The organism is Geoglobus acetivorans (assembly GCF_000789255.1).
Classification (GTDB): Archaea; Halobacteriota; Archaeoglobi; order Archaeoglobales; family Archaeoglobaceae; genus Geoglobus; species Geoglobus acetivorans_B.
Map to the genome: position 1 here is coordinate 1,153,096 of NZ_CP009552.1, position 219,560 is coordinate 1,372,655.

A 219,560-nucleotide genomic window follows, 5' to 3' on the forward strand; every position below is an offset into this window, starting at 1 on the left:
GCCAGATTTTCCCTCATCCTGTTCAATCCACCCTACCTGGAACTTGAGGAGTGGGAAAAAAAGGGAGACTGGCTTGAAATAGCAATTGATGGCGGGAAAAAGGGTACAGAAATATCTGAAAAGTTCCTCGAAGAGATTAGATACAACCTATCCGAAAACGGAAGGATAATACTCATATCATCATCCCACACACATGCCACTCTGGAGGATTATCTCGAGAGATCAGAATACATGTGGGAAATCATCAAAAGAAAGAAGCTGTTTTTTGAGGAACTCTATGCACTGAAATTAAAGCTGAGATAAAACCTCATCAATCTTCGAGATTATCCTCTGATTCGCTTCCTTGAGAACTTCAAGTGGGTCCTTTCCAGAGGTCCTTATCATCAGTTCGGCCTCATCCCTCAGGGGGTGAGTTATGTTGTATTTCGCAAGCACAACACCATCATCATTCACAAGCTCATGCTGAAGAAGATTCAGAAATGTGTGATCTTCACCCTTAACCATCAGCCTTACATAGTTCTCAGCCAGTTCCACGATCTTTACTTCCATCGTTCACCACTCTCCTTTGCCATAGTTTGCAGAAACTTTTCTTTTTTCGACATTACCACATTCCGGACATTTAAGTTTATCCTTCTCAACCTCAAGTCTTGAACCACATTTACTGCAGATTGCCCTCACCACTCCAAGGTCTTTTTCCTTTATGGAAAGCCTCAGGCTGTTGTCTATCACCCTTGCAACCACAATATCCCAGTATTTAACGGCATCATCCACGTTTTTCATGTAATCCTTGCTCATGTTGGAGATGTGAAGCAACGCCCTGTCATAATGCCTCAAAGCCCTCTCACTCCCTCTTTTCCTCGCAATTTCCACCATTGCAAAGCTGTTCCTCGTATCCACAACCCTGCCTATGACAACATCATCCTTTCCCAGCTCAGGTATCTCCTTCACAGTTTCCACGCTTATGGTCTTCTCTTCTATTCTGACTTTTCCGGCTGTTGCCGCGAAAAGCTTTCCATCCTCTTCATAAACACCTTTCCCAGGCATATACTCCTCCGCATATCCCAAGAAATCTCCTGGTAACACAAACATCTAAATCCTCTCCATTCTGAATACCTCTACGTTTATCAATTTATATGGTTTTTCATGAAACCAGTAAAGCCGCTTAAGGGGTATGCTGTATTTCCAGCAATGAGTGATGCCAAATCCATTATCTCCGGCATTTTTCTCCACGAATTTTTCAGACCCGGCTGAATGCACGGAGTACACAACTTCCCCGATCTCAAAAGCTTTTTCGAGAAAAATCCTGTCCGCATTTCTCCTCTGAATTCCAAACGGGGGATTCATGACCACTCCTGTTCGTTCTTTGATTTCAAGAAATCTGACATCCTGGTGAACAAAATCAACAAAGACTCCAGCTTTTTCACTGTTGGATCTTGCAAGAAGCAGAGCTTCCCTATCCTTGTCCACACCAAGAACCTCAAAACCTACAAGGGAAAAAGCAATGGAGAGTATCCCCGTCCCGCATCCGAGGTCAACAAACCTGCTCACATGAGAATCGAGCAGGTTGGCTGTGACCGCAAGCTCCGCTGCCAGGCCAGACGGCGTTGGATACTGTTCAAGCTGTATTTTTGGATTCCTGAAAACATCAAGTTTTTCAAGAATGATCGCAAGCTCCTTTTTCATAAAAAGAAGAAAAAATTGTTGTTCAGCCAAAGAGTGCCCCGAGTCCCTCGAGGGCTTCCTCTTCCTTGGCCTCTTCCTCTTCTTCCTCTTCCTTCTTCTCCTCTGCTTCTGCTGCTCCCTCGGCAGGAGCTGCAGCCGGTGCGGCTGCGACGGCAGGAGCAGCAAATGCGGCCTTGCTCACTGCCTCCTCAATGTCAACACCCTCAAGAGCAGCAACCAGTGCCTTAACTCTCGCCTCGTTGACCTCGATTCCAGCAGCTTCAAGCACTGCCTTTACATTCTCCTCTGTTATTTCCTTTCCAGCAGCATGTAGCAACAACGCAGCATACACATACTCCATTTTCATCACCTCTCAATTAACCGAATAACGCACCCAAACCTTCGAGAGCCTCCTCCTCTTTGGGCTCTTCTTCCTCCTCTTCCTCTTCTTCCTTCGCCTCTTCAACCTGCTCCGCAGCAGGTTGCTGAACGGCGACACTCAAACCGCTAAGCCTCTCCTTCAGATCTTCATCAAGAGCCTCATCACCCAGCAGATTTGCAACCGCAAGCATCTCTGAGTATGCCTTTGCAAGTATATCCGGCATGACTTCCTTCTCGAATACCGCGGCATTTATTGCAAGGTTCTTTGCGTCAAGGAATGCCTTCTGGATGAGTATCTCAGCCGTCTCCTCCGTAACGTATGCTGAATTAACTGCCAGATTGAGTGCCTTCCTTGCAGCCTCAATGAAGTCCTCAAAGACCTGCGCCTCATCAATTGCGAGATCCACAGGAGTGAAAACTATTCCATTCTCCATCAGAGCCTTTGTGTCAAGCCCTATTTTGATTGGCTTAACTTCAAGAAGGTTGAGTGCCCTTGCAACTTCAGGCTTAACAACCTCTCCAGCCTTGACAACTGTAACCGTGTTCTTCACGACAATCTTACCCTTCTCAATCGCTGCAGGAATTCCCGCAGCCTGAATTTCTCCGAGAATTGGGCCGGGAGGGAAATTGGTTGGTCCAGCTTCAACAACAACGTCAACAGGTGAAACCTGATTTGGCTTCAATGGTGACGGAGTTTTCGTATTTTCAAGCTTCTTGAAGAGCTTGAAGGGATTCAGCCTGGATGCAACGATAGCTACCTGATCCTCAATGTAATCTTCAAGCTTCTTGTAATCTCCGCCAAGAGACTCAAGAGCAAGCTTGAGCAGAGTGTTCTTCACAACCCTTATCGCGACCTCATCTCTGAGGTCCCTTCTCACACTCTGAAACTGAGAGGAGGGCACCCCCCTGAATCCCGCTATACCAACAACAGGGTATTCCCTGAAGAGCCTCTTAATTTCCTCAACAGCATCCACTTTCCATTGTGGAACCTTTCCCCTTACTGCGGACATTTCAGATCACCCTCACTGCAGGACCCATTGTTGTCTTAACATATACAGACTTAACAATCTGCTGTGCATTATCATATTTGTTCTCAACAACCTTAAGGATTTCCATCGCATTCTCAGCAATATCTGCAGCATCCATGTCTCTTGTCCCTATGGGCGCATGGAATGTGAGCTTGTCTCTCGTCCTTACCCTCACAGAATTTCTGAGCCTCTCGATAAGCGGCGTGGGGTCTGCTCCGGGAGGCAGTGGCTGAGGCATCTTACCCCTCGGACCGAGAACCTGACCGAGTTTCTTACCAATTTCAGGCATCAGAGGAGCCTCAGCTATGAAAAAATCCACCTTATTCGCAAGCTTTCTTGCTTCCCTCTTGTTCTTGGCAAGCTCGTCAATCTCTTCCGGAGAAACGAGCACATCAGCTCCAGCTTCCTTAGCTTTAAGCGCAGTTTCACCCCTCGCAAAAACACCAATCCTTCTCGGCTTTCCAAGACCTTTTGGCAGCAGCACAAGAGAGTCAAGTCTGTTTTCCGGTTTCTTCATGTCAAGATTTCTCAGATTCACTGCCATTTCCACGGTTTCTGTGAATTTCCTTGGCTTTGCACCATTTATTGCTTCTCCGATTTTCTCCTCAAGCAAACTTTTCTCAACCAGCATTTTATCACCCCGTAGTGCAGCGGCTTGCGCCTCCTACGGATTCCTCCGTAGACTATCAGCCTTGACTTTAAAAGTGGGTTTAAAATATTTTTGATGTCCCGATCCTGATATCTCTCAATATGCAATTATTCGTATGCACAGATATTAAGGCTGATTGATTGAAAAACAAAAAAACCGGAAATTTTTGGAATTAACCAGAAATGGCAAATAAATTCCTGAATAAACCTAAATTGGCCTATAATTTCCTTTTTGTTTTAGAAATGGAGTTTGATATTCCCCACATTTTGCGAAAACTTTAAAAATCAATTTGTATTACCAGCGATTCAATATTAGAATGGTCTGAAACTTCAAAAAATCCCGATTTCCAGTAGTTTAGAGGTGTTTACGATGCCAGAAATGGGAGAAGGTGATGAAGATGATCGTAGGCAAACATATAATTGCAGAATTGTATGGTGTAGCCGAGGAGTTGATATCCCATGAGGGCAGGGTAAGAGATATTGTCGAAAGTGTTGTTGAGGAGGCTGGGCTTACAAAAATCAGTTCTCATTACAAGCAATTTGAGCCATACGGCGTTACTGGTGTTGTGCTAATAGCCGAAAGCCACATTTCGATACACACCTGGCCCGAACACGGGCTTGTGAATCTCGACATTTTCACTTGTGGAGATACGAGAAAGACCGACAAAGCTTTTGAGCTGTTTTTGGAGAAGTTCAGACCTGAATCCTACAGACACTACGTCCTTGATCGTGGTTAGCACATAAAAAATTTTAAATAAATTTTCCGCCGAGAACCAAAACATGATGAGGAGAATACGGAATCAGATACTCCAGGCTCTTTCTTCAGGCCCTGTTTCCGTTTACAGGCTTATAGATATGCAGGACGCCAGCCTGCCAGAGTTTTTCCAGCTGATAGACGAACTTGTTGACGAGGGCATAATCCAGATTGAGAATGGAAATGTAATCCCGACAGAGAAGGCAAGGAGACTGATAAACGAACTCGGAGCAATAAACATTGATACAAGGTGTAAGAGCTGCGAAGGTACGGGATACGTGATATCCAAGGACTTTGAAGAGATTCTGAAAAAGTACAAGGAAATAGCAGAGAAACGACCCGAAACGGTCGAAGTTTTTGACCAGGGATTCATAAGCCCGGAAGGAGTCATAAGAAGGGTTGAATTCATCTATGAAAGAGGAGACCTCCTGAGGTCGAGGATTTTTGTCGTTGGCGATGATGACCTGCTCAGCATAGCAGCAGCCCTTACTGGAATGCCCGAAAAAATAAGCGTGATTGACGCAGATGAAAGGCTCATAGATTTCATAAACAGAACTGCCGACGAATACGGCCTCAGTGTAGAGGCAGAAACCTGCGATGTTCAGAATGAACTACCAGACAAGTTCAGAGGGAAATACGACGTGTTTGTTACCGATCCTGTCGAAACCATCCCCGGTCTGAAACTCTTTCTCAGCAGAGGGGTTTCGGCATTAAAGGGCGAGGGATGCTCCGGATACTTCGGAATAACAACCCTCGAAGCATCAAGGAAAAAGTGGTACGAGATTCAGAAAATGATCTACGATATGGGTTTCGTCATCACGGACCTGAGAAGGAAATTCAACGTATATCCTGATGAGGAAAAGAACTTTTTCAGATTTCAGGACAAGCTACCGGTCGTTCAAAAATTTGGAGCGAGAATTGACCACAACTTCTACACATCAACACTCTTCAGAATTGAGGCAGTTAAAAAACCTGAGCCACTTGTAAAGGGAAGAATGATAATAAACGAGGCCGTCTACAAGGATGACGAGAGCTGGATGACCCCCTACTGAAACCCGGCCAACATATTTTTATTTCTGCCGTCCGGCAACCACTTTTCGTAAATATTGCACATCCTCTTTTCCAATGCCCCTTACCAAAAACAGAATGCCGAAATACAGCATGGCTCCGCCAGCAACCTTCAAAACAGCATCCAAAAGTGATGTGAACTCCGTCAGACTGAGCATGAGAACCATAACCGCAGAAGAAATGAACGGCTTCACCAGATCCCTGTAATCAAAGAATATGCCGAGAAGTCTTCTGGATGCGACCGCCATCGCAACCCAGGTGATAGCATTCGATACCACCGTGGCAATGGCTGCACCCACAATCCCGTAAGCCAGAATGAAAAAATAATTCAGAACAACATTGATCAGCATGCCTGCAAACGATATATATACTGGGTATTCCGGCATCTCCTTGAAGTTGAAGAGAACCGCCCAGAAGCCGAGTGCTGAGCGGAATATCAATAAAGAAAGCACCATCATTGGCAGAGCAGCCTGAAGGTAATCAGGACCGTAAACAAACCTGATGACCTGCTTACTAAGAAGGGCAAGACCCGCCACTGCGGGGAAGGCTATGATCGAAGAAAAGCGAAACGCTCTGCTGAAAGCATTGTTCAAATCCCTTCCCTCGAGCTGAACAAAAACCGGAAAAAGAACCGCAGGAATGGAGACCAGACCGCTTACAGCCCCGATTATGTTGTAGGCTGCCCTGTAGAATCCAACATCTTCAGCAGGCAGGAATACACCGATCATTATCGAATCAATGTATGCATAAACGACCCATGTAACCGACCCAATGGTGAGATAACCCGTAAATCTCAAAACCTTGTTCCACCTGACTTTTTCAGCGTACCCTCGTATGAGAGAACCATAATTCCTGATGAGAAGATAAAGCAGTGAAAAACAGGATGCAAAACTCGCCAGAACGAAAGCAGAGACCGCCCCTAAAACCGAAAGGCCTGCCCCCACAAGAACGAAGATTGAAATCAGCCTTACGGCTTCATATACTATCGACCTGACCAAATTCGCTTTAAAATCGTTCAGTGAATTGAATATGCCGTTAAAATATCCTGAAAACGCCCAGAAAAAATATAGCCGGAAATTATTTTCAGTGGGGTGGAAAGGGCAGGTTTACCGAAAACCTTGATCGAAACAACATCCGAAAAAACAAACAACCCGGTGGAAACAGCAAGAGTTAAAGCAATCTTTAGCTTTCCAATACTATACACGTACCCTCTGAACAGCGCATAGTCCCCCTTCCCAACCGCATGGGCGCCATACCTGACGACGGTCGCATTTATTCCCAGATCGGTAAACGTGAGCAGGAAAAAGGCAACAGATATTGCAAGAGAATAAATTCCAAAAAGCTCCGGTTTCAGGGCTCTTGCAAGATAAATGGTAATCACAAGGCCGGAAATATTGCCCACAAGTACGGACATGCTGTTGTAAACTGAGTTCCTCAGAACTTTTCTGGCAAGCACAGTATCCGGGATTGTCTTATAGATTTAAAATATTAACCTCTCATGAAAAGCTTTTTATCCTGACCGAAAAACAAAAAGGCGATGACGGAAAAAATCGAAAAGTACTGGCATGTTCCATTCCTCGTCCTTGCAATTATCACAGGCCTTTACCTGAGAATTGTAAACCCCTGGAATGCCGTATTTGTATCATGGATGGAGGGGGCAAGACTGAGCGGAAATGATCCGTGGTACTACTTCAGGCTCGTTGACAACCTGATTCACAACTTCCCCAGCAGAATCTGGTTCGATGCGTTCACGTACTTCCCGCATGGGACACACACGCATTTCGGACCTTTTCTAACATACCTCAGCGCTTTCGTTGCCATGCTTTCTGGAGCCTCCACTCCTGCAGAAATCAGAACCGCAATAGCATTTATCCCGGCATTCGGGGGGGCTTTGCTTGCATTACCAGTTTACCTGCTGGTAAGGGAGATATTCGGGAGAAATGCAGGAGTTATTTCAGCATTCATCGTCGTACTGATACCTGGACAGCTGATGGCAAGGAGCGTTCTGAGCTTTAACGACCACCATATATGGGAGGTTTTCTGGCAGGTTTCGTCCCTCGGAGCATTTATTCTTGCATACAATAGATGGAAAGGAAAGAATTACAGAGAAAGCATCAGAGAACCCGGAATGCTGAAGTATCCTGTTTTCGCCGGTGTGTGTATTGGTCTGTACCTCCTGGCATGGGGACCTGGATTCATCTCCGCCCTGCTGATACTCACATTCATTTTTGCCGCATACCTTCTGAAGGATTTTCTCAGGATTGACACATCCAGCCTTTCAGCAGTTGCGATGATTTCGTTCGGTGTTGCTGCGATAATCTACCTGCCATTTGCATTCAAAGCACCTGGTTTCAGTACTACATTCTACACGGTGTTCCAGCTTATAATTCTCGCAGGTGCCGCAGTCATAGCAGCAGTATTCCATGTAATCGAGAGAATCACCAGCCGGTGGGCCGATGCAAAGGGAGTCGATAACAGATACATGTTTCCGGCAGCCATTCTCACCCTCTCAGCAATCCTTGCATTAATCATCTTCGCAGTCGCTCCCGACTTTGCAAGAAACATCAAGCAGATAATTGGAGTTGTCCAGCCCAAAGGCGGTGCCTTAACCATAGCAGAAGTCCAGCCGTTCTTCAGTCTCGGAGGGAAATTCAGCTTTGAGCCAGCATGGCAGAACTTCAGCATTACATTCTTCTTTGCCATTCCCGCAATGTTCTACTATGCATTCAGAGCATTCAGGGACAAAAGCGAAAGATATCTGTACATATCCATCTGGGCATTTGCGATGCTCATAGCCCTTACTGGACAGAACCGCTTCGCCTACTACTTTGGAGTTGTTTCAGCAGTGTTTGCATCTGCAATCGTGAGTGAGATTCTTGGCAGAGTGAGATTCTACGAATACCTCGAAGCAGCAATAAGCAATAACCAGAAGAAAATGAAAAAAATCGGCGTCAAGGCTGTGATTGCCGGTGTGCTTCTGCTTCTCGTACTCATATATCCAACATTTTCCCAGGCCAACTTCTACAGCAAGTGGTCTGCAGGGGGAATAAACAAGCAGTGGTACGATACGCTTGAGTGGATGAAAGAAAACACTCCCGGCAAAGAAGTTTACGACGAATTTTACTACCAGCTTTACAAACCACCGGAGAGTTCCGGGGAAAGATATCCATACTACCCGGACGGGGTTTACAGCATAATAAGCTGGTGGGATTACGGCCACTGGATCACGGCAATTGCACACCGCATTCCCGTTGCCAATCCATTCCAGCAGGGCATAGGCAATAAATACAACGATGTGCCCGGAGCTGCTCCGTTCTTCACGGCGTTCAATGAGAGCTACGCGGACAGGATTGCCGAAAAACTGGGTGTAAAGTACGTTGTCAGCGATGTGGAGATGGCTACAGGCAAATTCTACGCGATGGCAGTGTGGGCAGAGGGCGAGCTTGGTAAAGCCGAGAGAACATACTATGCCGGTGGAGGGATAGTGTATGTTGATGCCAACGGAAATCTCGGACTCTCGCTTACTGGGCAGATACCTGCAGGAGGGAGAGTCATCACCCATGTGAGCATTCCCCGTGAAGATTACTACAGAACCATGGAGGCAAAGTTCCATATATTCGATGGAAGCGGTCTGAAGCACTACAGAATGGTTTACGAGAGTGGTTTCAGCACGAACACGCTGTCCGGGCTCAATGAACTCGTGTACAAGAACATTTACAATTCGATGTATGCAAACAAATTCGATTACGGCAGGATTCCGACAGCATACTCGGGTTACGTCAAGGTTTTCGAGTTTGTTGAGGGTGCAAAAGTTACGGGCAAGGCCAGTGGAGATTTTGTCATTGCAAAGGTCACCGTTAAAACAAATCAGGGCAGAACCTTCGACTACATTCAGAAGGTGCCTGTTGTAAATGGAGAATACGAGCTTGTACTGCCGTATGCCCAGGATACCAACTACCCGGTCAAACCGGTAACGGCATACACAATTGAGAGCGGTGGAGTAGTGAAGACACTTGAACTTACTGAAAATCAAGTAGAGAACGGAGAATCTATTGTTCTGGACCTTGTTTAACAGTTTTTCAAAAATTTTTATTTTGAATTTATCCATCAGGGTGTGAATAAAACCCGGGGATAGTCCTCCAGACCGTGAATCGGATTGACACAGGGAAAAATTTATATTTTTGCCCGGAAGGGTGATTGCAATGAAGCTCATAGCATGTCCGTCCTGCGGAGAAGAAATCGAAATCAGGGACCTATTCGAGGGTGTTGAAATCGAGTGCGATCTCTGCGGTGCAGTTTTACTGTACGAAAACGGAAAGTTCATACTCCTCGACACAAATGAAGAGTTCGAACCCGAAGACCTTGAAAAAGAGTACGAAGACGAGAGCAATTTTGACGACGAAGAGGAGTTTGAGGACGACGAGTATTTTGGAGACTTTGAAGAATAGAACAATAAATAGAAATACTTATTAAATTTAATTACCGAGCGAAATAACGATGAAAATTCTTGCGCTTACGGGAACCAAAAGGAAGGGCAACAGCATTCTCGCTGCAAGGTATATCGCGAAAAAGCTTGATGCTGAGCTTGATATCCTGAACGTTACTGAACTCAACATTGAGCCATGCAAGGCCTGCTATGCCTGCCTGTTCGGCCAGGAGTGCATGATAGAGGACGACGTTAACCTCGTATTAAACAGGCTTTTAGATGCAGATTTTGTCCTGATATCGTCTGCAATTTACTGGCTTGACGCAACCGGGATGATGAAAGCCCTTCTGGACAGAATGTTCATGGCACTCCCGTACATGAAAGAGCTGAGCAAGAAAAAGGGAGCCGCGATCTACTTCTACGGCTTTGAAGAGCTCAGGGGATGGGGTGCCAACACGTACAACATTCTGCTGAGAGTTCTGGGCATAGAGCCTCTTGCCATTCTGCCCATCCACGCCGCTCTGCCCGGAGAGACACTCACAGAGGAAAACGTGAAAAAACTCGACCTGCTTGTGGAGGCAATTCAGAAAGACGAAAGACTGACGTTGGATGGACAGTGCCCTGTCTGCCTTTCGGAGGTTTTCAGGGTTAAAGAAGGCAATCTGGAATGCACAGTGTGCAGATCAAAGCTGACAGAGGACCTTCAGGTCGTGGAGACAGGAGGTGTTTTATCATACGACTGGATGGTAGAGCACTACGGCGTGCTTAGAGGGTTCAAGGAAAAATTTATTGAACAGAGAGAGTCACTTGCAAGGTTAAGGGAGAAGTATGGAGTTTGAAGAAGAGATACGGGAGATATTCGACGAGGATTTTGTAAAAAGGGCTGTAAAACTGAAAAAAACCGGAAACATCTTCAATCCCGTATTCTACATACTGTTTACAAGGCTTGTTGAAATGTCAAGCCTGATAAACGACATCGTTCTCCCCAACAGAGCTGAGATAGAAGAGATGTTCAGAACGAGGGTTGAGTTTCTACAGCTCGACATGAAAACGATAAACGAGGTTCTGAGGAGGGTGTGGATTTTCGAAATCAAACGGGATGAGGAGTACAAATTCAGCAAGGGAATTGAGGACCTGATGTATATTGTTTACAGAATGAAAGACATACAGAAAAAAATCGATGATGTTCTGCTGAAGCACGTTTCAAAATGGAAAAAAGAGGACATACTGGAGCTTTACTTCATTCTCGTCAAAGTTCTGCTTGAACTCGAGGAGAGGACTGTAGACATAGCTTCAAAAGAGGCAAGAACTGCCTGGCTAACCTGGCTTATGGAGAATATGGGTATAAATGGAAACAGAGTTTCAGAAGTGTATGAATACCTGAGCAAAACGAGGAACCCTCTTGCAGTAATAAGGCTGGCTGAAAGCGGAGATTACAGCGAGATACAGGACTTCGAAGCGCTCCTGAAGGACCTCGATGAGTCCACAAGGAACATACTGCTTAACGGAATGAAGGTAGTATTCAGAGACATTACCTGAATGCCCTCTCAGGGTCAGCAAATTCCCTGATGTCAACCAGAATATCATTTACCATCAATTCGCCAGGTATGCCATTTTCAAACAGCGGTGCAAGATAATTCAGACCAGCGAGGATGGTCATGCTGGCTTTCATGCCGAAAAAGGGAAAACCGTTTTTGTCCTCAGATAGCTCAACCACACCCCGGATATCCTTGGACTCAGCCATTTCGATTTCCATTCTGGCAATATCCACTGCGTGCTTGCTGAAACTTCTGATGGCAACAATGAGATAGCCCTCTCCATCGAGAGCATCCCATACCCTTGTCATGCCTGCCCTCAGAAAAAGCCATCCGGGGCTCAGCGTTGTTCCCCTGTAGCTGATGATCTCACTGACGCCTCTCGACCCATCCTTCCAGTAGAGCAATCCGGCAAATTCCGGGTACAGATTGATGCCTGCATTTCTCATTATTACATCGAAAAGAGTGTTTGAAATCACCACAAGAGCAAAATTCCCCTCCGGAACTTCATATTCTCCGAGGGTCTCCCCCTCATCCCGCAAAACGATAAGGTTCGAGATCAGGAAAGGAGCTTCAGCCATTTTCAGAATTATCTCCCTTGTATTTTCATACCACTTTTTGTCGATCACCGCAATATCGGTTGGCACAGTTCCCCTCATTTCAAGCAGGTTAAAGGTGCAGTTATAAACATTGAACTCTATTTTCTCAGAAAACTCTCCCAGCCTGCCAAATACATTGTGTCTCTTCAGAGCCTCAATACCTTTTTCGGTTATCGAAGCTCCCCGGTCATGCTTTCTAACGAGACCATCTCTGGCAAGCTTTTCAATATGGTATCGTATTGTCCGGGCATCATGATGGATTCCCTTTGCCTTCAAAGCCTCGGCTATCTTGTATGAGCTTGCAATTCCACTTTCAGAAAGAATCTCAAGAATTAAAAAATGAATTCTGTTGAGTGTCATTTACACCGTTCCACTTTCTCTCAGCCTGGCAATGTCCTCACTATCATAACCGAGCCTCCTCAGAATTTCCTCAGTGTGCTCTCCAAGCTTCGGAGGTCTGCTCACATCAATTTCAAACCCTGAAAACTTCACGGGATTGTTGAAGAGCTTTATCTTCCCGAGCCCGGGGTACTCCACATCCACTATCACATTCCTCTCTCTTGTCTGGGGATGATTCACGACCTCCTCAATCGTATTCACCGCACCACATGGCACCCCCGCCTCGAGCAGTATTTCAATCCACTCATCCCTGCTTTTTTCCTTAAGCTTTTCAACAATTATCTTCTCCAGTTCCTCTCTGTGCCTCAGCCGGTCCTGATTCGTCCTGAACCTTGGATCATCCATTATGTGTTCAAGCCCCACAGCCCTGCAAAATGCCTGCCAGTGCCACTCCGTTGCAACAACTATATTAACGAGTCTGCCATCTCCAGCAGGATACGGCTCGTAAGGCGTTGCAAGGAAGTACTTTGAACCCATTCTAAGCTCCTCATCCTTCATACCCTCCACAAGCACCATGTTCATCAGATTCATCATCAACGTTACGGCACAGTCGAAAAGGGAGACATCAATTTCCATCCCCTTTCCTGTTTTTTCCCGATGATAGAGGGCAGCGAGAACTGCGTAAACACCATACATGGCGGCCAGCAGGTCAGTTATGGGAACGTTAACTTTGGATGGGTTGTCCCGTGTCCCGGTATAGCTGATTATCCCCGTTTCTCCCTGAAGAACCTGATCAAATGCAGGTCGATCCTTATAAGGCCCTGTCTGACCGAATCCCGAAACGTGCAGGTAGATTATATCTGGATTCACCTTCTTAATGCTTTCGTAATCCACGCCCAGCCTTTTCACTACCCCTGGAACAAAGTTCTCTATGATTACGTCGGCTTCTTCAGCAAGCTTCATGAAAATCTCTCTGCCCGCATCCTTTTTCAAGTCAAGCGTCATGGACTTCTTGTTCCTGTTGGTTACCGCAAAATAAAAGCTGAGATCCCCACGTATCGGAATCCAGTGCCTTGCCAAGTCCCCCACCTTTGGCCTCTCAATGTGAATTACCTCTGCTCCAAGATCTGCCAGAAGCGTGCCGATATACGGTCCAGCAACAGCCTGCCCAAGCTCAAGCACCTTTATACCTTCAAGCGGAAATCCGGACATGCGACCACCTCATTTTATACATATCACAGGAATCTCTGCGTGCAGTATCACCTGCTGCGCAACACTTCCGAACAGCAGTTTACCGGCGGGAGTTCTTTTTTTCACCCCGATAACGACAAGTTTTGCATTTACCTCCTCGCAGAAGAGAAGAATGTCCTTTGCGGGATCATTCCCCCTCAGGAGAAAGTGCGTTTCCACATCAATGCCGTACTCTCCCGCTATTTTCTCTGCATCGGCAAGAAGTTTTTCCCCGAATTCCACCTCTTCCAAATCGGTTTTATCCCCGCCCGGACTGGAATGGATTATGTGTAGTTTCATTCCCCTGAACTTCGCCTCCTCTGCCGCAAATCTGACAAGCTTCTCCATCCTCCGGTAATCATCAACCGCACACACAATCATATCAAACACCCACGTAAACCCTCTTAATTTCATCAGAATCCTTTATTTCATCGACAGTGCCCTCAGTAACAACTCTACCCTCCCCAAGAACGTATGCGTAGTCCGCTATGTCCAGAGAGGCAAATACATTCTGCTCAACAAGAAGGATTGTAAGTCCCTCATCCCTCAGCTTTGAAATCGTCTCAAAAACTTCTGCAACAAGCTTGGGTGCCAGACCCTGGCTCGGCTCATCCAGCAGAATCATTTTCGGGGCGGTCATCAGCGCTCTCGCAATGGCAAGCATTTGCTGCTCTCCGCCGCTCATCGTCCCTGCCTTCTGTTTTTTTCTCTCCTTGAGTCTTGGAAAGAGTGTGAAAACCAGCTCAAGTGAGTCATCAAATCGCTCTTCAGCTCTTTTCGTGTATGCCCCCAGTTCCAGATTTTCCTCCACTGTCATTCCGGGAAAGAGATGCCTGCCCTCGAGGACCATCGTCAGTCCCTTCTCAACCTTTCTGTGCGGGGGCAGAAACGTTACATCCTCACCGTCGAATTCCACGTTTCCATTCCAGGGACTGTTGAGTCCAAAAATGGCTCTAAGTGTGGTTGTTTTACCGGCACCATTGGGTCCAAGAATTGCTGTTATCGTCCCCTTCCTCACTTTCAGATTTACGCCCCAGAGAACCTGCATCTCCCCGTAACCAGCCTCAAGTTCCCTTACCGTGAGCATTCAAACCACCTTCTTTCCAAGATAGACTTCTATAACCTCTGGATGGCTCAACACCTCGTACGTCTCACCATCAATCAGCTTCTTGCCCTGGTGCATCACAACCACTCTCTCAGCAAACCTGGTTATGGCATGCATGAGATGCTCCACCATCGAGACCACGGCCACCTTTTCCTCCTTCCGTATCCTGTCCAGAAGGTCCAGTATCCGGTTAATGTCCGAAGGATTCATTCCGGCCATGACCTCATCCAGAAGGAGCATCTTAGGTTTCATCGCAAGAGCCCTTGCAAGCTCCATTAACCTCTTCTCAAGGGGCGTGAGGAGTTTTGCCTCCTTATCTCTCAGATGGTCAATTCCCACAAGCTCCAGCATTTCATCAGCCGCTCTAAGGGCCGAATCAACATCCATTCCCGCCCCAAACATGGCACCAATCGCCACATTTTCTATCACCGTTGCCGAGCCAAATGGTCTCGGGATCTGAAATGTTCTTGCAAGCCCCAGGGGTGTTCTCCTGTGCGGCGGAAGTTTTGTGATATCCTCCCCATTGAAAATTATCCTGCCCTCATCCGGGTAATACACTCCGCTTATGAGGTTATAGAGCGTGGTTTTACCGCTCCCGTTCGGTCCAACAATTCCGAGTGCTTCACCCTCTTCAACCTCAAGGCTTATTGAGTCGACAGCAACAAGACCTCCAAACCTCTTTGTAACGTTTTCAAGCTTTAAGAGTGCCATTTTATCACCTCAAATACTCTGCAAGCCTGGAGTTTCTTGTTCTCTTAATCAGATATCCTGCAACTCCCTCCGGGAAGGCCACAATGGTTATGATAAGAAGAGGTGCAAGAATCAGCAGCTGCACTCCAGGAAATATCACCGATAGATAATACTTGAGTATGCCATAGATTAAACCACCAATCATCGGACCAATGAGGGTCCCGGCACCTCCAAGCATCACGATAACAATCGCCTCAACTGTGTAGTGTATGTTAAAGACGTCTTCGGGGAACACATAGGTCAACTTCAGAGTCCAGGCTATCGCCCCAATCAGCCCTGCAAACGCCGCACTGGTTATGAACGCCATTATCTTGTATTTTGTTACGTTTATCCCCATCACCCTGGCAGCATCCTCATCCTCCCTCAGAGCGAGCAGAGCATAACCCATTTTCCTGTTTAGGATCACAACTGTCGTGAGAGCTGCAAGAAAAGCTACCAGGAATAACAGCAGGTCTGAAACGAAGGTGGAAAGATAGTTTGCAATTTCTCGTCCAAACGCCTTCCTCATGAAACCTGAAAGCACGATGCCTTCTGAGCCGCCCCAGAGTTTTGTTCCAACAAGCAAAAACCTGAAACCTTCATTCACGCCTATTGTGGCAATGGCAAAATATGCTCCCCTCAACCTCAGAGCCACCGCTCCAACAGCCATGGAGAGCAGTACAGACATGATAACTGCAAGCACAATGCCTATGGGAATTGCAATGAGTCCGAGATGTGCGAAGCTCTGGAGGGCGATTGCCATCCCGTACGCTCCAAGCCCGAGAAATGCCACGTATCCAAAGTCAACATACCCTGTAAGCCCGAGGAATATGTTAAATGCCTGGCCGAGAGCCACGTAAAACATGAAGTAAACCACAGGCTGCCACATTCCCGGAACAGTCAATCCGATGACGAGCAGTATGACATAGACGATTACCATTGGAGTGAGGGCCTTGAGTTTGCCAATCTGCATTCACTCTTCACCTCCAAAGAGACCGGTTGGTTTGACAAGCAGAATCACAAGCAGGAACACGAATGCCACGAATCTCGTCAGGGCAAACGGCTCAACTCCTGGAATCATGCCAAGCAGCGTGTAAGAGCCATTTTCGAAAAGCCCGAAAAGGAATCCCGCAATAAACGCACCCCATGGCGACCCCAGACCGCCGAGAACAGCAATAACGAAAGCCCTGAGTGTGTAATCCGCACCCATGTACACGTTGATTCCAACAGGAACAAAGAGCGTTACCAGAACTCCACTCATGACAGTAACTCCAATCCCGAGAGCGAAGCTGAGAGTGAAAATCCTGTTTACATCGATTCCACAAACCGCTGCACCATCCCTGTCCTCAACAACAGCTTTTATTGCTTTTCCAAGCTTTGTTTTTGTGAACCACAGGTAGAGCAACCCCGCAATTATTGTCGAGGCCACAAATGCAAGAATCTTGGTGTACGGGACGGTTATCGACCCGAGATACAGTGTTCCAATGTCCCAGCTGAAACCAACGTAGTCAGATCCCCAGATGAATTTTGCAGACTCCTCGATAAACACACCTATGGCAAAGGTGGCAAGCAGGGTGGAGAGTTCTGGGGCATCAACCAGCTTTTTCATCACGGCCCGAAATATGACAAAACCAAGGGCAATACCAAAAATAAGAGCAACAGGTATGGATAAAATCGGAGCGATCGAATAAAGCGTAAAAAGCCAGAAAGCTGTAAATGCCCCAACCATAACAAAAGAACCGTGACCAACATTAACAATTCTCAAAACTCCAAATATCATGCTCAGACCCATTGTTGCAACACCATAAACGCTGCCAAGCAACGCCCCATAGAACAGATTCGAAATTAAGTGGTCACCTACCATTCCATCACCTCAAAAAAATAGATATGGATTATTTGGTAGCAAGCTTGCCCTGCTCCTTTTCTTCCCACGTGGGCATTGGATAGTACGGATCTGCATTCGCAGCTTCTGGAGGCCATATAATCTTCTTTGTGCCTCCCTGCCACTGAATTATGACCATCTCATGTCCTATCTGCTTTCCAGTCTCTGGATCAATCTTCCACACTCCGTAAACGCTCATGAACTCAATGCTGTTCATGGCCTCTCTGACATCATCCGGATTTGTGCTCTGTGCCTTTTCGATTGCGTAGGCGTAAGAGAGTACTGCAGCTGCAGCCTCTGCAGCGTGGTAGCTTGGAGGTTCATCGGTTCCCGAAACTTCCTTGAACATCTTCAGGAACTCATCCTGTGTTGGACCATAGTAATCGATGCCAAGCTTCTTAGCTGCTTCAGGCCCATAGCTGACTCCAATCTCCCACTGAGCCGGGCCGCAAACGCCCTCCGCCTTGGTACCGAGAGCATCATAGAATGCCGGGAGAGCAGGTGCGACAAGTATCGAAACCGCCTTTACATTGATCTTCATATCTGCAAGCTGGCTGACAAGGAGCTGACCATCTGCAAAATGGCCTCCACCGATTATCACATCGGGCTTAGCTGCAGCAAGTTCATTGAGCAGCGGAGACAGGTCCTGAACACCTTTTGGATAGGTCTTGTCAAATACGATCTCAAAGCCAAGCTGTTTTGCATACTCGCCAGCAGCCTTGAAAACAGCCCTTGAGAATTCATTGTCCTCATATATCATCGCGACTCTCTTTGCCTCCGGATCAACCGATTTAACCATGTCGAGGAAGCCGGTCTGGTACTTGCTCGCAGGGCTGAGAGTCTGGACGACATAATGGTAGCCCTGCTCGAATATGTAATCGCTCGCGCCTCCATGGCTATTCATCAACACACCTCTCTGATCAGCAATTGGTGCCGCTGCCAGAGTCAGGCCAGAGCTGTACGGGGCGAGGATGAATTTGACACCATCCTGGTCTGCAAGCTTTTGAATCAGACTCTGAACAACCTCTTTGTTGGACTGGTCATCATAATATTTCAGTTCGACCTTGTAGACCTTGTCACCAACCTTAAGCCCACCATGTACCTCGTTTATCCACTTTATAGCTACCTGCATACCCCACAGAGACATCTGGCCTTCCTTGGAGTATTTTCCTGAAAGACTCAGTGGTGCCCCAAAATAGAGGACCTCTGCCTTGGGTGTTTCCTCAGATTTCTGTTCTTGCTGGGCACATCCTGCAAAAAGCAGGGCCAGCGCCAGCAAACCAAACACAAACAGCGCTGCAGTTTTTTTCATGCATAACACCTCAGTAGATTTTAAATAATTAATCTTTAAAAATTTTTACTTTTCAAGCCTCAGCTCCCTTCTGAAGGCCTGGATTCCGGTTATGGCTCTTCCCAGGATGAGGGTGTGGATGTCGTCTGTGCCTTCGTAGGTGTAGACTGACTCGATGTTTGCCATGTGTCTTATCGGGGAGTAGTCCAGGCTTATGCCGTTGGCTCCGAGCATTTCTCTTGCGAGTCTTGCTATGTCCCTTGCGATTTTGACGTTGTTCTTTTTGGCTAAGGAGATCTGTTCTGTTGTTGCCCTGCCTTCATCCATTAGTCTGCCCAGCCTCCATGCGACGAGCTGGGCCTTGGTGATTTCAATAAGCATGTAGGCGAGCTTTTCCTGGACGAGCTGGAATGATGCAAGAGGTGCTCCAAACTGCTTTCTCTCCTTCACGTAGTTGAGGACGGTCTCAAAGCAGTCCAGGGCTATGCCAACTGCACCCCAGGAGATGCCGAATCTTGCCTGGTTGAGGCAGCTCAGGGGGGCGCCGAGGCCCAGCGCTTCAGGCAGTCTCTGTTCATCTGAGACCCTGCAGTTAACAAGCGAGAACTCCCCTACGCCACCTGCTCTCATCGAGCCCTTCTTTGTCAGCGCGCTCTGGTGGAATCCCTTGGTTCCCTTTTCCACTATGAATCCCTTCACCCTGCCGTCATCAACGTCTCTCGCCCAGAAGATTGCTATGTCTGCTATGTCGGCTTCAGTAATCCAGGTTTTTGTTCCGTTGAGTATCCACTCGTCTCCGTCTTTTTTGCATCTCGCCTCCATGCTTGCGGGGTCGCTGCCGTGGTTTGGTTCGGTGAGGCCGAAGCAGCCTATTATCTCTCCGCTCGCAAGTTTGGGAAGGTACTTTTTCTTCTGCTCCTCACTCCCGTATCTCCATATTGGATACATGACGAGGCCGGATGTTACAGCAACAAAACTCCTCAGGGCGCTGTCTATCCTTTCGACCTCCTGGCAGACCAATCCGAATGTGGTGTAGTTCATCCCCGGACAGCCGTATTCCTCGGGGATGAATGCCCCGAGCATGCCGAGTTCTCCAAACTTCTTTCCGAGTTCCCTGAAGTTGAGGGGCTTTTCCTCATGCCAGGCATCTATTACAAGAGGCCTGACTTCCTTTTCCAGGAACTCCCTGACTGAGCTTCTGACGAGCTTTTCCTCATCTGTTAGAAGTTCATCGATGTTGTAGAAGTCTGCTGGTCTGGACACGTTTATCACCTTTTAAAATTTTAATTATTTTTCTTTATTAATTTTTCGGAATTTGTTTTCCTAAAATAAAAATGATTAGAAACATGAGAAAACAGAGCAGACAATATTCCGGATACCACAAACTTATTATATCCTTAAAATTGCCATTCTATGACACAGATTTCAGGAGGGGATGGATATTCTAAAAGAAGTTAGGTTTCACGGTAGAGGTGGTCAGGGAGCAGTTACAGCAGCAGACATCCTGGCAGTTGCAGGATTTAAGGATGGTTATTACACACTGTCATTTCCCATGTTTGGCGCCGAAAAGAGAGGTACTCCGGTTGTCTCTTTCCTGAGAATCTCTGACGAGCCGATTGTAATCAGAGACGAAGTTAAAAACCCCGATTTCGTTGTTGTGATGGATCCGTCTCTCGTGGATGTTGTAGATGTCCTTGCAGGAATTAAAGACGGCGGTATTGCAATAATAAATTACCCGAAGGGCAGTGAGGACCTCAAGCAAAAACTCGATACGGATGTTGAAATCCATGCGATCAATGCCACAAAAATGGCAATGGAAATCCTGGGGCGGCCGATCACAAATACCGCAATGGTTGGAGCTTTTGTTGGAGCAACAGGGATTGTAAAAATCGAAAGTGTGGAAGAGACGATTATGGAATGGTTTGGAAACAAGGATATTGCCGAAAAGAATGTTAGGCTTGTTAGGGAGGCTTATGATCACATGAAGGAGGTATGCGGATGGTAAAAATCAAGCTTTATATCGGTGCGAGCAATCCCCCATTGAGCACCTCAATGAAGACGGGGGACTGGGGGACAGAGTGGGCAATTGTTGATGAAGAAAAATGCATTGGATGCGGGCAGTGCGTTACATTCTGCCCCGAACCTGCCGTTGAGCTTGTGGAAAAAGACGAGAAGAAGGTAGCTGTTGTGGACCACGACTACTGCAAGGGTTGCTGGGTATGCTATACCGTCTGTCCCGTCAATGCAATAGAAATGGAAACAAAGGATATTTACAAGATAGAGGTGTGCTGAAATGAGGAAAGTTGTGAGAGGCTTTTACGCCATAGCATATGCAGTAAAGCTCTCAAAGCCAAACGTGATTGCCGCTTACCCAATAACTCCCCAGACTGAGATTGTTGAGAATCTCGCGCAGATGTACGCTAACGGAGACCTTGGTGATACGGAATACATAACAGCAGAATCCGAGTTCGGAGCCGCTTCAATGGTTCTCGGTGCTTCAGCAGCAGGAGCAAGAGTGTTTACGGCCACAAGCTCACAGGGACTGCTTCTAATGACCGAGGTTCTCTACAACGCAGCAGGAATGAGGCTGCCAGTCGTGCTTGTCGTGGCAAACAGGTCAATCTCAGCCCCACTGAGCATCTGGAACGATATTCAGGACAGCATATCCATTAGAGATGCAGGTATAATTCAGCTCTATGCCGAAAACAATCAGGAAGCCCACGACATGGTGCCTCTCGCCTTCAAGGTTGCAGAAAACAGAGATGTCCTTCTCCCATTCATGGTATGTGTTGACGGGTTCAAGCTGACACACGCATACGAGCCCATTGATCTGCTCGATCAGGATGCAGTTGACAGGTTCCTTCCACCATACAAACCTCCGGTCAAGCTTGATGTAAACAATCCGGTCGCAATGGGATGCTATGCACCGCCACCATACTACATGGAATTCAGGGTGGCGATGGAATATGCAATGGACAGAGCAAAGGAAATCATGCTCGAGGAATTCGAAAAGTGGTACGAAATCACGGGCAGAAACTGGGGTGGACATGTCGTTGCTGAATCCTGTGAGGATGCTGAAATCGTCGTTGTCGCAATGGGCTCCATCGTAAGCCTTGTCAGAGAGGCTGTAAAACATCTCAGACAGAAGGGACTGAAGGTAGGTTTGCTCAAAATAAGAACATATCGTCCATTCCCTGCTGAGGACGTCAGAGAAAGCCTCAAGAATGCCCAGAAGGTTATTGTTCTCGACAGAGCCTTGTCTGTAGGTGCCGAACCACCGGTCACAGCAGACGTCAAATCCGCCCTCTTCGGGCTGGACCTGAAAGTGTATCCGGTGGTGGTGGGCCTTGGAGGCAGAGACATACCGAGAGAGCTCATCGAGGATATTGTAAAAAACGTTGCAGAGGAAAAAATCACCCCCGAAAAGAGGTATGAAGGTCTAAACGAGTTCGAAGAGGTGATACCATGAACCTTTTTGGTCCCGGACATGGAGCCTGCCCCGGATGCGGCTTTCCGATAGCGGTGAGGGGCGCTCTGGAAGCTCTCGATGGCAAGGCCATCGTTGTCAACTCAACAGGCTGCCTCGAAATTGTGAGCTCAATGTACAACAGGAACACATGGGGAGTGCCTTACGTTCATTCACTCTTCGAGAATGCTGGAGCAGTTGCAGCAGGTGTTGAAGCGGCACTTAGAGCATTAAAAAGAGAAGATGAGGCCCATGTTGTGGTTTTCGCAGGAGATGGTGCAACCTTCGACATAGGTTTCGGCACCCTGTCTGGAATGATGGACAGAAATCACAACGTAATCTACATCTGCTATGACAACGAAGCTTACCAGAACACCGGAAATCAGCAGAGCATGGCAACCCCGACGGGAGCGGCAACAACCACCACACCGGTCGGAAACATACTCCCGGGAAAGGTCGGAAGGAAGAAAGACATGATCGGTATTGCAGTTGCCCATGGCATCCCATACGTGGCATCGGCAAGCATAGCGTATCCAAAGGACTTTCAGAGAAAGGTCAGACGGGCAGCGGAATTTAAGGGAGCCAAATACATCCAGGTCCACTCCCCATGTGTAACGGGATGGGGAATAGACGGCAAGCTCACGGTGGAGGTGGCAAAGCTCGCGGTGGAGACCGGACTGTACCCGCTTGTGGAATACGAGAACGGGCAGCTTGTCAGAGTGAGAAAAATCAAGGAAAGAAAACCTGTAACCGAATACCTCAAGCTGCAGAGAAGGTTCAGACACCTGTTCAGCCATCCGAAAGGGCAGGAAATTATAGAAGAGCTTCAGAGAGTTGCTGATGAAAACGCAAAGAAATACGGGCTTGACGCCTGAATTCTTCCATTTTTTGAACAGGTTTTTATGACCCCGAAAGAAGCTCTTGAGATTTCAAGGAGCGTTGCTGAAGAAATAGAAAGGGAGGTAAAAAAGCTTTCAGGCACTTCTGAAGCCGGAGTAACGGTTGGTATCGGAAAGGACGGGACGCCCAGCAAGAAAATAGATGTCATGGCGGAGGAAATAGCCATTGAACACCTCCTGCAGCACGATGTGAGGGTGGTCAGTGAAGAAGCGGGTGTGGTTGGTGAAGGAGACATATACGTTGCACTCGACCCAATTGACGGGACATTCAATGCGGTGAATGGTATTCCATTTTATTCTGTCACGCTGTGCTTTTCATCCTCCAGAGAACTTGGAGACACATTTTTCAGCTATGTGAAAAACTTTGCAACCGGTGATGAATACCACTCAGACGGAATCTCTTACAAGAACGGAAAGAAGATAAAAGCCAGCGAAACGGAGAGGCTGGACTGCAACGCAATAGTGTATTATCCTGAAAGAAGATATCCGTTCAGAAGGATGAGGATATTCGGCAGTGCCTCTCTGGAAATATGCATGGTTGCCGAAGGATCCTTCGACTGCTTCATTGATCTGAGAAAATCAGAAAACGGGAAGGGGTATCTCAGGGTGTACGATATAGCCGCATCACTTTTCATCGCCAAAAATGCAGGCGCAGAAATCACGGATCTGGATGGCATCAACATCTGGAAAAAAGAGATTTCCATGGAAGAGAGGTTCAGGGTTGTGGTTTCCGGAAAAACCCTTCACAAAAAACTGCTCGAGCTGGTATGAAAATCGGAATAGTTTACAAGTTTGACTCGGTGGAAATAGCCAGAGAAGTCGCAGAATTTCTCGAAAAATACGGATATCAGGCAGAACTGCACCACATACCATCATGCGCACTCGAAGACTGCGGCATGATCGTTACGGTAGGGGGAGATGGCACAATTCTCAGAACACTGCAGGAACTGAAAAACCCGCCCCCAATATTCGGCATCAATACGGGCAGGATGGGAATTCTGACTCATGCATCTCCGGAAAACTATGGTGAAGAGCTGCTCAGAGCGGCAGAGGGTAAACTCAGAATAGAGGAGTTCATGAGGATCGAGGCATCACACAGGGACGTGAGAGTTACAGCCCTGAATGAGGTTGCCGTTGTCTCCTCGATCCAGGCGAGACTGATAGAGTTCGAAGTGTATGCGGATGGGGAGCTTATCGAATCCATGAGGGCTGACGGAGCAATATTTTCCACGCCCACAGGCTCAACCGCCTACTCGCTTTCAGCGGGCGGGCCGATTATCGACCCCTACACAGAGGCTATCTGCTTCACACCGATATCACCATTCAGAATCGGGTGGAGGCCCTGGGTGCTGTCACCAGAAAGAGAGGTAAAGATAAGAGTTTCGGCACTCAGAGATGCGCTGGCAATAGCGGATGGAAACAAGTCCATGGAGGTCGGAGCAGGAGAAGAGGTTATAATCAAAAAGTCAGAAAATCCGGCCAGATTCTTTGAAAAACCCTCGAGAATAACAGATATGGTGGCAAAAATGAGGTCAATGAAATGACCGGCGTTTTCGGTGTCATAGGATTCCCGATTAAACACTCCCTCTCACCTGTGATGCACAACGCTGCGCTGAGGCACCTGAATTACGATGGGGTTTACGTTCCCTTCGAGGTTAAACCTGAAGAACTCGAAATAGCGGTTGCAGGCATGAAATCACTGAACATCAGGGGCATAAATGTTACAATCCCCCATAAAGAGAGAATCATCGAATTTTTCAATCCGGAAAAAGAAGTCCAGGAGATAGGGGCCGCAAATACAGTGGACCTGAAAAGCGGGAAGTGCTACAACACAGATGTTTATGGAATACTTGAAGCCATTAATGCAGCGGAAATTGAAGTCAATGGGCTGAAGGTGCTGATTATCGGAGCCGGTGGGGCTGCCAAAGCGTGTATCTACGCCCTTAGAGATTCCAGCAGAGTTTACATAACCAACAGAACTGAAGCAAAGGGCAGAGCGGTTGCCGGAAAATTCGGTGCTGAGTTCGTTCCCCTACATGCTCTGGAAAACCACAAATTCGATTTAATAGTCAACGCAACCCCACTGGGCATGAAGGGCTTTGAAAGCATCATGCCCGTACCGCTGAACCTGATCAAAAAGGCCCATGCCGTGTTTGATATGGTTTACAACCCCCCATCAACGCCACTGGTTTCGGCAGGCAGAAAATTTGGCTGCAGGATCGTCAGCGGGATCGACATGCTCGTTTATCAGGGTGCGAGGGCGTTCGAGATATTTACCGGGCAGAAGGCTCCCGTTGAAGTGATGAAAAAAGCCGTGATGTCAGAGATCGAGAATATCAGATAGCTTCCGCTGTGTTGACGTATTTATATCGAAATATTCCACGGAAACTTTTCTCACGGAGTCTACATGTTCTGCAGGGCAGTACACACCCATTCTCCAGTTCTGCATGTGTGCATTTTTCAGCGCCCTCACGAGAGGAGATATCTCCTCAACGGACACGAATTCCCCATTCACATACACGGGAATGTCATAATCCTCACTTCTGTATTCCGGTACATCCACTATGACCTCCTGCTCATCCAGTCCGGCAATTTCGGCAATTTCTCTCTCCGCCCTTTTTGTGTCAATCTTCTCTATGTTAACACCAACATCCTGTTTTGGAGCATATACTGCCCTCTTGTACAGCCTTCTGGTGTCAAGTCTCGAAACCATCTCCTTGGGAAATCCGCACGAGTTTCTCATTGCTGAGACTACATCGTGATCATCCATTTCAACGAGTTTTTTGGGATCGATCTCATTTTCCGAGATCATCCATTCCACGGCTTTCTCAAACATTTTTTTGGCAATTCTGCAAACATGGTGATGATACACGGCAGAATACATGAGATAACGGGAGATCAGCAGGCTTTCAATCGCCCTCACACCCTTTATGCTGACATAAACGTTTTCGCCGTCAAATTCCAGTGTTTTAATGAGCCTGTCAAAATCCACTATCCCGTAAGCAACTCCAGTATAGTGCGAATCCCTCATCAGGTAATCTATCCTGTCAACATCAATTACACTCGAAACCGGGGGTTTCAAAATACCTTTTGCGACATTCTTCCAGTCCATCCCGTTCTTTTCAAGAATTTCTCTTATTCTGGAACCTTTCAGAATGTCCACAACATCCTCATGTTCCTTCCCGAGGTATTTCCTCACGATGCCTTCTCCGGAGTGGCTGAAAGGGGTGTGTCCGATGTCGTGGAGGAGGGCAGAAGCAAGGATCTCAGCATCATCTGTGAGCATTTTTGCAACGTGCAGCGTTCCTATGCTATGCTCGAATCGGGTGTGGTTGGCTCCGGGATAGACGAGGTCTGCAAAGCCAAGCTGCTTGATCCTCCTTAGCCTCTGAAATTCGGGAGTGTCTATAACCTCAACCATCCAGTCCTCAAGCCTGATGGTACCGTGGATGGAGTCGTGAATGTTCTTCACAACCCAATCTCGCACAGAAAATAGATTAAACTATCGCAGAATTTTTAAACCCATTCGGTAAGGCCTGAAAGGAAGGGGCCGTAGGGTAGCCTGGTTATCCTTCGGGCTTTGGGAGCCCGTGACCCGAGTTCAAATCTCGGCGGCCCCATTGCTCAATTCGTTTTGGTTTGAGGAAGATTATCTGACCATTTGTCAATTTTCCACGCAAGACTTCGAGAAGGTTGTCCTGCTGAATAGAATTAACAGACGTGATGACAAGAAAAATCAGGAGAGAGACGTGCTGAACGCAGTCAGGGAGTACATCCCCAACCTATCCGATTTCGTTGAAAAGAAGCTTCTGGAGTTTCTAAGCTACGTAAACCACCCTCTCGGAGTGGAATGGAGTAGCCCCGCGGGTGCTACATTATTCGAAAAATAGAAGCCCCCTCAAGCTTTAAATTTCGTGTTTGGTGAGTCAATAACATGCATTTTCACGGAGATGTTAAACGATTAAAAGCTCAAGAAAGGCTTATTGTTCGTGAAGTTAAAAATAAAAGGAGTAAAGAGCTCATTTTGGAGTTTAAAAAATCATTACTTGCTGAGGGCATAGGTAGGCTCAGAATTGCAAGGTATCTGTCAATTTTAAGAGTGGTTGCGAATTGGATTGAGAAACCCATGGATGAATGGGGGGAAAAGGAAATTGTGGACGTGTTATCAAGGCTTGAAGAGATGGATTACGCTGTTGGTACAAAGAATGAATATCGCAAAGCCATGAGGAAGTTTTTCAAGTGGTTACATGGGGAGGACTGGAAGTATCTGAAGCTTTTGAAGAAGATTAGGAAGCCAGAGAAGAAACCTGTTGTTTTGAGTGAAGGGGAAATAATCGAGATGATTGAAGCTGCGGACAATCCGAGAGACAAGGCGCTGATTGCTGTGGGCTATGAGGGTGGATTTAGGATTGGAGAGCTTGGCAATTTGAAGATAAAGGATATTATTTGGGTAAACAGTTCAAACGGTGAGTTAAAAGCGAGAGTTAAGGTAAAGGGCAAAACAGGAGAAAGAGTGGTTCCACTTGTTTTGTCTGCACAATATTTATGGCGCTGGTTGGAGAACCACCCTAACAGAGATGACCCCGAGAGCTATGTTTTTTGTAGCTTGAGTCAGCGAAACTGGGGCGAACCAATGCAATACCAGTCTTTCCGGAAGATCATTGAAAAGGTTGCAAGGCAAGCCGGAATTAAAAAGAGGGTGTATCCACATATTTTGAGACACTCGAGAGCAACAGTTTTGGCAAATCACTTAACCGAGGCTCAAATGTGCGAGTACTTTGGATGGGTGCAGGGCTCAGGGATGCCAGCCATATATGTGCACCTTTCAGGCAGGGATATTGACAAGGCGATAGACAAGTTATATGGGCTGGAAGATGAGGAAAGGGAAGATACTGGAGTTAAGCCCAAGAAGTGTCCACGCTGCGGCTACCTGAACGCCCCGACAGACTTCTACTGTGGCAGGTGTGCTCTGATCCTTGATGAGTCCAAGCGTGTGGAGCTGGAAATGGAGGAGATGAAGTTCATGAAGGAGGTCATGGACATGATGGATCCTGAGACGATCAGGAAGGCAAAGGAAATGGTCGAGCTTGTTGAAAAGATGAGGTCTAATCCGGAGCTGTTTAACCTTCTTCTCCAGATTAGGGATTAGTTTTTTTAGCGGTTTTATATACTGGAAACCTATTTTCTGTTTTAAAATGAGGCGCCAGCATACAGACTTTGCAGTATTGCTCGCACTCTTTGTTGTTCTGGAGTTGCTACTTGACGCCCTCGCTGGGGACTGGCTGAGGCAGGTGGTTCAGCAGTACCTCGGAACGGTTCCCGCAGCTCTCGGTTTTGTAGCGGTGCTGGCGCTGATATACGTGCGGGTTAGCAAGTACGAGGCGCTGGCTGGGTTGAGTGGCGGGAAAAAGAAAGGAGGAAAGAAAAGGAAAAGGTGAGGTGAGATGGCGAGATATGGGAAGTATTATGGAGGGGCCTACAGGAAGGGGAACGTTAGCATATATGAGGCTGCCCTGTTTGTGGTTTACGTGATTGCAGGCGTTGCGACGTTCGGACTGGGCAGCATAAATCTGGCATGGGTGACAGACTTCAGCTTTTGGATTGTGCTTGTCAGCGCTCTGGGCGTCTTTGCTCTGGACAAACAGGTAAAGAAGAACCAGAAGGTTACAGCCCTGGAAATTGGAGCTTTGAGCGTTGCCATAGGACTTCCGCTGGCTGCTGCTGGGTATCTGACTTCTATTGGCATAGACATAAGCACCTATCTGGCTGATGCCACTAACGCTTTCATAATGCTGATTGTCAGCGTTGGCGCTCTGATTGTAGCAGCAAAGCAGGACTGAACTTTAAACTTATTTTTTGCCGAGGTGGTGGCTGTGAGCGATAAGAGAAAAGCAGTAATGGCGGCTCTGATGCTAATGATGCTGATAGGGCAAACGGTTGCAATCCCGCTTATAATTCCCATTGCTGTTGGCTTTGCGGCTTCGAGTGTCTTCGGTTACTGGCTTGGAATTCAGGACTCTGAGAACTATCAGGAGTTAATTCAGCAATATGAGGCACAGCTAACGTCAAACACGGTTCAGAATGACATTAACACTCGTTTGTATCTGCAAGAGATTTACGCAAGAGATAACAATATAATTTCGCTTGGTCAGGATTTGCTTAAGTATTCAGAAAACTATGCGTGGGCTTTGGCAAAATACAACGCTCTTAAGGTCATAGACTATGAACTGACTCAGAACGGGAGCGATTTCTTGACAGCAAAGACAAAAGCGAAGCAGGCAGCACATGACGTTGTTTATAATTACTATTTGAACTTGACGAGGAATATAATAACGCTTGCTAATGAATCTGCTGGACTTTTAAACTACTCTCTGAACTATTATCTGTCGAACGTGAGGGTTAGTACGGTGGAAATGTTTGTTACTGGGTCTCAGGCTGATGGATCTATTATTATAACATACTCAAAGATCACCTATAATCCAAACACAGGTTCATATGCGGTCACGTATAGTGGCACGACAGATAAACAGGTTTATGCGAACTCCATTATTCTATCGACTGCAACTGTTAGCGCGTTAGGCAATAGTTACACTTACAATGTTGTTAAAGCGCAAGTTCAAAACACCAATAGCTATGATCCGGATCCATATGCTTGGGTTACAATCAATAAGGTTTTGATTGGTGGGGATTTGGTCTATGATCGGTCAAACTATACTGTAATTCTTTCTCAGATTGACAGTGAATATAACATGATCAACGCAAACATAGATGCATACATTGATGGACTGGCTCAGGACTATGTGGCTAATTGGAACGTCACGCAGTTGATTGATCCGTACATTCTCGCAGGGCTTCTCAATAACGATCTAAATCAGACTGGTTATTATGGCTATGCGGCGGCAGAGCTGGCGTTATTGGGGCTTAATACGACAGGAATAAACAAAACAATAACCATAACTGTTTATGACGGCAATAACACAACAACGCTTGAAGGCTGGCTTTTCACCGATTGGACCGGAACACTTGAAGTAGGGAAGAACTACACGACAGACAGCAGTTATAAGTGGTTCTTTGTTGCAGATGACGGAATTTATGACCTGACCGGCTACAATTTCACGGTTGGAACTATCAGGGACTGGCAGGATAATGAATTGACTAATGTAACGCTTACGAGGTATATAAGCCATACTGGGGATGTTCTGAAGATGTATGATGAATTAGCACAGATAAGACAGCTTTACGAGGAATACATCAACAATCTGCAGGCAATGGCAGCAGGAGGATCAGGTGGAGGTTTCAGCCTCTCCGAGTGGTGGGCGTCGCTTGATCAAGCAGCAAAGATTGGCGTCATAGCAATTGGTGCAGTTGGAGTTTACGCAATTCTTGGAAGGAGAAGGTAAACTCTCCTTATTTTTTACACGGTGATTCTCATGGCCAGGGCGTTAATTCTTTTTTTGATTTTATTGGTGCTACCCGTGGCTTCAGCGGACTACATCGACATGTCCAAGTTCGCCAAGCAGAACACCACGGTTCAGGAGCTCGGAAAGTTCAGCAGTCAGCCAGATCTTGTTTACTGGAGCAACGAGACCAAGAAATTCATAACTGGAACAGGGAGCAAGTGGGACATTGATAAGTGGGCCTACGTTGTGGACTACGACCTTGACGAGGGCTGGATTCTGATCCATGCCAGCAGAACCGAGCCGGTCACAGTTGTTGACGTCTTTGGCGGAGTCTGGAAGAAAACAACCATACACAAGGGCTACAACCGCCTGAATTTCTCAGGAGTGCAGGAATATGCAGGGCTGAAAGTCGTAACAATTGGTTCTCCGTGGGGATTCGCAATCCTGAAGCAGAAGCGAGATCTCTTCTATTTTGAAGATTATCCCATAGCTATCCTTAAGTCAGAACTTGCCAAGTTCGGCTGGCAAAGGGCGGCTGGAGCTTTGGGTATATTTCTTGTCGGCTTTGCTCTGAGCTATTGGCTGAAGAGGGACAGGCTCCTGATAAGCTTCGTTGACAACCTGATTATCCTCGTTGCCTGCGTTGTTCTGATTCTGGCTATTCTGAGCGTTGATTATTCAACGGCCGTGATAAAGGTCCCTACCAGCAACGCCACAATAACCAAACAGATCCCGGCTCTGGAGCTGAGCAGGGAGAAGATCAGAGATATGTATAACTGGGCTTTTGCAGTCTTCTTTGTTCTCGGCTTCATCCTTGCAAGGTATCTGGCGGACTACGAAAAGCTGTATCTTGCGATCGTTGATTACTCCAAGCCTATAAGGCTCTACGAGCTGCCATACCTCCCAAAGCTGAACCTCATCAGGGACCATGACAACAAGCTGGCGAGGATCAGCTTTAAGGGTGACTTCAGGCAGCCGGTGAGCTTTGAGCTTGATGGAGAAGCTGTTAAGGGAATTCTGGCCGTAAATGTGGAGGACAAGGTCAACGACAGCAAGACAGAGTTTAATCTGAGATACAGCCTGATTGCCTTCTTTGGCATGCTCGTGATCAACGTTGCTGCCGATTTCTTGAACGTCTTCCGGATCGACCTTGCTTATTCGCTGTTCCTTGCGGTGCTTACTGCCTTTATCTTCAACGTCAGGGCGATAAAACAGCACTTCAGCCTTGAGGTTACAAAGACCAAGCTCGTTGAATGCAGCGAGATCATGAACGAGGACAGCTATACAAAGATGCTCAAAACCGCCCAGATAAAGCAGATCGCCGAGGACTACAACAAGCTGCTTAGGGCCTACGTGAGGGAGAAGATCACACAGCCGAGGAAGACGATAAGCGAGCTGCTGAGCGTGATAAGGGAGGTGAGGCAGGTTGAGCAGGATAAAGCTAAAGGAGAATGACAAGATCGAGCAGCTCAGGAGGTTCATAGCCTACAGACTTTCGGCCAAGCACGGCTTTGGAACCCTCGTTTTTGATCCTCACGGGGACAGCCTGATCTTCATCCTCGACATCGCCGAGAGGGAGTTCGGGAGGGGGGCGAGGGACGAGCTGTTTGAGTTTCTCGCACCCTACCATAAGATGAGGGTGCTGAAGACCCTCCAGCAGGAGGGGGTCAAGCAGAAGCTCTGGATGGCCGCCACGGACCTTGCGGATAGAGAAGATCTGAATGAGCTTTTCGAGGGTGAGGTGGTGGACTTTGAATAACAGGCTCATGCACGCAATTCATTCGGCAATAGAGAACGACGGGTTCCTTTTTATCGGGATCCTTGGAGATAAGGGGCTTGGGAAGACTGTTGCTGGGATGAACATAGCCTATGAGGTTCTGAGAGGCTGGAACCATGTTCTGAAGCACACCATATTTACGATCAACGACTTCAGCAACCTGCCATACAGGGACGACCTCGTCAGGCACTCGGACGGCAGGGTGAAGGTGGTTCTGTGGGACGACTTCGCCCTACATACGAGCAGCTACGGGTTCAGCAAGCGTGGTGAGAGGGATCTGCTGGTTGACTTCATCGAGGACTTCGAGGTTGTCAGAGAGGAGGTTGCTGTTCTGATTGTAACCGCAGCTACATGGGAGATGATCCCTCCGAAGCTGAGGGATGCGGCCCACATTTTCATCCAGATGACCAAGAGGGGTAAGGGTGAGATATGGGCGAAGCAGAGGGGCTGGCTTTTCCTGAGGAAGGATTACAGGAAGATCGGGGAAATTGAGACTGCAAAGATCCCGGACGACGTGTATAACGCTTACAGAGAGATGAAGCGAAAGGCAAAAAGGGTCAAGGAGAAGATGAGCCTGCTCAAGCAGAAGGAGAAGGCCGAGAAAATTGCCGAAGAGCTGACTGAGGAGGACTGGCAGGACGAGGATCTCCTTGTCGCCCTCGGCATCAAGGACATGCACGGGAACTTTACAGAGTTCGGCAGTATGGTATATAGGGCGTGGGAGGAGAGGGTGGCCAAAAGCGGGGCCAATGCCTTAATTCTCGCAGATCTCTTTACAGAAGCTGTTTCTCAGAGAAGGTTCGAGGCCATACTGAGGAGCTGTGGAGTCAAGGGCAACAAGGACAACCTCAGGCTCGCATACAAGGAGCTGGTCAGATACCTCGAAAGGAGAAGTCTGGAGATGGAGGTATGACGGACTTCCTGAGCGCTTCCCCTCTCCTTATTCTTGCAGCACTCGGAGTTGTTTCGTGGCTGACCGAGAGCAGGGCGGTTAAGCTAATCACCCTGCTGTTCTTCTTTGGCTACCCGCTAATGCAGGGAAAAACAGCCATGCCGGGGCTGGATCTCAATCAGGTGCTGGACTTCATTTTGGGCACCGCAAACTACTGGCTGAGTGAGGCGCTGAACGCTCTTATCGAGTACGTCAGGCAGAAAATCAGCCCCCTGTAACCCTGTTTCATTTTGTGCAACGTTTCAAAAAGAAGATTTCATGAAATAAAACGTATTCACATTCACCGTGGGGTCAAGCTTTATAATATGAGATCCAATTTGCCAGTTTGGGGTGGGAGCAATGCAGGACTACAGGTTCAGGGTGCTGATTAAAAGCGGAAACGGGAAGGACCACGCCGTGGCGGTTGATGCGAGGAAAATAGCTCTGAGGAACAACATAAACAAGGTGAACGGAACCTACAGGCTGGATCTTGAGCAGATCAAGGTCGAGATGGGGGAGGATCTGGTCATGGAGTTCTGGGAGATTTTGATGTATATGCTGCCCTTGGAAAAGGTTAAAAGAGCTATTGAAGAGTTTGCTGAGAGGATGAGCTTTTGAAATCGGGAAGATAGCTTTATAAATGATGGATCCAACAATGATTCGTATGCAAACCGCTGCCAGTAAAAGAATTCTCGAGGACCTCAAGGAGCTCAGAGACAGACTGGACTCACTCATTGAGACCTTGGAGATAATGAGTGACGAGGAGCTGATGAAATCTCTGAAAATGTCTGAAACTCAGCCAGAGAAAAGGGAGTTCAGGGAATTTCTGGAAGAGCTGGATATTGACGCTTAATAGCTCTTTTTTCTGTGGGAAACAGCCCTTAGAATAACCTTCTTTTCGTTTTCGTTGATTTCATAAATAATCCGGTATTTTCCTACTCTCAGAGACCACAATCCCGAGAGATCGTAGGAAAGAGGTTTTCCCAGATACGGGTTATCTTCCAGCTTCAGGATGGCTTTGGCCAGCCTTTCAGCCAGTGGTTTGTCTTTTCTGGTTAGATCTCTGAACTGGCGTTCAAATTCATCTTTTGTTACAATGATCCAGATCATCACTCCTTTTTTATCGAAAACCTAAAAAATCTTTGTGCATGGGTGAAGATAAGGTATGGTTTCGCTGGAATTTGATCCTGAAGTCAACGCCATGTTCATAAGGTTCAAAAAGGAGAAGGTGGCGGAGTCGGAGTCTTTAGCTGATAATGTCATCGTGGATCTAGATGAGAATGGAGAGGTTTTAGGGATAGAGATTCTTCTGCCAAAGCTTGCGGAGGAACAGAGGGAGTTCGTGGCGAGGTTGAAGGCTAAGGTTTGATCAATGGAGATAAGCTAATTCAAGGCTTGTGGTTTCTTAGGTATGTCTCTTCGAGTGTGAAAATTCTTTTGATTACAAATTTTTTGGGCTTCAGTCCTCCTGTAAGATATCCGAAGTCGTCTGAGTAGGCGTTGTCCACGAGGAGATAGTATTCATCGCCAATTTTGTAATAATCTACTTTTCCGAGAACTGGGAGGAATTCTGTGGGGGATTTGATCTTCACTATACATATTGCGTGGTCTGGAATGTTCAGCTCTGTATTCACCGCTGCGATGTATGCCTCATAGCCGAAATATCGGTAGTAGGCACACTCGAGGATGGCCATGTCCTCGCAGTCTCCGGCCCGATCTTTGATGGTTTCATAAGGTGATTGCCAGTATTCGTTTCCGGGGTAAGGGTCTTTGGTGTCCTCACGGTATTTTATGTTGGCTTCGACCCACTCGTAGAACCCTATGGCGTTGTTTCTGTATTTCTCGAATATTTCCGCAACTTCCGGAGGAACGATTCTGTCTATAGTCAGAATCTTTGTTTTTGAGAGGGTCGCTGTGGGGTTGCTGGTTGGTTTGGCAATCACCTGAGCCTTGACTATGGCTTTTTCATAGCCGAGGTTTAGAAAGACGATCTGAAAGCTCCCGGAGACGACACCCTGTTTTTTGCCGAGAGTTGCAGGGCTTGTGAATGAGAGGGCAGGATAATAGTTGAAAGACTTCCGGCTCAGGAGGAGCTCCTTGTTCGTCTGGTCAGGCACGACATAAACAAAAACTGGCCTCGAAGATGCGAAAGAAAAGCCGAGCTCGATATTCCCGGAGGACTTCATGTATATTGCGTAGGTTTGGCCATAGCCGATTTCGAAGTCATACATTTTGCTTATTGCAGATGCAGACGGTGTGGGCGTTTTGACTGGTTGAGGCGTGGTGGTTTTGGCAGTTTTCTGGAATGACTTTTGGTATTCTTCGAGGCCTTTACTCAGCTTTTCGTATTGCTGTTCTATCTGGGATTTTGTTTCGTTAATGTCTGGCTTTTTGGCATCCTGAACGTCAGAACAGCCTGAGATCATTAAAGGAATAAGTAAAGCAATTAAAATGGTTAGGAATCTGTAGAGCTTCATATCTGTTTTAGGAGTTCTGTTACTTTATCCATTTTGCTTATTGCCTTGGATTCCTTGTCAGTCCAGTCCTTAAAGGCGTCTTCGACCTTCTTTTTGGCCTCGTAATAGGAGGGATCCGGGATTGGAGTCATGGGGTCGAACCACATTCTGAGGGTAACGTACTTGCTGAAAGAGTCGGAGGCGTCTATGAAATACTGGGTGGCTTCGATCCATGTATTTACAAGCTCTTTCTCTTTGTCAGACTTTGCAGAATTTCTGAGCTTTTCGAGAGAATTGAGAACTGTCTGGAACTTCACCTTAGCCTCGAGGGCTTTGTTGCTTGCTTCAGTGTACTTTTTCTCATTGAGCTTTTGCTTTGCCTCTACATACTCTTCAAAAGCAGAGTTAAACTGGGAGAGTATGGCAGTGGCCTCAGATTTGAACCCTGACTGGGTGCATGCGGAGAAAACAATGCTTAGTGTTAAGATTGCGATCAACATCAAACTTCTTTTCATGATACAGCACTTTAATCTGAGCTATTAAAAATTTGCTATTTCCCTAATTATCATCCAACAATTCGTTGATAAACTTCTCTGGATCCTTAGGTGGAGCCTTGGAATGATACTCTTCAAACTCCTTCTCAATCTGCTCCAGAAGCTGGACAACTTTTTTACCGAGAGGAGTGAGTTCGTAAAATTTTGTTCCTGTAGGAGTATCGTGAATGACTGTAACTTGGATTAAGCCGAGGTCACTAAGTTCTCGTATTCGATAGCTGAGAGATTTCTTATCCTTCAAAATTTCAAGAAGCTTGCTCCATCTTTTTTTCCCGTTTTTGAGTGTAAGCAGAATATCAAGTGCTTTGGCCTTTCCGAGAGTGTTGAGTATTGTATGAAGCTCAGTATTGCCAGTCATTAATCAAATTTCTGTTGGTGATATTTAAGTTAATAGGTTGCTAATAAGTTGCTAAAACGTTGTTTTTTAGCAAACCAATTAGTTACCAAATGGAAACCTATAAATAGTGGTTAGGACATATTACTGTTGGGGGTTGAGGTATGAGACTCTGGGCGGATGTACCGGAAAGGTGGAAGCCCCTGATCAAAAAAGCGAGAGACATAGAGGGCTGGGATTCTCTGTCCGCATACATCAGGGAACTCATCAAGAAAGACCTCGCCAGCAAGGGGCTCCTCGGCGTGAAGAACGGAGAGGGTGAGGCTGTTCTGCAGGAGGGCTGACCCATGCAGGAGACCGACCTCTCCCCGATAGAGCGGGCAAGGAGGCAGTACGTGGACATGATCCTGAGAGTCGAATTCGTCAGAGCTGATGAACTCCTGAGAAGGCAGAGGGAGAGCCTGATTGATGCTGACTGTGACGCAGAGGTCTGGGAGGGCTGACCATGGCGGCCGTCTATGCCCTCGAGTGCTCGTTCTGTGGCTCAAAGCTCGCTCAAGATGATGCCGTGATGCTTGGATGCTGTCCTGTTTGCAGGGACTGCTACGGGAGGCTGACTGGGCGATGAGGTGCCACGAGTTCACGGTCTGGAGCCCTTTCCGCTGCAGGCTGAGGAGGCCGCAGATTTGCAGGCACTTCGACCGTGAGAGGGGTGAGTGCACGAGGCCGTGGCTGAAGGGGGCGGTTCGGCATGCTCACGCTTGACGACTTCATCGAGGCCGGGGCATGCCCCTGCGGTGGAGCGCTTGAGAGGATCCGGACGGGCTGGAGATGCACGAGGTGTGGCTGGGAGGTAGTCGAGGCTGGCGGAGATGCCTGAGGTCAAGTATCCGGGGCTTAACAGGATGGCGGAGGAGCTGAGCAGGATCCTGAACAAGCACCCTGCAACATTCAGGAACACCATCCTGAGCAACGTAAAGCACCTGCTCGAGAATATTCCGCCTGAGGAGCTTCTCCCAATTTTTGAGGAGGATGAGGAGAATGGACGATGACACGCTTTGGGCTATCGTGATTAACGGCTCGCCCATGGCCGCCGCCTTCGCCCTTGCGATCCTCGATAAGAGGCTCGGCGGCAAGATCTCCGAGCTGAAAAGGAAGCTGGACGAGATGGATGCTCCCCACCGAAAGAGCGGTGTTGCCGGTGCAATTCCGGCGGGGAGCAAAAACCTGAGAGGTGTGGCGTATGGCAGAGGCTAAGGAAAGGGTGGATAAAAAGGTTGAGGGGAATGGTGAGAAGGTTAAGAGGCCGGTCGAGACCGTGAACGTCTTTACGAGCAACGGGATTCTGAGCTTTTCAGTCTGGGAGGGCGGAAGCATAAGCGTGAGGGTCAGCAGGAGGAAGGACAACGGAGATGAATACGAGACCGTCTGGAGTGGCAGGATCAACCCCGTGGACTTCATAAGCCAGTTCGGAGAATTGCGAACAGTCGCAAAGACGGCACAGGACGAGCTGAAGAAGATCCTCGGTCAGGAGATCTGATTTTTTATTTTTTATCCCGGTGGTGGCTATGCCCGAATACTATCAGAACGTCTCCCTCGATCTCAGAAATGTGGATGAACTGGATTTCGGATTCTATTATGACAGCAAAAAGCACAGATACACCATTTCCCTGAATAGCGGAGAGGAATATCTGAACGTAACGAGAAAAGAGGGTGAGGTAATTCTGTCATTTCTGAAGATCCTTAGGGAGTTCATCAGCCGAGCTGACTCTAAGGATTTTTCGAGTGAGCTGCGCAACCAGGATGGCGAAAATCCCTTCGACATCCTGGAAACGGATCCTGTTCTAAGGAATGTTCGACTCCCAAGGAAGACTGAAAGCATGATGTAGCATGCAGAGGGTAGTCTTTGCAGTCTCACCCTTCACACAGGAGTATGAAATTTTAGGAGTAGATGGTGAGATATACAGAATAAAGCCCAATGAGGTAATTATCCTTCCAAAGCTGAATGCTGAGGTTTTTGAGAAGAATAACGTTGGAAAGATCGTAGGCATTTATGAGGATCCGGGTTTTGACTGGGACAGATATCTTGAGAGGTTCCTTGAGGGAGACACAGATATTTCAGATCAGATCCTCGAGGAGGACCCCGTAAAAGCATGGGCCAGAAACCTGCTCAAAATCGAACTTGCAAAACCGAGCCCCGACCCAAACAGGGTCATCGAGCTTAGGATGATCCTCTCCGGCAGGAACCCTGCCCAATTTTATTCAACCCAAGGGAATAAAAATACCCCCACTCCTGCCCAGACCCGGTCTGCACAGCCCGGCCCCACGGGTTTATCTCGACCTATTTACAATACAGCACAGGTCAATAATTCTGACAGTTTTATAAAAGAAGATGATGAAATTAACAGCAACTGGTTAAGGACTGTCTTTGAGACCTATGGGCTGAGGCTCGTAACAACCCTGCAGGCTTTCAGGGTTGCGGGGCTTGATGAGGTTGGGATTCAGGACTATGCAATTCTGGATTACGGTTATACGAGGGTTGAGCCACACGAGGAGTTTGTCAGGCTCCTGAAGCACTTGGGTTATGGGGAGGACGACGTTTATGCGAGGGTTCTGTTCGACCATTACAGGTGTGAGAGGCATGGGGACGTCTTCAAGCCTGCTCTGGACTTTGCCAAGGATGCCCGCAGGGAAGGGGAGCAGATTAAAAGGAGTTTCAGGCTCATAGCCGGGCGTTTGCATCCTTTAAAGAAGCATAGCGATGCAAAAAGGTATTCAGCTTTAAAGCTTGAACAGTTCAGCGCAATTGCGGACGCTGTTAGGAAGAAAGGCGTTGTGAGTTACAGGAAATTTGACGAGGTTTTATCTGAAGTTAAGCAGGAGAAGAGGGATCTGGCGCTGATCTGGATGGTCTTCACCATTCCTGACGTTATCTCCGAGTACCTCGTCAAGGAGGATGTGAAAAAGGCGAGAGAGGTAATGAGAAAGGCTGTGAGGAGCGCCTTGAGGAGGTTCCTGAGGAAGTACCTGAAAAAGCACGAGAATGTTCCCTACGATGGCGACTTTAAAGAGGGCGGCGTTATGAACGTCCACATCTGGAGCAGCAGCCAGCCAATCAAGCCACATCTGCACGTCCATGTTGCATTATGGAATTTCGTTGTCTGGAATGGCAAATACGTGAGGTTCAGTCCTTACTTCCCGAAAGAGTGGATGGCAGAGCTGAGGGAGTTGTGGAAACGGGAGTTTTTCAGGTATTTGAGGAAGGCGGGCTTTGGAATGTACCTCGATAAGGAATACTGCGACGTTCTGGATGATACCTATGAGTTTTTCAACATCTACACCCAGTATAACTGGTTTAAGGATGAGAGTTTTGGAAAGATCCTCCATCATCTCCGTTACAATGCCAGAAAGGCAGTTATTGACATTAACGAGTTTTTCTATTCTGGGGTTGGGTTTGACGACCTGACTGATGATCAAAGAGAATGGCTTGGCTTTCTGATCCAGTACAGCAACAGGACTGGCAATTTTGGCTTTATGAACAACTGGAGAAAGGTGTTCAGCGTATCGAAAGACAGAGTGGTTGAATTCCTTGAAAGGCTTAAGACTGAGCATTATGAATACTGCCCGATCTGCAAGAGAAAACTTGAAAGGGTTGGTGTTGTAACAATCGATGAGATTGCTAAACGTCGGCGTCTGCTCGTTCTCTGGTGGTTTGACAGAAGGATGACTGTGGAGGTTTGGCGGGGGCTCTAAAATTGGAGTAGGATAGCCCCGCGGGGATTCGAACCCCGGTCGCCGGCTCCAAAGGCCGGCATGATTGACCGCTACACCACGGGGCTGCCATGGCAAGGTTAAAGTGCCGATTTTTATTGATTTTGTTGAACCGGGCAGCTATCCGAAAACCCTCTCGGAGATCGCTATCTGTGCAATGCCGAAAGCGTATGCGGTGAAGCAGAATGGACAGAAGTAGCTGTTAACCACAGCATACGTGCCGAGAAAGGCAATCCCAAAAATCCCGGAGAACCGCCAGAGGTCGATATATACCCTATTTTTAAGAATTCCCCAGAAAATTACAAGCGAAAACGCAAACCACAGAAGGCCAAAAATCGCTGGGAGATGTTCCGGGACGAAGGGTATCCTGAGAGTGCCGCAGACATCTGTAAAACACGAAATGGAGTCGGCAAACAGAAGATACAGTGAATCAGCAATCCCGGCAACACCAAGAACCAAGCCCACCTGTTTCATGCTGTCCAGCCTGCTCATTCTTTCACCTCTATCCCTGCAGCTTTTGTGAGGTTGAGGATCTGATCTTCTCCCACAAACAGATACCCCTTGTTGTCCTTGACCGCAAGAATGGTGGGGACTCCGGGGATCCGGACCTGTTTTGCAATCTCCAGGCATTCCTGACTCAAGGTATTTTCTCCGGCAGTGAGGTTGCAGAAAACAATATCATAGCTTTTGGCCATCTCGGTTACATAGGGTTTGACCTTCTGACAGTGAGGACACCAGTCAGCATAGAAATAGTACATTTTTGCCCCTTCGAGGGCTTCCGGCTTTTGATTGCCATATTCACCACCTGCCGATAGAAAAAGCAGCATGGCAATCAGTACGCCTGACAAAAATGTAACTAAATACAAAATCGGTTTCCTTTTCATGAACCAAAAACGGAAAAGAAATAAAATAAATCTTTCGCTAATCTGCCAGATGAGTTCTGAATTCGCTCGTTTCCCCGAAATCAAGACTGTAACTAACTCCAGCCGTCTTTATGTAAAGCTTGGCAGAGATTTTTGCCAGAGTTTGCTCTCCGTTTTTCACATGGGTTACCCACCACTCCGGAATCTTGGAATTATCTATCACGATTGGCACCTGCAGCTCAGCAGATTCTCCCGGTTTGAGTGTTCTGGAAATCTCGGCCGTTCCCTGTCCAACAACCACATCGTTCAATGTAATTTTATATTCCAGCTTTTCAATGTCGACCTTGGCAGGAGCATTGTTTATTGCTGTCGCTTTCACAAGTATTTCTGTGTAATCGCTGGTAACCCTGCCCCTTTCCGCTTTTATATTCTTGAGAGCAAATATATCCCTTCCGGCTACGGTAATTGATCTGTCTCCAAAATTCATTCCGAAAATATTAGTTTCGAGATTCTGTTCCATCTCTACAGGATAGCGGTATTCAGTGACAAAAAGATTGATTACAGGAGTGGCCTTTATGAGTATCGTGCTTTTTTCATCGCTTGCAAGATGACTGATCCAGAAGTCCCTTATCCTGTCGTTATCGATTTTTATGCTGAGAGTTATTCTGTCCGCTGATATCTCCTCAGCATTTCCGGACGCAATCTGAATCCCGTTTACGAAAATGCTCGATTCCACATCCTTTAACGGAAGAAACGGGAGCGGATTGTCTATGTTGATCCCCACGATTAACTCGGAGTAGTCATCATTCACAGTACCCCATTTTCTATCGATGCTGGTTACTTTTGGTTCGATGCATCCGGAAAGAAACACCGCGGTGAGCAGAAGGATGGCAGCCAGAATCTTCCTCATGAAATAAAGTTACGTTGACCAGCAATAAATATCTTCTGCCGGATGCGTCGATGCTGGAAAACCCGACAGAATTCCAGTAACAGTAAAGTTTTAATTATGCTCGTTGAAGCCAGAATCATGGGGTTAGAGGACTATTTTGAATTCAGGAAATATGGAACAGACATGCGAACAGAGGTTATTGCAGGGCTTACAACGTTCATGACAATGAGCTACATAATTTTCGTGAATCCACTGATTTTGAGCGATGCGATTGGAAAAGATGCGATACCGAGCCTTGTAACAGCAACGGCACTTTCAGCAGGGATTGCCACGATAATCATGGGGCTTTATGCAAGAAAACCATTTGCACTCGCTCCAGGAATGGGGTTGAATGCCTACTTCACGTACGGTGTTGTGCTGGGAATGGGATACTCATGGGAGGTCGCTCTTGCTGCAGTTTTCGTTGAGGGTCTTCTTTTCATAGTGCTGTCCATTTCCGGAATCAGAACTGCAGTTATCAATGCCATCCCGCCGTCACAGAAATACGCAATTGGTGCAGGTATAGGTCTCTTCCTGACGCTGATAGGTATGAAGGCTGCTGGCATTGTTGTTGACAGTCCCGCCACACTAATAACTCTCGGTGCCGAAAACTTTGGAAAACCGGAGTTCTGGGTTGCAATGATTGGACTTGTTGTTGCATTTCTCCTGATGGTCAGAAATATTCCCGGTGCGCTTCTGTTTTCCATCGTTGCTGCAACGATATTTGCAATAGTTCTCGGTGTTTCTCCTGCACCGGAAAGCATAATTGCTCCCCCCACACTCGACAAAACGCTTTTCAAGCTCGATCTTTCAGGACTGCTGAGTGTGGGAGCAATAGGCGTTGTGTTCGCATTCTTCATGGTCGACTTCTTCGACACACTTGGAACGGTTGCCGGACTTAGCGCCAAAGCAGGATTCATGAGAGAGGATGGAAGCATACCGGACAGTGAGAAAATCCTGCTGACAGATGCCATAGGCACATCGGTTGGTGCACTGCTGGGAACCTCAACCGTGACAACATACATAGAGAGCGCAGCAGGTATCGAGGAGGGTGGAAGGACGGGAATGACAGCCCTTGTGGTCGGACTGATGTTCCTCGTGATTGGTCTCTTCGTTTCGCCGATAGCACAGGTTATCCCCGCACAGGCAACCGCCCCCGCTCTCATGATAGTCGGATTTTACATGCTGACGGTCGTCAGAGACATAGACTTTGATGACCTTACAGAGGCTCTGCCGGCGTTCTTCGTACTTGTTACAATTCCCTACACATACTCAATCGCTGACGGCATTGGTGCAGGGTTCATAAGCTACGTCATCCTGAAGGTCGTCGCTGGAAGATACAGAGAAGTGCATCCGCTGATGTACGTGCTGGCACTGGTGTTCGCTGCCTACTTCCTGTATCTCGGCGGAGTGATTTAAACAACCCCTCTTTTCTTTTTTGTATTGACACGTAGTTATTATTATATACTCAATGCCCAATTTGGGGCATGGAAAAAATTAGGCTCGGACTTGTTGTTGCAGAATTCAACAGAGACATAACATACATGATGGAGATTCTTGCGAAGGAGCATGCCGAATTTCTGGGAGCAGAGATTTCCGAAATTCTAAGAGTTCCGGGTGTATTCGACATACCAATTGCGGTTAAAAAAATTCTTGAAAAAGGCAATGTAGATGCCGTGGCTACCCTCGGCAGCGTTATTGAGGGTGATACGGAACACGATGAGGTTGTTGCCCAGCACGCTGCGAGAAAGATTATGGATCTAAGCCTGGAGTACGGCATTCCTGTAACTCTCGGTATAAGCGGTCCGGGAATGGGAAGAATTGCCGCACAGGAGAGAATAGACTACGCCAAGAGAGCAGTGGAGGCAGCAGTAAAACTCGTAAGGAGGCTAAGGGAATATGAGCAGGGCTGATTTAATAAAGCCCTCTGCCACGATGGCCATTTCCGACAAAGCAAAGGAGCTCAGGAAACAGGGAAAGCCGGTAATAGACATGGGTGTTGGAGAACCGGATTTCACAACTCCCGGCCACATAATCGAAGCTGCGTGCAGAGCTCTGAAAGAAGGAAAAACCAAGTATGCTCCCGTCCAGGGAATACCTGAGCTTCGAGAAGCCATAGCAGAGAAAATGAGGAAGGAGAACGGCATAGATGTCCGGGAAAACAGCGTTATTGTTACGGCCGGAGCAAAGTACGCCATATATCTTGCAATGCAGGCTCTGGTAGAACAGGGCGATGAAGTGATTCTGCTCGAACCCGCGTGGGTGAGCTATGAAGCAAGCGTTTTGCTTGCCGGTGGAAAACCCGTTTTCATCAAACACGATCACGACTTCAGAGATGCCAGCATTGAAGACCGGATTACGGAAAAAACAAAAATGATAGTCGTAAATTCACCGAACAACCCCACAGGAGTGGTTTACTCAAAGGAATTTCTGAAAAAAATTGCAGACCTTGCAAATGACCATGACCTGTTTGTCATCTCGGATGAGGTGTACGAAAAAATAATTTTCGAGGGAAGGCATTACAGCATCGCCTCGTTCGATGGGATGCATGATAGAACCGTCACGATCAACGCCCTGTCGAAAACATACTCCATGACCGGGTGGAGGATCGGCTATGCTGTTGCAAGCGAGGACATAATCGCAAAAATGAGAAAAATACAGTCACACTCAACGAGTTCTCCCACGACATTCGCACAGTACGCAGCGGTTGCCGCACTGAAAGGGGATCAAAAGTGTGTGGAGGATATGGTGGCAGAATTTGGAAAACGAAGGGATGTGCTGCTAAAAGGTTTGAAAAAACTCGGTTACAGGTTTGCTCCTCCCGATGGGGCATTCTACGTATTCATGGACACGGGAATAAACGGTGAGGAGTTCTCGAAGAGATTTCTTGAGGAGTACTATGTCGCTGTAACGCCCGGCACCGGGTTCGGGAAGAGCTATCCCACATGGGTGAGGGTGAGCTATGCAACATCAAGGGAGAACATAAGGGACATGCTCGTCCGCCTTGAAGAATTTCGAAACGCATATAACTGAAAATTAACTTACGAAGTAACAAAAAATTTTTTAAATCATCTAAAGAAGGAGGATTTGGATGGGTTCAATACTGCTGATAGGAGAGCCTGGCACAGGGAAAACGAGGCTGATCCTCAAGTACATGAAGTATTTTGACAGAGTTCTCTGGATTTCCACAACGGAAAGTGCGCCAACCGTAAGGAGGAAATTCAACAATCACAACTCAAACATCTGGATAGTCGATACGCACACCTGGGATCAGCAGGTGAAGACAACACCCCAGGACATAATCGTCAACAACCCTCTGAACCTTAATGAGGTAAGCATCGCCATTGGTAAGGCTCTCGATAACCTCAAAAAGGACTATTTCGTTGTGTTTGATTCAATATCCGGCTTGCTGCTCTACCATACACCCCAGAAGATTATACACTTCCTCAGAAACATAGTGGTGAGGATGGAGTCAGATGGCAGCTCAGGAATATTCACCCTGGTTAAAAATGCCCATGACGTTCAGACCCAGACATCGATAACGCTCGTATTCCAGAACATAGTCGAACTTGAAAGACAGATAAACAGCGATTCTGTCAGAAGACTGATCAAAATAGTGAGAGCATCCCAGTATGTTGAATCCGAGGTCGGTGAGATGAAAATAACCAAGGATGATGTTGCCATCCCGGACGTTCTTGACCAGTTCATAAAGGCTCAGCTGGGATTGAAGTAATGATGGTCACAATACTGCTGTCATACATCGCGGGAATAGTAAGCATATTCTCACCCTGTGTTCTGCCAATGATTCCTGTAATATTTGCCGGCGCTCTGGGCAACTGGAAGAGGAGCGTTGTTATTGTAATCGGAATGATTCTGTTCTTCATGCTCGCTGGCACAGTGGCTTCGATCCTTGGTAAGGTCAGTTTGGTCAGGTACCTCGCGTACGCGGGACTTTTTGTATTCGGGGTCATTTTGGTGTCTGACGAGCTTTACATGAAGTATTCAGCATTCACATCGAGATTTACCGGAAGGCTCAGAGTCCCTGCAGATTCATTTCTGTTCGGAGCGTTTCTCGGTCTGATATGGTCGCCCTGCATCGGTCCGATAGTCGGAGCATTGCTCGGATTCAATGCAATCTCATCAGGAACGTTTGAGGGCACAATCTCAATGCTATTCTTTGGACTGGGCATAGCAACAGGAATAGCAATCATTCTGAAACTCGGAGAGAGGAGCAAGGTGTTCCTCAAATACGGAGAAAGGATCAGAAAAATCTCAGGTTACATCATCCTCATCTTTCTCGCATTACTGATAAGTGGGGTGTATCTTCAGATAGAGCTTGCTCTCTCAAGACTGATTCCTCTTTAACTCAATCTCCATGAAGTCCCTTGCTATTTCCACGTTCGGAAAGACCCTACGTGCTTCCAGGAGAAGTGGTTCCGTATTTTTGGTGTGTCTCGCACTTATGTGCGTGAGGATCAGCTTCCTGACACCTGCCTCTTTCGCCACCTCAGCAGCCTTGAGGGCAGTAGAGTGCTTTGTGTATTCCGCCCAGTCTGTAAGTTCTGAAGTGAAAGATGAATCATGTATTAGCAGATCAGCATCTCTGGAGATCTCCACAAGCTTTTCGGTTGGTTTCGTGTCACCGGTGTAAACGATTTTCCTTCCCCTGACGATTCCATCCGTAACCATTTCCGGAGAGATCATTTTCCCCTGGAAAAAGACAGTCTCACCGCTCGCCAGCTTTTTGTAAAGGGGTCCGGGAGGAATTCCCAGTTCCCTGGCCTTTTCTGGAGAGAACCTGAGGAAGCTATCCTCAATTACAGCATACCCCACGCTGCTGACAATGTGGTCGGTTTTAAATGCTACAACCCTGAAATCGCCAAATCTCACCACATCTCCGTCTTTAAGACCGGTTACAACTATCCTAAAATCCAGATTGTCATATCCAAATTCCCTGAAGAGCTTTCTAAGAAAATCGGGCTCCGGACAGTAGATGTACAGGGGTTTTTCTCTCCCGTTAAGACTCATTGACTCAATCAGGCCAAAAAGACCGATGAAGTGATCCGTGTGCATGTGGGTTATGAAGACGGAACTGATCGAAAAACCGGTTTTAGCAATCATCATCTGCCTCTGGGTGCCTTCACCACAGTCAAAGAGGAACCTCTCTCCCCCAAACTGGACAAAAATGGATGAAGTATTCCTTTCGGGAGTGGGGACCGTGCCTGAGGTCCCGAGAAAAGTGATTTTAAAATCCATAAAAATTAGCTTTCAAGTACTATCTCAATGTTCACGTCTTTTGGAACCTGGATCCTCATTATCTGTCTCAGCGCCCTCTCGTCCGCTGCGATGTCAATCAACCTCTTGTGAACCCGCATCTCCCAGTGATCCCATGTTTCACTGCCTTCACCATCAGGGCTCTTTCTTACAGGAACCACAAGCCTCTTTGTTGGCAGAGGTATTGGTCCACTGATTTCCACGCCTGTCTTTACTGCAATTTCTTTTATCTGAGAGCAGATTCTGTCCAGATCTTTGGGGTTGAGACCAGAAAGCCTAATCCTTGCCTTGTAACCCTTTATTGCCATAACACTTCACCCAAAAAAAGAAAAAATGGGTTTAGCCTCTTGGCGTAACGTCGAGAACCATTCCTGCAGCAACGGTCATACCCATATCTCTGACGGCAAATCTGCCGAGTGGTGGTATGTCCTTGACCTTCTCGATGACCATTGGTCTTGTGGGCTGAAGCTTGACGATTGCTGCATCTCCGGTCTTGAGGAACTGTGGGTTCTCCTCCTTGGCCTGACCGGTTCTCGGATCGAGCTTCTTCTGCAGTTCAACGAACTGGCAGGCTACCTGTGCTGTGTGAGCGTGAACGACAGGTGTGTAACCAACGGTAATCGCCGTTGGGTGCTGCAGAACAACGATCTGTGCCGTGAAGTCCCTGACAACCGTAGGTGGATTGTCCGGGTGACCTGCAACATCTCCTCTCCTGACATCGTTCTTGCTGACACCTCTCACGTTGAAACCGATGTTGTCACCGGGCTCTGCCTGCGGGATTGACTCGTGGTGCATCTCAATGCTCTTAACTTCTCCAGTTACACCAGCAGGATTGAAGATAACCTTGTCTCCAACCTTCAGAATACCGCTCTCAACTCTGCCAACCGGAACAGTTCCAACACCGCTGATTGAGTAAACGTCCTGAATCGGAATTCTGAGTGGCTTGTCTACGAGCTTCTCTGGTGGCTTGAGTGCGTCAAGTGCCTCAAACACGGTTGGACCATTGTACCAGGTCGTTCTCTCACTCTTCTTAAGGATGTTGTCTCCATTGTAAGCAGATGTCGGAATGAACGGAATCTCGTCGACCTTAAATCCAACCATCTTGAGGATCTTCGATACTGCCTCCTTACACTTATCATACTCTTCCTGCTTGTAGTCCACTCTGTCCATCTTGTTGATGAGCACGATTATCTGGTTGATACCGAGTGTTCTTGAAAGGAACACGTGCTCCTTGGTCTGTGCCTGTACGCAGTCAACAACATCGACAACGAGAACAGCTGCATCAGCCTGTGATGCACCAGTGATCATGTTCTTGATGAAGTCCCTGTGACCTGGTGCGTCGATAATTGTGATCTCGTACTTGTTTGTCTTGAACTTCCTGTGAGCGACATCGATTGTAATACCTCTTTCTCTCTCTTCCTTGAGCTTGTCCATAACCCATGCAAACTCGAATGTTGCCTTACCCTTCTCCTGTGCCTCCTTCCTGTACTTCTCTATAATGTGCTCTGGGATCTCTCCAGCCTCGTAAAGAAGCCTTCCAACCATTGTTGACTTTCCGTGGTCCACATGCCCTATAATTACGACGTTGATGTGTTCCAACTCCTTTGCCATATATTCCACCTCCTTCTCAGAACAAAAAAATTAGAGGGTTTATAAAACTTTCACCCGATGAAGTCCTCGGGCTTTGGAATCTCAAGCTTTAATCCCTTCCTCTGTCTCACTTCCATCACAAACTGTTCAAACAGATTCTGAGGTACCTGCTCGAATCCTGCGAATTCAACACTCCAGATTGCCTTTCCGGACGTTGCGCCTCTTATTGCACCTGCGAATCCGAACATCTCCTTAACCGGAACCTTGGCTATGACGGTAACAGCATCTCCCTCAGAGTTGATTTCCAGTATAACACCCCTCCTTCCCTGAATCTCTCTTGTCACTGCACCCATCATTTCCTGCGGGACGGTAACGTACACCTTCTGATATGGCTCAAGCAGAGCTGGTTTTGCCTGAAGCATCGCAGCAAATATCGCTGACCTCACAGCAGGAATTACCTGTGCAGGTCCTCTGTGCACCGCATCCTCGTGCAGCTTACAGTCAACGAGCTTGACCTTCAGCCCGTAAACAGGCTCCCTTGCAACCGGTCCAGCGTTAATTGCCTCCCTGAAACCTTCAAGAATCAATTCCATCGTCTCGTTCAGGTACTGAATACCTTTAGTAACATCCACAAAGATGTTTCCGCTGTAATACTCCTGAACACCAGCAGCTTCGTCTCCAGGAAGACCGGCCTCCTCAAGAAGCTTCCTCCTCTCCTTCTTGTCCATCTTCAGGTCCACTTCACCTTCCTTGAACTTCTCTATTACACCCTCTGGACACGGTTCAACAACTATGTAGAACCTGTTGTGCCTGTTCGGCGACTTGCCCTCCACCACAGGAGATGTCGTGTTGACCGTCTCCCTGAAAACAACGATTGGTGGAGACGTCTTAACCTCAAGCCCGAAGTCTCTTCTTATTCTCTCAACCTTAACCTCAAGATGAAGCTCACCCATTCCGCTGATGAGGTGCTCTCCAGTCTCCTCATTAAGTGTAACATGCAGGGTGGGGTCTTCTTTCGCAAGCTTTCTCAGCACTTCAATGAGCTTCGGCAGGTCTCTCGGGTTCTTGGCCTCGATGGCCATTGTAACGACTGGTTCGCTGAAGTGCTTTATGCTTTCAAATGGTTCCATGTTTTCAACTGTTGAGCATGTCGATCCTGCGGATGCATCCTTCAGCCCAACCAGAGCTACGATGTTGCCTGCAGGAATCTCCTCCACTTCAACCCTCTTTGGACCCATGAAGAGTCCGACGGTCTGGGCTCTGTTCTTCGTTTTCTTATCAAGAATGTACAGCTCAGTGCCGGGCTTGAGCGTACCGCTGAAAAGCCTTCCAACGGCAATTTCTCCGGCATGAGGGTCGTTGACGATCTTCGTGATCATGAGCGCAACTGGTCCTTTTGGATCGCAGTTGAGCATCGCCTTGCCAACGTTCGATTCAAGATCACCCTTCCAGATCGTTGGAATTCTCCTCTTCTGTGCTTCTGTGGGTGGTGGGAGATGTCTGATGACCATATCCAGCACTACCTTGAACAGCGGTGTTTTCTTTGCAAGCGTTTTCGAATCATCACTCTTGAGATAGTCATAAACCTCCTTGAAACCCACACCCGTTTCCTTCATTGAGGGGACACTTACAGCCCAGTTGTAGAGAGCAGAACCAAAGGCAACACTTCCATCGGAAACATCAAGTTTCCATTCGTCGTATTTGTCGGGCCTGACGGCCTTTATGAATTTGTTCACATCCGCTATGACCTTGATAAACCTCTTCTGCATCTCCTCGGGAGTAACCTCAAGCTCCCTTATCAGCCTGTCAACCTTGTTTACGAACAGAACTGGCTTGACGTTCTCCCTGAGAGCCTGTCTCAGAACTGTCTCGGTCTGTGGCATTATTCCCTCGACAGCATCCACGACAACAATCACACCATCGACGGCTCTCATTGCTCTCGTAACTTCTCCCCCGAAGTCAACATGCCCGGGAGTATCAATCAGGTTGATCAGGTAATCCTCACCGCCGTATTCATGCACCATGGATACGCTCGCAGAGTTGATTGTAATACCCCTCTCCTGCTCCTGTGAGTCAAAGTCGAGGTAAAGCTGTCTTCCAGCAAGTTCTTCGCTAATCATTCCGGCTCCGGCAAGAAGATTATCGGAAAGGGTTGTTTTTCCGTGGTCAATGTGAGCCACAATACCCATGTTTCTTATTCTCTCAGGCTTGTACATCAGGTCTTTTATCTTGTCAACCATTTTTTTCGCTCTTGTCATCTACATCACCTTGCAGACTTGGCAACTCTTTCAATTTCCTCCTTCTTGGCAACTGCATAGCTTCTGCTCTCGTTATTCGCAGCAGCAATCAGTTCATCCGCAAGACAGGCTGCTATGCTCCTCTTGGACTTGAAGGCAGCCCTCCTTGCACCTTCAGCAATATTCCTCAGAGCAATATCAACTCTTCTGGAACTTGAGGTATCGACCGATTTCGGCACGGCGATACCACCATACTTCAGCCTGACAACCTCTTCTCTCGGTCCGGCATTAATAATCGCATCAACAAGGACCTGAATCGGGTTCTTCTTGGTCTTCTTTGCAACAATTTCAAACGCCTCTTTAACAATGCTGTAAGCAAGCATTTTCTTCCCGGTGTTGTGTTCCTTCCTCATCACCTTGTTGATGAGCCTCTCAACGATGAATACATTCTGCTTGGCAAAAGGAGTGTTGGCATGCCTGCCATGCGTATGCGGAACTACCTTCGGATTGAGGTTTATGTAGTTCTTCAATGCCGGATCACTGACCTCAACTTCAGAGGCATCGTACTTTCCAAATACGAGCAAATCTTCATTGGTAAGACCGTATTTCATCAGATCACCTCAGTCTCTTCTCCTTCTTACCCTTCCAGAGTTCCTTGAGGCTAGTATTGTTGACCTTAACGACCTTATACCTCACACCCGGAATGTCACCCATACTTCTTCCCATTCTGCCTCCAATACCCTCAATGATTACCTCATCGTGTTCATCAATATAGTTGATTGCTCCATCTCCCGGTGTGAAAGCAGTAACCTGCTTTCCATTCTTGATGAGCTGAACTCTCACTGCCTTTCTGATAGCTGAGTTGGGCTGTCTCGCCTCTATACCCAGCTTTTCCAGCACTATACCTCTCGCCTGCGGTGCACCCTCAAGAGGGTCTGCCTTTCTTTTCAGGTCAAGAACTCTCCTTACGTACCTTTTATCACTCCACCTGAACTCCTTTCTATTTTCGATGAGCTTTCTTGCGGCAAATAAGCCCCTTCCCATTTCTCCTCACCTCATTTCACTATCACATTTTCAATATCGTGATGTCTTCTCACAAGCTCCTTGACTTTGTTTATATTTTTTCCGCCCTTGCCAATTACAAGCCCCTTATACTGTGCAGGGGCCTGAACGATGGCCGTTCTTTTTCCTTCCTTCTCAACAAGACTCACTTTGACTCTTATGGGCCTGAACAGGTTCTGTATAAATTCCACAGGATCATCACTGTGTTCCAGAACCTCCACCCTTTTTCCAATTATCTCCTTTGCCTTTTCCACGTTTATTCCGCCCTTTCCTATGGCCAGTCCCATGTCACCCTTTCTCACGAGAAAAATAACCTTGTCATCATAAATCAGACAGTCCTTCACGTTCGCACCGGTGAGGCTTTCAAAAAGAGCGATATACCTTATACTTTCAGTTGACAGCTTAACTCCCATTTAAATCCCCTCAAAAATATATAATTTATAGAGTATTGATTCATTCCGCACTTAGTATCTCGGATTCGCCTTCGTCAACAATTGCCAGTGCTGCAACACTGAACGGCTTACCACATATTGCACCAAGCTCCATATTCGTTCCATCGTAAGTCAGGATTTTCACATCGTGCCCCTTAAGACCCTCAAGCACCTCTTCAGGACAGTTTCTGGCCACAATAACCATCTTTGCCTTCCCGTCCTTCACAGCCTTGAGGGTTCTCTTACTCCCAACATAGACCTCTCCTGTTTTCAGTGCTCTTCTCAAAGCCTTACTCAAATCTACCTTCATTTATCCCCCCCCGTGAACAGTTTTACCACAAGTTCAACATCCCCCGTTCCAAGCTTTATGGGCTGTCCAACAATTATATTTTCGGTAATTCCCTTCAACTCGTCCACCTCTCCTCTAACCGCAGCATCCAGCAGATTGTTTACAGTCATTTCAAATGCAGCCCTTGCCAGTATGCTGTGTTTCTCTCCGGCAACACCATGCCTTCCAATCTGCTTCAAATCTCCATCGGCAGTCATAACATCTGCCACCAGCATTATGTGCCTCCTGTCAACCTCAAGACCCTGCTCTTCGAGTGTGGATATTGCCTCATTTATCACTGCATTTCTGGCAGCTTCGATTCCCAGAACCTCATATATCTCGTATATATTATTTGTGACGGTTCTCGCATAGTCAACGCCTTTCTCTTTCATAACTTTTTTGAGGTTTGAACCTTCAGTGTACAGGACGTACTCGTCGCCCTCTTTCCTTATGATGACTCTCTTTATTTCCTTAATTCCAGATACAACAAGCCTCTTCACTTTATCGAACGTGTCCATCAGAAGTTTGAACGACGGCTCTTCAATGCTCAGAACGAAATCCCCATCAACCCCCTCAAGCTCGATTTTGAGACTTTTTTCAATCTTCTTTTTCAGCTTATCTCTGTCAAGCCCCTTTCTTTCGAGAGCCTTAACATCGGGTTTGATCACTATCTGCATCCTCCTCAGATCAGTAACTATCTCCGCCACATCAGTAACGTATGTGGCTTCAATCCTGTTTGCAACCTCCCTTGCCTTTTCCCTGTCCTTCGCATATTCGGGAATCAGCCTTATGGTCATCATGGGTGTTGAGGGATTCTTCCTGACGTCCAGAATCTCAATCAGCCTTGGAAGACCGAGAGTAACGTTGATCTCTGCAACACCAGCATAGTGGAACGTTCTCATCGTCATCTGGGTGCCTGGCTCTCCAATGGACTGGGCTGCAACTATGCCTGCTGCCTCTCCGGGCTCAACAAGGTTTCTCAGGTAAGCCTCATAACACCTCTCAATTACTTTTCTGGCAGTATTTTCATCCGCATTTATCTTTTCCAGTTCCTCAGCAACCAAACTCCTCACACAATCCGGAAGGGGATAATCCTTCATCAATTCATAATACGTCTCCTTCATGCTCATCACTCTCCCATTACTTCCCTGATGATTCTCTTTACATCCACAGCCTTACCCCTGTAGCTTTTCATGGGATCCACACCATCCTGTCCATATCTGAACTGAACAATAAGACCGCTGGTCTGCTCTCTAACAGTTCCATCATAATCCACCTTGAGGTCCTGGAGAGCGTTGATCAGCCTTCTCTGCAGGTAACCCGACTGTGAAGTTCTGACAGCAGTATCGACAAGACCTTCTCTACCACCAACAGCGTGGAAGAAGAACTCAATTGGATTCAGGCCGTCCTTGTAACTGCTCCTCACAAAACCCCTCGCCTCAGGACCTAAATCGCCAGGCTTGAAGTGCGGAAGAGTTCTGTCCGTATAGGTGTAACCTCTCTTAATCCTCTCTCCTCTGACAGACTGCTGCCCGATGCATGCCGCCATCTGGGTAAGGTTGAGCATCGAACCCCTTGCACCGCTCACAGCCATGATGACCGCTGCGTTATCCATACCCAGATACCTTCCTGCTATCTTTCCGGCCATGTCTCTCGCCCTGCCGAGCTCCTGCATGATCTTCATCTCAAGTGTTTCCTCTATGCTCCGCCCGGGCATGGGTTCAAGGTTACCCTGCTTGTACGCCTCAATGAGTTTCCACACCCTTTCCTCTGCTTCCTCAATAACCTGTTCGATCTGCTCTCTTGCCTCTTTCGGAATGTCAACGTCGTCAATACCCACTGTAAAGCCCGTGAACATGATTGCCCTGATGGCGAGTTTGGTCATGTTGTCTATGAACTTCCTTGCCTCCTCGGTTCCGTACTTTCTGATGATTTCATCAATAATTATCCCCTTGAAAGCACCGACCGCCTTCTCATCGATAGTCCCGGTAACGAGTTCTCCGTTCCTTATGTACACATAGGCGTCATTTTCACACTCAACGCCCTTGCAGACCTCGCATCCCTGGCAGATTTCCGCCTTGAACTCGAGGGATAAATCGGGAAGGATCATGCTGAAAATCTGCTTTCCGTCCCACTTGCCATCATGCTTCGGCTCAGGGAGCTTTGTTATTTCCAGGGGGCGTATTATTTCCATAACCTCTGCCTTGCTGAATAATTTCTCACCCCTCGTGAGGAGATACAGGCCTGAGATGTGATCATGGATTCCTCCAATAATCGGTCCACCGAATCTTGGGGACAGAATGTGCTCCTGAACCGCCATCAGAATCTTCGCCTCTGCCTGAGCTTCAAGGCTTTGCGGCACGTGCAGGTTCATCTCGTCTCCATCAAAATCAGCGTTGTATGGCGGACAAACTGCCGGATTGAGTCTGAATGTTTTGTAGGGCAGGACTTTCACGTAATGTGCCATGATGCTCATCCTGTGCAGCGAGGGCTGTCTGTTGAACAGAACGATGTCGCCATCCATAAGCTGTCTCTCGACAATCCATCCAGGCTCAAGTTTTTCTGCAAGCTCATATCTGTTTGATTCGATGATTCTGATTCTCCTGCCGTCTTCCCTGATAACATAGTTCGCCTTGGGGTGCTCGTCCCTGAGAATGAACTCTCTCGCCTCTTCAATGTTCTTCTCAGTCACATATATCGGAACAGACAGCTCTTCAGCAACCTCCAGCGGAACGCCCACCTCGTTTATGCTGAGGTTTGGATCAGGGCTGATGACGGTTCTTGCTGAAAAGTTAACTCTTTTACCCGACAGACTACCTCTGAATCTTCCCTCCTTGCCTTTAAGCCTCTGTGCGAGAGTTTTGAGAGGTCTGCCACTCCTGTGTCTCGCAGGAGGTATGCCCGATACCTCGTTGTCAAGGTAGGTCGTGACGTGATACTGCAAGAGTTCCCAGAGGTCTTCAAGTATGAGCTGTGGAGCACCAGCTTCCTTATTCTCCATAAATCTCTGGTTTATCCTGATAATATCCACAAGCTTGTGAGTAAGGTCGTCCTCGCTCCTCTGACCGGTCTCAAGGATGATCGAAGGTCTTACCGTTACCGGTGGAACGGGCAGAACCGTGAGAACCATCCACTCTGGCCTGACTGCCTTGGGATCCATTCCAAAAGCCGGCAGATCCTCATCGGGGATCTTTTCAAGCCTCTCCCTCACATCCCTGGGAGTGAGTCTGTGCTCGTTCTCATAGAAAAACGTGGGTTTTTCGAATTTGATCTCCATCTGATCAGAACCGCAGTGAGGACACTTTTTAACAGATTTCGTAACTCTGAAGACTTCCTTTACCATTCCCTCGTAATCCTGACCGAGCTTTCGCCTCTCTTCAATTTCAGCCACAAATTTATCTCGTCTATCATCCTTGAGCAGAATTCTTCCGCACTCCCTGCATGTCGCATTGAGCAACCTTGCTATGAGCTTGGCATAGCCTACATGAATCACCGGGGCTGCAAGCTCAATGTGGCCAAAATGGCCCGGACACTCGCCGGCCTTGCCACCACAGGTTTTGCATTTCAGTCCGGGATCTATAACTCCAAGCCTCGGGTCCATCAATCCGAATTCGATGGGAAAACCATCGTCATCGTAAGTTTCAGGTGAGATTACTTTGACAACACTCATTTTTCTTATTTCTTTTGGACTTAAAACTTCAAACCTGATCGAGCTAATTCTTTTCGGTATCATTCAACCACCTCACGCCCTATCTCCAAGCAGGAGCCTTGGAGCGATTATCATGGACTTCATCTCATCGAGCAAAAGCTTGAAGGCATAGCTCATCTCCACCCTGTGGATGTCGCTGTCGTCATCACATACCGTACAGTACGGAGTCCTCCTTCTGAAATCATAGGTTGCCACATGTCCACACTTGTTGCACACCCAGACCTCAACTTTGTCAGATTCGTCGAGCAACCTGTCCTTGAGCAGCAAAGCAGCACCATGTCCAATGAGAACATCCCTTTCCATTTCACCAAACCTGAGACCACCCTTCCTCGCTCTACCTTCTGTTGGCTGCCTTGTGAGAATCTGAACGGGTCCTCTGCTCCTTGCGTGAAGCTTGCTCGACACCATGTGATACAGCTTCTGATAATAGATCACACCAACAAAGATGTCGGCAACAATCTTCTTGCCCGTGATGCCATCATACATTACCTCTTTACCCGTATGGCTGAAACCATACTTTATCAGGGTCTGTCTCAGGTCTTCCTCCTTCTCACCGTGGAAGACCGTTCCATCAACCCTCCTTGCCTCGAGACTGCCGACCTTCCCACCAATCATCTCAAGAACATGTCCCACGGTCATTCTCGAAGGAATTGCATGGGGATTGACAATCATATCCGGCACTATGCCTGATTCGCTGAAGGGCATGTCCTCCTCTGGCACAATCAGTCCAATAACTCCCTTCTGTCCGTGTCTCGAGGCAAACTTATCTCCAAGTTCGGGGATTCTCTGATCCCTGACCCTGACCTTTGTGAGCTTCTGTCCGTTTTCAGAGATTGTAAGAAAAACGGCATCAACAATACCCTTTTCGTTGCTTCTCATGGTTACGGATGTCTCCCTCCTCTTCTGGGGAGAGATACCGAGCTCAGTGGGTTCCTCAAGGAACCTCGGTGGAGATGTTTTTCCGATCAGCACGTCATCCGGACCGACCTCGGTTTCCGGGAACACGAGTCCGTCCTCATCCAGATGCATGTATGCTTCGGCACCCCTGTAACCGTTTACATCAGAAGGCGGAATCTCGAACTTATCCTCCTGACCACCGGGATACCTCATCTCCTCCGCTTCATACGTTCTGAAGAAGTGGGACCTGCCAAGCCCTCTTTCAATGCTGGCCTTGTTGAAAATAAGGGCATCCTCAATGTTATAACCCTCATAGCTTATAACCGCAACAACAAAGTTCTGCCCTGCAGGCCTTTCATCGAATCTTATTTCCATCTGAGTATCGGTGGCAACTATTGGCTTCTGCGGATAGTGGAGAAGGTGCCCTCTCGTATCCGCCCTGAACTTGAGATTGGAATATGGCAAACCCAGGCTCTGCTTTATCATCGCAGCGCCCATTGTGTTTCTTGGAGAAGCGTTGTGTTCGGGATACGGAAGGCTGCCCGTACAGATACCGACAATGAGCGCGGGATCAACCTCAAGGTGAGTATGCTCCTCTGTGAGCACATCTTCGCTTATGGCAATGTACGCATTTTCCTCTTCCTCTGCATCCAGATACTCAATTTTGCCCTGCCTTACGAGATCGTCAAAAGAGATCTCTCCGTTCTTCAGCTTTTCAATATCTTCGTCGGTCACCAAGGGCCTACCATTCCTGACCACGATCAGGGGCCTTCTCGCCCTTCCAGCGTCAGTGTTTATCCTAACCTCGTTGGAGTCAGAGTAGTAAACCACATTAATCTGATTGCTTATTTTGCCCTTCCTCCTCAGATCTCGTATCTGTTCAGCAAGTTTCCCGCCATCATCCACAAATCCGACAAGGGCACCGTTAACATAAACTCTGCATTTTTTCATGAAACATCACCCTTTAATTTTCTCCACACCAAGGCTGTAAAGGGTGGAAATGACCTCTTCCTCATCGACGCCGACGCTTACCTCAGCATACTCGGCAAAGTTCTTGACAAGACCACAGTTTGGCCCTTCTGGTGTCTCACTCGGACATATCCTCCCAAACTGAGTGGGGTGCAGATCTCTTGCCTCAAAATGCGGCTGTGATCTCGAAAGAGGAGATATTACTCTCCTGAGCTGTGAGAGAATGGAGATGTAATTGTGTCTGTCTATAAGCTGAGAAACACCCGTTCTGCCTCCTACCCAGTTACCAGTCGCCATTGGATGCATGATTCTGTCCGTGAGAACGTCACTCCTAACTGCAGTGGACATCTTCATCGACCTCCCCCTGACCTTTGCTCTCTCAAGCTGGTACTTGACATCCTTCATGAGCCTGAGAAATGCAACTCTGAAAATTTCCTCCATAAGGTCTCCAGCAAGCTTGAGCCTCTTGTTTGCATAATGGTCCTTGTCATCCTCACTTCTGTAACCAAGATAAAGCTCCAGAACTGCCTCAGCCATCCTCGCAAGGAAGAAGGCTTTCGCCTTTCTGTCTTCCTTTTCGGTCCCAATATGCGGAAGGAAGTACTGATCAATAACCTGTTCTGCTCTCTGCAACCTGTATTCCCTGCTCTGACCCGGTGCAACTCTCTTACCTATGTAATCTATTGCCTCATCCTGGCTCTCAACCTCGGCAACCTCAACATTCTCAAGCATGAACTTCATTATTTCCGGATCGTTGCTCACCATCTCAACGATTTCCTGATCGCTTTCGACGCCCAAGGCCCTCATCATCACCACAAACTGAATTGGCTTGGGGAGCTGCGGAAAACTAACCTCCAGCGTGTTGCTCTTACTCCTTTCAACAACGATTAAGGCTCTGTACCCTCTCCTCTGGCTGAAGCACTTTGCAATCTCAATCTCCTCACCGTACCTCTCTTCTTTCTCGAGAAGGATTTTGTTTGGGGCAAGGTCCTCAAGAGTCATCAGCGCCCTTTCAGTTCCATTTATGATGAAATAACCACCCGGATCAAAGGGGTCTTCACCCACGCTGACGGGGTCAACTTCATTCAGGTTGCATATCTTTGATTTGACCATCACCGGCAATTCTCCAATTCTAACCCATTCCTCCTCGAGCTCTTTACCCTCGTCGATGACCCAGCACTGAAGATACAGCGGAGCAGCATAGGTCATGTTCCTCAACCTTGCGATGGAAGGGTAAAGAACAGTCTCAGTGCCATCAGCTTCCTTTATCATAGGTTTCCCAACCTGTATTTTCCCCAGCTTTACATACGTGTTCTCGATGTCAAGCTCGATGACACCCTGCTCATCTATTACTCGCTGTAAACCCTCATCTATGAATCTGTTGTATGAGTCAATCTGGTGCTTTACCAGCCTTTCATGCGTGAAATAATTTCTTGCAAGAACTCTACTATCCATACCTACCACCCACTAACCATAAAAATTTCTCAATTCTCCCGACATTACAGTATCCCAGAATCATATCACAAGCCTGTAAGCTATACTCTTACCAAAATATTCGTCCTCTCTCGTTATTTTCACAACATCTCCTTTCTTAGCCCCAATCTCCTTCGCTATTGGGTCGTCTGACCTGATTTTCGGTAAATCTTCCTTCCTGATACCGAGTGTCTCGAGAAGTTCCTCCACTTCCCCTTCACTCAAAATCTCATGTTTTGGAACCAGTATGTGATCCTGCAGCCTGATCTTCATAGTCATCCTCCTTGAATAGGGGTTAAGCGGGCTCGACGGGATTTGAACCCGCGACCGACGGGTTAAAAGCCCGTCGCTCTGCCTGGCTGAGCTACGAGCCCTTACCCTGAAGGCTATGGTATGTGTTTAAAAAATTTTTCCGTGAGCCGGCTGGCTACTAATCTCCGCGGGGTCCGGGTTAAATATCTGCGGCCTTCGATCCACATGATTATATTTTACGGTCAAGCGTACTGCACTGAAAACATTAAAAAAGTTTATGGAAAGTATTCAATCCCTGACGGTGATATTTGTGCTGGCGAGACAGAATAAAATAAGCGTGATAAAGAGGGATGGAAGGATTGAAGAATACAATCCCTCGAAAATAAAAAGAACGATAACAAAAGCGGGCATTGATGCAAAAACTGCAACAAAAATTATCGAAGAACTCGAGGAAAGACTTTATGATGGTATAACCACAGACGAAATTTTAAGCATAGTACTTGACCTGCTTGGAAAGCACAAGGGGTTTAGTGGAAAGGTATACGACTTAAAGGGGTCTCTTTACAAACTGGGGCCTGCAGGTTACGAGTTTGAAAAATTCGTTGCAAAACTTCTGGAAGAGCACGGCTACAGAACATCCACGAACCAGATGGTGAAGGGAGAGTGCGTGGAGCATGAAATAGATATCATTGCCGAAAAAGATGGTTCAAGGTATTTAGTGGAGTGCAAGTTCCACAACATTCCGATATATACGGGGCTGAAGGAGGTAATGTACACCTACGCCAGATTTCTCGATCTCGACGGGTTTGACGGTGTATGGCTGTTCACCAACACCAAATTCTCCGATGAAGCGAAAAAATACGGTAAATGCAGAGGGGTAAAGCTCACAGGATGGAGCTATCCAAAGGGAAGGGGTATCGAATTTCTGCTAACCTCAAAAAATCTCTACCCCATAACGCTGCTGGACGTTAACAAGCATGTTCTGGATACACTCATCATGTCAGGGATAATATTCTGCAAGGATGCCATGAATGCCGGCATCGACGGCCTGAAGAAAGCCGGTCTTTCAAACAGAGACGCCAAAAGGGTTTTCCATATGGTACGAGAGGTCCTCGCAGAACTGAATAATAAATATTGAAGTGCTCCGGCCGGGATTTGAACCCGGGTCACGGGATCGAGAGTCCCGTATGATTGGCCGGGCTACACCACCGGAGCTTAATCGCACACTCCCGTGCTCAGTTTATAATACTTTTGCATAAGCCGTTTCCAGAGGTTTTGAGCATATTAATCAGGATAGATTTGAAAAAATTTATAAATTCTTCTCTCCAAAAAATTTGTATGTCAACTAATGACAAAAGGAGAGAGTACTACTCAATATCGGAGCTTGCAGAAGAGCTCGACGTGAGCACGAGGACCATCAGATATTATGAAGAAATTGGCCTTTTAAACCCCCAGAGGACTCCAGGGAATCACAGAATTTTTACAAAAAGAGATAGAGCAAGACTGAAACTTATTCTGAGAGGCAAAAGACTCGGGTTCACACTTGAGGAGATCAAGCAGATTCTCGACATGTATGATGTGAGTGAGCCAGAACAGATCAGGTTTACGCTGAAACTTGCACATGAAAAGCTCAGAGAAATTGAAGACAAACTGGAAGACCTGAAGATAATGAAAGCAGAACTTGAAGATCTGATTGAAAGGCTCAACGAGAGGCTCACAGCCCTTGAAGGACAGACACAGAAAAGGAACTCGGTTAAGGCATGACTGCACACTTTTTAAACCCATATAAATACCACCAGCCTGATGAGGTTCTGGATAGGCATAGACGACACAGACTCCAGAAAAGGAATGTGCACCACATACCTGTCGAGAATACTGATAGAGAAACTTGAAAAGGCAGGCAACAGGATTCTCGGCCTCCCGAGACTTATACGGCTCAACCCAAACATCCCATTTAAAACGAGAGGCAATGGTGCGGTTTCGTTTCTGGTAGAAACAGAAGACATTTCTGAAGTTATAGACATCAGCAACGAAACAGTTCTTGAGCTTGCCGAACTCGATGAGGAGAACACAGACCCGGGGCTTGTGTTCATCGACGCCGAAAACGACAGCATCATGAATGTGCTGTATACCTTTTCCCAGAGAGCTATAAAGGACGTCATTTCGCTTGATGAGGCTCTGTTCATTATCGGAAAATACTTCATCCCCCATCTGAAGTACAAAAGGGGCAGGGGGTTGATTGGTGCATTAGCAGCAGTTGGGGCAGAATGTGAAGACACGACAATAGAACTCCTCGCATACCGGAGAAGAGAGAGGTTCGGCAAAAGAAGAGAATATGATCCTGATTCATTCTTCCTTGCAGATTTGCTGACCTATCCGAAAACATTTGATACAGTTGACTGGGGGAATGAGGAGGTCGTCTGTGTTCCGGGCTCCCCGGACCCCGTACTTTTCGGGATACGGGGAGACGACATAAACGCCGTGCTGAGAGCGTTTGAAACTGTAAAAACCGAAAAAATAGACAGATATCAGATATTCGTCACAAATCAGGGAACTGACATGCACCTAACACACGAAGACGACATCATGAGTCTCCTTGAATCCAGATCATACATCCTCAGCGGAGTGATCGTCGAGGAGCCGTTCGAAATTGAGGGTGGGCACGTTTTCTTCACCATAGAAACAAAATTCGGCGATGTCAGGTGCGCCGCTTTTGAGCCCACAAAGCAGTTCAGGAACATCATCCGAAAGCTGCGAAAAGGTGATCGTGTAATCGTTTACGGAGCATACAAGGATGAGACAATCAATCTTGAAAAATTAAGGATAGAATCTCTCGCAAAACTATACCGGGAGATGAATCCGGTCTGTCCGGAATGCGGCAAAAGGATGGAAAGCGAGGGTAAGAACAAGGGATTCAGATGCAGGAAATGCAGGACAAAAGCCGAAGGAAAAGTACTGGTCGAAGTTGAGAGAGACCTTGAACCGGGAATCTACGAGGTACCTCCATCGGCCAGAAGGCACCTGTCAAAACCACTCATAAGGATGGATGTTGAGGACAGGCACATCTTCAGGTAACATTATAAAAGCAAGATCAACACAGTTCTGATGACCATGAAAAGAAAGGGGACGCACTACGAAAGGGAACTCGTACACCTCCTGTGGGATGAGGGTTTTGCAGCCATACGAAGTGCTGGCAGTGGTTCAATGCAGTATCCCTCCCCAGATATTCTTGCAGGAAACGGGGCGATTTTTCTTGCAATAGAGGTAAAGGTCAGAGAGAAGCTCCCTCTTTACATCTCCGCCGAAAAGCTGAGAGAACTCGTAATGTTTTCAAACCTGTTCGGAGCAAAGCCCATCATAGCCCTGAAGGTCAAAAAAGAAAAATGGAGATTTTTCGAGCTGGAAATGCTTGAAGAGACCAAAAAAGGGTACAAAATCACACAGAAAAAATTCTTTGAAGGAAAGGAGCTTGGTGAAATACTGAACAAATACAGGCAGGAAAGACTTTAAATCTGCCCGGTGTTGATAGGGGCATGCGTATTCCTGAGTCTCACCCCAGATATCATTCGCTTATGACAAGAGAGAAGCTGGTTGAAGGCTTCAGGAAGGGCCTTGTTGCTCCCGAAGGTCTCATAGCTCAGGGAAGGGGAGAGTGCTTCGATTATCTGCTTGGTGAGGTGAGCCATGATTTTGCCCTCGAAGCTGAGAGGGTTGCAGTTGCCATGCTCATAACATCCAGGCACCCTGTCATCTCGGTAAACGGCAACACCGCCGCACTCGTAGGAAAAGAGATTTCCGAACTGGCCAAACTCCTGAACATCCCGTTAGAGGTGAATATATTCTACAGAACGGAGGAAAGATTCAGGAAGATAGCGGAAGAACTTGGAAAATACGGTGCCGTTGTGTACAGCAACAGCGATGCCTTTCTGGAAGGACTTGAATCCGCCAGGCGAATAGTCGATAAAAGGGGAATTTACAGGGCAGATGCTGTCCTTGTCCCTCTTGAAGATGGGGACAGATGTGAAATCCTGAAAAAGCACGGTAAAAAGGTCATAACCATTGACCTGAATCCGCTGTCAAGAACAGCCCAGATGGCAGATGTTACAATAGTTGACAACGTCGTAAGGGCAATACCCAACATGATCGGGTTCGCAAGAGAGCTGATGAGCCTGGAAAAAGAAGAGCTTGAGAAGATCGTTAGAGCATATGACAACAGAAATATTTTAAGGAGGGCAGTAATCGCAATAAATGAACACCTCTCCACCAGAGCGGGGGATTTTGATGGATGAGTTTATCGAAAAGGTAAAGCCAATTATCGAAAAGGTGAAAAATGAGGGAGATAAAGCCCTTATCGAGCTTACAGAAAAGTTTGATGGTGTAAGAATAGACAGAATAGCTGTCACGGAAGATGAAATCGAAGAGGCATACGAGAGGGTGGATGACGGGCTTGTCGATGCTCTTGAACTGGCAAAGGAGAACATAGAACGGTTCCATTACATAACCATGCCCGACAGAGATATCAGAATAGATTTCGGAGACATGATAATGGGAAAAAGATACGTCCCGGTTGAGAGGGCAGGCCTGTACATACCCGGAGGCAGAGCGAGCTATCCCTCAACAGTTCTGATGTCTGCTGTGCCTGCAAACCTCGCTGGAGTGGACGAAATCGTGGCATGTACACCCCCAGACAGTGAAGGCAAGGTGAATCCACTAACTCTTGTTGCAATGGATATCTGTGGAATCGATGAGATATACAGAGTTGGAGGGGCACAGGCAATAGCCGCAATGGCATACGGGACTGAAACTATAACGAGGGTTGAAAAAATAGCTGGCCCGGGAAATATCTACGTTACCGCTGCAAAACTGATCGTTTCAAAGGATGTTTCAATTGACATGCCCGCAGGTCCCTCCGAGGTGATGATACTGGCAGATGAGAGTGCTGATGCCGAAACTGTGGCTCTCGAATGTCTTGCTCAGCTTGAACACGACCCCATGGCAAGGGCATTTGTGGCAACAACTTCGGGAAAACTGGCCAGAGAGGTTGAAGGAAAGGTTAGAGAAGTGTTTCCGGAGGGAATTCTCAAAATTAAGGTTTTCGAAAAAATTGGAGATGCAGTTGAATTTGCAAACAGCATAGCCCCGGAGCATCTTGTAATACTAACCGAAAATCACTGGCAGGTTTTCGAAAAGGTCAGGCATGCAGGAAGTGTTTTCTTAGGCAGGTATTCGCCCGTTGCTGCTGGAGATTACGCAAGCGGGACAAATCACATCCTTCCGACAGGAGGGTTTGCCAGAATGTACTCTGGCGTGAGTGCTGAAACATTTATGAAAAGCATGACATATCAGGAAATAAGCAGAGAAGGGCTTGAAAAGCTCAGCACAATAATTTCGAAAATTGCAAAGGCTGAGGGTCTTGAATGGCATGCAAAATCTGTGGAGGAGAGATTGAAATGAGAAAGTACACAGCAGATGTTGGTGAGGAAGATTACGGCAGAAATGTGGAACTGTACGGATGGGTTCACGAAGTTAGAGACCTTGGAGGGCTTGTCTTCCTGATCCTGAGAGACAGGGAAGGCTTCGCTCAGATAACACTACCCAAGAAGGTTGTTGACAGAGAACTTTTCAAAAAAGCAAGGAAGATAAGGAGAGAGAGCGTCATAAGGGTAGTCGGTGAGGTTAAACCTGAGGAAAAAGCTCCAAATGGATTCGAGATAATACCCCAGGAAATCGAGATACTCAACGAAGCCGACGCTCCCCTACCACTGGAGGTAACTGAAAAGGTGCCTGCAGAGCTTGATACGAGACTGGACAACAGGTTCATGGACCTGAGAAAGCCGAGGATACAGGCAATTTTCAGAATCAGACATGTAGCCGTACAGACAATTCGGGAATTCTTCGACAGACACGGGTTCATAGAAGTCCACACACCAAAGATTGTATCGACCGCAACAGAAGGTGGTACCGAGCTTTTTCCGATAACTTATTTCGAGCGAGAGGCATTTCTCAACCAGAGCCCGCAGCTCTACAAACAGGCTCTGATGGCCGCAGGCCTTGAAAAAGTCCTTGAAATCGGTCCGATATTCAGAGCAGAGGAGCACAACACGGTGAGACACCTTAATGAAGCGATAAGCGTTGACATTGAGGTAAGCTTTACAGACCACGAGGGGGTCATGAAGTATCTTGAAGAGCTTGTAAAGAGCATCCACGAAAATGTTGCAGAGAAGTGTGGGAGATACTTAGACTGGATAGATGCCAGGGTTGAAGTGCCAGAAACTCCCTTTGAGAGGGTGAAGTACGACGAGGCAGTCGAGATCGCAAGCAGGAAGGGGGAAGAGATTGCATGGGGAGACGATCTGTCAACACAGGCATTGAAATACGTCGCTGAGGAATTTGATGGTTATTACTTCATTGTTGACTGGCCCACAGAATCAAAGCCGTTCTATGCGATGCCGTACGAGGATGAGCCAGAAATATCCAAAACATTCGATCTCATGAAGGGATGGATCGAAATATCCAGCGGTGCCCAGAGAATTCACATATACGACCTGCTTGTGAGGAGAATTAAGGAGCAGGGCCTCGACCCTGAGAGTTTTGGATTCTATCTTGATACCTTCAGATACGGTATGCCTCCACACTCTGGCTGGGGCATGGGTCTTGAAAGGCTTCTCATGGCCATGCTCGAGCTACCAAACATCAGGGAGGCTGTGCTGTTCCCAAGGGACAGGCAGAGACTTGTTCCGTGAAAAAGTATATAAACTACCTTATCTATTTTTATTCAGATGAATGAGCGTGATCTGATTATTGAGAGGCTGGAAAAGAAGCTGGCCGAGAAGGAGAAGGAGATAAAAGAACTCAAAAGGGTGGCAGGAATGAATGTGGAGGAACTGAAGTCTGAAATCATTTCGGAAATCAGAAAAGAACTGGAGAAGGTCAGGGTGCTTGAAGCAAAGGTATCTGAGCTGAACAAGACTGTGGAGAGCCTGATGGATGAAATACTGTATCTGAAATCGGAGCTCTCCACAAGAGAGCAGAAATCAAGGGAAATCAGAGAGATTCTGAGCCCTGAAGAGGAGAGCAGAGAAGCAGAGGAAAAGGAGGACAGTGACGAAATAATAGTTGTTGACTGACATCATGCATGTAAAAAAAATAACGATAAGGAATTTCAAATCATTTGGTAAAAAGGTAGAGATACCCTTCGAACGTGGTTTTACCGTCATAAGCGGTCCGAATGGGAGCGGCAAATCCAACATTATTGATGCAATTCTTTTCTGTCTCGGTCTGCATTCTTCATCCAAGGTCCTCAGGGCTGAAAAACTCACAGACCTCGTATTCTCAGGAAATGGAAAAAGAAGCGACAGTGCAGAGGTTGAGCTGGTATTTCAGGCAGATGGAGACGAGCTGACAGTCTCAAGGAAGATAAGGGTCACGGACAGAAACTATTACAGCCATTACTACATTAACGGGAAACCTGCAAGCCACGGCGAGGTTGTGAAGATTCTTGAAAAACACGGGATATTCAGCGATGCGTACAACGTTGTGATGCAGGGAGATGTTACAAGGATAGTGGAAATGACCCCTGTGCAGAGAAGAAAAATCATAGACGACATTGCCGGAATTTCTGAATTTGAAGAAAAAAAGGCAAAGGCAATTGAAGAGCTTGAAGCTGTAAGGCAAAACATTGAAACCATTTCTGCAGTACTGCATGAAGTTGAGTCGAGACTGAAGGAGCTTGAAAAAGACAGAGAGATCGCTTTGAGATACAAATCCCTCATCTCAAAAAAGGAAGAGCTTGAAGTGGAGCTTAAGGCCATAAGAAGGAAAGAACTTGTGAGCAAAATCAGAAGACTCGAAAAAGAGATAGAGAGGCTTGAAGCCCAGAAGGACAGTGCAATTAACAGAATTTCCGAAATTCTAAAGGAAAAGGATTCACTCAAACAGGAGCTTGAGGAGATTACCAGGAAAATATCGGAAACAGCAGATGAGGAGTACAGGAGGATTCAGGAGAGAATTACGGAATGCCAGGCTGAGCTTGAAAGTCTGAGAAAGGAAGAAAACTACCTTAACAAGGAGATTGACAGGCTAAACCAGGAAAGAGTAAGGCTGCTTCTCGAAATAAGCAAGCTCAACGACCTTTTAGAGGATATGAAAAAGGAACTTGACAGGCTGTATGACCAGAGGTCAGGTGTGGAAGAAAACCTGAAATCGATTGAGATCCAGATTGAAAATGTCAGAGCAGAGATAGAAAAAATTGGCGGGAAGGAGAAGGAAATCAAGGACAAACTCGTTTCAATTTCATCTCAGCTTGAAAGTCTGAGGGACAGAAGGTCGGAACTTCTGCGTGAGAGAGACAGACTCTATGAGGGATTGAGGAGAATCACAATCGAGATTGAAGAACTTGATAGCGAGCTGTCAAGAATAAGGGCAGAATACGACACCATAAAGAAAGAAATCAAAGAAAAAGAAGCAGAAAGAGAGCGGATAGAAAGAGAAATTGCAAGAGAGACAAAGGAGAGACAGAAGATAGACGGCAAACTTTTCCAGTTCAGAAATCAGCTATCCCAGATCGATGAGGACATAAAACAAAAGGAACTTGAACTTGCAAAGGTTAAGGCAGAGCTTTCCGCCTACGACGCTGCTTTTGGCCGGGCGGTTGAGCTGATTCTCGAGGCAAAGGAGAAAAAGGCTCTTCCCGGAATTTATGGTGTTGTCGCCCAGCTCGCTGAGGTTGACGAGAGGTATGCACTGGCCCTTGAAATAGCTGCCGGCAACGCCCTCAACTTCATCGTCGTTGAGACGGAGGATGATGCCATAAGAGCAATCAAATACCTGAAACAGATCAGAGGAGGCAGAGCCACATTTCTGCCACTGAACAAGATCAGAAAGAATTTCGAGAAGATTAACCTCAACAAGGGTGTTCTGAAGGCTGAAGGGGTTATTGACTATGCCGTCAATCTCGTGAGCTGTGAATCGAAATTCAGGCCTGTGTTCAACTTCGTATTCAGAGATACAATAGTCGTGGATACTGTGGAAAATGCCAAAAAAATCATGGATGGAAAAAGAATCGTTACCCTCGACGGCGAACTGATCGAAAAAACGGGTGCTATAACCGGAGGGAGCATCGACAGAAAGAGAGGTCTGCTGATCTCCAGAGAATTGCTCGAAAGGGAGAAAAGAATTTCCGAAGAGATTTCAGTTATGAACTCCAAGAAAGCCGCTCTTCTGGGTGAGGTCAGAAAACTTGAAGACCGGTGGAGAGAGATAAATGACAGAATAAAGGGTGCTGAGGAGAGGCTGAGAAATGCCGAAAGCGATGTCAAACTTCTGAAGGCAAGGCTTGAAGGATTTTCCCATAGAGAATCCGAGATAATTGAAAAAATTGACTCGAAGGAGCGGGAAAGGAGAGAACTCGGTGCGAAAGTCCAGGATACTGAAAGATCTTTGAAAGAAGTCGATTCAGAAATACAGAGGTTTGAAAAAGAAATAGAAGATCTGAACAGAAAACTGAAGGGGAGTGCGTTGCCCAAACTCACGGAAGAGCATGAAAATCTCAAAAATAGGCTCTCTTTGGCCAGAGAAGCGATGATCAAGGTTGAAGGAGACATAGAAAAGAAAGAACTCGAAATAAGACAGGTGGAAAAGGAGATAGGCGAAAAAGAAAGCAGAATTGCCAAAATTGATTCAGACGTTAACGAGCTGAGGGATAAAATCGAGAAAAACAGGCACAGAATGGATGAGCTTAGAGAGGAAATCGAAGAACTAAACGAGAGAGAAAGCGTGCTTGGAGCGAAAGTCAGGGAGCTCAGAACCAGAAGAGATGAGACATTTTCAAGAATCAAGGAGCTGGAAAACGAAGAGAGTAAACTCGAGTACGAAATTACGGGTTTCGACGAAAAGATCAGAGCCAGAAGAGAGGTCATGCAGCAGCTCCTATCTGAGGTTTCGGAGCTTCCTGAGGCCGAACCGAGAATGAGCAGAGAGGACGCAGTCAGAGAGCTTGATGAAGTGGAGAAAGAACTTTCCGGGTTTGGAGATGTAAATCTCAAGGCCATAAAAGAGTACGAAGAAGTAAAGGAAAGATGGGAGGAGATATACTCCAGAAAACTCGAACTTGAAAAGGAGAGGGGAGAGATACTCGAAAGAATAGACAGATACGATAGAATGAAGAAAGAGAAGTTTTTTGAAGTATTCAACGCCATTAACGAGAACTTCAAAGATGTCATCGCGAAGCTCACGAATGGTGAGGGTGAGCTTATCCTCGACAATCCAGACGATCCGTTCAATTCGGGTCTTTACATGAAGGTAAGGCCGTATGGCAAACAGGTTCAGAGGCTGGAGCAGATGAGTGGTGGAGAGAAGAGCCTTGTCGCCCTTGCCCTGATTTTCGCCATTCAGCGCTACAAACCGGCTCCATTCTATGCGTTTGACGAGGTGGATATGTTCCTGGACGGAGTTAACGTGGCAAGGCTTGCGAGAATGATAAAGGAGATGTCGTCAAGGGCACAGTTCATCGTGGTATCACTCAGAAAGCCCATGCTCGAGCAGGCTGATGCGATTGTTGGAGTTACGATGGGGAGGGACAACATATCACAGGTAACTGGAATACGGAGAGCATCGATGATCCAGTAGAGATGCTCTACAACCTTGCCAGGAAAGGCGAAATCGATCCGGTGAATATAGACGTAGTTGATGTTGCAGACAAGTTTCTCAGAGAGCTTGAGAAAGCAAAAAAGCTCGATTTGAGGATTTCAGGGAGGGTTCTGCTCTATGCGGCAATTCTCGTCAGGATGAAGTCAGATATCATAACCACAGAGGCAATCGGAATTCAGGAAGAAGAGTCAGAGGATGATTACGAGGGGGATTTCCCGGAACCGACGTACATTGAATACGACTATCCTGAAGACGAGTTCGAGTCGTACATTGCTCAGGACTTCATTGAAGAGGAAATATTGGACGAAAGCATTCTTGAAGATGAACTCATAAGCGCACTGATTGATGCCGGAAGAAAGAGGGTCAGGAGATACACAACGCTCGAGGATCTGATAAAGGAGCTGGAGTCAGCAGAGAAAGTGAGAAAAGCAAGGAGGAAGAGAAGGGTCAGAAGGCCGGAAGCGCAGATCGATCCCCTCGAAGTCCCCCACGATGAAGACCTTGAAGAGAGCATAGAGAGGCTGAAAACAGTGATTGAGGAAATGATGAAAAACAGAGACATCGTGAAGCTCGGAGAGATTGCCGGGTTTGACCTCGTCTCGAAGTACATTTCTGTACTTCATCTCGCATTCAGAAGAGTGTTCGAGATACACCAGGAGAGGATCTTCGAGACTGACATAGAGATTAGGAGGTTGAACAATGAAGGACAAGATTGAGGCGATTCTGTTCGCATCCTCTGACCCACTCTCCCCTTCAAAAATCGCAAAGGTAATCGGGTCAGAGGCAGGAGAAGTGGAAAAGGCAATCGAAGAGCTTATCAGAGATTACTCGTCAAGGGAAACATCCATAGAAATCGTGAAGCTCGGAAAAAAGTATTTGATGAGAGTAAAGCCAGAATACTCTGAGATAATAAGAAACTTCACGGAGAGAGACCTCGAAAAAGGTGTTTTAAGGACGCTTGCCATAATTGCGATAAAACAACCAGTAAAGCTCTCAGAACTTGCAAAGATAAGGGGAAACAGATGTTACGAACACGTAAAAAAACTCCGGGAAATGGGGTTTATTACCGAAGAAAAAAAAGGAAGATCAACCATACTCAGAACCACCAAAAACTTTGCCATATATTTCGGGCTTAAAAGCTCCGATCCTGAGGAAATAAAGGAAACTCTGCTCAAAATAGTCAAAAAGGACAGAAAGCTTGAAGAATATTTTGGAAGACTGTGAGCTTTCTGTTTCTTTAAGTTTCTTTAAATTTCACAGTCCTGCAACCATCTCTGTGAGGAAACCAGCAAAAACGAAAATCAGATAGATGGCTGCCAGAAGTACGATGTCAGTCCAGGACTGCCCAAAACTTTGATTCTGTTGATGTGCATGTAAGCCAGTACAACCACGTGAACCCGCACATGGACCTGAATTTTGATGAGCTTGAAACTCCTTATCAGACTTTCCTGAAAAAGTCGCCTGCTGAAAGGGTGTTCGAGTTCAGCGGGAGGTGGTTGTTTGAGGAGTGAAATTATTTCGGGATACTACACCATGTCATGCCCCGCCCAAACCTTGAGAAAGCCCGTGTAAGCCTGACCGCTCGAAAGGATGTCCTGGAAGCTTAAGGGTAATGCATCCCTAACCTGTCCCAGTTTCTCGAAGATCGTCTTATGGAGTTTCTGAAGTGGGTAAATCATCATTTAGCTTCTCAATTGAAATGGACCGGTGGGGATTTGAACCCCAGGCCTCCGCCATGCCAAGGCGGCGCTCTCCCAAACTGAGCTACCGGCCCGCAATTCGCATCACAACATCTGAGTTTATAAGAATTATGGATGTTTCAATGCCCGCAGCCCCTTTCGGAAAAGCACAACTGCATGACAACATAAGCCCTGCACCACCACATCATTCAGAGATGTCCGAACTTCTCGAGAACAGCATTTCAGAGCTATTTTCTCATCAGGAACTTTAAAAGTCCTCCTTCTCTCCTGATTTCAAGTATTTCAATGCCCTTGCTGGAGGCCCATACAGGAATGTCATAGATTGCAGATTCGTCGTCTGTTATTGCCGCGAAGACTTCTCCAGCATCTCTGAACTCCTTTTCGAGCTTTAAAATGTGGTTCATACATTTCTGACCTCTGAGGTCAATAACCCTCATGGAAAAAATGGAGTAGAATCTGATTTTAAATTTTGATTCAGCTTTCCTTTACCCTCTCCGCCACGGCCCTGCCAAGCTCCCTGAGATCGTCTTTTGCCCCATCATGGGAGAACTTGAACCTCACACTCCCAACAACATCAAACTTCAGTTCATTGAAGATGTCAACTATTTTCCCCACTGCCTCTCCGCTCCATCCGTAGCTTCCAAACGCTCCCGCAACCTTGTTGAAGGGTTTCAGACCCTTCATGTAGGTCAAAAAGCTCGCAACAGAAGGGAACAGCTCTCTGTTGAGTGTGGGAGATCCAACGATCAGCCCCTTGGAAAGCATGACGTCCGTCATTACTTCCGTGAAATCAGAGACAGAGAGCCTGTAGAGAATGTAATCCACTCCTGCCTCTTCAATCCCACTCACGACCTCTTTCACCGCTTTTTCGGTGTGGTTCCACATGGAATCGTATGCAACAACCACCCTCTCTTCAGCCTCACCGCTGCTCCATCCCCTGTACTTCTCAACAATTTCAGGAATCCTCTTTCTCCAGATTATTCCGTGAGACGGTCCAATCACGTCTATCTCCAGCCCCATGGATTCAATACTCTCAAGAACCTTTGAAACCTGTTTGCTGTACAGCAGAACAATGTTGGCATAGTACTTTGCACACTCTCTGAATATCACGCCCATTTCCTCGTCGCTGAACTCATCGTCAAACCTTCTTGCACTTGAGTAGTGTTCCCCGAAAGCATCATTCGGGAGCAGAACCTTATCCTCGACGACGTATGTGGCCATGCTGTCTGGCCAGTGAACGAGAGGAGTTTCGATGAACGTAAGCGTTTTACCCACTTCCAGTTTATCTCCTGTCTTCACTACAATCGTGTCATGCTCTATGCCATAGGCCTCCTTCAAACCGTTCTTTCCCCTTACATTCGTCACAATCTTCACTTCTGGATACCTTTCAATCACCGCCTTCACAGATCCAGCATGATCCATTTCGATGTGATTTACCACGAGGTAATCGAGATTATCAACACCGAGGGCGTCCAGCTTCTCGAACAGCTGATTCTCAAAGCCCGCCTTTACAGTGTCCACAAGAACGGTTTTTTCAGCCCGGATCAGATAGGCGTTGTAGGTTGTGCCAAATCTCGTTGTGTATCCGTGGAAATTCCTTATATTCCAGTCCACCGCTCCAACCCAGTAGATACCGGGCTTTAGCTCAACATGCATGATACTCACCTCCAGGAAAACAAAAAATGGGGGAAAATCGCTTATTCGATTTTCTCAAAATCTTCTTTACTTGCCCCGCAAACAGGGCAAACCCAGTCATCCGGGAGATCCTCCCACATCGTTCCTGCGGGAATGTCATTATCCGGATCTCCCTCAGCTTCATCATACACATATCCGCATACCTTGCACTGGTATTTTGCCATTTCTCTCACCTCTGACCTTATTTTATATTTGACAGATATAAATTATTTGGTTTAATCTAAATTCAAAATCATTCGATATCTATGGGCTTCTCGCTCACCCACGTACCGTGAAGGTTGCAGAAGGCTCTGGCCACCAGTTTCCTCTTTCCGACATAATCCTCTGCGGCATTCAGCAAAAATACAGCCTTTGGAGCAGCAATCACCGGCTGCAAATAGACTCTACCAGCAAGCACATCATCCAGATAAAGCTCAATCCAGGAAAAGTGATGCCCGTACTCATTTGGGTGCTGCATGTAAACTCCTGTTTCAACAACAACCTCGAATCGCTCTCCTTTTGAAACCCTATCCGGCGCGGTTATAACGGGCGTGTGTTTCTTCTCAAGGTCATTCATATCTTCGGGATTCGAAGATCCGGGTCTGTTCAGACCCCTGAACAAAGGGTTTCCACTCATGACATCTCACCTCATTAAATAATTTGAATAACCAATTTAAAAATATTTCCCGCACGTTGCGAATTCCACATTATCCGGTTCAGCTTTAGAACCGGAATATCCGGGCCAAAAATTATTTGGATGGATAATTATCCTTGTTCTCAAGCCGGTACGCTCTCACATCCATGCTGGAAACCATATCATGCCCATTTATCACATAATCTTCAATAACAATTCTTTTTCTGAAAAGGGGGGCGTTGAGGACAAGTGTTTCATACTCCCCACCCTCTCCCGAAATGTTGATCCCGTATCTTTCTGAAAGTCCTGAGAGAGTCTCTATAAGCTCATGATCGATTTTTTTTCCAAGAAACGTTCTATCCAGTCCCATTGCAGAGACCTTTACGATTATGGCTTCGAATTTTTCCGAGACCTCCTTCAGGAGATCCCTCTCATCGATGTGCCAGAGCGGGGCGATGAGCTTTGCACCCATTCTCCTGACCACTTTCTCAAACCTTTTCCTCTGATACTCACTTTTTACAGCCCCGGTAACAATACCATCGACGTCCAGTGCTTTTAACTGTTCTGACAGTTCATCCACCTCTCTCTCCTCTTGTCCGCTGACAAACACCTTGAAAAGAGGTATTTTGAGAGAACTGGCAATTGCATCCACTAAAGGCAAATTGGCTGTGTGGAACATGTAGCTGTCCGGATTCTCAGAAATGACTGAAACCACGCAGGCGATCTCATGTTCCTCGCTCACCCTGTGAAGAGCGAGCATTGAATCCTTTCCGCCGGAAATGAAGCATGCCACCCTCATCAGAAAAACCTGAACTTCACACCTTTTCCAGCTTTTACAGCCTTATCATATATCAGGCTTGCTGTGGCGATGTCCTGAATCGCCAGTCCTGTTGAGTCAAACACGGTGATCTGGCTGTCATCTTCTCTGCCCTTTTTCAGACCCGCTACAATTTCACCCAGAGTGCCGAAAATGTGATCCTCTGTGATTATGCCCTTACTCAGGGGAACGTTGACCTCTCCGCTGTGAAACGCCTGCTCGTAGTCATCGACCACAACCTTCGCTCTGAGAAGGATTTTCGGATCGAGCTCCTGCTTTCCCGGAGCGTCTGCACCTATCGCATTTACATGTGTCCCTTCCTCAATCCATTCGGCCTTCACAACCGGCGTTCTTGATGGTGTTGTCGTTACCAGGATGTCGCTTCTGCATGCGTCGGCTATCTCAACCACTTCTCCATCCAGCCCAAACTTTTCAGCAAAACTCAAAAAGTCCTTTGCAGTTCCTTCACTGATATCATAGGCCTTCACCCTCTCGATATCAGCAACATTAACTATTGCCTCGAGCTGCGTTCTGGCCTGCATTCCACAGCCCACAAAACCCACAGTCCTGCTGTCCTTCCTCGCAAGGTATCTGACAGCAACACCTCCCGCAGCACCGGTCCTCATGTTGGTGAGATGAGTGGCGTCCATCACGGCAAGGGGAAAGCCTGTATCAGGATCATTGTAAATGAGAACCGCCATAACCGTCGGCAACCCTTTTTCCCTGTTTCCCGGATGAGAGTTGACCCATTTTATGCCTGCATGACCCTCAATGAAAGCGGGCATCGCCCTGAGGTCTCCGTTTTCAAATGTGAGATAAATTTTTGCTGGCATCTGCGTTTTTCCAGTACCATGCAGGTAAAAGGCGTGTTCCACCGCACTCAAACACTCCTCCATCGTCAAAAGCTCTTCAACATCACTTCTTGAAAGAATCAGGGAGTCCATAAATACAATCAGAAACCAGAATTTTAAATTTATCTTTGCCAGACTGACTCAAAGCTTCACTCAAGCCAGACAGTATCGTTGTCCACATAATCGTACTTGAAAACCAGTATTTTCAGGTTTCCTTCCGCAAAATGTATCGCTCCGGGCGGACACAGAAGGACATCTCCACATCCCGCCTCGTGAACCTCATCCCCAATGCCAATTTTTCCGCTCCCCTCCACCACGACGAAAACTTCAGTCTGAGTTCTATGATAGTGACTCCCGACCCTGCCCTTTATCTCCACAAGCTGAATGAAGGTGCGGCTGTCAAAAAAATGGAGTGGAGCAACCCTGTAATTTCGTCTGTCTTCCCAGTTCTCAGGCAAAAGCCTCACAAAACCACCTGTGTGGCCTTCACAACACCATTCCTGGCCACAATTACGCCGGTCGTGTTCCTCCCCTGCACTGAAATCTCATCCATGTTCACAAGTATCACATTACCGTCCCTGCTGAACGCAAACAGCCCGTTACCTCTGACAAATTCAGCAAAAACAACATTTCCTGTTTTTGCAGTAGCTTTAAAGCAGATAACTCCCTGTCCACCTCTCGAGATTTTTCTGAACTCTCCGGTTTTAACCCGTTTACCGTATCCGTTCTCTGAGAGCAGCAGTATCTCCTTTTCACTTCCGCAATCCATCCATGCAATTTCATCTCCACTCTTCAGCCTGATTGCCTTCACGCCCTTTGCAGTCCTGCCATACGTTGGAACCTCAGACCTGTCAAACCTCACAAGCATCCCTTTCCGGGTGGTGATAATGACTTCTTTCCCTCTTGCGGGTTTAACAGCTACAGGTTCGCCTGTTACAGCAATAATTCCAGATCTCTTGGCATTCTCAAACTCCGAAAGCTTCACCGTCTTTATATAGCCATCCGCAGTCAGCAGTAAAATCTCCCCTTTAAACTCCTCTGCAGATAACGCCGAGACGACGTGCTCATCACTCTCCATGGAAACCATGTTTCTGAGACTCGTTCCTCTGGCCACCCTGTCAAGCTTGGGTATCTCGTATGCATTTATCCAGTACGCCCTGCCTTTGTTCGTGAAAAGAATTAACCTGTGGGCTGAATTCACAATACCAAGGAAGGCAATTTCGTCCTCATTCCTCAGATTTATGCCCTGGACACCTACACCTCCTCTGCCCTGCGCCCTGAAGGATTTGAGGTCCACCCTCTTGGCATACCCGCTTTTTGTAACGATTAGAAGATTCTCCTCCTCAGCTATCAGATCCGCTTCGGTTATCTCTCCGACATCTGCAAGAATTCTGGTTCTCCTTTCGTCACCATACTTTTCTGCAATTTCTCTGGTTTCCCTGATTATGATTTCATCGATCTTCCTCCTGCTTGCGAGAATCGCCTTCAGTTCCTCAATCTTCTCCTTCAGCTCCCTGTATTCTTTGAGAAGGCTGTCAATCTCCATTGCAGTGAGCCTCTGAAGCCTCATCTGAAGAATGGCCTCAGCCTGCTTTTCTGTAAGCTCAAACCTCTCCACAAGGCCCCTCCTGGCAACCTCCGTACTTTCGGATTTCTTGATTATCTCTATGGCCTCATCAATATTTTCTATAGCTATTTTCAAACCTTCCACAATGTGGAGCCTTTCTTCAGCTTTCCTGAGTTCATACTCTGCCCTTCTCCTCACAACCTCTCTCCTGTGCCTGACAAACTCTGCGATCAATTCTTTAAGGCTCATCACCCTCGGCTGGTTGTCCACAAGTGCCAGGTTGATTATGCCAAAAGTTGTTTGAAGCTGAGTGTACTTGTAAAGCCTGTTGAGTACCACTCCCGCATTTGCACCGTTTTTCAGCTCGACAACAATTCTTATCCCTTCCCTATCGGACTCATCTCTCACCGTCTTTATTTCCTCTATCTTCCCATCTCTCGCAAGTCCCGCAATCTTTTCAACAAGGTTTGCCTTGTTAACCTGATAGGGTATTTCCCTTATCACTATCGAATTGTCCTCAATCTCCGCTCTGCCCCTCACAGTAATCTTGCCCTTTCCGGTTTGGTAGGCATCCCTGATACCTCCAGTCCCCACAATAATGCCTCCGGTCGGGAAGTCCGGACCCTTAACGTATTCCATAAGCTCTTCGACAGTAATGTCCTCGTTCTCTATGTAGGCAATTATTGCATCACAGATCTCCCTCAGATTGTGCGGGGGCATGTTCGTTGCCATTCCCACAGCGATACCGCTTGAACCGTTAATCAGCAGGTTGGGAAGCCTGGCAGGAAGAACAACCGGCTCCTTGAGAGTGGCATCAAAGTTGGGAATGAAATCAACCGTTTCCTTGTCAATATCTGCAAGCATTTCCTCTGCCAATTTTGTAAGCCTCGCCTCAGTATACCTCATCGCAGCCGGTTCATCCCCATCAATGCTGCCAAAGTTACCCTGTCCGTCAATTAGCGGATATCGCATGTTGAAGTCCTGAGCCATTCTTACAAGGGCATCGTAAACCGCAGAGTCGCCGTGAGGGTGATACTTACCGAGCACATCTCCCACAATTCTGGCAGATTTTCTGTAGGGTCTGTTGCTGTAAAGTCCCATCTCATACATTGCATACAGAATCCTTCTCTGTACGGGCTTCAAACCATCTCTAACATCAGGAATGGCTCTGCCCACAATTACACTCATCGCATAATCCAGATAGGAAACTTTAAGCTCCTCAGAAATGTCTCTCGCAATTTCCATCATCTCACCTCTACCTTAGACGCAAGGAATTCATCCTCAAGCAACCTGTCAAATATTCTTTCATCCTCAAGCACCCCTCTTGCAATGGAGACAAGCCTGGCTCCGGCATCAATCATTTTTCTCGCATCCTCCACACTTCTCACAGAGTTGTTTCCAACAACATTTCCCAGCCCGGAGATCAGCTCAATAAGTTTGAGATCTGCCTTTCCTCCCGGAACCATCGCATCCACATGAATCATGGCTGCTCCGCTTTCGAAAATCCTGCCTGATAGCCTTAAATAATCGATATCAAGACCGCCCCGTATCTTTACAGACACTTCAGCGAATTTCGATGCTCGCTCAACAATTTTCGCAAGGCGTTCTGGCTCATAAAGCAACGACTGTCCGCACCCAATTTCCGTAAATTCTTTCTGCCTGCAGTGAGCATTTATTTCCAGTATGGCGCCATACTCTGCTGCGAGTTTTGAAATATCAACATAGCCCTCATCACTGAACGCTCTCACGTTTATTCCCACAGTACCTCTGAAGTCTTCCAGCATTTTCAGATTGCGTTCAATTTCTTTAACTGGATTTTCAAAGACAAATTCCTTTCTGCCCCTCCGAACTGCATTTAAAGCCGCCTCATTGGACTTCTTATCCGCATTAAAACCTCCAAGTATTCCGAATCCGACATTAAACCTGCTGACGAACTTCCAGTCGTTTATCCCAGCCATTGCCGAAAGTGCAAGTCTGTTAGGGAAGATCATATCTCAGCTCACCGGTGTTAATATGGCCATCAGCAACCCTCGAAGCGCCGCCAGTCATGAAAACTCTATCCCCAACATCAATTTTAAGCTTTCCACCCCTGGTAATGATCTCAACACTTTTTTCAGAAATGCCAAGCCTGTGTGCCACCACAGCAACAGCACAGCTTCCCGTTCCACAGCTCAGCGTCTCGTCCTCGACGCCCCTTTCGTATGTCCTGATCCGTATTCTTCTTCCATCCAGAACCTCTGCAAAATTAACATTTATGCCCTCCGGAAACAGCTCGTTATACCTTATTTCTCTCGCATAAGGAATTATATCGAAATCGAGGTCTTCAACAAATATGACTGCGTGAGGAACGCCCGTGTTCACAGCATAAACCTCAAACTTCCTGTCTCCAACTTCAAAAACCTTCCCCCAGACGTTCTCTTCTGCAGGAATCCCGTCCCTGCCAAACTTTGGCTCGCCCATGTCAACACTAACCCACCAGCCCTCCTCATCCTGAAAGACCTCAAGCTCAAGTGTTCCGGCGAGAGTTTCGACATTAAGAGGGCTTTCAGCATAACCCTCCTCGACAACATACCTTGAAAAGCACCTGATGCCATTACCGCACATCTCTGCCTCGCTACCATCAGCGTTGAAGTATCTGAATCGTGCATCAGCCACTTCTGATTTCTGGACAAACAGAGCCCCATCAGCTCCCACGCCAAAGTACCTGTTGCAGACAGCTTTCACAAATTCGGATTTTCTCTCTTCCTCAATTACAATTCCGGAAAATTCATCGATAAGGATGAAATCGTTGCCATTTCCATGCATTTTCGTGAACTTCACCTTCATCAGACCACCTCTTCGTTTATTTTCAGAATTATTTCAGCAGCCTTTTCAATTTCATCGAGCTTTATTCTTTCCCTGTCAGTATGGCAATCCACGAGGTTTCCTGGACCCCAGATTGTAACTTTCCACCCATTTTTCTTGAAATTGTAGGCATCGGTCCAGGAATGCATCACAGACCTTTTCCCAGCATATTTTTCAATTTCTGGGATTTCATCGCATCTTATGGGTTCATAGAACTCAGAAAACTCAACATCTGCATCCAGACTCTCAAGCTCGTTCCTCATTTCAAACATATCCACATCAAAGTCGAATATGAAGCTGAGTCTCACCTCACACAGGTCCGGGATTGCGTACAGGTTAGATCCACCCTTCAGTTCCTGAACGGAAAACATGTACTTGCTTTTAAGCTCGATAATGGCTTCAATTGCCTTTTCAATCGCATTAACACCTTCATTCCAGTAGGCGCCATGGACAGGTTTCCCGTAAAACTTCAGAACCACCTCTGCGCTTCCGAGCTGTTTCTCAGCAACACTCAGATTTGTCGGCTCCATGACCACCGCTCTGCCGGAAAAATTCTCTGAAAAATGTTTCGAACCACTTCCTCCCTCCTCCTCATCAACAAGAAACGCGAAATTCAGCCCGAGCCTGTCAGTGGCCTCCATTGCACCGAGTATTGAAGCCATGCTGCCCTTTGCATCGGCAACTCCTGTACCGTAAGCGTATTCTCCATCAAGCCGAAAATCTGCCTTTCGCTCAACAGTATCGAGATGGGTCACAAACCAGAGATCACTTTCGCCCCTCACATAAAGGTTGCCGAGATTGTCAATCTCGGGATGAAATCCGTATTTCTTTATGAGTCCCGAAACATAATCCCGTATCCTTTCTTCATAACCCGAAGGGGAATCGATATTCACGAGCTGCTCGAGAATTTTTATCATCGGAAGAATTTTCAACAGTGCTGAATAAAAAACCATCTGTGAAAATCAGACGAGCGAGAAGAGATGACATCGATTACTTCATCGAGCTTTACAGAGCAGCCTACAGGGGCTACGAAGAATATGCATACACCACAACCAGAGATATAAGAGATTACTTCAAATGGCTGCATGGAAGAGACAGAGAAGGCATTTTTGTGGCAGTTATCGATGACGTTCCTGTTGGTTTTGCGGCCTGTGACTCAGGCTGGTTCAGCAGAATGGAGAGGAAGATAGTTGCAGAGCTTCACGAGCTTTTTGTGAGAGAAGACCTGAGGGGAAAAGGCGTCGCTTCCAAACTCCTTATAAGGGCTGAAAACTACGGAAGAGAAAAGGGTCGGGACGAGATGGGCTTGTGGGTGGGGGAAAAGAATGAACCCGCAAAAAGGTTTTATCTCAAACACGGATTCAGAGAAAGCGGCAAGCTTGGAAGATGGATAAGGATGGTCAAAAGAATTTAGATGTTCTCAAGCTCCCTGCTGTATCTCTCCTCATCTTCGAGAATTTCGAGAATCTTGCTTCGTATGGAGACATAAACACTTTCTTCAAGCTGGGGTTTCAGCTTCTCGTCGGTAAATTTGAGCAGCATCTTGTATATCCTGTAGGCCTGCTTTTCAAGCACCTTAATATCGAAGCGGTCCACTTCGCCCTTCCAAAGCTCGAGAAGAAGATATACGTTTTTCTCATAGTCGGATATGTCAAAGTCATGCTCGTAACTGATTTCGTGGAGAACCTCCTGAAGGAGAATCTTGTGCTTTTCGTTGTCGACCATCAGCCTGAAAACAAAGTCATCGTCAGCCCGATCACACGTCCCGATAAGACCGAGCAGTCTGATTGCCACCAGATTCTCGTTCAGATATGCGTACTTCAACAGATTCAGGAATATCTGCAGTTCCCTGACATTCAAATTCATCGATAATAGAATCTCCATACGAATTAAATATTTTACTCGCAGGATTAAACTGAAAATTTATACGTTCAGCATATCTGAAAATCAGAGAGATTCTACAAACTCCTTCATTCTGTCCACCGCAAGCCTGAGTTTTTCCATTGATACAGCATAGGCACATCTAACATGGTTCGCTCCGCATTCACCAAAGGCATCCCCTGGAACCACAGCGACGTTCTTTTCCATCAGAAGGCGTTCGGCAAACTCCATGCCGCTCAAACCGGTAGAACTTACATCAGGGAAAGCATAGAACGCGCCATCCGGCATGACAACGTCGAACATCTCTCTCAGGCGCTTTATGAAGAAGTTCCTTCTCCTTATGTACTCTGCTCGCATCATTTCAAGCTCATCTTCACCGTTTCTCAGCGCTTCCAGGGCGCCAACCTGTGCAGTTACAGGGGCACAGAGCATGGAATACTGATGAATTTTCACCATGCCTTCGAGTATGTCATAAGGTGCTATCGCATACCCGACTCTCATTCCCGTCATCGCAAAGCCCTTTGAAAAACCGTTCAGGATTATAGTTCTATCCTCCATTCCGTTCAGTGAGGCAATTGATACATGTTTGAAGCTGTAGCTGAGTTCAGCATAAATCTCATCAGAGATAACCAAACAATCAAGCTCCAGCACGGCATCAGCAAGTTCCTCAAGTTCCTTCTTCGTATAGCTCACGCCGGTAGGGTTGTTCGGATAGTTCAGCATCAGTACCTTGACATTTCTGTCCTTGTATTTCACAAGGTCCTCGTAAGTAACCTTGAAACCGGGGCAGGTGGATACATTAACAACCTCGGCTCCGGTCAGATAAGCAAGAGGAGAATATGAAACGTAAACCGGCTCGGGGACTATAACCGTCTCACCCGGATTGACCACTGCTCGCAATGCAAGATCGATACCTTCACTGACACCGGTCGTTATTAATACGTTCTCCTCAGAAAACTCAGCTCCGAATCTCCTGTAGTAATCGGCAATTGCCTCCCTCAATTCAAGAAGGCCATAGTTGGAGGTGTAGGATGTAATCCCCTTTTCAAGACTGTAAATCATCTCCTCCCGGATCCTCCAGGGAACGGGAAAATCAGGTTCACCAACGCCCAGGCTTATAACGTCATCTCTGCCAATTATCAGCTCAAAAAACCTTCTGATTCCAGAGGGCTTAAGCTCTCTGACCCTTCTGTTCAATCTTTCACGGGACAATTGCAAGCCTCCTGTCTTCCTCATCTTCAAAGAGAAGTGCTCCCTCTTCCTTATACGTTCTCAGGAGAAAGTGCGTGTTGGTGTCTCTGACCTCCGGAATCGTTGAGATTTTCTCGGCAATGAAAAACGAAATGTCCTTCAGCGATTTGCCCTTAACCACAACCTGAAAATCATATTCCCCACTCACAAGCCTCACAGCATGGACTTCAGGGAATTTGGCAATTCTCTTCGCAATATCATCGTAACCCTTTTCCCTGCTAAGATTTACCCTGACGTCTATTATGGCATATACTTCCTCAACACCGGCCTTTTCCCAGTTGATGAGAGTCTTGTACTTCAGAATGACACCATCATCCTCGTATTTTTTAATAATTTCCTCAACCTCCCGAACATCCATATTGAGCATTTCAGCTATTTCGTTACTCGAAATTCGTGAATTGTTTTCAAGAATTTTGAGAATCTCAATTTCCCTGCTCAACGAAATCACCTATGTTAGAGAATGGCAATATCTTTTAAATTTTTTCCATCGAATCCTGCTAAAGGGTCAGAATGGGTGGACTGCGAAAAATCTTAAATTACGATGACCCTAAATCAGTCGAGCCTGAAACCAGAATTTTTATATTCTGTTCGAACTCACAGATAACCCAACCGATGCGGGGGTTGCCGAGCCAGGAAAAGGCGCCAGATTCAGGGTCTGGTCCCGGAGGGGTCCGAGGGTTCAAATCCCTCCCCCCGCATGCCCCTGTTTTCAGGATTTAAGTGGGTCATATAGGCAGATAGATGAATGCAGCCTTTGCAAACCGCAAATGCTTGATTGCCGGAGTCGAGTTTTTTGACCGTGCTTCTTGGATGCATGCGAACACTGAAAGAACCATGCAGGTTGATAATAAAAAAAGATTAGTCCGGTATAAACTCAGGCGGTCTGACAGCCTTGAGCTTTATCGCATTCTTCCTGCATCCAACCACGCAGACGCCACAACCAAAACATTTCTCAGGATTGACCCTGGCTTTCATCTTCCTGCCACCATCCGGCGAGTACATTTCCACCGCATCAAAATGGCACCTCTTCACGCAGGTCTGGCATCCTGTGCATGCCTCGTCGTCAACGTAAGCCTCATACCTGCTTTTTTCGAGCTGTACACCGAGAGGCACATTTGCGGCCCTTGACGAGAGGAAAAACTCACAGCAGTCTCCGCAGCAGTTGCAGTTCACCGTTACAATGGGGTCTACAATTTTTGAGGTGTTGGCCCACGTGTGGATAAGTCCATCTTTTTCAGCCTCGGCAATGATCTGGAGAGCCTCTTCGACAGAAATCTCTCTGCCTGATCCCCTGGCGATGGCGTATTCTGCGCCTCTCCCGAACTGAATGCAGTGCCACGTGCTGAATTCGTCCGTAAAGCTGCATCCGTCAGATGCAAGCCTTGTAACATTCCTGCAGGAGCATGGAACGACGGCAATCTTTTTCTGAGCTTTTATCATCTCCCTGATGTCCTCGTAGGGCAGCACATCCGGCAGGTCCTTTACTGCCTGGTAAGCAGGCACAACCCTCCAGAACTTCAAACCCATGTCGGTGAGCATTCTGCCAACCACCGGGTTCATCTCCCTGTCCCCGAACTCCTTCCAGAGCCTGGCAAATTCCGGATCGTTCATGTGCTGTGAGGCCATGGTCGCGTCGTGGAGCTGAATAATATCCCTCACAAACTTGTAATGGTCCTTCTTCCCGAAATCCCTGGGAATGACAACCCCTCTGTAAAAAAGGCCATCGAGTATCTCTTTCACCCTATCAACGTCCATTCCCAGCTTCTCGGAAATCTCATCAACACTTCCGGGCAGAGCGGCAGCAACTCTGGCTTCTTCCTCACTCATGATGTATTCGAGAATACTTCTGAGCAGCCGGGAATCCGGAAAGCCCAGCCTCTTCATCAAGATTTCATAGCTCACGTTTCCACCTCACTCCTTTATTCCTGTCAGATACTTGGCTATTTCCTTCTTCTCCTCAAAGTTGTAACTTCTCCAGATGGCAATGTCCTCCATGACCGGAGAACCACCACCATGCACTCCGGCAACGGCCTGAACACCGCCAAAAGACGAGCACAGAATGTTCGATATCCCGAAAAGACACCTGTAAACGTTTTCTGCAGGAACGTCTGACCGTCTTTTAATGTACTTCTCTATATATGGCCTGGTTTCTGGATTCAGGAAATCCTCCGCAAAGGGCAGCGCCGCAGGCAGACCACCCGACAGCTCCGCCAGAATCTCCAGTTCGTGGTAGTAGTTCAGCCCGGCATACCTTCTGCCAACATTGGCGTAGATTTCGTTCGGGAGAAATGTTCCGGCCGGCGTCTTTGTCCCGTTTATGGCTGAGGCTATACCCGCAGCATAGACGAGCTCAGCAACCGATGCAAGCTCAACGAGCTTTTCCCGGATGTTGTGTTTGTCGTAGATGTTGCTGTATTCGGCTATCAAAGCTCCGAACCCCATCACGATGTCCGTGGTGGCTGGCTTGCAGCCCGTGTAGCTGTGCCTGTGGAATAATGCAAAGAGGTGTGCCGAGAGGGTGGCGTACTTATTCTCACCGCACAGAAAAACCCTGTCCCACGGGACAAAGACGTCGTCAAAGATTACAAAACCCTCGTCATCCCCGACATTTGCCTGAGGCATGTTCATCTCTTCCGGAGCCCTCAGAGAGGATGTCCTTGAGATTATTTTCACACCCTCAGCGTCTGCCGGAACGGCAAACGCAACGCTGTAATCCTTATCTGCAGGCGTCATGGCTCTTGTTGGAACAACTATTATCTCATCGGCCACTGCAGACATGGTGATGCAGTTTTTCGCCCCTCTGACGACAATGCCATCGCTTCTCCGCTCAACAACCCTGAGATACATGTCAGGGTCTTCCTGCTCGTGAGGTCTTCTGCTTCTATCACCCTTTACATCAGTCTGGGCGCAGGCAGCAGTCAGGTCCCTGCCCTGAAATTCCTTCAGATATTCAGCGAACCTCCTGCTGTAATCAGTGCCATGCTCCATGTCCGCAGCATACGTTGCGATTGACAGAGCATTTATCGCATCACAGCCCATACAGCGCTGAATGCATCCTCCCACGAGATGGCAGAGTTTTCTCGTCATCTCCTGCTTTGCAAGCAGGTCTTCAGCAGATTGATTGATATGTGTGAACCTGTTAATCTTCTTCCCGGTCAGATGAGATCGTGTAGTCAGGAGATCCTTATAATCCGGATGGTCTGCGAGTTCAAACGTTTTCGACATGACATACAACCCGCCTCGAAGTCTGGGGTCGTCTCTTTTCACCCTCTTTCCCCCAACATACACGTTGGGTTTCATGCTGTACAGGTCATTCCGGTATTCCTCAACAGTCCTCATAATCTAAACTGACTAATCATTTTATTTAATTTTTTCGTATTCTATTAAAAAAATCAGGTTATTGAATCGTCAAATATGAAATAACATTTCGACATATTCATCAGGCTACGAACAAAAAACCGGCATCGGGCAGCCCCATGACTCAGAGTTTTAGAGGCAGAACAGACGGCGATAAAAAAAAGAGGATCTCTCCGAGAAAACATTACCTGCCCATGAACTCAGGCTTTCTCCTCTCAAGAAATGCGGAGAATCCCTCCCTGAGATCCTCAGTCTTCAGAGACACCATGAGAGATAGCAGCTCATAATACAGCCCAGACCGCAGACTGGATTCCATTCCCCGCTCTATCGCAATTTTCGCCATTTTGATTACCAGCGGACTTTTTTCTGCAATCTTTCTGGCGAAATCGACGGTCTTTTGTTCCAGTTCGCTATCAGTGGTGAGGATATCAACCAGACCAAGCTCTGCTGCCCTCTTTCCGTCCACGACATCTCCGGTGTAGATCAGCATCTTTGCCTTTGATTCACCCACCCGCTTTGAAAGCCTCTGAGTGCCTCCCCACCCGGGTATGAACCCGATACCTGCTTCAGGGAAGGCAAATAGCGCACTCTCGCATGCAAATATGAAATCACAGCACAGCGCCAGCTCCAGTCCCCCTCCCATGCATATTCCGTTGACCATTGCTATTACAGGTTTGGGATAGTCGTCAATGAAATTGAACAGCCTCATGACGTTATCAACGCTTTTGTGGTACTCTGACAGGACGTCAGGGCTATTGATGTCAAATTCCAGCTCCCTCAAATCGTCACCTGACGAAAAGGCCTTTCTTTTTCCCTCAACTTCTGCACCGGTGATTATGACCACTCTGATACCATCGTCCTCTGCAAGCTCTTTCAGCACCTCCTCAAGCTCGTGTCTCAGGCTGGCGTTTATCGCATTCATGACTCTGGGTCTGTTGAGGTAAACTTTCGCAATCCCGCCATCAAGAATTTCAACCCTAATGCATTCCATTTTCACAACCCCTCTGAAGGATCAGTCCAGATTGAGCCGTTCAGACTCTTTAATCAGCTCTTCTCTGATGACCTTGCCCGTTGCCGTGAGAGGTAGTTCGTCCCGAATTATTGCTCTCTTTGGAACATTGTAGGGAGCCATGTTATCCCTGCACCACTTCAGGATATCTTCTTCACTCACCTTTCCAGCGTACTCTCTCTTCAGCTTGACAAACGCTACAGGCACCTGCCCTTTCTCCGCATCATCCACGCCCACAACTCCAACCAGCTCGATTGCCGGATGTCTCAGCATTATGAACTCTATCTGAGTGGGATAGACGCTTATCCCGGAAACTTTGAGCATGTACTTCTTTCGGGAAAGGTAGTACAGCAGTCCATCCTCGTCATACATCGCAACATCTCCCGTGAACAGCCAGCCATCCCTGAAGGCCTTTGCGGTTTCTTCAGGCCTTCCAATGTAGCCATCCACCATGGAAGGAGATTTGATGGCAAGTTCACCTTCCTGGCCCAACGGAACAATATTTCCCTGCTCATCAACGATCTTTATCAGCGTGCCTGGAACGGGTATTCCGCAAAATGTCCCGCTGTACTTCTCCGACCTTTCTATGTCCAGATCGTTTACGTGGAACCCGGCGGTAACGGTGTCAAAGGTGTGCGTTTCTGTGAGACCATACGCAGCCTCTCTCAGTATCGCTCCCGTCAGCCCCTTCCATTTTTCCCTGAGTTCCTTCGTCAGCCCTTTGATAAAGCTCGATCCGGTGCAGTTTCTCAGAGAAGTGAGATCGTATTTTTCAACATCTGGATGGCTCAGAATTTCCCAGTAGAGGTCGAAGGGGGCGAATGTTGTGGTAACTCCATATTTCTGAATTGCTTCCATTGCAGCCCTGACATCCCATCTGGTGAGCAGCACAACTGTGGATCCGGCGAGAGTTGGACTTACAACACCCATGTCGTTTCCCGCAATCCAGAAGACGGGCATTGCAGCCAGTAAAACTTCGCTTTTTGATAACTCAGACACAAATTTTTCAAAGTCAACTTCCTGATCAGCGTATTGCTCGACAAGCAGGTGGGCGTTGAAATACGTGTATATGCTGGCCGCAGTGTAAAGAACGTTGTTATGTCTGTGGTAAACCCCCTTTGGCAGTCCGGTGGTGCCTCCGGTGAAGTTCATGGTCGCATAGTCATCCAGCGTAACCTTTATCCCGGGCCTGTTCGCAGTTACGCTCTCCAGAACATCCGAAATGTACTGAACACCCTCCAGTCTTTCCGGCGATTCCATAGACGGGTGAACGGGTATCTCGGGATTCTCAGGAAGGAATTCTCTAAAAGAGGCAGCTATGATGCCAATATCACCGGATACTTTCCTGGCTGCACTCTCAACCACCGGATAAATCACATCGAGAGTCAGTATAAATTTCGGTCTGGATTCCTCGAAAAAGTACTCCAGCTCTATTTCCCTGAGCATCGGGTTCAGAAGGACACAGATTCCACCGGCCTTGAGTGTGCCGAAGTAACCGATGTAAAACTGAGGCATGTTGGGAAGAACCAATGCCACGCGGTCTCCCTTCTCAAAACCGTTTTCAATGAGGTAGCTGGCAAATCTGTTGCTCAGATCGTCCATCTCGCCATACGTTATTCTCCGGCCGTAGTAGATCAGATAGTCTTTCGACGGCGCTTTCTCAGCATGCATTTCCAGATATTCGTGTATGGGCACTTTTCCAAGCGGGTATACCGGCTCCTCAGGCAGCGACGGGTGTGGCCAGATTTTGTTCCATTTTTCCCTCAGCAATTCAAAATATTCATTTTCTTTCATAACAGATTGTCAGATGGTTGATCATACTTAAATATTTCGGATTTTGTTACTCATTTTACGAAATTAAATTTAATTATTGGTGTATTATATGAACATAACTACACCATCCGGCAAAAACGGAAAGAAAATGGGTGGTTACGCGGTGGAAAAACACGTGCATGTGCAATATGCAGAATAAATTGAATACTTAAAAATATAAATCAGACGATAATTGTTCTTCTATGGTCCTTATGAGTTTTGGACGCTATGAACGTCTGAATGTGGTTTATGTTGATTCCGTTTTTCCTGAGCCACTTCAGGAAAATCCTTTTCTGCTCCCTGTATTCCTCAATGTCCTTGTACCTTACAATAAAACCCAGATCGTATGCAGACCCCATAATCTCAAACACGTTCTCCACAAAATCGAGCTTCTTTAAATGCTCGATCAGCACGTCAATTTTATCCTTGGAGTCCATGGCAAGATCCAGAAAGGTAACGTCCAGCAAACTCAGTCCGAGTTTCTGGTAATCTGCAATCCAGTACCCCTCCTTAAGCTTGATCAGATAACCTTCATCCTCCAAGGCTTTCATCCTGTTCTGCACAGTCCTCAGAGTTATGCCGAGCATTTTCGCAATATCGCTCTGCGTTTTTCCTTTAAGGATGTATTCTACAATCTTCTTGTCAATCTCATCAAGGCCATTCTTTCGCATAATGTGAAAAAAATTTCATAAGTTTATCTATTTTTCGGTTACGGCCTCTGACAAACCTTTGGACGAAATAATCACATTATAGGGCCATACACCGCCTTAGAGGATAGATGGTTGTTTTTTACCCGATAGAATCGTATCGTGTTATTATTTTAAGGTGCAATACTTCGTATTATGATAACGTAACTCCAAATCGAAATCGTTAAATATGAAATAATCATGATTTAACGATATGGATAGTGAAAAACCCTGGCTGAAATCCTGGCCAAAAATGCTGACGAGAGAGCTGGTTTACCCGAAAGTGCCTCTCTTTGAGTTTCTCGAAACCTCTGCAAGGAGATACCCGGACAAGGATGCCATAATCTTCTACGGAAGGCGAATCAGCTATTCAGAGCTGTGGGATGCGGTGGAGAGATTCAGCACCCATCTTGCGTTAAAGGGAGTCCAGAAAGGAGACAGAGTGGCGGTGTACATGCAGAACTCGCCCCACTATGTGATCTCCTACTTTGGAATTCTCAGAGGAAACGCGGTTGTTGTCCCCGTGAACCCGATGCTGGTTGAAAGAGAGCTGGAATATATCCTGTCTGACTCGGGCTGTAAAATCGCCGTAACCACATCCGAGCTGTACCAGAGAATTGCCCCAATCGCAGAAAAGCTCGGCATAGAGGTTATCTGCGGTCACCATTCTGACTACCTGCCCGATGAACCAGAACTGCCAGTTCCGGAATTTGCCCAAACCAGGTTCGATACGGGGAATGCAATAGCATGGAACGAAGCGCTGAAAGAAAGAAACCCTCCAGAGGTTGAGGTTGGCAGTGATGACCTCGCCCTGATACCGTACACCGCGGGCACAACCGGAATGCCCAAGGGCTGCATGCACACCCATTCCACGGCAATTGCCAACACGCTAAGCTCGGTTCACTGGTGGAACATGTCTCCGGCAGCAATTTCTCTCGCCACCCTGCCTTACTTCCACGTTACGGGTATGATTCACTCCATGCTCGCCCCGATTTACGCCGGAGCAACGATAGTGCTGCTGTCAAGATGGGACAGGGACACTGCCATACAGGCGATAGAGAGGTATCGCTGCACACACTGGATGAACATAACCACGATGGTTGTTGATCTGCTTTCAGATCCAGAGATTTCAAATCGAGACCTGAGTTCTCTTCTGGCTGTGGGGGGTGGAGGTGCCCCAATGCCCGAAGCCGTTGCTGAAAAGCTCTTTCAGCTAACCGGGCTGAGATACGTGGAAGGATACGGTCTGACCGAGACTATTTCCCAGACGCACATGAATCCGCCTGACAGCCCCAAACTTCAGTGCCTCGGAATTCCGGACTTCGGTGTTGATGCTCTGATAATCGATGCAGAAACTGGCGAGGTTCTTCCACCGAAAGAAGTTGGAGAGCTGGTTATAAGCGGTCCGGAAGTCTTCAAGGGATACTGGAACAAACCTGAGGAGACAGAAAAGGCATTCATAGAAATTGAAGGTAAAAGGTACTTCAGAACAGGCGACATAGCGTACATGGACGAAGATGGCTACTTCTTCATAGTTGACAGAATCAAGAGGATGATCAACCGGGCAGGATTCAAGGTCTGGCCAGCAGAGGTTGAAAGCGTGATGTACAGGCATCCTGCAATAAAGGAAGTCTGTGTCATAGGAGTCCCTGACAGCAGGGTTGTTGAGGAAGTGAAGGCGTTTGTTGTTCTGAAGCCCGGGTATGAAGGCAGGGTTACCGAGGATGAGATAATTTCCTGGGCCAAGGGACAGATGGCTGCCTACAAGTACCCCCGCATAGTCGAGTTCGTAAAGGAGCTTCCGAAGAGCGGGGCAGGTAAGATTCTCTGGAGAGTTCTCCAGGAAAGAGAAAAGCAGAAAGGAGGGTGAACGAAATGTATGTGATCAAGCCATTAAAACAGGCCGAGATTATGGCCCCGTTGGGAGTAATTCAGATGCTCGGAGACATGACGAAGTTCATCAACGGGCCGGTGTATGTGTGGTATCTGGACGGAGAAAGGAAGATTCTCATAGATGCAGGAATTGAGGAGCCAGTCAACGGAATGGTTCACGGTTTTCCGGTATCAGGGGGAGGAGAAAAAGGTCTCAGAGAAGCGCTCAGCCAGGTGAATGTTACGCCGGAGGAGATAGACGTCCTGATCCTCACGCATCTGCACTTCGACCATGTGGCAAACGCCCAGCTATTCCACAACGCCAGAATTTATGTCCAGAAGAGGGAATGGGAGAGCGCATTCAATCCACCGCTGCATTACAGACTGACCTATGACCAGAAGCTCTTCCAGCCTCTCGAGGACATGGATCTCTGCTTGGTTGATGGAGATAAAAGAATCGCTGACGGAATCGAGCTTGTTTCCCTTCCGGGCCACACAAAGGGTCTGCAGGGCGTCGCTGTTGAGACAGAGGAGGGAACATATCTTGTCGCAGGAGACCACTTTTACACATACCTCAACCTGAATCCACCGAAAGAGGCAGTCGAGATAGATGATGCAACAGGGGGCAAGATTCAGGTTGGTCCAGTGCCTCTTCCATTCGCTCCGGTCGGTCTGCATGTTGATTTAAGCGAGTGGTACGATAGCTGCTACAAGGCTCTGTCGGTAACGAGAAGGGCAAACATTCTGCCAGGGCATGAACCTTCCCTCGCAGGGATGAGCTTTCCGTGAAAACGGAGAGATTAATTTTATATTTTTTGAGGTTTGATCTCAATAAGCATACGATTTAAAATGATATTTTGCAGAGTCCTGAACGTGTCATGAGGTGATAGAGTGGAATTCGGAACGGTAGCACCAACATTTCCTCCGATAGAGGAGGCGAGAAAGACCGTCAATAGGCTTGAAGGTAAGGGATACTCTTCGCTCTGGTTTGCGGACCATCTTATGGGCTGGTACCCGCACGAGCTGTGGAAGGAGACACCCTTCGCAGTGAAGTATCCATCATGTCACATGTTCTTCGACCCGTTCTGCGAGATATGTTATGCTGCAGGATCAGCAGAAAAAATGCAGTTTGGCGTCAGCGTTACCGAGGTGTTCCGCAGACACCCTGCCGTTCTTCTCCAGCAGGCAGTCACTGCAAACCACGCCACCAACGGCAGATTCATTCTGGGCATTGGAGCTGGAGAGGCTGAAAACATCGTACCGTACGGCATTGAATTTGAAAAACCTGCTGCAAGGCTCGAAGAGGCGTTAAAGCTGATGAAAATAATGCTGGAAAGCGATTATGGAGAGAAGATAAATTTTGAAGGAAGGTTCTTCAGGCTTGAGGATGCGGTGTTCGACCTCAAGCCCGTCGGCAAGATGCCAATATGGGTCGGGGCTCATGGGGACAGAATGCTGAAGCTTACCGCTGAACATGCAGACGGGTGGCTGCCGGTATCAACCACCCCTCAGGACTACGCGGAGAGAGCTGAGAAACTTGAAAAATATGCGAAAAACGCAGGCAGAGAGCCTGAAGAAATTACCAAGGCTCTGTTCGCAAGCATCGTCATAGATGAAAATCCAAAAGAGGTTGAAAAACTCCTCAAAATTCCAATACTCAGAATCCATGCACTTCTGCTTCACCACGAGGTTTACGAGAAAATGGGCCTCAGGCACCCGCTCGGAAGGTACTATGGCCTGCTGGACTACATCCCGACGAAGTTCACCAAGGATGACATCCTTGAGGCGGTCAGCAGGATTCCGGACGAGGTTGCCAGAGCAGCGTTCATCTGCGGTACGCCAGAAGAGATAATCCAGACCTTTGATGAATACAGGAAACTCGGAGTGGAACACGTGGTTGTGTGGAACCTGACCTACTTTGGAGACGTCAGCAAGGTGAAAAGCTCCTATGCGCTAATAGACGAAGTCATAGGACACTTTGAGCGCAAAGGCTGAATAACCGCAGTTGTTCCTGGAATTCTCAGGTCTGAGGATTTTTTACAAAATTTATTTTCAGATTTTTATTTTTTAATGCCTTTTCTGACCCCCCGAACATCCACAATCTTTAAAAATTGCACCATTTTCAGGTGGTGAACACCATTAAAAAGTGGTGCTAAATGGTGATGGTATGGGTGAGGTCAGGAACTTGGCATTAAGGATTGCACCGGGGCTTGCCTACTCTGGTGCACTCGCTGTAATGGCAATACTTCTCGCAGGAGTGATGAACAAGCATGTGGCAATCTCACCACTAATTCTCGCCATAGTGATTGGCATGGTATTTAGAAATGTCACGGGCCTTCCGGAAAGATTCAGAGCAGGTGCAGAGTTCTCCCTGAAAAGAATACTGAGGCTGGCGATAATACTGCTCGGGCTGAAGCTCAGCATCTCCGAAATAGCCCACATAGGTGGCAGGGGGTTGATTGTGGTCATTGCAAGCGTTGTGCTGACGTTAATGTTTTCCATCTGGCTTGGAAGAAGGGCTGGTGTCTCAGAGGAGCTTGCAGCGCTGATCGGTACTGGGGTAAGCATTTGCGGAGCGTCAGCAGTTATAGCAGTTGGCGGAGTTATAAACGCCAGAGATCGCAATATTGCCTTCGCAATCGCCACGGTCACCCTTTTCGGCACGGTGGCCATGTTCACATATCCCGTGATGGCAAAAATACTGGGTCTGTCAAACCTGCTTTACGGGGTATGGGCGGGGGCAAGCATTCATGAAGTTGCGCAGGTTGTGGCTGCAGGATATGCTGTGAGTGACGCAAGCGGTAATGTGGCAACAGTCATAAAGCTCTCAAGGGTCGTTCTGCTTGCTCCGGTGGCGATGATTCTCGGAATTCTGTTTGCGAGAAAAGAGGCGGAGGGTGTGAGCTTCCGTTCAGTTCCAATCCCGTACTTTGTGCTTGGATTTGTGGCCATGATTTTCATAAACTCCATCGGCATATTACCGGGAAGTATCTCGAAAATGCTGGTCAGAATCGACGACATCCTGCTGGCGGTGGCTATGGCTGCAATGGGCCTGAACACGAGCTTTAAAGATCTGAAAGATGTGGGTATGCTGCCATTCTATGTCGGACTGGCAGCCTGGATGTTCATAGCCGGCCTTTCCTACGCGATGGCCACATTGCTGTACTGAAAAAACCGGGTGAGAGTTATGGAAGCAGGTAAGATTTGCGGTGGAGAAAAACCCAGAATTCTTGTGGCGACAGATGGTTCACTCGCCTCTGAAAAAGCTGTCACTCTTGCGGTGAATCTCGCCAGGGTTCTCGGAGGAGAGCTGCATGCAGTTTCGGTTATCTGCGACCAGCTGAAAAGAGATGAAGCGCATGATGCAATCGAAAGGGTGAAAGAGCTGTTTCCGGATGTGCATGCAGTCATCAGAGAGGGACATCCCGCGAGCGAGATCATAGAGTGCGCAGGCGAGGTCGATGCAGACCTGATAGTAACCGGATCCCATAACCGCTCTGGACTTGAAAGAGTTTTTATCGGAAGCGTTTCCGAAAAAATCGTTCGTCATGCAGGGACTTCTGTGCTTGTGGCCAGATCATCAGAAATCCCGAAAAGGGTTCTGATTGCCACCGATGGTTCCGAGCATTCCCGGCTGGCAATGGAACTGATACGGCATGTCAGAGAAAAGATACCCCTCAAGGTGACCGCTGTCCACGTAATGGACACCTCCGATCCGGTATCCTCCCAGCTCTTCTTCGAGGAGCTGCAGCAGCGCAGAGACCATGCCCTAAGCATGGCCAGGAAAATCCTGGGGGATTCCGCAGAGTGCATTTCAGTGAAAGGGCATCCTGTCTCCGTAATCGCAGAAATCTCTGCGAGATACGACATGGTGGTTCTCGGATCTCACGGGAGGAGCGGAATAGACCATCTGCTTCTCGGAAGTGTTGCTGAACGTGTGGCGAGATTTTCAAAATCGAGCACACTGATTGTCAGAGGCAAAAGGCTAAATACATCCCCATAGTGAAAAATGGTTCGAGATGGAGATAACAATTGATGAGGTCTTCGTTAACGCACTGAGAGACTACGGACTCACGACATACGAGGCGAGAGCATACTATGTGCTTCTCTCCGTTGGCGAGGCGAGTGCGGGAACGGTGGCAAAGCTGTCCGCAATCCCCCAGCAGCGCATTTACGATACGCTTTCATCACTCGAACGAAAGGGATTCATACAGGTAAGACACACCAATCCCAAGAAGTATGCACCACTCAACGTTCGCAGGGCGCTTGTTAATCGTATCAGACAGCTCAGTGCAGAGTTCAGCGCCAGAATGGAGGAGCTGAGGGACCGAATCAGCGAGATTGAAGAGCTTGCTCCAAAAGTTCAGAGTGATTCAGGCGGCTCCCACGTGTGGGTGGTTGAGGGTGAGGAGGCGATTGTTGCCAGAATTCTCGAAATGATTCAGAGTGCAGAAAAATGTGTAAAACTTGTGGGCGAAAGACCCCTATTCACGCTGAAGTGCCGGGAGATACTGAAGAGATACCTCCCGGAGGGTGTGAAACTCTACGCACTCGGAACGTTCGAGCAGGTCTGCAGGGAGGAGATTCTTGCTCTTGGCGGAGAAATCAGGGAAATCGAATCATACAGCAACTACACGCTTATAGTCGACGACTCAAAACTGCTGATGGTCTATTTTGATGATGGGGGAGTTCCCCATGGGCTGTATACTGAGAACGAGGGCATAGTTCATCCGCACATCCACCTCTTCAACCTGCTCTGGGAACACACCGGATGAAGCCCCTTCAGCAAACTCAAATTTTCCGGCTCCATTGTGGAAAAGTCTGTATTGTTTTCCGGACGGGCGGCATAACGGCAAGAAATGAGCCATAACTAAACAAAGTTCAGTAATAAAATTTCTTACATTTTCAAATATAAACCGTTTCAATTCTATATTTATCCTTGAGGGGTGATTGTATGGGAAAAACATACGTAAAAATCTTGTTTTCAGCAGTGCTGGTACTGGCACTCGTTTATGGTGCAGAAGCGATAAGCATAGGAATCTCTCCGTCATTCATTGACTTTAAAGACCTTCTTCGAGGGCAGGTTGTGGAGGGCAGGGCGAGGATATACAACACACAGGACAGCCCCGCTCACTTCAAAATAGAAACAGGTGAGTTTTCGGAATGGGTGGAGGTTCTGAACACAGCAGGAGAAGTGATTAATGAGATCGAGGTCCCACCCAGCGGATACCACGAGATAATCGTGAGATTGAAAATACCTGAAGATGCTTCCAACGGAAATTACAAAATCCCGGTGTTCTTCGTCTCCTCTTCTGAAGGCGGTAAAGTGGGTGTTGGGATGAAGGCTCCCCTTAATCTGGTATTCACAGTCACAGGAGAACAGAAAAAATCCGTGAAGCTTATGCTCTTCACGATAGAGGATACTGAAGTCGGAATTCCTGCAAGAATGGAGGTGGACATACTCAATAATGGAAACGTTGTTGCTGACCCTACTGTCGAGATAACAGTCTTCAATCCAGATGGCATTGAGGTGTGGAGGAACCAGACGGCTGTGAAAATAAAACCCCAGGAAATAAAAGCTGCGAAAATAAGCTGGGACACTTCGAAGATTGCTGAGGGAACATACACAGGCAGACTCAGATTGCTGATGGACGGGAAAGAAATCCTTACCGAGGAACTCAAGTTCAATGTTTTTGAAAAAGGAACACTTACGGCAAGAATGGAGATTCTGAACATTTCCGTCGAGAAAGTAATCCAGCCAGGAAAAATGTCGAAAGTTGAACTGGGAGTGAAAAACACCGGCCAGATAGATACGGAAGTCAGAATGAGGATCGAGATCTACAACGGTTCCGAGTTCATTGACCTGTCTGAAAGCGACCCGCTGTGGCTTGAAAAAGGACAAACCGGAATCCTGACAGCATATCTGAAAATAAGTGAACCGGGAAACTACACTCTCAAACCAGTCCTGTCATACGGGGGCAGAATAGCAAAACTGAGCGGCATAACTGTGGAAGTTACCAGTCAAATGGTCAGACAGGAGAGTGCATCGAACAGCAGCGCTGGAAATGACGAAAACTCCAGAATTCCAGGGTTTGGCATCTATTCAGCAATGCTGATTGCTGGAACCGTCCTTTTGCTTATGAAACTCAGGATGAAAGGAAAGAAACGATGAGTTGTCATAACTAAATCCCTAATTTATCTTTATTAACCGGTGGCTTTAAACGCTTAATCTGCCAATAACCGATTTTCTAACGGCTTTATTCGGAAATTAACTAAGTATGATGAATTATCATTACAGATATGTGAAAAGGAGGTGAAAAAGCATGAAAAAAAATATTTTGTTGCTTGCAGTGCTGGCAGTGAGCCTGATTGGCATTGGAACAGCAAACGCTATAGATGGATATTCCAGCCAGGAGAAAATAAGCGTTACAGTGGAAACAGATCCCCTTGGATCCCCGCCATGGATTAAGGCGAAGTGGGAACTCTGGCTTGATCCAAACACAGACGATGAGTTCATACTCACTGACGCCGATCCAGCAAGGCTCGGCACCCAGGGAGACATCGTTCCAGGAGACGGCGCCACATTCTATTCGTTCGTAATAGTATCTGACCCCAACGGAATCGAGGACATATCGGATGGAAACGTGTATGTTGATGTGTACCACCCAACATGCGGATATGGAGATGGCAGCTTCAAATACCAGGTCCACGCAACTGAAATTAAGCTTGTTAGAGACCAGCTGGGAATTCCCGATCTGGACGCCCCTGTTTTCAAGGGATATTCAGTCAGAGAGCTTGTTGAATTAGGCGTTGCCACCGGATACTTCTCGTCTGAGGATGCAAGCGAATTGCTGGAAGAACTCCACCAGAATGAGGCAAGAATCTACGCCGCCGAGCTTTTCATCGATTACCATCAGGCCTACGGATGGTACATGGTCAAGGCATGGGCAACAGACAACAACGGTGCCACATCTGAAAAGTTCACCAACTACTTTGAAGTTAGGCCAATGCTTGCCTATGAAACCGACTTCAACTCAGTCCACTTCACGAACGTGAAAGTGGGTTACAGAGCACAGGTCAGCGGAGACTACGACATGAACACATCTGACAGGCCCACAATAAGGAATATCGGTAACACCCCGATAGCAGTATCTGCGTATGCATCTGACGCGACAAGCGCTACTGACCCGCCAAAGAAGTTCGAAGACGTCTTCGACATGAGGTTCCTTGATGAGGACCTGATGCTCCCATCATGGGAGTGGACCAAGTTCAGCAACCTGCTGTGGCCGTGCAACACAACAAAGATAGACTTCAGCCTGCACCTGCCCAACGGTGCTCCGGCTACCGACTATACGGGATACATACTGCTCGAATACCAGGCAGTCATAGTGCCTTGTGAGCCACTGGATGTCGTGAGCGATCCCGTGCAGGTTGTGCCACCTACGTGATATTATAAGCCATTAAAATTTTTTATTTTTGTTAATTTTTTGTTACTGAACATAGTTAAGTAACAATAAAATAGTATTAAATATGATAAATACCATAACCTATTCTGGTGGGGACTATGAACAGTCTTACTTCGATAATATCCAATGAAAGGAGGAAACTCCTCCTGAGGTATCTCCTGCACAACAACGGTCGGGCAACCCTTGAAGATGTTATCACATATATCTGTGAAAAAGAAGGAGATCCCCAGAAAAGAAACAGAAAAAGCGTCTATATCAGCCTGAAGCAAACCCACATACCCAAGCTCGAAAGAGCCAGAATTGTATACTACGATAGATCAAGCAACATGCTGCACCTCGAAGAGAGGTATCTCAACGACGTGAGGATGTACATCGAATTTGTTGAAGGTGGAGATATAAGCTGGAGCAGGTATTATCTCGTTCTCGGCAGCATATCTGCTCTGGGAAGCCTGCTGGTTATGGATACTCTCGCAATTGTCATATCGATTGCTCTGGTAACAAGTTCTTTACTTCAGACAATGAAGGTCAGAAAAGTTTTCTAATCACAGTTCAGAAACTTAATCGGCGATTATCGTCGAATTAACCGGAAAGAAGGGAGGAGAATTCAGGAATTAACTAAGTAATTGTTCATCACAATTAATTCTAACAAAATGGTTGAGGTGAAGCAAAATGTTCGAAAGGCTTGTGGGAGTCGTGCTCCTGATCGGAGCACTTGTGTTTGCCTTAGGGATTGGGGCAGATTTTGCCAGCTATGATGCCGACAGAAGCGTGCATGTTGCGGTCGTGGCTGACGATCAGGAACTAATCGATCTGGATCCCGGGCAGCCGTATGCGTACATAGGTAATGACGGAAAGCTGTACATCGATATAAGCGACAACAACGAGAATTACCCTGACGGCGGGGGTCTTGGAATCAGTCCGGATGCAAAGTATTCGTTTGACTGCATGTTCAACGTTTCAAACCACCTGTGGGAGGAGAATGTAACAATAAACGTAACGATCACATCCAATAACGATCTGGTCAAGCTGTACACAAATGATCCGGATGAAGCAAGCACCTCCATCAACTTCAACGTTCCCCAGGGAGAAGAAGTCTGCGTTGGAATGAGCTTTGATGGAGACGGAAAATCACCAGGAGATAGCATAGAGGGGCAGCTCACAATACATGCTGAACCTGCCGAGTAACGGGGTGCTGACCTATGAACAAAATAATATACCTGGTGATGTTCTCCATCGCAATAGCACTTGTCTCAGGGCTGAGCGCAGATTTCAGAATGTACCATGCTGAAAGGAATTTCACAATAGCAATTGTAACAGATGACCAGGAACTCATCGACCTGACACCAAACCAGCCATACGCATTCATTGACAGCGACAATGGAGAACTCATAGTCAGGTTCGACGCAGAGAACGAGAATTACCCTGGGTACGGGAAGGGTGTAAGCCCTGACTCAAGATACGTGTTTGACGATGTCTTCTGCGTCTCAAACGACCTGTGGGAAGAAAACATGACAATAGGCATGGATATTGATCTGTCCAGTGAACTTCAGGGAATCGTGAAGATATACTCGGATAAAAGTGACGAGGGCAACACTGATCCCGCCAACGCAACATCCAACCTCCACGTTGTGATAGAGAATGGAGATAAGGCGTGCATTGGGTTCGTCATAGATACCACCGGCATAAAAACGGGCGACTACACCGGAGAAATGACCATGCATGCGTATCCATATCAGGAATAACTTAATTTTTTGAGGTGTTTTCAATGAAAACAGCGATAACAGTGGTCCTAATAATTTCATTTTTATTAATAACCGGGGTCAGCAGTCATTTCAAGGACTATACCGCAAACAGGGGTTTTCATGTCCAGGTTGTTGCGGATGATCAGGAGCTGCTCAGACTTGTTCCCAACCAGCCCTATGCATACATTGGGCAGGATGGGAAGCTGTACATAGATATTTCACCGTCCCATCCCGAATATCCCGGATACGGGGCTGGATTGAGTCCTGACACGCTGTACGCATTTGATTGCATGTTCTACGTGAAGAACACACTGTGGGAGAACCAGACAGTTACATTCGTCGTGAATTCATCATCTCCCAGCGTGATGATGTACACCCCAACATCAGCAACAGCATATTCTCCAGAAACTGCCACGCAACACCTGATATTCCAGCTTGGATGGATGGAAGAGACCTGTGTCGGTTTTGTATTCGACATGAGGAACGGACAGATGGTGGGGGTGTCTCTCAATGCCACAATCTAACCCTAAAAAGATCTGGACATTTGCAGGACTGCTGGTAACGCTCCTCATAGCATCAGCATACGTTATTGGTATAACGGCAACATTCACAGAATACACTGCAAAGAGAAACTACAGCATTGCTGTTGTTTCTGATGATCAGGAACTGATAGACCTCAAACCCCTCCAGCCCTATGCATACATTGGGCAGGATGGGAAGCTGTACATAGACTTCAGCACGAACAACCCAAAATGGAATGAGGGAAAGGGAGAAGGTCTCAGTCCGGATAGCAAATACGCTTTTGACAGAGTATTTGAAATTTCAAACGACCTGTGGGATGGTGTCTGTATAAACGTAACCGTAACCTCAGAACCTGAAGAGATTAAAACATATATTGAGAATTATCTGAACGCATCTCAGAAAACCGTTTTGCAGATACTTCCCGGAGAGAGAAAGGAGGTCGGTCTCCTTATTGAATCAGAAGAGCTTGGAAGTATAGATGGCAGACTCAGAATCCATGCAGAACCGTGCAACGGTGCTGTGCCGACCCCAACGCCGTCTCCATCACCAACACCGGAAGAGACTCCTACCCCAACTCCAACACCGGTACCGCAGAACTTTGAATGGAGGGTTGAACTTCCAGAAAGGGCTCCCAAGGGCGACATAGTGTTCATGTTCGACGTAACAGGCAGCATGCTGGAAGAGCTGAATCAGGCAAAGGTCAGTGCGATAGACCTCATGACAGACATACGACTTCTGATTCAGGATTCACGATTCGGTGTTGCGAGTCTTGCAGATTATCCGAAACTGTACCTCTACTCAGAAAACTACGGCTACGGATGGCCATACGGTAAAAATTACGGAGCACCCGGAGACTATCCGTGGAGAATGGATTCAGACCTGACCTACGACATAAACGCTGCTGCAGGTGCAATTAACAATCTCGAGATCAAAAATGGCCTTGACGAACCTGAGCCGTACGCCTATGCTGTCCACAAGGCGATGAGTGAGATGAGCTGGAGAGATGACGCAAGGAAAATTCTGGTCATACTCGGAGATGCTCCGCCCCACAACATGCCAAACGGCCTGAGCGTTTTCGAAAACAACTATGGTGGGGATCCCGGGGACGACTGGCTCATGAACACTTCAGATGATGTTGACTATGTGAATGCAATTAACTCTGCAGACGCCTTCGGATTAACGATAATATCAATCTACGCAGGCAGAGATGACGAGTTCAGCAACGATGCAAGAACGAACTTCATGTACATGGCCGACATGACCGACGGCGCATATGCTGAGCTGCAGGGAGACCTGAGCGCTTTACCGACAATTATTGAAAACAAGATAAAGGAAGTTGCGGAGCAGCCGATAGGTAACCTGACCCTAAGGGCCAGCGCTCCGCCGGGGTGGACTGTCACATGGACTCCTGACAAGTACACGAATGTGGCGTGGGGCAGCCAGGTTACGTTTTCAATTCAGATAACACCACCTGAGCCACACACTCCGCAAACAGTAACCATAGAACTGCTTGCAGATGACATTGTGATTGATACCATAGACATTCTGGTGTCATGAGGCGATCAAAATGCATTCCCATATTTTTTTGAAGGGTGAGTGAAATGAAAACATACATTAATCTGCTGATACTCCTGACCCTCAGTTTCGGACTTCTTGTCGGGTCATCCAGTCATTTTAAAGAATTCGGTGCTGAAAGAAACTTTTCTGCAAATGTTACCGAATTGAATGAATCCCTGATCTCATGCCTGTGTCCCGAAAATAAAACCCGTTATCTGAAGTCAGGCGATACGTTCACGCTCCTCAACATCACAAACAGGCTTGGAGAGGAAGCCACTTTTTATGTATATACTGACTCATCAAGTATCAATCACGAAAGTGAGTTTTTCCTCTCACCAAACGAGAGTGTGGAGGTTAAAGCAACATTTTACGGGCTGCCCGGTTTTTATTCGATAACAGCCAGGGTATCCGCAGACTGGGCGAACGGGTCCGCAGAGCTTTATGCATGCACGATCAACATTTCCAGTCCGAGACTCGAAATCGAAAAGCACCTTATGAGTGGAAAGGAGTCCGTAAAGGTTGGAGAAAAGGAATACTGGACTTTCAGAATCCTGGTGAAAAATCCAGGAACCTCAGACGATTTTGTGATAAAGGATACAGTACCTGCCGAACTCGAAATTCTTGAAATTAGCCCGTCATCTGGCAGTTATGAAATACTGAGCAATGGCATGGGCAATTCCGGCTCTTCCACAATCACGTGGTATGTGCATCTGGAGAACGGAGATGTTGAGTGGCTCGACGTAAACGTTACTACCAAGCAAAACCCAGCGTGCAGGCAGGAGTTCACATCTCCGGGAGCATACTGCCTGAATGACGGTGCAGAAGTTGTCGGATATGATATCAGGAGCAATCCGATATGCATAACCGTGTACTCAGACTGTGATTCGGGGAAATGCGATGAGAAATGCTGTGATTCAGACGGGTGCTGCGATGAAGACTGTGATGGTTACGATGGCTGCAATGACTCACACAACTGCCACAATGAAAGCTGCGATTCGGATGGATGCTGCTATGAAAATCACGAGTGTCAGGACGGGAATGGCAGTAAAGAAAAACGCAGAGGGCATCGCTCATGAGGAGGGGCTTTGCACTCATAATAAGCATTTCAATCCTGATTTTTTCATTTTCCACTGTTCTCGGGGCCCTTATGAACAGACCGGTTTTCGTATCATACATAACCTCAAACAGCATGGAGCCAACACTGAGCAAAGGGGATCTGATTTTCATGACTCCCGTATTTTTCAGCCTTGAGAAAGGAGACATAATCGTATTTTACTCGAATGGAGAATGGGTCTGTCACAGAATTTTTTCAGAGATTTCAGGAGGGTACATAACCAAAGGAGATAACAATATCGCCACCGATCAGCAGAGCGGAAAGGACCTCGTAAAAAAAGAGTTTATAGCAGGTAAGGTGATAACATTCCTCGACAGACCTGTTAAGATTCCTCAGGTTGGTAATTATGTGAGCGAGGTTTCCGAATTCGCATGGAAACACAAAATGCTGATGCTGACGCTGTTCTTCCTGGCAGGTTTGGCAGAAATTATGCTGGGAGGGGATAAAAAGCGCAGAAAAAAGAGGAGATCGAGAAAATCACTCAGGCTTCATTCAGACCAGGTTTTCCTGATCCTCACATTCAGCCTTCTTCTTCTGGCAACCTTCTCGGGAACAATATGGATTGGAAGTGAGAAGATACAGTACGGCGTAACATCAGCAGGCGGTTTGAGAGAGGAATGGGTGCTTCCCGGGCAGGTATTCCAGAGAAATCTGACGATCTCCAACAACCTGCATTATCCAATGATTTACGCTGTAAAGGGTGGAGAAAATTCCGCCATAGATGGGTATTTTGTCCTGTGGCCAGGGGAGTCAAAAACACTCACAGTAACCATAAAAGCTCCGATAGAGACGAGACTGTATGAGGAGAAAATAATTGTTGCAAAGTATTTTCCATTGCTGCCCCCTGAGATTGCCTACAGACTGTTCTCGATAAATGAGTATATCCCAGTACTCATGATTGATCTGGAAATACTCGCCTTACTGGCAGTTATCCACATGTTCGGTGGGGAGAAAAAGTATTACAGAATAAGGATCCAGCCAGGGTCCTTCAAACGAAAAATGAGGAACTTCCAGTTGAAATGAAACTGAATTTTGTTCAGTAATTCAGTTTATTCATCATTAATAACGTTTCGAAACAAGATGATGGGGGGAGGAGGATGAAATACGCAAAAATTGTAACCGGAATGTTTCTGGTTCTTGCAGTATTATCGGCCTACTTTCTGATAACGTACTGGGACATACCTGACGAGGAGAAAATGAAAAAGAAGGTGGGATCATTCGGGATTGAAATCAGATTCGTTCCAGTTGCTGAGATAAACTCTCCAACCATAATATTCGGAGACAGAGATACAGTCAGAGGAGGAGATATATTCTTCGCAAACCTCGTTAAAAGATTCTGGTTCGAATACGAAATTAAAGCATCCCCAGGCATCACAGGAGACTATTCAATCAAAACATACCTGAAACCTTCAGAAAGCAAGGTACTCCCCGAATGGAAAAGGGAATTACCCTACAGCTATGAGGGTGTGATCGAGAGCCAGCAGGCCGGAAAGCTCACCATAGACATTTTCTATGTCAGACAGCTCTGGGATAGAATCCAAAAGGAAACCGGACTCAACTACAACACTCCGATTGTCGAAATCGAAACCACAGTCAGCATAATAGGCGACATCAACGGGGAGAAAATCAAGAGAGAGTACAGGCACGTTTCCTCGATGACGGTGGGAAAGACGCTGAAGTTCGGCAATCTTGAGTTCAGCAAAAGCGAGAATATCGAAAGGGATATCGTCGTTCAGAATTACATTTCCACCCCATTCGGCAATGCAAAGCCATCCACCATCAAGACGGTGCTTGCGGCTGTTCTCATCACAAGCATATCGGCAATAATTGTCCTGAACAGAAAATTACTGGCTAGGGGAATAAACTCGAAGATAAACAATGGCAGACTCGACAGGAGGTTCAGAAAGAAGTACGACTCTCTGATAGTTCAGGCGAGAAAGATATCTCCGGCTGCAGGAAACACAGTGTTTCTCAGGAGCCTTGAAGACGTTGGAAAGATTGCCTACGAGCTTGAGTCCCCGATTATAGAGACCGATGAGTACCTGGCCGTGATGTCGAACGGGAATGCATACATTTACAGAAAGGGTGACGGATATGAAAAAAAGAAGTGAACTTGAAATAATGATCAGCATACTCGAAATTGCACGGGATGAAGTTCTGAAAACCAGAATAGTTTACGGTTCAAACCTCAATTTCAAGATCGCAACAAGATACATTGACCGTCTTTCGGAAATGGAGCTCATAATGAAATACCGGAAGGAAGGAAAGACATACTACAAAACCACTGAGAAAGGTTTGAAATTCATAAGAAAATACAAGGAAATGTTCTGAATTCGAATAAAAGGTATTTCACGGGTTTTTCACTTATTGCGGTAATTATGATGAGTTAGCAAAATTATTAATCATAGTAAAATGAAAAGAAAATTATCGAAGATGTTTCGAAATATATCTTCTAAAATAATATAAGGTGAATACAATGCGCCGTACGAGATTCGACATAGTGGTGGATATAATCTGCACGTTAATGAATGGAGGTGCAAACAAGACCAGGATAGTGTATAATGCCAACCTGAACTTCCATCTCGTCGAGAAATATCTGAAATACCTGAAAGATAAAGGATTAATTTCAGAAAAGCAGGTTAACGGAAAAACACTCTATTTTCCCACAGAAAAGGGTGTTGAACTCGTCCAGATATACCGAAGGCTTTCAGAAGAAGATTTTATAGATGGAAAAATATCGACATTCAGGTAACGCTACTTCCTGATTCTCGCAACTGCCGTGCATTCCCGAACAATGTCCCGGGGGCGAATATGGAGCAAATGTCTTTCGTCGCCTCCCCCGCCATATACGCGCTCCATCTCCAGAACCCCCTCATCAAGGAGAATTCTGCAGTTATGTCCAATAGGAGGTACTCCGCCAGCCCGAAATCCGGTTAGCCTTGGGACCTCATCTTTACCCGCAATCCTGACCGGGACTCCAAGGATCCGATGCACGCGCTCAAGGTCCACCGACGAGACGCCATCAACAACTGCCACAACAGGTTCATCTCCAGCAACAAGCACAATGGACTTTACAATCTGCCTCCTGCTGCACCCAAGCGCCTCTGCAGCCTCTTTTACGGTTGAAGCTTTTCCCACCTCAACTATCTCTGCATCAATGCCCTTACTCATGACGTATTCTCTGAGCCAGTCCGATGAGGGAGGCATGGCATAAACCCTGTTTTGCTATACCGTAAGGATACGGCCAAAAATTAAAATTATTCGGTGTTTATTCCCCTGAGCCACGGCATCATTTTCCTGAGTTCCTTCCCAACCTCCTCAATGGGGTGGTTCTTTTCCATTTCAAGGAGTCTGGAATAGCTCGGTCTTCCTGCCATGTTCTCGAGAATCCATTCCCTTGCGAACTCACCACTCTGAATCTCCCTGAGGATCTTTCTCATTTCTTCCTTCACGGATTCGTTAATTATTCTCCTGCCCCTCGTCATACCTCCGTACTTTGCCGTATCGCTGACGGAATACCACATTGCATATATTCCACCCTCATAGATCAGGTCCACAATAAGCTTCAGCTCGTGGAGGGCTTCAAAATAAGCCACCTCAGGCTGATATCCTGCCTCAACCATCGTTTCCCAGGTCGCCTTGATCAGCTCTGCAACACCACCACACAGATCCACCTGCTCTCCAAAGAGATCAGTCTCTGTCTCCTCCCTGAAGGTTGTCTCAATCACCCCGGCCCTCGTGCACCCAATGGCCTTCGCATAAGCTAAAGCGAGATCAAGCGCCTTTCCGCTGTAATCCTGGTGAACAGCAACGAGCGCCGGAACTCCCTTGCCCTCCTGATACATCCTTCTCACAATATGCCCGGGGCTTTTCGGAGCAACCATTGTGACATCAACATAGCTTGGCGGGATTATCTGCTGGTAGTGAATGTTGAAGCCGTGTGCAAACATGAGCATGTTTCCCTCCTCGAGCGCCTCATGGACATATTTTTTGTAAACAGCAGGCTGTACGGTATCGGGGATGAGCATCATGATAACGTCTGCTTCTTCGCTGGCTTTTTCAACTGTCTTAACCACAAGGCCATCTTTCTCTGCCACTTTCCAGCTTTTACTTCCCTCATAAAGCCCTACCACAACATCCACGCCGCTCTCTTTCAGGTTTAAAGCATGGGCATGCCCCTGGCTGCCATAACCGATAACTGCCACCTTCTTTCCCTTCAAAAGCTCCAGATCTGCATCTCCATCATAGTAAATCTTTGCCATGCTCTGAAGTAACATACCTAAATTTAAATTACTTTTCCTTAATTTTCTCAACGACCCGAACATCAGTTATCCTTGTAAACGGATACTGGCCTTTTTCGTCCTTTTCAAGAGATTTGACCATATCCCAGACTGTGAGAAGAGCATTCGTAACACCAACAAGCGCTTCCATCTCTACTCCAGTTTTTCCCACATATTTCACCTCACAGACTGCCTTTATCCGGTCCTCGTGAACCTCAAAGTCTATGGACACCGAGGTTATCTGAAGGGGATGACACAGGGGTATCAGCTCCGAAGTTTTCTTGACTGCAATTGTGCCGGCAACGATTGCCGTGTTCAGCACATTCCCCTTTGCAACCCTGTTTTCGAGAATTGCCCTGATGGTTTCCTTTCTGAGCAGAATGTACCCCTCCGCTCTCGCAACTCTCAGAACATCCTCCTTTTTGCTGACATCAACCATTCTCGCCTTACCCTCGCTGTCAATATGACTGAACATGGCTGAAATAATGAGAAAAACAATATATGTGTTTCCGATATTTTTTTAATTCATCATGTCAAAACAGACACAATGAAGGCAGTGATAATGGCAGGTGGATACGCAACGAGACTGTGGCCCATAACTAAGACCAAGGCCAAACCGCTTCTTCCCCTCGGGAAAAAAACCATAATTGATCACATTTACGAGAAAATAAAACCGTTCGGTTTTGACATAATCGTCTCGACAAATCTCAGATTCAGGGAGGATTTCGAGCGATGGGCAGAGGACAAGGATGTTGAGCTCGTGATAGAGAACACAACAAAAGAAGAGGAAAAACTCGGAGCTGTCAGAGCGCTGCATGAGGTTACAAGCACATTTGATGATGAGGTTCTGGTTATTGCCGGAGACAACATATTCTCTTTCGGGCTTGACGATTTCGTAAACAGGTACGAAGAGATAAAAAAACCGCTCATAGCCCTGTATGACGTGGGAGACTACGATCTTGCCAGAAGGTATGGTATAGCCATTCTTAACGGAGAAAAAATTGTTTCGTTTGAGGAGAAACCGGAGAAACCGAAAAGCACGCTTGCGGGCATAGGAATCTATGCGCTCGACAGAGAGACCAAGGACATGCTCGGAGATTACGTCAGGGGAGAGAGAAAGGACAACCTGGGAGACTTCATTTCATGGCTGATTGACAGGAGAGAGGTTTACGGGTTCGTTTTCGACAACGGTAACTGGTATGATGTCGGAAACCCGGACAGCTATCTCGGAGCGATGAAGGTGTACCTCACACACAGCGTCAGCGAGGATGTTGAGATTGACAGAACATCCAAGATCATCGAACCGGTTGTGATAGAGGGGGGCGTGAAGATAAAGAGAAGAAGCATAATCGGCCCCTATGCGTACATTGGCAGAAACTGCGAGATTGAGGCGAGCGATATCAGCGATTCGGTTATCTTCGATGAAGTCATACTGAGGAAAACGAAGGTCTGGAGGAGTATAATTGACGAGAAGTGCGAAATCAGAAACCTCGAGCTCAGCGGTTCAATCATAGGGGGACATGCGAAAATCCAGAGGGGAGAATGATAGGGATACTCGACGGCTACGTGGACGAGCCGTCATGCTTGGGTGTACCTCCCTACATATCACCCTACCCGAGGTACATCGCAGGAATGCTCGAAAAACTCGGGCTGAGCTGGAAATATGCCACAGTAGATGAGTACAGAAAAAACCCATCAATCTTCGAAAAAGCAGATAAAATAATCGTCATTGCTGGAATAGCCGTCCCGGGAAAATATCTCGGTGGCAAACCACTATCCCTGCGAGAGCTACCTGCAGTTTATCCTGAAAAGGAGAAAATCCTGGTGGGACCCATCACACTTGAACTTGACGAAGAGATTGACGGCTATGAAATTCTGCAGTTCCCCTTCGAGCATGCTCTGTACGAAAGACTTGGGGGAGAAGTCAGAGACTTGAGCAGAAATTTCGTTAACGAGTTTGCAGTTCTCGGAGCAAGGGTTGTCAGACAGCATCCGGATTACCCCCATGTGGTGTGTGAGATAGAGACGTACAAGGGCTGTTACTGGAAGAAATGCAGCTTCTGCATAGAAAGAATCCACAGAGTGTCTATGAGATCTCCGCACATGGTCATAGCAGAGATGAAAGCCCTTTACAATCAGGGAGTCAGGCACTTCAGGCTTGGAAACCAGACAGATTTCTTCACATACATGGGTGATTTCTCCAAGGAGTTTCCCAGACCTGACCCGGAATTCATGAAAAATTTCCACCGGGCAATATGGAAGGAATGTCCCAAGATAAAAACACTCCACCTCGACAACGTGAATCCAAAAACGATTGCGGAGTATCCTGAGGAGAGCCGGGAGATTATCAAGACGATTGTGATGTACCAGACGCCCGGCAATATAGCCGCAATGGGTATGGAAAGTGCCGATGAAGCGGTCATAGAAAAGAATAACCTGCTCGCAACACCCGACGATGTTCTCTTCGCAGTGGAGCTTATCAACAGATACGGAAAAAATGTGGGGTACAACGGCCTTCCCTACTTCCTCCCGGGATTGAATTTCGTTTTCGGCCTTAAAGGTGAGACGAAAAAAACATTCGAGAAAAACTACGAATTTCTGATGGACCTGCTCGAAAGAGATCTGCTCGTCAGAAGGGTTAACCTGAGACAGGTAAAGGTTTTTCCGTCAACGCCAATGGCTGAAACCGGTGACAGGAACGTGAGAAAGCATAAGAAATATTTCAAAATTTACAAGGAGAGGATAAGAAGAGACTTTGACAGAGTCATGCTCGAGAAGATCGTCCCAAAAGGCAGACTGCTTACAGACCTCAGAGTTGAGACAGTGGAGGGAAAAATCAGTTACGCAAGACAGGCAGGAACATACCCGCTGCTCGTCGGTCTCGTTGGAGTCTTCGAAAGAAACACGATTCTGGATGCCAGAGTGATAGATTACGGGAGGAGGAGTGTAACGGCTCTGCCGAAAATAGACATAAACAGCGCCACATTGCTGCAGATCGAATCTGTACCGGGTATAGGAAAGGGGACAGTTTCAAAAATAGCCCTGAGCAGACCTGTAAAAGACATATCTGATCTCGAAAAGATTATTGAGGATAAAGCCAGGATTCTTGAAAAATATTTTCACATACCCAGCAGCTGAATGAACGCTCCGGCTACAACCGCAGTCCCTATGACTCCGGCAACATTCGGCCCCATCGCATGCATCAGGATGAAGTTGTCTGGGTCTTCTTCAGCGGCAAGCCTCTGAACAACCCTCGCAGACATCGGAACGGCTGAAACTCCAGCAGCACCGATCATGGGGTTTAGTTTCTCACTCAAAAACAGATTCATCAGCTTCGCGAGGAGCACACCGCCAGCTGTTGCTGAAGCGAACGCAGCAACACCGAGGGTCAAAACGAAGAGTGTGTCAAGCCGGAGGAACGAGGAAGCTGCATTGTCGAGCCTATGCTCAGCCCGAGGATTATGGTCATTATGTTCAGCAGTTCCTCGCTTGCACCTTTTGCGAGTCTGTCTGTAACACCACTCTCCCTGAAAAGATTCCCTGCCATCAGCATGCCCACAAGAGGTAAAGCTGAAGGAACAAGGAAGCCCGTTACGAGAGTTACAATGATCGAAAAGGCTATTTTTTCATTTTTTGAGACATCTCTCAAGGGCTTCATTCTCATCCTCCGCTCTTCCCGGGACGTGAGTGCTTTTATGACAGGGGGCTGAATGAGCGGGACGAGAGACATGTAGCTGTATGTTGCAACGGCTGTTACAGCGAGAAGGTGAGGGGAAAGGGCAGTGGTGATGTAGATCGTCGTGGGACCATCCGCCCCACCAATGATGCCTATGCTGGCAGCCTCGGCAGGATTGAACCCGAGCAGCGTTGCAAGCATGAAAGCCACAAAGACGCCAATCTGCGCTGCTGCACCAAGGAGGAAGGTCACCGGGTTTGCAATCAATGGTCCAAAATCAATCAGCGCACCGATACCCAGAAATATCAGGAGGGGGACTACTTCAGTTTTTATCAGATATTCAACGAATAGGGCCAAGATGCCGTCTACAGCCATGTCCGACGATGGGATGTTGACGAGCATCGCCCCAAACCCTATTGGAACAAGCAAGAGAGGTTCCATTTTCCTGAATATGCCGAGGTAAATCAGGAGCAGAGCTATGGCAATCATCAGCAGTTCTCCCAGCAATTTCACCACCTGTAGGACATTTTCCAGCTGGTCCCCTCTCTTTCTATCTCAGGCACAGTTATGCCCTCTTCTTCGAAAGCTTTAACAGCTGAGACCGCAGCGGCAACCAGATTCACGTCTGTTCTGCCAGAAGGGTGCTCTTTTTCTGGTCTTCTTACCCTCCCGAAAATCAGTGAGAGCGACCATATAGCAAACGTGAGGATAGCGAGCGTAAAAAATACTGTCAGAATCCCATACGCCACAACGTACGCTGGATCCATGAATCGAGATCGTGTAAAACATATAAAAAGTTGGTGATTAATTATTATTCACCCAATTAGGATGCATCTCCAGAAATTTGACCGGTAGATGTGCAAATGGGGGCAGATTTAACCGGAACACGGAACAATTCCCAAAAAATTTTTAATTCCGAATCGGGTAAAAAATATATCATTTTCGAAATGTTTATATATTCGACCCGAGAAAAGTAAGACTTGTGCTAAAAAAAATAGGAAGGGTTTTGCACATATCAAAAACGGGTAACGTGATACTATCGTCAGTTCCGGATTACCTCCCAAAGGAGGGTTCTCCAGTATACAACAAGAGAATGGAGAAGATTGGCTTTGTTTACGACATTATCGGCCCGGTGAAGAATCCATTTCTGGTTGTAAAACCCTTCAAGAGGAGGATTATCGAGGAGGATATTCTTTTCACGGTGGTGGAAGATGGTAGAGGTAGAAAGGGTAAGGGAAAAGGAAATCGAAAGGAAGGAAAGAGAAAAGGAGCTGGAAAGAAAGGAGGTAGAAAGAGAAGAAACAATTGAAGTCTGTCCCGAATGCGGAAGCCCACGACTCATCAGAGACTACAGAAGGGGCGAATTCCTCTGTCAGGATTGTGGTTATGTTATTGAGGAGACGTTTATCGACTCCGGTCCGGAGTGGAGAGCCTTTGACAGCGAACAGAAGGAGAAGAGGGCAAGAGTTGGAGCGCCCATTACATACACCATACACGACAAGGGACTTACAACCATAATAGACTGGGCGAACAAGGATTATTACGGCAAGGCAATTTCGGTCAGAAACAGGGCTCAGCTATTCAGGCTGAGAAAGTGGCAGAGAAGAATAAGAATAAGCAACGCTACCGAGAGAAACCTTGCCTTTGCTCTTTCTGAGCTTGACAGGCTTGCATCAGCTCTCGGTCTGCCGAAAAGTGTGAGAGAGATTGCATCCGTTATCTACCGAAAGGCGGTGGAGAAGAACCTGGTGAGAGGGAGGAGTATCGAAGGTGTTGTTGCTGCTGCACTCTATGCGGCATGCAGACAGGCTGGCGTTCCGAGGACCCTCGACGAGATAGCGGCATACTCAAGAGTTGACAGAAAGGAGGTTGGAAGGACATACAGGTTCATCGCGAGAGAGCTGGGACTCAAGCTGATGCCTACAAGTCCGGCAGACTACATACCGAGATTCTGCACGGCCCTTGGACTGAGCGGAGAGGTCCAGAAAAAGGCGATTGAGATCATCAAGAAGGCTGAGGAGAAGGAGCTTACGAGTGGTAGAGGGCCTACCGGAGTTGCTGCTGCGGCAATATACATTGCATCCATACTCAGCGGAGAGAGGAGAACTCAGAGAGAAGTTGCAGAAGTAGCTGGAGTCACAGAAGTTACAATCAGAAACAGGTACAAGGAGCTGGCCGAAAAACTCGGAATCGAGATAATACTCTGATTTTTAACTATCAATCGATATAATTTTTCATTCAGTGAAATATTTATAATTCCGCATACAGTTTCTATTGTGCCAGAGACCAAGCTTGAAGAGAAGCTGATCAACATATTTGGTCAGGATGATGTCCTGTTCGGCACTGCAGCTCTCAAAGCGTATTCTACCGACGCAAGTCCTTTTACAGGCAATGCTCTGGCGGTTGTAAGGCCAGAAAACCAGTTTGAGGTTTCAGAACTTTTGAAACTGGCAGCTCGTCACACAATACGGGTAACACCGAGAGGCAGCGGAACTGGTACTTCGGGTGGCGCGGTTCCCTCGAACTCGATTGTGGTGGATATGAAGAAAATGGACAGAATTGAAGTTCACGAGGAAGACATGATTGCATACGTTCAGGCTGGAGTGATCATCCACGATCTGAAAAACGAGCTTGAGAAACATGGGCTATTCATTCCCCCAGAGCCGGGAAGCGTGAGAATCGCAACCATCGGGGGTTTTGTGGCCAATAACGGTGGAGGAAAGAGGGGACTGAAATATGGTTCAATAAAAAATTTTGTTACGGGAATTGAGGCTGTGCTGCCAGACGGTGATATCATCAGCACTGGCTCCAGAACCCACCGGAATCCGGAATGCGCTGCAGGTATATTTGCAGGGAGTGAGGGGAGACTGGGGATAATAACAGGAATATATCTCAAAACCCTCCCACTCCCGGAATCCAGACACACCGCACTTGTGAGAGTGTCTGAACTCTCAGAATTACCCGTCATTCTGAAAAAGATTTTAAAGCTGTTGCCTGACGCCGTGGAGTTCATTGACCGCCGATGTGTTGAATTGCTGGACCTGGGAACCGGAGAACTTATAGCTGTTGAGTTCTTCACGTCCGAATCAGAGATGGACAAACTGGGCATAAGATACGAAAAGCTTGAGGGTGGAGAAGAACGGAAATTCTGGGAAATGAGAGAGACCCTCGGTGTCGAGATAGCAAAAAAGGGGACGAGAATATACGCCGCAGAAGATTTCGCTGTTCCATTTTCCAAGCTCGCCGGATTCATCAATGCCGTGTATTCTCTTGAAGAGAAATACAACGCTGAGATATACATCTACGGCCACCTCGATACAGCAAACATCCATCCCGCAATAGTCTCGGATGACTTCAGGCATTCGCTGATGTTTGCGGAAGAACTGTACAGCATTGCAGAGAAATTTGAGGCAACAATTGGAGAGCATGGGACTGGCAGGAGGTGGGATGTGAGAGGAGATGAGCTTTACAGGAGGTTGAAAAGGTGCCTCGACACCGGGAACATACTGAATCCGTAAACATCTGGGCCTTAAGATGTGCAAAATGTGGAAGGTGTATTGTTGACTGCCCCACATACCTCGCAACAAAGTGGGAGCATTTGAGTCCGAGGGGGAGAATCATCCTTTCGTTTCACGCTGAAAACGACTCCGAGCTGATAAAATCGACGTTCAGCTGCCTGACATGCGCGATGTGCGAGGTTGTCTGCCCCTCAGGAGTGGAGGTTACAAACCTGCTTGAAACAGCAAGAAAGAGATTCGTTGAAATCGGTGCTGTGCCTGAGAGACTGTCAGAGTTTTTCGGAAAAATGGACAGATCAGGAAATCCTTATGGAATTGACGTCGAAACCTACGACCCTTCCGGGCAGGTCGATATCCTGTACTATCCGGGATGCACATCCCTTCTGAGAGAGCGTGAAATTTTCGAAAGCAGCGTGAAAATTCTGAAAAAACTTGGTGTGAGATTTGCGATAGAGTTCAAATACTGCTGCGGGTCCACAACACTGAGAACGGGAGGAAGTGAAAAATTTGCGAGAAGAAACTTTGAGAGATTGCGAGAAATCGTTGAAAAAACAGGGGCAAAAAGGATTATTGTATCGTGTCCGGGTTGCTACAGAACAATTGCAAAGGATTATCGAAAATTCGGTGAAATTGGTGCAGAAGTTCAGCACATGGTGGAATTTCTTGCAGAGAATGCCGCCAAACTTGGTCTGAGAAGGGAGAACATCAGGATTGCTTTCCACGATTCCTGCCATCTGGCCAGGCACATGAAGGTGGTTGAAGAGCCGAGGGTCGTGCTGAGAAGGATGGGGACGCTGGTGGAGGCAGAACAGCACGGTTTGAGTTCGTTCTGCTGTGGAGGCGGTGGGGGCGTTAAGCTCTCGTACAGGGACATTTCCAGAGCCGTCAGAGATATGAGAGTTGCCCAGCTCAAAAAAACTGAAGCAGAGGTTATCATAACCTCCTGCCCGTACTGCTACAGAAACCTGAAAAACAGCGGGGGAGGATTAAATATAAAAGATATCACCATATTCATTGCCGAGAGGTTGAAAGAATGATCGGTCTGAGCAAGATGGTTGGTGGAGAAATCACTGTCTCGGAAAGGCTCACGTATGGTGGCAGAGAAAAGATTCCGAAAAAACTCGTTGAGGCCAGCAGGAAGCCCATTCCGGTTACTGTCTGGAACGTCACGGCGAGATGCAACCTTAAGTGCGTTCACTGCTACGCCGATGCTGGAGCGAAGAAAGAAGGAGAGCTTACAACCGAGGAGGCAAAAGAATTCATCGATGATCTGGCAGAGATGAAGGTCCCGGTTCTGCTTCTCAGCGGTGGAGAGCCGCTGATGAGGGAGGATATCTTCGAATTGATAGAACATGCCAAATCAAAGGGCCTTTACGTATCCCTGTCAACAAACGGAACGCTCATAAACGATGACGTTGCCGGAAGGCTGGCCGAACTGAAGGTTGATTATGTCGGTATAAGCATAGACGGTCTTCCAGGCACAAACGACAGATTCAGAGGATTGCGGGGCGCATTTGACAGGGCTCTGAACGGAATTCTGAACGCAAAGGAGGCAGGGCTCCTCACAGGAATAAGGTTTACCGTTACCAGGCTGAACCTCAGGGAGGTTCCGGAAGTAATAGACCTACTGGTAGAACATGAAATTCCGAGATTCTGCCTGTATCACCTCGTTCCTTCTGGAAGGGCAGACTTTGAGATAGACATCGATTTCAAAGAGAGAAGAAACCTCATGGAGTGGTTATTCGAGAAAGCAATAGAGCTGAGGGATTCCAAGGAAAAAACGGAGCTTCTAACAACAGATAATCCGGCAGACGGAGTGTTCTTCTACCTGAAACTGAAGGAAATGGATGATAGTCTTGCCGAAGACGCACTCAGATTCCTGAGATACAGGGGAGGGGATAGCTCGGGATTCAGGATAGCTGATGTTGATATGTTCGGAAACGTGCATCCAAACCAGTTCTGGTTCGACCATACGGTGGGAAACATAAGAGAAAGGAAGTTCAGCGATATCTGGCTTAACCCCGAAGATGAGCTGCTCATAAAGCTAAGGAAGAAGACGGAATACATCAGAGGAAGGAAATGTGGAAGCTGCAGATTCAAGAGCGTATGTGGAGGTTTCAGACTGAGAGCCATGAGGTTTGGGGACCTGTGGGGAGACGATCCAAGCTGCTACCTGTACGAGGAGGAGATAGGGTTAGCTTAAAATAGTTTCAAACCGAGTATGGACATGAACCCTGATGCTACCCTGAAAGAGTTTCTTGATGAAGTCAGAGAGATATTTGCCTCAAAGAAAGCCGTCAACATTTACGTTTACGATGCACCCCTCGAAAAAATTGAAGAGCTCGTGAGGAAGGGCTACACGCTCGGAAGTGCAATGAGTTCCAGCAGCGGAATAAGGGCCTATGCAACCAGGAATGTGGTTGCAGGAGAATTTGAGGTTACACTGACCGTATATTCGGACAGCATGACTCTCGAAAAATACCTTGAGCTGAGAAAAAAGCTCGAACAGTAAAGATTATATCCTTCTCCCAACCCTATTTTCCTGATGAGTCTCGATAAAGAATATCTGGATATCACATACCTGGCAGAGAACGGTTTTGTCAGAAAGAAGTGTCCAAAATGCGGAAAGTACTTCTGGACTGCTGACGAGAGCAGAGAAGTTTGTGGAGACCCACCATGCGGGACCTACACGTTCATCGACAGTCCGGTTTTCAAGAAGAGGTTCTCCCTCGACGAAATGCGAGAATACTATCTTTCCTTCTTCGAAAAAAGAAGCCACACAAGAATAGAGAGATATCCGGTTGTGGCAAGATGGAGGGACGACATATACCTCACGATAGCGAGCATAGCGGATTTTCAGCCATTTGTAACCTCAGGCGTCGCTCCACCTCCTGCCAACCCGCTCACAATATCCCAGCCGTGCATCAGAACAGATGACCTCGATTCAGTGGGGAGAACCGGAAGGCACCTCACACTTTTTGAGATGATGGCCCACCATGCATTCAACTATCCCGGTCAGGAGATATACTGGAAGAATGAAACCGTAAAATACTGTACGGAGCTGCTTGGCGAGCTTGGAGTCAGGAAAGAAGACATAGTTTACAAGGAGGAGCCATGGGCAGGTGGTGGCAACGCAGGACCGTGTCTCGAGGCGATAGTTGGTGGGCTTGAGCTTGCCACGCTGGTTTTCATGAATCTTGAAGAGCATCCCGAAGGAGATATCGAAATAAAGGGCGTGAAATACAGGAAAATGGCAAATTACATCGTGGACACCGGTTACGGTCTTGAGAGGTTCGTATGGGCATCCCAGGGAACACCCACGGTCTATGACGCCATATTCGGGAAGGTTGTCGATTCGATTTTCGAGAACAGCAATATACCATTCTCAAGAGAGGACGAAAAGGTAAAAGAGATTATAGCAGAGAGCTCCAAACTGGCGGGAGTTATGGGCTCCCTTCGTGGAGAAAAGCTGCTCGAACTCAGAAAGAGCATAGCCGGAAAATTCGGTATTGGAGTGGATGAGCTCGAGAAGATTGTGGTCCCGCTTGAGAAGGTCTACGCCCTCGCAGACCACACGAGGACGATACTGTTCATGCTCGGAGATGCTCTTGTCCCCTCAAACGCAGGTTCGGGATATATAGCAAGGCTGATAATCAGAAGGAGCCTCAGAATGGCTGATGAGCTCGGTCTCAAGCTCAATCTGTTCGACCTTGTAAGCCTCCACAGGGAGATACTGAAGGGCTTTAGCTTCGATGTACCCATGGAAACAATTCAGGAAATCCTCGAACTTGAAGAAAGGAGATACAGAGACACAGTATCCAAGGGAATCTCTCTTGTGGAGAGGACAATAGAAAAGAAGAAGACCATCGAAAAGAGGGATCTCGTAGAGTTCTACGATTCACACGGAATTCCGCCGGAAACAGTTGTTGAGATAGCAAAGAGCAGAGGAATAGAAATTGAACTTCCCCAGGACTTTTACGCTGAACTTGCAGGAAGACACGCAAAAGGTGAGAAGAAAGAAAAGAAGAAGTTGCTAAGCAAGGAATATCCTCCGACAGAAAAACTGTATTACAGCTCCAGACTTTTCGAATTTGATGCCAAGGTTATTGGCGTTGAAGGCGAATACGTGATACTGGACAGGACGGCATTCTACCCGGAGAGCGGTGGGCAGGACAGCGACACGGGATATATTGAATACAACAACACAAAAATCGAGGTTACAGAGGTTGTAGAAGAGAACGGAGTCGTTTTACACAGGGTGGCTGAAAAGCTCCCCGAAGGGGCAGTGATAAGAGGGGTGATCGATCGGGAGAGACGACTCAGGCACATGAGACACCACTCGGCAACACATCTCCTGCTCTACGCACTCCAGAAAAAGCTCGGAAAACACGTCTGGCAGGCGGGAGCCAAGAAAGAATACGGCAAGGCAAGGTTGGACGTGACCCACTATAAGAAGCTGACAGACAGAGAGATCAGGGAGATTGAGCTGGAAGTTAACAGAGAGATCATGGCAAACAGAGACGTAACGTGGGAGTTCATGGACAGAATCAAGGCAGAGCAGACTTATGGCTTCAGACTCTATCAGGGCGGAGTTCCACCCGGAAGAGAAATCAGAGTTGTGAGAGTTGGAGATGACGTTCAGGCCTGTGGAGGCACCCACGTGGAGAAGACAGGCGAGATTGGAGTGTTCAAAATACTGAGAGTTGAGTCAATACAGGACGGAGTTCTGAGATTTGAATTCGCTGCAGGAGAGGCTGCGCTGGAACACATAGCAAGAGAAGAGAGTCTTCTCAGGGAATCAAGCAGTATCCTCAGAGTTCAGCCAGAGATACTGCCAAAGACGGTGCAGAGATTCTTTGACGAATGGAAAGACCAGAAGAAGGAAATCGAGAAGCTGCAGGAGAAGGTTGCTGAGCTTGTTGCAGAAAAACTTGCGTTCAACGCTGAAAGCTATGAGGACGTGAAGATTGTCGTTGAAAACCTGAACGAGAGGCCCGAACAGCTTGCGAAAACCGGAATAGAGCTTGCAAAAATGGGATACGTAGGAATCCTCTTCGCAGATTACAACGGGGCAAAGATAGTGGCGTTCAGCGGGGATGACAGGGTTGACGCAAGAGACCTGATGAAAATCGCCGGAAGACTGTCAAAGGGTGGCGGAGGTGGAAGAAAGGACCTCGCCCAGGGGGCCGGAGAGAGAATTCCGGACAAGGATGAAGTGGTCGCAGAGATAATCACATTCCTGAGAAAGGTACTATGATCCGGGTGTTCAGGTTAGAGGGTGTTCCAAGAATCAGAAAAGGGGACAATCTGGCAGAGATTTTTTCCTCTCTTTTTGAATTTCAGGATGGAGATGTCCTTGCGGTATGTTCCACAGTGATTTCAAAGGCAGAGGGTAGAGTTGTCAGGCTTGAGGACATCGTTCCGGGCGAGCGTGCAGTAAAACTGGCTGAGAAACTCGAAAAAGACGAGAGGTTCGTTCAGGCAGTAATTGATGAAAGCAGGGAGATACTCATTGAGCACCCTTTCATACTCACACATGCATGGTTCGGAAACATCTGCGTCAACGCAGGGATAGACAATTCCAATGTTGAGGAGGGTTACCTGCTCCTCCCGCCAGAGAATCCAGATGAGTCAGCAGAGAGGCTGAAAAACGAGATTGAAAGGATAACCGGAAGGAATGTTGGCGTGGTGATAACCGACACCAACGGCAGATGTTTCAGGAAAGGTGTTGTTGGCGTGGCAGTAGGCATCTCCGGTGTAAAGGCTCTTGAGGACTGGAGGGGGAAAAAAGATCTCTACGGACGGGAGCTTGAAGTTACTGTGGAGTGCATCGCAGACGAGATCGCAGCATTTGCCAACATGCTGATGGGGGAGGGGGACGACGGTGTCCCGGCAGTTGTTTTCAGAGGACTGGATGCTCTCGGAAACGGAAGCATGAAAGAGATTTACAGGAGAGAAGAAGAGGACATTATACGGAGGATAATAAAAGAATGGAAGACAGAAAATTCCTGATAGTTGGGAGCAATGTAAGAAACGTAGCCGAATCTGCCAGAAAAGCTGGTTTTGAAGTATTTGCGCTTACGAAACATGTGGATGCGGATCTGAAACTCTATGCAAAAAAAATCTTCAGAATTGACGATGAATCCCCGGAATGGGTGAAAGATAAGGCCCTGACCATTTCGGAAGAGCTGGACGCAGAGATCGTCTGGCACTCAGGCTACGAAGTCCTCGGAGACAGAAGGCTCAAAAAAATCGTGAACAAGAGAAAGTTTTACAGCGAGCTTGAGAGGGCAGGTTTCGACTTTCCTGAGATTCTTGACGACGGAGAGTCAGGAATACTGAAACCCGTAACGGGGGGAGGAGGTGAAGGAATAAGGCTCTCCAGCAGAGAAGAGGATGGCCATATCCTCCAGAGATATGTAGAGGGGATACCCTGCTCGGCGTCGGTGATCTCAACAGGAAAGAAAGCACTGGCCATCTCATTCAACAGGATTCTCGTCGGGGATGTGAATTTCGGTGCAGGGGAATTCAGATACTGTGGAAACATAACCCCGTTCAAACACGAGTTTGAAGACAGGGCAAAAAGGCTTGCAGAGGAACTTGCCACCTATTTTGAGCTTGAAGGAAATATTGGAGTTGATTTTATTATCGGAGACAGAGTATACGTCCTTGAGATAAACCCGAGGTTTCAGGGGAGTCTCGATGCAATTGAGTGGGCATACGACATAAACCTGTTCAGGATGCATCTGAACGCAAAGGCGGGAAAGCTTGAAAGCTGCAGACCCAGAAGGTTTGCGGGGAGAGCCGTGGTGTTTGCAGAGCGGGAGATTAAGATAAAGAATTCTCCCACTGGAAACCCATTCTTTGCAGACGTGCCTGAGAAGAACCAGATTTACAGGAAAGATGATCCGCTCGTCAGCGTTCTCGCCTCAGGAGTGAGTGAGCATGATGTTTACAGAAAGCTTTATGAGAGAAAAGAAATCTACAGGGAGATAGCATGCTGATCCAGTTTTCCTCCATGTTTCTGTATGAATACAGCCTTGAAAGGTTAGCAGAAGCCTGCAAAAAGGCAGGGTACGACGGAATTGAGTTCTGGATCGAGACTCCACACTACTGGATAGATAGAGATTTCAAAAAGATAGAGGCGATTTCAGACTCAATAACGTCCCTCCACTGTGCAATTTTTGACCTGAACCCGTGCAGCGTCAATCAGGAGGTTGCAGAGGCGACACTGAAAAGCAACCTGCATGCAGTAAACGTGGCGTCAAAGCTCGGGGTGGGGATGACCGTGCATGCGGGAAAAAGGAGTGCCAGCAGGGAACCGGTGATTGAAGATATCATCGCAAACGAAAAATACTTCAGGGTGCTTTCAAAATACGCCAGAATAAAGGATGTAGAACTTTTTCTCGAAAACAGCGAGCCTCGCATAAACTATCTTTGCAGAAACTACGAGGATGTCGTCGAGTGTGCAGAAAGGTTTGGTTTCAGACTGACATTCGACATAAACCACGCGATGAAAAACGGAGACGCTGAAAAATACCTTGAGTCAGTGGAAAGAATCAGAAATGTGCACATCAGCGGGAATTCAGGCGGACTGCATTCCGCATCGAGACACGATGAGAACATCAGGAACATCCTGCAGGAACTTGCAGATCTGGGATACAGCAGCATGATTACCGTTGAACTGGATGACCTTGCGTACGGTCAGCTCAGCTTCGAAAAAAAGGTTGAAGAGCTTGCAAAGGAAAGGGACTTCATCGAAAGCGTGTTCAAAAGGTAAAAAATCAGGAAAAGTGATTTTATCTGAAATACCTCAGATCCTCGTCACTCTTGAACTGTACAGTCTGGGCTTCCTGCATCTCCTTTATCTGTGCTATCAGCTTTTCCATTTCCTTGGCTCTCTCTTCGAGATCCTCCACACTAACACTCAGGTTAAGCAGCTTCATGAGCGTTTCAAGAACGACCTTTGCGCTTTTTGGATCAACCATGTAGCCCGAAGTCGTTCCCATCAGGCATGCGGCGGGAATGTTCTCAAGCATCGCCAGACCAATTATAAGCCCTGCAGCACCAATGATCCCGCCTGCGGGCTCTCCATTCTCAAATTTAACCCCTACATTTGAAAGTTCGCCTATCAGCGATTCACTGTTCACCGCTCCAATGACGTAAGGCTCATCTATCAGCTTTCCGACTCCATAGCCACCGAGGGTGTAAATCCTGCTCACCCCGAATTCCTTCGCAATCATTATGTAGGCATTTGCAAGCTCGAAGTGCCCTTCATTGCTTATACTCTGGTAGTCACCAACCAGAATGAGCAGATCGGGTGTGTTTCCATCACCCCTGTAGGCATAAACCTCATTGTTCGGAATTTTGATGACGCCCTTCTCATCGACCATTACCTGGGGTGGAAAATGATGAGAATATATCTCAACCACCTTTTCCACTTCGAGAACCTTCACAAGGTGATCGGCAACGAGCTTTCCAACATGTCCTATACCGGGCAGTCCCTCAATCATCACCGGATTTCTCAGCCCGACCTCTTCAGGTTTTTTCAGAAATCTCACATCAACCCTATCAATCATTTATACACCTCCTGATCCAGAAACCTCTCTGTTTCCTGAGCATCCTTCTGTATTTCCCGTACGGATCCTCAGGAGAGAACCTCGGGGGAATCGGCATGTACGTTCTGCCCCTGCACAGAGGGCATGATTCACTCAGAGTGTACCTGCCGCATTCGCAGCATTTTCTAATCCGGGATTTCATATCAGATTGCCTCTCTTACGAAGTTTGCCTCACCGCCGAGTTTTTTCATTGCCTTTGTGACATCGTCAATAACCTTTTTGAGCAGGGTTTCAGCTGCCTTGTAGTCCTCAGTCCTGATAACTATTCTGTATTTCGGAGCACCGACATATTCAACTTCTATCTCAGCACCATCGCTGCGATATTTCTTCACAACAGACAGAGCCTTTTTTATTCTTTCTATTCCGTCAGGTGCGAAGGATTTCAGCTCAAAGTAGCCCCTAACGCTGACAGTCGAGGGCTTAATATGTTCTCTCGCAAGCTCGGCTATTTCTTTCGCAAGCTCCTCCCCTGCAATCTTGGCTATAACCTCGTAGCCCTCATACGCCACCTCTTCAAAAGCAGCATATATGCTGTCAAATTTTCTCAGCAGCTTTTTCCCTATCTTCTCAAGCTCCTTTCTGTCGACACCAACCTTTTCCCCGGCAATTTCGAGCCATTTAAAAGCCCTCTGCTCGCTCTTCCACTCCTGAAGCTTTTCCCTTCTCTGTCTTTCATTGACGTCTTTTATGCTCAGATCTATGTGACCCCTCTTGGGATTGGTATCGAGAACCTTGCACACCACCTTCTGCCCTTTTTTGACATGGTCTCTTATATCCTTGATCCAGCCCGGAGCCACCTCGCTGATATGCACAAGTCCCTCCCTGCCCTCATACTCATCGAGACTCACGAACGCTCCAAAATCCATTACTCTCGTAACCGTGCCAATAACAATTTCCCCTTTTGATGGAAATCCTGATCTCCTGATAACAAGCCTTTCCTCACTCATCAGTCAAAGAATCTGCTTTGCAGTATTTTAAGGTTTGGTGAACTGAATTCACAAAAATCGTTTTACCGAACTTTTCAGAGATCAGCACATGCGTGATACATATCACAGAGAAGGCTTGGATGTGATTCACATTCAGCAGGGGGACATAGTTCTGATTGAGATAAAAGACGATGAACTGATAATCCACAAAAAAGACCATTATGGATAGTCTCGAAGAAGAACCCGTTCCGGAGAGGGTCAAAAAATCCACATCAGCGAAATTTCACATTTAGAGGCAAATAGCCACTTACATACATAAAACCCTTGAAAGAGTTATGCCCACACAATACAGACCTAAAAGCGCATTGAGAATGAACGTACCGCAGAACAAAACCTGTTTGATAATTCAGGTCTCAAAATAAAAGAAAAAATTGAAAGATTGGGTTTACTGTCTTCTCCTCAGCAGGTATGCCACTGCGAGCAGACCTGCAACGGCGAAGACTGCCTCAAAGCCTGGTCCCTGCTTCTTCTCTTCGGTTGGTGTTGGTTTCGGAGTTTCTTCCTTGGTCGGTGTCTCTACAGGTGTTGGGGTCTTCTCAGGTGTTGGTGTCTTGGTTGGTGTTGGTGTTGCAGTTGGTGTAGGCGTTGCGGTTGGTGTCGGGGTTGGTGTCGGGGTTTCTTCCGGTGTCGGGGTTGGCGTTGGTGTGAGCTCCTTCACGACCTTGACTTCATATGGTCCGAAGAGGAGGTCATCTGCGAAGCCGATCTGCTTGGCAGTTGAGTCTGTTGGATCAAGGCTGTAGAACTTCTGCAGGTTATCTGCAGAGTTGTTTCCGGTAGTCATCGTATCTCTCACGTAGACAGTGTAGGTTCCAAAGTCAAGCCCGTATGTCTGGAAGATTGCCACAGCAGTTCCGTTCTCATCCACGATTGGATTCTGAGAGTAGACCTGGTTCGGAGTTTCGAGGAACACCCAGATTCCATCATAGTCCTCTGCTCTGTTTGTAGAGATTGTCACAACAATCTCATCGCCCTTGAGAACTTCACCAGGAATGGAGACATCAATTTCTGGGTTGACGACATTGACAACGATGGATCTCGTCTCCACTACTGTGCTTCCCCTAAGGAGCGACACAGTCAGTGTGTATGTTCCGGTAGCAAGCATCTTGTCGCCATTTGAGTCCATCTCAAGAGTGGCGCTGTTTATCTTACCGTAGAGAGTTATTTCGTAAACTCCAGCCTCACCAGTTGTTTCATCTTCATCAACATAACCATTGGCACTAAGATCGGTTGACACTCCGTTGCCTGAGAAGGTTACACTGAGGTTGCCGAAGTCAGTACCCGGAACATTCGCCTTTACGGTGACAGTGGTACTGCCGCCCCTAACAAGCGAAACTTCAGTTGGAACGTCAGTGAAGGATATGTCGATGATTGTAACATACAGGACATCCTGTGGGTCTTTCACTGGATCGATCTCAGATGTGTTGGCAGGTGCGAAGAAGTACACAGTGTATGTGCCGAGCTGAGCGTTTGGCTCAACATCAAGAGTTACCGAGTCATCGGTTGTGTTCAGAGTGGCAGTATCTGTGAACTTTGTTGTAAGGCTCGGGATCTTCTTAACACCCTTGAAAACGCCGTCCTTTGAAGCATAGATGAACACCTTAGCATTTGCAGTCTTGGTGATGTTAACGTCAAGCGAGTCACCAATGAGGACAGTAGCAGAGCTTACTGAGACTGAAACACCCTGTCTTACGACTTTCAGGGAGAAGCTGCTTGAAACGTCGTAGCCAACTGCAGTTACCGTGATTGTGTACGTTCTCAGATCAGCAGTCGTTGGAATGTCGAAGGAGAAGCTGAACTTACCTTCGGCGTCAACATAAGCGGTCTGGTCTGATGTCAGTCCGCTTGTGTTGAGTCTTACCTCAACACCTTCTGGGAGGTTGGTCGACCCATCAATGGAGACAGAATCTCCTCTTGGCGCAGTTGTCTTGTCAGGCGTGATTGTCAGGCTTGGATCGACAACATCAATGCTTACTTCAACCGTCTTATTGATTGTGCCAGTGGTGTTCACAGTCACACTCAATGTGTAGGTACCAGTTACCCATGCAAGGCCTGGGCTAAGAGTTATCGTGGCACCACCATCTGAAACATCAACAGTTCCTGAAGTTGAATTTGTACCCGAGAATGTGTAGCTAATCTTGTTATCTCCGTTAATGTCTGCAGCAGTGCCGGTGTCTGCAGCATTTGTTTTGATTGTAACATCAATGCTTGCACCTCTTGCAACCTCACTCGCCTCAGGTGTGACCTCAAGGGTCAGCGAGGCGATTCTGAACACATAGTTCACAGTCTTGGTAGAACCATCAGATGCATTTACCCTAACATGCAGGGTGTAAGATGCATCAAGCGTCTTGTTGGGGAACACAGACGTGTTAATGGCAATATCACTGAACTTGACAGCATAGTTATTCGGCTCGCTTGCATAGGCGTTGTTGCTGAGGTTGAAGTAGATAATACTGTCACTGTAAGTGGTATCATTGAAGTAGATACCATTGGTGCCATTCGTAAATGGACCGGTAACCCATGCAGTTATGTCCGAGACGTCATAATGGTAGTACGTTGCCAGATCGAATGTGAGTGCATCACCGTCGGCAACCTCCGTGCTGCCAAGCGTTACAACAACGTATGGTTCGCCCATTGTAACGTTGACGGTAACATTCGCCACTTCAACATCAGTTTCGTTTGTAAGCCTGAAGAGATACTTTCCAGGATACCAGCCTTTCGCATCAGTATCATAAGACCTCACATAGGTCCCAGTCGTGCTGAAAACCTCGAGCGTCTCTGATGTACCTGTTCCGAGGTTTTTAACAGTCAAGGTATAAATGCCTGTCTGATTGATGACGATGTTGAGTTCCACTGGGTCTCCATAGAGAACATCCTTGTTTGTTGCATCAACGGAAACTGCACTCGCTGTAGCCATTGCCATCAGTAGAACCGCTAATACCGCTATTCCTATTTTCCATACCTTACTCATACTTTCTCTACCTCCTTTTTACAAACCTGCTTTTCCTTTCAGGTATATATAGTCTGCTATCGACTGGCGGCGAAGCTAAGCTCGACATCACCGCTCCGCCGCCACCTTTTTTTATTACACCATTTCCATATTTAAACCTTTTGCTATTTTTTTACAGGAAAAGGGTTAAAACTTGTAATCAGTTATGGCCATGGATTGGTGGCCGGGTTGTGATGATGGATTGGAAGTTGCACAATCACCGCCGCACACAACATCCATCCACAGTGTCCCGGAACCATGTGCAATGTTCCGTGTGCTTGGGACAGAGAGAAGATATATATTACATTATAGTCCATTAAAAATTAAAGACCGGGAGAAAATGACATGACAGGTCACGTTTCCTTGGCAACAACATAAACCGTGTATTTACCAGGCTGAGCATCATCGTCCATACTTATGTGAATGTTGATCTCCACCTCTGCTGGACTGTTCTCACTCCCCGCTGGAATCACAAGCCTGTTGGAAGAGGTGATTGCATTTCCATAGATGTCGTGAACACTGACATCCACCGCTTTCGGGTCGGGACCTTCTACAACGAAATCAAAGTAAATGCTCTTCTCATCGCCGTAATTCTTTATCTTAAGATTTTTCACGTATCTGGCTCCACCACATATCTCCGCCGAAAAGGACTGCTGCGACAGCTCTATCTGACTCTCCTGGACTTCAATATTCCCCTCCACGGTGAAGTAATAGATGGATGCGGCCGTTACTCCGAGCAACAATACCAGCAGTGCAGGTAACAAAATCTTCTTCATGCACGCTCAGGAAATGCTAATAAATAAAAAAATTTCGAAATTTAGTTTTTGTTAAAACATCAATCGATAGGATACCTGTAAACACGCAAAACCGAAAGAACTGAAAAACTCTCACAATCGTTTTGGATTGCAGAACAACCGGCTCTTCATGGAAAAAGGCCTCTGCAGAAAAACGTGGAAGCCGGGAGCGAAATTGCCGGGATCAGACCAGCTCCACCATAATAGCTGTGGAAAAAGTGAAAAAACTGGAACGAAACTATTTCAGCTCGTCCCACTTTCTTTTTTTCATGTACTTTTTAAAGCCTTTATAACCGGCAAAGCCAGCAGCGATTAGGACTACTGCACCCCCTCCATACATCAGAATTCTCCCGCTGTTCTCGCTGAGCCATCCAGAGATACCTGAAAACCACTCACCAATCTGCTCCGAAATCGATGGGCCTTCTGGCTGAGGTGTGGGCGTTGCAGCTGGGGTTGAGGTGGGCGTCTCCTCTACGGGAAGCTGAGAAATCAGAGAGTTGATTGCATCAATCTCCATGTCTACGTCGGTCTTTACCTTCTCGAGGGTTGTTTCAGCGTCATCGTAAAGGTTGTTGCTGAGATAATCATCAGCCTGTGAGAGCCTGGCCTTCAGGTCAGAATAGCTCCTCTTGAATTCCTCCAGCTTTATCTCGTAATCAAGGGTTTGCTCTCCCCTGGATTTCAACTGCTGAATCCTTATCTCAAGTCCAGTCATTTTCTCAAGCATGATATCGAGCTTCTGAGACACCACATCTCTCAAAAGCTCCACTTCAACTTTTCTAAGCATATTCTGGGCTTCATTTAGGAGGTTTTCCGCCTCTCCGAGAGTTGTATTCGCATCACCGTACTTTCCATTGCTGAAATAATCCTTACCCTCGTCCAGCTTGGCCTTTGCGGAGTTCAGTTTTGATTTTATTTCTCCCACCTTCGCACCTCTGTCCTCGAGACTTGACGCCTTGCCCTCAAGCTCCGAATACCTGTTTTCAAGCTGCTGGATGTAGGAATTAAAAAGCCCCTTGTTAACGACCTTTATCACAACCGGTGGAACGGCATTACTCTCAGCATCCTGGATGTCAATACCAAGCACAACCACGTTCTGAATTCTCGAATTCACCTCCGGAACAGTACCGGAGACCTCAACCTTTATTCTGTCCAGCCCGAAATCCCAGTCACCCACATCCGCTTTGACATAACTCCCTCCCTGCTGAGTTATCGCCCCACCGTCCTTGTACTCGACCATCACCCTAATCAGAGAATTTTCAAGAGAGGTGTTAAACTCGTAAATCCTGCCATCAATCAGCTCCGCATCATCACTGGTTTTCGGTTCGATTGTTAAATTGAAAGAGATTGCATCGCCGGGAAAATAATAATCTTTCAGCTTCGGCTCTATTACCGGTTCGGCAAAATTGTCCTTGGTTATTGTCTCAGCAGCCAGTACCGGGGTTACAGTAATCAGTACTGCCAGCAATAACATGACAATCAACGCTGACCTCATTGCATTTACCTCCCTGCCTTCAAACAGCAGGGCATTAAATAAATTTTTCCGGTTAAAATTTAACACAGAAAACGCATGAAGTAACCAGCAGGAATTCAAAAATATGGGAAAAGGGTATTACTCTCCGATTTTCACCCTGTACTTCCTTCCCTCAATCTCGACCTCGTACTCACCCCTAACCTCGCCTGCCGGAGCCGGGAATGCCTCCTCGCTGACCTCCCCTTTCAGGAACTTCAGTCCCGTTACAGGGAAAAGTGTGTAGATCAGCACATCCTCGTCGCTCGGATTCTCCACCCCGGCCTCGATCAGCTCCTGCCTCCTCTTTTCAAACTCGGGTTCAAGTAAATCGGCCGGCCTTGAGGTGATGGGTTTCTCATCCCCGAGTATCAGTTTGATTATCTCCTCACTTATCGGTGCGGGTGTCCTTCCGTACATTCCCCTTACGAGGTCCTTGGTTTCCTTGGTAACCATCTTGTACCTGCCGAACAGAACATTCAGCACTGCCTGCACACCAACTATCTGGCTCGTTGGGGTTACAAGGGGCGGATAGCCGAGGTCGGCCTGAACCCTCGGCACCTCCTCAAGAACCTCCTCAAGCCTGTCGAGAGCATTCTGCTCCTCGAGCTGGGAGAGCATGTTCGAAAACATCCCTCCCGGAATCTGATATTTCAGCACCCTCGTGTCCGGAACCGTTGAAAGCATCTTTATATATCCTGCATACTTTTCCCTCAGCTCGAGCAGGTGTTTTCTCATCTCCATGAGAACGTCCATGTTGACTCCCGTTTTGAAACCAAGCTCCTCGAGGGCGTAAACAAGAGATTCCGTAGGGGGATGTGATGTCCCGCAGGCCCATGGAGACATGGCTGTGTCGATCATGTCCGCTCCAGCCTCAGCAGCCTTCAGCATGGTCATCGTCCCCATCCCGCTCGTGTAATGTGAGTGCACGTTAACAGGCAGGCCAACCTCCTTCTTCAAAGCCTTCACGAGATCGTAAATCGCTTTCGGAGAGAGCATTCCAGCCATGTCCTTTATCACTATTGAATCAACCTCAAGCTCAGCAAGCTCTTTGGCAGTCTCAACATATTTTTCGAGAGTGTGGACAGGTGAAATCACGTAGCAGATCGATCCCTGGATGTGCTCCGCCCCGTACTTTCTGGCGGCTTTTATTGAGGTTTCAAGGTTTCTGACATCGTTCAGGGCATCGAATATCCTGAAGAACGAAATTCCATTCTCAACCGCCTTCTGAACGAATTTATCAACAACATCGTCAGAATAATGTCTGTAACCAACGAGATTCTGCCCTCTCAGAAGCATCTGACAGTGTGTGTCCTTAACGTATTTCCTGACCGTCCTGATCCTCTCCCAGGGATTCTCGTTCAGAAATCGATGCATCACATCAAACGTGGCTCCTCCCCACATCTCTATGCTGTAAAAGCCCGCTTCATCAACAAGCTCGAGAATCGGGATCATATCTCTTGTTCTCATCCTTGTTGCCGCAAGCGACTGGTGTCCGTCTCTCAGAGACAGATCGATAATCTTAACTTCCTGCACCATATTCCTTACCTCCACGTGAGTTTCGCAGAGCGTAATTATTAACCTTTACGATTTGTTACAGTGAACTGCCTCGCCCTAACGGACAGGGCTTCGTGAGGAGTTTGGTTGCCAAAACTGGCAACCCTTATCCTCACTGGCGGGTTCACGCCGCCACTACTCCCTATCCTTACGGATTCGGGAGCTACTTTTTTTAGTATGTTTAGAGCACCGTTAACGTCAGCATTCAAGACGCTACCACATTCTCCGCAAACGTATAATCCTCTATGCTTTCTGTTGTTTCTGTTTATGTCTCCGCAGACTGAACAGGTTTGTGATGTGTAGGCTTCATTTACCTCGATATAGTTTATCCCGTAATACTCGCACTTTGTCTTAAGCTTCTGCTTGAACAATCCATAAGGGATGTATTGAAAGTTTTGATTGTTTATTCTGCCGAGATTAATGTTCTGCTTAATGTCCTTAAGCTCTCCTATCACTACATTCCCGATTCTGTTGCTTAGACAGTATTTGACGATGTGGCTTACAGCCTGATTCATGAAGTTGTTTATCACATTCTTTCTTTTCCTCAGCAACCACGCAATCTTCCTTCCCATTTTAATTCCCTGCTTGTCGTAAATAGACTGCAACTTAGCATTCTCCCTGTTCCACCAGCGGTTGAAAGATTTCAAACCCCTCCCTTCAATGATGAAGGGGGTCCCGCCGGTGGAGATACAGGTGGCGAAGTTACCCAATCCAAGGTCAATCGCTAAATACTGACCGTAGTCCAAATCCACCCTCTCAGGTTCTACATCATACACATACTCAATCTCAAACCACAAGGCTTTGTAACGAGGAAGTATTCTCACTTCCTTAATCTTTTTACCAACAACAGTTGAGGGAAGCTTAAACTCCAAATACCGAATGCCAAACTCCTTAGCAAAGTTTCTGCCAAGGGAGAGTCTAATCTTGTTTCCAATAACCTTGAACATATCCTTCTGAAAAATGCAGACAAAATATCCATCCTTGGGTAAGTATCCCGGCATCGATACTGGACGATTGAAATTTCCCTTTTTCCTCTCGTTGAGAACATGAAAGAATGAACGCATATTTCTGTCGACGACTTTCATTGTCTGCTGTGCCACTTGCGATGGGAGTAGCTGATAGTTCTCATTGTGCTTGACCAAGTGGTAAGCTTGCTCGTACGGAAGGTATTTTCCATTGTTGAAGTAGTACTGTCTCACCGTGTAAAGAGTGAAGTTGTAGAGGTTTTTGGAGAGTCGGGTGAGTATTCTGAGAATTTTGTAGGTTCTCCTGTCGCATCTGATGTGGTTCTTCTGGGTTAGATACATCTTATTATCTTTTATATAGAAATAGGTTTAAATGATTTACCCACCGCCTCCCCTTGCGTATCCCCATCATTTGCGGAAAGATCTTGCAAGCAATGAGAGGATAAATTTTTGGATAACAAAGAGTATTAAACATTAATACGGCTTAATACCCCTCCAGAATTGCCTCAAGCATCTCAACAAGCTCTACGGGGCTTTTTGCAAAAATCAGAATCATCGGTTCTTTTCCGAAATCTCCGAGATGGTATATCACATCGGGCCTTCTGCCTGATTTCTCGATTGCGGTTTGTATTCCCCATGGAATGGTCGCACCTTCTCTCCGCTTTACATCCTCTGGCTCATCTCTCCGATCATAGCTGGCCAGCTTTAGGCCTGCGTTCCTGAGTCTCTCCATCAGCCTTTCATCATATCTCACATTTATCACAGCCCTGTATTCGGGAAAATGCTGCATGTAGGCAATCAAAGCTCTCGAAAGATGCCTTGAAGCTCCGAACTCAAAGCCTGCCGGAATTGCAAGCCTGTTCTTGCCCCTGACAATTCTTCCATCCAGAGAGAGAACATCATCCACGCTTTTGAGATACCTGAAGGGCATCGCATACGCAATGTTCATCCCGACCTCGGGGACGATTTTGGTGGCGTTTTCAATCCTTGAGAGCCTTTCAACAGCCTGCCTCATCTCACCGAGCATCTCGAAGGCCAGTGATTTCCTCTCCATAATCGCCACGGGATTGACTGAATCGCATCCCCTTCCCGCTTTTGCAGAGTATCTTATGCCGAAATCAAGCATCTCCTTTGCTCTCTCAACCGCCTTAACCAGACCTAGGCCAAGAGCCAAGCCCGCTGCAATGCCAGCCGAGAGCGAACATCCGGTGCCGTGATAGCAGCCTTCAACCCTCTGGCTCTCGAACTCGTAAATTTTTCCTCTGTAATAGAGAACGTCTTTTGCCACGGGAGAATTCAGATGCCCTCCCTTGACCAGCACAGCCTCACACCCAAATTCACCGCTGATGAATTCTGCAGCATCCATCATCTCCTCCACATTCCTGACCTCTCTTTCAGCAAGAACTCTCACCTCATCGAGATTGGGAGTCACGCACATGCTTTCGGGAATGAGCTTTCTCTTCAGCGCCTCTATCGCACCCTTCTCGAGCAAACTCGCCCCGCTCTTTGCAATCATCACCGGATCCAGGACAAGCGGGAACCCGTATTCCTTCACAGCCCCGGTCACGCTCTGGATAACCTCCACATTTCCCAGCATCCCTGTTTTTCCGGCATCGATGCCTGAATCCTCAGCCACAGCCCGAATCTGATCGTAAACAAGCTTTCCTGGAAGTACAAGCGAGTTGCTAACTCCAAAAGTGTTCTGAGCAGTTACTGCAGTTATCGCAGTCGTTCCATACACACCAAAAGCGGAAAAGGTTTTCAGATCAGCCTGAATTCCCGCCCCCCCAATCGAATCACTTCCCGCAATTGATATCGCCACCCTGACATTTCTCATACAGCGAAAATGTGAAAAGGAGAAGATAACATTTTCCTGCATGAAAGAGATTGCTGCATTCGAGGCGGGAATAAAGCTTGGTGCCCTTTTCCATCAGTTCATTGGCGCTCCGGTTAGCCACGACAACGCTGAAATTCTTGCAAGAGCTATGGAAAGCTGCATGAAGCTTCAGCCCTACGTCGCTGAGGCGGAGGTCAGCATAGACAGGGAAAAGCTTGAAGCTGAACTTTCGGGTTTCGGTTACTGCTCGCTGAGCCCCGAAATGCTGAGGGCGAGGGTAAAAGTCAGAATCAGCGAAGTGGAGGTTGAGGCGGTACTGGAATGGGATGAAGAAAAAAACTACCCGCTCATGAAGCTGGTTCGCTGAACTCTATTTCCATGTAGTCCTTCTCGAGAAATATGGCATTTATTCTCCTGGCCAGCTCAAACCTTATTCTTTCATTCACCCTCTCTGACTCGAAGCCGAGATTTGAGTATATGAAGGCATAGAGAAGCTGGGAGTTGCTGAAAAAGAGTGCCGGAAACCCGGACTCGAGATATGCATTCAGACCACCGTCTCCCAGCCTCTGCCTGTAACCCCTCTCCTCGAGCCATTTTCTGAAGTCGTCGATGCTTGCCTTCAGCCTCATTTCACCTTCGCCCCCGGTTTCACTGGCTTTTCCGGCTCAAGCAGCACGGCTTTTCCGTTCACGTCTGCTGCAAGGACCATGCCGTTGCTCTCGACACCCATGAGCTTTGCTGGCTTTATGTTGACAAGCACCACCACAGGCCTGTCCTTCAGCTCGTCCTCACTGTAGCTTTCAGCGATTCCCGCAACAATCTGCCTGACCTCGCTGCCTATATCGACCTCGAGCCTCATCAGCTTTTTGCTGCCCTTGATTCTCTCGGCCTTCAGGATTCTGCCCACCCTTATGTCCAGTTTTGCAAACTCTTCAATGCCCACTCTCTCTACATCTGGCTCTTTCTTTTCTTCACCGCCTTTACCGCTGATCCTTTCGAGCATCCTGTGTTCAAGCTCCTCGATCATCCTGTCATCAATTTTGGTAAACGGTGCTCTGGGTTTATTCACCTTTATCACCTCAGGAATCTCGAGAACCGAGTCAATCCTGACATTATTGAGATCCAGCCCGATGCTTTCAGCGACCTTGCCCATTGCTCTCGGCAGGACAGGATATGCAAGAACTGCCAGAGCCCTCACTATTGCGAGTGAGGAGGCAATGACTCTCTCGGCCTCATCTTTATTCTCTTTAACAAGTTCCCAGGGCTTTGAAGTCTGGAAGTAAACGTTGCCAAACCCTGCAAGCTCCATAAAAGCGTCGCTTGCCTCTTTGAACTCCCACTCATCAATGGCTTTCCGTATTTTCTCCGTAGCGAGCCTTATCTGCTCCAGAACGTCCCCATCCAGCTCGTTCATCCTCACTTCGCCGAAGTTCTTCCAGGCAAAGTGGAGAACCCTGTAGATGAAGTTGCCGAGAGTTGCGATCAGCTCGTTGTTCACCTTGTCCCTGAAAACATGCCAGGAGAAATTCAGGTCTTTCTGATGAGAGGTGTAATTAACGATATAGTACCTCAGATAATCGGGACTCAGGCCTGAGGCGAGGTAATCCTCCTCAACCCAGACCACATACCCTCTGCTCTTAGAGAACTTCTTACCCTCAACCTTGACCATCCCGCTGGCGATGACTGCACTGGGCAGAGCGTAGCCAGCACCTTTCAGCATCGCAGGCCAGAATATGCAGTGGTGGTAAACGATGTCCAGCCCGATGAAATGCACTATTTCAGCTTTCCCGTCAAGCCAGATCTCCTTCCAGTCCTTTCCGAGTTTCTCGCATGCCTTTTCAGTGAAGCTTATGTAGCCTATCGGGGCATCAACCCACACGTAAACAACCAGATTCTCGTCGCCCGGAAATCTCACACCCCATTCCAGGTTCCTCGTTATGCACCAGTCCTTCAGTTCCTTGTTGATCCACTCTCTCGCATAGTTCAGGGCGTTTTCTGTACCTCTGAGATTCACAATGAAATCCTTCAGAAAGTCTGAGAAGGCTGTGAGCCTGAAATAATAGTGCTTCTGCTTTTTGAAAATCGCCGGTGTGCCGCAAATCTTGCATTTCGGCTGGAGGATTTCTCCAGGCTCAAGGTGTCTGCCGCATCCCTGGTCGCACTCATCTCCCCTTGCAACAGCCCCGCAGTAGGGACACACTCCCTCCACATACCTGTCAGGCAGAAATCTGTCGCATTTCGGGCAGTATGCCAGCTCAATTTCTCTGGGATAGATATAACCGTTATCCAGGAGCGTTCTCACAATCTCTCTCGTTCTCTCGTGGTGGTAATCGCTGTCAGTCCTCCCATAATAATCGAACTCCACATCAAGAGCCTCGAAGATTTTCTGAAAGTGTTCGTGATAAACATCGACAAGCTCTCCCGGACTCAATCCCTGCTGTTCAGCATTGACAACAATCGGAGTGCCATGACTGTCGCTCCCGCAAACAAAGACAACATCCTCCCCTTTAAGCCTCTGATACCTCACATACACATCAGCAGGAATATAAGTCCTCAGATGACCTATGTGGGCTTTTCCGTTAGCGTAAGGCAGACCACATGTCACAAGTTTCATGGTTGTGGAAAGATTTGAGGGGTTTAATTTACTTTTTCATTTTCAGAACTCCAGCCACTTCCCCATTTCCAACTCAATTATTCTTGGATAATACTCCATAAATTATAGAGTTATTCTGGGACATCTATGCATTTCCAACTGCAATTCAGCACTGTAAAAAACTCCTAAGGAACTCTCAAAAATTGTTAAAAAACAGAAAAGCCGGAAAACTACCTCTTTAGCACTTCTGCACCATTGCTCCTCCCGACGATCACTCCATCCACCATTTCAGCCAAAAATATCCCGTTCTCAACAATTCCCGGAATTCTCAGTAACCTCTCGAGCTCTCCCGGATTCTCGATTACTCCGGCATCAACATCAGCGATTATATTGCCGTTGTCAGATATTACGGGTCTGAGCTTGCCTTTACCCTCTCTAAGTTTGAGCAAACATCCCATTTCACCGATCTTCCGCTTAACAAACCCGTAGGCAAATTCCAGAATCTCGACCGGTACCGGCATGTTCAACCTTTCAGCCATCTTGGACTCGTCAACAATCACGTAGAACTTCCTTGATGCTGAAGCCACAATCTTTTCTCTTGTCAATGCTCCACCACCGCCTTTTATAAGGTTGAAATCCCTGTCAACCTGATCTGCCCCATCTATGCAGATGTCCGGCTCAGGGTATTCGAGCAGGCTCGCAGTCCTTATTCCGTGTTCCACGGCAAGCACGTGGGAGTCAATTGACGACGGTACCACAACAACATCCAGCCCTTCCCCCACCTTTTCAGCCAGCATCTCCACAAAAACCCTGACTGTCGTTCCACTGCCCAGGCCGATCACCATCCCGTCCTCAACAAACTCAATCGCCTTTTTAGCGCAGTTAACCTTCTCAATCATCGAACCACCTCTCAAGTTCGCCAAAATCAATTTTCGAGGTCATGTCAAGGGTCAGGGGAGTTATCGAAACGTAACCCTTCCTGATTGCATTAAGGTCCGTTCCATCCTCCGCATCTTCCTCCTCCTCACCATCAATCCAGAAGTATTTCCTGCCCCTTGGGTCAAACCTGACGTCAATTCTTGTCCGGTAAAGCCTTCTTGCGAGCTTTGTAAACCTGTATCTGCCGTTCCACCTTTCAGGCACGTTCACGTTCAGCAGATCCACGCCCTCGGGCAAACCCTTCTCCAGCACCATCTTCGCAAGCTTCTCAAGCACCATGCTGGCGTTCGAGAAATCCACAGGAGCGAAAAATGATTCGAATTTGAAGGCGTCTCTCATCTCCAAACTTACTGCCATCGCCTTGCTTCCCTGAGTGGCGGCCTCCAGAGCAGCCCCAACAGTCCCGGAAGTTGTGACAGCCTCGGTCGAAAGATTTTCTCCAAGATTTATACCAGAGACGGTTAGATCCGGAACATCTCCAATGATTTCATGAATGCCGATTATGACAGCGTCTGTTGGTGTGCCGTCAACGGCATAAATCTTAATGCCATCAATTCTCACCTCGCTCACCCTTATGGGTTCCATTATGGAGATGCTCCTGCCAACTCCACTTTTCTGAACAGCAGGAGTTACAGCATAGACTTCCCCGAATTTACTCAACGCCCGGTAACTCGCTTTTAGCCCGGGAGAGTAAAGTCCATCGTCGTTGGTTAGAAGAATTTTCATTGAGTTTGGGTATTTCAGCAGCTATATATTATTATCTCCCGGCGCACGACCAATTATATCGATAAAATTTTATTTTCTACGGTAGATTAAACAACGTTGACAAAAAAATTATATTCAATTCTCGCATAGATAATAATTGAAGTCCGGCAAATGATGAGTATAATAATATCAGCGAGTACGGGACGGCGCACCCGTACATGACAGATTCGGTGAAAGGTATGAAAATAAAAACCAGACTCAGCGTCATAATTGCTGTCGCGTTCCTGATCTATTTCATACTCATAGCCTCTCTTGTCGCATACCTCCTCAAGTCAAATTCTGATGAATTCTACACCAGGTGGCTGGAAAACGACAGAAAGTCACTTGAAACCATTTTTGACCGGGAGTTCAAAGACCTCGCCGAGGTATACTACCATGCAATCAACCAGAATGCCGACCTCTCAGAGATTGCAAGAAGCCATGAATACTCGTACATAATCTTCTTCGACAGAAACGGGAATATTCTGAGAGTCGCGGGCAATCCGCTATTTTCAGACAGCATACCCGACAGCACCTTCAGGGACATCGCATCCCTGGCAAAGGCATATACCATCCCTCTGAAGGGGTTTTTCTATGATAACGGCCTCTACATGCTGTATTCAGTCCCGGTTTATGAGAATGGAAGCTACAAGGGCTACACAACCGTTCTCAGAAAATTTACCGATGACGACATGGAGTACACAAAATCGGTCCTCGACGTGGACATTCTGGAATTCCAGCAGGAAAAGGTCGAAAAAAATGGTGAGGTGAGCGTATTTTACCCCGTCTACGATCCGAAGAACAACCTGATCGGCTATTTCAGGCTGGCTTACATAAACGACATCGATCCGCTGATCGTCCAGAGCTACCAGTACGGTCTCTTAGCTTCGGGGACAATACTTCTCGTGACCATAGTTGCCCTGACCCAGATTATAGACAGGACATTCCTGAAGAGGCTTGAGGTCCTCAAGAACTTCATGGAGAACATAAGCAGGAGGGGCTTCAAAACGGGAGAGAGGGTGAAGCTTTCCGGAGATGATGAAATCCGAATACTTGCAGACTCCATAAACAGCGCCCTCAACGTCATAGAGCACAACAACAAAAGGATAGAGGGTCTGAGTGAGAACCTCCGCATCGTGAATAAAGCCCTCAGGCATGATCTGATAAACGATCTCTCAGTGATAAGAGGTTTTGCAGAGCTTGCAATGGAAAACCAGGGCTGCGATTACTGTCCCCGTATAGTCGAAAGAGTCGATAAGGCCGTGAACATGATACGAAAAATGAAAGAGGTCGAAAAGACGATATCCAGCAGAGATTTCTCAACATTCCGGATTTCGGAAGTTATCGCATCGGTTATGCAGAACTACGATATAAAGTGGAGCATATACGGTGACGCACGGGTAATGGCAGACTTCGGAATTTATTCCGTCTTCGAGAATCTCATAAGCAATGCCGTAAAGCACGGCAAAACAGACAGGATGAAGTTCGAGGTTCTGCATGAAAACGGGGAAGTCACCATCAGAACCATAGACTACGGAGTGGGAATACCGGAGGAAATAAGAGACAGGATATTTGATGAGGGCTTCACCACCTCATCCGGTCAGGGAATCGGGCTTTTCATCGTGAAAAAGCTGATTGAGAAGTATGGAGGTTCCGTGTCGGTCCAGAAGAACGAGCCAAGCGGGACGGTCTTCACCATAAAACTGAAAAGTGTTCAGGACAACAATCAGTAAATGATCGTCGAATCATACCTCCACGAAAAACTGAATGGAGATGTGAGATGCAAAACCTGCATGCATTACTGCATCCTGAAAGAGGGGCAGTGGGGCATCTGCAGGGTAAGGAAAAACAGCTCCGGGAAGCTTGAAGTTCACAACTACGGCCTGATATCTGCTATCCACCTTGATCCCATCGAAAAAAAACCTTTTCACAACTTCATGCCAGGTTCAAAAGCACTGTCACTTGGCAGTGTGAGCTGCAATTTCAGGTGCAGACACTGCCAGAACTATGAGATCAGCTTTGCCGATCTCAGCTTTCCATATCTCAGAGAGCTGACGCCTGAAGAGGTTTCAAGACTCGCAGAAAGCTATGGAGCAGACGGCATAAGCTGGACGTACAACGAACCGGCCATAATGCACGAGTTCGCCTTGGATGCGAGCAGGATTGCAAAGAAAAAGGGATACTACATCACATACGTCTCAAACGGCTATATGAGCCACGAGGCGATTGAGCAGTTCGATGTTCTTGATGCGGTAAACGTGGATGTTAAGGCATTTAACGAGGAGTTTTACAGAAAAATCTGCAAAGCCAGGCTGAGCAGGGTTACTGAGTGTGTCGAACATCTCAGCGAGAGGGGCATATTCATCGAGATAACCTACCTGATCATTCCCGGGCACAACGATGACGAAAAAGAACTGAAAAAATTTGCAAGATGGGTTTCCGGCCTGAACCCCAGAATCCCCGTGCACTTCTCCCGATTCCATCCGGATTTTCAGATGCTTGATGTGCCTCCAACACCTGTTAAAACAATTGAAAGGGCGATCAGCATAGCGAGAGACGAGGGACTGGAATACATATACGCGGGCAACGTCTGGGGGCACAGATACGAGAACACATACTGTCCAAGCTGCGGTGAACTGCTCATCGCAAGAGAAGGTTTCCACGTGAGAGAAATAAATCTGAAAGGGGATAAATGTCCGAACTGTGGCTACAGACAGAACATTGTTTTGAAATAGGGTTACCTCTTGCAGATTTCAATGAAATTGCTGTAAAGCTCCTCACCGTATTCGCTGTGATAAACTTCAGGATGCCACTGCACACCGTAAACTGGCCTCCTTTTATGCTTCATCGCCTCAATCTCACATATACTGGATGTGGCCAGAAGTTCGAAGTTTTCGGGCAGAACCTTAACCTCATCCATGTGGCTCTCCCAGACCCTGATCTTTTCCGGGAATCCAATAAAAAGTTCGTCCTCCTCAATGATGCTTACTTCATTTTCAGCATAGCCCCCAACGTCTCCTCTGTCAACCCTGCCCCCAAAAACGTTTGCTATTATCTGATGCCCGAGACATATGCCGAGAATGGGGATGTCCAGTTCTCTGACATAATCCGCACTTCTTCCTGATTTTTCCATGCTCGGTCCGCCACCTATGACGAGCCCGTCAGCGTCTATTTCTTCGGGCGGTGTGCTGTTCTCGATAAGCTTCGTCTCGACCTCCAGATCCCTCAGCATTCTATAAATCAGATGGTTGTACTGTCCGAGGTTGTAAACCACATAGATTTTCACGGCCATAGTTTGATGGCAGATTTATAAATCTTCCCTGAATTCCTTCAGCCTCTCCTCGCAGTATCTGAAAAGTTCCCTTGCCTCATCTCTGCTTATGTCTCCGGTGGCAAGAAAATTACCGATGTATGGATAGATCAGATTGTCCAGCTCCCATTCGATTCTCTTGTAGCTGAAACCCCCTTCCCTGACGTCTTCAAAGTATTTCTCCAGGGATTTTTTCAGATCGTGGTACACGCTCATTCCAGCCCACCCTTATCCGGCACAGCTTGATAAACCTTCCCTTAATTTTTCAAATGAAAAATCATAAAAGATATATATCATCAATTTTACCTTTACCCCGAAAAAAGGAGGTTGAAAAGATGGGGGATGAGGGATTAAAGGAATTCAGGGAGATGTGGAAGCTCGCTCGAGACAATCCTGAAGAATTCTGGAATAAAAAGGCTGAAGAGGCCTCTCAGGACATACACTGGTTTAAAAAGTGGGACAGAGTATTTGAATGGGATTATCCAAAATTCAGCTGGTTCGTAGGTGGAAGGACAAACATAAGCTACAGCTGTCTTGACTACAAGCTGAAAAGGTACGGAAACAAGGTAGCATACATCTACGAAAACCCGGAATTCGGAATCTCGTACTCCGTAACCTACAACCAGCTCTATGACCTGGTGAAGAAGTATGCAAAGGCACTCAGAGGGGCTGGAGTGAACAAGGGAGACAGAGTTCTGCTCTACATACCCAACTCAATCGAGGGAGCAGCTATGATTCTCGCTGCAGCGAGAATTGGGGCCATATCAGTCACAGTATTCGCAGGATTCTCGCCAAACGCTGTGGCTGACAGGATTGAACTCACATCTCCAAAAATAATACTCACGCAGGACTATTCAGTTAGAAGGGGCAAAATCATAAACCTGAAGGAAAACGTTGACGAGGCTCTGAAAATAGCCCCTGAAGAGGTTAGCAGAGGGGTCGAAAAGGTAGTAATAAAAAGGATGATGCCGGATCAGGAACTCCATCTTGACGATAGCAGAGACATCCTTCTCGAAGACTTCATGAAGCTTGGTGAGGGTCAGAGTGCGGATTACGTGGAGATGGATGCAACAGACCCCATATTCGTCATGCCCACATCCGGAACAACAGCAAAGCCAAAGCCCGTCATTCATGTGCACGGGGGCTACCAGATATGGAACTACTTCGGAGCCAAATGGGTTTACGGATTGCAGCCGGATGACGTAATATTCAACACTTCAGACATCGGGTGGATAGTGGGGCAGAGCTATATGGTCTTCGGTCCCCTGCTGGCTGGAGCTTCAGTTATACTCTTCGACGGGACTCCCGATTATCCGAAGCCCGGAATCTGGTATGAGGTGATTGAGAGGAACAGGGCAACCCTCATCTGGACGTCCCCAACAGGGGCAAGGTTCCTCAGGAAGCAGGGAGTTGAGGTTGCAAAAGATTATGATTTGAGCTCGGTTTCGAGAGTAATATGTGCGGGAGAGGTTCTGAACCCGGACGTTTGGGAGTGGCTTTATCGAGACCTGTTCGGGGAAAGGATACCGATTATAGACCACATGTGGCAGACAGAAACAGGAGCGCCGATATTCGGTTATCCGTACGGCCTCATGGGTGACAGCGTTACAGATGTCATCAAGCCCGGATCTGCAGGATTGCCAATGCCCGGAGTCATTCCACTGATAGTCGACGAGGCTGAAGAGAAAGTGCTGGGTCCAAATGAGAAAGGTGTCCTTTACCTCGAAAGGCCCTTCCCGGGACTCACGCCAACCCTGTGGGACAGCTTCGAGAGGTATGTCGACTCATACTGGAACGGAGTGATAAAGGGATACAGAAGTGGTGACGCTGCTTACCTCGACGAGGATGGATACATATGGTTCGCAGGCAGGGCTGATGAGGTCATAAAGATTGCAGGCCACAGAATCGGAACCATCGAAGTTGAAAATGCACTAATCTCCCATCCAGCAGTCGCTGAGGCGGGAGTTGTTGGTGTGCCGGATGAGGTCAGGGGAGAGGTTGCAGCAGCATTTGTCGTGCTTAAACCCGGCTACGAACCGGGAGATGAGCTTAAGAAAGAGCTGATTCAGCATGTAAGAAAGACAATGGGTCCAATTGTCGTTTTCAGGGACATTCAGTTTGTTAACATGCTTCCAAAGACGAGAAGTGGAAAAATCATGAGGAGAGTTATGAAAAGGTTATTCACAGGAGAGGACCTTGGAGATCTGTCAACAATAGAAGAGGTTGCATCGGTCGATGAGATCAGAGATGCTGTTGCAAAGTTAACGAAGCTCTGAAGTTTCACCCATTTTTTTATTCATGATGTTCCTGAATTGAAGAGCGGCACCCTGTGCAAAAAGACCATGCAGTTCTCCACGAGAAAAAACTTGAACTCGGCTGAAATGTGCAAGCCATATTCGTGCCAAGGATGTGGGACTTACTTACCATCCTGTCCGCAGGAATAATTATTTCCCGAAGTCATCGGATTACACAGGCGCCCCCGTAAGGAGAGAGCCAGTGGGCATTATTTCCCAAGAGGTGAGATAATGATAAGGCCGAAGTACGTGATTGAATTCCTCTCAGAAAACATGAGAAAAACAGGAAACCCTCTCGGAATAGGGAACGAAAAAATAAACACATGGTGGAAAGAAGCAGACATCAAAAACGAGGGAGAATGGTTCTTCTTCACGGGAATGCTTTACCAGCTAACACCATACATCGAAACAGTTACAGGATACCTGGAAAAGATTGAAAACTCTGGGTTGCAGACGTTGCTTGTCCTTTCCAGATACGTTCCGATTCCATTCAGCATACTCGGCATGATAACTCCAAAAGACAGCAGGAATGAGGCAGACAGGATTCTCAGGAGCATTCACTCATTGCTCGTAAAATCCGGAATAGATGTTTACTACCTGCCCGAACTTGACTTTTACAGCGGTATCCTGCTTTACGACTTTGGTGATGATGATGGATTCAGAGAACATGCCAGATTCGTTGCGGAAAAACTCAGCGAGGCCGGAGTTGAGAAAATCGTAACTCCAGACCCCCACACCACCTACGCCCTGAGAAAGCTCTACCCCGAATATACCGGGAAGAGGTTCGAGGTTAAAAGCTACATTGAGCTGATTTACGGGCTGAAAGGCAGGAACCGTGAGGAATTTGTGATCCACGACCCGTGCTATTACGGAAGATATCTCGAGATATCGGACAGAATAAGAGAGGTGCTCGACTCGGCAGGCATAGGTTACAGGGATGTGGAGTATTCCAAAAGAATGACAAACTGCTGCGGTGGGCCAATAGAGGCGCTGTCTCCCAAGATTTCGAAAGAGATAGCGAAGCTCAGACTTGAAGAGCTTGGAAATTCCGGGATCATCACCTTCTGTCCGATATGCCTCGCCAACCTGAGAAGAGCGGGAGGAAATGCCGTCGATTTCGCCCTGGTGGTCGGAGATGAGAATCGCTGAATCTCTCAGGCACAATGGCGTCGAGGTTATCGTAACGGATAACGCAGAAAAAGAGGTTCAGAAATTTGGGAATGCCCATGTCAGCGTCGCTCTGAGTGCTGATGAAAACACGGGAATCATCTTCTTCGGTGGCTTTGAGGAGAAAAGAAAGGCTGGCCTGGCAGACCATCATGTCGTCATCCTAAGACCAGATGACGTTAAAAACGACATAATCTCGGCCTACAGGCATGCTCTGAGCAAATCCGGTATGCTCTTCGCCTCAAGCAGCGCATCAAAGACTGCGGACATCGAGGGAAAGCTGGTCTTCGGGATGCACGGGCCGAGAAAGCTGACCGTGATAATCGAGGTGAGAGAATGAACATATATGACGCCATAAACAGACCGTCAATCAGGGAAGGAATTCTGAGATCTCTGAGAAACCTGAGCGATGCTGTGAGGAGAAACATAGAGAACCACCCATACCTGCTCGACTTTGCTGATGAGGTCAAGAAAGCCAGGCTTGATGTGGCTGAAAATTACGATTACTGGATTGATAAAGCTGCAAGAACTCTTGAAGAGAGGGGCGTTCAGATACACTACGCAGTAACTGCCGCTGAAGCAAGGAGAATTGCTGGAGAAATTGTTGGAGGAGGAAAAACAGTCGTGAAGGCAAAGTCGATGGTGTCCGAGGAGATACACCTGAGAGAGCACCTCGAAAAGCTTGAAAACGAGGTGTGGGAGACCGACCTCGGAGAGCTGATTGTTCAGCTTGCCGGGGATAAGCCCATGCACATGGTCATCCCTGCTCTGCATTATTCTGAAGAGGAAGTGAGAAGAATTCTCCAGAAAATTGGAATTAAGGGAGAAAATGCTGAGGAAATGGCCAGAGAGGTTAGAAATTTCATGAGAGAAAAATTTCTGAATGCTGACACCGGCATTTCCGGGTGCAACGCATTTTCGGCAGAAACGGGGAGGATATTTCTGATTGAGAACGAGGGAAATATACGACTGTCTACCTCGCTGCCTGAAACCTACATTGCTCTGATAAGCATAGACAAGATCCTCCCGTCCGACGAGCTTGCCCTGAAATCCGTACTCGTGCAATCCGCATTTTTCGGGACCTTTCCTCCAGCCTACATAAACATCAACGAGAAAGCGGCTGGGCAGAAAATGCACGCAATACTCATCGACAATGGCAGAAAAAACACGCCATACAGGGAACAGCTTTCGTGTGTCAAGTGCGGAAGATGTCAGCTTGAATGCCCCGTTTTCCAGCTTGCCGGAAACATCTGGGGTGGAGACGTGTACGGAGGACCGATGGGCATGGGCTGGAGTGCCGTGACTGGCGAGGTGGTGGAACTGTGCTTTCTCTCAACGCTGTGCGGAAAATGCATGGAAGTCTGCCCAATGAACATTGACATGCCCGGCATCATAAGGTCGCTGAGGAAGAGAATCCTTGAGCGAGACATTAGACAACAGTAATATATCTCCCGGCACACCTATTTTTATGCTCACATTTTCGGAATTCGCTGAGCTCTGTCAGACTGTTGAAAAAATATCATCCACCCTTGAAAAAACAGCAAGAATTGCTGTTTTCATAAGAGAGATTGAGGATGAAAATGATCTGTACAATGCTGTCCTCTTCCTCCAGGGAAGAATTTACCCGGAATGGAGCGAACGGGATCTGGGCGTCGGAGTGGGGCTGATTTACGAGGCAATGAGGATTGCAACAGGGATTGACAGAAAGACTATCGAAAATCTGATAAGAGAGAAGGGAGATTTCGGTCTTGCCGCAGAGGAACTTGTCAAGAAGAAGACCCAAACTCTGCTCTTCACCGAGGAGCTAACAGTAAAGAAATTGAGAGAAATATTTGACGAGATCAGTTCCCTTGAAGGAGGAGGGAGCCAGAAAAAGAAAATACTGCTGCTCTCTGAGCTGTATTCACTCTGCAGTCCGATTGAAGCCAGATACCTGACCAGACTGATACTCAGGGAAATGAGGCTGGGCATAGGAGAGGGGATAATAAGAGACGCAATAGGAAAGGCGTTTGGAATCGAGTCTGAAATTGTCGAGCGGGCATACATGATCACAAACGACTTTGGAAAGGTTGCAGTTGAGGCGAAAAATGGCGGGAAACAGGCGTTGCTGTCCCTTAAAATTACTCCTCACATTCCTGTAAAGATGATGCTCGCCCAGGTTGCAGAAAGCCTTGAGGAGGCGACGAGAGAGATAAGGGAGCTTGGAGTCGAGTGGAAGTTTGATGGCTCAAGGGTCCAGATTCATTACGCCGATGGTAGGGTTACAATCTACTCAAGGAGACTTGAAAACGTTACAAACGCCCTGCCGGACATCGTCAGTGAGATAAAGAGGTGCGTCAAGGAGAACGTCATTCTGGATGGTGAGGTTATTGCCGTCAGGGATGGAAGGCCAATGCCGTTCCAGCACGTGTTGAGGAGGTTCAGAAGAAAGCATGGCGTGTCCAGAATGGTGGAGGAGATTCCCCTGAAGGTTTACCTGTACGACATCCTGTACGACGATGGCGAGGTAATAGACCTTCCGCTGAAGGAGAGAAGGGCGAGACTCATTTCCGCTGTCGGTGAGAGTGATGCTGTAAAGGTGGCCGAACAGATTGTAACCTCGGACGTGAGGGTAATCCAGCAGGAGTTCGACAGGGCAATTCAGGCAGGTCACGAGGGGTTGATGCTGAAAAATCTGGAATCTAAATACATCCCAGGTAAAAGAGGGAAGAACTGGCTCAAGCTCAAGGCGACCATGGAAACATTAGACCTTGTGGTCGTAGGAGGAGAGTGGGGCGAGGGCAAGAGAAGCAACCTGATAAGCTCATTTGAACTTGCATGCTTAGATGAATACGGGGGGCTGCTCAGAGTGGGTAAGGTGGCAACGGGGTTTACAGACGAGGATCTTGAAGAGCTGACTGAACTGTTCAAACCAGAGATCGAGTATCAGGAGGGAAAAAGAATAGTGTTCAATCCAAAATACGTCTTCGAGGTGGCGTATCAGGAGATACAGAAAAGCCCCAAATACGAAAGCGGCTACGCTCTGAGATTTCCGAGATTTGTCAGGCTCAGAGATGACAAGAGCGTTGAGGAGGCAGACACAGTAGAAAGGGTCGCGAGGCTTTACGAGGTGCAGTTCAGGAGCAAGGGTGGGTCGTGGTCATCATAAAAACTATAGCGGGCCTGACACCATCCATTTTTGAACGGAAAAGAAATAACGCCAAAGGTTCAGCAAACAGAATGTTATCCGAAAATTCTCTCTATCAGCCAGTCAGCATCAAATTTCACAAGATCCTCATACTCCTGACCGGTGCCTATGAAGAGAATCGGCCTTGAAGTAACGTAGGCTATGGATATGGCTGTTCCGCCTTTTGGATCTGCATCCAGCTTCGTTAGAATGCTCCCATCTATGCCGACAGCCTCATTGAACATCTCCGCCCTTTCAATCGCATCATTGCCAGCGATGCTCTCATCGACAAACACGATCAAATCCGGCTTGGTAACCCTTTTTATCTTTTCGAGCTGATCTATAAGATTTTTCTTGGTGTGCATCCTGCCTGCTGTATCTGCAAGCACGACATCAATTCCCTTGCTCTCAGCATGCTTTATCGCATCGTAAATCACTGCTGCAGGGTCCGAGCCGGCTTTATGTTTTATAATCCTGACACCCAGTCTGTTTGCATGTTCCTCAAGCTGTTCTATCGCCCCTGCCCTGAAAGTATCACCGGCAGCAAGAACAACAGAATAGCCGTTATCCATCAGCCTTCTGGCAACCTTGGCAATGGTCGTTGTCTTTCCGGTACCGTTAACACCAACAAACAGAACTACAGCAGGCTTCTTTTCCTTCAGCCTGTTTTTGACCCATTCATCAAAATCGAATGCATTCTGGCTCAAAATTTCTCTGAGAACTTCTTTAAGCTCGTTGAGAACCACATCAGAAAGGCTTTCCCCAATCTTCTTTCTCCTGCCTCTCAACCTCTCTCTCAGCTCTTCAGAGATTCTGTCAACAACATCAAATGCGACATCACTCTCAAGCAGAATCATTTCAAGTTCAGGAAGAATTTTATCAAGCTTCGAATCGTCAATTATTACCTCTCTCCTGAGAAGGAGTGAAGAAATTTTCTCCTTTACTCCCACATCTTCTTTTTCCTGAGTCTCACTGCCTTCAGATGCAGGAGGTTCCTCTTTCAGCTCTTTTTCGGCTTCCTCGTCAATCGTTTTCCTGAAAGACTTGAGCTTATCCCTTATGGCCTTGAACATAATTACTCCTGCTTTTCTGTCCGGGCAATCTCGGCAATTTCCTTCTGTATCTTCTCCATCTGCTTTGCAATCTGTTCAAGAAGCTCTTTGAGCCTCTTTTCAGTCTCCTCAACACTCTCCTTCTTCCTGTTCAGAGTTTCAATGGCCTCTTTTATCTCCTTCTCGACCACAATGCCTGCTCCAACGTCCACAAGCATCTTTCTGCTGTTTTTGACATCAACGTAAGCAAACACTCCGCCACCAAGGTTCAGCAGAGCTTCCACATCGCCCTCAGCTTTTTCAAAGAATTCGAGACTTTCAAGTGTTCTCTTCAGTTCCTCCTTCATCAGCTGAATCTCAACTATCCTCGCCTGTATCCCTTCCGCCTCCCGTCTCAACTCTTCAAGAAATATCAGCCTTTCCTGAATAGCATTCTCTGCCGTCATTCACTCCTCCTTACATTCTCGATTTTAATAAGATTTCTCTTCACCTTGTGGTTGCTGCCAATGAGCGAGTACACCTTCTCAACCGCAAACCTCTCATTATGTGCCTCAACAACCTTTTTGAAAGGCATCCAGACCATACCGTTCCTGAACTTCCCGCTAACCTCAAACCTCATTACCACCACCTCACAAAAATCCGAGAGCTTCCTCAATCACACCCAGCTCAAATCCGGTTGTGTCCCTCCCGGCAATATATCCCCTCGAGTTTGCAACAACCCCTGTCCCGACCATCTCGCTTCCGAAGTTTACAGTTCCCTTCACCGGTTCCACGCCAAGCACATCCTCCACTTTCTTGAGCTCCCATTCGCTTGTGTTTGGATTTACCAGAGCGCCTTTATTCGTAACCACTGCAGACATGCCAACCGTTTTTATCCCGCCTATTGTGGCGCGATGGACATCAATGTCAAAAAATTCCGAAATCTTCGATATAACCTCATCTCCAAGATCCGGATGGACCAGGGCACCACGATCGTTGATTGCAATGACATTGCCCATGCAGGTGATCTCGGTCTCAAGAACCAGAACCTCAAACGACCTCTCAAGCATCTCGAGTTCCTTTTTCATCACATGTCCGCAGACCACGATGCCTTCAGAGTTTAAAGCGACCATCGCTCCTGCAAGCTCTGAACCGCACACTGTTGTCCTCACAATGTCCACATCGAGTTCCTCTCTGATCAGAGACTCAAATTTCCCATCCCTGACGCCAACTACTGCAAAATCATCAGAGACTCTCGCATACAGGCCTATCAGCGGATTCCCGTGTACTGCTGTAAGCTCGGCCATATTATTCTACCAGCTCGGCCTCGACGATGCCATCGTCAAACTTTACTGCTCTTACCCGGATTCTGGCTGGGACTTTCTTACCGCCTCTTTCCCAGATTTTTTCGTTTATGCTTGAATCTATCCTGATGTTCTCCAGCTCAGCCTTCATGTGCCTGCTGAGAAAGTTTCTGACGTATTTAACCGCCTTTTTTGCCCTGAGCCATCTCGGATACTTCTTCATCTTCTGCCTTAAACCAATCGTATAGACTCTCTCAAGCTCGACCTTTGCCATAAGACCACCTCACACCTTAAGCTTCCTTGACCTCCAGTGCCTCCTCTTCGGGCTGTACACAACCTCTCTCTTTGTCTTAATCGTGACCCAGATTGGAGCCCTTCTGTTCTGCTTCAAAAATTTTCCGAGCCTCCTCTTAACACCAACCGTCTTCTTCCCCATTCAAATCACCTACTTCCTAATGATCCTGGTTTCCCTCTTTTTCGGCATGGCCCTTCTCAAAATTTCCTTCAACATTTCATCAGTTATTTTACTTCTCAACCTGCCGGACTGTGCAAGAGCGATGAGCTGGGCCTCTACGGCCTCAGCAATATCGGGATGCGCAAGTTTCAATCTTGTAAGCCTTTCTCTCGCCTCAGGTTCAAGGACAGCCTTAAGTATTGCCTTTTTCTGCTCTTCAATCCTCCTTGCCATCTCCTGCTGCTGTGCAAGCTCCTCAAGCTCCTTCTGTCTCTGAGCCTGAAGTTCCATCAGCTTCCTTCTCCTTATCTCCTCTAAGTCGTCCATGGTACCTCACCGGATATCAATTCTGATCAGAGATGTAAAAAAGTTTTTCAGTATTTCGCAAGAGCCGGAATTTCCTTCTCAAGTTCTTTTTTGATCTCTGCTGCGATTCTGTCGAGGAACGACCTTCCCTGCGGGGTGACCACTCTACCCCCATCAGTCTTGCCCACAAAACCAGCAGTTTCGAGCTGCTGAAGGGCCTTCCTGATTATTGAACCGCTACCCTTCCTGAATCTCTCCGGCCTAACTCCCCTGTTCTTTCTGCCACCGTAAGCCGTCCTGAGTCTCTCGATTCCGACAGGTCCATCAACGTAAACCTTCCTGAAGATGGCTGCAACCCTGTAATACCACCAGTCGCCCTGTTCGGGACTTCTTTCCTTGTGAACCCCGGTTTTGACGTAACCAGCCCACTCCGGGGGTCTGAATTCGTCCATCTCCTTCAGCTTTCCGGCAACCCTTTCAATCAGAATATCTGCAGGAACATCATACACTGTCGCCATATTCAACACCTCTTGAACATCATAACAAACCCTCTAACATCAACAAGCTCACCATCAATCATGCCCGCTATTTCCCTCGCAAGGGCTTTTCTATCCACACCGCCCATGGTCATATTTCTGAAATTCCGGAGCATTTTGACCTTAACTACTCCTCTCTTCTTAAGAATCATGTTGATTTCATTTACCAGATTATCGTTAATCCCCTTTTTGCCTATATTGACTGTTACAATCTTATCAGTCATGCTTCCCTTACTCATCACGTGGTTTTAAAAATTTTGTGCAGCATTTTCGGGAAAGCACCAGATTTCCAGACTTGCACGAAAGAGATATATTCCAGTTCTGCTTAATTAAAAACATGCTGGGCTACCTGTATCCTCTGAGAACTTATCTTGTTGTGGCCGGAACGGTGGAGAAACCGAACCCGATGACAGCAGACTGGGTTGTACCCCTCAGCTTCAATCCCCCTCTTCTCGGAGTGGCAATAGGAAAAACCAGACACACGAGAAAGCTGATTGAGGAGCAGAAAGATTTCGTTATAGCAGTTCCAACAGTGGAGCTCCTCAGGGACGTGTGGGTGGCTGGAACGGTAAGCGGTGCGAAGGAAAACAAAGCTGAAAAGATGAGTGCAACCTTTATCCCATCTGAAAAGGTAAGCGCCCCCTCCATAAAGGAGTGTCAGGCAAATCTTGAATGCAGGGTCGTCAGGGAAGTTGAGGTGGGGGACCACATATTCTTTGTGGGGGAGATCGTGAATGTGAGCCACGGGGATGCGTTTGAAAACGGAAAACCAAACACGAAAGACTACAAATTCCTGATGCATGCCTTCACGGGGGCAAACTTCACCTGCCAGAGCGATGAAGTTTTTAAGCCCTGACACCATTTATTTTCCCATGAATCCTGTCAAGGTCTTTTCCGGTATCACCCTCATATCCCTCGGACTTACACTCTACCTGATTTCAAAGGCAGAGTCTGTGAGCTTTGGAGGAGTCGTGCTTATCGGTCCCATACCGGTTGTTTTCGGAAATTCCCCGGACATCATGGCTCTCGCAGTGATTGCCATCGCAGCAATAATTGCAATCTCGGCCATGAGGTGGTGATATGCTCGAGTATGTTGCAATTGCAATAATGGCTCTCGGACTGTTTCTTCTCATCAGGGGAATCACCGAGACTGTGGAAGTCCCCCAAACCCCGGACGTGCATCCACGCCCTGCAGATTTCGACCCCGCTGAGGAGACAGGCGGTTTCGAATTTGAAAAAGAGGGGGAAGTTAAAGCCGGAGGTGTTGTGCTCATAGGCCCCATTCCAATCGTATTTGGGGACTCAAAATATGCAACCTATGCACTTATCCTGACCCTCGTCGTCATGCTTATATCCATAATCCTGTGGGTGAACGCAGTATGATGGTTGAAAAAATACATTATTTCGAAAAACCCGGTAAGGACAACACGGACGAGACCGTAAAACTCGCAATAGAGAGAGCTATGGCAAGAGGAATAAAACACGTGGTCTTTGCATCATCAACAGGCTATACCGCAAGGAAAATTCTGGAGTATTCCCGGGGGAAAGACCTGAATCTCGTGTGCGTAACATACCACACGGGCTTTTACGAAGAGGGAAAGAACAGCATGGATCCCGAGACAGAGAGCTTTCTCAGAAACAGCGGTGTTACGGTCGTGAGGCAGAGCCACATCCTGAGCGGGCTTGAAAGAAGTATAAGCAGAAAGCTTGGAGGAGCAAGCAGAACGGAGGCCATAGCCGAAGCTTTGAGGTCCCTTTTCGGCCATGGAATGAAGGTCTGCGTGGAAATCGCCATAATGGCTGCAGACAGCGGAGCAATACCAATAGAGGAGATTGTCGCAGTCGGGGGAAGAGGAAGGGGTGCGGATACTGCCGTAATTCTTCGACCGGCACACATGAACACGTTTTTCAACATGGAAATAAAGGAGATAATATGCATGCCGAGGAACAAGAGAAAGTGATGAGAAAACATTTTTATTTTCCAGACTCATTCTGCTGAAGGATGCTGGAGAAACTCAGACATATAACAAAGCTCGATCCGGACAGGCCAAATCCCCCAGAGCTTGTAAAAGCAGTTGCGGATAGTGGTACAGACGCTGTGATGGTTTCGGGAACGCAGAACGTTACCTACGAGAAGGCTGCGAGCCTTTTCAAACAGGTTAAGGACTATGGCCTCACAACGATCCTCGAACCCTCTGATCCGTCCAATGTAATATATGATGCGGACTACCTGTTTGTTCCCACAGTCCTGAATTCTGCCGACGGAGAGTGGATTACAGGGAAGCATGCCAAGTGGGTCAGAATGAATCTGGAGAGGCTCGACCAGTTCATGGAAGTCTTTGACAGGAAGGTCATTCTCGAGGGCTACATCGTCCTCAACGAGAATTCCGCAGTGGGAAGAGTTACCAGAGCACTGTGCAACATAGACAAAGACCTTGCAGCCAGCTACGCAGTTGTTGGAGAGATGCTGAACCTGCCGGTAATCTACGTGGAATACAGCGGCAGATATGGAGATCCGGAATATGTCAGAGAGATCAGAAGTGTGATCAGAAAGGCGAGGCTCTTTTACGGTGGGGGCATTGACAGCAGAGACAAAGCGGCAGAGATGCTGAAGCACGCCCATACGATCATTGTTGGCAACGTTATCTACGAGAAGGGGATAGAAGCATACCTCTCAACAATACCATGAAAGCGGGCAAGGCCATCTGGGAGCTGACCAGGCTCGAACATGGATTTATTTACGGCCTTGGTGTTGTCGCCGGAGCATACATAGCCCTTGGAGAATTCGATTTCAGGCTGTCATTTTTCGGCTTTTTTACCGCTCTATTCCTCCAGGCATCGGCTTTCGCACTGAACGACTACTTCGATTACGATGTAGATGTCGCCAACAAAAGGTTCGACAGACCTCTGGTCAGAGGAGAACTGAACAAAAGAGATGCTCTGATAATTGCCGCAGTTTTCGCAGTTCCGGGGTTTATCTTCGCATGCCTGATATCCATTCCTGCCTTTCTGCTGGCCCTTGGAATTACCGTCCTGGGATATGCTTACGACGTGAAGCTCAAGGAGTTTGGCCTTGCAGGCAACGCATACATCGCCTTTTCCATGGCTGCACCGTTCATATTTGGCGGTGTCGTTGCGGGCAACCTGAATTCTGAAATCCTGCTGCTATCGTCAATTGCATTCCTCTCCGGGCTTGCAAGAGAAATCATGAAGGGCATAGAAGACATTGAAGGAGACGCTCTCAGAGACGTCAAAACGCTGGCAAGGATGTACGGGGCAGAGAAAGCCAGCAGGGTTTCTGCATTTCTGTTCATTACTGCGATTCTGCTGAGCTTTGCCGTAATGCTGATTCCCGAATATGCGGATATCAAGTACTTGATTCCTGTTGCGATTTGCGACGTTCTCCTTCTTGATTCTGCTAAAAAACTCATTTCAGGTGTTGGTACAAAGGACATAAGGAGTCTGAGAAAGAAGACAATGATTGCTCTCCTATTCGGGTTGATCGGTTTTCTGCTCGGGGCTGCGTGAAAGACAGGGTTTTTATTTCAGACGTCAAAGTAATACCGGGTGATTGGGATGCTTGACGGGGATCTGAGAAAAGACCTTGCAGTCCTTTCTGCAAAGCTGATGGCGCTGACAGCGCAGACTGCACCGAAATCCAAGGGAGAGGATGACGTGGAGATAGCAGTCATAGAGGGAGAGGAGAAAGACAGGATCGTGGAAAAAATGCTTGAAATGGCAGAATCGAGGGAGAAAAACTTTGTCAGAGATGCAGAAAGCGTCAAGAAGGCCGATGCAATCCTGCTGATCGGGGTTTATGGCAGCAAAACACTCGGGCTCGGATGCGGAGCGTGCGGATTCGAAAGCTGCAGGGCGTTTGAAGAGTTCGAAAGGAAAGAGGGCAAGGATTTCAGCGGGCCAAACTGTGCGTTCAAGCTCATAGATCTCGGAATTGCAATAGGCTCGGCAGCAAAACTTGCCTCGATACTCGGAGCAGACACGAGAGTCATGTACAGAATTGGCACGGCAGCCAGGAAGCTCGGACTTGCTAAATCCGATGTGGTGATGGGAATCCCGGTATCCGTTACGGCCAAAAACCCGTTCTTCGACAGATGATGATTTTTGATTTCCCATCTTCAGATTTTTCAAGAAAACTCTCCGAGAAATACGGATACGATGAATTCATCATAAGAAGGTGGGAGAGATTTTTCGGGAGAGAAGAGGCAGAGAAGCTTGTAAAGGCTATGGAAAGCATTCCAAAATACATAAGGGTAAACACGATAAAAGCAGACGAGTCCGGAGTAATCAGAAGGCTCGAAGACAGGGGTTTCAGGCTGAGAGAGACAGATGTGAGGTTCTGCTACGAAGTCGTAGAGGAGCCATACAGCATTGGAGCGACACCGGAATACCTGATGGGATACTACTACATCATGGACAAAAGCTCATGCATCCCCCCGCTGGCCCTGAACCCCGATGCAGGGGAGTTCGTGATAGACTTTGCAGCATCACCTGGTGGTAAAACCACAATGATTGCCCAGCTCATGGATAACAGAGATAAACTGCTTGCCATTGAAGGAAACAGGGAGAGAATACCTGCACTGATAGATAATCTGCACAGAATGGGCGTTCTGAACACTGCTGTACTGCACATGAATTCAGCCGAATTTTACAGGCTCGGCATGAAAGCGGATAAGATCCTCCTTGACGCTCCATGCACCGGGGAGGGGATCATCCACAAAGACCCGTCGAGAAAAATCTCGAGAGGCATGGAGGACATAAAGTTCTGTTCGTCACTGCAAACCAGAATGCTCGAGTCTGCCATTAAGTCAATCGGGAAAGATGGAATTATCGTGTACTCCACCTGCTCCCTTACACCTGAGGAGAATGAACTCGTGATTAACGAAATACTCAATAAATACAGGATTCATCTGGAGGAAGTGGGATACGGTGTGCCGGCACTCACCAAAATCGGGAACATGAAGCTTGACAACGAGCTGAAAAAGGCCAGGAGAGTATATCCTCACATCCACAGATGCTCAGGATTCTTCGTGGCAAAGATTGTCAAGGATTGACACACATCACGCCGTTATAGGAAAAGATTAAATTAAGCCTGAACAAACTCTACAATCGAATGAAACTCAGGTTTAAAGCTGCGTTCACAATTACCGGACTTCTAATTGCGTTCTACATAATAAACTTCGGAATAACCGGTCACCTGATTTTCAACGCCAAGCAGGCGTATTTTCAGGACCTTCTGGATGATGGTGAGAGGTCACTGACGGAAGTGCTTTCAGAGGAAACAATGGAATTGAAATCATACATGGAGTTCTTTGAGCTGGCATATAACGGAAACAACACCGGCAAGATAAAACAGATAATGCTGGAGAATTACCACCTGGACGGATTCATCGCTGTTGAGGAAAATGGAACCAGTATTACCGTTATTACGAACGGAAACATACCCGCACCCCTTAAATTCGTTCAGATGGTCAACAATTCCGGAATTGATGGAACGGCGTGCGGGTTCGAAAAGCTGGACACACTCTACATAGTCTGTGCTGACGTGAATAGAGCGAAGGGGACGGCATACATCCTTCTGGACAGAATAGATGAAAACTATTTCAAGGAGCTGAAGGACATTTTCGAGATAGAGGTCATCGGCTTCGTAACCAAGCCGGATGAACTCCAGATGAAGTTCGCCAGGTACATCCCGGTCAAAAGTCTTAACGGAGAGACGGTCGGATACATAACGATAGGTTATGAGGACCGGCTGGAACCCGTGGTACTTGATGCGCTGAGAAAAAGTATCTATGTTTTCATATTTCTGACGGCAATTCTCTCCACAGTTGGATACTATCTCTTCGATAGAGATATTCTCGGAAGAATTCAGAGAATCAGAAATTACATGGTGAACATCAGAGAACACGGTTTCAGGGCAGAGAAAAAGCTCACGGATGATGGCGATGATGAAATATCAGAGCTGCTGGATTCCATAAATCTTGCGATAGAGGAGATTGAGAAAAACAGAAACGAATTGCAGAAAGCCCTGGAGAATCTCAGAGTCGTTAACAGAGTTCTGAGACATGATCTGCTGAACGATTTGACCGCCATTAGAGGGTATGCGGAGCTTGGGAGAGACCATTGCCAGTTCTGTGATAAAATGACCTGCAGGATCGACAAGGCCTCAAGAACAATTAAAACACTGGGAGATGTGGAGAGAATAATAAAGGATTCCGAATTCGAGAAATTCAGGCTCAAAGAGGTTATTGAAGACGTTGCCCGGAACTACCATATAGATTTTGAAATCAAAGGCGATGCAGAGGTTATCGCAGATGCAGGTATCTACTCCGTGTTGGATAACCTCATCAGCAACTCAATAAAGCACGGAAAATCCGAAAAGATGAGTTTCGAAATAAAAGACGAAGGAGAATACATCCACGTGGTCGTGAAGGACTACGGAACCGGCATATCTGAAACAGATATTGACAAAATTTTTGAAGAGGGATTCAGCCTCTCGGGAAGCACGGGCATCGGACTGTACATCGTCAGAAAGCTCATGGAAAAGTATGGCGGAAGGGTTTATGCCGAAAGCTCTGACAGAGATGGTGCAGTATTCCACCTGTATTTCCAGAAACCTCAGGGATGATATTCCAGCTCCAGAAATTTCTTCATGAGTATCAGGTCATTCAGCATCCTTCGGTACTTTTTATTGATTCTGTGCCTCATAACGCGCATGTACACCTTCCAGTCATCTCCCTCACTCTTCCACCTGGCAACAAAGTCGGAAAGAGTTATTTCACCATCCATATAACTCAGCCAGTCATTGATGAATTCCCTTTCCCGTTTTGAAAGGCACATGAATCCAGTCTGTTACAGTTTTTAATAACATTACTGTCTGATGTTTCCCCTGAAAAGCGACGTGAATATTCCCAACGTGCACAGACCTGCGAAAATCGTGAACGCAGTACCCATGGCCCTCACGAGGTCCAGAGGGTCTATCGAAGACACCATTGCAGTCCCGATTGTTGAGGAGAAAACCAGCATGACGATGACCATGCTCATGGTCTGTCCAACGACCCGCATCGTTGAAAGGGTGGCTGAGGCGACGCCGTAAAACCTTCTTTCCACTGAACTCATAACCGCGTTTGTGTTGGGGGAGCTGAACAGAGCAAAGCCCGTCCCCATAATGGCAAGGTAGAGAACAAGGGTCGTTACAGCAGTATTCGCGGTTATTCCCGAAAACATGAAGAGGCCCAGAGCATTCAACAGCATTCCCAGAGAGGCGACATACCTGGGTTCGATCCTGTCAGAGAGCCAGCCCGCCAGCGGAGAGAGCAGAGCCATGACAATGGGCTGGGCAACAAGAATCGCTCCCGTCCTTCCGGGATCGAGGTTTCTGACAAGCTGGAGGTAAACGCTCAGGAGATACGTCAGTGCAAATGTCGCCGAGTAGTTGAGCAGTGCAGAGAGATTTGACAGCGCAAAGGGTAGATTCGACGTGAAAAGTTTCAGGTCTACCACAGGATACACCTGTCTTCTTTCCCAGACAAAAAATGCAAGGAAGGAAAGCAGAGAAAGCAGCAGCATGTACTGGCCATGTCTTTCCGAGGCTCCGAGAGTGAAAAATAGAATTGTCATGCCGTACAGCAGACTGCCGCCATAATCAAACCCCTCACCCTCAGCTTCAGCCCATTCTGTTTTTATTTTTCTTACAGAGACGGCCAGAGCGAACACCCCGGCAATGAAAGTCACCAGAAACACGCTTTTCCAGCCAAAACTCGATGTCAGCATCCCCCCAACAAACGGACCCGCACTCAGGCCCGTGTAAACTGCAGCTGTATTGATTCCCAGAACCTTACCCCTCTCCTCCTGCGGAAATGCAGATGTCAGCATCGCAATACCTGTGGAGAAAATCATGGCTCCTCCAATCCCCTGAAGGAATCTGAATGCAATGAGCATTCCTGGAGTGGAGGAAAATGCCGCAAGCAACGATGCGAGAGAAAATACTGCAGTTCCGGTTATAAAGAGCGACTTCCTGCCACGAATATCTGCCAGCCTGCCAAACGGAATCAGAAAAATGGCTGATGAGATGAGAAAACTCGTCGCAATCCAGTTCATCTCGGTTGTGCTTGCCTTAAGCTCAAATGCTATCAAGGGCAGAGCGACATTCACGGACGAGAGGGTGAAGGGGGTCATGAAAGAGGTGATGGTGACGGCCATTAAAACCGACCTTCTCATGCAACATCTCTCCTAAGATTTTTGATAAAAGTCAGACCCCAGGTGACTGCTATGATCCCGCTCATTATGTTTCCGGTTGCTATGCCAGTAAAGATGCCCCTGAGACCAAATCCAAAGAAAATTCCGAGAACGTATGCAAGGGTTATCTGAAAGAGTATTGTCCGCATGAGCGTTATAACGAACGAATACTCTCCCCTTCCCACACCCTGAAACATGGAAGATGTGGTGATTCCCAGGGGTGCAAATGGAAGAAAAACCGGAAGGATTCTGAGAGCGAGAACTATATCATCGTAAAGCCTAGCACTTGCCTGACTGTACGTGAAGGCCATGGCAATGTATGGAGAGGCGAGATACGTTATGGTGAGAAAAACAACCTCAATTTTCACACCGAGCTTGATGGCATACCTGTAGGCTCTCTCAAGCTTGTCAATATTTCTCGCACCAAATGCTGCACCGATCACAGCAGTAGCAGCCCCGGCAAACCCGAAAAGGGGTATGAAGCCGAACTGAACGAACCTCCACGCGCTGGTAAAAACGGCAACGCCATCCGCACTGTCCACCCTTATGATCAGCGAGTTTATCACAATCACTGCGACCGACATCGTGAGCATTGCAAAGGCGGACGGTATCCCCACCCTCAGAATGTCGAAAAATATCTTCCTGCTCAGTCTGAAATGTGAGGGTTTCACCTCCACAAACGTTCTGTTGCTGAAAAAGAGCCAGTAAATGATTACCGCAGTCGATATCAGCATCGAGAGCACGCTTGCAACCGCTGCTCCCGCAATCTCCATACCTGCCCAGTATATCAGAATCGGGTCGAGAATTATGTTCATCAGCGAACCCGCAACGTTCGCATACATTGTTTTCTTTGCACTCCCTTCTCCATTCAGTATTCCGACTGCCACATTGTTGAAGACTATGAGCATCCCTCCGGCAACGATTATCCTGGAATACACCAAGGCCTCCTGCAAAACTTCACCGCTCGCACCGAGAAGTGAGAGGATGTCCTCAAGCCTGAAGAACGTTGATGTAATAATTATTCCAACAGCAATGGACATCAGCAGTGCATGCAGGGCCACATTGTCTGCACCACGCTTGTCCTTCGCACCTATCCTTCTTGAAATGGCTGAGCTGGCTCCAATTCCAAGACCCATTGAAAGAGAGATGAACATCAGGAAAAGTGGCATAAAGAGTCCGATTGCAGACAGGGACTCTGCACCAAGTCCCGCAACCCAGACTCCATCGGCAAAATTGTACAGGTTGAAGACGAGGTTGCTGATCATCATGGGGATGGAGAGTTTTATGATGGCCTTCTCAGGCTCACCGAGAAGTATCCTGACGCCCTCTGTTTTCATCATCTCTCCTCCAGATTCTCAAGCATTTTTCTGAAAAAACTCTCCAGGGCGTTTATTTCCTCCTCTCTGAAACCCGCAAGCATCTTTCTGCCAAGAACGTCCGTGAGATTTTCAAACTCCTGCATGATGCTCTGGCCACTTTCAGTCAGTTCAACAGCGTACTTTCTGCCAGACCTCTTTCTTACGATAAAACCACCCTCTTCGAGTTTTTTAAGCGCCTTAGAGACTGTACCCTTGCTGAGTCCGGTTTCCTCAACAATATCAATCTGGGACTCCACACCCCTGTAAACGGTCAGAAGAACCTTGAACTCGAGAAAGTTCAGCTTCCCCCCGAGTTCCCTCTGAACCTCTTTCCTGACATGCCTGTTTATCAGAAAGATGTACTTGAGCAGATCCACAGGGAAAGCAATAACTGCGATTTTTAAAGTTTCCCATGAAACTTTGATTCGAGTTCGAGAAGGGCCTTTTTAATGCCCTCACCCTGAGAATAACCACCGATGCCCGCCTTTGAAACCACCCGGTGGCACGGAACGATTACCGGCACCAGATTCATTCTGAGAGCCACACCCACAGCCCTCGGAGACGTTCCCACCTTTTCTGCGATTGAAGAATAGCTTTCAACCATTCCGAAAGGTATTGATCTGACAACTCTCAAAACCCTCTCGGAAAACGGTGTTGGGTAGCGAACGTTTACATCGTCGAAATCTACCGCCCTGCCCTTAAAGTAACGTTCAAGTCTCTTTTTCAGATTATATGCGAATTCGGATTCAACCGACTCCTCCACACTCTCCCCAGTAAACCATGCCTCCAAAACCATCCCGTCTTTCAGACGGGCAACAAAATTCCAGCTCCACTCAACCACAATGGTTTCAGAAGTCAGTGTTCGCAATCTCTCTTATCCTCCTCACGCCGTCGATCTCCTCAATAACCTCGACGACCGGCTTCGGGACCAGGTCTTCCCACCTCTCCCCGGAGATCATCCTTCTCCTTATCTCGGTTCCATGGTACTCCATCCTGTTGAACATCCTCGTTCGCCTGACCTCAAAACCAGCCTCCCTGAAAAGCCTGATCACAAGAGGATTGTTGCTGTAGATGACGTCAAAATAGGGAGTCATTGAAACTACATGACTCACCCACAGGCTGTTCCTGTAAACGTCCTCAAGTGGCACTATGTAAACCTTCTGCCCCGGATCTTTGATCTCTCCCACCGCCCTGTCAACCATCATTATTCTTTCTCCTGCAGTAAACGGGTTCTCTATGGTATGGCTTTCCTGAGCGCTTCCAATACCTATGACAACCTCATCCACTTCCGAAAAAATTTCCCTCAGGACTTCGTGATGCCCAAGATGATATGGCTGAAATCTGCCAATAAAAAATGCTCTCATGTCTTTTTCCTCACAACCCTTACAATGTCGTCCTGAAGCTTTCGTCCCGTTCTGCTCTCCCATTCCTCTATCGGTATTCCGTATTTAGCCTGTATCTTATCCCTGTAAACCTCGGGAATCACATTGAAGGCACAGAACGGGATTATTCTGCCGTCCGGGGTGCCATAGTGTATCTCGCACCTCCTCACCCTCGATATGTCGTAGTTGTAGAGATCCATGAAATGCATCATGCCGATGAAGAGAGCATCCATGTGGAACTTCCCGAGAGAGGAGTAGTCATGCCTCACAAGAATGTCGAACAGTATTCTGCTCAGATCAAAGGGTGCCTTGGAGGAGTCCACGAACTTCCTGAGATCAATGATTCCTTTAAGGGTTCTGATCGTTTTCATCCTGCTCTTGCCAATTTCCTCAGCTTTTTCGTTCAGATACTCAAACAAACCTTCCACATCAACGATTCTGGTTATTGGAACCATTTTTCCATCAATCTTGAAAACATAAGTCGCCATTCCGCAGGCAAAATGTGTTGTCAGCTCGTACTGGGGATTTCCGGTAATGGCCTCAACGAAGTGGGAAATGGGAGACACGCTCGGGACAGGATAGAAGTCCTCCCTCGCTATCTCCCCTCCAGTCTGCTCCTCTATCTTCTTTATTGCATCAGGTATGGTTATCCTGATCTTCTCTCTCTCCTTTCTCGGAACGCTGCCCGTAATGCTCACGGGCTGGAAGTTAACACCCCTGACAATATCGATGTTATCAAAACCAAAGCGGATGATGTCTCCAAGCTGATTATCGTTCACGCCCCTTATAACTGTCGGAACGAGCACCACACCCAGATTTGCCTTTCTGCAATTTTCAAGAACACCTGGCACATCATAATGGTTTTTCTGATTCGTTTCTGGATCAACACCATCGAAAGAGAGATACAGGGTATTCACTCCTGCCTCTCTAAGTTTCAAGGCCAGATCAGGATCCCTCGCCAGCCGGACACCGTTTGAGTTCAGCTGGATGTGATCTATGCCCTCGGCCTTTATTGCCCTTATGATGTCCACGAGGTCATCCCTGAGCGTTGGTTCTCCTCCGGTAAGCTGGACGGCGTTGGCTCCAACGGGCTTCATGTTCTTCGCCTTTCTGACTATTTCCACAATCTGATCTATGGTCGGCTCGTAAACGTATCCCGCTTTTTTAGCGTAAAAGAAGCAGTACCAGCACGCAAGATCACACCTGTTGGTAAGAACGATGTTGAGGAGAGCGGTATGACTCTTATGCCCCACACAGAGACCACAGGTAAACGGACAGTCGAAACCATCGACAGTTGGGGTCTCGATCCCGTGTCCATCATGGGCATATTTCATCGCCCTGCTGAACATCCTGCTGTCTCCCCAGTAGACATCCTCAAAATCCCCGTGGTCAGGGCACGTTTTGCTGATCGTCACCCTCCCGTTTTCTTCATACACTCTTGCATCGATTATCCTTAAACATTCAGGACAGAGTGATTTTGTCAGGTAATCAACTTTACTCATTCGTTCACCTCCAATAATATTCAAACATCTTTATCGAAAAGGATATATCAACATTTCGTATCCGAGTCTTATGCTTGAAATCCTGCTTACAGCTATCTGGATTCTCCTTCCCGCATATACTCCCAATAATTTCGCAGTCATAACCGGTGGTGGAAAACCAATCGATCTGGGGAAAAACTTTGTGGATGGTAGAAGGATCCTCGGAAATGGAAAAACATTCAGGGGATTCCTCGGTGGTCTTGCAGGAGGCTTGCTGACAGGAGTTATACAGTACAGAATCGAACTCCTCTTCGGATTTTCCGTGTTCTCGGCAATCCCGTTTTTATCAGCCCTTCAGTTATTTTTTCTCCTGTCATTCGGCTCTCTTTTAGGAGATATTGCTGGCAGTTTCATAAAAAGAAGGATAGGTATCGAAAGAGGAGATAAAGCTCCCCTGCTCGACCAGCTCGATTTTCTTGTGGTGGCATACCTGATGGCCACTCTTCATGAAAGCTTCTGGGAAATATTCACTCCTGAAACAATCGTTGCTGGAATAATAATTACGCCTCTCCTTCACCGCCTCATAAACTACATGGCATACCTGCTGAGACTCAAAAACGTCCCCTGGTGAGACTCAGCTGAAAAACACCGCCAGCTTCAAAAGCACAAAAGATATATTGAAAAGGGGTTACCGGAGTAGTATGAATCCCTACAGGGTTCTCGCCGTCGGAATCGTGGCCAATATCGGAATAGCAGCAATAAAAATAATCACAGGTATTCTCTATTCCAGCCTCGCGCTAATCTCTGATGGGATTCACTCAATCTCAGATATCCTCGGAACATCAATAGGCTACATAGGGGTAAGGATATCCTCCAAACCGCCCGACAAAACTCACCCTTTCGGGCACTCAAGATTCGAACCTCTTTTTGCATTCATCATAGGCGTAATACTGATCCTAACAGCCTATGAAATTGGTAGAGAGGCTCTGAAAAGGATTTCGTCTGCAGAATTTATTCAGGTCAATGAGATCATGCTCGGAGTGGTGATATTCTCGATAGTGTCCAAGGAGGCGCTGACCCAGTACACGCTCAGGGCGGGGAAGAGACTCAACAACCAGATTCTGATAGCAGATGCATATCACCACAGAAGTGACGTTCTCAGCAGCATCGCCGTTTTGGCAGGCCTTCTCTTCCAGAAATTCGGGTTCATCTATGGAGATTCGCTCGCAGGAATTGCAGTGGCGGCGATGATAGCAAAAGCGGCATTTGAGATCATGGAGAAAAACATACACTACCTCACCGGAATGTGCCCGGCTGAGGAGACTCTGGAAAAAATAAAGGATGCTGCAGAGAGCGTGGATGGTGTGGAAGGCATACACGACCTCAGAGCGCATTACGTCGGGAAGGACCTTCAGGTGGACATACACATTGAGGTCTCAGAAGACAAAACGCTCAAAGAGGCACATGACATCGGGACAGAGGTGAAGAAGAGGCTGAGAGAAATTGAAGAGGTAGGCGAGGCTTTCGTCCACATCGACATTTCTGGCGAGAATGATGGCAAAATTTAACATGTTTCTCCGATACTTGTAAGTCATGAAACGAATTAATTCGGAAGATGTGCCAAAGGCCGGGCCGTACAGCCATGCTGTTGAGGCAGGAAAGCTAATATTTCTTTCCGGCCAGATACCGCCGGATGACGTTAAAAACGCCGAATTCGAAGAAAAGGTCGAAAAAACTCTGAAAAATGTCGGAAAAATTCTTGCATCTGCCGGAGCAGACTTCAGCCAGGTCGTAAAGGTAACCGTTTATCTTAGAGATGTCAGCAAGTTCGGGAGATTCAATGAGATTTACAGACAATACTTCCCCCACGAGCCGGCCAGATCAGTCGTTGAAGTATCCGCACTGCCAAAAGATGCGGAGCTGATGATCGAAGTCATTGCTCTCAAAGAGGATTAGAGTCTCACCGCTACACCATTCTCGCTCAGATATTTTTTCAGCTCAGCAATCCCGATTTCTCTGAAATGAAAAACGCTTGCAGCAAGGGCCGCATCCGCCATACCGTCCTCAAAGGCTTCAAGAAAATGCCCGGGCTTACCTGCACCGCCTGAAGCTATCACAGGTATGCTGACCTCCTCGCTGATCTTTCTCGTTATAGGGATGTCATAACCATCCTTCGTCCCATCACGATTCATAGACGTGAGCAGAATCTCTCCCGCCCCCAGCTCCTCAACCTTCTTCGCCCATTCCACTGCATCAATCCCTGTCGGTTTCCTTCCGCCATAGATAACCACCTCATACCATGCTTCACTGCCATCCTCAAGCTCCACCACGTACTTTCCCCTGCTCAGGTCGAAATTTCTCCTGCAGTCTATGGCAACAACTATGCACTGCGACCCGAAGATTCTCGCAGATTCCCGCACGAGTTCTGGATTCTTTACTGCTGAAGTGTTTATTGAAACCTTGTCCGCTCCGGAACTCAGCATCAGATTGATATCCTCGACGCTTTTAATCCCTCCACCGACCGTGAAGGGTATGAAGACCTCCTCAGCGGTTCTCTCCACAACATCAACCATCGTTTTCCTGCCGTGAGCTGAGGCAGTAATGTCAAGAAAAACAAGCTCGTCAGCTCCTTCCTCATCATATCTCTTTGCCATCTCAACGGGGTCTCCTGCATCCCTGAGATTTACAAACTCCACTCCCTTAACAACCCTTGCCCCCTTTTCATCAAGGGTTACATCCAGACAGGGAATAATCCTCTTGGTCAACATGCTAATACCTTACCTCAAACTTATCAAACTCGCCTGTGTAGTCTTCTTCCTCAATCTCAAGCCCGGTAACCTTGGCCAGCCTAGGGCCCTCTTTCAGTGCTGAGATGAATTTATCGAGAGTCTTTTCATCACCCTCTGCAACAACCAAAACACGGCCATCAGGAAGGTTTGCAACATACCCTCTAATTCCGAGTTCGTTGGCCCTCTGCCTGGTAAAGTATCTGAAACCCACACCCTGAACCACACCGCTAACGTGAATCTTCAACCTTTTCATACCACTCAAAAGCTGTTTTGCTAAAAAGATAAATGTTTTGCAAATCCACCGGCCTGAACAGACATCAGCAGTGAAGCGGTTTTGCAGTCAGATGCAAAAGACCCACACCATTATCTCAAACCTGCACAGACATTAAACCATGCTTGGATACAAAAAGACAGTTAACCTCAGTTTTGAAGAGGCCGTGAGAAAGGCAAGGGAGAAGCTTGCTGAAAACGGTTTCGGGATATTGTGTGAGATAGACGTGAGAAAAACGATAAAGGAAAAAACAGGTGAGGATTTCGACAATTACATCATTCTCGGAGCATGCAACCCCCATTACGCCAGCCAAGCCCTCAGGGCTGACAGAGACTTCGGATTGCTGATGCCCTGCAATGTCGTTGTTTACGAGGAAAATGGCAGGGTCGTTGTTTCGGCCGTGGCTCCCCTGAAACTTGCAGAGCAGTTTGGAAACGAGGAAGTGATGGAGGTTGCCAGCACAGTAGAAGAGAAACTCAAAAAAGTAATTGATTCGATTTAACCCTCTTCTCTCCCTGTGTAACTTATTATTTTTACCCTTTCTTCGGTTATCAGACCCTCCCTGACTATTTCTGCCAGCATTGGTTTTATTCTCTCGATTTTATCAACATCATCGACAATCTCGATGACAACGGGAAGGTCGGCCGAAAGCCTCAGTATGGATGAGTTGTGAATCACACTCGATTTTCCATAACCGAGCATACCCCTCAAAACGGTTGTCCCGGCTATACCTTCTTTCCTGCAGAATTCGACAATATACCTGTACAGGGGCTTGCCCTCATACCTGTCGCTCTCACCTATGTAAATCCTGAGAAGAATACCCTCTCTCACATTACCATCCTCCAGAGTGCAAGAGCAAATGCTCTTCCTGCATATACAGCAGCAATGCATCCCGCAACATTCAGCAGGACATTTGCGAGGAAATATATGAGATTTCCCTCAGAAAGCAGGCGGAAAGATTCATAGCTGAATGTGGACATCGTTGTGAATGATCCGAGAAAACCTATTGCAATGAAAGCTCTGACTTCCTGAGAGAAGAGGCCAAAATATTCCGAAGAGAACATGAAGAATCCGAGAAAGAAGCTACCAATAACGTTAACTCCAAGAGTGCCGGCGGGAAAATACCTGCCATTCTGAATCAGGCCTGAAAGCACGTATCTGGCAAGCGCTCCAAACATACCACCGAGAGCCACGTAAGCTGGAAGCACATCCAGGCGTGATATGGTCAAACTTATAAAGGTTTCCCGCTTCACACCACCTCAAGCAGGTAGTACCATTCTCTCTTCTCCTCTGCCCTCATCACTCTCAGAACTCTGAAACCATCAAATTTCGCTTCCTTTCCTTTGGAAACAAAGAGAATCCTACCTCCTTTTCTCAGTTTGGGAAGAAACCTACTGAGAGCCTTCAGGGAAGAGTCCGGCTCAAGAGTCAAATCACACAGAATCAGGTCAATTTCCGGCAGGAGTGAAATATCGAAAGAGAAGGCATCTGCAATGAAAACTCTGATGTTTTTCCTTTCCCTACCAACATTCCTCAGAGCTTCCTCAAATTCCCTGCTGAACTCGATTCCAATTACCGTCCCTGCCCTCTCGCTTGCATACATCAGAAAACCTCCAGCACTGCTTCCCAGATCGAGAACCACTTTTACTCCCTCAAATAAATTCCACTGCCTGTCAATCTCCCTCAGCTTGAAATACCCTGCTGGCTTTCCCTCCTCAAGCACCTCAATTCTTTCGTCGCCCCTCACATCATAGGAGGGCTTCACAACCCTACCATCCACGAGTACAAGACCCTTTTTCACGGCCAGCTTGGCCCTGCTCCTGCTTTCAAAGTATCCGTTCCGGAAAAGCCAGACGTCAATCCTCATCCCAGAACAGCCTTGCCCTTCCATCCACAAAAATCCCCTTGCTCTCTCCTTTCTCGCTCCACCTGATCCATTCCTCCGGTGCGTTCTTGCTCGCCCCTCCGTGGCTCGTGTGTCTTTTTCTGGCCCTCATCAGAACAGGAGTGTTCACGGCAACTCCGGCAACAATTGCCTGACCCTTAGTAAGTCCAGGCAGCTCCTCAATCATCTCCCTGCCTATGCTCTCAACACTCTTTCTTATGTTCTCCTGATCAGCCGGATTAACAATTCTCATGATTATCTGGGTCATGCACTGGCTCAGAATGTCGCTGTCTATTTTCGATGGCCTCTGACTTATCAGACACACTCCAACACCGAATTTTCTGCCCTCACTCAGTATCGTTCTCAGAACATCATAACTCCTTGAATCCTTCGAGGCGAAGCGATGTGCCTCTTCAACGATAACGAAAACAGGATAATCGAGTTTCTCTCCGTCCAGCCCCTTTTCTGCGTTTATTCTTGCCTTGAGTATCCTCTTCATGAGGGCGGAAACAAGAATTTCCTGTTCAAGATCGTTCATTTCGGTGAGCTGAAGTATGCTGGCCTGCCCCGGTTTCAGCAGGTCTTTCAGACTCATGTGCCTGTAATCATCAATAATTTCCATTTCAAGCAGATATCGCCTTATTCTCCATATCAAACCGCTTGCTGTTGACTCTGCAAGTTCCTCGTTATTCTTCATCTCCTCAATCCTGGCAATAATGTCTCCGCTCGTGAAATTTTCCCTCTCAGACAGATCCCTGTAAATCCTGTTCAGGGTCGCCTCCATTTTTTCTGTGAGATTCGGAAGGAGGTTTACGATTTCATCGTAATCAAGCTCACTGACTCTGAGCTTTATGTCCTCCCTGCCGTATATCCTGACACTTGGTCTGTAACCACCCTCCGAGAACTCGTCCAGCCCTTCGACCTCTTTGAGGGTGTGATACTCCCCATGAGGGTCGAAGACGAGGACGCTTGCCCTGTTGTAGGGCTTTAAAAGCTCCTCTACAATAACACCAGCAAGATAGCTCTTTCCACTTCCCGTTCCGGCAAGAATTGCGAGGTGTTCGCTTACAGTGAGTGAGGTGTCGAGAACTATGGGTATGTCCTCATCCCTGTTCAGCAAGAATCCCGCATGGATACTTCCAAGCTCCCCCTTTCTCTTCCTGAGCAGTGCTTCCTCGATAACGTCTTTTTCGGCAAGAAAGACTGCCTGTCCTGGTTTCGGAGGAATTCTCGGGTTGACAAAACCAAGCTCTCTGCTGTAATATCCGAGAATCACTGCCCTCATCTCGAAAAGGTCATATTCCCTGCTGGAAAGACCCAGAACCTTAAGAATCCTCCCCGGTTCGACGTCAGGGTTGGACAGATAGATGTCGGGATAGTGTCTCAGTGGCAGACGCTTCATCACTCTGCAGAGTACCTTCTTCCCCTCATGAACATAATAAACAAATTCTCCAACCTTCAGGGCTTTGCTGTCTGGGGTTATGAACCTGAACTCGTAGGGATTCTCAGCAGGACCTTTAACAATGCCCACCTTCATAAATCCACCTCTCTCATAACGCTGTACTCTATTTCGGCCAAAATCATTTCAAGAATGTCTCGCTCTTCCGGAAATAATCTGAAAAGTTTCAAAATCACAATCTTTGCCAGTTCAACGTCTTTTTTCATGAGATATGGCAGATATGGCATCCTGAATTCTCCCGAAATTGTATGGGCTTTTCGGATGTCTTCATCATTCAGGACCTCAATCTCCTCACCCACTTTCGGTACCCCCGTCAAACCACCGTTCACATCCATCAGTACCGTAAATCTCGTGTATGTCCTGGGCTGCTCGAGGTCTGGCAGAAAATTTCTCAGCCTTTCAATATCCTCGTCGCTCAGGTACTTTCCGAGCTCATCCTCTTCCTGCCTCACTTCGGAGCTTATGGAGAGAAGATTCCCGGTTTTTGCAAAAACACCTATATCGATTTCGCCTTCAGCCTCAAACTCTCTTCGCGAAATAACTTTGCACACCCTCATTCAATCACCTTGCTTATGTATTTGAATGAGATTCCAGAACTTTTTACAGCCCGCATAAACGCCCTCTTCTCACCCTCACTTATCTTTGCATACTTGTGCGCCCTTTCAAGAATGTAAGGATAGCCTTTTGTCGAACCGAGCCTGCATTCTGCCATGATGACCTTTGCAATCTCGTCCTGCATGCCCTCACACCATTCGGGAATCTCGACCCTCACAGGAAGAGATGGATTCACTTTAATATACATGGCAATCAGTGGAGAGGAAGTTCTGATTGCAGGAAGATACTCGCTGATATCGAGAAAATCGCTGAGAACGTAGCTATCATAGATTCCAAGACCGAGGTCTCTCATATAGCTTCGGTCTGCATAACCTATGACAGGAGTCTGATATTTTTCGGAGAGCATTACAAGCTCTTCAATTTCTTTTCTGTACTGCATGGAGAGCCTTTCGCTCAGCTCAGACAGATAGAGAGCAGAAAGACTCCCATCGTAAAACGCAAAATCAACCTTTTCAAGATTCTGCTTTATAATCTCGACCTCAAGCCTGAACCTCTCAAGCTCGAGGTACTGGTCAAACACAATCTTGTTCAGATATTTAACTTCAAACTCGCCTTTACCGTGATGGACTGTAATTCCGGCTGACTGTACCCCCCCGATCGGGATTCCAAACTCCTTGAGAGGAGATATCTGGCTTCCATCCGCTCCCAGTATCCTTAGCCCATCAAGCACCTCAAATTCGTCAAGACTGCCAATTATCCTCTTTTCCGCTTTGAACCTTATCTTTTCGGCTCTCAAACTCTTTGCAACCTTCACGAATTCGGGCAGATTCTCAAAGAGCTTACCCTCTTTCATACCACGCTTACCCCATTCTCCTTTCTCACCCTTATGGCGTTCTCGACCATCTCTTCAAAGGTGTCATCGTGGCTTATCACAAAAATCTGCTTGAAATCGGATATCTTTGAAATCTGCTGAGCCAGATTTCTTCTCCTATCTGCATCCATGTTCTGTGTTGGCTCATCGAGAAATATGAACGAGGTGGATGACAGAACCTTTAAAAGTGCCAGTCTGACCGCTATGGCGGCCACCATCTGCTCTCCTCCACTCATCTGCCTGAAATCTATATCTCTGCCCATATACTTTGCCCTGATTCCGTAATCTTCCTTCCATTCTATCTGCCACGAGTAATCATCCATTATCTCGCAGAAAATCCTCGTCGCATCTGCAGATATCACCTCGGAATACACCCTTGCAAGCTCAGGAACAGCTTTCCTGAAAATTTCTCTCAGATCCCTGACGAATTCAAGTTTTTTCTCTGTCTTCTCTTTTTCAGATGACAGTTTTTCAAAGTCCCTTTCAAGTTCTTCCAGTACCTCGAGTTCCCGTTCGATTCTTGAAATCATGCTCTCAATTGCTCTGATTTCTCCTGCCTTTTCATGGATACTGCTCCTCAATTTCTCAATTCTGGAGTTCAGCATATCGTACTTCTCCCTGTCAAATTTCCGGTATAGATTGGCCAGGTTATCCGTAATATGACCGTAATCCTTCTCAAGTTTTTCAATGGTCGTCTCAAGCTCCGATTTCTTTTCAAGAAGAGGCTTCTTTTCTTTTACAATCCCGCTCAGATACAGATAACGGTCGTATTTTTCCCTCAGACCCTCAACTTTACTGTTCAGCTCCCGCCTCATTCCCCTCAGCATATCGAGCCTTTTCCGCATCTCGTCATAATGCCCCAGACTTACTCGTAGCTCCAAAACACGCCTGTGAATGTCTGCAAGTTCCCTGACCTTTAATTCAACCTCCTCCCTGAGTCTTTCAAGTACGGCAAGTTCCTTCTGGCTGCCCTCAACATTCTCAAGCTCTTTTACCACTTCATCCTTCCCAGAAATTATCCCTTCAAGCGAGCGAATGTTCCTCCGCTCTTCCTCAAGCTTTTCTCTGAGAGATCCAATCTCCTCAGAGAGCTCATCTTCCTTCTCAAGCTTCTGAGTTATAAGAGAGAGCCTCTTTTCAATCTCAATTTTCTTTGAAACGAGTTCTTCTGCCTTTGCAAGTTTTTTACGAATGTCCTCCATCTTCTTGGTAAGCTCCTCAAGTTCCCTCTCCTGCTTCACTCTCTCCCCCCTGACTCTTTCACAGCTTTCATTCAGAATTGGACACACACCCGACCCGATTTTCTCAATGGTCTTTTCGAGTGTGTTCTTTCTCTGCTCTAAGTTCCCCAGCACCTCTCTCAGCCTATCTCTTTTCTCCTCTATCCCTTCCAGCCTGTTCAGAGCTTTAAGCAGCTGTTCTCTTGCACTTCTGGTTTTTTTGATATCTTCAAGCTCAGATTCAAGTTTTTTCAGCCTTTCCCGGTAATCGTCAACAATTCTGATCTTGCTTTTCAGCTCGCTTTCAGCCCTCTCAATCTCATTAAGCTTGTTCTTCAGCGTTTCCTCAATCGAAGCTTTTTTCCTTACCTCTTTGTAATTCTCAAGCCTTTTTTTCTTGTTCTCTATTTCTGCCCTTAGCTGCCCGTATCGCTCTTCAGTCCTCAGAAGCACATCTCTTGTCTTCTCAAGCTCTCCTATCCTGTTCTCCAGCTTTTCAATCTCACTTTCAAGCCCTGATAGCTCATCGTTCAACTTCAAATAAGACTCGTAGTGTTCTTTCAGGGTGGCAATTTCAGCTTCATACACATCTATCGCCTTCAATCTGGACTCTACCTTACTAAGCTCAGATCTGTTAAAATCCAGAGCATTCTGAACAATCTTTTTCTCATTTTCAAGTCTTTCAATTTCCTTTTCGAGCTTTTCCATCTCTCTGAACTCTTCCACAACCGAACTTAGCTCTTTTTCGAGTTTTTCTTTTTCAGTCCTCAGAGCTTCAACCTGTCCTTTCCTCTTTAAAAGCTCATCTTTCTGCCTTTCCAGATTTTTAATCTTCTCCTCGATTCTCAGAATCTCCTTTTCAACCGCGGTAAGCCTGTCCTTCAGAAAATTTTCGTAATCTCTGCTTTTTTCAAACGCTCTCTTGTATTTCTCAATTCCAAGAAGGGGCGAAAATACATTCTCCCTCGCTGATGGGGGAAGCAGAAAATGTGAGGTTATGTTGCCCTGATTGACCCCTATAGCGTTCTCAAAAACCACCTCTGGCTCAACGTCAAGTCCAAGATGATTTCTGACCCAGCCCTTTACATCCTTTACCCCCTCAGCAATTCTGCCGAGTTCAAGATCCTCAACATAATATTCTGCCGTCCTGTCCCTGTCAATTCTCCTGACAATCCTGTAAACTCTTCCGTCAGCCGGGCTTTCGAACTTTATTCGTATTTCACCCTTCAGTTCTCCCCTCCTTATGAAATCGGAGATGTTGTACGGGAGCGAATTGAACAGCGCAAAGCCTATGGATTCAAGTATCGTTGACTTTCCTGCTCCATTTTCTCCAATTATTGCATTCAGACCTTTCGTGAAGGTTATTTTCTGAGATTTATAGCTCTTGATATTTTCAATGTAAACCTCCCGAATCATCTCCCCTCCCACCACCGCCACTCCTCTTCATCCTCAGCATCTCCAGAGTTCTCCTCTTCCCTCAGCTCTCTCTCAGCATCCTTTATTTTTGCACCAACGATGGACTCAACAAAGTCATCAACATCATCCAGCTTACCTGCAAGGAAAAGTTCCTTCAGTCTCAGCACCTCTTCAGCGATGTCCTCGTACCCGAATCCCGTGAGAATGCCTGCAATAACGTTCTTCTCAAGCCCTTTAACATCTTTCAGCGAAACATCAAGTGCCTGAAAGATTCCCCTTGAATAATCAACCTCTATCCTCAGAACGAGCGGGTCAAGAGTTTCTCGTGCAATTTTTTCAACCTTGTCCCTGTCAATGTTTGTCGAAGTTTTCAGTTTTATGTGCACAACCTCTCCCGAACTGCCTTTCATCTTAAGAAGCTCATCCCTCAACTGGGAATAGCTCCTGAACTCCACCTCAAAAGTTCTGAACACTCTCGGTTTGTAGAACATGCATTCATGCCTGTACGACAGCTCACCGTCATACTCAACAACAAATATGCCTTTTTCAAATGAGAACTCAGAAATGTCACAGCTCTCCAGACTTCCGGGATTGAAGATGAAGTCATCCTCAACATATTTCTTGTGTATGTGTCCAAGAGCCACATAATTTATGGTATCCCGGTAACCATACAGCTTCTCAGAACTGATACAGCCGTAAATGTTCATGTAACCCTCAATCCCGAAATGAGACATGAAGATCGTAAAATCCCCCTTTTCCACGAGAGGCAGATAGTCCTCAAGAATTTTCTCGGTCAGCATACCGTAATACTTCAGGCCATAAATCCTCGCATCACCCACATCGATGTGGCTCCCGCTCCTCCCATCCCATTCATCAAGGACAGGTTTCCCGTCCTGAAATGAGGGTTTCAGGTTTATCAGGTGTCCCTGAATGGTCAGATAATCCATCCAGGTAAACCTCTCCCTGAAATACGTTGAATCGTGATTGCCCTCCACAACTATGACCGGCACATCTGTTTTTTCCAGAACGGTCGTGGCCTGTGCGAGAGTTATCGGATCCATCTCGCTCTTCTTGTGAAACAGGTCTCCGGCAATGAGAATGAAGTCAACCTTTTCCGAAATTGAAAATTCAACTGCTTTTTTGAAGGCCTGGGCAAAATCCAGCGCCCTGTTCTCACTACCATACTGCCGGTAGCCAAGGTGAACATCAGCAAGATGGGCGAACTTCACAGAAAAAAGATTTGCAAGGGGATATTTACAGTTTCCCTTGTTGCGAATGTAATAATAAAACTTTATAGATTAAATTTCTGCTTCAAAATCTTCAACACTGTACGTGAATTCCTTGAAACCTCTGTTCCTGAGCACCTCCCTTGCAAGAATCCAGTAAACAAGTGCCAGAGCTTTTCTGCCCTTGTTGTTTGTCGGAATTACAAAATCAACGTTTGCAAGGCTGTTGTTTGTATCGCAGAGCGCAACCACTGGGATACCGATGTCTGTGGCTTCCTCAACAGCCTGTTTGTCAATGGCCGGGTCGGTAACGATGATGACGTCAGGCTCCCTGTATTCCTTGATTGCAGGATTCGTGAGCGTGCCGGGTACGAATCTCTCAATAACGTAGTCCGCTCCGGTAACCTTTGAGAACATAATCACCGGTTTCTGCCCGTACTGCCTCGCTGAGATCGCAAGAATCTTTGCTGGAGTGTACTTCGCCAGGAATTTTCCGGCAAGCTTCAGCCTCTCGTCAAGGATCCTGATGTCAAGAACGTAAAGCCCATCGGGTCTGACCTTGTATATGAACTTCTTCATATCCCCGGTCTTTATCTGAGTCCCTATATGCACACCGGCCGCAAGGTACTCATCGGGAGGTACCAGGTATTCATATCCCTCCTCCGTTTCTCTCATCATGCTCTCTCTTTCCTTCACCATTTTTACCACCTTATCTCAGCCATTATCGCGTCAATCATTTCCTCAATCCTGATGAGTTCATTGAGCTTTGAAATTCTCTCCCCCCCAACAACACCCGTCTTTATTAATGTTGCGTTGAATGCAACACCAATATGTGCCAGAGCTGGGTCTTCGCTTTCTCCACTTCTGTGAGACACAACAACATCCCAGTTCCTTGATTTTGCCAGTCGGATGGCATCAACAGTCTCAGAAAGCGTTCCAATCTGGTTCGGTTTGATCAGTACAGTATTAACCGATCCGTATTCAATCGCCCTCTCAATCCTCCCGACATTTGTAACCAGCAGGTCATCTCCGCACACCATGGTTTTGACCTGCTTTGTCAGCTCAGCAAATCCCTCAAAGTCGTTCTCGTGGAGGGGGTCCTCAACATAGAGCAGACCGTATTTATCAACAAGCTCAGCTATGTAGGATATCTGCTCTTCCGGGGAGAGTTTCTTGTCCTTGTACACATAATGGCTCCCATCCCATAGCTCGGTTGCTGCAACGTCAACACCAATTCTAACCTCAACCCCGTACTCATCTTCAACCCTGTCTATTGCAGCCTGCAGGATTTCGAAGGCCTGTTCGTCAGTAATCTGGGCAGCCCATGCACCCTCATCACCCTTCGCTGCAAAGATGTTCTTCTCCCTGAATATCTTTTTCAGTTCAGCGTGAACGCGAGTGTTGATGAACTGGGATTCAAAAAAGCTTTCTGCACCAACAGGAATGATCAGAAACTCCTGAATGCTCGTAGACCCTGCAGCATGTGCTCCACCACCGATAACATTTCCAAGCGGATACGGCACAACCTCTGCTGCCACCCCCCCAAGATACTGGAAAAGGGGAATACCAAGAGCATTTGCAGCAGCTTTTGCAGAAGCGATGCTTGCGGTTATCGCGAAATTGCCACCAATGTTGGAGAAATTATCCGTGCCGTCTTCATCCCTGAGGGTCCTGTCGATTTCTCTCTGATCAAAAATACTGATGCCGATAAGTGCTCTCGATACCTTTTCCTCTATTTCCTCGATTCTGAAAGGGTCAACGGCAACGGCCTCCTCACTACCTGTTGACGCTCCACTCGGAGCTATTGCCGAGCCAGAACTTGCCTCGGTGAACACCTCACACTCAACAGTCGGATTTCCCCGGCTGTCAAACACGATTCTGTACTGAACATCCTCAATTATCATTTACTGCATCACCTCAAAAAAGATCATATCTCTGAAGCCAGACAAAGGCGTTTCTCCGTCTCTTCACGGTTATGGGTATCGCCCCTCTTTCAAACTCATCCCTGGCGATATCAATTGGATGTCTCGACGGAGTATCGATTAAAACAGGAGCACCCATGGCTATCTGCAATGCCCTTGCACCAATTATCCTTGCCCTCTCAAACCTTGTATATTCGAAGGGAAACTCTTTTTTCAAACATCATCACCCCTTTAGGGAAAGTGGGGCCGCCGAGATTTGAACTCGGGTCACGGCGCCCCGAACGCCGCAGGATATACCAGGCTACCCCACGGCCCCATGATATCTCGCAAATTCCTTAATAACTGACTTGTAGGTCAGAAACATTCTCCTGCAGCAGTATTTCTCAATTCCAAGCTCGTCAAGAGCTTCCTTCGGGGATTTTCCTGAATCAACCAGCGATTTATAATCCTCATATTTGTGAGCTATCACAGCCCCACAGGTGAAGCATCTGACAGGAAACATGAAAAAATCACCTGTATGAGGTCTGCCTCCTCTTTCTTGCTCCTCTACCGCCCTGTTTCTTCGGTTCCTTCCTCCTCACATCGTTAACAAGCAGAGTTCTGTCATACTCAATGAAGGCCCTCTTAAGCTCAGGATCGCCGCTGAATTCGAAAAGGGCTCTGGCTATAGCGGTTCTTGCCGCTTCCGCCTGACCCATCATTCCACCGCCCTCAACCTTGACATCAATATCAACCTGATTCACAAGGTCTTTCGCAATGATTACCGGCTCCAGAATCTTGAGTCTCACCATCTCTGGCTGTACAATTTCCACGGGAACTTTATTAACCCTGATTCTGCCCCTGCCCGGTCTCGCAGTGGCTCTTGCGACAGCAGTCTTTCTTTTACCGCTTGTTACAACAATCTTCATGCTCTCACCTCGAAACCGAGATACCTGCTAACATCACCCAGATACACATATTTCTCTGTCTTGGATACCTTTTCGTACAGAGCTGCATCCACCTTCTCGAACTCCCTGTCCTTGAGCTGATCCGGAACACCCATGAAAACCCTGAGCCTCCTGTAGGCATCCCTGCCCCTTCTGCTCTTCCATGGGAGCATGCCCCTCACAGTTCTTTTGAATATCCTCTCCGGATGCCTCGGGAAGTATGGGCCCTTCTCCTTGCTTCCCCTGTCATATTTTTCCTTATACCTTTCGAGGACATTCTCGGGGCTACCTGTAATTATGGCCTTCTCGGCATTCACGACAACGATCTTCTCCCCCTCAAGAAGCTTTTTGGCAATGTAACTTGAAAGCCTCCCGAGAATGTGACCATCAGCATCGATGATCCTGTAATCCTCACCCAGAGTTTTCAGGACTCTCTCAACATTCACACTCATAAATCCAACACCTCAGACTATAATTCTCAAGTTCTTTCCTTCCGGATTCTCCCTAAGCGCATCCTGAATCGAAAGGCACTTCCCACCGGCAGCTTCTATTTTTGCCCTTGCACTGTCACTGAATCTGAATGCTGCGACTGTTACAGGCTTGCTTATCTCTCCCCCTCCAAGGACCTTTCCAGGTACGACTGCCATCTCCCCGTCATTAACATATCTTTCAAGTTTTCCAACGTTAACCTCAGCGTAATTTCTGAGGGGTTTTGCAAGCCTCTCTGCGAGTTCCTTCCACACCTTAGCCTCCTTTTCAGCGGATGCACTCAGCAAATCATCTATCAGCCTGACAAGGTTCGGATTGCTTTTTCTCCTCTGCAATCTTCTAATCCTGCTCATTTTTCATCACCGCAATGCTGCTTAGCATGATAGCATGGTTATTTAAAAGTATCTCCACAGATGGGGTTTCGTAATATAAAAATTGCTGTTGAAGAACGATGTCATCAGGACACTTAAAACATTCAAATGCCTACCTACAGAGAAGTTTCCCGGGAATAACCTCTGATATAAATCCATTTCAGGCACCACAGCCAATACCAGCACCACAAGATTAAATACCTTCCCCACCACCACAGTAACGATGATATCTGGAATTGGACCGGCTCTCGTAGACAGGGTGTGCATCATAGATGAGTATCCCGCAAGGGGCGACCAGGCCATTGTCAAGATGGTCGAAAAGCATGCCGGAGGAGCCGCAGGTAACGTCATATACGGCCTCGCAACCTTTGGGATCAGAACAAGATTCTATTCGACAGTTGGAAAGGATGAAGATGGCCTCTTTTACAAGCAGGAGATGGAAAAGGCAGGCGTGGAATGCATCTTTCACACGGTGGATAGTGAAACGGGGAGGGTGGACGTTTATGTTGACAGAGGAGGAGAGAGAACCTTCTTCGTTTTCCCGGGTGCTGCCGGGGAGTTCCGCCCATTCCTAACCGAGACTCACTACGCCTGGGGGGAATACTTTTACCTTGACCCATTTCCGTTCGAGGGCAGCCTCGCAGCACACATTGAAATCGCTGAAAAAGCAAAAAAACATGGCAAGAAGGTAATTCTCAATCCCGGTCACCCCTATTCCCGGCTGGGCCTGGAGAAAATCAGAGGCCTTCTCAAACACACAGACATGGTGTTCATATCAAGCCACGAGTACGAGTTGCTTGAAGGTATAGAGGACTGCGTGAGTGCGACAGTCATTACTCTCGGAAAGGAAGGCAGCATGGCGCTGATAGATGGGGAAGAATACCGCGCAAGGGCATTCGAAGTCAGAGTTGCCGACAGCACAGGTGCGGGCGACGCATTCGCAGCCGGATTCATCTACGCCATGCTGAAAGGCTATGGCATCAAAATTTGCCTCAAAGCAGGAAACTTCACAGCGGCATTTAATGTCCAGAAAATAGGGGCCAGGAATTTTCCCGAAAAAATTGAACTGGATGCGTTTCTCGAAAATCAGTCAAACATGTCGAGGGACGATGAAAGCAGCCTGTCCTCATAATCTCTGAGAACCTCGAATCGATAGTCGTCAAGAATTGCCTCCTTGACAGCATCCATTGGTACATCGAGCCTCATCTCTCTTGTTCGCCCGTATCTGCCCTTGGAAATTATGATCGAGTTGATTATTCCAAGCATGTCAAGCTCCGAAAGCAGGTCGCTCACCCTTCTCTGGGTGAGGACATCCATTCCAACCTTCTTGCATAGCGTTTTGTAAACTGCATAAACCTCTCCGGTTATGAACTTCCTCTTGCCATTTTTGTGCAGAAGAATCATGGAATAAAGCACAATCTTGCTCTGATTTGGAAGGGTTCTCACAACTTCAACTATGTTATCTCTTTCCATCTTCTTTACGGCCTCTCTTACATGTTCCTTTGTTACCTTTTCTTCCTCCCTCGATTCGGCAATCTCAGCACTGATTCTGAGCAGATCGAGGGCCTTCCTTGCATCTCCATGCTCATGAGCTGCAAGAGCGGCACAGTAGGGAATCACACCCTCGTCAAGAACTCCATCGTGGAAAGCAAGCTCCGCCCTCTGGGCCAGAATGTCCTCAAGCTGCGTTGCGTTGTAGGGCGGAAATACAATTTCCTCCTCACTGAGAGAGCTTAAAACCCTGGGATCGAGAAAGTTCTTGAACTTCAGATCGTTTGTTATCCCTATAAGGCTCACTCTCGCATTTTTCAGTTCAGAGTTGATTCTCGAAAGGTTGTAGAGGACGTCATCCCCTTTCTTAACGAGCTTGTCGATTTCATCCAGGACGATTATTACAGTCTGATCCCTGCCATCTATTGCCTCCCGGACCTCCTCATAAACCTGATCCGTTGGCCACCCCGTCATCGGCACGTTCCTGCCGAGGGCCTTCGCGAGTGTTGCGAGAACCCTGTACTGTGTATCTATAATCTCGCAGTTCAGGTAATGCACATAGCAGTGGACGTTCATCTTTCTGCTTGCCTCTTCAAGCTGCTTACCCACAAATTTCACAGTTGCAGTCTTTCCGGTACCGGTTTTCCCATAAATGAGGATGTTTGAGGGAGTCTCACCACTTAAAGCTGGAAGAAGGATTGATGCTATGTTCTCAATCTGCTCTTTTCGGTGAGGCAGGTACTCAGGGGTGTAAGAGTGCCTCAACACGTCTCTGTTTTTGAAAATCCTGTTCTTTCTGAGCATTTTCTCAAAAATATTACTGTCAATCATAAGCACACCTCTTGCTCAAAAGTGTAGGTAGTTGGGGGGCAGACAATATGAATTTTTTGATTGTCCCGCAGTAAATTTTTAAAAAATTTTAATTTTTTAGATTTATGAGTGCTATCGATTTATTCTCCTGTGCCTTTTAACCTCTTCAACGATTTCCGGAAGAATTTCTCCAGCCTTTCCGTGAATCACAATGTCGAAAACCACATCAGCCTGAGTTTCCTCAGCATTTATCATTATCAAAGTTGCCCCAGCCTCCCTCGCATAGAGGGGGAGATACGCAGCAGGATAAACCACCAGCGATGACCCAACAACCATAAACACGTCAGCCTGCCTGCTCTCCACAATTGCCTGATTGAGGGTTTCCGATGGAAGTGGTTCACCAAAAAGAACCACCCTCGGTTTCAGATAGTGGCTGCCGCATTCACATTTTACCTCTCCATCGCCGACAAGCATCTTCTCAATTTCGTCCCAGTGATATGTGGCCCCGCAGTCCAAACAGTCAACATGTTCCATAGAACCGTGGAGTTCAAGGACTCTCCTGCTCCCGGCCCTCTGGTGAAGCATATCCACATTCTGAGTTATAACTGCCCTCACAATCCCCATTTCCTCAAGTTCAGCGATGGCAAAATGAGCGGGATTCGGTTCAGCTTTCCTCTTAATCATCAGCTCCTTTGAAAATTCCCAGAATGCCCTGGGATTTCTCCTAAAACCCTGGATTGATGCCACCTCTTCCGGATCGTATTTCGTCCAGAGTCCATCATGACCCCTGAAGGTCGGGACTCCGCTTTCAGCGGAAACGCCTGCCCCTGTAAACACAACCACATGGCTGGCATTTGCGATTGCTTCGGCTGCCTTTCTGATTCGGTCCTCCATACAGGAATTTTACAGGATTGATAATTTAACATTTCCTACTTGGATGCTGCGAAAAGTGCCATCCGCTCTCTCACAAGCATTCCGAGCTTTTTAACTCCCACCACATCAAGCTCTTCATCCGTGATTTCATAAAATTCCTTCAACCTGCTGACCTTTTCTTCATCCATCTGAAGCACTTGACCCTCTCTGAAACCATATTTCCTGAGCAATTCAGCACAATCATTCAGATCGACAACAATCACCCTGTTCTCCCCTTCACCCACGCCAATCGTAACTGCCCTGTTTATCTGTCTCGTTGCAGAAATGTGAAGCAGGATTTCCATGGACAGCGACCTCGATATCCTCCTGCCTTCCCGCCAGGACTTCAGGGCTTTATTTACGGCAAACTCAAGAGATTTTATATCCGCAACATAGTCCGCATTCACAAGCACACAGCCGTCAGGGAGCTTTTTCAGGAATTCCTTCACATCCTCAACGTAAATCTCTCCCTGATACAGCCTCATAATACCCTCGTCACCGATTCCATCCTGATGCCCCTGTCGCTTATATCATATCTGAATATCGTTTTCGGAACAAGCGTCCTCTTCAGCTTTACAATCTTCAGCCTCCTCTGTATCTCAGTTTCAGCCTCCCTTATGCTGAGTTCAATGACGCCGTCAACAACCTGTTTCACGGCAGTCTCGAATTCCATATTGAACATGCCCTTGGTGAAAATAATCATGTGCACAGCTTCATTCCTCTTGGCGCTTATTTTCATTGACTCAATAAGACTCAGGACAGACTTTCTATCGTAACTCTCGGCAAAATACGAGAGAGAATTCAGAACGACCCTGTTGTAATTCCTGGAGGTTTCCGTGATAACCTTATTGTAGGGGTCGCCAGAGAGGGTGAGGCTTTCCCTCACTCCAAGCGCTCCCACCCTTGCACTCAGGAAATCCATAAACTTGACCTTCTCGAGTTCATCATCACTGACTCCAAGATACAGCTTCATACTATCCCTTATATCATCGGCAGTATCGTTGGTTGCTATGTAGAGAGACTGCTCACCTTTTTTGATGCCGTCGTGTACAAAGTGATAGGAATAGATCTCGGCACCTGCACCAGGGTCCTCAATAAAGAGGATCACACTTCCAGCTGGAAATCCGCCGCCAAGCTGAGAATCAAGGTTAAGTATTCCCGTGGAAACTCGCTTCATCACACCACCCTCAAATTTTGATGTTAAAATAAATTTATAAACATTTCCTGCAAAAAATTCCTGATGGAGCTTAAATATAACAGTGACGGATTGATCCCGGTAATTGCTCAGGATGCAGACAGTAAGGAAGTGCTCATGCTGGCGTATGCCAATGAAGAGGCAATTAAAAAAACTTTAGAAACCAAAAAAGCTCATTACTACAGCAGAAGTAGAAAAAAACTCTGGATGAAGGGCGAAGAATCCGGAAACATTCAGGAAGTTGTTGAGATTAAAGTTGACTGTGATGGAGATGCAATCCTGTATCTGGTAAAGCAGAAGGGAGTTGCATGCCATACCGGCAATTATTCATGCTTTTACAGAAAACTGGAGGGATTTGTAGATGAAATACGTGGTTGATACGAGTGTTGTGATAGACGGAAGAATATCGAGGATGCTTGAAAATAACGAGCTTAAAGGCACGATAATTATTCCCGAAGCTGTCATCGCCGAGCTGGAGGCACAGGCAAACTTCGGGAAAATGACAGGCTTTCAGGGCCTCGAGGAGATAAGAAAAATCAGAGAGCTTGCTGAGAACCTCGGCCATCGTGTTCTCTTCCTTGGCGATAGACCGGGTATTGAGCATGTAAGGCTTGCCAGAGGAGGAGAGATAGACAATCTGATAAGAAAGGTTGCTGAAGAAGAAAACGCCACGCTGATAACAGGAGACAGGATTCAGTATCTCGTTGCAGTCTCAAAAGGCATCCAGGCAATCTATCTCGGCAAGGAGAGAATAAGGCCCGAAGAAGCCAGAATTATGAGGTTCTTTACGGAAGACACTGCAAGCGTTCATCTGAGAGAAGGCGTTCCGGCATACGCAAAGAGAGGCAGAATAGGTCAGCTTGAGCTGGTGAAGATTACGGACGAGCCCCTAACTCTCGAAGAGCTAAAAGCAATCGCCCACGAGATAATCGAGGCTGCGTCTCAGGATGAGGATAGCAGCATCGAGATTGAGCGAAAGGGCGTTACAGTCATCCAGCTCAGAGACCTCAGAATAGCGATTGCCGAAAGACCTTTTTCGGACAGGATGGAAATCACTGCCGTCAGGCCAATAGCAAAGGCATCCATTGACGATTACGGCATAAGTGAGGAGCTCAAGAAGAGAATAATCGAGAGACAGAGAGGAATTCTGATTTCAGGTCCCCCAGGTGCAGGAAAATCAACCTTCGCTGCAAGTGTTGCCAACTACCTGATGGAGAACGGGTACATGGTAAAGACCATGGAAAGCCCGAGAGACCTGATGGTAAGGGATGAAATCACCCAGTATGCTCCGCTCGAGGGAGACATGAGTCTCACGGCTGATGTTCTGCTCCTTGTGAGGCCGGACTACACAATATACGATGAAGTTAGAAAAACGTCCGACTTCCAGGTTTTCGCCGACATGCGTCTGGCAGGCGTGGGTATGATCGGCGTCACACATGCCACACGGCCAATAGATGCGATACAGAGAATGATAGGAAGGGTTGAGCTTGGTGTCATTCCTCAGGTGGTAGATACTGTGATTTTCATCGATGCTGGAAAGGTTGAGAAGGTTTACGAACTCAGGTTCACGGTTAAGGTGCCGTTCGGAATGACTGAGGCAGACCTTGCAAGACCGGTTATAGAGGTCATAGATTTTGAGTCAAAAAGAGTTGAATTCGAGATGTACACCTACGGAGAACAGGTAGTCGTGATGCCGGTCGAGGAAAGTCAGCAGGAAAACAAACTCTTGGTTTATGCAATCGAGAGCAGGATTGCAGAGCTGGTCTCGGCTTTCGAAATTGTTCCGGTGAGCGACAGAAAGGCGGTTGTCAGGGTGCCTGAGGACGAGGTTCCACACCTCATAGGCAGAAAGGGAAAGAGAATCAGAATGATTGAGGAAGAACTCGGAATCAGCATCGACGTCGAGCCACTCAAAGCAGAAAGGAAAAATGTGATGGAAACCGTGGTTGACGAAAAGGGGAAGCACTACGTCATTCTTGCAGAGGGGCTTGAAGGAAAGCAGGTGGACGTTTACGCAGGGGACAAATACCTCTTCACGGCAGAGGTTGGGAGGCGTGGAGTCATAAGGGTCAGAAAGGATAGAGAGGCAGGAAAGGAGATTAAGCTCGCCCTTGCAAAAGGAGAAACAATAAGGTTGAGATACTGATGAAGGACAGACTCGGCATTTCGGTTTTCTTTTTGCTCACAGCGCTCCTGGCATTGTACATTGCACCGTACTACTCCTCCGCAGGAATGCAGGCTTTCGAGGACACATCCGACGTTGCAAATTCAGTTTACTACATCCTCATGATACTCGGCTTTACCGCCATAGTCATCCTGCTAATAAAGCTCAGAAAAGACCTGTTAAAACCGCTGTTTTATCTGCTCATCCTGATAACATATTTCTACGCATTCATGCCGTTCATCGGAGTTCTCTCAGCAATACCCTCGATCATTCTCCTGTATCTGCTGGCAAAAACCAGGCACTGGATGGTCGTGAATATCTCCGCACTTCTCATAGCCTCGGCAGTCACGGCGATATTCGGCATAAGCCTCGAACCGTTCCCTGTGATCGTCCTCCTCACATTGCTCGCAGCATACGATTACATCGCAGTCCACAAAACCAAGCACATGCTAACCCTCGCCGACAGCGTTTCTGAGATGAAGATTCCGGTTGTTTTCATCATCCCCGGAAAAAACAGAGATGCGATAATGGGTGTTGGCGATGCAGTCATGCCAAACATTCTTGCCGTCTCAGCGATAACATTCAATTCCTCCCCTATCCAGGCACTGCTCACAGTGATATTCGGCTATGCAGGACTTTTGATACTGCTGAAAATGGTTGAGACAAGAAAAGAGGCTCAGCCAGGACTTCCCATACTGAACGCATCAGCCATTCTCGGATTTCTTCTTGGATTTCTCTTCTGCCATTGAGATTACCAAACCAAGGAGTTCATCAACTCCCTCTCCCGACACGGTCGATATGGCAAGCCGATCCCTTTTCTCATGCAGATCCGCCTTGCTGTAAATTTCAATAACTGGGACATCAAACTGATCCCTTATCTCATAGAGCAGGTTCATCTGCTTATCAATCTCATACCCGCATGATTCTGTAGGATCGATGACGAAAATTACCACATCGGCCAGGTATCTGAGGGCAAGGATCGCCCTTCTCTCAATCCTGTTCCTCCTATCCATCGGCCTGTCAAGCAAACCCGGCGTGTCTATTACCTGAATTCTGAGGCCATCCGCATCAATAAAACCAACGTTGATTTTCTTTGTGGTGAATGGATAGCTTGCTATTTCCGGCTTAACCGTTGATATGGCAGAAATTATGCTGGATTTACCGACGTTCGGATAGCCTGCAAAAACTGCGGTGAAGTCACCGCTCAGTGTGGGGATTTCCCTCATTCTGTTCTTGGCATCGTTCAAAAATCTGAGAGCATCATCAACCTGTTCGATTATTGAAGCTATTCTCCCGTAAACCTCCTTAAGAACCCTGTCGGGATCGTTGCCACCCTTTATTCTTCTTATCCCTTTAGATATTACCTTCTGAGTCATTGTGTTTGCCCAGCTCAGGGCGGCAAGACTCTTTTTCAGTCTCCGTATTCCAACCACCACATCAACCATTTCCCTGTAAAAGTCATCCAGATTGTCATAAGACGGGTGAGAGCTGATTATTCTTTCAAAATAATTATCGAGAACGTTTGAAATCGTTGAAAGCTTGTTCAATGCCTTTTCCCTGCTATTTCTGCCACTAACCTTTGACGCTCTCCTGAACGCTTTATCTATCAGCTCATCGGCAGTGAGCACAGTTGGTAGCCTTCTCGGGTTGAAACTCATTCCAGAGATTATTGCGGTGAGAGGTTTTAAAATCTATCCCTCCCTCATAAAAATGCTGGAAAAATATATAAACTATCCAGTAGTCCGATTAGCAAGGAGGGATAGATAATGGACCTTGAGCTTACGCAGATACAGAAGGACATACTGTACGCCCTTGTGACCATCTACAAGAACAAGGGAGGCGGTAGCGTAAAGGGTGAAGAGATAGCAGAGCTGATAAACAGAAATCCGGGAACCGTCAGGAACCAGATGCAGGCTCTCAGGTCACTGGGTCTTGTCGAGGGAGTTCCAGGGCCAAAAGGAGGGTATAGGCCCACATCCAAGGCATACGAGCTGCTATCGATAACAAAATACGACGAGGCCGTTAAAGTCCCCGTCTTAATTAACGGGGAGATACAGGAAGATCTCTCCGCTGAGGAAATCATATTTCCAACACTGAGCCATCCCAAGGTCTGCCAGGCAAGAATAAGAATACTCGGAAACATCAGGAAGATCTCTCCAAACGACAGAATTGTTGTGGGTCCAACGCCAGTAAACGAACTGCTTGTTTACGGAAAGGTTGTTGGAAGAGATGACACTGAAAACATGGTCGTGATAGATATCGAGAAAATCGTCGCCCTGCCAAAGGACAAGGTGGGCGAGCACATGTCAACGCCAATCATAACAGTCAATGCTGAAGAGGTTGTCAGAAACGCTGCAAAGATGCTCGCAGAAAGAGGAATTTACTGCATGCCGGTGGTGAAGGAAGGAGAGTTCGTGGGCATTTTCACCCTCGACCACGTTGCGAAGGCAGTTGCAGAGAACAAAGTCGATGGAGAAGTCAGAGAGGTCATGAGACCAAAGATTGTTTCGGTCGAGAAGGACATCTCCGTTGGTGAGGCTCTGAGAATCATGAACGACGAGGATGTAAGAATACTCGTCGTAAAGGATGCTGGAAAGGCCGTTGGAGTCATAACCGACCAGAAGATTCTGAGACTGATTGCACCCGAACACATGGGTTCACATCAGTAGTGCAATTCTGTTTTATCTTTTTCAATTTGCTGCCGAGTTTCCGCTCTGTTTTGTGTAGTGGTTGTAAACGGCCGTGAGGAATGCTGCAAGCATGGGTGAAATGAAAAAGCCGGTTACACCCGCCGCGAGACCTCCGCCAAGAAACGAGAGCATTAAAACGAGAGGGTGTATTTTTGAAGTGTATCCAACAAAGTAGGGCCTCAATATGAGCTCAGGAATGATGTAAAGAAATACACTGCCTATGGCGAGGAACCATGCTGCTTTAACCCAGTCCATGAACACAAGATAAAGTGTGAGTGGCAGAATTACCATCCACTCTGCAAATACGGGAATCAAAGCGGCAAGAAACATCAGACCGCTGAGAAGGGGCACGTAAGGAATTCCAAATGCCATGAAGTACGGTATGCTCACAATCCCCATCAGCAGAGCGAAGAGGAAGTTCCCGAACCAGAGGTTCATCAACACGCTGTCAAATTCTTCGAAGAAATCACCAACCTCCTTTTCCGGAAAAACCCGGTCTATAATTTTCCTCGTAACAGTCTTTCCGTCGATTATGACATAAAAACACACAATGGTGGAGATCAGAAAGTTCATGACGAAGAAAATGAATTTGGTGGTTACGCTGAACGCCAGATCACCTATCTTAGTGTTGAATACTGCAACAAACTGGTTGAGTGCGGGGCGCACGGTCCTGGATATATCGGGATCGAGGCTGTTCAGATAGGAGTTCAGGATAGCCACATACGTCTCCAGGTTCTTCATGACCACTATAAGCTCAGTCACACCCTGAAAGACTCCGTAAGCAAAAAAGAGCAGAAGGGGCAGAGAAATTATCATCGTGGAAAGAAACGCTGAAACTCCTTCCCCCACCCTCCTGCTCAGTCTGGTGTGAAGGGGCCTGACCGCGTAGGCAAGTGCCACACCCATCAGTATCCCATCGAGAATTGGCGAAAGGAGATATATAAATGCAAACACCAGTATGATGAGTGAAAAAATCAGTATGAGCCTATTTCTTTCCATGCCGGAATTTAAGGTGTTTTATGTATAATACTGTTTTCCTTATGATACCCGAAATGTGGTTCAACTCGTACTTGCTCATTCCCGCCCTGCCAAATGCCCTCTTCAGAACAACAGTGGACTTATCAATCCTGTGCTTTGGATACCAAACCTCATTCATCAGTTCCCTGAAGTAGCCAACGAGGATATCCACGTCCTTCTGGGTGGCTGGCTCAAACTCCTGACCGGCCTCGATTCCGGACAGCTCATACAGGATGACGGCAGCAGCATGGCTGACATTCATGACCGGGTATTCCTCACTTGTGGGTATGCTGACCACAGCATTGCAGAGCCGAATCTCCTCATCCAGAAGCCCGAAGTCTTCCCTGCCGAAGAGAATTGCCGAGTTTCCGGTTATGATTTTCTTCAGCTCTCCCGGTGTTACCGCTTTCCTAATATAGCTCCCGATGTTCCTGCTCCTTATACCTGTTGTCGCCACCACAAGACTCTTCCCTGCGAGGTACTCTTCAAGGCTGTCAATAACGGTGGCGTTGTCCAGTATGTCCCTGGCGTGGGAGGCGGTGATGTAACTCTCTCTCGTTACGTGGCAGTTGTAGAGGACCAGATTTCTGAATCCAAAATTTTTCATAGCTCTGGCTATGAAGCCAATGTTTTCAGGAATTTTAAGCTCGACAAGAACAACATCAATCATAGAAACATTCTTGCAAGCTTAAACGCAAGCTTCAGATGCTCACCCGCACCATCCACTGGCTCATCGTGTCCGGGATACATAACCTCAACGTCAAGCTCTGAGAGCCTTTTAAGAGAGTTTACCAGGTCGTAGGCACTCCCTCCGGGAAAATCCACCCTTCCAAAACCCCCATTAGGAAATGCAGTGTCTCCTGTGAAGATTATTCTCTCCAGCTCGTCATACAGACAGATACTCCCGGGTGTGTGTCCGGGGGTGTGCAGGACTTCCAGCTTCAATTTTCCGAGGTTTATCAGCTCCCCATCCTTCAAAAGCCTGTCAGCTTCAAAGGGTGGAAAATCCACTCCGAAAAACGAGGCGCTGAAATTGTTCGTCTTCACAAATTCGTATTCCTTTTCATGAATCAAAACCTCTGCCCCGCTTACTTTCTTTAAATCAGCGGTAGCAGAGGCGTGATCAAAATGAGTGTGGGTGAGAATGATGTAATCCAGACTTTTAATATCAATTTTGCTGGAGACAGCATCTATTATAAAAGCGGAGTCCCCTCCGGGATCGACTAAAGCAATCTTTTCATCCTCAATAAGATAGGCATTGGCCCCAAGAGGGGGAGTTAAAATTCTCTCAATCATACAAGCTCCTGCACTTCAATCTCAACACTCTCAACGTCGTCAATGCCCTGAATGCTCTCAATCAGCCTGTCTCCAATCCCCTCGGTGTCAGGCATCACAACAACAACTATCAGAGCCTTGAGACCGAATGCGATTGGCTGTATTCCAAAGTCGGTTATCTCAACTTCATCCGGCTTCGCCTGCGAGACCTTCTCCTTGAGCTGCTCCAGATCCACTTCAACACCCTTGGGCATTACCCTGAGTTTCATGAACACCCTACCCATGCGTTACCACCTCATGGTCCCTCAAAACCGCAGTTTTCACACACATACGAGTTCGCAAGCCTCCTGCATTTTTTACATCTGTAAACCATTTCACCGCATGATGGACATGGAAACGCGACATAGTTCGTTCCTACAAGATTTGCATTGCAGGTTACACACTTGTATATTTCCATTTCATCACCTCCCGATTATTCTGGTGCCTTTAGCTTCCCCTTTCATTATATAATCTTTTACCCTTCCCTCCACGAGGCCGTTGCATATAAACATGTCTCTCCCGTATTCCCTCAGAAGCTTTGGAGCGTAGCTATCAACACAGGTCTCACGACTCAGCTCGCTGGCCGCTATGCGTTCCACAAGCGTTCCGTCCACGTAAATTCCATCCACATCAGTAATCTTCAGGATGTCCTCGGCCCCGGTTTTTTCCGCCACCCACACGGCTATGCTGTCAGATGTTACGTCCCAGCTGTGTGGCAGAACATCATGTTTCCTCAGCAGGACATAGGGCAGAAGGATCCTGACGCCCCTGACATCGAAATCAAAGTTTTCAGGCTCGATAATTTCGGCATACCGTGAAAGATAGTACCCGTAAACGTTCATCCCGGCAATTGCCATCCAGTGGGCACTTTCATCATCGGTCTCAAGCTTTCTCACCATGTCCGCAAAAATCCACCCTCCAGGAACGATGAGGATGTCCTCCCCGGAGTTTTTCAGCTCCCAGATAATCCTTCCTGCATTCTCCGAAACACTGCCTCCAAGTTTAACCACTATCATTCAGCTCCACCAGCCTGGCCATCGCAAAGGCAGGGAAAATGTCAGACACTTCACCGTACTTCTCCCGAAGCGACACGTACTCCATTTCTGCCAGTTCTGCTGCCTCCTTAAGCAATACTTCACCGATTCCGCAGCCTACGACTGTTTCGATCCTGTAGAGGTTTCTCTTCTGCTCAAACACCTCTGCAACCCTTGAAACCATTTCATCTTTAATTTCTCCCGCAAGCTCCATAACGTAATCTTCCCCAACCTCATGCAGATCCGCACATACCTGTCTTGCAAGCCTCTGCATGCATTCTGCGGAGCTTTTGCCCCGCCCATCCGGTGTTTCGCACGAGTAAGCAGTCCCGTCAATAAGCCCGAGAACAAGCATCGCATCGGCGGTTATCGAGAAAAACTCCGATGAACAGTTTCTCTTTATCAGAAAAGATGAGGGCGTCCTCAGCATCCCAAAATAAAGAAGCTCTTCTCTGTTGAGCCTCTCAAAGTCTGTTTTACCGGCAAGAATTCTTCCATCCCTTACAGGAATCAGATCGGTTGTTGTGGACCCCATATCGGCAAAAATGAAATCGTCAAACTCTCCTGAGAGGTACCTCACACTTGCCACCCAGTTGTTGGCAGCAAAATTTTCAGGATTGTCGATTTTTCTTTTAAGGTTTCCATCGAGGTCAATAAACACGACATCCTCAAAGGCATTCTTAACAGCATTTGTGATGTAAACAACACCTTCAGCCTTGCTTGAAAACGAGTCTGCAAGCTCACCTGTCAAGACCACTCCCACTCTACCCCTAAGATTCAACCCTTTCAAAAAATCTCCGAGTTCCTGCCACTTCTGCCACATCGGGAAGTAGTAGATCCTGCTACTGCCGTCATAAACCTTAATGTTGGCTCCTCCTATATCCATTCCATTATATGAAGTCCTCAAGGCTCACACCTCTGAACTCAAATGTTTCAAAATCCCTTGCAAGAGGGTAGCTGTTGGTTACGGGATAAAAATGTCCCACATGCACAAACAGGGTTTTTCTGGCGTTGAGCTTTTTCGCCATGGCCTTAGCTTCCCCTGCATTCATGTGCTTCCTGAGTCTGTATCCTTCGGGGGCGATGGCATCGATGAGAAGAAGGTCTGGATTTCTCATCCTTTCCAGGCTTTCCTTGGGTATGTTTGAGTTGGTATCTCCGGTGATTACGATCTTGCTGCCTCCATATCTTATCACAATACCGTGAGCCCTTCTCAAAGGCGGATGGGTTACATCCACAAGCTCAATCTCCATGCCAAACAGATTAAAGCTCCTGTAAGGCTCAACCTGCTTTTCCCGGTATTTCATGAAAAACATGAACCTCCCAACATCTTCAAGAACCTCTCCACTGCTGTAAACGTTTACACCGCTCTGAACCCTGTAAAAATCTCCAAATCCGGCAAAGTGATCGTAATGGGCATGGGTCCATATAACCGCATCCACGGAATCCACACTGGCCTTCAAAAGCTGCCTCCTCATGTCCGGAGAGGTATCTATCAGAACATTTTTTCCTTCATTCTGAATTAAAACAGAAAACCTCAACCTCTCCCAGCCATTCTTTCTCGCATTCTCGCACGTTTTGCAGTGACAGCCCACGACAGGTGTTCCCGGCGAGTCTCCAGTTCCAAGTATCGTCAGCTTCATATCAGTAGGAGTTCTTGAGCTTCAGTCTCTCCTTCACATCATCAACCGCCTTCAGCAGGTCATCCATTGTTAGGCTCTTCCTCCCTTCCAGGAGTGCCGAAAGCACTGCTTCTCTAACAATGAGTTTGACCTCAGAGCCTGTAAAGCCATCGGTCTCCCTGACCAGCCTTTCAATATCGTAATCTCCAGAAATTTTACTGAGAGAGATTTCAAAGATCCTTTTTCTGACATTTTCAGATGGTTCCGGAAACTCGACGATCTTATCAAATCTCCTCCACACCGCAGCGTCCAGCAAACTTGGATGATTTGTTGCAGCTATGAGCAGGACTCCATCCTCTACCAGATTTATTTCGTCAATGGATTTCAGCAGAGTGTTTACTGCTCTTTTAACAGCCGCATGCTCATCGCTTGTCCTCGTCTTCGCCACATAATCAAACTCGTCAATGAAGAGTATGCAGGGAGAGAGTCGCTTTGCAATCTCAAAAACCTTTTCAATGTTCTTTGATGTCTCTCCGAGGAACTGACTTGTGATCATCGAAAGCTTGACCTCCACAAGGGGAAGAAAGAGCTTTTTGCTCAGCGCCCTTGCAGTTGTTGTCTTTCCGGTACCTGGCGGCCCGATGAAAAGAAGTTTTCCAATCTCTTTCAGCCCGACCTTTCTCAGCCACTCCCGCTCTTCCATGGCAATTTCTATTTTCCGGATTTCCTTTATCTGATAGTCTTCAAGGACCACGTCACTCACATCATCATCTATTTCTTCCGGAGAGAGAATCCTGACAAGACTGAGCATTTCTGCAGTCGCTTCATCTCTGCTAAGCTCTTCAATAACTCCTTTTAGCCATTCTGCATCGCTGTGCTTTGGCTGTATGTGCTTTCTCGCATCCGCATAAGAAATGTTGAGCGAATCATAATTTTCGAAATAATACGCAAGGACCGGATTTCTCTTTATGAATTCAATTCCGTTCTTGGCCATCCATCTTGCAGCAATTTCGAAAGACGTCAGCTTGATCTGCTTGTTGAAAGCGTTCACATCCACAAAGGGAAGCTTTTTCAGCTCCTTTTCATTGTAACCCGCATAATTCCTTACAGTGGATTCTTTTATAACAAGGGGCCTCTTTATACTCCCATTCGAGTAAAGAATCTTTCTTATTTCCTTGGGGATATCGTCCTCACTAAGAGCATCATACTTATTGAATATTTCTGCTGTGAGCAGAAGTTCGACTGCCTTAACTAACATCACTGCCACCTCCGCAATCCCGGACATTAATCCGGATGGATTTTTAATCCTTTTGTTTCGACCCATCTACAATGTCGAAAGATATGCCCTCTTCGATAAGGGTCCTGACGAGGTCTTCCATCACTGACTCGGTAACCACAGCGATAACACCACTCCCGTGATGCGATGCCTCGATGCAGACATTCTTCGCCCCAAAAAATATCGGTTCAACTCCCGCCTTTCTGCAGGTTACAAGTGCCTCCAGACCCATGGCAACGACGACATGTCTTCTCTTTCCCATTATCAGTTTTTCAAGCTGTTCGACATCAGCAGCTTTGCTACCGCCCCTCTCCACCATCGGAACCTTGAATATCACCACCTCTCCTTTCTGAGGGGGCGTGAACGCACCTGTTGGCTTCACCAGGACCTCTTCTCCCTCCTCCGCATCTCCCGTTGCAACACCGTTACCTGTTTCACTCTTTCTTACATACACAAACCCATCTTCAAACCAGTACTCGACAGTATCTCCTTCCTCTATATCCTCCCTTGCAAGAGCAAGCACAGAAGAGGAGTAAATCTTGCTTATCAGGTCTTCTGTAAACATGTGAAGATCAAACAGATTCCTGTTGAGCCACTCCTTCCCCTTTTCAGTTACGACATAATACCCCTTGTGAACTACATTGATCAGCTCTTCAGATACAAGTTCCTTGAAGTGCTCGGAAACAGCCTGGGGGGTGATGCTCAGTTTCCTCGCAATGTCCCTCTGATTGCACTCCGGATTTCTCATTAGTTCCGCAAGTATGAGAAGTTTAACCGTTTCTCTTCTGCTAAGCAGAACCTTCATCTCCAATATGGTGATGTAAAGAGCTATTAAAAACTTCCCAAAAGCTTACTGTCGTATGCCAATTGAGTTCAACACATAGCTTATTTTTCTCGTCATTTGTATAAATACGAACCCAGACTTATTAATGATAAATAAAGCTTTTATAGCCTATGATGATGATAAAATATGGTGGTGCTGAATGCACAAGGAAGAGCTTGTATTTCTGCATCTGACGCTGTTTCATGTTAAGAGATTTTTGGAAGAGGCCGGTTTGAGCAACGGTTATTTCAAAGAGTACGAAGACATGGGGGTTCAGCCCGTACACATCCACAAAAGCAAAAACGACCACAAAAAAGCGATATTTCTCCTGTGTAAGGGGCTTAATGAGATGCTGGGAGAGAGAAGTCATTCAGATCTGCTCGCCAACCCGAGACTGAGAGAAGTCATCAGCCTTGTCGAGGTCCAGGTTCATTAGATAAGCTGCCTCTCCATCGCTGTAATACGACTCAAGATAACCAGCGACCTCAAAACCAAATTTTTTATACAGGTTCTGGGCAGGAGTGTTCGACTCCCTGACCTCAAGCAGGATTTTCCTCATGCCTCTCTTTTTTGCCCTTTGAATTGCTTCTCTGAGAAGTATTTTTCCTATGCCTCTCCTCCTGAACTCCTTCTTTACTGCTATAGACATGATTTTGGCTTCCTCATTCCTGTAAGAGAGAACAACATACCCCACCACCATGCTGCCCATGTCCGCAACAATAATCTCGCTGCCATACGCAAGGTACACGAACAGATCATAGGTGGGGTTTCTGGTGTTGAATGACTCAGCATCAATTCGTATTATGTCCGACGAATCCCTCGCCTCAAACGGGCGAATCAGTACTGAATACACAGAAGCCATTATATGTATTTGATATATAAGCTGAACTGTGATAGATCTCGCCGAGTACATTGCGATGATGGGGGTGAAAAAAGTCGCAGAGGTTGGTATCGGAAACCACTTCGCAATTTCAAGAAGGCTGGAGGAGAGCGGGATACAGGTGGTAAAAACAGACCTGAAAAAAACCGCAGATGATGTGATTGCCGATGATGTGTGCAACCCGGATTTATCGAAGTATGAGGGTGTGGAGCTCATTTACTCCATCAGACCACCGTATGAAATCCAGGCGTGTATTCTCAGGCTTGGAAGTGCCCTGAAGTGCGATGTGATAATTCTGCCCCTCAAAAACGAAATTGTTGAAGGGGGAAGACTTGTAAATTACAGATCTGCGAGATTCTACATCTTCACTCCACGAGACTCTCAAGAGATGCCGGGGCATTGGCAAACTCCCTGAGGAATTCATATTCAGTTATGTGAATTGTCCTGGCAAGAACAACTATGGAGTGAAGCGGTTTTCCAAAGTCGTGATCCCTGAGCCTGTAGAATTTGTCGCATACGGCGAGACTGTCATCAGACCCGACCCTCGCAACTCCAACCGCGAAATGGTCGAGGGTGCCATCGTCTATCCTCTCAAGAAGCTCTACCGCATACTCAATCGTCATGGGCTCGGGGTTCAGATCGAGCAGAAGTAACGTGTGCGCATTTATTGAGAGGTTCTGCTTTATCACGTCAAGAGGTGTTCTCGAGACCGTATTTCTGTAAGGGTAGCTCACCGTCGCGATTTTTCCGAATCTGTAAATGTGCAATCCTGTAACCCCGGCAATCGCTGAAACTATGCTGGCGTTGTGAATTATCCTCACCTCCACGCCCTTTTTCTTGGCCTCGAAAACCACGCTCGAATGCGTCGTTGCAATCATCGGGTCTCCCGGAACGAGCACGACCACAACCCTTTCTCTTGCCTCGTCAATGAGCTTAGCGCTCTCCTCTTCGAGGTGCCTCCTTTCCAGAAGCTCAATTTCCCTGCCAAAAGTCCTCTCAAGTGTCTCCAGAGATGTCGACAGCCTTGAAGTGTAGAACTCCACGTAAACCCTGTCAGCATTCCTGACTGCTTCAAGCCCTTTCAGCGTGATGTCCCTTTCATCACACAGGCCGAGACCAACAAACGTGAGAGGCATCTGAGCTTAAAGACAGTGGTAGCTATTTTAAGTTACCGGGTGCATGTGATGCTTTTAGCCTCACCTCTTTCAACCCCTCCAACGTTTGAGAATGTTTAACTGTGCACTTAACTAACTTGCTAAAAACCTTCCTCGATAGTTACAAACAGGTATCTAAACTTACCATATTACATACCCAAGATTCGAATAATCTTCTTGGATTAACCTGTGGTCGATAAAACTCCCTGTTGCTCGAGGCTCTGAAAAATCTCAATTTGGAGTTTGAGCATCAAACCTTTCGGGAAGTGGATTAGGGTTGAATCTGTGTTTTCTTCTTTCAAACAGAGAATTGGGATTTTTCTCTGTTTGATTACAGCTAAATCCTGTAGTGAACTGGAACTTGTTCTGCAGAGTGTTTGTTCTGTATTGCAGTAAACCGAGGTGGAGTTTGTGTTAAGCGGACAGGCCTATTCAAGGGCAGAGAATCCTTAAATAGATTGCGCGCAAATAATCTGTGAAGGTGCCATACATGAGCGAGATAACTGTCAAGCTCAAAATCCCAGATGAGGTCCTGAAGCAGGTGGATTTGAACAGGGTAGTCGAGAGGCTTGAAAGAGAAATTATGCTTGAGTACAACCTGAAAAAGCTTCATGGAAAGTTCAGGGGCAGAAATCTTGAGAAGCTGCTCGAAGAGGTAGACGAGGAATGGGGGATTTGAAGGCTTTTGTTGACAGCAACGTCATTATCAACCATCTTGAAGGAAAGCTGGATTTGTCCGAGCTGAGGAGTAAATACAGACTGCATTCAAATGCTATCGTTTTCAGCGAGGTTTCCATGGTTTACCTGAAAGCGATTGCCTTTCAATCCCTTCAAGGTCTGATTTCAACGATATACTTATGCTACTGGTTGGGTCAAGAGTGTAATGCTTTCAATCCCTTAAAGGTCTGATTTCAACTTCGAAGGAGTCTCCAAACCCAAATCTAATGATGTGTTCTTTCAATCCCTTAAAGGTCTGATTTCAACATGTTTACCGCATAAGCCCCGAATATGCTTTTCTGGCTTTCAATCCCTTAAAGGTCTGATTTCAACGCTGGGGATTGGCTTAAACAGCAAATACAAACCTACATCTTTCAATCCCTTAAAGGTCTGATTTCAACAAAAAATCTATCAGCTAAAAACGACGCTTATAGAATTCTTTCAATCCCTTAAAGGTCTGATTTCAACTCAGCAAGTGGAGGAGCATGAATTAAGGTGCCGAGATCATCCTTTCAATCCCTTAAAGGTCTGATTTCAACCCATCCGGTTCTATAGCATACTTGCAGTCATCTTTACTTTCAATCCCTTAAAGGTCTGATTTCAACCTTTCCTCGTTAGTTATATAGTTGTAAACTGAGATACTTTCAATCCCTTAAAGGTCTGATTTCAACCCTTAGAGGGGTTCAAGAAGTCCATGTTGATCTCATCTTTCAATCCCTTAAAGGTCTGATTTCAACACTCGGATTCCCGTATGCGATGTTCAGCTCGCTCGAATCTTTCAATCCCTTAAAGGTCTGATTTCAACGCAGCAGCAAGCTGCAACAGTTACCCAGAACACTGCACCTTTCAATCCCTTAAAGGTCTGATTTCAACTATGAGATAGACAAAAAGTATTGGGACATGCTCAAAGCTTTCAATCCCTTAAAGGTCTGATTTCAACACCAATCTTAATTGGAGGTAACTCTAACATAGTTATTGCTTTCAATCCCTTAAAGGTCTGATTTCAACAAGGCAATAATAACAGCATGCATGAACTATAAAGAGGCTTTCAATCCCTTAAAGGTCTGATTTCAACCTCCGTTAATATTCCCTCAGATTCATTTAAAAAGCTTTCTTCCCGCTTCTTTCGTTTAAATACTGCAGCGAAACTCCGGTGATGCGGGTTATTTATAACGTTGTGCGACTTTTATCCTGGGGTTTGTTTTTGGATTCTGGATTTTTTATGAGCTTTTTACTGAATTTTAGGAAATCTGTCAGGGAGGAGTGGGAGAATAAAAATAAACTGGCTTTATTTCTTAAAAGAAGGAAGTGAAAATTAAAAGTTTTTGCTATAAAAATAGCTGATAATATGATGTGCGACGTCTCCAGACGTCCCCGTTCCTGAACTGAAGAAATTTAAACGGGTTAAACTGAAAAAGGGGAAGAAGCCACGGGGAAGAGGTGCATACCGAACTGAAAAAATAAATTATACACCATCAACAAATCAGCAGATTACACTTAATACTTCCACTTTGAAAAGTCTTTTATTTTTCAAAAACCATTCTGATTAAATGATTGATGAAATGTACATCAGAGGCGTGCAGGTGAACTACTACTTCGTCTGCAAAACAAAGCTCTGGCTCTTCAGCCACAACGTGAGCATGGAAAGGGAGAGCGATGCGGTGAGACTGGGAAAGCTCATACACAGGAGTGTTTTCGACAGAGACGAGAAGGAGGTCAGGATTGGTCCGATAGCGATTGATGCCGTAAGGAGGGGTGACGTGATTGAGATACGGGAGGTGAAGAAGAGCAGGGCATTCGAGAAGGCCAGCTACTACCAGCTCCTCTACTACCTCTACTACCTGTCGAGGTTTGGAATAAAAGCTGTTGGAAGGCTGAGCTTTCCAAAGCAAAGGAGGAGTGAGGAGGTCATCCTGAATGAAGATGCGGTGAAGGAGATTGAAAACGTGCTTAAGGAAATTCCCGGCATTGTCGAGGGCGAAATGCCCGAACCGGATTACAAACCTCACTGCAGGAAATGCGCCTATTTTGAGTTCTGCTTCACGTGAGGGGTGGAGATGAAAAGGAGGAACTTCTACATCGTTTCGGATGGCAGGCTCAAGCGGAAAGAAAACACGCTCTACTTCGAGAGTGGCGAGGACAGGAGGCCAATACCGGTAAATGCAATATACGCCATCTACGCCCTGGGATCCCTGACCGTCACGTCAAAAGCGCTCTCGTATCTGGCAAGGGAGGGAATATGCGTCCACTTCTTCAACAGGTACGGCCTCTACGAGGGGTCGTTCTACCCACGGGAAGGCCTCGTTTCAGGAGAGGTCGTGATAAGGCAGGCGGAGCACTACCTCGACCACGACAAAAGGCTCTACTTAGCCAAGGCTTTCGTTGAGGGGAGCATCATGAACATGGCGAGGGTGCTGAGGAAGAGCGGAGAAGATGATAGCGAGGTTATCTCAGCACTGCAGGCCCTTGCCGACGCTGGGAGAATCGACGAGGTTATGGGTGCAGAGGCCGTAGCAAGGAACGCCTACTACTCGAAGTTCGACTCCATCCTGCAGGAAATGAAATTCGAGAGAAGGAGCAGGCAGCCTCCGGAGAACGAGGTGAACGCGATGATCAGCTTTGGAAACTCGCTGCTCTATTCTGCCGTTATTTCCGAGATCTACCACACACAGCTTCACCCGGCGATAAGCTTCCTGCACGAACCCATGGAAAGGAGGTTCAGTCTCGCTTTAGATATAGCGGAGCTGTTCAAACCCGTGATAGTGGACAGGCTGATATTCAACCTCGTCAACAGAAAAGTTGTGACGGAAGGAGACTTCGACGACCGCTTCAACGGAGTCCTGCTGAACGAGAACGGCAGAAGGAAGTTCGTCAAAGCGTTCAACGAGAGGCTCGAAAAGACAGTGAAGCACAGGAAGCTGAAGAGGAGCGTTTCCTACCAGAGACTGATAAGGCTGGAGTGCTACAAGCTCGTGAAGCACGTGCTTAATGCTGAGAAATACAGGCCGTTCGTGATGTGGTGGTGAAATGTACGTGATCATAGCCTACGACGTGAACGTGGAGCGGGTGAACAGGGTGAAGAAGTTTCTGAGACAGCATTTGAACTGGGTTCAGAACTCGCTCTTCGAGGGAGAGGTTACCCCGGCAGACCTCGAGGAGATAAGGATGGGGCTGAGGAGAATAATAGATGAAGAGGAGGACATGGTGGTGATATACAGGCTGAGGAGTGCTGATGCCATGAAGAGGGAGGTCATCGGGGTGGAGAAGAGCAGCGTTGATGAGGTAATCTGAGTTAATGTTTTTGCCACGAATCACTTCAAACGCAGTAAAGCATAAAACTATCTTAGACAAAATAAAATCCGTATGAGAAAAGAGAGATACAGGGAAAAAATCGAATACATCATCGAGGCAATCAATGAGATTCCGCCAAACCCGGAACGACCAATAGAGGTCAGCGGGACGTTTTACAATCTTCTGACAGCAATAGAATCTGCCATGGACATCTCCGCAATGCTCGTAAAAGATTTTGGAAAAAGAGTGGAGGACGATTACGGAAACATAGAGATTCTTCAGGAAATTGGTGTGCTTGATGGAGAGCTTGCTGAGAACCTGAAAATGTGCAACGGTTTGAGAAACTGGCTCGTACACAGATACAACAGGGTGGACAAAGAACTCGTCCTCAGCTCAGTCGAAGAGGTCAAGGAAATTCTGACGAAGTTTATAAAGAGGGTGGAGGATGTCCTGGAAAAAGCCGAGCTTTGAAGAGATCAGGAAAGACCTGAAAGCCATTTCAGAATACAAGGCAGTTATCTTCGGATCCTACGTTACGGGGGAGTTCAGGAAAGGTTCAGACATTGATATTGCAGTGATTACCGAAATCAGAGACCGGAAAGAGAACATTTCCATTCAAAAGAGGCTTTTCAGCATTGCCAGGCCAATTTATGATTTAAGAGTTTTTGAGCTACTCCCGATCAAGGTAAAAGCGTCGGTTATGAGCGATTACATCGTTCTGTTTGGAGACGAGCTTGAGATTTCTGAATACTTCTACCACTGGAGAAAGATGTGGAATGATGTAAAGCACAGAATCAGCTACCACGAGAGCTACGAAGACAAGCTAAAAGCGATTGAGAAGGGTAATAAGTTAACGGAGATTTTGAAGGAGAAGCAATAACGATCCAGCAGCTTCCGGAAATATACTTCAGCCCCCCAGTCTCTCCAGAGCGATTCTCAAGGGATTGTTTTGGATTTGAGGATCTTCTTCCCCGCTTTCTCAGTACCAACAACAAAATAGATATACTTGTAATACAGTAATACAGACATGGCAGTAATAAGTGTAAGAATAGATGACAGATTGAAGAAACAGATGGATAAGCACAGGCACATTAACTGGAGCGAGGTGATAAGGGCCGAACTAACCAGAGTTATCGAGAGGCTTGAGAGCAGGAATGTTGCCGAAGCTCTTTTGATAAACGAGAAGGTCAGGAAAGAATCTGTCAAAGATACCACATCAATAATCAGAGAGTGGAGGGAAAGCAGGTATGGATAAGGTGGTGGCTGACGCGAGCGTAATCGTCAAGTGGTTCGTTGACGAGATTTATTCAGATAATGCAAGAAAACTGAGAGACGAATTCATTAACGGGAGTGTCGAGATTCTTTCTCCGGAGCTGATGCCCTACGAAGTCCTGAATGCCCTGAAGTATACCGGCCTTTTCAGCAATGAAGAGATTGTTCTCATAGCCAGAGCCCTGGCTCTTTACGGTTTCAGGCTGTTTCCGCTAACGAAAAATCTAGCCGAAAAAACTGCAGAAATTGCGATGGAGAAAAACATAACAGTATACGATGCTGCGTACGTTGCTCTTGCCGAGGAGCAAAAAGCAAGGCTTTTCACTGCAGATGAGAAGCTGATAAAGAAAGTAAATCTGGATTTCGTGAGACACATAGGCGAGTTATGACCGAGTTTTCGTATCTAAAATCAAAAACCAGAGGTTGATTCATGTTCAGAGACCCCTCAATTGTATTATTCCGTATCGGCCCACATAATTTACTCCCAAATCAATCTCAACAAACCGCTCTTGGGCTGGAATTTCAATTCAGCCATATTATATTCCCCTAACTCCAATATGAATTCTGAAATATCGCCCCCCAGAATAACCAAATCTCCGAATTTAACTTTCAGCTTTTTTATTTCTTTTGGGATTTCACCTGCCTTTTTTGCTTAATCTGATTGCAAACATACCATAAGGCGAGGATGTCCTGCCTGCAGGTTTTTATCGAGATCGTGCAAGAGAATGGAATAGAAAAAGCTCCCAGAAATTTTCGTCTATTTCACGCCGTATGCTTTTCTCACTACGTCTACCACGAATTTTGCGTAATTTATAGCCCGTAATGCCTCTTCAGCGGTGTACTCTTCAAGCGGTATGAAGTCCTCAGCACCGTAAAAGCTCAGTTCTCGCTCTTTTCTCAGTTCTTTGGATATTCTTGTCATATCTTCCAGATCCACCTCAAACAATATCAATTTCATTATCAACCTCATCTACAAGCCCAGTCTCAGGAGTGTACCTCAGATTAGCAATGAGTATTCTGTGGTTTCGGTCATAACTAAACACTTCTCCAAATTTATTTTGCAAAGTGAAGAATTTCCAGTGAGGAATAGGAACCAGATAGCGATAAACTTCAATTCCTTTCCCATTCTCAATTAGTTTAATAACTTTATCTGCAAACCTGATTGGAACAATCTCTAACCCCTGAAACATTTTGTAAAACTGTTCTTCATTTCCACTCTTTTTCAGTGGTTGCAGTTCCTCAAAAAGTTCCAGAGCAGTCCGTTTATACTTTTCTATCTCCCTTACAAGCTCATTTCTAACTTTAGAGTATCCTTTGCTTACCAAGTCAGGGATAAGCGACTCCTTAAACTCCTGCCCATCCAGATCCCTTAGAAGCTTGACGCTTTCTTTTACAACTTCGTATTGTTTGTAAACTCTAGCATCGTTTTCAGAGCCTTCAGTCAAAATATAGACGTCAGATATCTCCCCTTCTTTCCATCCTTGCCTGTTTACTCTTCCAAACCGTTGAATAAGTGCATCAATGGGTGCAGGTTCTGTCAAAATTGTCTGGAAACTTATGTCCAGCGATACTTCCACAACTTGTGTTGCAACGACGAAATCATAACTGTTTAGATTCCCTCTCAATTTTCTTTCAAGTTCTTCCCTGTCCCCATAAGTAAACCTGCTGTGAAGAAGCATTACACGATAACCAAGGCTTTTAAGTTGCTTATATACATCAATTGCTCTATCTACAGTGTTGCATGCAATTAATGCAGGTGTAAGACCTCTCTTTTTGAATTTCTCTGCAAAATCTTGAATATTCTCTTTTATATTTCCTCTAACAATCTTAACACGATGTCTCGTGAACCTATCTACCTCTTCGCCGGAAATCTCCGGCTTTTCTGGATTTAGCAGTTCAATAAAAAACTCCTCAATGAAGTCTGGCATGGTTGCCGTCATAACCAGAACTTTCGTATTATATTCTTTGAGAACCTCGAGCATTGCAAGGATTATTCCCAGAATGTTCGGTTCGTAGGCGTGAATCTCATCAAATATTAGTAAAGCATTTTTTAGCTCGCATAACGCCATTTCGAAGAACCCAACACCAAAAAATGCTTTCATTATTTGGAATGGTGTTGTTACCTTTAAAGGCGTGAATATTTTTTGATAAAGGCTTGAAAGACGCTTATATTCAAAATTTGAAGCGTAAAGGTAATAGGATGACGAACTGTGCAAAACACCAACTAATTCCGGGCTCTTAAAATATTCCAGCATCCTTTCATGCATTGCATTAACGCTTGCTTTATACGGTAACACATAAAATACTCTGTTAGAAATTCCGTTTTTGGTTGAATAGCCATTAATGTCTGCCCACAAAAGAGCAGTCTCAGTCTTTCCGTAACCAGTAGGTGCTCGGATTAAGAGATTTCCTTTAATTTTATTTGCCTGTTTCTGCAAAGGCCTCCACTCTTTTCTTGGGATTTTGAACGCAATAACCTCGGCTATAGGTGGAAGAAATTTTACCGAATTCTCACCTGCAGATGAAAGATGGTCGCACGCATTCAGTAGACCTTTGAGAAAAATTAGCGCTCCTCTGTATTTTTCCCAATTTCGGTCATACCAATTTAGCAACCCATCAAAATCATATTCTTTAATCAGCTCTTTCCAGCCATTAGAAAGTTTAAATTTCCCGATATTCTTTCCAAAAACATACATCTCCCAGTATGGTATTTTTGGCATGAAAACTTCTTCAACATAGTCAGAATTTTCAAGAAGTTCATCAATTCTCTCAAGATAAGCCATCCACGTAAATTCTTCGATTTCAGTCGGTATTGGGAGGTTTGGATCGCTTAAGTATTTGTGGTGGGTCAAAATTGCAAGAGCAATTAAATTTTTTTCTTCCTCTGCACAATCCAAAAACTGAGTAAATGATGTTGAGAGAATTTCATGCCTGTATCCCCAGATCTCTCCTTTTGCTCCAGCCCTCTGGAAACCCATCGAACACTTTCCAAGATCATGCAAAAGGATGGAATAAAAAAGAAGCTCCCAGAAATTTTTGTGTGTCTCGGAAATCCATGGAAATGCATTTTTTATACTCTTCATCACATTAAGAGCATTGTTGATGTGGCACTCAAGGAAATCATTGGGCTTAAACTTCGCCATGCAGACCTTCATAGAACCATACTCCGATGTCTATTTCAAGGTCATAAAGTAGTTTACCACTATACGTTTGTCGCCTTCTTTGTGCAGCATTTCTGGGAAAAGGCAAAATTGTAAATGGTTTTACTGTTTTTGCTCTTCTCGGAATTGTTGGGTAATCAAATTCCACTGGAAGTGCGTGAACCAAGCCTGGTAAACCCGAAACCACTGGAACAATTGTTCCTCCAACAGGAATGTTTACCCTTTCTTCAAGTTCAACATTTTCTATTTTCTCTACTGTGGCTATATCACTAGAACGCCCGAGCAATAATTGGAATCTCGGCTTTTTGAAGTATTTTTTCCACTCGTCAGGTAGATAAAGATATAGTGTGTTATCGAACAACACTTCTCGCCTCATCACATCTGTTTCAGTTTTTCCTAAAGCATAAATTCTTTCTAGATCAATTCCTTTACCTTCACTCATGAAAACATATCCAACGAATGGAATTTCTTTGAAAGACACTATTTCGCCTCTTGCCGCTGATAATATGCCCTGAATTGTTGAAAGCGGAGGAACAGGTAATGTAGGTTGATAACCTGATTGGAACGTGGGATACCTAAAGCTTGCAGTCCAGCTTTTTATTTTTACTCGCATCATAGTTCAATCATAGTAAGCTTCAATTTCTTCAGCAAACTTTACTATTGCATCTCCAACAGTTGTGACTGCGACTTCGACACCATTTTCAGTAAGAGAATCTTTGACTTTCTCTAATTCATCTTTCCATCCTCTCATGAATCCCTTGTCTTTACCAATGAAAAGTTTTCTTGGATTGATGATTTCTTTGAACTCGAGAATTCTTGAGATCAAGGCTTCAGAGTCAAACCTTATCTCTCCTCTATCCTCGTACACTATGTCGCTTACAAAGGGGTTTATTCCCCCATCAAACATTGCCAAGATGATGAACTTCGGTGTTATATCGGTGAGATACTGGGTCTGCTTTGCACCACCGAAAATATAACGAAGGGCTTTGATCACCTCGCTTGCTCGTTTCTTTCTGATTTCTTTTGGCATAAAAATCTCTCTATCGTCAATCTGTGCATTCATTTCCCTTGCTTTCTGTAGAATTGACTCGTATTCACTTTTGACATCACTTAAACTCTTCGGCAATTTTGAGATTTCATCTTTGCTTAACAAGTTTTTAAATCCTGCTTTGTCAATAATTGTAAATCTGCCAACGAAATCCAGATCTAACGAGAAAACTCCTTTCAGCACGGTTGAATAGAATTCCTGCGTATAAGGGACTGGATCTCCCTCATGCCTTGATGCGTAACCTTCATCAGGTGTGACCGAGCTTCTGTCTGGGAGTAAAGAAATTAAAGGACTGTTTTTGAGAGGCGACATTCTCGTAACCGTGATGTTCACGTTACCTTTCTTGATTGCCCTCATGTATCCAAAAACATCATCATCGGGGTATTCGATCGGATTAGCAGCTGTGAAAACCTGTTTTTCCTCTCTGAACATTGGAGACAAATTCCACTCAAAATGCTCTGCAAGCGTTTTTCTCCACCAATAACGCCAAGCCTGCGGCGAAACATACGGGTATGACAGGCTACCTTTTCTTAATTTCTTAACCCTTGTAACAGTTCTTTCAGGCGTAGTTTCGTCTATTCCAAGCATGTTCAAAGCCGAATGCGATGCATCCACCAATATCATTCCAGCAGCAAATCTCATTCACCCTCACCTCCAAATATTGCATACTCATTTTCTTCTAAAACTTCGCTAATTTCCGACGACTTATCAGATTTTATAAGCCTGTCATGAAGCTTCTCATAAATGCGGAACAACAAGAGATTCCTTACAGTTTTCCAAGAAACATTTACATCCTCTCCGTAAGCAGTGAGTATTTTTGTGAATTCATCAAAAGTCATCAAAGGCTTCTCTATTCCTAGATTTTGCCTGACCTTTTCGATACGAATGAAAAATGCCTCGAATTGATGTAGCTTTTCGGCTCGCTCCAAGCTTCTTACCTCATCGTCAAGCTTATGATTTGGTAGCCTTTCTATTGATTCCACAATTCTATCTCCAACACTTTTAATAAACTCCAGAGCCTCCTTATCCAAACCCGCCACCTCCTTACAGTAAAAAGCCAAAAGATTCCAGCTTGCATTTACTTTTCTTTCCTTTAAATTATAGAAGTACGGTAATATACTTTCATAGTTCAAAAGTCTTGAGTAAACAGCATTCCGCCTCTCTCGTTCAAAGTTTTCGATTTCAGCCTCGCTTGGTTTGCCTTTCCATCCCATTGCAACTATACGCCTCCAGCCAACATAGTCCACTTTATTTGCGTAAGCCACAAATCTTAGTATAGGATTGGGCACATTGATGATGTCTAAGACTTGGTTTTGGAGATTGCATATGAAATAGTACAAAGTAACCGATGCGTTTTCCCAGAACTCATCCCTCTCAACTTTTCTGGTAATTTCACCTATCAGATGGAAAAGAAAGTTCTCTGGTATTCTGAACCCTTTTGCTTGCGATGCAAGTTTGCTTTTTTTAATCTCATCAAGTGCACCTTTTGAAAGTTCAAGCATAAGTTCGTAAGGATACGCATGAATTACCAACACTCTTGAAAGTCTGTAAGACACTAGAGGTAGAAATTGGGTTAAAAATATACAATGTGCACAGATGTCTGCTCCTTTAGGATTTGCTGAATGGAAATAGTTCGTAACCCCACCAGTCCCCAGCAAAGGAAAAACTGAAAGGTAGATTTCTTTACCTGTGTATGCAGGTTTTCTACCACATATAATGCATGTCGGGGAGTCCGGATTTGTGGCATTGGTTTTCTCCAAGATGCTCCATAAATTCTGAGCTATGTTCTCTGGAGATCGTTTCTTAGACATGCTTGGATTGGACATTACTATCCCACTATTTGGAAATATCATGCCATGAAGATAGCTTGAACTCCAATCTTTCGTTGCATAAAGTTCTGCAGCAAAGTCTACAGCCTTTGAAACATCTTCTTTTTGAAGCTCTTCAGGTTTGCTTTTTCCAGCAATTAGTAGAATCGCAGCTAATCCTGCATCCACAAAAGGGTGCCCTGTCCAGTAAAATTCCATACCATTTTCTCTCCTTTTTTCTTCGAAATGATTTTCAGATAAATCAATGTCACTCATACCACCTTCACCATCCCGAGCCCCATCGAATTTTTCGCGCCAAAACCGGCCTTGTATCCAACCTCCAGCAGCTCTTTACTCCCCCTGGCCTCGAAAACCATCTCGACGCATCTGTGGTAGGTGTTCTTTATTCTGATCCTCTTGGCCTTGACGCTCAGGGGCTTTATCTCCAGATCAACGTTCTCCGGTGTTTTCCGGTAATGAGCCATGTACTTCTTCACCAGATTCTGCCTGATTATTTCGTAAAACTCGACATCTTTGGGATAGAGGTCGATCACCCTCCCGTTTCCGTTTTCTCCTGCGTATCTGGAAACGTTTATCGGGCTAAGTGTTACGAAGCGCTCCCTGCTTCCAATTTTCTTCTCCCGCATAACTCTGACCTCAGAGACGAGAAACCTGGCACCCGATATCTCGATCTCAGGTTTTGAAAGCAGGCCCTCGACTAGCCTCTCGGCGATTTCATTCCTCATCGTGGAGAAGAAGAAATGAGCACTGTCACCGTAAACGACCATCTTTTCGCCCTCGATCCTGAATCTTCTCCCCGGAATCATGAGCTTGCTGAAGGTGAACAGCTTGGGAATTCCTGGCCGGTGGAGTTCAAGGGATAGCGATGGGTCCGCTCTCTCAATCGCCCTGTAAATTGCAGAGGCGAGGTGGTAATGGTGGTTCAAATCTATGACAGACCTTCGCTCCAAGGGAGCAAGGTTCACCTTCAAACGCATTGATGAGTCATTATTTCACAAAAATAAAACTTTTTTGCCTGCTTGAAAAGTAAAAAACACTTTGATGAAAAATTTTTACCAGAATGTTTCACAATTTGGAACGAAAACTTTTCAGAGCACACAGCCATTAAATACCCTGCCGGCATTCAGCTGAGAGGTTCAGAATCCGGCACGGTGTTTGAAATGAGCAGGGCAATATCACACAAAGCGGGTGATGAGAGATGAGCGCCACAAACAGGGCAGTCCTCATACTCAGCGGAGGAGTGGACAGCTCGACGCTCCTCTACTGGCTCCTCGATAGGGGCTATGAGGTTCACGCTCTCACATTCAACTACGGGCAGAAGCATTCAAGAGAGATAGAGCACGCGAGGCTGATAGCAGAGAAAGCTACGGAGAGAGGCAGGGTAACGCACAGGGTCGTGGACATCTCAGCAATTCACGAGCTCATCTCTTCTGGAGCTTTGACCGGAGATGGCGAGGTTCCAAAGGCATTCTACAGCGAGGATGTGCAGAAGAGGACGATAGTCCCCAACAGGAACATGATAATGCTTTCCATCGCTGCAGGCTACGCGGTTAAAATTGGGGCAGGGGAGGTTTACTATGCCGCCCACAAGAGCGACTACAGCATCTACCCCGACTGCAGGAAGGAGTTCGTTAAAGCTTTGGACACGGCCGTCTATCTTGCCAACCTCTGGACGCCCGTTGAGATTAAAGCCCCCTTCGTGGACATGACGAAAGACGAGATAGTCGGGCTCGGGCTGAAGCTTGGAGTTCCATACGAGCTAACCTGGAGCTGCTACGAGGGCGGGGAAAGACCATGCCTCGAGTGCGGGACGTGTCTGGAAAGGACTGAGGCGTTCCTGCTGAACGGTGCAAGGGATCCGCTGCTGAGTGATGAGGAGTGGAAGAGGGCTGTAAAGGCCTACGAGGAAAAGAAGAGAGAGCATGAGGGCAAACATTAGCGAGATCTTCTACTCCGTTCAGGGAGAGGGCATATTCTGCGGAGTGAGGCAGCTTTTCATCAGGTTCTCGGGCTGCAACCTCAACTGCTACTACTGCGACACCCGGTACTCAGAGAGGTGCATGGACTATGCGAACAGCAGGGAGCTCGAAAACCCCGTGAGCTTGGATTACATTCAGAACGTTGTGGACTCCTCGAAAAACATACACTCCGTCTCGTTTACGGGTGGGGAGCCTTTGCTCTACGCGAACTTCATAGCAGGACTGGAAAAGACGAGAGCGTTCTACCTCGAGTCCAACATGTCTCTGCCAGAGGAGGCCAGAAAGCTGAAGCATTTCGACATAATTGCGGGAGACCTGAAGGTCAGGGAGGCGTTGAAGGCCGGTTATGAGGAGATCTACGAAAACACCGTGAAGTCATTCAGGATACTGAGGGATTCTGAGAGCAGGGTCACCTTCGCCAAGATCGTTCTGCCGGAGCGGTTCGACGTCGAGGATGTGCTGGCAAGAGCCGAGGGCATCGCGGACTGTGTCAGATGCTTCGTCCTCCAGCCCGTGTTTGGCTCTGACGTGAGAAACATTTTAAAACTCCAGGAAAAGATGCTGGAGCTTGCCGACACGAGGGTGATTCCGCAGGTTCACAAATACCTGGGGGTGAGGTAAATGAGAATTGGTGTTAGCGAGAGGTTCAGCGCAGCCCACTCGATTCCGGGGCATGAGAGGTGCGGAAGGCTGCACGGACACAACTTCAGGGTCGAAGTGGAGATTGAAGGCGATGTCCGGGAAAACGGGATGGTGATGGACTTTTACGACCTGAAAAAACACCTCAGGGAAGTGCTGAGCGAGTTCGACCACAGGATACTCAACGAGATAATCGATATTCCGACGTCCGAGAACATCTGCACCGAAATTTTCAGAAAATTAAAAAATAAGGGCCTGAACGTTGTCAGGGTCAGGGTTTACGAGAGCGAGGACAAGTGGGCAGAGCTTACTGAATGACCTCCCCGGTCCTTATCCTCACCGATTTCTCCACCGGCAGGATGAAAACCCTTCCATCCCCGATTTTTCCCGTTCTCGCTCCGGCAATTATTGCATCAACAGCCCTCTGAACCTCTTCATCTTCTACAACCACTTCAAGCTTCACCTTCTCAAGCATGTCCACCTCAACAGTCCTTCCGCGAAACTGGAGCTGTATTCCCTTCTGCTCCCCTCTTCCCTTCACCTCGGTAACTGTGAGGGCAACAAAGCCTGCATCCTCGAGTGAGTCCATCACCTGTTCGACCCTCTCAGGCCTGATTATAGCCACAACCATCTTCATGCTACCACCTCACGCGTATGCCCTCTCCCCGTGCTGGGATACGTCAAGCCCGACGTACTCCTCCTCTTCCGTAACCCTGAGTCCCATCACCGCATCTACAGCCTTTGCAAGTACGAGCGTCACTCCGAAGGCGTAGGCTATCGCTGCAAGGGATGCCACCACCTGTGCAGCAAACTGCTCAACGTTGCCGTAAAGCAGTCCGCTGTACCCTCCAACGCTTTCCATGGCAAAGATCCCCGTTGCCAGAGCGCCCCACAGCCCGCCGATTCCGTGTACCGCCCACGCATCAAGGCTCTCATCCCACCTTCTACTCACCCTGAAGAGCATCGCTCCATAGCAGAGAACTCCTGCCGCTGCACCAATGGCAATTGCTGATAGGGAATCCACATACCCCGCAGCGGGAGTTATAGCGACAAGACCGGCTATAGCACCGCTCACCATTCCGAGGCCACTTGGCTTGTCGTGAAGCCAGCTCGCAACGAGCCATGCGATCGCTCCTGCTGCTGCAGCGGTGTTCGTTACAAGCAATGCGTTCGCTGCACTTTCTCCAGCAGATAAAGCACTTCCGGCATTGAATCCGAACCAGCCGAACCAGAGCAGTGCAGTTCCGAGCATTGTCATCGGTATGCTGTGGGGGGTCATGCTGTGCTCCTCATAGCCGAGCCTCCTGCCAATCACGAAGGCGAGAGCTAACGCCGAGAATCCGGAGCTTATGTGCACCACGGTTCCTCCGGCGAAGTCTAAAGCTCCAAGCTCTGCGAGCCACCCTCCACCCCACACCCAGTGGGCGAGTGGATCGTAGACGAGGGTCGTCCACAGCACTCCAAAAACCATGAACGAGCTGAGCTTTATCCTTTCAGCCACACCACTCGACAGTATGGCGAGAGTTACCGCAGCAAAGGTCAGCTGAAATGCAACGAAGAGCAGCGAAGGTATGCTGCCCGCATCCCCGGAAACGCCTCTGAGGCCGGCTGCACTCAGGTCACCGATGAATCCTGCGACGTCGTTGCCGAAGGACAGGGTGTATCCAAGCAGCACCCACTGAACGCTCACCGCTGCAAGAGCTATGAACGAAAGGGAGAGCATAGAAACCGCGTTCTTCCTCCTCACCATTCCTGCATAGAAAAGCCCGACTCCCGGTACCATCAGCATAACCATCGCCGTTGAGACCAGCAACCAGGCAGTATCTCCACTGTCCATCCACATCACCGGGCAGGAATCTGACGCCGAAGTATTTAAATATATTTAATCAAATCTGACAGAATTTAATATTTCTTCAGAAAATTTCAGAAATTTCTAAAGAAAATTTAGCAAAAAGCAGCCATCGGTAAAAATACCCCCATCATGCCACTTCCAAAAAGGTATTAATCCTGAACCGCGTAGAAACAGAAGGCCAATGATGAATGATGGGCGATCTGAGACGTGATGAGAGGGGAGAGGCTGAGGCTGCCCATCCTTTAAACACCATTTAACCCGGCAAACGATCCTGCCATGTGTCTGTTTTCTACTCTGTAACGCGAGATTCGAGAAAAGGCACAGCTTGAGTACCAAAAAGGCAAGAGATCGGCAGGTGAACAGTAAACGGAGCAAAAAAGAACAGGTTTATATGTCTCTGAACAAAAACATCGGGCATGGATGAAAGGGAGAAAAAAGCACTGACATCGAGTCTCCAGCGCTCGTCAATTGCGGGAACAGCGATAATGAGCTTTGCCCTTGCGCTTCTCGTGCTGTACTATGCGAAGGTCAGCATGTTCTACTCGATCGTCATCTCTGCAGCTTTCGCAGCCATCACAACCCTCGCAAGAAGTCGCTCAAGGTTATGATTCTCGCATTGAAAACGTTTTCCATGTGCTTTAAAGCGTACTCATAATCGTAGTCATTCAGTGCTGCGGTGCAGTCCCTTATTACGGCAACCTTGTAGCCTCTAAGCACGGCATCTCCCGCGGTGTGCAGGACGCAGATGTTCGTCAGGACCCCGGTGATGTAAAGCTTTTCAATGCCAAGCTCCCTGAGGGTCAGATCAAGGTCGGTGCCGAAGAAAGCGGAATACCTGCGCTTCCTGACGATGTAGTCCTCTTCCCTCACCTCAAGCTCATCTATTATCTCTGCCCCATCACTTGCAGCAAGACAGTGCTCGGGCCATATATCGAATTCCGGATCGTCCTTTCTGTGCCAGTCCTGGGTGAAAATCACCGGCATCTTCTTTCTCGCCTCTCTGACGGCTTTAGCAGTTGGCTCGAAGATGCCTGAGAGGTGCTCTCCACCGAATAGCTTTCCGTCAGGATAGCAGAAGTCCTTCTGCATGTCCACAACGACAAGGGCGGGCCTCATGATATGTGCTTGAAAAAAGAGATTAAAAACCTGTCGAACACATGTTCGGTTTACTGCAGCTCAAGCACACCCTCCTTAACAGCAATTCTCTCAACCTCATCCCTCATCTCGTCGAGGGTATCCATCATCACCCTCCACTCCTCGAAGTCGAGGTTGAAAGACCCCATCTGTGCTCTGAGCTCCTTCAACCTGAGCTTTAGCCTCCTGAGAACATCCCTGTAGACATCCTCCTTCTCAGTTCCGTAGAAGATGTTCTCCAGCTTCCCAACCGCTGCTCTGAGCAGTCTTATTCTTTCCTCTACATCTGAGGAGAATTCAAAGCTTTCCAGAAGTACAATAAATCCTGATTTCAGGGATTCCATGAATTTATCTCAAGCGCAAAAATATAAAAATTTCCGCCTTTGGGCTAACAGAGCAATGTCTCGATAAAACAGTTTACAAAACATGGAGCCATAATTTTCAGCGTGAACAAAGAAAAGGCTCTTGATTCTTTCATGAGAAGGATTGAAAAGTTCAGAGACATAATCGTCAAGGTAGTCGTATTTGGCTCCTATGCCCGGGGAGAGGCTAAGGAAGACAGCGACATAGACGTCCTCATAGTGGTGAAAGACAGAGAAACTGAACAGGAAATTATCGGTATGGCCGTCGAAGTCCTACTCGAACATGGCGAGTACATATCCGTGAGGGTTTTAACCGAGAAAGAATTTGAACTGCTTAAGAACACGGGTTTTGTCAGGAACGTTATGAAGGATGGCATGGTAATTGCTGGATGAAGTCAATGAATTGATAAAAAAGCCGAGGAGAAACTCAGAGCAGCAGAATATCTCCTGAACGGGGGTTACTACTCAGATGCGATAAGCAGGGCGTATTATGCAATGTACTTCGCTGCGAAGGCTCTGCTCGCATTAAAAAAGATCTACCCAAAAACTCACAGAGGTCTGATCGCCAAATTTGGCCTCGAATACGTTAATATGAGTATTATTGATTCATACTACGCAAAGGCACTGGCATACGGTGAAGAAAAAGCGGGGGAGTGGCGGTAGTAAGCCCCCTTCTGTTTCAGGCAGCATCCGTCTCAGCGGCACACGCCTTGCACCGGCGGGGACGGCCGTTTCAACTCCCGCAGGTGACCTCGGCCTCCCGGCTTCCTCGCATAACCCTGCAGGAGTGTCGTTTCTGTTCCGTTGCCGTGCCTCTCGGCACGACGCCTTGCGGCGTCCCGCCTTCAAACGGTGGGGGGACTTTCCTCCCGCACAGCGGGAAGCTGCCCTCCGCCTCTCCCCCGGAGAAGTACCTGAACAAAAGAATATAAAAGAATTTTTCAACCGATCGTCGCCTTTCTCAAGAACCAGATTTCGATCTTGAGGCACTCTCTTGGATCGCAGTCAAAGACCCTGCAGCCAAAGCACGGTGGCAGCCCGGTGATGTCCTCGTATTTCTGCATTATTTCCATGAGGTTCAGCTCATCCTCCTCTTCCTCCTCTGCATCAGCAGGAACAATCTTGAAGGTCTTAACGCCGTCCACAACGATTTCCACTCTTCTGATCAGCCCTTCCTTCTCAAGCTTTCTGAGAATTCTTGAGCATTTGCTGCTGTCTATGTTGAGCTCTTTCCACAAATCTTTCTGCAAAACAGCCCCTTTTTCCTCAACGAGCTTCAAAATCTGGTCCCTGATTTCCATTTTCACTCCTCAAAAGGCTGTATGAGGATAACATTGTTGCCCCTGAGTACAATATCTCCAAGCATTCTAACTTTCTCATTTCCCCTATACTCCATCGCATTTGAGAGGTGGAGGTTCATGTAGTCATCCACACTCTCAAGCTTTCCAACGAGATTGTTCTCCTCGCCCTTCATTTCAACCCTAATCATTCTGCCAACCATAGACTTGACCATCTGGTTCGGAAGCACCCGTATCACCTCATCTGTCATTATTTTTCGTTTTTTTTGGATTTTCTAATTCCCAGCAGACCGTAAATTTATCAAAAATAGTATATATACCTTTCCTGAAGTTTGAACATGATTCTCGTAACCGGTGGGGCGGGCTTCATTGGCAGCCATGTTGTTGACAGGCTCATTTCTGAAGGTCATGACGTGAGGGTTATTGACAATCTCTCATCCGGAGATGAAAGTTTTCTTAACAGAGATGCCGAATTCATCAAAGGCGATCTCAGGAATTACCATGTGGCCGAAATGGCGTTAAAGGATGTTGAAGAGGTGTGGCATATTGCCGCCAATCCTGACGTCAGGGTTTCAAGTCAGAGGCCAGAAGAGATTTACGAAAACAACATCCTTGCAACCTACAACCTGCTTGAGGCCATGAGAAAGAGAGGCGTGGACAGAATCATATTCACCTCCACCTCAACCGTTTACGGAGAGGCGGAGAAAATACCAACTCCAGAAGACTACCCAACAGTTCCCATTTCCGTTTACGGTGCATCGAAGCTGGCCGGAGAGGCAATGATAGCATCCTACTGCCATACATTCGACATGAAGTCCTGGGTCTTCAGATTTGCAAACGTGATCGGCAGGAGGAGCAGGCACG

Annotated in this window: 262 protein-coding genes, 7 tRNA genes, 1 other RNA gene, 3 pseudogenes and 1 CRISPR repeat array (2 of these 274 only partly in view); of the genes and pseudogenes, 128 read left to right on the top strand and 145 right to left on the bottom strand. The window is 47.0% G+C overall.

Going from position 1 to position 219,560, the window contains the following annotated elements; all coding sequences use genetic code 11:
- A protein-coding gene (locus GACE_RS06840) for a HemK2/MTQ2 family protein methyltransferase (RefSeq protein WP_048092229.1) crosses the window boundary here: on the top strand, positions 1–303 show its 3' portion. It extends 279 nt beyond the left edge of the window; only the last 303 of its 582 coding nucleotides appear in the window; its start codon lies beyond the left edge, outside the window; the stop codon is at positions 301–303.
- Here GACE_RS06840 and GACE_RS06845 read toward each other — a convergent pair.
- The 6 genes from GACE_RS06845 to GACE_RS06870 are packed head-to-tail and all read right to left on the bottom strand — an operon-like array spanning position 289 to position 3,702.
- Positions 289–549, bottom strand: a complete 261-nt coding sequence (locus GACE_RS06845) for an RpoL/Rpb11 RNA polymerase subunit family protein (protein ID WP_048092231.1) — start codon at positions 547–549, stop codon at positions 289–291. The two genes, GACE_RS06840 and GACE_RS06845, sit on opposite strands and share 15 nt — an antisense overlap.
- A 3-nt stretch (positions 550–552) precedes the next feature.
- Positions 553–1,089: an exosome complex RNA-binding protein Csl4 gene (locus tag GACE_RS06850; RefSeq protein WP_048092232.1), complete on the bottom strand. Its 537-nt coding sequence runs from the start codon at positions 1,087–1,089 to the stop codon at positions 553–555.
- A complete protein-coding gene (locus GACE_RS06855; RefSeq protein WP_048092233.1) occupies positions 1,090–1,683 on the bottom strand; it encodes an METTL5 family protein in 594 nt (197 codons plus the stop codon).
- A 22-nt stretch (positions 1,684–1,705) separates the two neighbouring features.
- Positions 1,706–2,023 carry a 50S ribosomal protein P1 gene (rpl12p, locus tag GACE_RS06860; protein WP_048093751.1) on the bottom strand — a complete coding sequence of 106 codons (318 nt, stop codon included), beginning with the start codon at positions 2,021–2,023 and terminating at the stop codon, positions 1,706–1,708.
- 16 nt (positions 2,024–2,039) lie between these two features.
- The gene (locus GACE_RS06865) at positions 2,040–3,053 is read right to left on the bottom strand and encodes a 50S ribosomal protein L10 (protein WP_048092235.1); all 1,014 of its coding nucleotides are present in this window, start codon (positions 3,051–3,053) and stop codon (positions 2,040–2,042) included.
- Between the two features lies 1 nt (position 3,054).
- Positions 3,055–3,702, bottom strand: coding sequence for a 50S ribosomal protein L1 (locus GACE_RS06870; protein WP_048092237.1), 648 nt, complete (start codon positions 3,700–3,702; stop codon positions 3,055–3,057).
- 415 nt (positions 3,703–4,117) lie between these two features.
- Here GACE_RS06870 and speD point away from each other — a divergent pair, with 415 nt between their 5' ends.
- Both speD and GACE_RS06880 read left to right on the top strand, forming a co-directional pair.
- Positions 4,118–4,456 (top strand): adenosylmethionine decarboxylase, encoded by a 339-nt coding sequence (gene speD, locus GACE_RS06875; RefSeq protein WP_052400323.1) that lies wholly within the window; start codon positions 4,118–4,120, stop codon positions 4,454–4,456.
- A gap of 43 nt (positions 4,457–4,499) precedes the next feature.
- On the top strand, positions 4,500–5,525 hold the full coding sequence (locus GACE_RS06880; RefSeq protein WP_048092241.1) for a bis-aminopropyl spermidine synthase family protein: 1,026 nt from the start codon (positions 4,500–4,502) through the stop codon (positions 5,523–5,525).
- Positions 5,526–5,543: 18 nt separating this feature from the next.
- Here the strand turns inward: GACE_RS06880 and GACE_RS12050 are convergent.
- Positions 5,544–6,955: pseudogene (locus tag GACE_RS12050) on the bottom strand (oligosaccharide flippase family protein).
- 123 nt (positions 6,956–7,078) lie between these two features.
- Here GACE_RS12050 and GACE_RS06890 point away from each other — a divergent pair.
- The 4 genes from GACE_RS06890 to GACE_RS06905 all read left to right on the top strand — a co-directional run bounded on the left by GACE_RS06890 (position 7,079) and on the right by GACE_RS06905 (position 11,506).
- Positions 7,079–9,613: an oligosaccharyl transferase, archaeosortase A system-associated gene (locus GACE_RS06890; RefSeq protein ID WP_048092243.1), complete on the top strand. Its 2,535-nt coding sequence runs from the start codon at positions 7,079–7,081 to the stop codon at positions 9,611–9,613.
- A 130-nt stretch (positions 9,614–9,743) separates the two neighbouring features.
- Positions 9,744–9,989, top strand: coding sequence for a hypothetical protein (locus tag GACE_RS06895; RefSeq protein ID WP_318249150.1), 246 nt, complete (start codon positions 9,744–9,746; stop codon positions 9,987–9,989).
- 49 nt (positions 9,990–10,038) lie between these two features.
- Positions 10,039–10,806: a flavodoxin family protein gene (locus GACE_RS06900; protein WP_048092245.1), complete on the top strand. Its 768-nt coding sequence runs from the start codon at positions 10,039–10,041 to the stop codon at positions 10,804–10,806.
- Entirely contained in the window at positions 10,796–11,506 is a 711-nt protein-coding gene (locus GACE_RS06905) for a hypothetical protein (protein WP_048092247.1), read from the top strand. The genes GACE_RS06900 and GACE_RS06905 overlap by 11 nt, the downstream gene beginning before the upstream one ends.
- On the opposite strand, the gene GACE_RS06910 is transcribed toward GACE_RS06905, so the two are convergent.
- The 9 genes from GACE_RS06910 to GACE_RS06950 are packed head-to-tail and all read right to left on the bottom strand — an operon-like array spanning position 11,499 to position 19,940.
- Positions 11,499–12,461 (bottom strand): NrpR regulatory domain-containing protein, encoded by a 963-nt coding sequence (locus GACE_RS06910; protein ID WP_048092249.1) that lies wholly within the window; start codon positions 12,459–12,461, stop codon positions 11,499–11,501. The two genes, GACE_RS06905 and GACE_RS06910, sit on opposite strands and share 8 nt — an antisense overlap.
- A complete protein-coding gene (locus tag GACE_RS06915; protein WP_048092250.1) occupies positions 12,462–13,652 on the bottom strand; it encodes a CaiB/BaiF CoA transferase family protein in 1,191 nt (396 codons plus the stop codon).
- 9 nt (positions 13,653–13,661) lie between these two features.
- On the bottom strand, positions 13,662–14,051 hold the full coding sequence (locus tag GACE_RS06920; protein ID WP_052400249.1) for a universal stress protein: 390 nt from the start codon (positions 14,049–14,051) through the stop codon (positions 13,662–13,664).
- A gap of 1 nt (position 14,052) precedes the next feature.
- On the bottom strand, positions 14,053–14,757 hold the full coding sequence (locus GACE_RS11765; RefSeq protein WP_048092251.1) for an ABC transporter ATP-binding protein: 705 nt from the start codon (positions 14,755–14,757) through the stop codon (positions 14,053–14,055).
- Positions 14,758–15,486, bottom strand: a complete 729-nt coding sequence (locus tag GACE_RS11770) for an ABC transporter ATP-binding protein (RefSeq protein WP_048092252.1) — start codon at positions 15,484–15,486, stop codon at positions 14,758–14,760.
- A gap of 4 nt (positions 15,487–15,490) precedes the next feature.
- The gene (locus tag GACE_RS06935; protein ID WP_052400250.1) at positions 15,491–16,477 is read right to left on the bottom strand and encodes a branched-chain amino acid ABC transporter permease; all 987 of its coding nucleotides are present in this window, start codon (positions 16,475–16,477) and stop codon (positions 15,491–15,493) included.
- The gene (locus GACE_RS06940; RefSeq protein ID WP_048092254.1) at positions 16,478–17,368 is read right to left on the bottom strand and encodes a branched-chain amino acid ABC transporter permease; all 891 of its coding nucleotides are present in this window, start codon (positions 17,366–17,368) and stop codon (positions 16,478–16,480) included.
- 28 nt (positions 17,369–17,396) lie between these two features.
- Positions 17,397–18,698, bottom strand: a complete 1,302-nt coding sequence (locus tag GACE_RS06945) for an amino acid ABC transporter substrate-binding protein (RefSeq protein WP_048092256.1) — start codon at positions 18,696–18,698, stop codon at positions 17,397–17,399.
- Positions 18,699–18,743: 45 nt separating this feature from the next.
- Positions 18,744–19,940 (bottom strand): acyl-CoA dehydrogenase, encoded by a 1,197-nt coding sequence (locus GACE_RS06950; protein WP_084063763.1) that lies wholly within the window; start codon positions 19,938–19,940, stop codon positions 18,744–18,746.
- A gap of 172 nt (positions 19,941–20,112) precedes the next feature.
- Here GACE_RS06950 and GACE_RS06955 point away from each other — a divergent pair, with 172 nt between their 5' ends.
- Genes GACE_RS06955 through aroE form a run of 7 tightly spaced genes read left to right on the top strand, consistent with a single transcriptional unit; the run spans position 20,113 to position 25,386 of the window.
- On the top strand, positions 20,113–20,682 hold the full coding sequence (locus GACE_RS06955) for a pyruvate ferredoxin oxidoreductase subunit gamma (protein ID WP_048092258.1): 570 nt from the start codon (positions 20,113–20,115) through the stop codon (positions 20,680–20,682).
- Positions 20,676–20,969, top strand: a complete 294-nt coding sequence (locus GACE_RS06960) for a 4Fe-4S dicluster-binding protein (protein ID WP_048092259.1) — start codon at positions 20,676–20,678, stop codon at positions 20,967–20,969. Before GACE_RS06955 ends, GACE_RS06960 begins: the two co-directional genes overlap by 7 nt.
- 1 nt (position 20,970) lies before the next feature.
- Positions 20,971–22,146 carry a transketolase C-terminal domain-containing protein gene (locus GACE_RS06965; protein ID WP_048092260.1) on the top strand — a complete coding sequence of 392 codons (1,176 nt, stop codon included), beginning with the start codon at positions 20,971–20,973 and terminating at the stop codon, positions 22,144–22,146.
- Entirely contained in the window at positions 22,143–23,018 is an 876-nt protein-coding gene (locus GACE_RS06970) for a thiamine pyrophosphate-dependent enzyme (RefSeq protein ID WP_048092261.1), read from the top strand. Before GACE_RS06965 ends, GACE_RS06970 begins: the two co-directional genes overlap by 4 nt.
- 27 nt (positions 23,019–23,045) lie before the next feature.
- Positions 23,046–23,813: an inositol monophosphatase family protein gene (locus GACE_RS06975; RefSeq protein WP_048092262.1), complete on the top strand. Its 768-nt coding sequence runs from the start codon at positions 23,046–23,048 to the stop codon at positions 23,811–23,813.
- The gene (locus GACE_RS06980; RefSeq protein WP_048092264.1) at positions 23,810–24,586 is read left to right on the top strand and encodes an NAD(+)/NADH kinase; all 777 of its coding nucleotides are present in this window, start codon (positions 23,810–23,812) and stop codon (positions 24,584–24,586) included. Before GACE_RS06975 ends, GACE_RS06980 begins: the two co-directional genes overlap by 4 nt.
- Positions 24,583–25,386 carry a shikimate dehydrogenase gene (gene aroE, locus GACE_RS06985; protein WP_048092266.1) on the top strand — a complete coding sequence of 268 codons (804 nt, stop codon included), beginning with the start codon at positions 24,583–24,585 and terminating at the stop codon, positions 25,384–25,386. Before GACE_RS06980 ends, aroE begins: the two co-directional genes overlap by 4 nt.
- Here the strand turns inward: aroE and GACE_RS06990 are convergent.
- Positions 25,363–26,529, bottom strand: coding sequence for an HD domain-containing protein (locus GACE_RS06990; protein ID WP_318249151.1), 1,167 nt, complete (start codon positions 26,527–26,529; stop codon positions 25,363–25,365). The genes aroE and GACE_RS06990 overlap by 24 nt on opposite strands.
- A gap of 59 nt (positions 26,530–26,588) precedes the next feature.
- Here GACE_RS06990 and GACE_RS06995 point away from each other — a divergent pair.
- The 12 genes from GACE_RS06995 to GACE_RS07050 all read left to right on the top strand — a co-directional run bounded on the left by GACE_RS06995 (position 26,589) and on the right by GACE_RS07050 (position 34,003).
- Positions 26,589–26,662 (top strand) — tRNA-Pro (locus GACE_RS06995).
- Complete coding sequence (locus GACE_RS11420; protein ID WP_148305945.1) at positions 26,663–26,932, top strand: hypothetical protein; 270 nt, start codon at positions 26,663–26,665, stop codon at positions 26,930–26,932.
- Positions 26,933–27,066: 134 nt separating this feature from the next.
- A complete protein-coding gene (locus GACE_RS07005) occupies positions 27,067–28,191 on the top strand; it encodes a tyrosine-type recombinase/integrase (protein WP_158413823.1) in 1,125 nt (374 codons plus the stop codon).
- A gap of 46 nt (positions 28,192–28,237) precedes the next feature.
- Positions 28,238–28,480: a hypothetical protein gene (locus tag GACE_RS07010; RefSeq protein ID WP_048092275.1), complete on the top strand. Its 243-nt coding sequence runs from the start codon at positions 28,238–28,240 to the stop codon at positions 28,478–28,480.
- A 6-nt stretch (positions 28,481–28,486) separates the two neighbouring features.
- Positions 28,487–28,882 carry a hypothetical protein gene (locus tag GACE_RS07015; RefSeq protein WP_048092277.1) on the top strand — a complete coding sequence of 132 codons (396 nt, stop codon included), beginning with the start codon at positions 28,487–28,489 and terminating at the stop codon, positions 28,880–28,882.
- A 33-nt stretch (positions 28,883–28,915) separates the two neighbouring features.
- A complete protein-coding gene (locus GACE_RS07020; protein WP_048092279.1) occupies positions 28,916–30,442 on the top strand; it encodes a hypothetical protein in 1,527 nt (508 codons plus the stop codon).
- Positions 30,443–30,517: 75 nt separating this feature from the next.
- The gene (locus GACE_RS07025) at positions 30,518–31,897 is read left to right on the top strand and encodes a hypothetical protein (RefSeq protein WP_048092281.1); all 1,380 of its coding nucleotides are present in this window, start codon (positions 30,518–30,520) and stop codon (positions 31,895–31,897) included.
- Entirely contained in the window at positions 31,869–32,201 is a 333-nt protein-coding gene (locus GACE_RS07030) for a hypothetical protein (protein WP_048092283.1), read from the top strand. Before GACE_RS07025 ends, GACE_RS07030 begins: the two co-directional genes overlap by 29 nt.
- Complete coding sequence (locus tag GACE_RS07035) at positions 32,194–33,132, top strand: hypothetical protein (protein WP_148305946.1); 939 nt, start codon at positions 32,194–32,196, stop codon at positions 33,130–33,132. Before GACE_RS07030 ends, GACE_RS07035 begins: the two co-directional genes overlap by 8 nt.
- The gene (locus GACE_RS07040) at positions 33,129–33,389 is read left to right on the top strand and encodes a hypothetical protein (protein ID WP_048092287.1); all 261 of its coding nucleotides are present in this window, start codon (positions 33,129–33,131) and stop codon (positions 33,387–33,389) included. Before GACE_RS07035 ends, GACE_RS07040 begins: the two co-directional genes overlap by 4 nt.
- A 121-nt stretch (positions 33,390–33,510) precedes the next feature.
- Positions 33,511–33,768 (top strand): hypothetical protein, encoded by a 258-nt coding sequence (locus GACE_RS07045; protein ID WP_148305947.1) that lies wholly within the window; start codon positions 33,511–33,513, stop codon positions 33,766–33,768.
- A gap of 46 nt (positions 33,769–33,814) precedes the next feature.
- Positions 33,815–34,003, top strand: a complete 189-nt coding sequence (locus tag GACE_RS07050) for a hypothetical protein (RefSeq protein ID WP_048092291.1) — start codon at positions 33,815–33,817, stop codon at positions 34,001–34,003.
- Here the strand turns inward: GACE_RS07050 and GACE_RS07055 are convergent.
- Positions 34,000–34,260, bottom strand: coding sequence for a type II toxin-antitoxin system RelE family toxin (locus GACE_RS07055; RefSeq protein ID WP_048092293.1), 261 nt, complete (start codon positions 34,258–34,260; stop codon positions 34,000–34,002). The two genes, GACE_RS07050 and GACE_RS07055, sit on opposite strands and share 4 nt — an antisense overlap.
- Positions 34,261–34,315: 55 nt before the next feature.
- Between GACE_RS07055 and GACE_RS07060 the strand changes: the two genes are divergently transcribed.
- Positions 34,316–34,519, top strand: coding sequence for a DUF2283 domain-containing protein (locus GACE_RS07060; protein WP_048092295.1), 204 nt, complete (start codon positions 34,316–34,318; stop codon positions 34,517–34,519).
- 19 nt (positions 34,520–34,538) lie between these two features.
- On the opposite strand, the gene GACE_RS07065 is transcribed toward GACE_RS07060, so the two are convergent.
- From GACE_RS07065 to GACE_RS07075, 3 genes are read right to left on the bottom strand one after another with little or no spacing between them, the layout of a single operon-like run.
- On the bottom strand, positions 34,539–35,627 hold the full coding sequence (locus GACE_RS07065) for a transglutaminase-like domain-containing protein (protein WP_084063691.1): 1,089 nt from the start codon (positions 35,625–35,627) through the stop codon (positions 34,539–34,541).
- Positions 35,624–36,121, bottom strand: coding sequence for an outer membrane protein assembly factor BamD (locus GACE_RS07070; RefSeq protein ID WP_048092299.1), 498 nt, complete (start codon positions 36,119–36,121; stop codon positions 35,624–35,626). The genes GACE_RS07065 and GACE_RS07070 overlap by 4 nt, the downstream gene beginning before the upstream one ends.
- A gap of 43 nt (positions 36,122–36,164) precedes the next feature.
- A complete protein-coding gene (locus GACE_RS07075; RefSeq protein WP_048092300.1) occupies positions 36,165–36,518 on the bottom strand; it encodes a winged helix-turn-helix transcriptional regulator in 354 nt (117 codons plus the stop codon).
- A gap of 140 nt (positions 36,519–36,658) precedes the next feature.
- On the opposite strand from GACE_RS07075, the gene GACE_RS07080 reads away from it, so the two are divergent.
- From GACE_RS07080 to GACE_RS07100, 9 genes are all read left to right on the top strand, one after another.
- Positions 36,659–36,838, top strand: a complete 180-nt coding sequence (locus tag GACE_RS07080) for a hypothetical protein (protein WP_048092302.1) — start codon at positions 36,659–36,661, stop codon at positions 36,836–36,838.
- A gap of 3 nt (positions 36,839–36,841) precedes the next feature.
- Entirely contained in the window at positions 36,842–36,997 is a 156-nt protein-coding gene (locus GACE_RS11715; protein ID WP_158413824.1) for a hypothetical protein, read from the top strand.
- A 2-nt stretch (positions 36,998–36,999) separates the two neighbouring features.
- Entirely contained in the window at positions 37,000–37,122 is a 123-nt protein-coding gene (locus GACE_RS11920; protein ID WP_318249152.1) for a hypothetical protein, read from the top strand.
- Between the two features lie 123 nt (positions 37,123–37,245).
- Positions 37,246–37,374: a hypothetical protein gene (locus GACE_RS11925; RefSeq protein WP_318249154.1), complete on the top strand. Its 129-nt coding sequence runs from the start codon at positions 37,246–37,248 to the stop codon at positions 37,372–37,374.
- Positions 37,367–37,546, top strand: coding sequence for a hypothetical protein (locus GACE_RS11555; RefSeq protein WP_148305948.1), 180 nt, complete (start codon positions 37,367–37,369; stop codon positions 37,544–37,546). Before GACE_RS11925 ends, GACE_RS11555 begins: the two co-directional genes overlap by 8 nt.
- Positions 37,536–37,751: a hypothetical protein gene (locus GACE_RS07085; protein WP_048092303.1), complete on the top strand. Its 216-nt coding sequence runs from the start codon at positions 37,536–37,538 to the stop codon at positions 37,749–37,751. Before GACE_RS11555 ends, GACE_RS07085 begins: the two co-directional genes overlap by 11 nt.
- Positions 37,738–38,034 (top strand): hypothetical protein, encoded by a 297-nt coding sequence (locus GACE_RS07090; RefSeq protein ID WP_048092305.1) that lies wholly within the window; start codon positions 37,738–37,740, stop codon positions 38,032–38,034. The genes GACE_RS07085 and GACE_RS07090 overlap by 14 nt, the downstream gene beginning before the upstream one ends.
- Before the next feature lie 28 nt (positions 38,035–38,062).
- Complete coding sequence (locus tag GACE_RS07095) at positions 38,063–38,383, top strand: hypothetical protein (protein ID WP_048092307.1); 321 nt, start codon at positions 38,063–38,065, stop codon at positions 38,381–38,383.
- 1 nt (position 38,384) lies between these two features.
- Positions 38,385–40,247 (top strand): hypothetical protein, encoded by a 1,863-nt coding sequence (locus tag GACE_RS07100; RefSeq protein WP_048092309.1) that lies wholly within the window; start codon positions 38,385–38,387, stop codon positions 40,245–40,247.
- 13 nt (positions 40,248–40,260) lie between these two features.
- On the opposite strand, the gene GACE_RS07105 is transcribed toward GACE_RS07100, so the two are convergent.
- The 4 genes from GACE_RS07105 to GACE_RS07120 all read right to left on the bottom strand — a co-directional run bounded on the left by GACE_RS07105 (position 40,261) and on the right by GACE_RS07120 (position 42,038).
- Positions 40,261–40,333 (bottom strand) — tRNA-Gln (locus GACE_RS07105).
- A 52-nt stretch (positions 40,334–40,385) separates the two neighbouring features.
- Complete coding sequence (locus GACE_RS07110) at positions 40,386–40,757, bottom strand: hypothetical protein (protein WP_048092311.1); 372 nt, start codon at positions 40,755–40,757, stop codon at positions 40,386–40,388.
- Positions 40,754–41,149 carry a thioredoxin domain-containing protein gene (locus tag GACE_RS07115; protein WP_048092312.1) on the bottom strand — a complete coding sequence of 132 codons (396 nt, stop codon included), beginning with the start codon at positions 41,147–41,149 and terminating at the stop codon, positions 40,754–40,756. Before GACE_RS07115 ends, GACE_RS07110 begins: the two co-directional genes overlap by 4 nt.
- A 37-nt stretch (positions 41,150–41,186) precedes the next feature.
- Positions 41,187–42,038: an LEA type 2 family protein gene (locus GACE_RS07120; RefSeq protein ID WP_048092314.1), complete on the bottom strand. Its 852-nt coding sequence runs from the start codon at positions 42,036–42,038 to the stop codon at positions 41,187–41,189.
- A gap of 96 nt (positions 42,039–42,134) precedes the next feature.
- Between GACE_RS07120 and GACE_RS07125 the strand changes: the two genes are divergently transcribed.
- The 5 genes from GACE_RS07125 (at position 42,135) to GACE_RS07145 (ending at position 46,421) form a co-directional block, all read left to right on the top strand.
- Positions 42,135–43,475 carry an NCS2 family permease gene (locus GACE_RS07125; protein ID WP_318249156.1) on the top strand — a complete coding sequence of 447 codons (1,341 nt, stop codon included), beginning with the start codon at positions 42,135–42,137 and terminating at the stop codon, positions 43,473–43,475.
- Positions 43,476–43,543: 68 nt separating this feature from the next.
- Positions 43,544–43,969 carry a 6,7-dimethyl-8-ribityllumazine synthase gene (gene ribH / locus GACE_RS07130; protein WP_048092316.1) on the top strand — a complete coding sequence of 142 codons (426 nt, stop codon included), beginning with the start codon at positions 43,544–43,546 and terminating at the stop codon, positions 43,967–43,969.
- Complete coding sequence (locus GACE_RS07135) at positions 43,956–45,089, top strand: pyridoxal phosphate-dependent aminotransferase (RefSeq protein WP_048092317.1); 1,134 nt, start codon at positions 43,956–43,958, stop codon at positions 45,087–45,089. The genes ribH and GACE_RS07135 overlap by 14 nt, the downstream gene beginning before the upstream one ends.
- Positions 45,090–45,147: 58 nt before the next feature.
- Positions 45,148–45,789 carry an RAD55 family ATPase gene (locus GACE_RS07140; RefSeq protein ID WP_048092320.1) on the top strand — a complete coding sequence of 214 codons (642 nt, stop codon included), beginning with the start codon at positions 45,148–45,150 and terminating at the stop codon, positions 45,787–45,789.
- A complete protein-coding gene (locus GACE_RS07145; RefSeq protein ID WP_048092321.1) occupies positions 45,789–46,421 on the top strand; it encodes a cytochrome c biogenesis CcdA family protein in 633 nt (210 codons plus the stop codon). The genes GACE_RS07140 and GACE_RS07145 overlap by 1 nt, the downstream gene beginning before the upstream one ends.
- Here GACE_RS07145 and GACE_RS07150 read toward each other — a convergent pair.
- The 14 genes from GACE_RS07150 to GACE_RS07215 form a co-directional block, all read right to left on the bottom strand.
- Positions 46,401–47,312, bottom strand: a complete 912-nt coding sequence (locus GACE_RS07150) for a ribonuclease Z (protein WP_048092323.1) — start codon at positions 47,310–47,312, stop codon at positions 46,401–46,403. The two genes, GACE_RS07145 and GACE_RS07150, sit on opposite strands and share 21 nt — an antisense overlap.
- A gap of 5 nt (positions 47,313–47,317) precedes the next feature.
- Positions 47,318–47,638 carry a 30S ribosomal protein S10 gene (gene rpsJ / locus GACE_RS07155; protein WP_048092325.1) on the bottom strand — a complete coding sequence of 107 codons (321 nt, stop codon included), beginning with the start codon at positions 47,636–47,638 and terminating at the stop codon, positions 47,318–47,320.
- A 31-nt stretch (positions 47,639–47,669) separates the two neighbouring features.
- Complete coding sequence (tuf, locus tag GACE_RS07160) at positions 47,670–48,941, bottom strand: translation elongation factor EF-1 subunit alpha (RefSeq protein WP_048092327.1); 1,272 nt, start codon at positions 48,939–48,941, stop codon at positions 47,670–47,672.
- Positions 48,942–48,991: 50 nt separating this feature from the next.
- Positions 48,992–51,178: an elongation factor EF-2 gene (locus tag GACE_RS07165; protein WP_048092329.1), complete on the bottom strand. Its 2,187-nt coding sequence runs from the start codon at positions 51,176–51,178 to the stop codon at positions 48,992–48,994.
- Between the two features lie 5 nt (positions 51,179–51,183).
- Positions 51,184–51,768, bottom strand: a complete 585-nt coding sequence (gene rpsG, locus GACE_RS07170; RefSeq protein ID WP_048092331.1) for a 30S ribosomal protein S7 — start codon at positions 51,766–51,768, stop codon at positions 51,184–51,186.
- Between the two features lie 4 nt (positions 51,769–51,772).
- Complete coding sequence (locus GACE_RS07175; RefSeq protein ID WP_048092332.1) at positions 51,773–52,201, bottom strand: 30S ribosomal protein S12; 429 nt, start codon at positions 52,199–52,201, stop codon at positions 51,773–51,775.
- A gap of 11 nt (positions 52,202–52,212) precedes the next feature.
- Positions 52,213–52,632: a NusA-like transcription termination signal-binding factor gene (locus tag GACE_RS07180; protein WP_048092334.1), complete on the bottom strand. Its 420-nt coding sequence runs from the start codon at positions 52,630–52,632 to the stop codon at positions 52,213–52,215.
- A 40-nt stretch (positions 52,633–52,672) separates the two neighbouring features.
- A complete protein-coding gene (locus GACE_RS07185) occupies positions 52,673–52,960 on the bottom strand; it encodes a 50S ribosomal protein L30e (RefSeq protein WP_048092337.1) in 288 nt (95 codons plus the stop codon).
- Entirely contained in the window at positions 52,957–54,108 is a 1,152-nt protein-coding gene (gene rpoA2 / locus GACE_RS07190) for a DNA-directed RNA polymerase subunit A'' (RefSeq protein ID WP_048092339.1), read from the bottom strand. The genes GACE_RS07185 and rpoA2 overlap by 4 nt, the downstream gene beginning before the upstream one ends.
- Entirely contained in the window at positions 54,108–56,711 is a 2,604-nt protein-coding gene (locus tag GACE_RS07195) for a DNA-directed RNA polymerase subunit A' (protein ID WP_048092341.1), read from the bottom strand. The genes rpoA2 and GACE_RS07195 overlap by 1 nt, the downstream gene beginning before the upstream one ends.
- 9 nt (positions 56,712–56,720) lie before the next feature.
- Positions 56,721–58,535, bottom strand: coding sequence for a DNA-directed RNA polymerase subunit B (rpoB, locus tag GACE_RS07200; protein WP_048092343.1), 1,815 nt, complete (start codon positions 58,533–58,535; stop codon positions 56,721–56,723).
- A gap of 6 nt (positions 58,536–58,541) precedes the next feature.
- Complete coding sequence (locus GACE_RS07205) at positions 58,542–60,008, bottom strand: DNA-directed RNA polymerase subunit B'' (protein ID WP_048092345.1); 1,467 nt, start codon at positions 60,006–60,008, stop codon at positions 58,542–58,544.
- A gap of 60 nt (positions 60,009–60,068) precedes the next feature.
- Complete coding sequence (locus GACE_RS07210) at positions 60,069–60,299, bottom strand: DNA-directed RNA polymerase subunit H (protein WP_193363913.1); 231 nt, start codon at positions 60,297–60,299, stop codon at positions 60,069–60,071.
- Positions 60,300–60,326: 27 nt separating this feature from the next.
- Positions 60,327–60,400 (bottom strand) — tRNA-Lys (locus GACE_RS07215).
- A gap of 179 nt (positions 60,401–60,579) precedes the next feature.
- Here GACE_RS07215 and GACE_RS07220 point away from each other — a divergent pair.
- Positions 60,580–61,416, top strand: coding sequence for an ATP cone domain-containing protein (locus GACE_RS07220; RefSeq protein ID WP_052400251.1), 837 nt, complete (start codon positions 60,580–60,582; stop codon positions 61,414–61,416).
- A gap of 2 nt (positions 61,417–61,418) precedes the next feature.
- Here the strand turns inward: GACE_RS07220 and GACE_RS07225 are convergent.
- Positions 61,419–61,493 (bottom strand) — tRNA-Glu (locus GACE_RS07225).
- Between the two features lie 123 nt (positions 61,494–61,616).
- Between GACE_RS07225 and GACE_RS07230 the strand changes: the two genes are divergently transcribed.
- From GACE_RS07230 to GACE_RS11560, 11 genes and pseudogenes are all read left to right on the top strand, one after another.
- Positions 61,617–62,042, top strand: coding sequence for a MerR family transcriptional regulator (locus GACE_RS07230; protein ID WP_048092346.1), 426 nt, complete (start codon positions 61,617–61,619; stop codon positions 62,040–62,042).
- Positions 62,043–62,081: 39 nt separating this feature from the next.
- Positions 62,082–63,353: a tRNA(Ile)(2)-agmatinylcytidine synthase gene (locus GACE_RS07235; RefSeq protein WP_048092347.1), complete on the top strand. Its 1,272-nt coding sequence runs from the start codon at positions 62,082–62,084 to the stop codon at positions 63,351–63,353.
- 30 nt (positions 63,354–63,383) lie between these two features.
- On the top strand, positions 63,384–63,788 hold the full coding sequence (gene hjc, locus GACE_RS07240) for a Holliday junction resolvase Hjc (protein WP_318249160.1): 405 nt from the start codon (positions 63,384–63,386) through the stop codon (positions 63,786–63,788).
- A 23-nt stretch (positions 63,789–63,811) separates the two neighbouring features.
- The gene (locus GACE_RS07245; RefSeq protein ID WP_048092348.1) at positions 63,812–64,567 is read left to right on the top strand and encodes a 4-phosphopantoate--beta-alanine ligase; all 756 of its coding nucleotides are present in this window, start codon (positions 63,812–63,814) and stop codon (positions 64,565–64,567) included.
- Positions 64,560–65,732, top strand: coding sequence for a histidinol dehydrogenase (gene hisD / locus GACE_RS07250; protein ID WP_318249161.1), 1,173 nt, complete (start codon positions 64,560–64,562; stop codon positions 65,730–65,732). The genes GACE_RS07245 and hisD overlap by 8 nt, the downstream gene beginning before the upstream one ends.
- Positions 65,729–67,021, top strand: a complete 1,293-nt coding sequence (gene aspS, locus GACE_RS07255; RefSeq protein WP_048093761.1) for an aspartate--tRNA(Asn) ligase — start codon at positions 65,729–65,731, stop codon at positions 67,019–67,021. The genes hisD and aspS overlap by 4 nt, the downstream gene beginning before the upstream one ends.
- A 36-nt stretch (positions 67,022–67,057) precedes the next feature.
- Entirely contained in the window at positions 67,058–67,405 is a 348-nt protein-coding gene (locus tag GACE_RS07260) for a hypothetical protein (protein WP_048092351.1), read from the top strand.
- A gap of 4 nt (positions 67,406–67,409) precedes the next feature.
- The gene (gene smc, locus GACE_RS07265) at positions 67,410–70,904 is read left to right on the top strand and encodes a chromosome segregation protein SMC (RefSeq protein WP_048092353.1); all 3,495 of its coding nucleotides are present in this window, start codon (positions 67,410–67,412) and stop codon (positions 70,902–70,904) included.
- Between the two features lie 2 nt (positions 70,905–70,906).
- Positions 70,907–71,641 carry a segregation/condensation protein A gene (locus GACE_RS07270; protein WP_048092355.1) on the top strand — a complete coding sequence of 245 codons (735 nt, stop codon included), beginning with the start codon at positions 70,907–70,909 and terminating at the stop codon, positions 71,639–71,641.
- Complete coding sequence (gene scpB / locus GACE_RS07275; protein ID WP_048092356.1) at positions 71,625–72,149, top strand: SMC-Scp complex subunit ScpB; 525 nt, start codon at positions 71,625–71,627, stop codon at positions 72,147–72,149. The genes GACE_RS07270 and scpB overlap by 17 nt, the downstream gene beginning before the upstream one ends.
- Positions 72,150–72,277: 128 nt before the next feature.
- Positions 72,278–72,436: pseudogene (locus GACE_RS11560) on the top strand (IS481 family transposase); the annotation flags it as partial.
- A 15-nt stretch (positions 72,437–72,451) separates the two neighbouring features.
- On the opposite strand, the gene GACE_RS11720 reads toward GACE_RS11560, so the two are convergent.
- The 13 genes from GACE_RS11720 to GACE_RS07335 all read right to left on the bottom strand — a co-directional run bounded on the left by GACE_RS11720 (position 72,452) and on the right by GACE_RS07335 (position 81,929).
- Positions 72,452–72,607 carry a hypothetical protein gene (locus GACE_RS11720; RefSeq protein ID WP_158413825.1) on the bottom strand — a complete coding sequence of 52 codons (156 nt, stop codon included), beginning with the start codon at positions 72,605–72,607 and terminating at the stop codon, positions 72,452–72,454.
- 18 nt (positions 72,608–72,625) lie between these two features.
- Positions 72,626–72,699, bottom strand: a tRNA-Ala gene (locus GACE_RS07280).
- A gap of 153 nt (positions 72,700–72,852) precedes the next feature.
- On the bottom strand, positions 72,853–73,062 hold the full coding sequence (locus GACE_RS07285; protein ID WP_048092357.1) for a sulfurtransferase TusA family protein: 210 nt from the start codon (positions 73,060–73,062) through the stop codon (positions 72,853–72,855).
- Positions 73,063–73,099: 37 nt separating this feature from the next.
- Positions 73,100–74,281, bottom strand: a complete 1,182-nt coding sequence (locus GACE_RS07290) for an FprA family A-type flavoprotein (protein ID WP_048092358.1) — start codon at positions 74,279–74,281, stop codon at positions 73,100–73,102.
- A gap of 41 nt (positions 74,282–74,322) precedes the next feature.
- Positions 74,323–74,484, bottom strand: coding sequence for a rubredoxin (gene rd / locus GACE_RS07295; protein WP_048093762.1), 162 nt, complete (start codon positions 74,482–74,484; stop codon positions 74,323–74,325).
- Positions 74,485–74,552: 68 nt separating this feature from the next.
- Positions 74,553–74,936: a desulfoferrodoxin family protein gene (locus GACE_RS07300; protein ID WP_052400252.1), complete on the bottom strand. Its 384-nt coding sequence runs from the start codon at positions 74,934–74,936 to the stop codon at positions 74,553–74,555.
- 112 nt (positions 74,937–75,048) lie between these two features.
- Positions 75,049–75,732: a diphthine--ammonia ligase gene (locus tag GACE_RS07305; protein WP_048092359.1), complete on the bottom strand. Its 684-nt coding sequence runs from the start codon at positions 75,730–75,732 to the stop codon at positions 75,049–75,051.
- A complete protein-coding gene (ala, locus tag GACE_RS07310) occupies positions 75,732–76,694 on the bottom strand; it encodes an alanine dehydrogenase (RefSeq protein WP_048092360.1) in 963 nt (320 codons plus the stop codon). The genes GACE_RS07305 and ala overlap by 1 nt, the downstream gene beginning before the upstream one ends.
- Before the next feature lie 56 nt (positions 76,695–76,750).
- Positions 76,751–77,068 carry a cupin domain-containing protein gene (locus tag GACE_RS07315; protein ID WP_048092362.1) on the bottom strand — a complete coding sequence of 106 codons (318 nt, stop codon included), beginning with the start codon at positions 77,066–77,068 and terminating at the stop codon, positions 76,751–76,753.
- A complete protein-coding gene (gene gyrA, locus GACE_RS07320) occupies positions 77,065–79,416 on the bottom strand; it encodes a DNA gyrase subunit A (RefSeq protein ID WP_318249164.1) in 2,352 nt (783 codons plus the stop codon). The genes GACE_RS07315 and gyrA overlap by 4 nt, the downstream gene beginning before the upstream one ends.
- Entirely contained in the window at positions 79,413–80,159 is a 747-nt protein-coding gene (locus GACE_RS07325) for a tRNA-dihydrouridine synthase (protein WP_048092364.1), read from the bottom strand. The genes gyrA and GACE_RS07325 overlap by 4 nt, the downstream gene beginning before the upstream one ends.
- The gene (gene dapF / locus GACE_RS07330) at positions 80,146–80,994 is read right to left on the bottom strand and encodes a diaminopimelate epimerase (protein WP_048092366.1); all 849 of its coding nucleotides are present in this window, start codon (positions 80,992–80,994) and stop codon (positions 80,146–80,148) included. The genes GACE_RS07325 and dapF overlap by 14 nt, the downstream gene beginning before the upstream one ends.
- A complete protein-coding gene (locus GACE_RS07335; protein WP_048092368.1) occupies positions 80,994–81,929 on the bottom strand; it encodes a M20/M25/M40 family metallo-hydrolase in 936 nt (311 codons plus the stop codon). Before GACE_RS07335 ends, dapF begins: the two co-directional genes overlap by 1 nt.
- 38 nt (positions 81,930–81,967) lie before the next feature.
- On the opposite strand from GACE_RS07335, the gene GACE_RS07340 reads away from it, so the two are divergent.
- Positions 81,968–82,426, top strand: coding sequence for a GNAT family N-acetyltransferase (locus GACE_RS07340; RefSeq protein ID WP_048093772.1), 459 nt, complete (start codon positions 81,968–81,970; stop codon positions 82,424–82,426).
- On the opposite strand, the gene GACE_RS07345 is transcribed toward GACE_RS07340, so the two are convergent.
- From GACE_RS07345 to GACE_RS07355, 3 genes are all read right to left on the bottom strand, one after another.
- Positions 82,423–82,878, bottom strand: a complete 456-nt coding sequence (locus GACE_RS07345; protein ID WP_048092370.1) for a hypothetical protein — start codon at positions 82,876–82,878, stop codon at positions 82,423–82,425. The genes GACE_RS07340 and GACE_RS07345 overlap by 4 nt on opposite strands.
- Before the next feature lie 81 nt (positions 82,879–82,959).
- Positions 82,960–84,129, bottom strand: a complete 1,170-nt coding sequence (locus GACE_RS07350; protein ID WP_048092372.1) for a pyridoxal phosphate-dependent aminotransferase — start codon at positions 84,127–84,129, stop codon at positions 82,960–82,962.
- Positions 84,095–84,583 (bottom strand): Lrp/AsnC family transcriptional regulator, encoded by a 489-nt coding sequence (locus GACE_RS07355; RefSeq protein ID WP_048093774.1) that lies wholly within the window; start codon positions 84,581–84,583, stop codon positions 84,095–84,097. The genes GACE_RS07350 and GACE_RS07355 overlap by 35 nt, the downstream gene beginning before the upstream one ends.
- Positions 84,584–84,758: 175 nt before the next feature.
- Here GACE_RS07355 and GACE_RS07360 point away from each other — a divergent pair.
- Positions 84,759–84,842: transfer RNA gene (locus GACE_RS07360), tRNA-Leu, on the top strand.
- Positions 84,843–85,002: 160 nt separating this feature from the next.
- Here GACE_RS07360 and GACE_RS07365 read toward each other — a convergent pair.
- The 5 genes from GACE_RS07365 to GACE_RS07385 form a co-directional block, all read right to left on the bottom strand.
- A complete protein-coding gene (locus tag GACE_RS07365; RefSeq protein ID WP_048092374.1) occupies positions 85,003–86,046 on the bottom strand; it encodes a 4Fe-4S dicluster domain-containing protein in 1,044 nt (347 codons plus the stop codon).
- A gap of 9 nt (positions 86,047–86,055) precedes the next feature.
- Positions 86,056–87,483: a 4-hydroxyphenylacetate 3-hydroxylase family protein gene (locus GACE_RS07370; protein ID WP_048092376.1), complete on the bottom strand. Its 1,428-nt coding sequence runs from the start codon at positions 87,481–87,483 to the stop codon at positions 86,056–86,058.
- Positions 87,484–87,685: 202 nt separating this feature from the next.
- A complete protein-coding gene (locus GACE_RS07375; protein ID WP_048092378.1) occupies positions 87,686–88,492 on the bottom strand; it encodes an enoyl-CoA hydratase-related protein in 807 nt (268 codons plus the stop codon).
- 21 nt (positions 88,493–88,513) lie between these two features.
- Entirely contained in the window at positions 88,514–90,304 is a 1,791-nt protein-coding gene (locus tag GACE_RS07380; protein WP_048092380.1) for an AMP-binding protein, read from the bottom strand.
- A gap of 200 nt (positions 90,305–90,504) precedes the next feature.
- A complete protein-coding gene (locus GACE_RS07385; protein WP_048092382.1) occupies positions 90,505–90,993 on the bottom strand; it encodes a winged helix-turn-helix transcriptional regulator in 489 nt (162 codons plus the stop codon).
- Between the two features lie 229 nt (positions 90,994–91,222).
- Here GACE_RS07385 and GACE_RS07390 point away from each other — a divergent pair, with 229 nt between their 5' ends.
- The 18 genes from GACE_RS07390 (at position 91,223) to GACE_RS07475 (ending at position 108,033) form a co-directional block, all read left to right on the top strand.
- Positions 91,223–92,878, top strand: a complete 1,656-nt coding sequence (locus GACE_RS07390; protein WP_048092384.1) for a long-chain-fatty-acid--CoA ligase — start codon at positions 91,223–91,225, stop codon at positions 92,876–92,878.
- Positions 92,879–92,883: 5 nt separating this feature from the next.
- Entirely contained in the window at positions 92,884–93,669 is a 786-nt protein-coding gene (locus tag GACE_RS07395) for an N-acyl homoserine lactonase family protein (RefSeq protein WP_048093775.1), read from the top strand.
- A gap of 102 nt (positions 93,670–93,771) precedes the next feature.
- On the top strand, positions 93,772–94,875 hold the full coding sequence (locus GACE_RS07400) for an LLM class flavin-dependent oxidoreductase (RefSeq protein WP_048092386.1): 1,104 nt from the start codon (positions 93,772–93,774) through the stop codon (positions 94,873–94,875).
- A gap of 172 nt (positions 94,876–95,047) precedes the next feature.
- The gene (locus tag GACE_RS07405) at positions 95,048–96,049 is read left to right on the top strand and encodes a YeiH family protein (RefSeq protein ID WP_052400253.1); all 1,002 of its coding nucleotides are present in this window, start codon (positions 95,048–95,050) and stop codon (positions 96,047–96,049) included.
- 18 nt (positions 96,050–96,067) lie between these two features.
- Complete coding sequence (locus GACE_RS07410) at positions 96,068–96,883, top strand: universal stress protein (RefSeq protein ID WP_048092390.1); 816 nt, start codon at positions 96,068–96,070, stop codon at positions 96,881–96,883.
- Between the two features lie 16 nt (positions 96,884–96,899).
- Entirely contained in the window at positions 96,900–97,655 is a 756-nt protein-coding gene (locus GACE_RS07415) for a TrmB family transcriptional regulator (RefSeq protein ID WP_048092392.1), read from the top strand.
- 179 nt (positions 97,656–97,834) lie between these two features.
- The gene (locus GACE_RS07420; RefSeq protein WP_048092394.1) at positions 97,835–99,052 is read left to right on the top strand and encodes a COG1470 family protein; all 1,218 of its coding nucleotides are present in this window, start codon (positions 97,835–97,837) and stop codon (positions 99,050–99,052) included.
- Between the two features lie 151 nt (positions 99,053–99,203).
- Positions 99,204–100,328, top strand: coding sequence for a hypothetical protein (locus GACE_RS07425; RefSeq protein ID WP_048092396.1), 1,125 nt, complete (start codon positions 99,204–99,206; stop codon positions 100,326–100,328).
- A 116-nt stretch (positions 100,329–100,444) separates the two neighbouring features.
- Positions 100,445–100,888, top strand: coding sequence for a DUF7344 domain-containing protein (locus GACE_RS07430; protein ID WP_048092399.1), 444 nt, complete (start codon positions 100,445–100,447; stop codon positions 100,886–100,888).
- Positions 100,889–101,015: 127 nt separating this feature from the next.
- Positions 101,016–101,531, top strand: a complete 516-nt coding sequence (locus tag GACE_RS07435; RefSeq protein WP_048092400.1) for a DUF1102 domain-containing protein — start codon at positions 101,016–101,018, stop codon at positions 101,529–101,531.
- A gap of 14 nt (positions 101,532–101,545) precedes the next feature.
- Entirely contained in the window at positions 101,546–102,088 is a 543-nt protein-coding gene (locus GACE_RS07440) for a DUF1102 domain-containing protein (protein ID WP_048092401.1), read from the top strand.
- Positions 102,089–102,111: 23 nt separating this feature from the next.
- A complete protein-coding gene (locus GACE_RS07445) occupies positions 102,112–102,612 on the top strand; it encodes a DUF1102 domain-containing protein (protein WP_052400254.1) in 501 nt (166 codons plus the stop codon).
- Positions 102,599–104,167, top strand: a complete 1,569-nt coding sequence (locus tag GACE_RS11235; protein ID WP_052400255.1) for a DUF1102 domain-containing protein — start codon at positions 102,599–102,601, stop codon at positions 104,165–104,167. The genes GACE_RS07445 and GACE_RS11235 overlap by 14 nt, the downstream gene beginning before the upstream one ends.
- Positions 104,168–104,211: 44 nt before the next feature.
- Positions 104,212–105,243 (top strand): COG1470 family protein, encoded by a 1,032-nt coding sequence (locus tag GACE_RS07455; protein ID WP_048092402.1) that lies wholly within the window; start codon positions 104,212–104,214, stop codon positions 105,241–105,243.
- On the top strand, positions 105,240–106,304 hold the full coding sequence (locus tag GACE_RS07460; RefSeq protein WP_048092403.1) for a signal peptidase I: 1,065 nt from the start codon (positions 105,240–105,242) through the stop codon (positions 106,302–106,304). The genes GACE_RS07455 and GACE_RS07460 overlap by 4 nt, the downstream gene beginning before the upstream one ends.
- Before the next feature lie 74 nt (positions 106,305–106,378).
- Positions 106,379–107,392: a DUF5305 family protein gene (locus GACE_RS07465; protein WP_048092404.1), complete on the top strand. Its 1,014-nt coding sequence runs from the start codon at positions 106,379–106,381 to the stop codon at positions 107,390–107,392.
- Entirely contained in the window at positions 107,376–107,612 is a 237-nt protein-coding gene (locus GACE_RS07470) for a winged helix-turn-helix domain-containing protein (RefSeq protein ID WP_048092406.1), read from the top strand. The genes GACE_RS07465 and GACE_RS07470 overlap by 17 nt, the downstream gene beginning before the upstream one ends.
- 145 nt (positions 107,613–107,757) lie before the next feature.
- On the top strand, positions 107,758–108,033 hold the full coding sequence (locus tag GACE_RS07475) for a winged helix-turn-helix domain-containing protein (protein WP_048092407.1): 276 nt from the start codon (positions 107,758–107,760) through the stop codon (positions 108,031–108,033).
- A gap of 2 nt (positions 108,034–108,035) precedes the next feature.
- Here the strand turns inward: GACE_RS07475 and GACE_RS07480 are convergent, their stop codons facing one another.
- The 3 genes from GACE_RS07480 to moaC are packed head-to-tail and all read right to left on the bottom strand — an operon-like array spanning position 108,036 to position 110,036.
- Positions 108,036–108,488, bottom strand: coding sequence for an aminoacyl-tRNA deacylase (locus GACE_RS07480; RefSeq protein WP_048092409.1), 453 nt, complete (start codon positions 108,486–108,488; stop codon positions 108,036–108,038).
- A gap of 50 nt (positions 108,489–108,538) precedes the next feature.
- Complete coding sequence (gene ilvC, locus GACE_RS07485; RefSeq protein WP_048092410.1) at positions 108,539–109,543, bottom strand: ketol-acid reductoisomerase; 1,005 nt, start codon at positions 109,541–109,543, stop codon at positions 108,539–108,541.
- 28 nt (positions 109,544–109,571) lie between these two features.
- Positions 109,572–110,036, bottom strand: a complete 465-nt coding sequence (gene moaC / locus GACE_RS07490) for a cyclic pyranopterin monophosphate synthase MoaC (RefSeq protein WP_048092412.1) — start codon at positions 110,034–110,036, stop codon at positions 109,572–109,574.
- Between the two features lie 72 nt (positions 110,037–110,108).
- On the opposite strand from moaC, the gene GACE_RS07495 reads away from it, so the two are divergent.
- Both GACE_RS07495 and GACE_RS07500 read left to right on the top strand, forming a co-directional pair.
- Positions 110,109–111,107, top strand: coding sequence for a sugar phosphate nucleotidyltransferase (locus GACE_RS07495; RefSeq protein WP_048092413.1), 999 nt, complete (start codon positions 110,109–110,111; stop codon positions 111,105–111,107).
- On the top strand, positions 111,104–112,699 hold the full coding sequence (locus GACE_RS07500; protein ID WP_048092414.1) for a radical SAM protein: 1,596 nt from the start codon (positions 111,104–111,106) through the stop codon (positions 112,697–112,699). Before GACE_RS07495 ends, GACE_RS07500 begins: the two co-directional genes overlap by 4 nt.
- Here GACE_RS07500 and GACE_RS07505 read toward each other — a convergent pair.
- Positions 112,681–113,726, bottom strand: a pseudogene (locus GACE_RS07505) (sodium ion-translocating decarboxylase subunit beta). The gene GACE_RS07500 and the pseudogene GACE_RS07505 sit on opposite strands and share 19 nt — an antisense overlap.
- A gap of 20 nt (positions 113,727–113,746) precedes the next feature.
- Positions 113,747–114,004, bottom strand: coding sequence for an OadG family protein (locus GACE_RS07510; protein ID WP_048092415.1), 258 nt, complete (start codon positions 114,002–114,004; stop codon positions 113,747–113,749).
- 215 nt (positions 114,005–114,219) lie between these two features.
- Between GACE_RS07510 and GACE_RS07515 the strand changes: the two genes are divergently transcribed.
- The 10 genes from GACE_RS07515 (at position 114,220) to GACE_RS07560 (ending at position 124,535) form a co-directional block, all read left to right on the top strand.
- On the top strand, positions 114,220–114,546 hold the full coding sequence (locus GACE_RS07515) for an H/ACA ribonucleoprotein complex subunit GAR1/NAF1 (protein ID WP_048092416.1): 327 nt from the start codon (positions 114,220–114,222) through the stop codon (positions 114,544–114,546).
- Positions 114,449–115,444: a transcription initiation factor IIB gene (locus tag GACE_RS07520; RefSeq protein WP_048092417.1), complete on the top strand. Its 996-nt coding sequence runs from the start codon at positions 114,449–114,451 to the stop codon at positions 115,442–115,444. The genes GACE_RS07515 and GACE_RS07520 overlap by 98 nt, the downstream gene beginning before the upstream one ends.
- Before the next feature lie 69 nt (positions 115,445–115,513).
- Positions 115,514–116,755: an FAD-binding oxidoreductase gene (locus GACE_RS07525; protein ID WP_048092419.1), complete on the top strand. Its 1,242-nt coding sequence runs from the start codon at positions 115,514–115,516 to the stop codon at positions 116,753–116,755.
- Positions 116,722–117,792 carry a heterodisulfide reductase-related iron-sulfur binding cluster gene (locus tag GACE_RS07530; protein WP_084063695.1) on the top strand — a complete coding sequence of 357 codons (1,071 nt, stop codon included), beginning with the start codon at positions 116,722–116,724 and terminating at the stop codon, positions 117,790–117,792. The genes GACE_RS07525 and GACE_RS07530 overlap by 34 nt, the downstream gene beginning before the upstream one ends.
- Positions 117,789–118,958 (top strand): radical SAM protein, encoded by a 1,170-nt coding sequence (locus GACE_RS07535; protein WP_048092422.1) that lies wholly within the window; start codon positions 117,789–117,791, stop codon positions 118,956–118,958. Before GACE_RS07530 ends, GACE_RS07535 begins: the two co-directional genes overlap by 4 nt.
- Positions 118,959–118,982: 24 nt before the next feature.
- Positions 118,983–119,267 (top strand): hypothetical protein, encoded by a 285-nt coding sequence (locus GACE_RS07540; RefSeq protein ID WP_148305949.1) that lies wholly within the window; start codon positions 118,983–118,985, stop codon positions 119,265–119,267.
- 33 nt (positions 119,268–119,300) lie between these two features.
- Positions 119,301–122,012 (top strand): alanine--tRNA ligase, encoded by a 2,712-nt coding sequence (gene alaS, locus GACE_RS07545; protein WP_048092426.1) that lies wholly within the window; start codon positions 119,301–119,303, stop codon positions 122,010–122,012.
- Complete coding sequence (cofE, locus tag GACE_RS07550) at positions 122,009–122,767, top strand: coenzyme F420-0:L-glutamate ligase (RefSeq protein WP_048092427.1); 759 nt, start codon at positions 122,009–122,011, stop codon at positions 122,765–122,767. Before alaS ends, cofE begins: the two co-directional genes overlap by 4 nt.
- Complete coding sequence (locus GACE_RS07555) at positions 122,746–123,759, top strand: ATP-grasp domain-containing protein (RefSeq protein ID WP_048092428.1); 1,014 nt, start codon at positions 122,746–122,748, stop codon at positions 123,757–123,759. The genes cofE and GACE_RS07555 overlap by 22 nt, the downstream gene beginning before the upstream one ends.
- Positions 123,753–124,535, top strand: a complete 783-nt coding sequence (locus tag GACE_RS07560; protein WP_048092429.1) for a sugar phosphate isomerase/epimerase family protein — start codon at positions 123,753–123,755, stop codon at positions 124,533–124,535. Before GACE_RS07555 ends, GACE_RS07560 begins: the two co-directional genes overlap by 7 nt.
- Before the next feature lie 19 nt (positions 124,536–124,554).
- On the opposite strand, the gene GACE_RS07565 is transcribed toward GACE_RS07560, so the two are convergent.
- From GACE_RS07565 to GACE_RS07605, 9 genes are all read right to left on the bottom strand, one after another.
- On the bottom strand, positions 124,555–125,334 hold the full coding sequence (locus tag GACE_RS07565; RefSeq protein ID WP_048092430.1) for a proteasome assembly chaperone family protein: 780 nt from the start codon (positions 125,332–125,334) through the stop codon (positions 124,555–124,557).
- Positions 125,327–125,515 carry an RNA-protein complex protein Nop10 gene (locus tag GACE_RS07570; protein WP_048092432.1) on the bottom strand — a complete coding sequence of 63 codons (189 nt, stop codon included), beginning with the start codon at positions 125,513–125,515 and terminating at the stop codon, positions 125,327–125,329. Before GACE_RS07570 ends, GACE_RS07565 begins: the two co-directional genes overlap by 8 nt.
- A 1-nt stretch (position 125,516) precedes the next feature.
- The gene (locus GACE_RS07575; protein WP_048092434.1) at positions 125,517–126,320 is read right to left on the bottom strand and encodes a translation initiation factor IF-2 subunit alpha; all 804 of its coding nucleotides are present in this window, start codon (positions 126,318–126,320) and stop codon (positions 125,517–125,519) included.
- A gap of 424 nt (positions 126,321–126,744) precedes the next feature.
- Positions 126,745–129,330 carry a PGF-CTERM sorting domain-containing protein gene (locus tag GACE_RS11815; RefSeq protein WP_048092436.1) on the bottom strand — a complete coding sequence of 862 codons (2,586 nt, stop codon included), beginning with the start codon at positions 129,328–129,330 and terminating at the stop codon, positions 126,745–126,747.
- A gap of 371 nt (positions 129,331–129,701) precedes the next feature.
- A complete protein-coding gene (locus tag GACE_RS07585; protein WP_048092437.1) occupies positions 129,702–130,124 on the bottom strand; it encodes a hypothetical protein in 423 nt (140 codons plus the stop codon).
- Positions 130,125–130,380: 256 nt separating this feature from the next.
- Entirely contained in the window at positions 130,381–131,637 is a 1,257-nt protein-coding gene (locus tag GACE_RS07590) for a hypothetical protein (protein WP_148305950.1), read from the bottom strand.
- A 117-nt stretch (positions 131,638–131,754) separates the two neighbouring features.
- On the bottom strand, positions 131,755–133,191 hold the full coding sequence (locus GACE_RS07595; protein WP_048092440.1) for a pyruvate carboxylase subunit B: 1,437 nt from the start codon (positions 133,189–133,191) through the stop codon (positions 131,755–131,757).
- A 38-nt stretch (positions 133,192–133,229) separates the two neighbouring features.
- Positions 133,230–134,516, bottom strand: coding sequence for an RNA-guided endonuclease InsQ/TnpB family protein (locus tag GACE_RS07600; protein WP_048092442.1), 1,287 nt, complete (start codon positions 134,514–134,516; stop codon positions 133,230–133,232).
- 142 nt (positions 134,517–134,658) lie between these two features.
- Entirely contained in the window at positions 134,659–136,011 is a 1,353-nt protein-coding gene (locus GACE_RS07605) for a bifunctional hydroxymethylpyrimidine kinase/phosphomethylpyrimidine kinase (RefSeq protein ID WP_048092443.1), read from the bottom strand.
- A gap of 40 nt (positions 136,012–136,051) precedes the next feature.
- Between GACE_RS07605 and GACE_RS07610 the strand changes: the two genes are divergently transcribed.
- Positions 136,052–136,378 carry a dihydroneopterin aldolase family protein gene (locus tag GACE_RS07610; protein WP_048092445.1) on the top strand — a complete coding sequence of 109 codons (327 nt, stop codon included), beginning with the start codon at positions 136,052–136,054 and terminating at the stop codon, positions 136,376–136,378.
- Here the strand turns inward: GACE_RS07610 and GACE_RS07615 are convergent.
- From GACE_RS07615 to surE, 4 genes are all read right to left on the bottom strand, one after another.
- Positions 136,359–136,640, bottom strand: a complete 282-nt coding sequence (locus tag GACE_RS07615) for a hypothetical protein (protein WP_048092447.1) — start codon at positions 136,638–136,640, stop codon at positions 136,359–136,361. The two genes, GACE_RS07610 and GACE_RS07615, sit on opposite strands and share 20 nt — an antisense overlap.
- Positions 136,637–138,625, bottom strand: coding sequence for a methionine--tRNA ligase (gene metG / locus GACE_RS07620; RefSeq protein ID WP_048092448.1), 1,989 nt, complete (start codon positions 138,623–138,625; stop codon positions 136,637–136,639). Before metG ends, GACE_RS07615 begins: the two co-directional genes overlap by 4 nt.
- Before the next feature lie 209 nt (positions 138,626–138,834).
- A complete protein-coding gene (rpiA, locus tag GACE_RS07625) occupies positions 138,835–139,503 on the bottom strand; it encodes a ribose-5-phosphate isomerase RpiA (RefSeq protein ID WP_048092449.1) in 669 nt (222 codons plus the stop codon).
- Positions 139,496–140,269, bottom strand: coding sequence for a 5'/3'-nucleotidase SurE (gene surE / locus GACE_RS07630; RefSeq protein WP_048092450.1), 774 nt, complete (start codon positions 140,267–140,269; stop codon positions 139,496–139,498). The genes rpiA and surE overlap by 8 nt, the downstream gene beginning before the upstream one ends.
- A gap of 218 nt (positions 140,270–140,487) precedes the next feature.
- Between surE and GACE_RS11240 the strand changes: the two genes are divergently transcribed.
- Positions 140,488–142,020 carry a HAMP domain-containing sensor histidine kinase gene (locus tag GACE_RS11240; RefSeq protein WP_158413826.1) on the top strand — a complete coding sequence of 511 codons (1,533 nt, stop codon included), beginning with the start codon at positions 140,488–140,490 and terminating at the stop codon, positions 142,018–142,020.
- Positions 142,021–143,022: an AmmeMemoRadiSam system radical SAM enzyme gene (gene amrS, locus GACE_RS07640; protein ID WP_048092451.1), complete on the top strand. Its 1,002-nt coding sequence runs from the start codon at positions 142,021–142,023 to the stop codon at positions 143,020–143,022. It abuts the gene before it with no gap.
- A 2-nt stretch (positions 143,023–143,024) separates the two neighbouring features.
- On the opposite strand, the gene GACE_RS07645 is transcribed toward amrS, so the two are convergent.
- Complete coding sequence (locus GACE_RS07645; RefSeq protein ID WP_048092452.1) at positions 143,025–143,579, bottom strand: GMP synthase subunit A; 555 nt, start codon at positions 143,577–143,579, stop codon at positions 143,025–143,027.
- A 15-nt stretch (positions 143,580–143,594) separates the two neighbouring features.
- A complete protein-coding gene (locus GACE_RS07650) occupies positions 143,595–143,813 on the bottom strand; it encodes a hypothetical protein (RefSeq protein ID WP_048092453.1) in 219 nt (72 codons plus the stop codon).
- Positions 143,814–143,866: 53 nt separating this feature from the next.
- Here GACE_RS07650 and GACE_RS07655 point away from each other — a divergent pair, with 53 nt between their 5' ends.
- From GACE_RS07655 to GACE_RS07675, 5 genes are all read left to right on the top strand, one after another.
- A complete protein-coding gene (locus GACE_RS07655; protein WP_084063696.1) occupies positions 143,867–145,873 on the top strand; it encodes an acetate--CoA ligase in 2,007 nt (668 codons plus the stop codon).
- 249 nt (positions 145,874–146,122) lie between these two features.
- Positions 146,123–147,040, top strand: coding sequence for a (Fe-S)-binding protein (locus tag GACE_RS07660; RefSeq protein ID WP_048092456.1), 918 nt, complete (start codon positions 146,123–146,125; stop codon positions 147,038–147,040).
- Complete coding sequence (locus tag GACE_RS07665; RefSeq protein ID WP_048092457.1) at positions 147,027–147,398, top strand: LUD domain-containing protein; 372 nt, start codon at positions 147,027–147,029, stop codon at positions 147,396–147,398. Before GACE_RS07660 ends, GACE_RS07665 begins: the two co-directional genes overlap by 14 nt.
- Positions 147,395–148,501 (top strand): LutB/LldF family L-lactate oxidation iron-sulfur protein, encoded by a 1,107-nt coding sequence (locus GACE_RS07670; protein ID WP_048092459.1) that lies wholly within the window; start codon positions 147,395–147,397, stop codon positions 148,499–148,501. Before GACE_RS07665 ends, GACE_RS07670 begins: the two co-directional genes overlap by 4 nt.
- Before the next feature lie 25 nt (positions 148,502–148,526).
- Complete coding sequence (locus GACE_RS07675; RefSeq protein ID WP_048092460.1) at positions 148,527–150,206, top strand: ATP-dependent DNA ligase; 1,680 nt, start codon at positions 148,527–148,529, stop codon at positions 150,204–150,206.
- A gap of 74 nt (positions 150,207–150,280) precedes the next feature.
- On the opposite strand, the gene ftsY is transcribed toward GACE_RS07675, so the two are convergent.
- The 9 genes from ftsY to GACE_RS07720 are packed head-to-tail and all read right to left on the bottom strand — an operon-like array spanning position 150,281 to position 154,079.
- Positions 150,281–151,297, bottom strand: a complete 1,017-nt coding sequence (gene ftsY, locus GACE_RS07680; protein WP_048092462.1) for a signal recognition particle-docking protein FtsY — start codon at positions 151,295–151,297, stop codon at positions 150,281–150,283.
- 2 nt (positions 151,298–151,299) lie between these two features.
- Positions 151,300–151,722 carry a prefoldin subunit alpha gene (gene pfdA, locus GACE_RS07685; protein ID WP_048092463.1) on the bottom strand — a complete coding sequence of 141 codons (423 nt, stop codon included), beginning with the start codon at positions 151,720–151,722 and terminating at the stop codon, positions 151,300–151,302.
- Positions 151,719–151,895: a 50S ribosomal protein L18Ae gene (rpl18a, locus tag GACE_RS07690; protein WP_048093780.1), complete on the bottom strand. Its 177-nt coding sequence runs from the start codon at positions 151,893–151,895 to the stop codon at positions 151,719–151,721. The genes pfdA and rpl18a overlap by 4 nt, the downstream gene beginning before the upstream one ends.
- Before the next feature lie 10 nt (positions 151,896–151,905).
- Positions 151,906–152,562, bottom strand: coding sequence for a translation initiation factor IF-6 (locus tag GACE_RS07695; RefSeq protein WP_048092465.1), 657 nt, complete (start codon positions 152,560–152,562; stop codon positions 151,906–151,908).
- A 1-nt stretch (position 152,563) separates the two neighbouring features.
- A complete protein-coding gene (locus GACE_RS07700; protein WP_048092466.1) occupies positions 152,564–152,833 on the bottom strand; it encodes a 50S ribosomal protein L31e in 270 nt (89 codons plus the stop codon).
- Between the two features lie 9 nt (positions 152,834–152,842).
- The gene (locus GACE_RS07705; protein WP_048092468.1) at positions 152,843–152,995 is read right to left on the bottom strand and encodes a 50S ribosomal protein L39e; all 153 of its coding nucleotides are present in this window, start codon (positions 152,993–152,995) and stop codon (positions 152,843–152,845) included.
- A 9-nt stretch (positions 152,996–153,004) separates the two neighbouring features.
- Positions 153,005–153,340 carry a DNA-binding protein gene (locus GACE_RS07710; RefSeq protein ID WP_048092469.1) on the bottom strand — a complete coding sequence of 112 codons (336 nt, stop codon included), beginning with the start codon at positions 153,338–153,340 and terminating at the stop codon, positions 153,005–153,007.
- Positions 153,341–153,387: 47 nt separating this feature from the next.
- On the bottom strand, positions 153,388–153,837 hold the full coding sequence (locus tag GACE_RS07715) for a 30S ribosomal protein S19e (protein WP_048092472.1): 450 nt from the start codon (positions 153,835–153,837) through the stop codon (positions 153,388–153,390).
- A 2-nt stretch (positions 153,838–153,839) separates the two neighbouring features.
- Complete coding sequence (locus GACE_RS07720) at positions 153,840–154,079, bottom strand: YhbY family RNA-binding protein (RefSeq protein ID WP_048092474.1); 240 nt, start codon at positions 154,077–154,079, stop codon at positions 153,840–153,842.
- Positions 154,080–154,192: 113 nt separating this feature from the next.
- On the opposite strand from GACE_RS07720, the gene GACE_RS07725 reads away from it, so the two are divergent.
- Genes GACE_RS07725 through GACE_RS07765 form a run of 9 tightly spaced genes read left to right on the top strand, consistent with a single transcriptional unit; the run spans position 154,193 to position 160,501 of the window.
- Entirely contained in the window at positions 154,193–154,711 is a 519-nt protein-coding gene (locus GACE_RS07725) for a flavin reductase family protein (protein ID WP_048092476.1), read from the top strand.
- Positions 154,712–154,727: 16 nt separating this feature from the next.
- Complete coding sequence (locus GACE_RS07730) at positions 154,728–154,934, top strand: TIGR00304 family membrane protein (RefSeq protein ID WP_048092478.1); 207 nt, start codon at positions 154,728–154,730, stop codon at positions 154,932–154,934.
- A 1-nt stretch (position 154,935) separates the two neighbouring features.
- Positions 154,936–155,238, top strand: a complete 303-nt coding sequence (locus tag GACE_RS07735) for a TIGR00304 family membrane protein (protein WP_202962730.1) — start codon at positions 154,936–154,938, stop codon at positions 155,236–155,238.
- Positions 155,238–155,816 (top strand): pyruvate kinase alpha/beta domain-containing protein, encoded by a 579-nt coding sequence (locus GACE_RS07740; protein ID WP_048093784.1) that lies wholly within the window; start codon positions 155,238–155,240, stop codon positions 155,814–155,816. The genes GACE_RS07735 and GACE_RS07740 overlap by 1 nt, the downstream gene beginning before the upstream one ends.
- 41 nt (positions 155,817–155,857) lie before the next feature.
- On the top strand, positions 155,858–156,544 hold the full coding sequence (locus GACE_RS07745) for a heptaprenylglyceryl phosphate synthase (RefSeq protein ID WP_048092480.1): 687 nt from the start codon (positions 155,858–155,860) through the stop codon (positions 156,542–156,544).
- The gene (locus GACE_RS07750; protein WP_048092482.1) at positions 156,541–157,383 is read left to right on the top strand and encodes a UbiA family prenyltransferase; all 843 of its coding nucleotides are present in this window, start codon (positions 156,541–156,543) and stop codon (positions 157,381–157,383) included. The genes GACE_RS07745 and GACE_RS07750 overlap by 4 nt, the downstream gene beginning before the upstream one ends.
- Before the next feature lie 48 nt (positions 157,384–157,431).
- Positions 157,432–157,971 (top strand): ferredoxin domain-containing protein, encoded by a 540-nt coding sequence (locus GACE_RS07755; protein ID WP_048093786.1) that lies wholly within the window; start codon positions 157,432–157,434, stop codon positions 157,969–157,971.
- Entirely contained in the window at positions 157,968–158,927 is a 960-nt protein-coding gene (locus tag GACE_RS07760) for an NOL1/NOP2/sun family putative RNA methylase (protein WP_048092484.1), read from the top strand. The genes GACE_RS07755 and GACE_RS07760 overlap by 4 nt, the downstream gene beginning before the upstream one ends.
- Positions 158,928–158,986: 59 nt before the next feature.
- Positions 158,987–160,501: a sensor histidine kinase gene (locus GACE_RS07765; protein WP_048092486.1), complete on the top strand. Its 1,515-nt coding sequence runs from the start codon at positions 158,987–158,989 to the stop codon at positions 160,499–160,501.
- On the opposite strand, the gene GACE_RS07770 is transcribed toward GACE_RS07765, so the two are convergent.
- The 7 genes from GACE_RS07770 to tes are packed head-to-tail and all read right to left on the bottom strand — an operon-like array spanning position 160,492 to position 166,353.
- Entirely contained in the window at positions 160,492–160,713 is a 222-nt protein-coding gene (locus GACE_RS07770) for a hypothetical protein (RefSeq protein WP_048092488.1), read from the bottom strand. The two genes, GACE_RS07765 and GACE_RS07770, sit on opposite strands and share 10 nt — an antisense overlap.
- Before the next feature lie 30 nt (positions 160,714–160,743).
- Positions 160,744–162,093, bottom strand: coding sequence for an MFS transporter (locus tag GACE_RS07775; protein ID WP_048092490.1), 1,350 nt, complete (start codon positions 162,091–162,093; stop codon positions 160,744–160,746).
- A complete protein-coding gene (locus GACE_RS07780) occupies positions 162,090–163,451 on the bottom strand; it encodes an MATE family efflux transporter (protein ID WP_048092492.1) in 1,362 nt (453 codons plus the stop codon). The genes GACE_RS07775 and GACE_RS07780 overlap by 4 nt, the downstream gene beginning before the upstream one ends.
- Positions 163,448–163,846 (bottom strand): MarR family winged helix-turn-helix transcriptional regulator, encoded by a 399-nt coding sequence (locus GACE_RS07785; protein ID WP_048092494.1) that lies wholly within the window; start codon positions 163,844–163,846, stop codon positions 163,448–163,450. The genes GACE_RS07780 and GACE_RS07785 overlap by 4 nt, the downstream gene beginning before the upstream one ends.
- 23 nt (positions 163,847–163,869) lie before the next feature.
- Positions 163,870–164,337 carry a methylated-DNA--[protein]-cysteine S-methyltransferase gene (locus tag GACE_RS07790; protein ID WP_318249171.1) on the bottom strand — a complete coding sequence of 156 codons (468 nt, stop codon included), beginning with the start codon at positions 164,335–164,337 and terminating at the stop codon, positions 163,870–163,872.
- Entirely contained in the window at positions 164,318–164,833 is a 516-nt protein-coding gene (locus tag GACE_RS07795) for a nicotinamide-nucleotide adenylyltransferase (RefSeq protein WP_048092498.1), read from the bottom strand. Before GACE_RS07795 ends, GACE_RS07790 begins: the two co-directional genes overlap by 20 nt.
- Positions 164,830–166,353 carry a tetraether lipid synthase Tes gene (gene tes / locus GACE_RS07800; protein ID WP_048092500.1) on the bottom strand — a complete coding sequence of 508 codons (1,524 nt, stop codon included), beginning with the start codon at positions 166,351–166,353 and terminating at the stop codon, positions 164,830–164,832. Before tes ends, GACE_RS07795 begins: the two co-directional genes overlap by 4 nt.
- Before the next feature lie 70 nt (positions 166,354–166,423).
- Between tes and GACE_RS07805 the strand changes: the two genes are divergently transcribed.
- The 3 genes from GACE_RS07805 to GACE_RS07815 all read left to right on the top strand — a co-directional run bounded on the left by GACE_RS07805 (position 166,424) and on the right by GACE_RS07815 (position 168,288).
- Positions 166,424–166,963, top strand: a complete 540-nt coding sequence (locus tag GACE_RS07805) for a CDP-2,3-bis-(O-geranylgeranyl)-sn-glycerol synthase (protein ID WP_048092501.1) — start codon at positions 166,424–166,426, stop codon at positions 166,961–166,963.
- Between the two features lie 70 nt (positions 166,964–167,033).
- The gene (locus GACE_RS07810; RefSeq protein ID WP_048092502.1) at positions 167,034–167,900 is read left to right on the top strand and encodes a cation diffusion facilitator family transporter; all 867 of its coding nucleotides are present in this window, start codon (positions 167,034–167,036) and stop codon (positions 167,898–167,900) included.
- Positions 167,901–167,925: 25 nt separating this feature from the next.
- Positions 167,926–168,288, top strand: coding sequence for a Rid family detoxifying hydrolase (locus tag GACE_RS07815; RefSeq protein ID WP_048092503.1), 363 nt, complete (start codon positions 167,926–167,928; stop codon positions 168,286–168,288).
- On the opposite strand, the gene hisF is transcribed toward GACE_RS07815, so the two are convergent.
- Complete coding sequence (gene hisF / locus GACE_RS07820; RefSeq protein ID WP_048092505.1) at positions 168,285–169,100, bottom strand: imidazole glycerol phosphate synthase subunit HisF; 816 nt, start codon at positions 169,098–169,100, stop codon at positions 168,285–168,287. The genes GACE_RS07815 and hisF overlap by 4 nt on opposite strands.
- Before the next feature lies 1 nt (position 169,101).
- Entirely contained in the window at positions 169,102–169,374 is a 273-nt protein-coding gene (locus GACE_RS07825) for an acylphosphatase (protein ID WP_048092507.1), read from the bottom strand.
- A 139-nt stretch (positions 169,375–169,513) separates the two neighbouring features.
- Here GACE_RS07825 and GACE_RS07830 point away from each other — a divergent pair, with 139 nt between their 5' ends.
- Positions 169,514–169,894, top strand: a complete 381-nt coding sequence (locus tag GACE_RS07830) for a DUF302 domain-containing protein (protein WP_048092509.1) — start codon at positions 169,514–169,516, stop codon at positions 169,892–169,894.
- Here the strand turns inward: GACE_RS07830 and GACE_RS07835 are convergent.
- From GACE_RS07835 to GACE_RS07905, 16 genes are all read right to left on the bottom strand, one after another.
- Entirely contained in the window at positions 169,891–170,223 is a 333-nt protein-coding gene (locus tag GACE_RS07835; RefSeq protein ID WP_048092511.1) for a DUF190 domain-containing protein, read from the bottom strand. The genes GACE_RS07830 and GACE_RS07835 overlap by 4 nt on opposite strands.
- Positions 170,220–170,645, bottom strand: coding sequence for a fluoride efflux transporter CrcB (crcB, locus tag GACE_RS07840; protein WP_318249172.1), 426 nt, complete (start codon positions 170,643–170,645; stop codon positions 170,220–170,222). The genes GACE_RS07835 and crcB overlap by 4 nt, the downstream gene beginning before the upstream one ends.
- Positions 170,642–171,259 (bottom strand): S4 domain-containing protein, encoded by a 618-nt coding sequence (locus GACE_RS07845; protein WP_048092513.1) that lies wholly within the window; start codon positions 171,257–171,259, stop codon positions 170,642–170,644. Before GACE_RS07845 ends, crcB begins: the two co-directional genes overlap by 4 nt.
- On the bottom strand, positions 171,249–172,814 hold the full coding sequence (locus GACE_RS07850) for an ATP-binding protein (protein WP_048092515.1): 1,566 nt from the start codon (positions 172,812–172,814) through the stop codon (positions 171,249–171,251). Before GACE_RS07850 ends, GACE_RS07845 begins: the two co-directional genes overlap by 11 nt.
- A complete protein-coding gene (locus tag GACE_RS07855; RefSeq protein WP_048092517.1) occupies positions 172,811–173,293 on the bottom strand; it encodes a hypothetical protein in 483 nt (160 codons plus the stop codon). Before GACE_RS07855 ends, GACE_RS07850 begins: the two co-directional genes overlap by 4 nt.
- Positions 173,290–174,144, bottom strand: a complete 855-nt coding sequence (locus GACE_RS07860) for a DNA double-strand break repair nuclease NurA (protein ID WP_048092518.1) — start codon at positions 174,142–174,144, stop codon at positions 173,290–173,292. Before GACE_RS07860 ends, GACE_RS07855 begins: the two co-directional genes overlap by 4 nt.
- The gene (locus GACE_RS07865; RefSeq protein WP_148305951.1) at positions 174,141–176,798 is read right to left on the bottom strand and encodes an AAA family ATPase; all 2,658 of its coding nucleotides are present in this window, start codon (positions 176,796–176,798) and stop codon (positions 174,141–174,143) included. The genes GACE_RS07860 and GACE_RS07865 overlap by 4 nt, the downstream gene beginning before the upstream one ends.
- Positions 176,795–178,027 (bottom strand): metallophosphoesterase family protein, encoded by a 1,233-nt coding sequence (locus GACE_RS07870; protein WP_052400257.1) that lies wholly within the window; start codon positions 178,025–178,027, stop codon positions 176,795–176,797. Before GACE_RS07870 ends, GACE_RS07865 begins: the two co-directional genes overlap by 4 nt.
- 69 nt (positions 178,028–178,096) lie before the next feature.
- Positions 178,097–178,723, bottom strand: coding sequence for a 30S ribosomal protein S2 (rpsB, locus tag GACE_RS07875; protein ID WP_318249173.1), 627 nt, complete (start codon positions 178,721–178,723; stop codon positions 178,097–178,099).
- Between the two features lie 2 nt (positions 178,724–178,725).
- Complete coding sequence (gene eno / locus GACE_RS07880) at positions 178,726–179,928, bottom strand: phosphopyruvate hydratase (protein ID WP_048092520.1); 1,203 nt, start codon at positions 179,926–179,928, stop codon at positions 178,726–178,728.
- 13 nt (positions 179,929–179,941) lie between these two features.
- A complete protein-coding gene (locus tag GACE_RS07885; RefSeq protein ID WP_048092521.1) occupies positions 179,942–180,163 on the bottom strand; it encodes a DNA-directed RNA polymerase subunit K in 222 nt (73 codons plus the stop codon).
- A gap of 24 nt (positions 180,164–180,187) precedes the next feature.
- A tRNA-Pro gene (locus GACE_RS07890) sits at positions 180,188–180,262 on the bottom strand.
- Positions 180,248–180,448: a DNA-directed RNA polymerase subunit N gene (locus GACE_RS11425; protein WP_084063699.1), complete on the bottom strand. Its 201-nt coding sequence runs from the start codon at positions 180,446–180,448 to the stop codon at positions 180,248–180,250. The genes GACE_RS07890 and GACE_RS11425 overlap by 15 nt, the downstream gene beginning before the upstream one ends.
- 7 nt (positions 180,449–180,455) lie before the next feature.
- Positions 180,456–180,854 (bottom strand): 30S ribosomal protein S9, encoded by a 399-nt coding sequence (locus GACE_RS07895; protein WP_048092522.1) that lies wholly within the window; start codon positions 180,852–180,854, stop codon positions 180,456–180,458.
- Positions 180,851–181,324, bottom strand: coding sequence for a 50S ribosomal protein L13 (gene rplM, locus GACE_RS07900; protein ID WP_048092524.1), 474 nt, complete (start codon positions 181,322–181,324; stop codon positions 180,851–180,853). Before rplM ends, GACE_RS07895 begins: the two co-directional genes overlap by 4 nt.
- Positions 181,325–181,336: 12 nt before the next feature.
- A complete protein-coding gene (locus tag GACE_RS07905) occupies positions 181,337–181,714 on the bottom strand; it encodes a 50S ribosomal protein L18e (RefSeq protein WP_048092526.1) in 378 nt (125 codons plus the stop codon).
- Between the two features lie 241 nt (positions 181,715–181,955).
- On the opposite strand from GACE_RS07905, the gene GACE_RS07910 reads away from it, so the two are divergent.
- Entirely contained in the window at positions 181,956–182,864 is a 909-nt protein-coding gene (locus GACE_RS07910; protein ID WP_048092528.1) for a carbohydrate kinase family protein, read from the top strand.
- Here the strand turns inward: GACE_RS07910 and GACE_RS07915 are convergent.
- From GACE_RS07915 to GACE_RS07930, 4 genes are all read right to left on the bottom strand, one after another.
- The gene (locus GACE_RS07915; protein WP_048093794.1) at positions 182,819–184,054 is read right to left on the bottom strand and encodes an ORC1-type DNA replication protein; all 1,236 of its coding nucleotides are present in this window, start codon (positions 184,052–184,054) and stop codon (positions 182,819–182,821) included. The genes GACE_RS07910 and GACE_RS07915 overlap by 46 nt on opposite strands.
- Positions 184,055–184,165: 111 nt before the next feature.
- A complete protein-coding gene (gene cobB, locus GACE_RS07920; RefSeq protein WP_048092530.1) occupies positions 184,166–184,927 on the bottom strand; it encodes an NAD-dependent protein deacetylase in 762 nt (253 codons plus the stop codon).
- A 35-nt stretch (positions 184,928–184,962) separates the two neighbouring features.
- Positions 184,963–185,430, bottom strand: a complete 468-nt coding sequence (cgi121, locus tag GACE_RS07925; RefSeq protein WP_048092532.1) for a KEOPS complex subunit Cgi121 — start codon at positions 185,428–185,430, stop codon at positions 184,963–184,965.
- On the bottom strand, positions 185,427–186,122 hold the full coding sequence (locus tag GACE_RS07930; RefSeq protein ID WP_048092534.1) for a DUF7125 family protein: 696 nt from the start codon (positions 186,120–186,122) through the stop codon (positions 185,427–185,429). Before GACE_RS07930 ends, cgi121 begins: the two co-directional genes overlap by 4 nt.
- Before the next feature lie 63 nt (positions 186,123–186,185).
- Here GACE_RS07930 and hisI point away from each other — a divergent pair, with 63 nt between their 5' ends.
- Genes hisI through GACE_RS07945 form a run of 3 tightly spaced genes read left to right on the top strand, consistent with a single transcriptional unit; the run spans position 186,186 to position 189,053 of the window.
- A complete protein-coding gene (gene hisI, locus GACE_RS07935; protein ID WP_048092536.1) occupies positions 186,186–186,518 on the top strand; it encodes a phosphoribosyl-AMP cyclohydrolase in 333 nt (110 codons plus the stop codon).
- On the top strand, positions 186,502–188,286 hold the full coding sequence (locus GACE_RS07940) for a PINc/VapC family ATPase (protein ID WP_048092538.1): 1,785 nt from the start codon (positions 186,502–186,504) through the stop codon (positions 188,284–188,286). Before hisI ends, GACE_RS07940 begins: the two co-directional genes overlap by 17 nt.
- Complete coding sequence (locus tag GACE_RS07945; RefSeq protein WP_048092540.1) at positions 188,286–189,053, top strand: presenilin family intramembrane aspartyl protease PSH; 768 nt, start codon at positions 188,286–188,288, stop codon at positions 189,051–189,053. Before GACE_RS07940 ends, GACE_RS07945 begins: the two co-directional genes overlap by 1 nt.
- On the opposite strand, the gene GACE_RS07950 is transcribed toward GACE_RS07945, so the two are convergent.
- Positions 189,009–189,962, bottom strand: coding sequence for a GTPase (locus GACE_RS07950; RefSeq protein WP_048092542.1), 954 nt, complete (start codon positions 189,960–189,962; stop codon positions 189,009–189,011). The two genes, GACE_RS07945 and GACE_RS07950, sit on opposite strands and share 45 nt — an antisense overlap.
- 108 nt (positions 189,963–190,070) lie before the next feature.
- Between GACE_RS07950 and GACE_RS07955 the strand changes: the two genes are divergently transcribed.
- Positions 190,071–190,973, top strand: a complete 903-nt coding sequence (locus GACE_RS07955; protein WP_048092544.1) for a CBS domain-containing protein — start codon at positions 190,071–190,073, stop codon at positions 190,971–190,973.
- Positions 190,974–190,994: 21 nt separating this feature from the next.
- Here GACE_RS07955 and GACE_RS07960 read toward each other — a convergent pair whose 3' ends face one another.
- From GACE_RS07960 to GACE_RS08000, 10 genes are read right to left on the bottom strand one after another with little or no spacing between them, the layout of a single operon-like run.
- Positions 190,995–191,993 carry an AI-2E family transporter gene (locus GACE_RS07960; protein ID WP_048092546.1) on the bottom strand — a complete coding sequence of 333 codons (999 nt, stop codon included), beginning with the start codon at positions 191,991–191,993 and terminating at the stop codon, positions 190,995–190,997.
- Positions 191,980–192,681, bottom strand: coding sequence for an RNA methyltransferase (locus tag GACE_RS07965; RefSeq protein ID WP_048092548.1), 702 nt, complete (start codon positions 192,679–192,681; stop codon positions 191,980–191,982). Before GACE_RS07965 ends, GACE_RS07960 begins: the two co-directional genes overlap by 14 nt.
- Positions 192,678–193,307: an MBL fold metallo-hydrolase gene (locus GACE_RS07970; protein ID WP_048092550.1), complete on the bottom strand. Its 630-nt coding sequence runs from the start codon at positions 193,305–193,307 to the stop codon at positions 192,678–192,680. Before GACE_RS07970 ends, GACE_RS07965 begins: the two co-directional genes overlap by 4 nt.
- Positions 193,304–193,570 (bottom strand): elongation factor 1-beta, encoded by a 267-nt coding sequence (locus tag GACE_RS07975; RefSeq protein ID WP_048092552.1) that lies wholly within the window; start codon positions 193,568–193,570, stop codon positions 193,304–193,306. The genes GACE_RS07970 and GACE_RS07975 overlap by 4 nt, the downstream gene beginning before the upstream one ends.
- A gap of 11 nt (positions 193,571–193,581) precedes the next feature.
- Positions 193,582–193,743, bottom strand: coding sequence for a zinc finger domain-containing protein (locus GACE_RS11430; RefSeq protein WP_084063701.1), 162 nt, complete (start codon positions 193,741–193,743; stop codon positions 193,582–193,584).
- Between the two features lie 4 nt (positions 193,744–193,747).
- Positions 193,748–194,341 (bottom strand): amino acid kinase family protein, encoded by a 594-nt coding sequence (locus GACE_RS07980; RefSeq protein WP_048092554.1) that lies wholly within the window; start codon positions 194,339–194,341, stop codon positions 193,748–193,750.
- Positions 194,328–195,266, bottom strand: a complete 939-nt coding sequence (locus tag GACE_RS07985) for a hydantoinase/oxoprolinase family protein (RefSeq protein WP_318249174.1) — start codon at positions 195,264–195,266, stop codon at positions 194,328–194,330. The genes GACE_RS07980 and GACE_RS07985 overlap by 14 nt, the downstream gene beginning before the upstream one ends.
- A complete protein-coding gene (locus GACE_RS07990) occupies positions 195,250–196,002 on the bottom strand; it encodes an MBL fold metallo-hydrolase (RefSeq protein WP_048092558.1) in 753 nt (250 codons plus the stop codon). Before GACE_RS07990 ends, GACE_RS07985 begins: the two co-directional genes overlap by 17 nt.
- Before the next feature lies 1 nt (position 196,003).
- Positions 196,004–197,239, bottom strand: coding sequence for an ATP-binding protein (locus tag GACE_RS07995; protein ID WP_318249175.1), 1,236 nt, complete (start codon positions 197,237–197,239; stop codon positions 196,004–196,006).
- 43 nt (positions 197,240–197,282) lie between these two features.
- Positions 197,283–198,062 (bottom strand): DUF7839 domain-containing protein, encoded by a 780-nt coding sequence (locus GACE_RS08000; RefSeq protein ID WP_048092562.1) that lies wholly within the window; start codon positions 198,060–198,062, stop codon positions 197,283–197,285.
- 178 nt (positions 198,063–198,240) lie between these two features.
- On the opposite strand from GACE_RS08000, the gene GACE_RS08005 reads away from it, so the two are divergent.
- A complete protein-coding gene (locus tag GACE_RS08005; protein WP_048092564.1) occupies positions 198,241–198,516 on the top strand; it encodes a UPF0058 family protein in 276 nt (91 codons plus the stop codon).
- Here the strand turns inward: GACE_RS08005 and rimI are convergent.
- Positions 198,451–198,942: a ribosomal protein S18-alanine N-acetyltransferase gene (gene rimI, locus GACE_RS08010; protein ID WP_048092566.1), complete on the bottom strand. Its 492-nt coding sequence runs from the start codon at positions 198,940–198,942 to the stop codon at positions 198,451–198,453. The two genes, GACE_RS08005 and rimI, sit on opposite strands and share 66 nt — an antisense overlap.
- A gap of 28 nt (positions 198,943–198,970) precedes the next feature.
- On the opposite strand from rimI, the gene GACE_RS08015 reads away from it, so the two are divergent.
- Entirely contained in the window at positions 198,971–199,375 is a 405-nt protein-coding gene (locus GACE_RS08015) for a UPF0146 family protein (RefSeq protein ID WP_048092568.1), read from the top strand.
- Here the strand turns inward: GACE_RS08015 and dph5 are convergent.
- Entirely contained in the window at positions 199,326–200,096 is a 771-nt protein-coding gene (dph5, locus tag GACE_RS08020; RefSeq protein ID WP_048092570.1) for a diphthine synthase, read from the bottom strand. The two genes, GACE_RS08015 and dph5, sit on opposite strands and share 50 nt — an antisense overlap.
- A gap of 508 nt (positions 200,097–200,604) precedes the next feature.
- Here dph5 and GACE_RS08025 point away from each other — a divergent pair.
- The 8 genes from GACE_RS08025 to GACE_RS08060 all read left to right on the top strand — a co-directional run bounded on the left by GACE_RS08025 (position 200,605) and on the right by GACE_RS08060 (position 205,783).
- A complete protein-coding gene (locus GACE_RS08025; protein WP_048093796.1) occupies positions 200,605–200,793 on the top strand; it encodes a hypothetical protein in 189 nt (62 codons plus the stop codon).
- Positions 200,794–200,932: 139 nt separating this feature from the next.
- Positions 200,933–201,906: a CRISPR direct-repeat array (repeat unit 30 nt; unit sequence CTTTCAATCCCTTAAAGGTCTGATTTCAAC).
- Positions 201,907–202,381: 475 nt separating this feature from the next.
- On the top strand, positions 202,382–202,879 hold the full coding sequence (cas4, locus tag GACE_RS08030; protein ID WP_048092571.1) for a CRISPR-associated protein Cas4: 498 nt from the start codon (positions 202,382–202,384) through the stop codon (positions 202,877–202,879).
- Positions 202,880–202,888: 9 nt separating this feature from the next.
- Positions 202,889–203,857, top strand: a complete 969-nt coding sequence (cas1b, locus tag GACE_RS08035; RefSeq protein WP_048093798.1) for a type I-B CRISPR-associated endonuclease Cas1b — start codon at positions 202,889–202,891, stop codon at positions 203,855–203,857.
- Between the two features lies 1 nt (position 203,858).
- Positions 203,859–204,122 carry a CRISPR-associated endonuclease Cas2 gene (cas2, locus tag GACE_RS08040; RefSeq protein WP_048092573.1) on the top strand — a complete coding sequence of 88 codons (264 nt, stop codon included), beginning with the start codon at positions 203,859–203,861 and terminating at the stop codon, positions 204,120–204,122.
- A 72-nt stretch (positions 204,123–204,194) separates the two neighbouring features.
- On the top strand, positions 204,195–204,593 hold the full coding sequence (hepT, locus tag GACE_RS08045; RefSeq protein WP_048092574.1) for a type VII toxin-antitoxin system HepT family RNase toxin: 399 nt from the start codon (positions 204,195–204,197) through the stop codon (positions 204,591–204,593).
- Positions 204,568–205,002 (top strand): nucleotidyltransferase domain-containing protein, encoded by a 435-nt coding sequence (locus GACE_RS08050; protein WP_048092576.1) that lies wholly within the window; start codon positions 204,568–204,570, stop codon positions 205,000–205,002. The genes hepT and GACE_RS08050 overlap by 26 nt, the downstream gene beginning before the upstream one ends.
- Positions 205,003–205,149: 147 nt before the next feature.
- Positions 205,150–205,377, top strand: coding sequence for a hypothetical protein (locus tag GACE_RS08055; protein ID WP_048092577.1), 228 nt, complete (start codon positions 205,150–205,152; stop codon positions 205,375–205,377).
- A complete protein-coding gene (locus GACE_RS08060; RefSeq protein ID WP_048092579.1) occupies positions 205,370–205,783 on the top strand; it encodes a type II toxin-antitoxin system VapC family toxin in 414 nt (137 codons plus the stop codon). The genes GACE_RS08055 and GACE_RS08060 overlap by 8 nt, the downstream gene beginning before the upstream one ends.
- Before the next feature lie 368 nt (positions 205,784–206,151).
- Here GACE_RS08060 and GACE_RS08065 read toward each other — a convergent pair whose 3' ends face one another.
- From GACE_RS08065 to cas6, 6 genes are read right to left on the bottom strand one after another with little or no spacing between them, the layout of a single operon-like run.
- Complete coding sequence (locus GACE_RS08065; RefSeq protein ID WP_202962731.1) at positions 206,152–206,352, bottom strand: HEPN domain-containing protein; 201 nt, start codon at positions 206,350–206,352, stop codon at positions 206,152–206,154.
- On the bottom strand, positions 206,333–208,549 hold the full coding sequence (locus tag GACE_RS08070) for a CRISPR-associated helicase/endonuclease Cas3 (RefSeq protein ID WP_048092581.1): 2,217 nt from the start codon (positions 208,547–208,549) through the stop codon (positions 206,333–206,335). Before GACE_RS08070 ends, GACE_RS08065 begins: the two co-directional genes overlap by 20 nt.
- Positions 208,524–209,171, bottom strand: a complete 648-nt coding sequence (gene cas5b / locus GACE_RS08075; RefSeq protein WP_048092583.1) for a type I-B CRISPR-associated protein Cas5b — start codon at positions 209,169–209,171, stop codon at positions 208,524–208,526. Before cas5b ends, GACE_RS08070 begins: the two co-directional genes overlap by 26 nt.
- Positions 209,172–209,174: 3 nt before the next feature.
- The gene (gene cas7i / locus GACE_RS08080; RefSeq protein ID WP_048092585.1) at positions 209,175–210,245 is read right to left on the bottom strand and encodes a type I-B CRISPR-associated protein Cas7/Cst2/DevR; all 1,071 of its coding nucleotides are present in this window, start codon (positions 210,243–210,245) and stop codon (positions 209,175–209,177) included.
- Complete coding sequence (cas8a1, locus tag GACE_RS08085; RefSeq protein WP_084063703.1) at positions 210,242–211,687, bottom strand: type I-B CRISPR-associated protein Cas8b1/Cst1; 1,446 nt, start codon at positions 211,685–211,687, stop codon at positions 210,242–210,244. Before cas8a1 ends, cas7i begins: the two co-directional genes overlap by 4 nt.
- Complete coding sequence (cas6, locus tag GACE_RS08090) at positions 211,684–212,409, bottom strand: CRISPR-associated endoribonuclease Cas6 (protein ID WP_048092586.1); 726 nt, start codon at positions 212,407–212,409, stop codon at positions 211,684–211,686. Before cas6 ends, cas8a1 begins: the two co-directional genes overlap by 4 nt.
- Positions 212,410–212,630: 221 nt before the next feature.
- Between cas6 and queC the strand changes: the two genes are divergently transcribed.
- From queC to queD, 3 genes are read left to right on the top strand one after another with little or no spacing between them, the layout of a single operon-like run.
- Positions 212,631–213,371: a 7-cyano-7-deazaguanine synthase QueC gene (gene queC / locus GACE_RS08100; protein WP_048092590.1), complete on the top strand. Its 741-nt coding sequence runs from the start codon at positions 212,631–212,633 to the stop codon at positions 213,369–213,371.
- Positions 213,355–214,032, top strand: a complete 678-nt coding sequence (locus GACE_RS08105; protein ID WP_048092592.1) for a 7-carboxy-7-deazaguanine synthase QueE — start codon at positions 213,355–213,357, stop codon at positions 214,030–214,032. The genes queC and GACE_RS08105 overlap by 17 nt, the downstream gene beginning before the upstream one ends.
- Complete coding sequence (queD, locus tag GACE_RS08110) at positions 214,033–214,368, top strand: 6-carboxytetrahydropterin synthase QueD (RefSeq protein WP_048092593.1); 336 nt, start codon at positions 214,033–214,035, stop codon at positions 214,366–214,368.
- Here queD and GACE_RS08115 read toward each other — a convergent pair.
- Both GACE_RS08115 and GACE_RS08120 read right to left on the bottom strand, forming a co-directional pair.
- The gene (locus GACE_RS08115) at positions 214,358–214,687 is read right to left on the bottom strand and encodes a P-II family nitrogen regulator (RefSeq protein WP_048092595.1); all 330 of its coding nucleotides are present in this window, start codon (positions 214,685–214,687) and stop codon (positions 214,358–214,360) included. The two genes, queD and GACE_RS08115, sit on opposite strands and share 11 nt — an antisense overlap.
- 9 nt (positions 214,688–214,696) lie before the next feature.
- Complete coding sequence (locus GACE_RS08120) at positions 214,697–215,893, bottom strand: ammonium transporter (protein ID WP_048092597.1); 1,197 nt, start codon at positions 215,891–215,893, stop codon at positions 214,697–214,699.
- Between the two features lie 425 nt (positions 215,894–216,318).
- On the opposite strand from GACE_RS08120, the gene GACE_RS08125 reads away from it, so the two are divergent.
- Positions 216,319–216,510 (top strand): hypothetical protein, encoded by a 192-nt coding sequence (locus GACE_RS08125; RefSeq protein ID WP_048092599.1) that lies wholly within the window; start codon positions 216,319–216,321, stop codon positions 216,508–216,510.
- Here GACE_RS08125 and GACE_RS08130 read toward each other — a convergent pair.
- Positions 216,476–217,018 (bottom strand): cysteine hydrolase family protein, encoded by a 543-nt coding sequence (locus GACE_RS08130; RefSeq protein ID WP_048092600.1) that lies wholly within the window; start codon positions 217,016–217,018, stop codon positions 216,476–216,478. The two genes, GACE_RS08125 and GACE_RS08130, sit on opposite strands and share 35 nt — an antisense overlap.
- Before the next feature lie 50 nt (positions 217,019–217,068).
- Positions 217,069–217,380 (bottom strand): hypothetical protein, encoded by a 312-nt coding sequence (locus GACE_RS08135; protein WP_048092602.1) that lies wholly within the window; start codon positions 217,378–217,380, stop codon positions 217,069–217,071.
- A gap of 102 nt (positions 217,381–217,482) precedes the next feature.
- On the opposite strand from GACE_RS08135, the gene GACE_RS08140 reads away from it, so the two are divergent.
- The gene (locus GACE_RS08140) at positions 217,483–217,791 is read left to right on the top strand and encodes a nucleotidyltransferase domain-containing protein (RefSeq protein ID WP_052400259.1); all 309 of its coding nucleotides are present in this window, start codon (positions 217,483–217,485) and stop codon (positions 217,789–217,791) included.
- A gap of 9 nt (positions 217,792–217,800) precedes the next feature.
- Entirely contained in the window at positions 217,801–218,061 is a 261-nt protein-coding gene (locus tag GACE_RS11435) for a HEPN domain-containing protein (RefSeq protein WP_084063704.1), read from the top strand.
- Here GACE_RS11435 and rnpB read toward each other — a convergent pair.
- The 3 genes from rnpB to GACE_RS08155 form a co-directional block, all read right to left on the bottom strand.
- Positions 218,050–218,298: RNase P RNA component (gene rnpB, locus GACE_RS11320), an RNA gene on the bottom strand. The two genes, GACE_RS11435 and rnpB, sit on opposite strands and share 12 nt — an antisense overlap.
- 41 nt (positions 218,299–218,339) lie before the next feature.
- Positions 218,340–218,699, bottom strand: coding sequence for a MarR family transcriptional regulator (locus GACE_RS08150; protein WP_048092604.1), 360 nt, complete (start codon positions 218,697–218,699; stop codon positions 218,340–218,342).
- A 2-nt stretch (positions 218,700–218,701) separates the two neighbouring features.
- The gene (locus tag GACE_RS08155; protein WP_048093805.1) at positions 218,702–218,926 is read right to left on the bottom strand and encodes an LSM domain-containing protein; all 225 of its coding nucleotides are present in this window, start codon (positions 218,924–218,926) and stop codon (positions 218,702–218,704) included.
- A gap of 108 nt (positions 218,927–219,034) precedes the next feature.
- On the opposite strand from GACE_RS08155, the gene GACE_RS08160 reads away from it, so the two are divergent.
- A protein-coding gene (locus GACE_RS08160) for an NAD-dependent epimerase/dehydratase family protein (protein ID WP_048092606.1) crosses the window boundary here: on the top strand, positions 219,035–219,560 show its 5' portion. The gene runs 401 nt beyond the window's last position; only the first 526 of its 927 coding nucleotides appear in the window; its start codon is at positions 219,035–219,037; the stop codon falls past the right edge of the window.

Excerpts from the sequence above, each read along its gene's own strand:
- GACE_RS06845 (WP_048092231.1), bottom strand. The coding sequence starts at position 549 with ATGGAAGTAAAGATCGTGGAACTGGCTGAGAACTATGTAAGGCTGATG.
- GACE_RS06850 (WP_048092232.1), bottom strand. The coding sequence starts at position 1,089 with ATGTTTGTGTTACCAGGAGATTTCTTGGGATATGCGGAGGAGTATATG.
- GACE_RS06855 (WP_048092233.1), bottom strand. The coding sequence starts at position 1,683 with ATGAAAAAGGAGCTTGCGATCATTCTTGAAAAACTTGATGTTTTCAGG.
- rpl12p (WP_048093751.1), bottom strand. The coding sequence starts at position 2,023 with ATGGAGTATGTGTATGCTGCGTTGTTGCTACATGCTGCTGGAAAGGAA.
- GACE_RS06865 (WP_048092235.1), bottom strand. The coding sequence starts at position 3,053 with ATGTCCGCAGTAAGGGGAAAGGTTCCACAATGGAAAGTGGATGCTGTT.
- GACE_RS06870 (WP_048092237.1), bottom strand. The coding sequence starts at position 3,702 with ATGCTGGTTGAGAAAAGTTTGCTTGAGGAGAAAATCGGAGAAGCAATA.
- speD (WP_052400323.1), top strand. The coding sequence starts at position 4,118 with ATGATCGTAGGCAAACATATAATTGCAGAATTGTATGGTGTAGCCGAG.
- GACE_RS06880 (WP_048092241.1), top strand. The coding sequence starts at position 4,500 with ATGATGAGGAGAATACGGAATCAGATACTCCAGGCTCTTTCTTCAGGC.
- GACE_RS06890 (WP_048092243.1), top strand. The coding sequence starts at position 7,079 with ATGACGGAAAAAATCGAAAAGTACTGGCATGTTCCATTCCTCGTCCTT.
- GACE_RS06895 (WP_318249150.1), top strand. The coding sequence starts at position 9,744 with ATGAAGCTCATAGCATGTCCGTCCTGCGGAGAAGAAATCGAAATCAGG.
- GACE_RS06900 (WP_048092245.1), top strand. The coding sequence starts at position 10,039 with ATGAAAATTCTTGCGCTTACGGGAACCAAAAGGAAGGGCAACAGCATT.
- GACE_RS06905 (WP_048092247.1), top strand. The coding sequence starts at position 10,796 with ATGGAGTTTGAAGAAGAGATACGGGAGATATTCGACGAGGATTTTGTA.
- GACE_RS06910 (WP_048092249.1), bottom strand. The coding sequence starts at position 12,461 with ATGACACTCAACAGAATTCATTTTTTAATTCTTGAGATTCTTTCTGAA.
- GACE_RS06915 (WP_048092250.1), bottom strand. The coding sequence starts at position 13,652 with ATGTCCGGATTTCCGCTTGAAGGTATAAAGGTGCTTGAGCTTGGGCAG.
- GACE_RS06920 (WP_052400249.1), bottom strand. The coding sequence starts at position 14,051 with ATGATTGTGTGTGCGGTTGATGATTACCGGAGGATGGAGAAGCTTGTC.
- GACE_RS11765 (WP_048092251.1), bottom strand. The coding sequence starts at position 14,757 with ATGCTCACGGTAAGGGAACTTGAGGCTGGTTACGGGGAGATGCAGGTT.
- GACE_RS11770 (WP_048092252.1), bottom strand. The coding sequence starts at position 15,486 with ATGGCACTCTTAAAGCTTGAAAACGTTACAAAGAGGTTTGGAGGTCTT.
- GACE_RS06935 (WP_052400250.1), bottom strand. The coding sequence starts at position 16,477 with ATGCAGATTGGCAAACTCAAGGCCCTCACTCCAATGGTAATCGTCTAT.
- GACE_RS06940 (WP_048092254.1), bottom strand. The coding sequence starts at position 17,368 with ATGGTAGGTGACCACTTAATTTCGAATCTGTTCTATGGGGCGTTGCTT.
- GACE_RS06945 (WP_048092256.1), bottom strand. The coding sequence starts at position 18,698 with ATGAAAAAAACTGCAGCGCTGTTTGTGTTTGGTTTGCTGGCGCTGGCC.
- GACE_RS06955 (WP_048092258.1), top strand. The coding sequence starts at position 20,113 with ATGGATATTCTAAAAGAAGTTAGGTTTCACGGTAGAGGTGGTCAGGGA.
- GACE_RS06960 (WP_048092259.1), top strand. The coding sequence starts at position 20,676 with ATGGTAAAAATCAAGCTTTATATCGGTGCGAGCAATCCCCCATTGAGC.
- GACE_RS06965 (WP_048092260.1), top strand. The coding sequence starts at position 20,971 with ATGAGGAAAGTTGTGAGAGGCTTTTACGCCATAGCATATGCAGTAAAG.
- GACE_RS06970 (WP_048092261.1), top strand. The coding sequence starts at position 22,143 with ATGAACCTTTTTGGTCCCGGACATGGAGCCTGCCCCGGATGCGGCTTT.
- GACE_RS06975 (WP_048092262.1), top strand. The coding sequence starts at position 23,046 with ATGACCCCGAAAGAAGCTCTTGAGATTTCAAGGAGCGTTGCTGAAGAA.
- GACE_RS06980 (WP_048092264.1), top strand. The coding sequence starts at position 23,810 with ATGAAAATCGGAATAGTTTACAAGTTTGACTCGGTGGAAATAGCCAGA.
- aroE (WP_048092266.1), top strand. The coding sequence starts at position 24,583 with ATGACCGGCGTTTTCGGTGTCATAGGATTCCCGATTAAACACTCCCTC.
- GACE_RS07010 (WP_048092275.1), top strand. The coding sequence starts at position 28,238 with ATGAGGCGCCAGCATACAGACTTTGCAGTATTGCTCGCACTCTTTGTT.
- GACE_RS07015 (WP_048092277.1), top strand. The coding sequence starts at position 28,487 with ATGGCGAGATATGGGAAGTATTATGGAGGGGCCTACAGGAAGGGGAAC.
- GACE_RS07040 (WP_048092287.1), top strand. The coding sequence starts at position 33,129 with ATGACGGACTTCCTGAGCGCTTCCCCTCTCCTTATTCTTGCAGCACTC.
- GACE_RS07045 (WP_148305947.1), top strand. The coding sequence starts at position 33,511 with ATGCAGGACTACAGGTTCAGGGTGCTGATTAAAAGCGGAAACGGGAAG.
- GACE_RS07050 (WP_048092291.1), top strand. The coding sequence starts at position 33,815 with ATGCAAACCGCTGCCAGTAAAAGAATTCTCGAGGACCTCAAGGAGCTC.
- GACE_RS07055 (WP_048092293.1), bottom strand. The coding sequence starts at position 34,260 with ATGATCTGGATCATTGTAACAAAAGATGAATTTGAACGCCAGTTCAGA.
- GACE_RS07060 (WP_048092295.1), top strand. The coding sequence starts at position 34,316 with ATGGTTTCGCTGGAATTTGATCCTGAAGTCAACGCCATGTTCATAAGG.
- GACE_RS07065 (WP_084063691.1), bottom strand. The coding sequence starts at position 35,627 with ATGAAGCTCTACAGATTCCTAACCATTTTAATTGCTTTACTTATTCCT.
- GACE_RS07070 (WP_048092299.1), bottom strand. The coding sequence starts at position 36,121 with ATGAAAAGAAGTTTGATGTTGATCGCAATCTTAACACTAAGCATTGTT.
- GACE_RS07075 (WP_048092300.1), bottom strand. The coding sequence starts at position 36,518 with ATGACTGGCAATACTGAGCTTCATACAATACTCAACACTCTCGGAAAG.
- GACE_RS07080 (WP_048092302.1), top strand. The coding sequence starts at position 36,659 with ATGAGACTCTGGGCGGATGTACCGGAAAGGTGGAAGCCCCTGATCAAA.
- GACE_RS11715 (WP_158413824.1), top strand. The coding sequence starts at position 36,842 with ATGCAGGAGACCGACCTCTCCCCGATAGAGCGGGCAAGGAGGCAGTAC.
- GACE_RS11920 (WP_318249152.1), top strand. The coding sequence starts at position 37,000 with ATGGCGGCCGTCTATGCCCTCGAGTGCTCGTTCTGTGGCTCAAAGCTC.
- GACE_RS11925 (WP_318249154.1), top strand. The coding sequence starts at position 37,246 with ATGCTCACGCTTGACGACTTCATCGAGGCCGGGGCATGCCCCTGCGGT.
- GACE_RS11555 (WP_148305948.1), top strand. The coding sequence starts at position 37,367 with ATGCCTGAGGTCAAGTATCCGGGGCTTAACAGGATGGCGGAGGAGCTG.
- GACE_RS07085 (WP_048092303.1), top strand. The coding sequence starts at position 37,536 with ATGGACGATGACACGCTTTGGGCTATCGTGATTAACGGCTCGCCCATG.
- GACE_RS07090 (WP_048092305.1), top strand. The coding sequence starts at position 37,738 with ATGGCAGAGGCTAAGGAAAGGGTGGATAAAAAGGTTGAGGGGAATGGT.
- GACE_RS07095 (WP_048092307.1), top strand. The coding sequence starts at position 38,063 with ATGCCCGAATACTATCAGAACGTCTCCCTCGATCTCAGAAATGTGGAT.
- GACE_RS07100 (WP_048092309.1), top strand. The coding sequence starts at position 38,385 with ATGCAGAGGGTAGTCTTTGCAGTCTCACCCTTCACACAGGAGTATGAA.
- GACE_RS07110 (WP_048092311.1), bottom strand. The coding sequence starts at position 40,757 with ATGAGCAGGCTGGACAGCATGAAACAGGTGGGCTTGGTTCTTGGTGTT.
- GACE_RS07115 (WP_048092312.1), bottom strand. The coding sequence starts at position 41,149 with ATGAAAAGGAAACCGATTTTGTATTTAGTTACATTTTTGTCAGGCGTA.
- GACE_RS07120 (WP_048092314.1), bottom strand. The coding sequence starts at position 42,038 with ATGAGGAAGATTCTGGCTGCCATCCTTCTGCTCACCGCGGTGTTTCTT.
- GACE_RS07125 (WP_318249156.1), top strand. The coding sequence starts at position 42,135 with ATGCTCGTTGAAGCCAGAATCATGGGGTTAGAGGACTATTTTGAATTC.
- ribH (WP_048092316.1), top strand. The coding sequence starts at position 43,544 with ATGGAAAAAATTAGGCTCGGACTTGTTGTTGCAGAATTCAACAGAGAC.
- GACE_RS07135 (WP_048092317.1), top strand. The coding sequence starts at position 43,956 with ATGAGCAGGGCTGATTTAATAAAGCCCTCTGCCACGATGGCCATTTCC.
- GACE_RS07140 (WP_048092320.1), top strand. The coding sequence starts at position 45,148 with ATGGGTTCAATACTGCTGATAGGAGAGCCTGGCACAGGGAAAACGAGG.
- GACE_RS07145 (WP_048092321.1), top strand. The coding sequence starts at position 45,789 with ATGATGGTCACAATACTGCTGTCATACATCGCGGGAATAGTAAGCATA.
- GACE_RS07150 (WP_048092323.1), bottom strand. The coding sequence starts at position 47,312 with ATGGATTTTAAAATCACTTTTCTCGGGACCTCAGGCACGGTCCCCACT.
- rpsJ (WP_048092325.1), bottom strand. The coding sequence starts at position 47,638 with ATGGCAATAAAGGGTTACAAGGCAAGGATTAGGCTTTCTGGTCTCAAC.
- tuf (WP_048092327.1), bottom strand. The coding sequence starts at position 48,941 with ATGGCAAAGGAGTTGGAACACATCAACGTCGTAATTATAGGGCATGTG.
- GACE_RS07165 (WP_048092329.1), bottom strand. The coding sequence starts at position 51,178 with ATGACAAGAGCGAAAAAAATGGTTGACAAGATAAAAGACCTGATGTAC.
- rpsG (WP_048092331.1), bottom strand. The coding sequence starts at position 51,768 with ATGAAATACGGTCTTACCAATGAAGATTTGCTCGTATTTGGAAAGTAC.
- GACE_RS07175 (WP_048092332.1), bottom strand. The coding sequence starts at position 52,201 with ATGGGAAGGGGCTTATTTGCCGCAAGAAAGCTCATCGAAAATAGAAAG.
- GACE_RS07180 (WP_048092334.1), bottom strand. The coding sequence starts at position 52,632 with ATGGGAGTTAAGCTGTCAACTGAAAGTATAAGGTATATCGCTCTTTTT.
- GACE_RS07185 (WP_048092337.1), bottom strand. The coding sequence starts at position 52,960 with ATGAAGGTAGATTTGAGTAAGGCTTTGAGAAGAGCACTGAAAACAGGA.
- rpoA2 (WP_048092339.1), bottom strand. The coding sequence starts at position 54,108 with ATGAGCATGAAGGAGACGTATTATGAATTGATGAAGGATTATCCCCTT.
- GACE_RS07195 (WP_048092341.1), bottom strand. The coding sequence starts at position 56,711 with ATGATACCGAAAAGAATTAGCTCGATCAGGTTTGAAGTTTTAAGTCCA.
- rpoB (WP_048092343.1), bottom strand. The coding sequence starts at position 58,535 with ATGAAAAAATGCAGAGTTTATGTTAACGGTGCCCTTGTCGGATTTGTG.
- GACE_RS07205 (WP_048092345.1), bottom strand. The coding sequence starts at position 60,008 with ATGGATAGTAGAGTTCTTGCAAGAAATTATTTCACGCATGAAAGGCTG.
- GACE_RS07210 (WP_193363913.1), bottom strand. The coding sequence starts at position 60,299 with ATGAAGATCAGGCTGCAGGATCACATACTGGTTCCAAAACATGAGATT.
- GACE_RS07230 (WP_048092346.1), top strand. The coding sequence starts at position 61,617 with ATGTCAACTAATGACAAAAGGAGAGAGTACTACTCAATATCGGAGCTT.
- GACE_RS07235 (WP_048092347.1), top strand. The coding sequence starts at position 62,082 with ATGAGGTTCTGGATAGGCATAGACGACACAGACTCCAGAAAAGGAATG.
- hjc (WP_318249160.1), top strand. The coding sequence starts at position 63,384 with ATGACCATGAAAAGAAAGGGGACGCACTACGAAAGGGAACTCGTACAC.
- GACE_RS07245 (WP_048092348.1), top strand. The coding sequence starts at position 63,812 with ATGCGTATTCCTGAGTCTCACCCCAGATATCATTCGCTTATGACAAGA.
- hisD (WP_318249161.1), top strand. The coding sequence starts at position 64,560 with ATGGATGAGTTTATCGAAAAGGTAAAGCCAATTATCGAAAAGGTGAAA.
- aspS (WP_048093761.1), top strand. The coding sequence starts at position 65,729 with ATGAGAAAGTACACAGCAGATGTTGGTGAGGAAGATTACGGCAGAAAT.
- GACE_RS07260 (WP_048092351.1), top strand. The coding sequence starts at position 67,058 with ATGAATGAGCGTGATCTGATTATTGAGAGGCTGGAAAAGAAGCTGGCC.
- smc (WP_048092353.1), top strand. The coding sequence starts at position 67,410 with ATGCATGTAAAAAAAATAACGATAAGGAATTTCAAATCATTTGGTAAA.
- GACE_RS07270 (WP_048092355.1), top strand. The coding sequence starts at position 70,907 with ATGCTCTACAACCTTGCCAGGAAAGGCGAAATCGATCCGGTGAATATA.
- scpB (WP_048092356.1), top strand. The coding sequence starts at position 71,625 with ATGAAGGACAAGATTGAGGCGATTCTGTTCGCATCCTCTGACCCACTC.
- GACE_RS11720 (WP_158413825.1), bottom strand. The coding sequence starts at position 72,607 with ATGATGATTTACCCACTTCAGAAACTCCATAAGACGATCTTCGAGAAA.
- GACE_RS07285 (WP_048092357.1), bottom strand. The coding sequence starts at position 73,062 with ATGAGGGTTATTGACCTCAGAGGTCAGAAATGTATGAACCACATTTTA.
- GACE_RS07290 (WP_048092358.1), bottom strand. The coding sequence starts at position 74,281 with ATGCATGTTGAGCTAAAGCCCGGTATCTACTGGGTTGGAGCGGTGGAC.
- rd (WP_048093762.1), bottom strand. The coding sequence starts at position 74,484 with ATGGCAAAATACCAGTGCAAGGTATGCGGATATGTGTATGATGAAGCT.
- GACE_RS07300 (WP_052400252.1), bottom strand. The coding sequence starts at position 74,936 with ATGAGTGGAAACCCTTTGTTCAGGGGTCTGAACAGACCCGGATCTTCG.
- GACE_RS07305 (WP_048092359.1), bottom strand. The coding sequence starts at position 75,732 with ATGAGGGTGGCATGCTTCATTTCCGGCGGAAAGGATTCAATGCTCGCT.
- ala (WP_048092360.1), bottom strand. The coding sequence starts at position 76,694 with ATGGACTCCCTGATTCTTTCAAGAAGTGATGTTGAAGAGCTTTTGACG.
- gyrA (WP_318249164.1), bottom strand. The coding sequence starts at position 79,416 with ATGATGGAAATTGCGAGAGACATTTCTGAGGAGCTTAAAGTTTCCTAT.
- GACE_RS07325 (WP_048092364.1), bottom strand. The coding sequence starts at position 80,159 with ATGATCTTCCCTAACAGACTTGCACTTTCGGCAATGGCTGGGATAAAC.
- dapF (WP_048092366.1), bottom strand. The coding sequence starts at position 80,994 with ATGAAGGTGAAGTTCACGAAAATGCATGGAAATGGCAACGATTTCATC.
- GACE_RS07335 (WP_048092368.1), bottom strand. The coding sequence starts at position 81,929 with ATGATAAAAATTCTCGAGCAGCTCGTGAATATCGATTCCCCTTCGGGT.
- GACE_RS07345 (WP_048092370.1), bottom strand. The coding sequence starts at position 82,878 with ATGAATTTGAATGTCAGGGAACTGCAGATATTCCTGAATCTGTTGAAG.
- GACE_RS07350 (WP_048092372.1), bottom strand. The coding sequence starts at position 84,129 with ATGAGGAAGACAGGAGGCTTGCAATTGTCCCGTGAAAGATTGAACAGA.
- GACE_RS07370 (WP_048092376.1), bottom strand. The coding sequence starts at position 87,483 with ATGAGGACTGTTGAGGAATACCGGAATGACCTGTACAGCATGAAACCC.
- GACE_RS07375 (WP_048092378.1), bottom strand. The coding sequence starts at position 88,492 with ATGGAATGCATTAGGGTTGAAATTCTTGATGGCGGGATTGCGAAAGTT.
- GACE_RS07380 (WP_048092380.1), bottom strand. The coding sequence starts at position 90,304 with ATGAAAGAAAATGAATATTTTGAATTGCTGAGGGAAAAATGGAACAAA.
- GACE_RS07385 (WP_048092382.1), bottom strand. The coding sequence starts at position 90,993 with ATGCGAAAGAATGGCCTTGATGAGATTGACAAGAAGATTGTAGAATAC.
- GACE_RS07390 (WP_048092384.1), top strand. The coding sequence starts at position 91,223 with ATGGATAGTGAAAAACCCTGGCTGAAATCCTGGCCAAAAATGCTGACG.
- GACE_RS07395 (WP_048093775.1), top strand. The coding sequence starts at position 92,884 with ATGTATGTGATCAAGCCATTAAAACAGGCCGAGATTATGGCCCCGTTG.
- GACE_RS07405 (WP_052400253.1), top strand. The coding sequence starts at position 95,048 with ATGGGTGAGGTCAGGAACTTGGCATTAAGGATTGCACCGGGGCTTGCC.
- GACE_RS07410 (WP_048092390.1), top strand. The coding sequence starts at position 96,068 with ATGGAAGCAGGTAAGATTTGCGGTGGAGAAAAACCCAGAATTCTTGTG.
- GACE_RS07415 (WP_048092392.1), top strand. The coding sequence starts at position 96,900 with ATGGAGATAACAATTGATGAGGTCTTCGTTAACGCACTGAGAGACTAC.
- GACE_RS07420 (WP_048092394.1), top strand. The coding sequence starts at position 97,835 with ATGGGAAAAACATACGTAAAAATCTTGTTTTCAGCAGTGCTGGTACTG.
- GACE_RS07425 (WP_048092396.1), top strand. The coding sequence starts at position 99,204 with ATGAAAAAAAATATTTTGTTGCTTGCAGTGCTGGCAGTGAGCCTGATT.
- GACE_RS07430 (WP_048092399.1), top strand. The coding sequence starts at position 100,445 with ATGAACAGTCTTACTTCGATAATATCCAATGAAAGGAGGAAACTCCTC.
- GACE_RS07435 (WP_048092400.1), top strand. The coding sequence starts at position 101,016 with ATGTTCGAAAGGCTTGTGGGAGTCGTGCTCCTGATCGGAGCACTTGTG.
- GACE_RS07440 (WP_048092401.1), top strand. The coding sequence starts at position 101,546 with ATGAACAAAATAATATACCTGGTGATGTTCTCCATCGCAATAGCACTT.
- GACE_RS07445 (WP_052400254.1), top strand. The coding sequence starts at position 102,112 with ATGAAAACAGCGATAACAGTGGTCCTAATAATTTCATTTTTATTAATA.
- GACE_RS11235 (WP_052400255.1), top strand. The coding sequence starts at position 102,599 with ATGCCACAATCTAACCCTAAAAAGATCTGGACATTTGCAGGACTGCTG.
- GACE_RS07455 (WP_048092402.1), top strand. The coding sequence starts at position 104,212 with ATGAAAACATACATTAATCTGCTGATACTCCTGACCCTCAGTTTCGGA.
- GACE_RS07460 (WP_048092403.1), top strand. The coding sequence starts at position 105,240 with ATGAGGAGGGGCTTTGCACTCATAATAAGCATTTCAATCCTGATTTTT.
- GACE_RS07465 (WP_048092404.1), top strand. The coding sequence starts at position 106,379 with ATGAAATACGCAAAAATTGTAACCGGAATGTTTCTGGTTCTTGCAGTA.
- GACE_RS07470 (WP_048092406.1), top strand. The coding sequence starts at position 107,376 with ATGAAAAAAAGAAGTGAACTTGAAATAATGATCAGCATACTCGAAATT.
- GACE_RS07475 (WP_048092407.1), top strand. The coding sequence starts at position 107,758 with ATGCGCCGTACGAGATTCGACATAGTGGTGGATATAATCTGCACGTTA.
- GACE_RS07480 (WP_048092409.1), bottom strand. The coding sequence starts at position 108,488 with ATGCCTCCCTCATCGGACTGGCTCAGAGAATACGTCATGAGTAAGGGC.
- ilvC (WP_048092410.1), bottom strand. The coding sequence starts at position 109,543 with ATGGCAAAGATTTACTATGATGGAGATGCAGATCTGGAGCTTTTGAAG.
- moaC (WP_048092412.1), bottom strand. The coding sequence starts at position 110,036 with ATGTTCAGTCATATTGACAGCGAGGGTAAGGCGAGAATGGTTGATGTC.
- GACE_RS07495 (WP_048092413.1), top strand. The coding sequence starts at position 110,109 with ATGAAGGCAGTGATAATGGCAGGTGGATACGCAACGAGACTGTGGCCC.
- GACE_RS07500 (WP_048092414.1), top strand. The coding sequence starts at position 111,104 with ATGATAGGGATACTCGACGGCTACGTGGACGAGCCGTCATGCTTGGGT.
- GACE_RS07510 (WP_048092415.1), bottom strand. The coding sequence starts at position 114,004 with ATGGATCCAGCGTACGTTGTGGCGTATGGGATTCTGACAGTATTTTTT.
- GACE_RS07520 (WP_048092417.1), top strand. The coding sequence starts at position 114,449 with ATGGTAGAGGTAGAAAGGGTAAGGGAAAAGGAAATCGAAAGGAAGGAA.
- GACE_RS07535 (WP_048092422.1), top strand. The coding sequence starts at position 117,789 with ATGATCGGTCTGAGCAAGATGGTTGGTGGAGAAATCACTGTCTCGGAA.
- GACE_RS07540 (WP_148305949.1), top strand. The coding sequence starts at position 118,983 with ATGAACCCTGATGCTACCCTGAAAGAGTTTCTTGATGAAGTCAGAGAG.
- alaS (WP_048092426.1), top strand. The coding sequence starts at position 119,301 with ATGAGTCTCGATAAAGAATATCTGGATATCACATACCTGGCAGAGAAC.
- cofE (WP_048092427.1), top strand. The coding sequence starts at position 122,009 with ATGATCCGGGTGTTCAGGTTAGAGGGTGTTCCAAGAATCAGAAAAGGG.
- GACE_RS07555 (WP_048092428.1), top strand. The coding sequence starts at position 122,746 with ATGGAAGACAGAAAATTCCTGATAGTTGGGAGCAATGTAAGAAACGTA.
- GACE_RS07560 (WP_048092429.1), top strand. The coding sequence starts at position 123,753 with ATGCTGATCCAGTTTTCCTCCATGTTTCTGTATGAATACAGCCTTGAA.
- GACE_RS07565 (WP_048092430.1), bottom strand. The coding sequence starts at position 125,334 with ATGATTGATAGGGTTGATGTGAGATTTCTGAAAAAACCTGAAGAGGTC.
- GACE_RS07570 (WP_048092432.1), bottom strand. The coding sequence starts at position 125,515 with ATGAAATCCCGGATTAGAAAATGCTGCGAATGCGGCAGGTACACTCTG.
- GACE_RS07575 (WP_048092434.1), bottom strand. The coding sequence starts at position 126,320 with ATGAGTGAGGAAAGGCTTGTTATCAGGAGATCAGGATTTCCATCAAAA.
- GACE_RS11815 (WP_048092436.1), bottom strand. The coding sequence starts at position 129,330 with ATGAGTAAGGTATGGAAAATAGGAATAGCGGTATTAGCGGTTCTACTG.
- GACE_RS07585 (WP_048092437.1), bottom strand. The coding sequence starts at position 130,124 with ATGAAGAAGATTTTGTTACCTGCACTGCTGGTATTGTTGCTCGGAGTA.
- GACE_RS07590 (WP_148305950.1), bottom strand. The coding sequence starts at position 131,637 with ATGAGGTCAGCGTTGATTGTCATGTTATTGCTGGCAGTACTGATTACT.
- GACE_RS07595 (WP_048092440.1), bottom strand. The coding sequence starts at position 133,191 with ATGGTGCAGGAAGTTAAGATTATCGATCTGTCTCTGAGAGACGGACAC.
- GACE_RS07600 (WP_048092442.1), bottom strand. The coding sequence starts at position 134,516 with ATGTATCTAACCCAGAAGAACCACATCAGATGCGACAGGAGAACCTAC.
- GACE_RS07605 (WP_048092443.1), bottom strand. The coding sequence starts at position 136,011 with ATGAGAAATGTCAGGGTGGCGATATCAATTGCGGGAAGTGATTCGATT.
- GACE_RS07610 (WP_048092445.1), top strand. The coding sequence starts at position 136,052 with ATGAAAGAGATTGCTGCATTCGAGGCGGGAATAAAGCTTGGTGCCCTT.
- GACE_RS07615 (WP_048092447.1), bottom strand. The coding sequence starts at position 136,640 with ATGAGGCTGAAGGCAAGCATCGACGACTTCAGAAAATGGCTCGAGGAG.
- metG (WP_048092448.1), bottom strand. The coding sequence starts at position 138,625 with ATGAAACTTGTGACATGTGGTCTGCCTTACGCTAACGGAAAAGCCCAC.
- rpiA (WP_048092449.1), bottom strand. The coding sequence starts at position 139,503 with ATGATTGAGAAGGTTAACTGCGCTAAAAAGGCGATTGAGTTTGTTGAG.
- surE (WP_048092450.1), bottom strand. The coding sequence starts at position 140,269 with ATGAAAATTCTTCTAACCAACGACGATGGACTTTACTCTCCCGGGCTA.
- GACE_RS11240 (WP_158413826.1), top strand. The coding sequence starts at position 140,488 with ATGAAAATAAAAACCAGACTCAGCGTCATAATTGCTGTCGCGTTCCTG.
- amrS (WP_048092451.1), top strand. The coding sequence starts at position 142,021 with ATGATCGTCGAATCATACCTCCACGAAAAACTGAATGGAGATGTGAGA.
- GACE_RS07645 (WP_048092452.1), bottom strand. The coding sequence starts at position 143,579 with ATGGCCGTGAAAATCTATGTGGTTTACAACCTCGGACAGTACAACCAT.
- GACE_RS07650 (WP_048092453.1), bottom strand. The coding sequence starts at position 143,813 with ATGAGCGTGTACCACGATCTGAAAAAATCCCTGGAGAAATACTTTGAA.
- GACE_RS07655 (WP_084063696.1), top strand. The coding sequence starts at position 143,867 with ATGAAAAATCATAAAAGATATATATCATCAATTTTACCTTTACCCCGA.
- GACE_RS07660 (WP_048092456.1), top strand. The coding sequence starts at position 146,123 with ATGATAAGGCCGAAGTACGTGATTGAATTCCTCTCAGAAAACATGAGA.
- GACE_RS07665 (WP_048092457.1), top strand. The coding sequence starts at position 147,027 with ATGAGAATCGCTGAATCTCTCAGGCACAATGGCGTCGAGGTTATCGTA.
- GACE_RS07670 (WP_048092459.1), top strand. The coding sequence starts at position 147,395 with ATGAACATATATGACGCCATAAACAGACCGTCAATCAGGGAAGGAATT.
- GACE_RS07675 (WP_048092460.1), top strand. The coding sequence starts at position 148,527 with ATGCTCACATTTTCGGAATTCGCTGAGCTCTGTCAGACTGTTGAAAAA.
- ftsY (WP_048092462.1), bottom strand. The coding sequence starts at position 151,297 with ATGTTCAAGGCCATAAGGGATAAGCTCAAGTCTTTCAGGAAAACGATT.
- pfdA (WP_048092463.1), bottom strand. The coding sequence starts at position 151,722 with ATGACGGCAGAGAATGCTATTCAGGAAAGGCTGATATTTCTTGAAGAG.
- rpl18a (WP_048093780.1), bottom strand. The coding sequence starts at position 151,895 with ATGAGGTTTGAGGTTAGCGGGAAGTTCAGGAACGGTATGGTCTGGATG.
- GACE_RS07695 (WP_048092465.1), bottom strand. The coding sequence starts at position 152,562 with ATGGCCGAGCTTACAGCAGTACACGGGAATCCGCTGATAGGCCTGTAT.
- GACE_RS07700 (WP_048092466.1), bottom strand. The coding sequence starts at position 152,833 with ATGGCAAAGGTCGAGCTTGAGAGAGTCTATACGATTGGTTTAAGGCAG.
- GACE_RS07705 (WP_048092468.1), bottom strand. The coding sequence starts at position 152,995 with ATGGGGAAGAAGACGGTTGGTGTTAAGAGGAGGCTCGGAAAATTTTTG.
- GACE_RS07710 (WP_048092469.1), bottom strand. The coding sequence starts at position 153,340 with ATGGACGACTTAGAGGAGATAAGGAGAAGGAAGCTGATGGAACTTCAG.
- GACE_RS07715 (WP_048092472.1), bottom strand. The coding sequence starts at position 153,837 with ATGGCGACAGTGTATGATGTTCCTGCAGATATTCTGATTGAAAGGGTT.
- GACE_RS07720 (WP_048092474.1), bottom strand. The coding sequence starts at position 154,079 with ATGACTGATAAGATTGTAACAGTCAATATAGGCAAAAAGGGGATTAAC.
- GACE_RS07725 (WP_048092476.1), top strand. The coding sequence starts at position 154,193 with ATGCTGGGCTACCTGTATCCTCTGAGAACTTATCTTGTTGTGGCCGGA.
- GACE_RS07730 (WP_048092478.1), top strand. The coding sequence starts at position 154,728 with ATGAATCCTGTCAAGGTCTTTTCCGGTATCACCCTCATATCCCTCGGA.
- GACE_RS07735 (WP_202962730.1), top strand. The coding sequence starts at position 154,936 with ATGCTCGAGTATGTTGCAATTGCAATAATGGCTCTCGGACTGTTTCTT.
- GACE_RS07740 (WP_048093784.1), top strand. The coding sequence starts at position 155,238 with ATGGTTGAAAAAATACATTATTTCGAAAAACCCGGTAAGGACAACACG.
- GACE_RS07745 (WP_048092480.1), top strand. The coding sequence starts at position 155,858 with ATGCTGGAGAAACTCAGACATATAACAAAGCTCGATCCGGACAGGCCA.
- GACE_RS07750 (WP_048092482.1), top strand. The coding sequence starts at position 156,541 with ATGAAAGCGGGCAAGGCCATCTGGGAGCTGACCAGGCTCGAACATGGA.
- GACE_RS07755 (WP_048093786.1), top strand. The coding sequence starts at position 157,432 with ATGCTTGACGGGGATCTGAGAAAAGACCTTGCAGTCCTTTCTGCAAAG.
- GACE_RS07760 (WP_048092484.1), top strand. The coding sequence starts at position 157,968 with ATGATGATTTTTGATTTCCCATCTTCAGATTTTTCAAGAAAACTCTCC.
- GACE_RS07765 (WP_048092486.1), top strand. The coding sequence starts at position 158,987 with ATGAAACTCAGGTTTAAAGCTGCGTTCACAATTACCGGACTTCTAATT.
- GACE_RS07770 (WP_048092488.1), bottom strand. The coding sequence starts at position 160,713 with ATGTGCCTTTCAAAACGGGAAAGGGAATTCATCAATGACTGGCTGAGT.
- GACE_RS07775 (WP_048092490.1), bottom strand. The coding sequence starts at position 162,093 with ATGAGAAGGTCGGTTTTAATGGCCGTCACCATCACCTCTTTCATGACC.
- GACE_RS07780 (WP_048092492.1), bottom strand. The coding sequence starts at position 163,451 with ATGATGAAAACAGAGGGCGTCAGGATACTTCTCGGTGAGCCTGAGAAG.
- GACE_RS07795 (WP_048092498.1), bottom strand. The coding sequence starts at position 164,833 with ATGAGAGCATTTTTTATTGGCAGATTTCAGCCATATCATCTTGGGCAT.
- tes (WP_048092500.1), bottom strand. The coding sequence starts at position 166,353 with ATGAGTAAAGTTGATTACCTGACAAAATCACTCTGTCCTGAATGTTTA.
- GACE_RS07805 (WP_048092501.1), top strand. The coding sequence starts at position 166,424 with ATGCTTGAAATCCTGCTTACAGCTATCTGGATTCTCCTTCCCGCATAT.
- GACE_RS07810 (WP_048092502.1), top strand. The coding sequence starts at position 167,034 with ATGAATCCCTACAGGGTTCTCGCCGTCGGAATCGTGGCCAATATCGGA.
- GACE_RS07815 (WP_048092503.1), top strand. The coding sequence starts at position 167,926 with ATGAAACGAATTAATTCGGAAGATGTGCCAAAGGCCGGGCCGTACAGC.
- hisF (WP_048092505.1), bottom strand. The coding sequence starts at position 169,100 with ATGTTGACCAAGAGGATTATTCCCTGTCTGGATGTAACCCTTGATGAA.
- GACE_RS07825 (WP_048092507.1), bottom strand. The coding sequence starts at position 169,374 with ATGAAAAGGTTGAAGATTCACGTTAGCGGTGTGGTTCAGGGTGTGGGT.
- GACE_RS07830 (WP_048092509.1), top strand. The coding sequence starts at position 169,514 with ATGCTTGGATACAAAAAGACAGTTAACCTCAGTTTTGAAGAGGCCGTG.
- GACE_RS07845 (WP_048092513.1), bottom strand. The coding sequence starts at position 171,259 with ATGAGGATTGACGTCTGGCTTTTCCGGAACGGATACTTTGAAAGCAGG.
- GACE_RS07850 (WP_048092515.1), bottom strand. The coding sequence starts at position 172,814 with ATGAAGGTGGGCATTGTTAAAGGTCCTGCTGAGAATCCCTACGAGTTC.
- GACE_RS07855 (WP_048092517.1), bottom strand. The coding sequence starts at position 173,293 with ATGAGGGTGTGCAAAGTTATTTCGCGAAGAGAGTTTGAGGCTGAAGGC.
- GACE_RS07860 (WP_048092518.1), bottom strand. The coding sequence starts at position 174,144 with ATGAAAGAGGGTAAGCTCTTTGAGAATCTGCCCGAATTCGTGAAGGTT.
- GACE_RS07865 (WP_148305951.1), bottom strand. The coding sequence starts at position 176,798 with ATGATTCGGGAGGTTTACATTGAAAATATCAAGAGCTATAAATCTCAG.
- rpsB (WP_318249173.1), bottom strand. The coding sequence starts at position 178,723 with ATGGTGAAGGAAAGAGAGAGCATGATGAGAGAAACGGAGGAGGGATAT.
- eno (WP_048092520.1), bottom strand. The coding sequence starts at position 179,928 with ATGATAATTGAGGATGTTCAGTACAGAATCGTGTTTGACAGCCGGGGA.
- GACE_RS11425 (WP_084063699.1), bottom strand. The coding sequence starts at position 180,448 with ATGTTTCCTGTCAGATGCTTCACCTGTGGGGCTGTGATAGCTCACAAA.
- GACE_RS07895 (WP_048092522.1), bottom strand. The coding sequence starts at position 180,854 with ATGAAGATTGTTGTAACAAGCGGTAAAAGAAAGACTGCTGTCGCAAGA.
- rplM (WP_048092524.1), bottom strand. The coding sequence starts at position 181,324 with ATGAGTGTGAATGTTGAGAGAGTCCTGAAAACTCTGGGTGAGGATTAC.
- GACE_RS07905 (WP_048092526.1), bottom strand. The coding sequence starts at position 181,714 with ATGAGCAGGATTAGAAGATTGCAGAGGAGAAAAAGCAATCCGAACCTT.
- GACE_RS07910 (WP_048092528.1), top strand. The coding sequence starts at position 181,956 with ATGATATCTGGAATTGGACCGGCTCTCGTAGACAGGGTGTGCATCATA.
- GACE_RS07915 (WP_048093794.1), bottom strand. The coding sequence starts at position 184,054 with ATGATTGACAGTAATATTTTTGAGAAAATGCTCAGAAAGAACAGGATT.
- cobB (WP_048092530.1), bottom strand. The coding sequence starts at position 184,927 with ATGGAGGACCGAATCAGAAAGGCAGCCGAAGCAATCGCAAATGCCAGC.
- cgi121 (WP_048092532.1), bottom strand. The coding sequence starts at position 185,430 with ATGAGGCTGTATCAGGGAGAGATTTACGTTGAGGATGTGAAGGAATTC.
- GACE_RS07930 (WP_048092534.1), bottom strand. The coding sequence starts at position 186,122 with ATGAAGCGAGTTTCCACGGGAATACTTAACCTTGATTCTCAGCTTGGC.
- hisI (WP_048092536.1), top strand. The coding sequence starts at position 186,186 with ATGGAGCTTAAATATAACAGTGACGGATTGATCCCGGTAATTGCTCAG.
- GACE_RS07940 (WP_048092538.1), top strand. The coding sequence starts at position 186,502 with ATGAAATACGTGGTTGATACGAGTGTTGTGATAGACGGAAGAATATCG.
- GACE_RS07945 (WP_048092540.1), top strand. The coding sequence starts at position 188,286 with ATGAAGGACAGACTCGGCATTTCGGTTTTCTTTTTGCTCACAGCGCTC.
- GACE_RS07950 (WP_048092542.1), bottom strand. The coding sequence starts at position 189,962 with ATGAGTTTCAACCCGAGAAGGCTACCAACTGTGCTCACTGCCGATGAG.
- GACE_RS07955 (WP_048092544.1), top strand. The coding sequence starts at position 190,071 with ATGGACCTTGAGCTTACGCAGATACAGAAGGACATACTGTACGCCCTT.
- GACE_RS07960 (WP_048092546.1), bottom strand. The coding sequence starts at position 191,993 with ATGGAAAGAAATAGGCTCATACTGATTTTTTCACTCATCATACTGGTG.
- GACE_RS07965 (WP_048092548.1), bottom strand. The coding sequence starts at position 192,681 with ATGATTGATGTTGTTCTTGTCGAGCTTAAAATTCCTGAAAACATTGGC.
- GACE_RS07970 (WP_048092550.1), bottom strand. The coding sequence starts at position 193,307 with ATGATTGAGAGAATTTTAACTCCCCCTCTTGGGGCCAATGCCTATCTT.
- GACE_RS07975 (WP_048092552.1), bottom strand. The coding sequence starts at position 193,570 with ATGGGTAGGGTGTTCATGAAACTCAGGGTAATGCCCAAGGGTGTTGAA.
- GACE_RS11430 (WP_084063701.1), bottom strand. The coding sequence starts at position 193,743 with ATGGAAATATACAAGTGTGTAACCTGCAATGCAAATCTTGTAGGAACG.
- GACE_RS07980 (WP_048092554.1), bottom strand. The coding sequence starts at position 194,341 with ATGATAGTGGTTAAACTTGGAGGCAGTGTTTCGGAGAATGCAGGAAGG.
- GACE_RS07990 (WP_048092558.1), bottom strand. The coding sequence starts at position 196,002 with ATGAAGCTGACGATACTTGGAACTGGAGACTCGCCGGGAACACCTGTC.
- GACE_RS07995 (WP_318249175.1), bottom strand. The coding sequence starts at position 197,239 with ATGTTAGTTAAGGCAGTCGAACTTCTGCTCACAGCAGAAATATTCAAT.
- GACE_RS08000 (WP_048092562.1), bottom strand. The coding sequence starts at position 198,062 with ATGAAGGTTCTGCTTAGCAGAAGAGAAACGGTTAAACTTCTCATACTT.
- GACE_RS08005 (WP_048092564.1), top strand. The coding sequence starts at position 198,241 with ATGCACAAGGAAGAGCTTGTATTTCTGCATCTGACGCTGTTTCATGTT.
- rimI (WP_048092566.1), bottom strand. The coding sequence starts at position 198,942 with ATGGCTTCTGTGTATTCAGTACTGATTCGCCCGTTTGAGGCGAGGGAT.
- dph5 (WP_048092570.1), bottom strand. The coding sequence starts at position 200,096 with ATGCCTCTCACGTTTGTTGGTCTCGGCCTGTGTGATGAAAGGGACATC.
- GACE_RS08025 (WP_048093796.1), top strand. The coding sequence starts at position 200,605 with ATGAGCGAGATAACTGTCAAGCTCAAAATCCCAGATGAGGTCCTGAAG.
- cas4 (WP_048092571.1), top strand. The coding sequence starts at position 202,382 with ATGATTGATGAAATGTACATCAGAGGCGTGCAGGTGAACTACTACTTC.
- cas1b (WP_048093798.1), top strand. The coding sequence starts at position 202,889 with ATGAAAAGGAGGAACTTCTACATCGTTTCGGATGGCAGGCTCAAGCGG.
- cas2 (WP_048092573.1), top strand. The coding sequence starts at position 203,859 with ATGTACGTGATCATAGCCTACGACGTGAACGTGGAGCGGGTGAACAGG.
- hepT (WP_048092574.1), top strand. The coding sequence starts at position 204,195 with ATGAGAAAAGAGAGATACAGGGAAAAAATCGAATACATCATCGAGGCA.
- GACE_RS08050 (WP_048092576.1), top strand. The coding sequence starts at position 204,568 with ATGTCCTGGAAAAAGCCGAGCTTTGAAGAGATCAGGAAAGACCTGAAA.
- GACE_RS08055 (WP_048092577.1), top strand. The coding sequence starts at position 205,150 with ATGGCAGTAATAAGTGTAAGAATAGATGACAGATTGAAGAAACAGATG.
- GACE_RS08060 (WP_048092579.1), top strand. The coding sequence starts at position 205,370 with ATGGATAAGGTGGTGGCTGACGCGAGCGTAATCGTCAAGTGGTTCGTT.
- GACE_RS08065 (WP_202962731.1), bottom strand. The coding sequence starts at position 206,352 with ATGAAATTGATATTGTTTGAGGTGGATCTGGAAGATATGACAAGAATA.
- GACE_RS08070 (WP_048092581.1), bottom strand. The coding sequence starts at position 208,549 with ATGAAGGTCTGCATGGCGAAGTTTAAGCCCAATGATTTCCTTGAGTGC.
- cas5b (WP_048092583.1), bottom strand. The coding sequence starts at position 209,171 with ATGATGCGAGTAAAAATAAAAAGCTGGACTGCAAGCTTTAGGTATCCC.
- cas7i (WP_048092585.1), bottom strand. The coding sequence starts at position 210,245 with ATGAGATTTGCTGCTGGAATGATATTGGTGGATGCATCGCATTCGGCT.
- cas8a1 (WP_084063703.1), bottom strand. The coding sequence starts at position 211,687 with ATGAGTGACATTGATTTATCTGAAAATCATTTCGAAGAAAAAAGGAGA.
- cas6 (WP_048092586.1), bottom strand. The coding sequence starts at position 212,409 with ATGCGTTTGAAGGTGAACCTTGCTCCCTTGGAGCGAAGGTCTGTCATA.
- queC (WP_048092590.1), top strand. The coding sequence starts at position 212,631 with ATGAGCGCCACAAACAGGGCAGTCCTCATACTCAGCGGAGGAGTGGAC.
- GACE_RS08105 (WP_048092592.1), top strand. The coding sequence starts at position 213,355 with ATGAGGGCAAACATTAGCGAGATCTTCTACTCCGTTCAGGGAGAGGGC.
- queD (WP_048092593.1), top strand. The coding sequence starts at position 214,033 with ATGAGAATTGGTGTTAGCGAGAGGTTCAGCGCAGCCCACTCGATTCCG.
- GACE_RS08115 (WP_048092595.1), bottom strand. The coding sequence starts at position 214,687 with ATGAAGATGGTTGTGGCTATAATCAGGCCTGAGAGGGTCGAACAGGTG.
- GACE_RS08120 (WP_048092597.1), bottom strand. The coding sequence starts at position 215,893 with ATGTGGATGGACAGTGGAGATACTGCCTGGTTGCTGGTCTCAACGGCG.
- GACE_RS08125 (WP_048092599.1), top strand. The coding sequence starts at position 216,319 with ATGGATGAAAGGGAGAAAAAAGCACTGACATCGAGTCTCCAGCGCTCG.
- GACE_RS08130 (WP_048092600.1), bottom strand. The coding sequence starts at position 217,018 with ATGAGGCCCGCCCTTGTCGTTGTGGACATGCAGAAGGACTTCTGCTAT.
- GACE_RS08135 (WP_048092602.1), bottom strand. The coding sequence starts at position 217,380 with ATGGAATCCCTGAAATCAGGATTTATTGTACTTCTGGAAAGCTTTGAA.
- GACE_RS08150 (WP_048092604.1), bottom strand. The coding sequence starts at position 218,699 with ATGGAAATCAGGGACCAGATTTTGAAGCTCGTTGAGGAAAAAGGGGCT.